This window comes from Cupriavidus sp. YR651, from assembly GCF_900101625.1.
Lineage (GTDB): Bacteria > Pseudomonadota > Gammaproteobacteria > Burkholderiales > Burkholderiaceae > Cupriavidus.
This window is the reverse complement of the sequence record NZ_FMYZ01000004.1, coordinates 118161-345955: the sequence shown is the minus strand read 5'-3', so window position 1 is coordinate 345955 and position 227795 is coordinate 118161. Positions and strand designations below refer to the sequence as shown.

Genomic DNA, 227795 nt, shown 5'->3' with positions numbered 1-227795 from the left:
CCGCGCTGGGCGCGCTGCTGGCGACCTGTGCAGGGCTGCTGTCGCTGTGGTGGTTCGGGCGCGTGGTGTAGGCAACGCCGATCCGACCACATCTTCCACTCCGGGTCGCTGCCCGTACCTCCCGTACCTCCCGTACCCCCCGTATCCCCCCGTACCCTGTTTCGACGGCAGCTCGCGAATTCGCAACGGCCTCAGGCAAATCCATTTCCACACGCCCGCGCTATGTGCGACAGCGCACATACACGGCGGCGTGGCGGCGCCATACATGGCGGCTCGCGATACGACCCGCCCCCTCCGATAAAGCGGCGCAAACACGCGGGATGTTTACGTCGCAATCTCCTGGCGCCGGAATGGCCGTTGACAGCGCAGGCAGAAAAATAACCGCCGTCCCAACGCAATCCAAGGAGCATTCCCATGCGAACCGCCAATCTCGTTGCATCGGCGTTGTTCTCGGCCTGGCTATTGGGCACACCGCTCGCGTCAGCACAAGTCGGTAAAGTCGAGCAGCAAATCTCCGTACTGTCCGATGAGATGATCCAGGCCAACCTGAAAGGGGACACCAGCTTCTACCAGAAGTATTACGCCGACGATGCCACGATCGTCCACGGCAACGGCAAGCTGTTCACGAAGGATCAGGACATCGCGGATCTCAAGTCGGGCTCCCTGAAGTACGAGTCCATTGACGTCCGGGAGAAAGCGATACGGGTGTATGGCGATACGGCGGTCGTTCACTTGCTGCTCACCTTCAAAGGGTCACTCAGCGGACAACCGTTTGGCCCGATCAACCTCCGCAGAACGGTGGTTTGGGTCAACCAGAAGGGAAGCTGGAAAGTTGTCGCGTGGCAGGTGACACGAGCAGAGGGCAAGTAGGCGCACTCCTCACCGGCACGTGAGGCGTTCGCGCCACAGGAATGACCGCACACCCCGGCTCTGCCTCTTGCGACACGGGCGGCGGCGGCACCGGCGACGTGGCGACGTCCGTCAGGCACATTTCAAACCACCTACAATGGCTAGGGTGATCTGTCGGACCCGATGCCGCCGCATGTGCCGCCGGTCGGGAGTAAGGAGGCGAGATGAGTTCGCTGTCGCAGTCGACTTCGGCCCAGAGCCCTCGCGACCGCAAGGAGCCTGTCGTCTATGTGGTTGACGACGACGAGTCCATTCGGCTGGCCCTCGGCGGCCTGCTGCGCTCGATCGGGCTGCATGTGGAGACCTTCGAATCGTCGCAGGACTTTCTTGCCTTCCCGAAGCACAACGTGCCCAGTTGCCTGATTCTCGACGTCAGGCTGCGCGGCGAAAGCGGCCTTGCCTTCCAGGAACAGATTGCGAAGAGCGATGTGCGCATGCCGATCGTCTTCATGACCGGACATGGCGACATCGCGATGACGGTCAAGGCCATGAAGGCGGGGGCCGTCGATTTCCTCGCCAAGCCGTTTCGCGACCAGGACATGCTGGACGCCGTTGCGAATGCACTGGCGCGCGACGGCGAGCGTCTCGCGGCTGAACAATCGAACGAGGCGACTCGTGCTGGCTACGATTCATTGACGCCGCGCGAACGGGAGGTGCTGGGGTTCGTCGTGGCTGGCCTGATGAACAAACAGATTGCCTCCGAGATGCATATCAGCGAGGTGACCGTGAAGATCCACCGTGGGCAGGTGATGAAGAAAATGGCGGCGCGATCCGTTGCGGATCTCGTCAGGAAATCGGAATCACTGGGCATCCATCCGCAGCAGCGGAAGTCGTCCTGAAGCCGGCGACCTTGGGAGCGCGGCGCCGGCCGGTTTCCTCATCCGCTACGGCAGGTCCAGCGCAACGCTGAGCCAGTGCGCGATGGCGTCGGGGTCCACCGGCTTCTCGAGCACCGCCAGCGCGCCGTTCGCCTTCGCCTTCGCCATCAGTTCCGCGGTCGGAAACGCCGTGATAAAGATGGTCGGCGGCAAGAATCCGAGTTCCAGAATGCGGTCATGCATGGCGACTCCCGACATGCCGGGCATCATGACGTCGGAGATCAGGCATGACGTCTCGGCGACGTAGCCCGACTGCAGGAATTCCTCCGCCGATGCGAACAGGCGTGTTTGCCGGCCGAACGAGCGCACGAGACTCTCAGTCGCGAGGCGGACGGCCTCGTCGTCGTCGACAATCGAAACTATCTGAGCGGAGCACAAAAGACCAACCTCGATCGTCAGGAAAGGGGCGGCACGCAGCCAGAACGCCACCGCATGCCTCTATGTCTACGATTCCAGCGTAATTCCCCTGTCAGCGGCCAAGAATCATACCAACGTATTAGTGGCGTATCGGCGCGCCGCAACCGGATCGCCCAATCCTGCACGACGGCCGCGCGTGCCAGATGCAGCTTGAAGGTCCGCGGAAACGATCACCTCATACTTTGATATGAGCCCCGGCGCCAGGAACCAGGCGCCGGGCCATCCTTGCCTGAAGCGCGCCGCCCCCACTCCGCGGGTCATACACCTGTATTAGCGTTCGATGCCAACGTAGGGTTCCGTGCCACCCGTGTGAAGAATGGTCCCGGGGTGCCCGCGCACCTACTCTTGTTGCATGGCTGGTGACATCGCGCAGTCCCGTGGCAAACGTGGGTAGTGGGAGTCTTCAATGGATCATTCGGATACCTCGCATTCTGGCTTTCGCGCTGGCACGGCAGATCGCGCTGACGCCTTGTCAAACTGCTTCGCAACGAGCTACGCAGGGATCATCGCATTCATGGCGGTGGCGACCGAGGGCAGCTTCGCCAAAGCCGGGGAGCGGCTGGGAATCGGACGCTCGGCGGTTTCCCGAAATGTTCAGAAGCTTGAGACGCAGCTCAGCACGCGCCTGTTTCTCCGGACGACGCGGACCACCAGCCTGACGCGCGAGGGCGAGCGGTTCTTCGAGAACTGCAATCTTGGCGTGACCCATATCGTCGGCGCGATGAACGACATGCTGGATCTCCGCAATGGGCCGCCCCGTGGCTCGCTTCGCGTCTGCTCGACGGTTGGATTCGGACGCAAGGTGGTGGCGCCGCTGCTCTTCAAATTCTCCGAGGCCTACCCGGAAATCGCGGTCGACCTGGTTCTGGACGACAAGCCGGCGGATTTCGCCGGGGATCAGATCGACGTCGCGTTTCGCGACGGGTGCATCGAGGACTCCAGCATCATCGCGAAGCAGCTGGTGCCGATGCAGATGGCCCTCTGCGCATCCCGGTCCTATGTCGAAAAGCGGGGCCTGCCCGCCACGCTGGACGATCTGAGGGAACACGACTGCATCAACCAGAGATCCTCGGGCGGTCGCGTCCGCGAGTGGGAGTTCAAGGTCGACGGCCATGGGCGAAAGTACCTGCCGACCGCCAGATTGACGTTCAACGACGCGGACCTGGTGCTGAGGGCCGTCCTGGATGGTCGCGGCATCGCGCAACTGCCGGCCCATCTGGTCTGCGATTACGTCGCGCGCAATGAGCTCGTCATGGCGCTGTGCCGGCATGCGCCGGACGACCGCGGCCACTACATCTGCTACCTCTGCCGCCAGCATTTGCCGACGCGCATTCGCGTCTTCATCGACTTCATGACCGAGCAGATCCGCGCACTCGACCTGAACCACCTGACCGGATTCAATGCGGACGACGCCGAGACTCCGGCGGAGAGGATCGCGGCATGAGCCTGGTCTTGTGGATCTGCGCCGCAGGCACGACGCTCGGCTTGCGCGGCTGCCTGGTGGCGATCGATTCCGCCTCGGGTGGCCTGGCGCTCCGTCTGGTGCAACCCTTCATCCATGCGAAGGCAGGCGCTGCCAGGCTGGCGGAGATGGCCGGATTGCCGGATGGCGATTAGGCCACCTCGCCAGATTTCACGCCACATCCCTCTCCGTCCAGTGCCTCAAGGGGCGCTTGCGCGTCCCCGGCACCATCGGCGCCACTCGGCGCACGTCGGCGCAAATCCCGCCACGTGCCTCCGAATCACTCCCGATAGCGCCTCCCTCGCCGCGGTATATGCTAGGAAAGCCTGCATCTGCAGGCGTTTGTAATCGCGGAGATGCCGCGTTGCAAATCGCTTTCGCGAGCGCGCCCTGCCCGGATGACGTGGACGAATACGGCGTCCGACCCAATGACGGGCAGCGGCCTGATCGCAGCGCGGCAAACGAAGGCCTACATAGGGTTCCGGCGGCGATGGGTAACAGACTCCAGATTCTGTGGGACGATGGCGAGCGCGTTTTCTGTCGAGACCGGCGCCAGGGCGAAGATGGCGACCTCTCCGTCCTGCTGGTGCGTCCCGCCGCCGAACATCCCCTGCCCTCCAGCCTCGAGCGCCTCGCTCACGAGATTGGCCTGAAGGACGAGCTGGATGGCGCGTGGGCGGTGCGGCCGCTGGAGCTGGTGCGCGAAGGCGGCCGGACCCAGCTGGTGCTCGATGATCCCGGAGGCGAGCCGCTCGCGCGCCTGCTCGGCGCACCCATGGCGATGGAAGATTTCCTGCAGCTCGCCGTCGGCATCGCCGGGGCGCTGGCGAAGCTCCACCAGCGTGGCCTCGTCCACAAGGACCTCAAGCCCACTCATATCCTGGTGAACTGCACCGACGGACAGGCGCGGCTCACCGGATTCGGCCTCGCCTCGCGGCTGCCGCGCGAGCGCCAGGCGCCCGCGCCGCTCGAGACCATCGCCGGCACGCTCGCCTATATGGCGCCCGAGCAGACCGGCCGGATGAATCGTTCGATCGATTCGCGCAGCGACCTCTATGCCTTCGGCGTCACGCTCTACCAGATGCTGACCGGCGCGCTGCCGTTTACCGCCACCGACCCCATGGAATGGGTCCACTGCCATATCGCCCGGAAGCCGGTACCGCCCAGCGCCCGCGTGCAGTCCGTGCCGGCCGTGGTGTCGCATATCGTCATGAAGCTGCTCGCCAAGACGGCCGAGGAGCGCTACCAGGCTGCCGCCGGGGTCGAGCATGATCTGCGGCGCTGCCTGGAGGACTGGCAGCGCAAGCGCTGCGTCGACGACTTCACGCTGGACGAACACGGCACGCCGGACCGCCTGCTGATTCCCGAGAAGCTGTACGGGCGGGATCGCGAGGTCCACACCCTGGTCGCCGCGTTCAACCGGATCGTCGGGAACAGCGCGCCGGAACTGGTACTGGTTTCCGGCTATTCCGGCATCGGCAAGTCTTCCGTCGTCAATGAGTTGCACAAGGTGCTGGTGCCGCCGCGAGGACTCTTCGCCTCCGGCAAGTTCGACCAGTACAAGCGCAACATCCCCTATTCGACGCTGGTGCAGGCCTTTCAGAGCCTGGTGCGGACGCTTCTTGGCAAGTGCGACACGGAACTGGCCAGCTGGCGCGACGCATTGCTGGAGGCGCTGGACCCCAACGCGCGGCTCATGACCGATCTGATTCCCGAACTGAAGCTCATCATCGGCGAGCCGCCACCGGTCCCGGACCTTGAGCCACAACAGGCCCAACGTCGTTTCCTGCTGATGTTCCGGCGTTTCATCGGGGTATTTGCCCGGGCGGAACATCCACTCGCGCTCTTTCTGGATGATCTGCAGTGGCTTGACGCGGCGACGCTCGACCTGCTCGAGGATCTGCTGACCGGCTCGGATCTGCGGCACCTGATGCTGATCGGCGCCTACCGCGATAACGAGGTCGATGCCACGCATCCGCTGACGGGCAAGCTCCAGGCCATCCGCAACGCGGGCGTCAAGATCGATGCCATCACGCTCGCACCGCTCACCGGTGCGCACATCAAGCAGTTGATCGCGGAAGCGCTGCATTGCGAGCCCGAGCGCATCGAGCCCCTGGCGCAACTGGTGCAAGACAAGACCGCCGGCAATCCGTTCTTCGTGATCCAGTTTCTTCACGCGCTGGTCGAGGAGGATTTGCTCACCTTCGATCACGACGTGCGGCACTGGTGCTGGGACCCCGATCGTATCCATGCCAAGGGTTATACCGACAACGTCGTGGACCTGATGGTCGGCAAGCTGGCCCGCCTGCCGGACGAGACGCAGCAGGCGCTGCAGCAACTGGCCTGCCTGGGGAACGTCGCCGAGATCGCGACCCTGTCCGGCGTTCTCGGCATTCCGGAGGCCAGGGTCCACGCGGATTTGTGGGAAGCGGTTCGCCAGGAGCTGGTCGAGCGGCTGGAAGGCTACTACGCGTTCGTTCACGACCGCGTGCATGAAGCCGCCTACTCCCTGATTCCCGAGGCCTCGCGCGCCAAGGCCCATCTGCGGATCGGCCGGCTGCTCGCCGCGCAGACGCCCCCGGAAAAACGCGGGGAGGCGATCTTCGAGATCGTGGGCCAGCTCAATCGCTGCATCGCGCTGATCACCGAACAGGATGAACGGGAGCAGCTGGCCGAATTCAACCTGCTCGCCGGCGAGCGCGCCAAGGCGTCGACCGCCTATGCTTCCGCGCTGGCCTACCTCGTCACCGGGGCGCAGCTGCTGCGCGACGATGGCTGGGAGCGCCGGCATGCGCTGCTCTTCGCCCTGCAGCTGAGCCGCGCCGAATGCGAGTTCCTGACGGGGCAGTTAGCGGCTGCGGACGAGCGACTGGTGACGCTTTCGGAGCGCGCCACCACGACCGTGGAAAAGGCCCTCGTCGCGTGCCTGCAGCTCGATGTCTGTCTGGTTCTCGATCAGAGCGACCGCGCGGTCGCGGTATGCCTCGCCTACCTCCGGCATGTCGGCATCGACTGGTCGCCACATCCTGACGACGACGCGGTGCAGCGCGAATACCAGCAGATCTGGTCACAGCTCGGGGACCGCACCATCGAGCAACTCATCGATTTGCCGCTGATGGAGGACGCGGCTTCCCTCGGGACCGTCGAGGCACTGAGCAAGCTTTTCGCGCCTGCCCTGCAGACGGATTCGAATCTGGCTTGCCTGACGATATGCAAGGCGGTCAGCCTGAGCATGGAGCGCGGCAACTGCGATGCGTCATGCGTGCTCTATGCCAACGTCGGCCGGGTCTCCGGGCGGCGTTTCGGCGACTATCAGGCCGGCTTGCGGTTCGGCCAGCTCGGCTGCGACCTCGTCGATCGACGCGGCCTCAAGCGCTTCGAAGCCAAGACGTATCTCTGCTTCTCGATTTTCGTCATGCGCTGGCTGAGACCCGTCCGGGATTGCCGCGCGCTGCTGAGCCGCGCTTTCGCCGCCGCAAACCGGATCGGAGACCTGCCGTATGGCGCTTACTGCGGCAACAGCCTCGTCTCCGACCTGCTCTTTGGCGGCGAGCCGCTGCCCGCGGTGCAAGCCGAAGCCGAACGCGGCCTGGCCTACGCCGAAAGGGTGCGCTTCGGTCTGGTCATCGACTTCATCGGCACACAGCTCGCGGTGATCCACACGCTACGCGGCTTGACGACGACATTCGGCTGCTTTGACGACGGGCAGTTCAGCGAGCGACTTACCGAACAGCATCTGGCGGCCAGCCCGGACCTGGCGCTCGCCGAATGCTGGTACTGGACCCGCAAACTGCAGGCACGCTATCTTGCCGGCGACTATGCGGTGGCCCTGGATGCCGCATCGAAGGCGCAACAGCTGCTCTGGACCTCATCCTCCTTCTTCGAGGAAGCCGAGTATCACTTCTACAGCGCGCTGCTCCACGCCGCATTGTGCGATACGCCCCCAACGGATGCGCGGACGCAGCACCTGGAGGCGTTGGCGGCGCATCACCGGCAGCTTCAGCTCTGGGCGGAGAACTGCCCCGAGAATTTCGCGGATCACGCGGCGCTGCTCGGCGCGGAGATCGCGCGCATCGAAGGCCGCCTGATCGACGCCGAGCATCTCTATGAGCAGGCCATCCAATCGGCGCAGGAAAGCGGGTTTTTCCACACCGAGGCCCTTGCCAGCGAGCTTGCCTCCCGCTTTTATGCGGCGCGCGGCCTGGAGAAGATCGCCCGCGTGTACTTGCAGGATGCCCGCTACGGCTACCTGCGCTGGGGCGCCGACGGAAAAGTACGGCAGCTCGAGGAACGGTATCCGTACCTGAGGACGGAAGAAACCGCGCCGGGCCCGACGAACACGATCGCGACACCCGTCGAACACCTCGACCTGGCCACCGTCATCAAGGTGTCGCAGGCCGCCTCGAGCGAGATCGTCCTGGAAAAGCTGATCGACATGGTGATGCGTACTGCCATTGAACAGGCTGGCGCCGAACGGGGCCTGCTGATCCTGTCGAACGGCGGCGAACAACGGATCGCGGCGGAAGCGACAACCGGCGGCGACGCGACCCAGTTGCAGCTGCGCGATGTGCCGGTGAGCGCGACGATGCTGCCGGAGTCCATCCTCTACCACGTCCTGCGCACCCGCGAGAGCGTGTTTCTCGACGATGCAGCGACCGAGCCGCCGTTTGCCACGGACCCTTACGTTCGCGAGCATCGCGCGCGCTCCATTCTCTGCCTGCCATTGATGAACCAGGCCAAGCTCACCGGCGCGCTCTATCTCGAAAACAATCTGAGTGACCGCGTATTCAGCCCGGCCCGGATCGCCGTGCTGAAGCTGGTGGCCTCGCAGGCCGCGATCTCGCTGGAAAATGCCCGCTTGTATCGCGACGTCGCCGAGCGCGAAGCGAGGATCCAGCGTCTCGTCGACGCCAACATCATCGGGATCATCGTCTGGCATGCCGGTGGTGAAATTCTCGAGGCCAATGACGCATTCCTACAGATGGTGGGATACGAGCGGGAGGATCTTGTCTCAGGCCGCGTGCGCTGGCGGGATCTGACGCCGCAGGAATTCCGTCAGGGCAGCGCAAACGCGCTGGCGGAGGTGCGGCGCACAGGACGCGCCCAGCCCTACGAGAAGGAGTACATCCGGAAAGATGGCAGCCGCGTGCCCGTCATCGTCGGTCTGGCGACGTTCGAAGCGAGCCGCAAGAATGGCGTCGCTTTCGTGCTCGATCTGACCGAGCGCAAGCAGGCCGAGGACAAGATCCGCGATAGCGAGCAACGCTATCGCGAGGTGCAGACGGAACTGGCGCACGCGAATCGCGTGGCAACCATGGGGCAGCTGGCGGCGTCGATCGCTCACGAAGTCAACCAGCCGATCGCCGCGACGGTGACCAACGCCCAGGCCGCGCAGCGCTGGCTGGCCGCCCAGCCTCCCAACGTCGACGAAGTCGGGCAGGTGCTCGGCCGGATCATCAAGGATGCCAATCGGGCGGCCGACGTGCTCGGCCGGATTCGTCAGCTGATCAAGAAGGCGCCACCAAGGAAGGAACCGGTGGACATCAACGGGGCGATCCGCGAGGTGATCGAACTCACCCGTGGAGAAGCCACGAAGAGCGGCGCGTCGGTGCAGACGCAACTGGCGGATGGCTTGCCATCCATCGAAGGCGACCGCGTCGAACTGCAGCAGGTGCTGCTCAACCTGATCGTCAACGCGATCGAGGCGATGCGCGGCGTCAGCGACGGCGAACGGGAATTGCTCATCAGCACAGAGGAAGCCGACGCCGGCTGCGTGCTCGTGGCGGTGCGCGATACGGGGCCGGGCTTTGCGCCGAACAGCGCCGAACGCGTTTTCGCGCCCTTCTACACCACCAAGCCCACCGGCCTGGGCATGGGGCTATCGATCTGCCGGTCGATCATCGATGCGCATGGCGGCCAGTTGTGGGCCAGCGAGAACCAGCCGCGCGGCGCGGTCGTACAGTTCACCGTGCTCGCCCATCCGGTTGCTGCTTCGTGATGGCTGCGTGACGGATTATCGCCAGATCTCGGGACTCGTAGCGAGAACAGCGTCCATCGCTGCCTAGTCATCCTCGATCATCAAGTCCACAGCATCGCGACCCGCAAGCTCTCCCACCAGATGCGCCCACCGTCGCGAGAATGGGGAGCCCATCACCTTCATTCGCTTGCCGAAAGGCACCACGCCACGCGAGCCATCTGTCCGTTCGACCTGAAACCAGGTGTCAAACATGTCCTTGGAGGTGCTCACGAGATCAACATGAATCGCGTAACCTCGGTACTCAGTCAGCCGTTGCATCCTTGCGCTCCTCTTCTTCCCAATAAATCAAGCCCTTCCCGGAGATCCTTACAGCCATCTGAAATTCGGCAGCACGTCACTGTGTTCGTCCACGCTGACGCCACCCAGATCATGGACCGTCCGCCTGAGCAAATCCCGGGACTTCGCATCGCAATTGGCGATCATCAGGATCTGTCCGGGCACCACCGGAAGCTTGCGGGCGGTCAGGCTGAAACGCCGGACCCGTACGCCGAGCAATCCGCCAATCCACCAGCCGATCATGCCGCCAAGCATGAGGCCGCCGAGCAGCGCGACTGCGCTTGCAGCCGGACCATGGAATGTCCCGTGGGTGAGCATCACGGTCACCACCGCCATGGCGCCGATGACAAATCCACCGATGGCGGCCTGCTCGCGATACGTGGTCTGGCCAATCTCGGCCCGGGGCAAGCCCTCGACCGGCTGATTGTCGCGTTGGGCGAACCACGGTCCGTCATGAAGGGCTGGCCCGTCGAACAGGTTGGCGAGTCGAGACAGCGTCAATCTCGCAGTGGCCGCATCATTCAATGTGAAATAAAGAAAAGTACGCATTGGGCTACCTCACTCATACAGGCGACCGCTACCACTTGCCCGCCGAAAGATGTTCAGGATGGTGCCGCAGGTCCTGTATCGCCCATACAGAACGATATTTCGGACGATATTGCGTGACACTGCGGCAAACGCGCATGCCTGACCCGCGACCATGAGAAGTCCCTCGCCCGATGGGGCGATCTCATGACGCAAAGCTCAGGTACGTTGACGGAGGGATGGGTCGATGTGACTGGCAGCCAGGCGCAAACGCACATGCAGGGATGTCGTTGCATCTACCAGTCTAGATGTCCACCTTTGCAAATACCAGAACCCTTGCCGCACGACAGACTGCAATCCAGCCAGCTTTTATCCCGGACATCTCCGGGCGTCGCTCCGCGTCAGTCAGTCGCGCTACACTGACTGCCACACCACCTCTCCCAGACTGGCGCATTTCCAGCTTCGATGTGGGCGGAGGAATGAAAATGAACCGTCTACGATACGCGCTGCGGCTTTCCTATGACATCAAGGACGCCACCGCGGACTTTATCCTGAATATCGAGGCTGCCAGGACATCGCGACAGCATGTTGTGGAAGAGCAATTGACGCTGCCACCGTCGATCGACGTCACCCGATATACGGACACGACGCTGTGCAACCGGCTTCTGCGCATTCGCGCGCCGGAGGGCAGCCTTTCGCTGAGCTATGAGGCCGTCGTGGACATCGACCATCGGCTGGACGACGGGGCATTCCTGTTGGAGATACCGGTCGCGCAGATTCCCTTCGATGTGCTGCCCTACCTCGCCCCGAGCCGCTATTGCGAATCCGACCGGCTCATGGAATTTGCGATGCGGGAGTTCGGCGGCATGGAGCCTGGCTATTTCCGTGTGTATGCGATTCGAGAGTGGGTGCGCAACCACGTGCGCTTTCTTTCGCGCTCGACGAATGAACGCACGTCGGCGACGGACACGGTCGTGGAGCGAACGGGCGTATGCCGTGACTTTGCTCATCTGATGATTGCGATCTGCCGCGCGCTGAGCATTCCCGCCCGCATGTCCAGCAGCCTGGATTACGGCGCCGATCCCGCGATGGGGCAGCCGGATTTTCACGCGGTGGTCGAGGTGTACCTGTCAGGTCATTGGTATCTGTTCGACCCCTCGGGCGTGTCCATACCGACCGGGCTGTTGCGCATCGGCACGGGGCGGGATGCCGCGGATATCCCCTTTGCCGCGATCTTCGGCAAGGTCGAGCCCAAACGGCCCTTTATCGAGATTCAGGCCTTGACGGACGACGCCGCCGGCATTGGCATGCCGCTGTTCACCACCAAGGCAATTTCAACCTGGTGAAGTGTGGTTCTGGGCCTACGGCAACGCGCACAACATCACGTTCCAGGTTGGCGATGACATGCCACCGGACTCAAGCGGGTGACGTGAGCTGCGTGTTCGCCGTCGATCCTCATGGCGTGTGCGGTCCCGTTCTCCTGATTGCCTCCTTGCCGACGCGCGACGCGCGCTTCCGGCACCTGACTTGTTCCTGTCACGCAAGACTCATTCGTCTTGGTGGGTATGCGAGTTCGACAGCAATCCATCTAGATTGAAGACCAGGGGCAACGAGCAATTCTCGCAGGTGGCGCAGATGGCGCCCCGATGCCCGAAACGATTCGAGCGATCCGCGAACACGCGGAAGGGGACATCATGAAGATTGCAAACATCGAGGCGATACCGCTGCGCATTCCGTTCACCGCAGGTGGCCGGTCTGATGAGGCCGTGTGGGGTAAAAGCGGCTTGCAGACAGCGGACTCGCTGGTCGTCAAGGTCACGACGGATACCGGCGTGGTGGGTTGGGGCGAGACCTTCGGCTTTGCGGCGGTTGCGCCAGCCAAGGTCGTCATCGACACCATCCTCGCTCCCGCAATCGTCGGCCGGGATGCCTCGCAGCTTGAAAAGCTGATGCTCGACATGCAGCGGAAGTTTCATGTCTTCGGGCGCAGCGGCGCCTTCCTCCACAGCCTTTCCGCTATCGATATCGCGCTGTGGGACATCGCGGGAAAGGCCGCAGGCCAACCGGTCTACCAACTGCTCGGCGGCAGCGATGCCACCTCGCTTCGCGCCTACGCCAGCCTGACCCGGTATTCCGATCCGGAACTTGTGCGGGAGAACGTGGCGCGCGCGCTGCGCGACGGGTTTCGTCATCTCAAGCTGCACGAGATCGATGTGGAAAGCGTCCGCGCGGCGCGCGAGACGGCGGGTGACGACATCGACATCACGCTCGACGTCAACTGCCCCTGGACTGTCCGCGAAGCGCTCGACATGGCGGAGAAGCTCCGGCCTTTCAACCTGCGATGGCTCGAAGAACCGGTGTGGCCGCCGGAGAACTATTCCGGGCTCGCGCGCGTCAGGCAAGCGGGCGGCATCCCCATTGCCGCTGGCGAGAACGCGTCGACGTTGATGGACTTCCAGCATCTCTTCGAAGCAGGGGCCGTCGACTTCATCCAGCCGAGCCCGGCGAAGATGGGGGGCCTGACCGAACTGAAGAAGGTGTACGCGTTGGCCAACGCCAACAACGTCACGGTGATGGTTCACACCTTCTATGACGGCCCCGGCCTGCTCGCCAGTGTGCACGCAAGCGCCGCGCTGGGCGGTCCCGATGCGCTCGTCGAATGGCGCTATTTCGACCTCGAGGCGCAGCTCTATGGGGACGCCATCATCCCGAAGAACGGTGCGTTCGCCGTGCCCCAGGGCGCGGGTCTTGGCCTTGAGCCCAGTGCGGACGTGATCCGCGACTACCGGGTGGCCTGACCGCGCCATGCATGTCAGCCCGGCGCGGATGACGTGCCGGGCATCAAAGGCCATCGCATGCCGGACGAAGGGACAGCCCTGACGGCGCGGACGCGGCAGCCAAGGAGTATCAAAAATGTTGGAACGTATCACAGGGCCTCTGCTGCCGGTCGCATTTATCATCGTGCTCGGATTTCTCGCGGGCAAGCGCGGCAAGCTCAATCATTCGGATAGCCTGCTGATCAGCCGGCTGGTGCTCAACTGGATCTTCCCCGCCCTGCTGCTGGTCGGCATGGCCGGCACGCCGCGTTCGCAACTGCTCGACTTCCGGTTCGTCGTCGCAACGTTCATCGGCATCATGGGGATGTACGTCGTGGCGTTCGCCATCGGGTGGTTTCGCTATCGCGAACTGAAGGCCGCCACGCTGAAGGGCTTCGTGGTCGGATTCCCGGATGCCGCATTCATGGGCATCCCGATCCTGCAGGCCATGTTCGGCCCCGCCAGCCTGTATTCCGTACTGGTGCTCAACCTGGTAGCAAGCCTCGTGATGATTCCGCTGACCACGATGATGCTGGCAATCGCCAGTGGCAAAGGCAGCGGGACTCAGGCGTTTGTCGCCAGCATCTCGGGCGCCATCCGCCGGCCACTCATGTGGGCACCCGCCATCGGCATCCTGCTCTCCCTCCTCGCGATCAAGCTCCCACCTGTCATGGCCGAATCGCTCAATCTGCTCGGCAAGGCAACGCCCGGTGTTTCGCTGTTCTGTCTCGGCCTGATCATGTCCTCCGTGCGGCTGAACCTGTCCAGCGAGGTGTGGGTGAACATGGGGCTGAAGCTCGTCGTGCACCCGGCCCTGATGATCGGCGCCACCATTCTTCTTTCGGTCAAGGGAATCTACGCCCAGCAGATGATCCTGCTCTGCGCACTGCCGTCCGCAACGATTCCGGCGATGTTCGCCAACGAAGCCGGGGCCTATCAGAGCGAAGCGGCCACATCCATCCTCAGCAGCACCCTCATGTCGATCGTGACGTTCTCGATCGTGCTCTACCTGATCGATGGAGGCCTTGCGGCCGTCTGAATCCGCGCCTTACGTGCGCCTTGCCTGCGCCAGCGCCACGGCCAGCCTTGCCCCCACCTCGGCGTTGTGTTTGACGAGCGCGATGTTCGTCGCCAGGCTGCGTCCACCCGTCAGCGCCTTGATGCGGGCCAGCAGGAACGGGGTCACGGCCTTGCCGGTGATGCCTTGCGCCGTGGCCTCGTCAAGCGCCTGCTGCGTCAGCGCGTCGATGTCATCGGACGCCATCGCCGCCGCCTCCGGCACCGGCGTGCTCAACACCACGCCGCCCGCAAGCCCCAGGTCCCACTTGGTGCGGATGAAGCGCGCCTGCTCCGCCGCGTCATCCAGCCTGAAATCCGTGCGAAAGCCGCTGTCGCGCGTATAGAACGCAGCGAAATTGTCTTGCTCGCAACTGAGCACCGGCACGCCGTGGGTTTCCAGGTATTCCAGTGTGAGCCCGATATCGAGGATGGATTTCGCACCGGCACACACCACCGCCACCGAGGTCTTCGCCAGTTCCTGCAGATCGGCGGAAATGTCGAAACTCTCCTGCGCGCCGCGGTGCACGCCGCCAATGCCACCGGTGACGAAGACCTCGATGCCAGCCAGCGCCGCGCAGATCATGGTGCCGGCGACTGTCGTGGCGCCGATCCCGCCGCTGGCCAGCACCGCCGGCAGGTCGCGGCGACTGACCTTCTGTGCCTCCCCCGAGCGGCCAAGCAATTCCAGTTCGTCGTTCGAAAGACCGATGTGGATTCGCCCGCCGATCAGCGCGATGGTCGCCGGCTCGGCGCCCAGGCTGCGAATCACGGCCTCCACTTCGCGTGCGGTGCGAACGTTCTCCGGGTAAGGCATGCCGTGCGCGATGATGGTCGATTCCAGTGCCACGATCGGGCGGCCTGCGGTCCGTGCGGCGGCCACAGGCGCGCTGAAGGTCAGCCAGGAATGAGCACGGTCGGCAAGGTCAGCAAGGTCGGCAGTCATGTCGATGCTTTCGTCGGTGTGGTTCGCTTGCGTGGGCGGCACAAGGCGTCGCTTCCCTGTGCTGGCCGCCCTTACTGAGCCGCGCCCGGTGAAGTCACGCCGTTCTGACTCGCCGGCACGGTGAACTGGAATACAGCGCCGCGCGGCGCGTTTGCGGTGAGCCGCAGCGTTCCGCCGTGCGCTTGCACGATCGATTGGCAAATCGGCAGCCCCATGCTCATGCCAACCGCCGTTGTCGTATTGAACTCCTCGAACAGGCGATCGATATTTCCGGGATCGACACCCGGTCCCGTATCGCTCACGGTCACCAGGACGGCACCCGGCGCCTTGCCCGTGCTGATCGTCAGTTCTCGCGGTCCGTCGTCCACCGCGCTCATCGCTTCGATGGCGTTGATGATCAGGTTCAGCATCACATGCTGGAGCTGCACGCGGTCGCCTTGAACCGGCGGCAGATCCTCCGCAAGCGCCATCCTTACGGAGACATGGTTCCTGGTGGCATCGCTGCGCGTCAGCGCAATGACCTCGCGAATCGGCTCGTTGATCTGCACCCACTCGCGGTTCATCGGGGTGTCTCTGACGAGTCCGCGAACGCGGTTCATCACCTCGCCGGCGCGCCTTGCGTCTTTGGCGATGCGTTCAAACGCCTGGCGAGCCTCCTCCAGGTTCGGCGACGCTGCACCCAGCCAGCGTAGCCCTGCCTCGGCGTTGACGGCGCACGCGCCGATCGGTTGCTTGATTTCATGGCTGACCGAGGCCGCGAGCTGCCCCAGGGTGGCGATGCGGTTTGCGTGCGCCAGCTCGGCCTGGATCTCGCGATAGCGGCGCTCGCTTTCGCGCGCTTCGGCCTCCGCGCGCTTGCGCTCGCTCAAGTCGAGCACGAAAGCGACACCCTGTTTCGCCGCTTCCTCGGCGTCCGCCACGCCAATCAGCACCGGCACCCGGCTGCCGTCCTTGCGGAAAAACTCTTTCTCGAACGGTTGCAGGCGGCCCGTCCGCTTGAGCTCCGGCATCCATTGCTGGAAATCGAGGTCGAGCCATTCCGGCGGGGTCATGTCGGTCCAGCGGAGACGCCCGGAGACGAGATCCTCGCGCTCATAGCCCACGATGCGGAGAAACGCGTCGTTGGCCTCGACAATGCTCTCCTGCTGCCAGGTAAAGATGCCGATGATGTTGGCATCCACCAGCCGCTGGATCTTCGCCTCGCGTTCTTCGAGTTGCTGATTCAGTGTGGCCAGCGATCCCAGATCGGCCTGCAACACGTCGCGCCACTGGTGCAGGAGCCTGAGGAACAGATCGCTATATTCGTTCCTTTCCCTGTCGAGAACGCAGATCGTTCCGAATATCTGGCCGTCGGGCCAACTGATCGGCAAACCCAGGTACGAGATCATCCCCAGCTTGATATCGGGATTCGATTTCCACGCTTCGTCCTGGAGCGCGTCGGGGACGAGCAGCGGCTGACGCGTCTTCATCACGGTCTCGCAATAGAGCCCCGTGTTCAACGGCGCGGTTTCGGCCTGCTCGTAAGGATTCCCCTTGGACTCGCTGGAAACGAAGACTTTGATGTTCGGGGGCTCGACTTGCATGATCAACGCGGACGGAACACGCATGATCTCGGCGAGCAGATCCACAATCTCTTGCCACTTCCTGACGGTTTCAGGGGGGACCTGGATGGAATGTGGCATGGTCGCTAGTCGTTATGGCGCCGAAGAACGATTGATCTCATCGAATCATATTCGTGCGACAGGTGAAGACGCCGCTACGCGTCCCGCAGTTCCAGGCCGGTAACGGGCGGCGGGTCTCCGATAAGAGGCGCTATCAAAATGAAGCGACAGCGGTTCTGGCTAGGCGTGCGGCCGCAGACAGTACAAGTAGTACGGCAAGGCCGCGCAACGACGCCAGAATCATTTTGATAGTGCCTCCAAGGGGTGCCTATCTCGCCTTAAATGTAGACCTTATTCTGGCCGTTTGCGACGAACGCTGACCCCGCCGATTCTTCCCGCGTAGCGTGCGGCAAGTTACGCTCTCGGCGCCTGGCGACGGACGCCGGCCTCCCGTCCGGGAGTGGCCGGCGCCCGCGCGGCGGCCCATTCCCTCATCCGCCTGCCATGCGCCGGAGATCCACCAGCCGGTCGAATGTCTCGCCGTCCAGCAGCCCGAGTGCGATGGCCGCTTCGCGCGGCGTAATCCGGTTTTCGGTGGCGTGGCGGGTGATGCGGGCGGCCGCGTCGTACCCTAGCACCGGATTCAGCGCGGTCACGGCCAGCAGCGGGCTTTCAAGCTGGCGCGCCAGCCGCTCGCGGGCCGGCTCCAGGCCGGGAAGCAGGCGGCTCGCGACCATGTCGGCGCTGTCTGCCAGCAGGCGGATCGACTGCAGCACGTTGTAGATCAGCACCGGTTTCGCCACGTTCAGCTCGAAGTTGCCGGAGGCGGCCGCCATCGTCACCGTCACGTGATTGCCAGCAACCTGCATCGCCGCCTGCACCATGACCTCGGCGATGGTCGGGTTGCGCTTGCCCGGCATGATCGATGACGTCAGGCCATCTTCCGGCAGCACCAGCTCCCCCAGCCCGCAATGCGGGCCGGAACCCATCCAGCGCAGGTCGTTGGCGATCTTGGTGAACGACGCCGCGATCACGCCGAGCACGCCGGACAGCTCCAGCAGCGCGTCGTGCGCCGCCATGCCCTCGACCTTGCAGGGGTTGGGCCGGAACGCCAGCCCGCTGAGCCGGGCGGCTTCCTCGCAGAAGGCGACGTCGAAGCCCGGTGGCGCATTGAGACCGGTGCCGGCCGCCGTGCCGCCTTGCGGCAGCACCAGCAGGCGCGGCATGGCGTCATGGATGCGTGCCAGCGCGTTGCCGACCTGCGCCGCAAAACCATCGAAGCTCTGGCCCAGGGTCGTGGGCACGGCATCCATCAGGTGCGTGCGCGCGATCTTCAGCACATCGGCGAAGGCCATCGCGCGCTCCCGCAGGGCGGCGTGCAGGCGTTCGAGGGCCGGGACCAACCGGTCGTCCAGTTCGATGGCAGCGGTCATGTGCATGACCGTGGGAAAGCTGTCGTTGGACGACTGCGAGGCGTTGACGTGGTCGTTCGGATGCACGGGCGACCGGGTGCCCAGCGGCTGGCCGAAGCTCTCGTTGGCCCGGTTCGCAATGACCTCGTTGGCATTCATGTTGGTCTGCGTGCCGGAGCCGGTCTGCCAGATGGTCAGCGGGAAGTGGTCGTCGAAACGGCCACAACGCACCTCCGCCGCGGCCGCGACGATGGCGTCGCACAGCCGTGCGTCGAGCGCGCCGCAGCGCAGATTGGCGTGGGCGGCGGCCATCTTGTGCAGGCCGAAGGCGTGGATCAGGCATTCGGGAAAACGCTCCGTGCCGACCTCGAAGATGGCCAGCGCGCGCTGCGTCTGCGCGCCCCAGTAGCGGTCCTCCGGAATCTCCACCGGGCCGAACGCGTCATGCTCTATGCGGTGCGTAGCCATCGTCAGTCCAGCGTGATATTGGCTTTCGTGGCGACGACCTTCCAGCGTGCCACCTCGGCCTCGGTGTGCTTGCCGAGGGCCGCCGCCGTGTACTGCTCAGGCGGCAGCATCTGGATGGCCTGCGCCGCCAGCTTCGTCGTGAACGCCTTGTCGGTCATCACCTTCAGATACGCCTGCTGCATCTTGTCGATGACCGGCTGCGGCGTGCCCTTCGGCGCATAGATGCCGTACCACGTGGCGGCCTCGAAGCCCGGGAGCACGGTCTCGGCCAGCGTCGGCACGTCCTTGAGCTGCGCCACGCGCGTGGCCGACGTCACGGCCAGCGGGCGAACCTTCGCCTCCGTGATCTGCGGCAGTGCGGTGTTGGTCTGATCGAACATGCCGTCCACCTGCCCGCCGATCACGTCGATCAGCGCGGGCCCGGCGCCCTTGTAGGGCACCAGCGACACCTTCATTCCCGCCGACGCCGCAAACAGGGCCGCCACCAGATGGGACGTGGACCCCATGCCCGCGTTGCTGATGAAGAGCTTGCCGGGGTTCTTCCGCCCGTAGTCCACCAGCTCGCCCACGGTCTTCGCGGGATGCTCCTTGCGGACCATCAGCACCATCGGCGTATCCGGGAAACGGAAGACCGGTGCGAAGTCCTTGACCGGGTCATACGACAGCTTCTTGTACAGCGCGGGCGCCGCGCCCATGTAGCCCATGTGGCCGACCAGCATCGTGTAGCCGTCCGCCGCCGCGCGGGCCGCCTTGGTGGCGCCCACCGTGCCGCCGGCGCCGGGCGAGTTGTCGATGATGATCGACTGCCCGACTTCGCGCGACACGCGCTCCGCGATGTTGCGCGCCAGCGCATCGGTGGGACCGCCGGCCGCAAAGGGCACGATCCAGGTAATGGGCTTGCTGGGGTAGGACTGGGCAAACGCTGGCGTGGCGGTGATGACGGATGCCCCGATGGCGGCGACGATGGTAGCCGTGGTGGCGAGCACCTGGCGGGCGATGGGCTTGATGGTCTTCATGGGTTGTCTCCTCGTTGGTGTTCTGGGGTCCGGCTCAGATGGCGGTGGCGCGCTTCATCGGGATACCGGACGAATGCGGATTGGCGGCGTCGGCGTCCTCGCCCAGCAGGGTGCCGTCGTCGAGCGCGGCGTCGGCTGCGCCGATGTCCGGATAGCGCTCGGGATACAGATGGCGCTTTGCGGTCTCGGCATCGAAGGTGCCCGACCACTTGGCGATGACCACGGTCGCCACGCTGTTGCCGATGGTGTTGCACGTCGAGATGGCCATCGACAGGAACCGGTAGACGCCGAAGATGACCGCCAGGCCCTCCACCGGCAGGATCCCCGTCGACGTCACGGTCGCGGCGAACACCACGAACGACCCGCCCGAGACCGTGGCCGCGCCCTTGGACGTCAGCAGCATGAGCAGCAGGATGCCGATCTGGTGATCCAGCGTCAGCGGCACGCCGTAGGCATGCGAGATGAACATCACGCCCATCGCCATGAAGAGCGACGTGCCGTCGAGGTTGAACGCATAGCCGGTCGGCAGCACCAGGCCGACGGTCTGCTTGGCGCAGCCCAGGCGCTGGAGCTTGATCAGCAGGCGCGGCAGCGCGCTTTCCGACGATGCGGTGCCGAGCACGATCAGGATCTCGTCCTTGATGTAGCGCAGGAAGCGCCAGAGGCTGAAACCGGCCAGCTTCGCCACCAGGCCGAGGACGACGGCGATGAATAGCACCACCAGCGCATAGAAGCTCAACACGAACTGCGCCAGCGCGACCAGCACGGCGGCGCCATTGCTGCCCACGGAGTACGCGACCGCACCGAAGGTGCCGATCGGCGCCAGCTTCATCACCAGGTTGATGAACGAGAACAGCACTTCCGAGATGGTGTCGAGGCCATCGTTGATCTTCACGCGGCGGCTCTCGGGAATGGCGAGAATGCCGATGCCGACCATCACCGCCAGCACCACCACCTGCAGCAGTTCGCCCTTGGCGAAGGCGCCGACGAAGTTGTCGGGCACGATGTGCATCATGAATTCGAGGAAGCCTTGCGGCGCGGCGGCCTTGGCGGCGGCCGGCGTGACGGCGCTGCCGGCCATGTGCGACATGCCCTTGCCGATCTCCAGCACGTTGCCGGCGAAGATGCCGACCACCAGCGCGATGGTGGAGATCACCTCGAAATACAGGATCGACCGCCAGCCCACGCGCCCGGCGCTCTTCACGTCGCCCGCCGAGGCGATGCCGTGGACGATGGTGAGGAACACCAGCGGCGCCACGCCGGCCTTGATCAGCGCCAGGAACATGTCACCCAGCAGCTTGAGCTGCGAGGCGAACTTCGGAAACAGGAAACCGACGGCGATGCCGAGGATCAGCGAGACAAGCACCTGCATGCCGAGCTTGCGATACCAGGGCAGGCGCACGTTGTTTGGCGGAACCTCCGGCGGGTTGGCCGGCAGGTTGGCCGGTGGGTTGGCTGGGGTCTGGATGGTCTGGTTTTGCATGATGTCTTCCTCCACCGGAGCCTGTGCTCAGGCCACCTTGCGGGACAGTTCGATGGCTTGATCCACCATCTGCGGGGCGAGGCCCAGGTAGTTGGCCGGGTCGGTCATGCGCTCGATGGCGGCGCGCTCGAAATGCCGGGTGACGGCCGGCAGCGCGCACAGTGCGTCGGCCAGCGTTCCGCCCGATTCGTTGACGGCGCGGCAGGCGTCGTAGACCACATCGTGGGCCTGCTGGCGGCCGATATGCGGCGCCATGCCCATCATCACGGCCTCCGCCACGATCAGGCCGTTGGTGATGCCGAGGTTGTGCTTCATGCGGGCGGTGTCCACGATCAGCCCGCCCAGCGCGAACTTCGCCTGATGTAGCGCGCCCGACGTGAGAATGAAGCTCTCCGGAATGGCGATCCATTCGGCATGCCAGGGGCCGGTGGCGCGCTCGAAGTCCTGCACCATCGCGTCGACCATCAGGCCCGCGTGCTGGCGCACCGCCTTCGACGCCGCGAGCATCAGTTCGCTAGAGATCGGATTGCGCTTCTGCGGCATGGTGCTGCTGGCACCGCGGCCCTTGACGAACGGCTCGTAGACTTCGGCGAATTCCGTCGATGCCATGATCATGATGTCGAGCGCGATCTTGCCGAGCGACCCGGTGACCAGCGCCAGCAGGTTGACCGCCTCGGCAAAGCCGTCGCGCGCCACGTGCCACGTGGTGGCGGGCACGCCGAGGCCAAGTTCCTCGGCCAGCGCGCGCTGCACGTCGAAGCCCTTGTTGTCGCCTTGTCCGCCCAGCGATGCCAGCGTGCCGGCCGCGCCGGCGAACTCCACCACCGCCACGCGCGGGCGCAGTTCGGCGAGGCGCTGCTGGTGGCGGTCGAACATCGCCAGCCAGATCGCGGTCTTGTAGCCGAACGTCACCGGCAGCGCCTGCTGCAGGTGGGTGCGGCCGGCCATCGGCGTATTGCGGTGCTTGATCGAAAGATCGGCGAGAATGCCGCGCAGCTCGCGGATATCGGCGTCGATGCTGTCCAGCGCGTCGCGCACCTGGAGGGCCACGGCGGTGTCCATGATGTCCTGCGTGGTGGCGCCCCAGTGCACGTAGCGCCCAGCCTCGCCGCACATCGCCACCAGCTGGTGCACCAGCGGCAGGATCGGGTAGCCCACGATGTCGGTTTCCTCGCGCATGTGGTCGAAGTCGATCCGCTCGATGCGCGATTCGCGGGCGATGGCCTCGGCCGCCTCCGCCGGAATCACGCCGACGCGCGCCTCGGCCTTGGCCAGCGCGACCTCGACGTCGATATAGCGCTGCACCAGCGCGCCGTCGGAGAAAATCTGGCGCATGTGCTTCGTGCCGAACGCGTCACGGAAGAGGACGGAGTCGACCACGGTGCTGGCGGCGGGAATCGCGGAAAAGGAGTAGGTGGACATGGTGCTACCTTGTGATGGTGAGTCGGGTTCGCTAATATGTTCGAACATATCGATCATTAAATATGTTCGAACATATTTCGCAAATGAGGGTTTACCCCGTCTCGTGGAGAAGTGATGCAATCGATCCCAATGAGCAAAACCAATTCAGCAGAGATCGCCCGGCAGCTTCTGGACGGGATCGCCTCGGGGCGCTTCCCGGTCGGCACGCTGCTGCCAACGGAATTCGAGCTGTGCAAGCAGTTCAACGCCAGCCGCTACACCATCCGCGCGGTGCTGCAGGAGTTGCAGGACCAGGGGCTGGTGTCGCGGCGCAAGAACGTGGGCACGCGCGTGGAGGCGTCGCGGCCCAAGGCCGTGTTCCGGCCCACGCTGGCGTCGGTGGACGACCTCGTGCAGTTCGGCGCGGAGCACCTGCGGCTGGTGCAGTCGGTGGAGAAGGTGAAGGTGGATGGCGGCGTGGCGCGCGAGATCGGCTGCGCGGACGGGACACCGTGGCTACGCATCTCGAGCATCCGCCTGAACGATGCGCGCGATGTGGGCGACCGTCGCAACCATCGCGATGATCGCGACGGCCGCGGCGCCTTGCCGATGGCCTGGACCGATGTCTATATCGACCCGGCCTACACGGAGATTGGCGACATGGTGCGCGCGTCGCCGGACACGCTGGTCAGCACGCTGATCGAGTCGCGCTATGGGCGGCAGATCGCGGAGATCGAGCAGGACGTGCGCGCGTCGACCCTCACCGACGAACGCGTGGCGAGGGCGCTGAAGCTCGAGCTGGGCGCGCCGGTATTGAAGATCGTGCGGCGCTATCTGGACGCCGACGGGCAAACCTTCGAGGTGACGGCGACGATCCACCCGGCGGACAGCTTCTCAGTGTCGATGCGGCTGAAACGTTCCACGCCGTAGTGGCATGACGTGGCGATGGCACGAGGCCTGCAGCATGGGGGCTGCATGAAGGCCACCGTCGAACGGTGGCTACGCGATGGGCTTTCGCGCAGGACAGGTGAGCCGGGAAAGGGAAGCAACCTCCCCTCCCCCGGCCACGACCGGGTCCTGCGCGGCCATCACTTTTCCTGCATCTTGGCGGCCCTCACGATCTCGCCCAGCCGCTTCCGCTCCGCATCGACAAACTTCACGAAGTCCGCACGCGTGCCGCCAATCGGCTCGATACCCACTGCCTTGAGTTTCGCGGCGGCGGCCGGGTCCTTCATTGCGGTATCCACCGCAGCGGCCAGCTTGTCGAGGATGGCGTTTGGCGTGCCCTTGGGCGCATGAATGCCGGCCCAGTGGGCAATCTGCAGTTCCGGAAAGCCTTGCTCCACGGCGGTGGAGAGTTGCGGATAGGCCGAAATGCGCTGCGTCCAGGTGGTCGCCAGCGGCTTGAACTTGCCTTCGTGCAGGATATGCGGAAGCGCGATGATGCTGGCCTCCGAGGTGCCTTCCACCTGACCGCCCAGTACGGCCGTGGTGCTTTCCGATCCGCTCTTGTAAGGCACGGCTTGCAGCTTCGCGCCGTACTTCACATTGAGGATTTCGGCGACGAAGTGCGGCGTGCTGCCGGTTCCCGCCGTGGCGAAGTTGAATCCGGCGCCCTTCTTCGAAGCCTCCACGAAGTCGCGCAAATCCTTGTAGGGCGCGTTCTTCGGCACGACGATGACCGACGGCGCAAGCCCGATCATGACGACGGGGACCAGTGCGTCATCCTTGAAGGGAACGGACTTCTTGATCATGCTGTTGGAGATCACGCCAGCGGCGCTGACCAGGAACGTGTAGCCATCCGGTGCGCTCTTGGCCACCGCGTCGGCGCCCACGGTGCCGCCCGCGCCCGGCCGGTTGTCGATCAGCACGGTCTGGCCCAGCGCCTTGGAAGCCCCCTCCGCCGCCGCCCGTGCCATCAGGTCATTGGCACCGCCAGCGGCAAAAGGCACCACAAGGCGAATCGTCTTGGTAGGCCACTGGCCTTCGGCAAAAGCCGGCGCCGCCGCGATAAAGCTGGCCGAAGCCAGCAGGCCGAGAGTGAATCGGGTCGTCATCATCAATGCATGTCTCCGTCCGGGAATGGGTGGTCCCGTTTGATTAGCGTGGTTTGAATTGGGATGGTGCGGATGCGATCGAACGGTGTTGCCGCTCAATCGTCCTTTGCCGCGTATTCGCGATCGAGCGCGTCATACAGGGGCTTGTTGACCAGCCGCTGCCGCTCGCTGAATGGCGCCACCAGGGATGCATCCTCGTCAAGCCGGCCATTCGCTCGCAGCGTGCCGAGCGCCCGCTGCATGCCAAGCACCGCGCCCTGCAGCGCCGCGTTGGCGTACAGCACGATGGCATAGCCAAGGCCGGCGAGCGCCTCGCGCGACTGCGTCGGCGTCTTGCCGCCGATCACGATATTGATCAGCTGCGGTGCGTCGATCAGTTTCGGCAGGCGCTCGATGTCGGTCAGCGACTCGGTCGCCTCGATAAACAGGATGTCCGCGCCCGCCTCGACGAAGCGGTGGCCACGCTCGATGGCGTCTTCGATGCCATGCACGGCGGCGGCATCGGTGCGGGCGATGATCAGCAGGTTGGGGTCCTCACGCGCATCGACGGCCGCACGAATCTTGCCGAGCATCTCGCTCGCCGAGATGACTTCCTTGCCGGCGAAATGCCCGCACTTCTTCGGCATCACCTGGTCTTCGAACTGGATCGCATCCGCGCCGCTGCGCTCCAGCGTGCGGACGGTCTGGCGCACATTGAGCGCGTTACCAAAGCCGGTGTCGGCATCGACGATCAATGGCAGCGCGACGGCGTCGCGGACCCGTGCGGTGTGTTCCGCGATGTCAGCCAAGCCGATGAAGCCGAGATCGGGCAGGCCAAACGACATGTTGGTCACGCCAGCACCGGTCAGATAGAGCGCTTCGAAGCCGGCGTCCTCGATGACGCGCGCGCTCATGGCGTTGAAGGCGCCGGGTACCAGCAGGCCCTGGCGTTGATTGACCTTGGCGCGGAATGCCGCGCGGCGAGCAGTAGACGAGATAGTCATAGGTTTTCTCCAGTACGTGACTTTTCGCAGGGATCGTGCCAACCCCCGAGTCTTTCTGTTTTCTGTTTGAAAACAACGGTTTATAGAAGACGCTGCGCCAGAAACGTTCGTGCGACAATGTTTCACGTGTTTCGTGAAACGTTCCAGAAACGTTTTCACTTCTGGAGATTCATCGTGTCAACGCTCGCCTCGAACCCGAACCAAGGCCGCCCCGGCATCGCGCTGGTCAGCATCAGTCAGTTAAGTACGCTATGCGAAACCGTCGCGCCGCGCTATACGGAGCACGCGAAATTCTTCTCGGTGCGCGCGGGCTACGGTGCCGCCGTGACTGCCCTGCAGGCGTATGTCGATGCGGGCAAGGTCGACGTCGTGCTGGCCGCCGGATCGAACGGCGCGTATCTGCGCGACAACCTGAGCGTGCCGGTCGTGATGGTCAAGGTGAACGGCTTTGACGTGCTGAGCGCCATCACGCATGCCATCACGATGTGGCCCGGCGCCCCCATCGGACTGGTCCTGCACGAGACGGTGTCGAAGGAGTTGACCGACCTCAGCGCGTGGCTGAACGTCGCCTTGAAACAGCGCGCCTACCGCTCGATCGACGAAGTCCGCGTGGCCGTCCGCACGCTCGCCGCCGAGGGCTGCGGCGTCATCATCGGCCCCGGCATGGCCTGCGATCTTGCGCTGCAGGCGGGGCTGCACAGCGTGTTTCTCTATTCCCTCGGCGCTGTTGAAGAAGCATTCGAGCGTTCCATCGAGCTGGCACGCATGAGCCGCCAGAAGGAGTCAAAGCGCGTACGGCTCAACACCATCGTCGCGCATCTGCGCGATGGCGTCGCCGCATTCGACCAGGCGGGGCAGCTCGAAGTGGTCAATCCTGCGATGGTCGATCTGCTCGGGCTTGACCATGCCCACGACCTGGCGCCGCAGTTGACGAGAGCGGTCGGCCCGCTGTTAAGAGAGGCGCCTGACAACGCCGACCCATCGGGCGACGAGCGCATCGAGCAGATCGGCGGCCGTTCGCTGATCGTCAACTGCGTGCCGATCGTCGAGCACGGTTTGCGTTCCGGCGCCGTGGTTACCGTACAGGACGCGCTGGTCGCGCAGCGCATCGACCGCTCGCTGCGCACCAGCCAACGGCCGAAGCACCTGGTGGCGCGGCATGGCCTGGCGGACCTGACCGGCGCATCGCCGGCGCTCGAGCGTGTGCGGCGCCTGGCGCGGGCCGGCGCCGCCCACGACGCGACCGTACTGCTGACAGGTGAGAGCGGCACGGGCAAGGAGCTGGTCGCACAGGGCATTCACAATGCGAGCCGCCGACGCGGCAATCCATTCGTCGCGTTCAATTGCGCGGCCCTGCCGGAAGGGCTGATAGAAAGCGAGTTGTTTGGTCACGAAGAAGGCGCCTTCACCGGCGCGCGGCGCGGCGGCAAGCCGGGCCTCTTCGAAATCGCGCATACGGGGACGATCTTTCTCGATGAAGTCGGTGAAATGCCGGCGGCGACGCAAAGCCGGTTGCTGCGCGTGCTGCAGGAGCGGGAGGTGATGAAACTCGGTTCGGGGCGTGCCACACCGATTGATGTTCGCGTCATCGCGGCGACGCATCGCGACCTGCGCGCCATGGCCGAACAGGGTGCATTTCGCGCGGACCTGTATTTCCGGCTCAACCTGCTGCAAATCGAACTGCCGCCATTGCGCGAGCGGCGCGGCGATATTCCGGACCTTGCGCGGCACCTCCTTGCGCGCAGCGCCGCAAAATACGAGTTGCCCGCCACGGCCACGGAGCGCGTGCTGGAATTCCTGACGCCGCTGTTCGAGCAATACGCATGGCCCGGCAACGTACGGGAGCTCGATAACCTGGTGGCGCGCGCGGCGATCTATCTCGGCGATGCCACGAGCGACGCGTGGCTGGATCTGCGGGATGTTTTTCCGGAATTTGGACGAATACAAGCAGCGCCTGCGCCGGCGACCCTGCACAAGCCAATCGATTCGCCGCCGACCACGGTGACCCGCGACGACGTATTGCGGGCCCTGGAAGAGCATGGCGGCAAACGTGCCGCAGCCAGCCGCGCGCTCGGGATCGGACGAACCACGCTCTGGAGACTCATGAAGGAGTGAGAGGCACTATCAAAATGATTCTGGCGTCGTTGCCTTCGGGTTGACCTCAACGCAAAACGGGCAGCTCACGCTGCCCGTTCTACCGTCTCCTGCCGCCCTTCTCTTATCTCGCGCTGACGACTGCCGCCTGCCCTGCCTCCGCCTGCCGGCGCAGGCTCTCGGTCGTTTCACCGCTGCCGTCCGGCGTCCAGCCCGGGGGCATCACCACGTAGCCAATCGCATTCAGCAGGCTGCCGGCATTGGCCATGTCCTTGCCCAGGCTGACCCAGTGCTCGAATTGGTTGACGATCGGGTTGTGGGTGGTGGTGGGCTTGACCAGGCCGTAGCGGCAGGGTTCTTCCTTGCGTTCTTCCACGTAGGTGCCGAACAGGCGATCGAAGACGATCAACACGCCGCCGAAGTTGGCATCCAGGTAATCGATGTTCGAGGCATGGTGAACGCGGTGCGCCGACGGGGTGTTGAACACATATTCGAGCCAGCCCAGCTTCGGAATCCAGGTGGTATGCAACCAGAACTGGTACAGCAGGTTCAGGCTCAGCGTAGCCAGCACGACTTCAGGACGCACACCAAGCCAGACCAGCGGGGCGAAGAACACGGCGCTGCCGGTGATCTTGCCAGTCCAGCCCAGACGGTAGGCAGTGCCCAGCGTCAGCTCGTTCGGCGAGTGGTGCACGGCGTGCGTCGCCCAGAAGAAACGAATGCGGTGCGAGGCGCGGTGGTACCAGTAGTAGCAGAACTCTTGTCCGACGAAGAGCAGCAACACGGCCAGCGCGCTGTGAATCTGGAGCGTAAAGATGCGGTGCTGCCAGGCCAGCGAAAAGATCGGCGTGGCCAGCGAGAGCGGCAGGAACGCCATCAGCTTGCGCCCGGCCAGGTCGGCCAGCGACAGGCCGACTTCATGCCAGGGGTAGGTCTTGCCCTGCTGGCGCGCCTTGCGTGCCAGCACGATGGCTTCGACCAGCGAGACCGCCACGATAAACGCCGTGACGCCGAGATTGAAAATGAGCAGGTTGTGCATGATCCGTCCAGTGCCGTGAGTTGTGACGCGTTGCAGTGCGGAGGAGCGTTGCTGCGTCGGTGAGGCAAATGTAGTGGGCGGACGGCGGTAGCGCCATGCAGGAAGTATGTCGACTTATGTCATGGCTGGCGACGCGGCACCACCCCATGAATCCCGGCCTTGCGACAAGACCCGCAGCGCATTCCCCGCTGGCGGCCGGTGTAACGCGGCGACATTTTTCTCCACGCGATTTTCGCGGGGCATCGTCCTATAGTTCGACCCGTTGCCGCGCCACACCGGCCGGCCTGGAACCGAACCCCAAGGACCTTTCGATGACTTCGCTCTCCACTCTCTCCCAGCTCTCCTCGCGCTTCAGCCACTTCCCTCGTTCCCTTGGTGCAGCCGCCGGCACGCTGATGCTGCTGGCAAGCAGCCAGGCGTTTGCGGCCACCGCCGTCGTGGTTGCGCCGACAACGGTGTACGTGCGGCCGCCGAAGGTGGTGGTGGCCACGCCGCCGAAGGTTGTGGTGGCGCCGCCGCCCCAAATGGTCGTCGCCACGACGCCGCTGCCGACCGTGGTGGTGAAGGCCACGCCGCTGCCACGCGCCGCCTACGTTGCCCCGCACGCCATCTATGTGGCGCATCCGATGCAGACGCCGGTGAGGGTGCCGGGCCATTGGGTCGGTGGCGTGTGGGTGCCCGCGCACCTGGCCTGAGTCTTTCCAGCCGATTTCCTTTCCATATCTGCCGGCAGAGGCCGGCTGTCCAACGGAGAACATCATGAAGAAGATGATTGCAATGCTTGCCCTGTGCCTGGCTTCGGCGGGTGCGTTCGCGCAGAGCGTCGAGATGCCAGCCACGGCCAGCCCGCGTGTCGAGCGTGCCATGCAGCAGCTTCAGGCGCGCTTTGCCAGCGCCAATACCACGCACGACGGCAAGCTGACGCGTGAGCAGGCCGCCGCCGGCATGCCACGGGTCGCGAGCTATTTCGACCAGATCGACACGCAGCGCAACGGCTATGTCACGCTGCCCGAGATCGAAGCGTTCATGGGGCAGAAGATGATGTCCCGTTGATGCGTGGAGGCGCCCTATCCGATCTGCCTGCGCGGCGTGGGCACTGTACTAGTCTTTAAGCATGCAAGATCGGCGCCCCTCTCCGCTCCGTATCCGCCATCCCGTCGGCATCGCGCTCTCGCTGGCGACGATGCTGGCGTTGTCCGGCTGTGCAGCCGTGTCCGCCCCCGCGTGCGCGGCAGGCGAGCAGCGCGCAGTCAGCGAATGGATGGTCTTTGGAGGCGCGAAGCCTGATGGCGTGGTATCGGCATCCGAATGGAATGCCTTCCTGCAGGACACCGTGACCCCACGCTTTCCGCAAGGCTTCACGGCCTGGCCGGCCTCCGGACAATGGCGTGGCGCCGACGGACATGTGATTCGCGAACCCTCATACGTCCTGAGTCTCGTGTACGCCGCAGACGATCGCAGCGACGCCCGGGCGCAAGCCGTGGTCAGCGAGTACAAGACCCGTTTTCAGCAGGAAGCCGTGCTTCGGGTTCGCAGCCCGGCGTGCATGTCGTTCTAGCTGGCGACCCACGCGAGCCCGGGTGACATCCGGGCCACAACCACACTCCAGGGAGATCCGATGAAGCCTCGTGACGACCCACAGAAGTGGTGCCGCTTCTATATCCTCGATGAGAAGAACCGGCCGGTACAGGTCACCGATCAGGAAGCGTGGTCCCGCTGGATGGCGGAGAACGACCTGGTATTCCGCAGGACCCTGCTGGAGCAATCGGGCGGTGTGGTGACCACCCGCTTCCGGGGCGTGTCTGAAGCGGCGCCGAAAGACACGCCGTTGTTCCTCACGCGCGTGACGGGGCTAGCCGGGCACGACAACGAGAGTTATGGCGCGCCGACGCTCGACGCCGCAATGGAAGAACATGAGCGGATCGTACAGAAGCTGCTTCGCGAGCTATCCGGGCAGTGATTTGCCGATCGGGCCAGCACGCGCCGATCTCCGGGCCCCGGTGTCTGACGCACCGTGAGTGATCATGCGTCCCTTGCTCGAAGCCCGCCTTGTCAACGACGTCTTTGGCGACCCGGGGTTGTTCGTCAACTTCGTGGACGAACGGCGCGCGCTGCTATTGGATCTTGGCGACATCACCAGCCTGATGCCGCGCGATCTGATGCGCCTGTCGCATGTGTTTGTCACGCATGCCCACATGGATCACTTCTCTGGCTTCGACCATCTTCTGCGGGTGCTGCTCGGACGAAAGCCGTGCATCGTGCTATACGGCGGACCGGGATTCGTGGCGCAGGTCGAGCACAAGCTGCTTTCCTACACCTGGAACGTGGTGCATCGCTATGCGATCCAGTTGGTCATCGAGGCGGTCGAAATCGAACTGGACGGGCAGATGCGGCGTGCACGCTTTTCCAGCCGTCACGCCTTCGCCAGGGAGGCCGAATCGTCTATTGGTCGGACCGATGACATCGTTCATGACGAGGCGACGTTTCGCGTGCGCGCCCGTTTTGTCGATCACGGGATGCCATGTCTGGCCTACCTTGTGGAGGAAAAGGCGCGACTCGGCGTCATCAAGGAGCGCCTGGTCGAGTCCGGCCTGACCACCGGCGCCTGGCTGCGCGACCTGAAGCACGCCGTGCTGACCGGCGCCGCCGACGACGCGCCAATTCTCGTGCAGTGGCGTGACAGGAGCGGCGATCACGCCGTGACGCGCACGGTCGGCGAGTTGAGCCGGCTGATTCTGGAAATCGTTCCGGGCCGGCGTATCGGCTACGTCACCGATCTGCGCTATACGAGCGAGAACGTGGAAGCGCTGGCGCACCTGATGCAAGGGGTCGACCAGCTCTTCATCGAGAGCGTGTTTCTCGATGTCGACAAGACACACGGCCTGCGCAAGAACCACCTGACCGCCGCCCAGGCTGGCCAGATCGCGCGCAGCGTGGGCGCCTATGCGGTGACGCCATTCCATTTCTCGCCACGCTACCGGGGCCGCGCCGCCGAACTGGCCACGGAGGTACAGGATGCCTGGGGTGGGAGCGGTCTGTAGGGGGCGTTCAACACGAACACCATTGCGGTCATCGAGAATCGTCTGCGCGACCGCCGCCTGCTGGTGGAGCGCGGGGAAGTCATGATCTCGGTTGCCCATACCTGACGCGGCTCTGAATCCTGGGCGGGCGATACCCGTATCCGCGATATCGGCACCGTCTTCAACGCCTGGCTCTCGCTAGCCTGACGCGATGTCAGCTCGCAGCGGCTGGCGCCATCAAGTCTTCCAGGAAGTAGGCGGCCAACTGATGGCGCCCTTCGAGCTTGGCCTTGGCATAGATGTTTGCCGCGTGCTGGCGCACGGTCTTGGCCCCGCTCTCTCGCAGCCCAGCGATCTCTTCCAGCGACAACCCCTTGACCAGCAGCAGCGCCACATCCTTTTCCGCCGGGGTCAGCTTCCAGGCATCGAACTGATCCTGCATTTGTTTCAGGAAATCCTTTGTCGACTGCCGCGCGGAGGCGTCGCGCTCGACAATGGCGCGCTCGCCAGCGGTAGCCGAGTTCTTCAGTTCCGCGAACTCACGCGCCGCGCGCTGACGCTCGCGCATGAACAGCGCGAGGATCCAGAGAAACACGACGGTGGCAGCCGCTTCCGTCACCATGTGATAGTTGACCCCGCTGGCCACGTGCAGCTGCCACAGATCCCAGATCTGATAGGCGGGAAAGAAGGCGAGCAGGAGCAAAAACTTGGGCGGCATGGGGGATACAGGGCGTCGAAAGCGCCCCATCGGATGGGATTCGAACTGCTGTGAAATGGACGATGCAAATGTAACTGATTCTCGTTTATATGAAAAGAAAGATGAGTCCCAAGCACCGCAGGGCGGTACGTAGAGTGCGTCATTGTTCATATTAGTGGCCCGGGACATTTGTCCCGTGTCCCATTTTTGACGCACTCGATGCCCGCATTCCCACGGCAGATGACGCGTATGCGCCGGACAGATGTCCCGGAATGCCAGCCTGGCGGGGAATTCAAATTGAGGGTGGAAATGATTCGCATTAGCCTTCGCAGGTCTTCTCATCAGCCAACCTGCCGCTTCCATTCTGATGACACGCGCTTCTCGCTTCGGCCCAGCAACCCGCCCCCGCACCATCGCCACCATTGCTTCCGCGTTGATTGCCGGGCTGCCCACCGCAGTGCGTGCGCAATCGGTATCACCTTCCGCGTCCGAGCAGACCCTGCCCGCGGTGACAGCCTCCGCCAGCCAGGTCGCCCCGGGTAGCCTGCGGGACACCGTCACGACCGGCACCAAGACGGATACGCCACTGCGCGACATCCCCGCCGCCATTACCGTCATTCCGGATACGGTACTGCGCGCCCAGGGTGCCGTGGACATGAACTACGCGCTGCAGAACTCCGCCGGTGTGCAGCCGCAGCTTGCCGGCGGGTATGGCTTTGCCAACAACTACACGATTCGCGGGCTGGCCATGCGCTTCCTGCGCGACGGCTATCTCGATGGTCCCAGCCAGAACGGCTATTACCGCACGATGTATGACGTGGACCGCATCGAGGTCCTCAAGGGCCCAGGCTCGGCGCTCTACGGTTCGCGCACGTAGCCGATGCGAAAGCCTGCCGCCCAGACGATCACCAGTGGAATCAGCAGCCAGCGCAGGAGATGGTTACGCAGCCGGATCATCGGTCACTTCCAACCGATACCCCAGTCCGCGCAACGTGCGGATTCGCGTGCCGCTGCCCTCCAGGCGCTTGCGCAGGCGGTGCACATAGATCTCCACCGCCTCCGCGCTGACGGCATCGTCCAGCGAGCACAGTTGCGCGCACATCTCCTGCTTGCTGACCGGCCGGCCAGCACGGGTGATCAGCGTTTCCAGCACGCCGTGCTCGCGTCGCGGCAATTCCAGCGGCTGCCCGGCCACGGTAAATTCCATGGCGACGCTGTCGAAACACAGGCGGCCAAGCTCGAACAGCGCATGGGTGCGTCCCTGCCGGCGCCGCGCAATGGCGCGCAGGCGGGCGATCAGCTCGGTCAGGTCGAATGGCTTGGGCAGGTAGTCATCGGCGCCGGCATTGAGGCCGCGCACGCGATCGGGGGTTTCTCCCGAGGCGGTAAGGATCAGGACCGGTACATCGTCACCACGCGCCCTGACGCGGCGCAGCACCTCGATGCCGCTCAGCCCCGGTAACGCCAGGTCGAGTACCACCACGTCGTAGTTCTCGGCCTGCAGCAACTGATCGGCGTGCAGCCCGTCGGAAACCATGTCGAGCACCATGCCGGCGGCACCCAGGGCCTCCATCAGCGAGCGTGCCAGCTTCGGGTTGTCTTCGACGACTAGGGTGCGCATGGCCTGACTCTCGGATGAAAATACCAGTGTCCGCACGAAGTATATGGGCGCCTATAATGGTGCGCCAACTTCGACAGACCCAGGGGGAAACATGAGATGGAGAGCATGGTTGAGCGGTCTCCTCCTGCTGCAATGGCCGTTGCTGTCGCTGCTGCCAACGCTGGCGGCGGCGCAGGCCCAGGTCCCGGAGAACTATCCCGGCAGCTACGCGGCGACCATCGCGGCCGCGCGGCAGGAGGGCAAGGTCGTCATCTATTCTCCCTCCGACGTGGCCGAGGCCACATACCTGATTGCCGATTTCAAGTCCATGTACCCCGGCATCGAGGTGGAATACCACGACCTCAACAGCACCGAGATCTACGACCGCTTCCTGAAGGAAATCCAGAACCGCAGCGCCACCGCCGACGTGCTGTGGAGTTCGGCCATGGACCTGCAGGTCAAGCTGGTCAACGATGGCCACGCCTTGCGATACGCCTCCCCCGAACGTGCCCACCTGCCGGACTGGTCCGTGTGGAAAAACGAAGCATGGGGCACGACGCTCGAACCGGCGGGCTTTGCCTATAACAAGCACGCACTGCCCGCAGCCGAAGTGCCCCGCACGCATGCCGACTTCATTCGCCTGCTCAAGACTGATCCCGCACGTTTCAATGGCCGCGTGGTGACCTACGATCCATCAGCTTCCAGCCTCGGTTTCCTGTTCGCCACGCAGGACGAGAAGGCCTCCGGCATGCTGTGGGAGGTTGCGCAGGCGCTCGGCGCCAATCGCGCGCGGCAGGCGCCGAGCACGGCAGCGATGCTGGAGAGCGTGTCTTCCGGCGAAAGCCTGCTGGCCTACAACGTCCTCGGCTCCTACGCCGCCAGCAAGATGCGCACCGATCCCGCCATCGGGCTGGTCTACCCGCAGGACTACGTGCTGGTCGGCTCGCGCATTGCCTTTATCCAGCGTCACGCGGCACATCCCAATGCGGCCCGGCTCTGGCTCGACTACATCCTGTCACGGCGCGGGCAGACCGTGCTGGCGAACCGGATGGGCTTGTTTCCATTACGCGGCGATGTCCCCGGCGGTGGCAATGCGGCGGTGTTTCGCCTCGACGCCGGCGGCAAGGTCAGGCCGATCGCGATCGGCGTCGGCCTGATGGCCTACCTCGACCGCACCAAGCGTCAGGATTTCCTCAGGCGCTGGAATGATGCGCTGGCGCGCTCGCCCTGAACCTAGGGCGACACGACGGCCTGCCGCCATTGCAGGATGAAATCCCGGTAGTTCTGGTTATTGAGATAGCCGATCAGGCCGGGCCCGACGGCGATCGGCCGCAGGCTGGCACCGAGCGTCTGCTTCAGGCGCGCCGCCGTGCTCTCGCCCTGGACGTCATCGCGCACCGCAAAAAGGCGCGCGCTGGTGGCAATCACGGTCTGGCCGCGCTTCGACAGCAGATAGTCGACCCACAGCTTCGCGGCATTCGGATGCGCCGCCTTCTTGCTTACCAGCAGGATGCGCGACATGACCAGCGTGTAGTCCTTCGGAAACACGTAGCCAATCGATGGATTTCTTCGCGCCTGCGCGAGCGTGTAGGCACCGAGCAGGTTGTAGCCGATCAAGGCCTGGCCAGAAGCAATGCGCCTGACCATGGCGTCGGTGGTCAGGTCCAGCCGCACGCCGCTCTTGCCCATGGCGCGGGCGATATTCCAGAAGTCCGCGGAGACCGCGACATCCTGCGTCGCCAGGAAGAAGCCGAGCCCGGACTTCTCGATGTCATAGCTGACCACCTTTCCCCTGAAGCGGTTCGGGTCCGCATTCAGTAGCCGCGCCAGTTCCGCGTGCGACTGCGGCACCTCGCTGGCCTTCAGCTGTGTCTTGTTGTAGGCAAAGACCACCGGCTCGAAGGTGGTGGCGAAGGCCTCATCCTTCCAGTTGGCCCATGCGGGCAGGCTGGCCTTTTCCGGCGAGTCGTAGCGCATCGCGTAGCCATTGCTGACCAGCGCGGCCTGCTGGTCCATGGCCGAACTCCACAACACGTCCGCCGATTCGCCGCCGAGCTGCGTTTCGGCGACAAAGCGGTGGTAGAGCACGGTGCTGTTGAGGTCCTCGTAGGTAACGTCGATGCGCGGGTACATCGCCCGGAAATCCGCGATCAGCACGTTGGCGATGCTGGCATCGGTGGTCGAGTAAATCACCAGCCGCCCCTCGTCCTCGGCGGCCTTGACCGTCGCCGCATAGGCCAGCGGATAGCCGGCCGGCACCCTGCCCCTGGCCGAATAGCCCATCAACTCTTCGGCGTCGTCGGACTCCTGTGCCTGGCCGAGCGAACAGAGCAAGCCCAGTCCCAGCGCGACGAGCAGCGTTCTGCGTTGTCGTCGGGCTCGCGAGGCTGGCGAGCCAGCGGCAACTACCTGTGGATGCGGCATGGATGGGATGACGTTGCGCATGAAGAGAGGCCGTCAGGGTGCATGGCCGACGAGAGGAATGACGCCCAGCAAGACGGTGGCAATCAGCATGACCAGCGCCGCCGACAGCGCCCACAGCATCGTATAGCGCTGATGGTCGCCGAATTCCACCTCGGCCAGACCGACCAGCAGATAGGTCGAGGCCACCAGCGGACTGAGCAGGTGCACCTGCTGGCCGATCAGGGATGCCCGCCCGATCTCCGCGGCACCGATGCCGTAGACGGCGGCGGCCTTGGCGAGGATCGGCAGGATGCCGAAGTAGAACGCGTCATTCGAGATGAAGAAGGTGAACGGCACGCTCAGCACGCCGGTCACGATCGCCATGTAAGGGCCCATCCAGGGCGGCACGGCGGCGATCACGCTGGCCGCGATCGCATCGACCATCTTCGTTCCCGACAGGATGCCAACGAAGATGCCGGCCGCGAAAATCAGCGCCACCACCGGCACGATGTTCGCCGCATGCGAGCTGAGTCTCTCCTTCTGCTCGGCGAGGTCCGGATAGTTGATCATGATGGCGATGGCCGAGGCCACCATGAACAACACCTGCAACGGCAGCGTGCCGAGGATCAGCAGCACCATCAACGCCACCGTCAGCAGCAGGTTGACCCACAGCAGTCGGGGACGGGCGATGCTCGGGTCGCCCATCGCCACGTCGGGGGACGCAATGCCGGCGGCCGCACCGCCCAGCGCGATGGCGCCCAGACGCCTGCGTTCGCGACGGCCAAGGATGAACGCCACGAACAAGCCCCACGCGCCGGTAACGACCATCGGCAGGATCATCGGCACGAAGATCAGGCCCACGTCCACGCCCAGGGCGCTCGCGGCGCGTGCGGTGGGTCCGCCCCAGGGCAGGATGTTCATCAGCCCGCCCGCCATCATGATCACGCAGGCCAGCACCAGCCGGCTGATGCCCAGCCGCTTGTAGAGCGGCAGCATGGCGGCACAGGTGATCATGTAGGTGGTCGAGCCGTCGCCGTCGAGCGACACGACCACCGCCAGCACGAAGGTGCCGACCACGATCTTCATCGGGTCGCCACCCACCAGCCGCAGGATGCGGCGCACCACGGGGTCGAACAGGCCCGCGTCGATCATCAGGCCGAAATACAGGATGGCAAACATCAGCATCACGCCCGTGGGCGCGAGCTTCTTGATGCCATCCAGCATCATCGGCCCCAGCTGCATGCCAAAGCCCCCGAGCAGCCCGAACACGATCGGCACCAGGATCAGGGCGACCACGGCCGAAAGCCGCTTGGTCATGATCAGTGCCATGAACACGACCACCATCGAGTAGGCGAGCAGAGTCAACATAGCGCGAGCGTCCTAGGCCACGAACCCGCACTTCGAAGCCGCCGTGCGCGTGTCCATGTTCCGTCCCCGGTTGAGGTGATCGTCAATCTCGGCGGCACAGCCGAGCATGCGCGGGTATAGGAAGATCGTGAAAGCTGCCGTCTCCAGCGCACTTTCCGCGTATTGCCCGCTCTGCCAGGGCCGCCACAGCATCTTGAGCAGCAGCGCGGCGATCACCGCGTCGATATTCACGCAGTACACATTGCGCGATACGCCCTCGTCGAACAGCGTCTGCACCAGCGTCCGGTAGAACGCGTGGAATACGTTGTACTCGCCGCGCTCGGCAAACAGGTTCCCGATGAACACTTCACGAGGATCGTGGTTCACTGGTTTGTCCTTGAACACTGGGTGGTTGACACCAGGGATCTTCTGGATGTCCAGGCTGCCCGTATTCTTCTTGTTTGCCTTGTAATCAGCATAGTCCCTGACGTAGCGCTGCGCGAGTGCCTTAAGGTCGATACCGTGGCCGGGGTCGCCCGGGTCCTGGAGGCCCGCATCCCTGAACTGATCGATCAGGAAGGCGATGCCCTCGTAGCCGTTGCCGCCATGCGCATAGCCGGTGTGCGTCAGAAAGCCGACCAGCGCCTTGTTGAGCTGCACGCGCTCCGGATCTTCCGGGCCATCGGCGGAAACCGCGCCCTTGGCGCCCTGCGCCGAGATCGTGCCCGGTCCGTTGCTCAGCAGCAGCCCCACCAGCACCTGGAACGCATGCAGGTCAGCCGCATTGGCGGTCAGGCCCAGCAGCGCGACGAAGGCCACTTCGGTGATCGACCGTTGGCCGAGGAGATCGCTGGTCGCCATGCCGCAGAAAGCGCCGGGCTGGTGCCGGTCCGCCGGCACCGAGGCGCCGATCAGCGCGCCGAACAGCTGCATCCACCATGGCAGGCTCTCGGCGGTGATCCGCGATACGCGCTTGCGTTTCAGCGGGCCCCAGGCCAGCGTGGCGCTGATGGCGGCCAGCACGGCATCCTCCGTCGGATGCCCCGGCAAGGATCGCAGGTAACGCACAAACACCGATTTCGCGCCCCGTGTGTCGATGCCCTTGAGCATCGCGCTGGCCCGGTCGTCGGGTTGTTCCGATACGAACAAGCCTGGCGATGCAAGCCGGACGCCGCTGGTGTCGAAGTCTTCGTTCGTCGCGTCTTCGAGGCCGGTCGCGGCAAAGGCGTCGATCAGCATGTGCGTCAGCGCGCGTGCGCGTTCCTGCGAGCGCGGCCCGAGGATGCTGGCCGCCGCGGCCAGCACGCTGTTGGGCGCATTGCCGGCGTCGCGCGCGGCCTGCGCCGCTGCCAGCGCGGGGTGCCCGTGCAGGTTGAGCGAGGCCGCCAGCGCCACGTTGATCAGCTTCTGGTCGTTGACACCGCCGGGCTCGTGCAGCAGCGCAAGGTTCACGTTGACTTCCAGCGGATACCGCGTCGCGTCGAGCATCGACACGCCATGCAGGCTGGTCAGCTGCGTGCCGGCATCCATCTGCGAAGCGCCCGAGGTGTCCTTCATCGACTGGCGCGGCAGCACCGCGCCGATCTGCCGGGCGAGCGCACCGATCTGCTCGCCGTACGGCGCGGGCGCCTGCACCACGGGCAAGTCGAGATCGGCTGGCAGCGACAAGCCCTTGTTGCTGCTGAACCAGGGCTTGAGCTCCATCGTGCCTTCCGGCTCGAAATCGGGTTCCACGCCGTTGGCACGCATCACGGCGGTCAGCGCCGCGGGGATGTCGGCGATATTGGTCACCACCGCGCCCTTGGCCGAGAAGACCGGGCACTGCGGCGTGAACAGCCCGTCGACGCCGAACTTCTCCATGAACCAGCGCTCCTTGGATTCGGCGTCGTCGCCGCCGCCCGCCATGGCACCGGCATGGCCCACCGCGCGCGTCAGCCGGCTCTTCCAGCGCCCGACCACGCAGGCCACCACCGGCTTGGTGAAGGTTGCATCGCGTTCGTAGAAGCCGCCGGGCTCGCAATACAGGACTGCAGCCTTGCTGCGATCATCGTTGGACAGCGCGTACGCGAATTCCGGCGCGGCATAGTGGATGTAGACGTCTTTGCCACTCGAAATCAGCGTGGTCGTGCCCCAGCCCGCCATCCGCATGTATTGCGCGATGGTGGTGGTAAAGCTGCCCGAGTTCGACAGGATCGCGATCGAACCCTTGCGCAGCAAATCGCCGGGCGCGTCGCCGCCCAGCGCTCCACCGATGCGTACCTGGTTCCAGGCGTCGGCCACGCCGAGGCTGTTGCCACCGAAGATATCGATGCCGTTCAGCTGCGCCAGCGCCCGGATTTCGCGGGCATCGTGCACCGACATCTTTTCGGTCGGGATGAAGATCTTCTTCAGGTCGGGATTGACCCGCACCAGTTCCACCACGCCGTCATCGGCCGCCGACGGCGGCAGATAGACCACGCCGCAATTGAAGCGATGCCCCGCTTCCAGCCCTTCCCGCACGTTGTTGTAGACCGGGATCGGCCCAACGGGGGTGTCGAGCACCTGGCCCTTGCGGCCGGGCGAGGTGCCGAACACCACGTTGCCGCCCGAGTAGGCATGGCCCACCGGCGTGACATCGCTGGACTCCCCGCCCATGATATTGAGCACGCACACGCGATCCTCGCGCGTCGCCACTTCGGCCAACGAATGGATGCCGACAAAGTACTTGAAATCGCTCACACCCTTGATACGCATCGCAGTCTCCAGACAGTGGCTTCAGGCGGCCACATTCAATCGCGCCGCAACCTGCTCGCGGCCACCAGCTTTCATCCACGCGTCCACCTTGCGGGCGTGGTCCACCACCTCGCTCATGGCCGAGTCGAAGCCGAAGCTGACATAGGGAAGCCCCAGCGATTCGCAGGTGTCGCGCAGCACCGCCATGCCACGCACCAGGTTCGGGCCGCCGCGCCCGACCACCACATACAGCGGCGATGGGCCGTACTTGCCGAAGTGCTCGCGCAACGCGTCGGCCATGGCACGGAAGGTCTCGAAGATGTCCGTGTTATTGGACTTGCCGCCGATGATGAAGAGCACGTTGCTCTGTTTGAGCCAGTGCTTGAAGCAGATGCTGGCCACGGCCTTCATTTTTTCGTAGGGGGGATTGCCGCCGAAATCGGATGAAATGATCGCGTCGTCGCCCAGCATCTGCGTCACCAGCGAGTTGGCGCCGCCACCAAACGTCGGCGCCAGGATGGTGCCCTTCGCGTTGATGATGTACACGTCGCTCTGGCCCTGATACGTGCGCAGCTGGTTGATCTCCTGCTCGAACGGCGAGGTGTCGGCGGCAAACAGATGCGCGGGGAGGTTCAGGCGCTGCCAGCGCGGATCGTCGCGGTCGAAGCCGCATTTGAAGTCACACGCCACCGGCGTCAGCCGTCCACGCTTGTCGGCGCGCATGCGGATCGGATTGAGTTCCAGCGTGGTCATGCCGTAGTCGTGGAACAGGTCCCACAGATTGGGCAGGTATTGCACCAGCGGGGAAATGATTTCCTTCGGCGCATTCAGCCGGCTCAGCGCATTCGCCACCACGAAGGCCTTGAGGCCGGTCAACGGGCTGAACGGCACGCGCGCGATCTGGCTGTTGTCGAGCTCCTCGATCTCCATGCCGCCGTGGTGCGTCAGGGTCATGGTGGGCGCGCGGAACTCAGTGGAATCGGTCAGCGAGAAGTAGATTTCATGGTCCGAAGGCACGCCCCCTTCGAAGGTCACACCATTGGCTTTGGCGCGCTGGTTGCCATGCTCGTGCTCCACGAAGTAGAGACGCTCTTTTTCCTTGAGCGCGGAAGCCAGGTCACCCACCCGGCCGAGCAAACCCGCCTTGCCCTTCTTGCCGACGCCGCCGCGAAAGACAGGCTTGATGAAGACTTGCTTGTGGCGGTCGATCAGGTCCTTGATCTGGTCGTCGTTGGCGTCGGGCCCGAGCACTTCGGCCGTGGGAAAACCCACGAGCTGCAGCAACCGCGCGCCGTGAAGCATGCCGGTGATTTGCATGGTGTCTCCTGCATCTGTTGACCACTGATGGGAGCCAATGCTATTTCACCGAAGCTTTCGCGAGCCTTTCATCCGGGGGTAGGGGATTTCCCGCATGCTTGCGGGGTGCCGCGGGCGTTCCGTCGCGTCCGTCACGCCGTTCCGTCGGATAATGCGCCTTCGACAAGACGCAACGGTTTGCCTCCATGCACGCAAGCGCCACCAGACGGCTCGACTGGACCACCCTGTTTCTGCTCGCCTTCCCGCCCCTGGCCTGGGCCGGGAATGCCATTGTCGGTCGCCTCGCGGCCGGCACGGTGCCGCCTGTGACCCTCAACTTCGCGCGCTGGGTGCTGGCCGGGCTACTGCTGGCCCCGTTTGCCTGGCGCGGCGTGATCGCGCACTGGTCGACCCTGCGCCGGCATGCCGGCGTGCTCGTCGCCATGGGCGTCCTGTCGATCGCCAGCTATAACGCCTTCCAGTACTTGGCACTCACCACGTCGACGCCGATCAACGTGACGCTGATCGGCGCTTCCACGCCGCTGTTCCTGCTGGTGATTGGCGCCACGTTCTTCCGCGAGAAGATGAAATCATGGCATGTCGCCGGGGCGCTGTTGTGTCTGGTGGGGGTGTCCTTCGTGCTCGTGCGCGGCGAGGTCGGCCGGCTGGCCCAGCTCGATTTCGTTGCCGGCGATCTGTTCATGCTGGCGGCCACCATCGCGTGGAGCGCCTATACGTGGTTGCTGCGCAAGAAGCGCCCTGCCGTGCCGCTGCCCGTGCTGCTGTTCACGCAAATCGTGACTGGCGTAGTGGCCAGCGTGCCAGTGGTCGTATGGGAGTTGATGACACAGCATCAGCCCTTCCAGTGGAGCGGCAAGGTCGTTGCCATCCTGATGTATGTGGCCACCATCCCTTCCCTCCTCGCCTACTTCGCGTGGGATCGCGCGATTGCCCGCGCAGGCGCCCAGCTGCCGGTGTTCTTCATCACCCTGACGCCAGTGTTTGCGGCCTTGCTCTCCACGCTGCTGCTGGGCGACTGGCCGCGCTGGTACCACGCGGCCGGGCTGGTGGCCATCGCGGCGGGCATCTGGCTGGCGCAGCGGCGCTGAGCCCCCCTCCGGCGCGCCCGCGTTGCATCGACGTCGGATCGATGTCGCATCTGCACCGAAGGGGGAAAGCCAGCGCTCGCGCGCTGGCCGATGCCGCGATCAGCGCAGTGACCGGAAAGCGGCGCGTATTTCAGTACTGAACAGGACCGGTTCCTCCCAGGCCGCGAAGTGGCCGCCCTTCTCCACCCGGTTGTAGTAGATCAGGTTCTGATAGGCGCGCGCCGCCCAACTCTTTGGCGGCTTGTAGACCTCCCCGGGGAAGACCGTCACGGCCGCCGGGATCGAGATCGGGGTCAGGCGCGCGCCGCTGTTGTTGTTCTCCCAATAGATCCGCGCGCTGGCGGGCCCGGTGTTCGTCAGCCAATAGAGCGTGATGTTGTCGAGAATCTCGTCGCGGCTCAGCGCACGCTCCGGTTCGCCGCGCGTGAACACCCAATCGGCGATCTTGTCGTAGATCCACGCCGCCAGCCCCACTGGCGAGTCGGCCAGGCCATATCCCTCGGTTTGCGGACGCGTGCCCATGATCGCGGCGTAGCCGAAGCCCTTGTTGAGGAACTCCCTGGCCTGGTCAAACACCTCCCGCTCCTCGGCAGACAGGTTCGCCGGCGCGGGATCGCCACTCTTCAGCGCCTTCGCGAGTTCCGGCGGGAACGTCGTCGCGCGTTCCACGCGGTTGACGTGGATGCCGAGCAGGCCATCGGGCGCCTGACGGCCCATCGCATCGGAAATGATGGCGCCCCAGTCGCCGCCTTGCGAGACGTAGCGCGAATAGCCGAGGCGCTTCATCAGGACGTCCCACGCACGGCCGATGCGGTCCGGGTTCCAGCCGGTGCCCGTGGGCTTCCCGGAAAAGCCGAAGCCAGGCATGGACGGAATCACGAGATGGAAGGCATCCTCGGCGGCCCCGCCATGTGCAGTGGGATCGGTCAGCGGGTCGATGACTTTCAGCAACTCGAAGATCGAACCGGGCCAGCCGTGAGTCATGACGAGTGGCAATGCGTTCGGATGACGGGAGCGCACGTGGATGAAATGAATATCCAGGCCGTCGATATGCGTCAGGAACTGCGGCAAGGCATTGAGCTTCGCCTCCGCGCGTCGCCAGTCGTAGCCAGTCTCCCAGTAGCGCACCAGCGCCTGGAGCCTGGCGAGCTGCACCCCCTGGGAACGGTCGTTGACCGTTTCCGTTTCGGGCCAGCGGGTCGCCATGATCCGGCGGTGCAGGTCGGTGAGCGCGACCTGCGGGACGTGGATGCGGAAGGGACGGATGGCGTCTGCCGCGTAACGCTGCCCCGCATCGGGCTGAACGGCCGACACGACCGGAGGGAATATGGCAGCGGCCGCGGCCGCCGCTCCGCTCAGCAGCAGTGCGCGGCGGGACAGGACGGGATTCGGGGTAGATTCCGGTGCAACCAGCTCTTTGCCGTGGTTGCCTGATTCGAGGTCAAATCGCATGGCGGATTACTTGGCCGGCACGACCAGCGGTGCGCCCTTCTTGACGATATACGTCGCCAGTTCCGACGCCTTGCCGCTACCGACGTTCCTCGCCGAGTGGGCGGTTCCGGCAGGGATGAACAGCGCGTCGCCGGCCTTGAGCGTGACCGGCGGGTTATCGCCGAGCTGATACTCCAGCGTGCCTTCCAGCACATAGGCAACTTCTTCGCCCGGATGCGAGTGCTTGGGTGCGAATGCGCCGCGGTCGAAGTCGACACGAACCTGGACGGCCTCGCGTTCTGGCGCGCTCAGATCGCGCTGCAGGAGATCGGTGCGGTGGATGCCCGCTGGCTGCGCCTGCGCCGCGTGCATTGTCAGTCCGCTTCCTAGGATCAGCAGCGCCGCCGCCATCATTCGAGTCGATTTCATTGGATATCCCTTCGTCATTTCCGTGAGAGGAGATTCCATTTGAGCGGTGACGCGTATCGGCGATGTATCGGCCGGGCGGGATCTTTGTAATCCAGTGTCCACGGCGGACCGGCGGACACACTGCGATACAAGGCCGGTCCGCGCGAGACCACGGATGCCAGACGCGGGTGACCGAAACGACAAGGGGCCCGATTGGATCGGGCCCCTTGTCGCTGATTGCGGATCGCTGATCGCCGATCGGCGGTGCGGAAACAATGCCCCGTGGCCGGGGCGAAACCATCAGAACCGGTGACGCACGCCCATGACCGCACCGACCTGGTTCTTGCCGGGCTGGACGTTGAAGACGGCGCTCGAACCGGTGCCGCTGTTGAAGCCGTTGACGCCAAGTTGCGAGTTGTCCTTGTTAAGCGCGTAGGAGACCGACGTGTAGAGGTCGGTGCGCTTGGAGAGCGTGTAGTCGCCGGTCAGCACGAACTGCCACGGGTCCGACCCGGTATGGCGGAAGTCCTGGTAGTAAGCCGTGCCCGTCAGCGAGAACGCCGGCGTCAGCTTGTAAGCCAACCCCAGCCAGTAGAAGTTCGATCCGGCATCGGCCGACTGGGCGCCCGGCAGCATGGCGCCATCGTATGCCTTCGCCAGACGGTAGCCCGCGTAGATCTTGGCTTCCCCCACCGCATAGGTGCCAGCCACCGAAACGCGCCGCAGGACCGGCGCCTGGTTTGCCGGCGTGCCGACGTGCGCGTCGTCGTAAGCCACGCCTACCGAGAAGGGGCCGGTGGCATAGTTGACGAATGCGCCGAAATTGCGGCCGAAGACGTTGCTGCCGGCCACCTCGTTGCCGTTGGACTGGAACGAGTAGAAGGCTTGTGCGGATAGCGCGCCGAACTTGCCGACATACTTGACGGTATTGTCCGCGCGCGCGCCAAACTCCGGCGCGATCGACAGGATGCCGTAGCGGTCGGAAATCGCGTTGGGATCATAGATCGTGCCGAATTCGCGCATGGAAGTCTGCTGCCGCCCGAGGAGCAGTGCGCCGTACTGGCTTTCCAGCCCCACGTAGGCATTGCGACCGAACAGGCGCCCGCCTTGGGCCGAAGTCCCGGTGTCGATGTCAAAGCCGCTTTCCAGCAGGAAAACCGCCTTCAGCCCGCCGCCCAGTTCCTCCACGCCGCGCAGGCCCCAGCGCGATCCGGACTGATTCCCGGACGTCAGTCGCACGAGGCCGTTGCCGTTCTGCCCGGTGTTGTTGAGGTATTCGACACCGGCATCGACGATGCCGTACAGCGTCACGCTGGACTGGGCATACACCACGTTGGCGGCAACGGATGCGGCAACAACCGCAAGAACTTTCTTCATCTGATCTCCAGCTACTCTTATTGGGCTCGTGAGGAGCAGCGCATGGAAGACATGGAGCAAGTTGTACTGCTATGAATGTGTCCAGATCGTCCGCTAAAGGCGGCCAACATGCATGCGCTGTTCATGCCGCTGGTCGCGCTGGAACGCTCGGTGCGTACACATCGACACGCGCGATTTCGCGGCACGTGCGATTTGACGGCGAGCGTGTATTGGCTCTGTATCCGAAGTGATGGGCTCTTGAATGATAGTTTGTCTGGGCGCCTGCTCCATACACTACGATACATGCGGACGTGACGCACCGCACATCAAGCGAAGCGAATGCCACAAGGGGCGTCGACGTGGCGGTTCTTGTGTTGCAATTTATCGACAGCCACAAGAGACACGCTGATATACAAGCGCCACGTTCGGCGAAACCGTGGCGATACAGCGCAATCGTGAAATGCAGTCTCCAGGCCCGGTGCCAGGGCAACGCGGTCATCGACGGTGGCCATGACGACCAGGTTGTACATGCCGCGCGGCGCCGCCTTGCTGCGGCACCGCGGATGCCCGGCACATTTCACCAAACGGATTGCAAGATGACGCGTATCACCCTCTCTTCCATCGCCGCCGCGCTGCTGTTCTCGACGCTCGCGAGCGCGGCACAAGCCGCCAGCACCGACAACCCGCCGCCGGCCGTGACGCGCGAAGACGTGCGCGCCGACCTCGCCGCCTGGCAGCAAGCGCGCCTGGGCGAGTTATTCCGGGGCGACGGCGGCCCGAGCGTCAACAACAAGGAGTATCAGCGCCGCCTGGCCGAGTACGAGAGACTGCGCCAGATACAGCGCGAGAAGCAGCGGGTGAATTAAGCCTGTTGCAGCGCGGCATGGATGCGCGACCGATCCGATCGGACCTGCCGCGCATCAAGGCGCCAACAGGCAATCAGGCGCCGTCCAGGAAAGCGTTGCGCTGACCCAGACGCGTTCCGAGCGCATCGGGCGCCAGGCTCATGCCGGGGGCGTCCATCGCCGCGCCGGGGCTACGGGCCTGTGTCGGGTCGATGGATGCGGGTGCGGAAGCGGGTGCGGCTCCCGACTGAGCCGACAGCGCACCACCTTGTGCGTAGGGATCTCGTGCGGCGGTCGGCGCCCCCTGGTCCGGCGTCGCTGCCACGGGCACGGCCTGCATCGGCTGAACGGATGACGCCGGCTGGACGGATTGCATGGGCTGAGTCATGGGCATCGGCTGGGCCGGCTGAACAGGCTGGGCCTGCTGCGCGAGCAGCGGGTAGGACGCGACCAGCGCGCCAGCCATCAACAGGGATTTCGCCAGATGTTGCTTCATTCGTGTACCTCCTAAAACGCCCTCGGGCATGGGAGGAATCACTGTAGCGTCGAGGCCCCTGACATTCTGTTCGATTTTGCAACGGTCGTTTTCCAGCCTTGCCATCGACGGCAATGCACGCTAATTACGCGCGCGCCCATCGAGCGCGCGCAGTCTAATCCCGTGGCTGGAAGTAGATGTTGATATTGGAAGGCGCCATGCCGTTCTCATCGCGAGGCAGAGGATCGGACCGCTCCACCGCGCGCAGCACCGCGTTGTCCCATCCGGCGTTTCCGCTGGATTTGGCGAGCCGAACCGACAGCAGCGACCCGTCTGGCGCCATGCGCACCGAGACCACTGCGGTCGGGTTGCCGGCCACCTCTTCCGTGAAGATGATGTTTGGCAAGACGCGGCGCCGCACCTTGTCCGCATAGCCCGGCGAGGCGGTGCCGCCCGCGCCGGCGCCGGTACCTGAGCGCCCTCCCGCGCCGCCAGTGGCAGTGGCCGGGGCGGCGTTATTGGCCATGGCCTGCAGGCGTGCCAGTTCGCTCTGGCGTTGCTGCTGTGCGGCGGCCTGGCGCTCGGCCTCGCGCGCCTTGCGCTCCCGCTGCTCGGCCTGCCTGGCGGCCTCGGCTGCGGCTGCGGCAGCGGCCGCCGCCGCAGCGGCTTGGCGGCGCTTCTGCGTCTGCAAGGCGATGTCGGCGTTTTCCTCCGGCTCAGGTTTTATTACCGGCTGCGGTTTCTCCGGCTCCGACTGGATCACGGGCGGTACAGTCTCGGGGATCGTATCCCACAGCTCGGCTTCCACGCCGGCCGGCGTCCGGCTTTGCCAGTGGACCGCGTAGTAGAGCAGCATGCCCAGCAGCACATGCATGAACAGCGCCAGCAGGAAACACTTCAGTGTTCCCCGCTCCTGAGGCGTTTGGTAGGGATAGGCGATGGACTTCATGACTCGCGGCGGGAATCAGGCGGCGATCTTCATTGCAGTCGATTTGAGATGGCGGGCGCTAATCGGCAGAGAAAGGCCGCTTCAACCACTTGCCTCGGACTGCCCGATACCCGAATTGAGTATAGGTGCCGAAGGCCTCACGTCAATCGACGAGCAGCCCGCCGAAGTCCATCATCGATTTCCGGGGCGGACGGCGACAGCTTGTCGCAGTCGGCAAGCGTCATACCGGGTCACAGCGTGAAGGCTTCCTCCAGACGGTCAACGCGATGATTTTCAAGGCAAAGCACGTCGCGCGCCCGTATTTCATCGGTCATGAAATCGACAAAGACGCGCGTACGGGAAGGCAGGTGCTGCCTGCTGGTGTAACAAATGTAGTTACCCTTGTCGTCAGGTGCATAGCGTTGCAACACCAGATCCAGCTCTTCACGAGCGACGTGATCACACACCTGATACGCACCCAACTGCGCAATTCCATAACCGTCCAGCACCGCCTTCAGCACGAGATCTTCGTCGTTGAAGGTCAGTTTGCTTGCCGGCAGGAACTCCTGTATGCGCCCATCCACCTTGAATTCCCACTCCGAGATGCGGCCATTGGGGAATTTGAAATTGATGCAGTCATGCCGCTTGAGGTCATGAATCGTGGAGGGAACACCCCGTCGTTCAATATAGGAGCGGGATGCACACAAGACCATCTGCATCGGATTGATTTTCCTCGCGATGATGCTGGAGTCCTCGATATGCCCACTGCGGAATGCGACATCGATCTGATCCGAAGCAAAATCGGGAGAGTCGTCATTCAGCACCAGTTCCAATGCAATGCCGGGATACGCGTTGGAAAACTTGGGAAGCAGTGGCGCGACCACCTTGCGTCCAAAAGCCACCGGCGAGCTGATGCGAAGAACGCCGCACGGCGGGCCGTCGCGAAGGTTCTGTATTTCGTTCACCGCGTCGACAATATGGCTCATCCCCCGGTTGCAACGATCAAAGAAACGTTGGCCTTCCCGCGTGAGGTGGGTCGCCCTGGTCGTCCGCAGAAACAAGCGGGTACATAGTTGCTTTTCCAGTTTCTGGACGTTTCTGCTGACTGCCGACCTGCCGATTCCCAAGCGTTCCCCTGCCTTGGCAAAGCTACCCTCCGTGGCCACCGCCAGGAACGCAATGATTCCAGCGAAACTCGTCGCGAAACATGTAGACAGGGCGTCAGCGCCGTTCGATGGAGTTTCCCGAATGTCGCTTCCAGGTATATCTAGATGATTTATTGTTCCCAACTGTTACCTTCCGACGTCAACCTCAAAAATACCGCAATGCCGGAGATTGATTCCCTACCATTCCGGGATAAAACTGCTTCCCTTGTACACCACGACTGCTCGCTTCCGACGGGAAGTCTGAAGGGGATGGGCTGGAGGACCAGGCTCCGGCGCCACCATGTTTGAGAGCAGTAGAAGACCGGGGGCGGGATTTTCGCCCATGGCCATCGGAACTGAAAGGCACAATTTTTGAAATATCGACTGGGCCAAAACATACGGGACGATCCACCGCATGAACGCGAAGGTCATGGCGTGTGGCGGGTAGCGCGGTGCCGGTTATCTCTGCAGAACCGGTCAAATGAAATGTGCTTTGTAGCATGCGAGAATCGCCAGATTTATCCAGGCCCGACATCTTAAGTAATGTCCCAAGCACTATTTACTTGTCATGGCATTAATTTGTGATACCAAAGTTTGCCCTGCCAAAATGAAATGTTGTCTGCATGACAACATCGCGGTACCCGTCACGACACTTCCGGCAAACGTCGTGGGTGCTTATCATGCTCACACGTCGGAGCCTTATTTTCGTCTGCTCCTCTTGGCCGGCGCCTGATTCGTCCTAAGGCGCCGGCTTCTTTTTGTCTTGATGAAAATGCGGTGCCCAGGAGACAGTTCGAACATCTATGAATCATTTAAATACCTCAAGTAGCAGCCTTAAAGGTATTTCGCCAAGCAGCGCTGACGCCGTATCGACATATTTCGCAACCAACTACGCAGGAATCATCGCGTTTGTGGCAGTGGCAACCGAAGGCAGCTTTGCCAAGGCGGGCGAACGGTTGGGTATTGGAAGATCGGCGGTCAGCAGAAACATACAGAAGCTCGAAACCCAGCTAAGCACACGGTTGTTTCTTCGAACGACACGGGCGACCCGCCTCACAGGAGAGGGTCAACGATTCTTCGAAAATTGCAGCCTGGGAGTGAGACATATTGTCGATGCGGTGAACGAGATGCTGAATCTTCGTCACGGCCCGCCTTGCGGCGTTCTTCGCATCAGCTCGCCGGTGGCATTCGGGCGAAAGGTGGTGGCCCCACTGCTCCCGAAATTCACCAAGGCTTATCCCGATATCAAACTGGAGTTGTTACTGAGCGATCACGCTCCGGATTTGGCTTCAGGACAGATAGACGTTGCGTTTCGAAATGGCTGCATTGAAGACTCCAGCATCATTGCGAAACATTTGGTCCCCATGCTGCTGGCTCTTTGTGCGTCTCCATCGTACATTGAGCGGCGCGGGCTGCCCTCCTCGATTTGCGACCTGGATCGACATGACTGCATTAATCTCAGGCACTCGAATGGACGCATCTCCGAGTGGGAGTTCGAAATCGATGGACTTATCCAGGGATATCTGCCGAAAGCGAAACTAACCTTCAATGACGCAGATCTGGTGTTGAATGCGGCACTGGATGGGCACGGCATTGCCCAACTCGGGGGTTATCAGATTTGCGATCACCTTGCCCGTGGCGAGCTCGTGACGATTTTCCCCCACCACGGACCGGATGGCAGAGGGCATTACCTCTGCTATATGAGCCGCCAGCATTTGCCAACGCGCACCCGGGCATTTATCGACTTCATGACCGAGGAGATTCGGGATCTCGACTTGCGGTGTTTCGAAGGAAGCGACATTGGCGGTTCGGACCGGAATCGCCAACAGCGATAGAGGAAAGAAGTTAGCGCTGCAACACGCCGTAGCCACCCCTATAGCGGTGCCGGCTGAGCAGCAGCAGCGGCGGCGGCAGGGGGTGTCTGCGCGGCCGGCTTCTTGCTGGCAGTGCCGCCGCCGTTGCCGCTATAGGCAAAGTACTTCGCCTTGGCACCCTTGGCCCAATACGCCACGGTGAATTGCTTGCCGTCGCGCGCGTAGAGCATTTCCACGCTGCCGTTGGCGGCAGCCCATTCGGCGTAGGCATTCTCGGCAGCCGAATCGGTCTTGCGCTTCGACTCGTAGCGCGCGTCGAGTTTCCGGCTGACCTCATCCAGCGCCGTCCGATCGAAGGTAAGCGTGATGAGTGCCACCGTGTCCTGGGCGTCGCAATTCACGATGGCGCGGGTCAGGCCCGGGAGGTTAAAGCGTTCGAGATGCTTGATTTCCACCGTATCGCCACCGGCCCAGGGCGCCTGCCCCGCCCGTGCATGCCGCGTGGGCGACGAGAGCCGCTCGCACCGGGTCTTGCCCAGTTCCAGACCGAGCGGCGCAGCGTCATTGCCGGTCGACTGCGCGTGGGCCGCGATCGCCCCCATCGTCAGGGCGGTCAGCACGAAAGTCTTTTTCATCATGGCGTGGGTGAAATCGGGATCGAGAGCGGAGATGTCGGGATTTTACGGCCACTTGTACCCCCAACTTGAATGAGTGACGGCCTCACAGCACCGGGCGGCAGCGGACTTTGCTCTCAGCGTCGCCATCCGCAATCTCCCCATGCGGGTTTGTGCGGACTTGTTCTCCCGGCCACCGTTGCAGTCTACTGAAGCCAGGTTGCAGTGTGGACGAGGCGGCGCTCGGCGCCGCCAGGGTTTGGAACCTTTCTGGAGACAACACCATGGTGACCAAGCAAGACAATGCCTTCATTCTGAGGAACCTGATCGCGCTGGCAGCGGTGGAAACACTGGGCGGCGCCATCGCACTGGGGTTGGTGTTCAACCTGCTGACCTGACGCCGTACGGGCCGTCACCATTCCCCCCATGCGCGCCGGCCCGCCGATTTCCCTGACACCCGACTGATCACCCTGCCGGCAGCCCGCGCGAACGCCCTACCCGTTCCGGCGGTCCGCAAACATCGGCATGCGATGCGTGATGTAGTCCAGCAGCTCCAGCGCCGCAGCGGGCAGCGGGCGGCCGGCCTTGACCAGCAATCGCGCCTGCGTGCCACGGAACAACGGATGATTGATCGGCACGACCGCCAGGGTCCCCGCAGCGATCTCGCGATACGCCGCGAATTCGCCGACCAGCGTAATGAAATCGCCGCAGGCCACGAATTGCTTCAGGGCCGACAACGAGTTGGTGACCAGCGTCGGACGAATCCTGATGTTCTCGGAAAACTCCAGCATCTTCGCGGCATGGCCGATGCCATAGGACTCCGGCATCAGCGCCAGCGGATATGACAGGACGTCATCGATGCTGGCCTCGCCACCGCGCAACGCCAGCGGATGATCGCGGCGCACCAGCAAGACAATCGGCTGGAGACAACTTGCCCGGTATTCGATGCGCGGGTGGAGCGGCGGATTGTAGGCCAGGCCGATATGCGCGCGGCTCTCCGCGACTTCATTCAGCAGGTCGTCAACCGGCAGGATTTCCATGCGGATATCCAGCATCGGGTATCGCTCGCAGAATGGCGCGATGACCTCGTTGACCAGCGCATCGACATAACCCTCGCTCAATACCAGCTGAATATTGCCCTGCTGCAATCCCTTCAGCGCATGCAGCTGGTCCTCAAGCTTTTCCTGGTGCGACCGGTAACCCCGCCAGAATTCGAGCAAATGCGCGGCCGCCTCTGTCGGCGTGACCCCGCGCGGCTGGCGCTCGAACAGCGTCGTGCCCAGTTCTTCCTCTAGCAACCTGATTTGCCGCGTGATGACCGACGGCGAGGTATTGAGGCTTTCCGCAGCCCCGCGAATGGTGCCGTGCGCCAGCACCTCACGGAAATATCGCAACCGCTGCTGATTGATTTCACGCATGTCGAAACCTGACTGGGGACGCTGTGTTGGATGGCGCACAACATACCTGAACTCTGACGCCACCGCCACGTTGTGTTGCTCTGGAGAGAACGAAGTGTGAGTTTGGTTGCTGTTTGTGGATGGCCCCAAGACTGCCACTATCCAGCCACCTCACCAAACAAAATCACAACGCTCTGGAGACTGGCATGTTAGTGATTTCGAACGCAAGCGCCGTGGACGACACCTCGACGCTCTACAACAAGATCAACCTGCGTCTGCTTCCCTTCCTTCTGATCTGTTATCTCTTCGCCTATCTGGATCGGGTGAATATCGGCTTTGCCAAACTGCAGATGCAGGGGGATCTTGGCCTCTCCGATGCGGCGTACGGCGTCGGCGCGGGCATCTTCTTTATCGGCTACGTGATTTTCGAGCTGCCGAGCAACCTGATGCTGCCGCGCGTCGGCGCGCGCAAGACGTTCAGTCGCATTCTCATGCTGTGGGGCATCACCTCCGCCTGCATGCTCTTCGTTCGCGACGTGCCGACGTTCTATGCCATGCGCTTCCTGCTCGGCATCTTCGAAGCGGGCTTTGCACCGGGAATGATCTATTACCTGTCGTGCTGGTACGGCCCGCAACGCATGGCGCGCGCCATTGCAATCGTGTTTCTGGCCGGCCCCATCGGGGGCATTATCGGCGGCCCCGCTTCCGCGATGCTGATGACCGCGATGGCCGGCACCGGCGGCCTGGCGGGCTGGCAATGGATGTTCCTGATCGAAGGCCTGCCTTGTGTGCTGCTCGGCATCCTTGCGCTGTTCCTGGTGCCGGATCGCCCCGCGGACGCCACCTGGCTGACCAACCAGGAGCGGCGTTTGCTGGAAGCCGATCTCGGCGTATCCGTCGCGCACAAGCACTCGTTCGCGGCTGTGGCGAAGGACCCCAAGATCTACGTGCTGGCGCTGGCGTACTTCTGCATCATCGCCGCCATCTATGCCTTCAGCTTCTGGCTGCCGACCCTGATCCGGGCGCAAGGTGTGACCGATACCGTGCAACTGGGCTGGTACACCGCGCTGCCCTACATCGGCGCCGCGTTCGGCATGTATTTCATGGGCCGCCGGTCGGACCGCAAGGGCGAACGCCGCTACCACGCCGCCATCCCCGCCCTGCTCGGCGCGCTGATGCTTGCCCTGTCGCCCCTTGCCGATGGCCATCTCCTGCTGTCGCTGGCGCTGCTGACACTCGGCACCTCGGCGCTCTGGATGACCTACACGGTGTTCTGGGCCATTCCCCCCGAGTACATCAAGGGCCCGGCCGCGGCGGGCGGCATCGCGCTGATCAACACGATTGGCCTGTCCGGCGGTTTCTGGGGTCCGGCCATCATCGGCTGGGCCAAGACGCTGACCGGCAGCCTGCATGCCGGCGTGCTCGTGATGGCCGTGATGCCGCTGATCGCCGCGCTGATCATCCTCACCAACAAGTTGTCCGCGCGCCGCCAGGCCGGCGCCTGATGTTTGTTCGTCGCGTTCCGGGAAACCGGCACAACCCGGCACAACCGGCACGCGACGACGCTTTCCTGACTCTCGCAAAAGAAGGAGTACCCCATGCAATTGCACCTGTCCACGTGGGCCGAAATCGAAGGCTTCCTGAAGCGCAGCCGCACCATCGTGATTCCGATCGGCTCCAACGAGCAGCACGGGCCGACTGGCCTGCTCGGCACCGACTGGCTCTGTCCGCAAATCATTGCATGTGAGGCGGAGAAGACCGCCGACATCCTGGTGGGGCCGACGTTCAACATCGGCATGGCCCAGCATCATCTTGGCTTTGCCGGCACCATCTCGCTGCGCCCCTCCACGTTTATCGCCGCGATCACCGACTGGACGAACTCGCTGGTGAGGCACGGTTTCGAGAAGATCCTGTTCCTCAACGGCCACGGCGGCAACGTTGCCTCCATCGAGGCAGCGTTTTCGGAAATCTACGCCAGCGCCAGCTTCGCCGGGCGCCCGGCAGGCTTTGCCCTGAAGCTCAGCAACTGGTGGGATCTGGAAGGCGTGGGCGAACTGGCGCGCGACCAGTTCCCGACCGGCCACGGCTCCCACGCCACGCCCTCGGAAATCGCCATCACGCAGTGGGCGTTTCCTGACGCCATCAAGTCCGCCGACTACGCGCCCCGCATCGCGCCTACCGGCCCGATCCGCGACGCGCTCGACTTCCGCGCCCGCTATCCGGATGGCCGCATCGGCTCGGACCCGGGTCTGGCCACGCCGGAAAAGGGCCGCGCCCTGGTCGAACTGGCGGCACTGAGTCTTGCCCGCGAGCTCGACGCGTTTGGCCGCGAACCGCTGCCAGCCTGATTCCCACCGCTTCAAACCCTCCGCAACCCTTCCCCGGCGCCTTCTGGCGCCGGCGGCGTTCCGCCCCCCCGGCCCAGGCCGTTCCATCCGATACACCATGACGCAATCCAACATCCATGAAAGGCTGAAGGCGCTCGATATCGCCTTGTCACCCGCATCCGCGCCCGCCGCCGCATACGTGATGAGCGCGCAAAGCGGGAATCTCGTTTTCCTGTCCGGCCATATCGCCAAAAAGAACGGCACCGTATGGCAGGGCAAGCTCGGCGAATCGATGTCCACCGACGAAGGTCGTGCCGCGGCGCGCGCCGTCGCCATCGACCTGCTGTCGACCCTTCACGCGCATACCGGCGATCTGAATCGCGTCGCGCGGATCGTGAAAGTCGTGAGCCTGGTGAATTCCACGGCGGACTTCACCGATCACCATCTGGTCACCAACGGCGCGTCGGAGCTCTTCGCCGACGTGTTTGGCGATGCCGGCAAGCACGCGCGCTCCGCATTCGGCGTGGCGCAGCTTCCGCTGGGCGCTTGCGTCGAGATCGAGGTCTGCGTCGAACTGAGCGAGTGAGCCGCGAGGGCGCAGCGATCAGCTGAGTGAGCAAGAAAGCGAAACGGGGGGCTGATTCAGCCCCCCGTTTCGCTTACCCGGTTTCATCTTCCCGCGTTTATCTCCCCACGTTCACCTCCCGTATCGCACGGATACCGCCCGTTACCCGAATGTGAAGGCGTAGGCCTGGGCGCCAGGATCGAGGAAACGAATCTCGAACGTGTGCTCGCCGACCTCGCCGGCCTGGCGCACCAGCTGGTAGAGCCGCGTCTGCGTGACCGCACCATTGCCTGCGGCATCCGTATCCGCACCGTGACTGGCGCCCGGCGCCTTGCCGTCGACCGTGACCACGAAGCGGACCGCGCGGCCTGAGGCATCCGGACCCAGCACAAGGTGCAGGTCTCGTGCGTGGAAGCGATAAGTGATGCTCCCATCGGCACGATTGAGCATTGCCGCCTCCGCGCCGACGGTCCAGTCACCCGTCAGTCCCCACTGGTTGAGACGAAGCTTGCCCACGCTGTACGTATTGGGCGCATCTCGCCGGATGCCGCCCGGCGAGGCGAAGTTCGACGCCTGCCCATAGCCGACATAGGTTTCACCGGAGCGGACGTTGCGCAGATCCGGTGCGGCCTGCGCGCCCTCTGGATTGAGGGCAACGGCATCGCGCGCGGCCGACGGACGGCCCGCTTCCGCCAGCAGCGCCTGGATCACGCGCTCGGACTTTTCGTAATCGCCTTCGCCGAACTGGTGGTGGCGAATATTGCCGCGCGCGTCCACGAAATAGGCGGCCGGCCAGTAGCTGTTGTCGAAGGCCCGCCAGATGCGAAAGTTGCTGTCCACGGCGACCGGGAAGTTGATGCGGAAGTCCGCAATCGCGCGGCGCACATTGTCCGGATTCTTTTCGAAGGCGAACTCCGGCGTGTGCACGCCGACCACCGTCAGGCCCTGATCCTTGTACTTGTCCGCCCAGGCGCGCAGGTAGGGCAAGGTCCGGATGCAGTTGATGCAGGAATAGGTCCAGAAGTAGACCAGCGTGACCTTGCCATTGAGCTGCTCGCGCGTCAGCGGCGCGGAGTTGATCCATTGCACCGCGCCATCAAGCGCGGGCAGCCGGCCTTCCACCGGCAGGCGGAGGGGGAATCCCACGCTGGTGTCGTTGGCCGCCAGCAGCATGCCACCGGCATTGACGTCCGTCTTGATGTCCGCCGATGCACCCAGCGCGGGCCGGTCCTGGGCCCGGTCCTTGTCCTTATGCAGCACATCGACCAGCGCCTGCTCGATGCGCGCCGGTCCGCTGGCCGATACACGTGCCAGCAGGCCGGTATCGACGCCCAGGGCGATGGCAGCCACGCCGCCCAGCACGCCGACGCCGAGGCCACGGCGCAGCCATTCGCCCGCGCCCATCGACCGCTTCATCGCGGCAAGAACGCGACCACCGATGCCGAGCGCGGCGGCCAGCGACGTGGCCGCACCGGCTGCATAGGCCGCCAGCGACAGCGACGCCGAGACACTCGCGCCGTTCAGCGCCGCACCCGTCAGTACGAGACCAAGGATCGGACCCGCGCACGGCGCCCAGAGCAGGCCGGTGGCGATGCCGAGCAGCAGCGAACTCCATACCGAAGCCGGCGCGTTGGCGCCGTTGCCGGCAACCCGGTTGCCGAGCGCCACCACAGGCCGGGTCAGGATCTCTGCAACCTTCGGCAGGAACAGCGAGAGCCCGAACACCGCCAGCAGCACCAGTGCGGCGTAGCGGCCATAGATATTGGCGCGCACCGCCCAGGCGCCTCCTGCCGACGCCAGCGTGGCCACGGCGGCAAAGGTCAGCGCCATACCCGCCAGCATCGGCAGCTTGCCCCGCAGGAATGGCTGCCCGGTCCGGCTGAGCACAAAAGGCAGGACGGGGAGGATGCACGGACTCAGGATGGTCAGTACACCGCCCAGGTAGGCGAGTATCAGCAGGGTCATGATCGGTGTCCTTTCACGAAGGCTTGGCTTGGACTCGATCAGACACCGCCGGTATACCGCCTATGTGTCGCCATGTGCCGGAAATGTACCCCAGCGTGGAGCCATCCCCGCCAGATACATTGCGATACACACGTGGCCGGAGACGCCCGGTCGGGGGGCGCCGCCCTCAGCCTTTTTGCTCCAGCCGGTCCACCACGCGCCGGACCGTGGTGGCGAAGAACCGCACCGGGTCGGCACGCGGTGCGCCGCGCTTCCACAGCAGGCCCGGCGTGCGCTGCGGCGTGGGGCTTTCGAGCGGAATGAAGCGCAGCCCCTCGTCGCTCGACTCCGCGCTGGCACCGATCACGGCGGCGATATCGGTCTGCCGCACCAGTTCCAGCATCGGCGCGATGGAATTCAGCTCGGCAATGACCTGTGGCTCCGCCCCGGCCGCCCGAAAGCACTCGTCCAGCAACTGGCGCGTGGCAAAGTAGGTGGGGAGCAGCACCATGCGCATGCCGTGCAACTCCACCATCCGCGCACGCTTCCGGCTGGCCATCGGATGACGGTCGCTCACGACCAGCTTCAACTCTTCGTTATAGAGCGGCTCGAAGAACAGCGCCTCGGCCTGAGCCGGACGGTATGACACGCCCAGGTCCAGCTTGCCCGCCGCGATGCGCGCCGTGATATCGGCCGCACTCAACTCTTCCACGATCACGCGCACGGAGGGGTAACGGGCCAGGAATGACGACACGCACTGCGGAATCAGCCGGATATTGAAGCTGTGCGTGGCGCCGACGCGCACCTCCCCCACCAATGGCTCCTTTTCGTCGCGCACGGCGTGGATGGCGCGGTCCACCTGCCGTAGCGCAGGGCCGATATGGAGCAACAGGGTCTCGCCGGCTTCCGTGATGGCAACGCGCTTGCCGATGCGGTCGAACAGCGGCTGGCCGATCTCTTCTTCCAGCTGCCGGATCTGGTGCGATAGCGTCGATTGCGTCACATGCACGCGCTCCGCTGCGCGCGTGAAACTGAGCGTCTCGGCCAGCGCCTCGAAGTAGCGCAGATGTCGGAGTTCCATGGGGGTTGTCGCCAGCAGGGTTCGGGAATGCCGCATCTTACATAGATGGCATCGATCATTTGAAGTGAAATTAATCATTTTCATCTGTGATGCCCGTGCCCATTGACTAGTGCTACACGCCACACCCACGGAGACACCCGCCATCATGAAAATCGGCAAGGAAACCATTCCACAGACCGCCATCAGCACATCCAACACGGAAACCATCGTGGTTCGTGGCACGGACCTGTGCCAGGACCTGATCGGCAAGCTCAGCTTTACCGAGTACTTCTACTTCCTGGTCACGGGCCAGCGGCCCAACGCCGCCGCGGTCAAGGTGGTGGACGCCACCCTCGTCGCCATTGCCGAACACGGGCTGGTGCCGAGCGTCCAGGCCAGCCGCATGACGCTGGCCGCCGCGCCCGATGCGCTGCAAGGCGCGGTGGCGGCCGGCATCCTCGGTTGCGGCTCGGTCATCCTGGGCGCCTCCGAGACCGCCGGGGTCCTGCTGACGGAAGTCCGGGAACGCATGGCGGGCGGTGAATCCATCGATCAGGCGGCCCGCGCGGTGGTCTCCGCATGGCGCGAGGCAAGGCGGGCGATCCCCGGCTACGGCCATCCGCTGCACAAGGCCCGCGATCCGCGCGTGGCGGCGCTGTTCAACGTGGCACGCGAGGCCGGCGCCGACACCACCTACATCGACATCGCCGAGGCCGTGGAGGCCGTCATCCCCGCCATCGTTGGCAAGCCGCTCAGCCTCAATGTCTCGGCGGCGATTCCGGCGGTGCTGCTGGGCGTCGGCTTCCCGCTCAACGCACTCAAGGGCGTGCCGATCCTGGCGCGCACCGGTGGCCTGATCGCTCACCTGAGCGAAGAGTTGCGCCATTCGATCGGCTTTGCGCTGTCCTATCAGGCCACGCGCGACCTGGTTTACACCGGCGAGACCCCCGCGGGTTTCGACCCGCAAGCCTGACCTGCCGGAGCCTTCGATGATCAAAGTCCTGCAAGGCGTGAAGGTCCTGGAACAAGGCACCTTTATTACCGGCCCCGCGGCCGGCATGTTGCTCGGCGACCTCGGCGCCGACGTCATCAAGATCGAGCAGCCCGAGACCGGCGACCCGTTCCGCGCGTTCCAGGGCGGTCTCTACAGTCCGCACTTCCAGACCTACAACCGCAACAAGCGCAGCATCACGCTCAACACCAAGCATCCGGATGACCTGCAGGTCTTCGAGGACCTGGTGCGCGAGGCCGACGTCTATATCCAGAACTTCCGCCCCGGTGCGGCGGAGCGGCTGGGCGCGGGAGAGGCCCGGCTGCGCGAGCTGAATCCGCGCCTGATCTATTGCGCCATCAGCGGCTTTGGCGCGACGGGGCCGGCGGCCTCGCGACCGAGCTACGACACGGTGGCGCAGGCGGCCAGCGGCTTCCTGAACCTGCTGATCAACCCCGCCAATCCACGCGTGGTGGGGCCGGCCATCGCCGATGCGATGACGGGCTTCTACGCCGCGTACGGCATCCTTGGCGCCCTGCATGAGCGCCATCGCACCGGCGTGGGCCGCAAGGTGGAGGTGTCGATGCTGGAGGCGATGAGCCATTTCAACCTCGACGCCTTTACGCATTACTATTCCGCCGGCGAAGTCATGGGGCCCTACAGTCGCCCCAGTGTTTCGCAGTCGTATGTACTGGAGTGCGCCGATGGCAAATGGATCGCCTTGCACATGTCGTCGCCCGAGAAGTTCTGGCAGGGACTGGCCAACGCGATCGACCGTCCGGACCTGTTCAAGGACCCGCGCTTTGCCACGCGCGAGGCGCGCATCGGCAACCAGGAGGCGCTGATCGACCTGCTCGGCGGCCTGTTCCGCCAACGCTCCCGGGCGCAGTGGTGTGAACGCCTGGAAGCCGAGGACGTGCCGCACGCGCCCATGTACGACACGAGCGAGGCGCTGGAAGACCCGCAGGCCAGACACCTGCAACTGCTGGTCACGGGGCGGCATCCCACGCTCGGGGAATTCAGGACGGTACGCAGCCCGGTATCGTTCGACGGGCAACGCGCGCTGGACGTGATGGCGCCGCCATTGCTCGGCGAGCATAACGAAGAGGTTCGAGAAGAAGTCCGCGCCGCACTGGCGCAAGCGGGAAGTCCGGCACAGACCGGTTCCTGAACATCCGCAAAGGAGGAGACATGAAAAAAGCATTGACGGTCGCGATGGCCGCGACGGCTGCATTCGCCACACTCGCCCTCACCGCCGGCCCTGCCCGGGCCGAAGACTATCCCGCGAGGCCAGTACGGCTGGTGGTGCCGTTTGGCGGCGGCACGTCCACGGACATCACCGCGCGCATCATCGGGGAAGCCATGGCCAGGAAACTCGGCCAGCCGATCGTGGTGGAAAACAAGGCGGGCGCGGGCGGCGCCATCGGCACCGACTATGTGGCCAAGTCCAAGGGCGATGGCTACACGCTGACGATGGGCACCGTGGGCACGCTCGCCATCAACAAGGCGCTCTATCGCAAGCTGCCGTATGACCCGGCCAAGGACTTCTCGTACATCGGCATCCCGGGCTATACGCCGACGCTGCTGGTGGTGCGCGACGACGCGCCATACAAGACGCTGGCCGATCTGGTCGCCTACGCCAGGGCGCATCCGGACAAGCTGTCCTTCGGCTCGGCGGGCAGCGGCACATCGGGCCATCTGGCAGGAGAATTGCTCAAGTCAATGGCCGGCGTCTCCATGACGCACGTGCCGTTCAAGGAAGGTGGCCAGGCATTGACGGCGGTGCTGGGCGGACAGGTGGACTTCATGTTCTATCACCCGGTGGCCGTGTTGCCGTATCTCAAGGGCCACAAGCTGCGCGCGCTGGCGGCCAGCAGCCAGCGCCGCTCCGTGGCGGCGCCGGACGTGCCGACGGTGGCGGAATCGGGCTATCCGGGCTTTGACCTGACAGCCTGGTTCATGCTGGCTGGCCCCGCCGGACTCGATGCCCAGGTGCGGACCCGTCTGGTCCAGACCATGCAGGCGGTGATGCAGGACCCGGCCGTCCAGAAACAACTGGCGGCACAGGGGCTGGAGGCCACCACGCTGGAGACGGCGCAGTTGCCGGCATTCGTGAACGGCGAGTTGCAGAAGTGGACCGCCGTCGTCAAACAGTCGAACGCGCAGGTCGACTGACGCCGACGTCCCGACACGCGCTGCCGATGCAGCACGCGTGTCGGGCGCCACGATGGCGCGCCACAACGCGGCGCCGGAAGTACACAAGCAGGATTCAGGGCTTCGGCGGCGATGTGGCGGAGAAGCCGACTCGCTTGTGCGAGCCATCGCAGAAGGGCTTTTTTTCGGAATGGCCGCATCGGCACAACCAGACCTGATCGCCCTCGAAATCGATGGAGTCGCCTGCCGGGGTCAGGATCCTGATCGGACCTTTGATGCGGTAGGGGCCGTTGTCCTGCACGGTCACGGTGACAGCTGTGTCCTCGTTCATGATGCCCCCAATGTTGCGCGACGGTGGCCCTGACGGTACATGGCAGGCAGCCACCGCCACCCAGCCTTGTGCGAGCCAGTCTGTGCGAATCCAGGTTTGAACGGACCGGTGGATCGTTCCCCACTTCCCTAAGAACTCTAGTCCAATTTCCGGGGGGAACGATCAGGGCAGCGTCCGCTGGAAATCGGCGGGGAGACAGGCGTCAGCCATCCGCCCGGGAGCGTAGGCGCTGTCGTGCGGCACCACTTTCGGCGGATGGCACCCAGCGGCAAACGGTGGTGGCACGCAGTTCGCCGGCGATGCCCGCCACCAGCATGCCCATGATGATAATCAGGCGTTTCATGGCTTCCGTATCCTGTGCAAGACGGGCGGGCAGCGTGAAGCCGCTGCCCTCGAACGCCTTTAGATGACCTGAATCAGGACGTCGATATTGCCTCGCGTCGCCTTCGAGTACGGGCAGATCTGGTGCGCCGCATCGGCCAGCGACTGCGCGGTGCCGCGATCCAGACCCGGCAGCGAGACATTGAGGCGTGCCTGAAGGTAAAAGGCCCCGTCTTCCGTGCCCAGGTCGATCTTGGCATCGACGGCAGCGTCGCTCGGCAAGGCAACGCCTTGATTGACCGCCGCGCGGCCGAGCGCGCCGATAAAGCAGGCCGACCATGCGGCCCCGAACAGCTGCTCGGGATTGGTGCCCTCTCCCGCGCCGCCAAACTTCGACAGCTTGACGTCCAGTCGACCGTCGTCGCTACGCGACGCGCCATCGCGGCCGCCAGTCGTATGGACATTGCCCGAGTACACAACATTCAAGTTCTTCGCCATGGTGGCTCCTTAAGGATCTTGGTGAATCAGTCAAAGGGATCGATCGTGGCGCGCGACCGCCTTGCGGCTTCGCGCGCACACACATGAAACACGGATGCCCGGCCATATCGACGTTGTCTGGGCTGCTATCCGACAGGGGAGATTTCATGGCGCCCGTGTGTCGCATATGTTTTGGGCAGGGCCGACATTGCATGGCTTTGTATCGGCCGGCTCCGTCGATACAGTGCGATACATGGCCGGTTCCGCGCGCGACCCGTTTGGGACCCCCTGGAGACCCGTTTGAGACCCCTTTGTACGAAGCCGTATCGCGCCGGGGGATCGATACAACCGCTGACAAAGCCCGCGTGCCCGCCCAACACGCCAGATACATGGCGGACCTTAAATGCGCTCTTCGCCCCTGGCCCTTCCACGCAATCCTTTCCGTCGGGGGCCCCGGTTCGGCACTCCACTTTTCGGTGGAGCAATTCCAAGGAGACGCAATGTTCAGTCATGTCGCGGTCGGCACCAACGACCTGAAGCAAGCCAAGACGTTCTATGACGCCGTGCTCGGCGCGATCGGTTACGGCGAGGGTGTCCTTCGGGCAAAGGGAGACTATGTCTATGTCTCCGATACCTCGATCTTTATCGTGACGCCGCCCGTCAACGGGCAGGCAGCCACCCCTGCCAACGGCGGGACGGTTGGCTTTCAATGTCAATCGGTCGAGCACGTCGAGGCCTGGCATGCCGCCGGCATCGCCAACGGCGGTGTTTCCGTCGAAGATCCTCCCGGTGTACGGCAAACGCCGGCAGGCAAGCTGTATCTCGCCTATATGCGCGACCCGGACGGCAACAAGCTGTGCGCATTGCATCGCATGGCAACCTGAGCGGGGCGCGCTGACCGGTCAAGCCAGCCCCTCGCCCGACCTTTCGCGCGGGGACGGGTCGCGAAGCGCGCCGGCAGGCTGCCGGCACGCACGGGATGCACGGGACGCCCGAAGTGCGACAAGTGGTCGCAGCGTGCCCGCGCCGACGGTGGCGAAACGCTGATACCATATTCGCCAACTTTCCGACCGCTCACGTGCACCCGCCTCTTCGTCGGCTATGGCTTGCCGGCTTCCTCGTCCTCGCGTTCCTGACAGTCCAGCTGGCAGCGGCGGCTTACGCCTGCATGGGTAGCCGGTATGCGCTGGACCAGACCGGCGACATGGCGGGGATGACGGAGTCCTGCCCGGAAATGTCACAGCGGGCACAGCCGGCCCAGCACGCACAGCACGCACAGCACGCCGGGGATACCACCGGTGTCCATGACGGCCTGTGCCTCGAACATTGCCAGCTCGGCGCCAAGACGGTCGACCACGCGTCACCGCAAATTCCGGTTTTCCTGCCAGTCCTGCTGAGCGTGGTCGAGTTGACGCCCGCGCCAACCGCCGACCATTTCGCACTGGTGTATGGCGACGCGATGCCGCGCGCCCCGCCACCGCCGCTCTCCATCCTCCACTGCTGTTATCGAACTTAGCCTCCAGAGCAACGCGATTCAGGTGCCGCCCCGCTAGACCGGGACGGCTGTCGTTGCTTTTGGAGGCTTTATGCTTTCCCCTCGTTGCTTGATGCAGGCGCTCCTCTGCGCGCCTTTGCTTGCCATGGCCGCGCCGCCCATGGCGAACGCCCAGTCGGCACCCCCGCTTTCGATTGAAGAAGCCCTCGGACTCGCCACGACGCGTGCCGCCGATGCCGAGGCCTCGCACGGCGCCGTCGAAGCCGCCGTCCAGATGGCCGTGGCGGCCGGCCAGCTGCCGGACCCCGTGCTCAAGCTCGGGCTGAACAATGTTCCGACCAACGGGCCGGACCAGTTCTCCTTGAGCCGGGACTTCATGACCATGCGCTCCGTCAGCGTGCTTCAGGAATTCACCCGATCGGACAAACGCCGGGCCCGTGCGGCGCGGTTTGAAGCCGAAGCGGCCACCGCCGAGGCGCAGCGCGCGGTCAGCCTGGCCAATGTCCAGCGCGGCGTGGTCAATGCGTGGCTCGACCGCTGGTACGCGGAACAGACCGGCGTGCTCCTCGGCCACCACGGCCACCCGCTGGAACTGGGACTCCAGGCCGCGACGGCGGCCTATCGGAGCGGGCGCGGCACCCGTTCGGATGTGCTGGCGGCCGAAATGGAAATCCAGAAGCTGCAGGACCGGATCGACGAAAACCAGGCCGTGATCGGTGCCACCAGCGCAAATCTCGAGCGCTGGGTCGGCCAGGCGGCAAAGCGCCCGCTCGCCGGGCAGCCAACCCTGACCGTGCCCGAGCGCGTCCGGCAGCTTGCCCAGACCAACCTCGACGCCGTGCCGGAGATGGCAGCCACCCAACGCGAAATCGCCCTGGCGGAAGCGGAGATTCGCGCCGCCACCGAAGGCAAGAAGCCGGACGTGAGCGTCGAGCTGATGTACAGCCAGCGCGGCTCCGCTTACTCGAACATGGCTTCCATCAACGTCAGCTTTCCCGTCCCCTGGGATCAGGCAAACCGGCAGGATCGCGAAGTCGCCGCCAGGGTCGCGCAGGCTCACGATGCCCGCGCGAAGTCCGAAGTCGTCGCGCGCAGTACCCGGGCGATGCTTGAGGCCAGGCTTGCCGAACTGCAGCGGAATCTCGAGCGGCTCAAGCGCTATGACGAAAAAATCCTGCCGCTCGCCAATGCGCAGGCAGACGCGGCGTTGACCGCGTACCGCGCCAACACCGGGCCGCTGCTGGCGGTCGCGGAGGCCAATCACCGCGCCATCGACACCGCACTGGAACGGCTCGCCCTCGAAGGCAAGACGGCAAAGCTGTGGGCCGACGTCTCCTTCCTCGTCCCCCTTCCGACCGCGCAAACCGAGTCCACCGCAAAGGAATCGAAATGAAACGACAAGCCATTTCCATCGCGGTGGCACTCGCCGTCGCAGGGGGCGCGCTGTATGGCACCTATCGCCTTGGTGTCACACAGGGCGCGAAGTCCGCGTCATCCCCGGTGCCCGCGATGACGGGCGACTCGGCCAAGGCCGGCGGCAGCGACCCGAACACCGGCAAACGCGTCCTCTACTGGCACGACCCGATGGTGCCGGGCCAGCGCTTCGACAAGCCGGGCAAGTCTCCATTCATGGACATGCAACTGGTGCCCGTCTATGAAGACGCCGGCGGCACGGCGGCGGCGGTCACCATCGACAGCCGCGTTACCCAGAACCTGGGCATCCGGACGGTCGAGGTCAAACCGGGCCGGCTGGATGCCGTGCTTGAGGTTCCCGGCAATGTCGCCATCAACGAGCGCGGCATCGAAGTGATCCAGGCCCGCACCTCGGGGTACGTCGAGCACGCCTACGCCCGGACCACGCTGGACCCGGTCAAACGGGGGCAGGCACTGGTGGTGATCTATTCGCCCGAGTGGGTGGCGGCGCAGGAGGAATACCTGGCCGTCGCGCGGGTCAACAGCGGGCCGCTCGGCGATCTTCGCAGCGCCGCCAGCGCCCGCATGCGGCAAGTCGGCATGACCGAGAGCCAGATCCGGCTTGTCGAGACCACCGGCAAGCTGCAGCCACGCCTCACCATTTCGGCTTCGGTCGACGGCGTGGTCACCGAAGTCGGCGCGCGTGATGGCATGACCGTCGCGCCGGGCATGACGCTCTTCCGCATCGCGGACCTTTCCACGGTGTGGGTCCTCGCCGAAGTGCCAGAGAGCCAGTCCGCCGCCATAAAACCGGGCCAACAGGTCACCGCCATCGCCGCAGGTCTTGCCGGGCAGACGCTGACGGGCAAGGTGGATGCCGTCCTGCCCGACGTCAGCCCGGGCACGCGCACGCTCAAAGTTCGCATTGCGTTGCAGAACAAGGATCGCCAATTGCTGCCGGGCATGTTCGTGAGCGTCCGGTTCAGCGCGCCGGCCGGTGCGGACAAGCTCCTGGTGCCCACCGAAGCGCTCATTCGCACGGGCGCCCGGACCATCGCCATGGTCGAGACTGGCGACGGCGGCTTCAGTCCGGTCGAAGTGAAGACCGGCGCGGAGGCCGCAGGCCAGACGGAAGTGACCGAGGGACTGAAAGCCGGCCAGCGCGTCGTGACCTCAGGACAATTCCTGGTCGACTCCGAAGCCAGCCTGCGCGGCACAACGCGTCGCCTGGAGAGCGCCTCCGCGCCGGCTTCCACTCCCGCTTCCGCTTCTGCTCCCGCCGCCGCTGCGGCACCGGAGCATGAAGCGCTCGGGCGTATCGAGGCCGTCGGCGCGGAGAGCCTGACCATCTCGCATGGTGCGATCCCGAGCCTCCAGTGGGGCGCCATGACGATGGACTTCAAGGCGCCGCCATCGGGATTGCCGCGCGGCCTGAAGGACGGCCAGCAGATTCGCTTCCACTTTCATCTGAACAACGACGGGGAGCCGGTCTTGTCTTCGGTCCAGCCGGTAGCCGGCAACGCGGGAGGCAAGCCATGATCGCCAACCTCATCCGCTGGTCGATCCGGAACCGGTTCCTGGTGTTGCTGGCGACGGTGATGCTGACGGCCTGGGGCATCTGGGCCGCGCGCCATACGCCGCTCGATGCATTGCCGGATCTTTCCGACGTTCAGGTCATCATCCGCACCACGTACCCGGGCCAGGCCCCGCAGATCGTGGAAAACCAGGTCACCTATCCGCTCACGACGACGATGCTGTCGGTGCCCGGCGCGAAGACAGTCCGGGGATACTCGTTCTTTGGGGACTCCTTTGTCTACGTGCTGTTCGAGGACGGCACGGACCTGTACTGGGCGCGGTCCCGCGTTCTCGAATACCTGAATCAGGTGCAGTCCCGCCTGCCGGCCGCCGCCAAGCCGGCGCTGGGGCCGGATGCCACCGGCGTGGGCTGGATCTACGAGTACGCGCTCGTCGACAAGACCGGCCAGCACGACCTCGCCCAGTTGCGCGCCCTGCAGGACTGGTTCCTGCGATTCGAGCTGAAATCGCTGCCCAACGTCTCGGAGGTGGCTTCCATCGGCGGCATGGTGAAGCAGTACCAGATCGTGCTCATGCCGGAGAAGCTGCGCGCCTACGGCCTCTCGCAGGCCAGGGTGCTCGATGCGCTGAAGGGTGCCAACCAGGAGACCGGTGGCTCGGTGCTGGAACTGGGCGAAGCCGAGTACGTCGTGCGGGCGTCCGGCTATCTCAAGTCCCTGGAGGATTTCCGCCAGATTCCGCTCAATGTCAGCAACGCTGGCGTCCCGGTGCGCCTCGGCGATGTCGCAACGATTCAGCTCGGGCCGGAGATGCGGCGTGGCATCGCCGAACTGGATGGCCAGGGCGAGGTCGCCGGCGGCGTGATTGTCATGCGGTCCGGCAAGAACGCCCTGGAGACCATCGACGCCGTCAAGGCCAGGCTCGCGTCCCTGAAGAAGAGCCTGCCGCCCGGCGTGGAGATCGTGCCGACCTACGACCGTTCCAGCCTCATCAACCGTGCCGTCGAGAACCTCTCGCACAAGCTGCTGGAAGAGTTCGCGGTAGTCGCGCTGGTGTGCCTGATCTTCCTGTTCCACCTGCGATCGGCGCTGGTCGCGATCATTTCCCTGCCGCTCGGCGTGCTCGCGGCCTTCCTGGTGATGCGCTACCAGGGTGTGAACGCGAACATCATGTCACTCGGTGGTATCGCCATCGCCATTGGGGCGATGGTCGACGCCGCCGTCGTGATGATCGAAAACGCCCACAAGCACATCGAGCACTGGCGAGCCGAGAATCCGGGGCATCCCCTGCGCGGCGAGGCGCAGTGGCGCGTGATTGGCGACGCCGCCGCCGAGGTCGGACCCGCGCTCTTCTTCTCGCTGCTCATCATCACCCTGTCGTTCATTCCCGTCTTCACGCTGGAGGCACAGGAAGGCCGCCTGTTCTCGCCGCTCGCCTTCACCAAGACGTACTCGATGGCCGCGGCGGCCGGCCTTTCGGTGACCTTGATCCCGGTCCTGATGGGCTACCTGATTCGCGGCAGGATTCCGTCGGAGCAGTCCAATCCGTTGAACCGCGCGCTCATTCGCCTGTATCAGCCGCTGCTCGCGCGCGTGCTTCGTCACCCGAAGGCGACCCTCGTCATCGCCGCCTTGCTGCTGGCCGCCACCGCGTGGCCGATCCTGCGGGTGGGGGGCGAATTCATGCCGCCGCTCGACGAGGGCGACCTGCTCTATATGCCATCCGCCTTGCCGGGGCTTTCGGCAGGCAAGGCGGCGCAGCTGCTCCAGCAGACCGACCGGCTTATCAGGACCGTGCCGGAGGTCGCGACCGTGTTTGGCAAGGCCGGTCGGGCCGACTCGGCCACGGACCCGGCGCCGATGGAAATGTTCGAGACCACCATCCAGTTCAAGCCGCGCGACCAGTGGCGCGCCGGCATGACACCCGACAAGCTGGTGGAAGAACTCGACAAGACCGTCACCGTGCCCGGCCTCTCCAATATCTGGGTGCCGCCCATTCGAAACCGAATCGACATGCTGGCCACCGGCATCAAAAGCCCCGTCGGCATCAAGGTGGCCGGCACCGACCTGAAGGAGATCGACAGGATTGCCGGCCAGATCGAGCAAGCGGTCAAAGGCGTGCCCGGTGTGACCTCCGCCCTGGCCGAGCGTCTGACCGGCGGGCGCTACATCGACGTGGACATCGACCGTGTGGCCGCGGGCCGCTATGGGCTCAACATCGCCGACGTGCAGAGCATCGTCGCATCAGCCATCGGTGGCGAGACCGTGGGAGAAGTGGTGGATGGGCTGGCACGCTATCCGATCAACGCCCGCTATCCGCGCGACTATCGGGATTCGGTCGAGGAGCTGCGCAGGCTGCCCGTCGTGACCGACCGGGGCCAGCAGATACTGTTGTCGGACGTCGCGCGTATCCGGATCACGGATGGCCCGCCCATGCTGCGCAGCGAGAACGCCAGGTTGTCGGGCTGGGTCTATGTCGACATCCGGGGACGCGATCTGCGCGCGGCGGTCACGGAGATGCAAGCGGCCGTGGCCAGCACGGTGGCGCTGCCCGCTGGCTACTCGGTCAGCTGGTCCGGGCAATTCGAGTACCTGGAGCGCGCGACGCAGAAGCTCAAGGTGGTGGTGCCGTTCACCTTGCTCATCATCTTCCTGCTGCTGTACCTGACGTTCGGCCGATTCGACGAAGCGCTGCTCATCATGGCCACCTTGCCGCTGTCGCTGGTCGGCGGATTCTGGCTGCTGTATCTGCTCGGGCACAACCTGTCGGTGGCGAGCGTCGTCGGATTCATCGCACTGGCGGGCGTCGCGGCGGAATTTGGCGTCATCATGCTGCTCTACCTGAAGCAATCGTGGCTCAGGAAGATCGAACGCGGACATGTCGACCAACCCGCCCTGCTGGAAGCGATCCAGGACGGCGCCGTCCTGCGCGTGCGCCCCAAAGCCATGACGGTGGCCGTCATCCTGGCCGGCCTGCTGCCGATCATGTGGGCGGGCGGCACGGGCTCCGAAGTCATGCAACGCATCGCCGCGCCCATGGTAGGCGGCATGGTGACGGCCCCGCTCCTCTCGCTGTTTGTTGTTCCCGCGGCTTTCCTGCTCCTGCGTCGTCGATCGGCGACGCAGGCCATGCCTCAACCTCTTGAAGAAAGGACCTCCCGTTGACGTCCCCCCCGGCCTAAAGGCAGGGGATTCCCACACCTGGCGATGCACGTCCGCATCGGAGAATGTTCAGCGCGGCATTGGTATCACGGTCATGCACGACACCACAGCTACTACAGGTCCACTCTCTTATTCGCAGTCCTGCGATACCTTTCGGCCGCGTCGTGCTGTCTTTCGAACCGCACGCCGAACAGGACTGGGTAGAACCGCTTTCGTTTACTTCCTCAAACGTGGCCCCGTGCGCAATCGCTTTGTAGCGGAGCTTGTCCCGGAAGGACGACCAGGATGCGTCGTAGACGCTCTTTGCCATCTTGGTTTTGGCGAGTTTCAAAGCCGACACGTTGCCGACTGCGATGTAATCGAAGCGTCTGACGAGATCGAGCGCGAGCTTGTGCTGGAAGTCGGCACGGGCGTTCGCCACCTTGGCATGCATCTTGGCGATATGCCGCTTGTGCTTTCGTGCACGCTGCGCCTTCGCCAGTCTTTCGGCGGCATGCCGGCCAAACCGGTCATTGGGAAGTTTCTCGCCAGTCGAAAGCGTTGCGAAGTCTTTCAATCCAAGGTCAATGCCGACGCCAGCTTGAATCGGGCGTGCCGGCACATTGGCAACCTCTATTACGATGTTGAGAAACCAGTTCCCGCGCGAATCCTGCGAAAAATTTGTGCCGTCCTTGATCTTGCCTTCGGGCAACAGACGGGTGTTGAACACGCGGAAGGTATTCCCGGCAAAGCGAAACGCTTCGCCCTCTCGTTTCAGATCGCGGCCCTTCAGGGGCACCCATCCAAGGCACTTCCTGCCGCGGTATCGCAGATAAGGACGACGATGCTGGCTGCGCGACTTCGCGAATTGCTCGCACGTCGCATTGACCGTGCCGGAATGGATGCCGAGTTCCTTGCTGCTGCCAGCGGTCAGCACGTTCAGATCGAACCCGCTCGGCCACTTCTTACCCCATTTGACCGCGTGCTTCTGCGTGTCATTGCAGAAGTTCCAGACGTAGTTCACCGTTCGGCTCTGCTTGTTGAGCAGGCCGTTGAGCGACTTCACCCGGTAGCGGTAGACAAGTATCATGCCGCTCATTTTAGCGTGGGAATGCCGCTTGGCGGCAGCGCCCCTTTTTCACTCCCCGCCCTGCATGGCGGGGTTTCTCGGAGCAAATTTGATGAAACGTACCCTGATTTGCCTGGCCACCGCGAGCGCCGCGTTTGCACTACCCGCGCTACCCGCCTATGCCGCCGGTGACATGGCGGACATGAACATGAAGCCGGGCGCGGCGATGTCCGCGCCAAAGCCCGTGCAGGCTGAAGTGATGAAGGTGGATGAGGCCAGTGGACGCGTCACCCTCAGGCACGGCCCCATCGATAACCTTGGCATGGGCGCCATGACCATGACGTTCCCCGTCAAGGACAAGACAAGCCTTGCCAAAGTCAGGCAAGGCGACAAGGTGGATGCAACGTTCGACAAGGTGGACGGGGTAGCGACCGTGGTCGGCATCAAGGCACGCTGATCGGCGGGTTCTTGCACGACCTCCATGTGCAAGAAGCGCGATCACCGGGCCTCGCTGACGAAAATCAAGGACTTCCGGTTGCAAAAGTGACCGAAAGTCGACGTCCGCTGCCTCCCAGAGTGATGTCCGACGGGATTTGTACTTGCCGCGCACAACTGTTTGTGCGAGCGATGCCTTCGAATGCCAAAGCGGATCGCCTAGATTGGAACCCATCGGAGCCGCCGGCCCGATCGCAACAAATCCAGATCCACCTACATCGAGGCTCAACATGAGTGCAGCACAGAAAGTCGTCGTCATCACGGGCGCATCGCAAGGCATTGGCGCTGAACTGGTCAAGGGATTCCGCGAGCGCAACTATCGCGTCGTGGCCACTGCGCGCAGCATCAAGCCGTCCGACGACAAGGACATCCTGACGGTCGCCGGCGACATCGCGGATCCGGACACGGCACGCCGCGTCATCGCCGAAGCCGTGGCGAAGTTCGGCCGCATCGACACGCTGGTCAACAACGCCGGCGTCTTCGTCGCCAAGCCCTTCACCAGCTATACCGCCGAGGACTACGCCACCGTAACGGGCATCAACCTGACGGGCTTCTTCCATATCACCCAGCTGGCCATCGCCGAGATGGAAAAGAACCGTAGCGGCCACGTGGTCAGCATCACGACCAGCCTGGTAGACCACGCAAACAGCAACGTGCCGTCGGTGCTGGCCTCGCTGACGAAGGGTGGCCTGAACGCCGCGACCAAGTCGCTGGCCATCGAATACGCCAAGACCGGCATTCGCGCCAACGCCGTATCGCCGGGCATTATCAAGTCGCCGATGCACCCACAGGAAACCCACGCAGCACTGGGCGCAATGCATCCGCTGGGCCATATGGGCGAGATGCGCGATATCGTCGATGCAGTGCTGTATCTCGATAGCGCGCCGTTCGTGACGGGCGAAATCCTGCATGTCGACGGCGGCCAGAGCGCCGGCCACTAGGAGGTCGTTTCAAAAAGATCCTGGCGTCGTTGCGCGGCCTTGCCGTACCACTTGTACTGTCTGCGGCCGCACGCCTAGCCAGGACCGCTTCGCTTCATTTTGAAACAACCTCCCACGCTTCAGGCGGGGACTGCCCATACTGGTCGCCCCGCCCCCCGCACCTGTCGATAGTCTCTACTTGATCCACTGCCGGATCGACTCCGCCATCACGTCCGCCGAGATGCCGTAGCGGTCGTGCAGCGTGGGCAGTGCTCCCGCGTCCAGGAACGCGTCCGGCAGGCCGACCTGCCGGAACGGCACGGATGTGCCCGCCCGCATCAGCGTGGTGGCCACGGCTTCGCCCAGGCCGCCGATCACGGTGTGGTTTTCGGCCACCACCACCAGGCGCCCCTGCCGCTTGGCCTCGCGCAGGATGGTCTCCGTATCCAGCGGCTTGATGGTCGGCACGTGCAGGACCGCCACGCCGATGCGATCCTTCTCCAGCGCCTTGGCCACCTCCAGCGCGCGCATCGTCATGATGCCCGACGAAATCACCAGCACCTCGGCGCCATCGCGCAACAGCTTGGCCTTGCCCAGTTCGAACTTGTAGTCGTACTCGTCCAGCACCACCGGCACGTTGCCGCGCAGCAGGCGCGCATACACCGGCCCATTGTGCGCGGCGATGGCCGGCACCATCTGCTCGATGTCAATGGCGTCGCACGGGTCGATCACCGTCATGTTGGGCATCGCGCGCATCAGCGCCAGGTCTTCCGCGGCCTGATGGCTAGGGCCGTAGCCGGTGGTCAGGCCGGGCAGCGCGCAAACGATCTTCACGTCCAGGTTGTCCTCGGCGATTGCCTGATGCATGAAGTCGTAGGCGCGCCGCGTTGCGAACACGGCATAGGTCGTGACGAACGGCTGGGCGCCCTCATGCGCAAGGCCCGCCGCCGCGCCCATCAGGAGCTGCTCGGCCATGCCCATCTGGTAGTAGCGCTCGGGAAACGCCTTGGCAAAGAGATGCAGGTCGGTGTACTTGCCCAGATCGGCGGTCATGCCGATCACGTTCTGCTTCTGGCGGGCGAGTTCCACCAGCGCGTGGCCAAACGGGGCCGACCGGGTGGCTTGCCCCTCGCCGGCGATGGAGGCGATCATCGCCGAGGTCTTGAGCTTCGGCTTCGCGCTGGTGGCATGGGTGGCCACGGTGGTGTTGGTGTTGCTCATGCTTGTCTCCCGGCTTCGAGGGCCTGCAGTGCGAGTTGCCATTCGTCGGCATCCACGCGGATGAAGTGATTCTTCTCGCGCTGTTCGAGGAACGGTACGCCGCACCCCATGCGCGTATCGCAGATGATCATGCGCGGCTGCGCGCCGCGATGTTCGCGCGCCGCACGGAAGGCGGCGGCCACGGCGTCGATGTCGTTGCCATCCACGCGCTGCGTGAACCAGCCGAACGCTTCCAGCTTGGGCGTCAGCGGCTCGAACGCCATGATCTGCGTGGAGGGCCCGTCGGCCTGCTGGTTGTTGACGTCGACCACGGCAATCAGGTTGTCCAGCTTCCAGTGGGCGGCGGAGAGGATGCCTTCCCAGATCGCGCCTTCATCCAGCTCGCCGTCGGAAAACAGCGTGTAGACAAAGTTATCCGAGCCCTTGCGCTTGAGCCCCAGGCAACGGCCCACTGCGATGGTCAGCCCGTGCCCCAGCGAACCGCCGGACATCTCCATCCCGGGCGTGTAGCTGGCCATGCCGGACATCGGCAGGCGGCTGTCGTCGCTGCCATAGGTCTCCAGTTCTTCGGCGGGCAGGATGCCGGCCTCCAGCAGCGCGGCGTACAGCGCGATGGCGTAGTGGCCGTTGGAGAGCAGGAAGCGGTCGCGCCCTTCCCACTCCGGGTCTTCCGGGCGATAACGCATGGCGTCGAAGTAAGCCACGGCGAGCACATCGGCGATGTCGAGCGCCTGGCCGATGTAGCCCTGGCCCTGCACTTCGCCCATCAGCAGGGCGTTGCGGCGGATGCGGTAGGCGCGTTCCCGCAAGGACACGGCCTGGTCGGTGGTTGGGTGTTGCATGGTGTCTCCTGCAATCAATCGATCGGAATTCATGGAATGGAGCCTCAGCGGTTCACGGATTTGGCCGGGACCAGGAAGACCAGCATGGCGCCAAACACCACGGTGGCCGAGATGAACACCAGCCCGGCGGTGGATTTGCCGGTCAGGTCGTTGAGCCAGCCAACGATGGCGGGCGAGAAAAAGCCGGCGAGGTTGGCGACGCAGTTGACCGCGGCGATGCCCGCTGCGGCCGACATGCCGCCCAGCAGCGCCGTGGGCAGCGCCCAGAACTGCGAGGACGAGGCCAGGATGCCGGCGGCGGCGATGCACAGGCATACCAGCGATGCGCCGACACTGCCTAGCAGCGGCAAGGTGGCGAACCCGGCGGCGGCGACCACCATCGGCACGATCAGGTGGAAACGGCGCTCGCGGTGGCGGTCGGCGCTCATGCCGACCAGCGGCAGCGCCACGATGGCGCACAGGTACGGCAGCGCGGTGTAGATGCCCACCCACAGCGGATCGGCCACGCCGGCCTTGCGGATGATGGTGGGCAGCCAGAACGTCAGTCCGTACTGACCCAGCACCACGCAGAAGTAGATCCCGGCCATCAGCCACAGGCGACGGTCGCCCATGAAGGAGCGGATCGACATGTGCTCCGTCTTCTGCGCGTTGTCGCCTTCGATATTGCGCTTGAGCAGCGCCTTCTCGGCGTCGGTAAGCCAGTGGGCCTGGTCGATGCCGTTGTCCAGGTAGAACAGGATGGCCACGCCGAGGAACAGCGACGGCAGTGCCTCGAGCAGGAACAGCCATTTCCAGCCGGCCAGGTCGCCCATGCCGTGGAAGGCATGCATGATGTAGCCCGACAGCGGCCCGCCTACGATGCCGGCCAGCGGGATGGCCATGAAGAACAGCGACAAAGCCTTGGCGCGACGCTCGGACGGAAACCAGTAGGTCATGTACAGGATCACGCCGGGGGCGAAGCCCGCCTCGGCCGCACCTAGCAGGAAGCGCAGGATGTAGAACTGTGTTGGCGTACTGACAAAGGCGAAGCAGGCAGAGATCACCGCCCACGTCAGCATGATCCGCGCCAGCCAGCGCTTGGCGCCGACCTTGTGGAGGATCACGTTGCTCGGCACCTCGAAGATGAAATAGCCGAGGAAGAAGATGCCGGCGCCCAGGCCGTAGATGGTTTCGCTGAACTGGAGGTCGTTCAGCATCTGCAGCTTGGCGAAGCCGACGTTGACGCGATCGAGATAGGCGCCCAGGTAGCACAGCATCAGGAACGGGATCAGCCGCTTCACCACCTTGGCGTAGGTGCGGGCCTCGAAGCTCGCGGAATCGGCGTGCAGCGTCGCCTCGCCGCCCATGGGCGAGGGTGCGTATTTGGTTTTCATCGGGTGTCTCCTGCCAGGTGGCGCCGCACTGCGACGCACCGGCTGTCGAGGGTTCCGCCTCTTGCGGGCGGCTTCAACTGGATGTAGAGGTGCTACCTCTTAATGGATGAGCATGCCGCCGTTGACATCGAGTGTGATGCCGGTCAGGTAGGCGGACATGTCGCTGGCCAGGAACACGCAGGCGTTGGCCACGTCGGTGGCCTTGCCCAGGCGGCCCAGCGGGATGCCCTTGATGATGTCGGCGCGCATCTCGGGGGTGAGCTTGTCGCCGGTGATGTCGGTCTGGATCAGACCCGGGGTGATCGAGTTGACGCGGATGCCATCCGAACCGAACTCGCGCGCCATCGCACGCGCCAGCCCCAGCACGCCGGCCTTGGCGGCGCTGTAGTGCGGGCCGCCGAAGATGCCGCCGCCACGCTGCGCGGAGACCGACGACATGCACACGATGCTGCCGCGCTGCTGCTCGCGCATCTGCGGCAGCACGGCCTGCGACATGTACAGGGTGCCGCGCAGGTTGACGTCCAGCACGGCGTCATAGTTGGCGGCCTGGATATCGAGCGTGCGCACCGGCTGGGTGATGCCGGCATTGTTGACCAGCGCGTCTATACGTCCATAGCGCTGCAGCACCGTCGCGACCGCCCGATCACAGGCGGCCTTGTCCGTCACATCGCACGCCAGCCCGAGATGCTGGTCGCCCAGCTCGCCGGCGGCGGCCTGCGCGTCTTCCAGGCGCAGGTCCAGGATGACCACCGAGGCGCCCTGGGCGGCAAACGCCTTGGCGGTAGCCTTGCCAATTCCGCGCGGGGAAGCCGCACCGGTGATGATGACTACGTTCTTCTCGACCAGCATCTTTGTCTCCTTTGACATTGAATTTTGATAGGTCGAGTGTTGTCGCTGGCGGCCCTCCGATCAACGCGGTCTGACTCAGGTATTGCTGAGAAATATTCAGGCAATAGGGAGACGGGAATTCGGCCGGGCGCCGCCGGCGGCACATTGCGGGTTGGCGGCCGGTAGCACCTAGCCGGGGATCGACGGCAGCGCGCGTTCCATCCAGGCGAGGAAACGCGCGACGCGCGGCAGGTCGGCGTTCTGCCGGGGGTAGACGAGGTGGTGACTGCCGACCTCGATCGCATGCGCGTCGTCGAACACCGGCACAAGGGCACCCTTGCGGATCATGACGGACGCCAGCAGCGTGCTTTCCAGCGCCACCCCGAGGCCCAGCGCCGCTGTTTCGAGCGACATGTACGAGCGGTCGAAGGTGAAATCGAACCGCTTGTGGGCACCCGGGACACCGAACCTGGCGAACCATTGCTGCCATTGCACAAGAGGGGTTTCCGAATAGATCAGGCGCTGCGCGAGCAGATCGGCCGGCGACGCGATCGGATGTTTCTCCAGGTATGCCGGCGAGACGAGCGGCGCGATGGTTTCCCGGCGCAAGGTCTTGACCTCGATATCGCGCCAATGCGCGTAGCCGTGGCGGATATCCACGTCGTAGTAGCCGCTCGTAAAGGAAACGTCCTCATAGGAACAGGACAGGTTCAGCTGGATGTCGTCATTGTCCGCCTGGAACGATTCCAGCCGCGGCAACAGCCACATCAGGCCGAAGCTCGGACTCGAATGGACCCTCAGGATTTCGATGTTGGCCGGACTGGAAGCGCGCTCGGTCGCGCGATTCAGGTCGGCGAGCACACCCGTGATGTCGCGCAGGTATTGCTCGCCCACCGGCGTCAGGGCCAGTCCCCGCCCTTGCCGGAAAAAGAGCGCCTGGCCGAGCGCCTCCTCGAGGTTGCTGATCTGGTGGCTGACAGCGGACGCCGTCAAGCCTAATTCTTCCGATGCCCGGCTGACGCTCTTGGTTCTGGCAACGCTTTCGAAGGCGATAATCGCCTTCACCGGAGGAATCCGCATGGTGTGTGTGCTCGATGAGGTCTCGCGACGCATCGCGCAAGGCGATGACGGTCGCTGTCATGGTTGTGTCAGGTCGCTTGCTTTTCGATCGATGCGGGGCCCCGAACGTATCGATCGATGTCAACCGCGTCCATTTGCTCTTCATGCATGAACCGTTGCCCGTACTGCATGTAGACCCCGGATTTCAGGAAGAGCTCGAAGAGCTCCGGATCGATTTGCTGCTGTGCCGCGGCGCGCGACATGATACCGATCGATTCCGACAAGGTCTTCGCTTTCTTGTAGGGACGGTCCGCGGCCGTCAGCGCCTCGAAGATATCCGCGATGGCCATCATTCTGGCAAGCGGACTCATTTCCTCGCGGCGCAATTGCCGTGGATAGCCGGTGCCATCCATCTTTTCGTGATGATTGCCCGCGATCTCCGGCACCTGGCGCAAGTGCTTGGGGAACGGCAAGCGCGACAGCATGATTTGCGTCTGCACGATGTGGTCTTCAATCTCGAAGCGCTCCTCTTCGCAGAGCGTGCCTCTTCCGACCATCAGGTTATGCAGTTCGCCCCGGTGATACCGGTAAGTGGGCGCCTCACGCCTGAAGCCCCAGGGATTGTCGGGGGCGATGGCTTCGCGCGCGGTGCGCCCGACAAGGTGCTCGGGCTTATCCGCGAGCAGCGGTTCCTGCACGGGCAGCGCGACTGGCGCCGATTTCGTCTTGCGCGCGAGTTCCTCCTGCGAGAGGCCGAGGCGATCATCGAGCGTCCGGGCCCAGCTGCGCGCGGCGATCCGGTGCAGGCGCTCCTTCCGCGCTGCATCCATCGACTCCCCGCCCTGGTTGCATGCGGCCACGAAGGCAAACTCATCGTCCAGCTCCCGCTGCTCGCGCTCAAGCCGCGCCGTGGCGATGGCAGCGTCCTCCCCCGCGATCACGCCGCGCAGGCAACGGATCTCGGCTTCGCGCTTCAGGACTTCGAAGCGCATGCGTACCTCGTGAATCCTGTCGCAGAGGGTTTCGAGCTTGGTGCCCTTGTCGATGATGTACTCGGGGGTGGTGACCTTGCCGCAATCGTGCAACCAGGCTGCAACGTGCAGCGCCTCCCACTCGGTTGTGCTCATGGAGAACGACTGATAGGGACCGTCCCTGGCGTCGCATGCCGCCTGCGCCAGCATCTTGACCAGTTCCGGCACGCGCGAGCAGTGGCCCGCGGTGTGAGGGCTCTTTGCGTCGATGGCATCGCCCAGCAGGCGGATGAACGCATCAAACAACGCGCGTTGCGCGCTGGCAAGTTCCCGCACCTCGATCGCCCCTGCGAAGAGAGTGGACAAGGTGCCGACGAAAGCCAGTTGCGCCGCGTCCATCGGCGTCTCGCGCAAGACGAGCATGAGCCCCTGGAGCTCATGTTGCTGGTTCACAAGCGGAATGGCGACAGCGTGGCTGGTCTTGCCCACCGCCAGCGCACCGAGTCCGGCGGCGCCGAGTTCGTCCCCGGTCAGGGCGGCGCATTGCGGGTGAGTCTGGCCGGCCGTACTGCGAATCAGCGGCAGGGCCCGATCCAGCGCCATCCGCGGCAACTCCCCGGCGATATCGCTGCCGTGGCGATCCTGCGCGGCGGCCACGACGAGGTCGTCGCCGTCCATCAGCAAGAAAAGACCAGCCTTGCCCTCGGCTTCATCCAGCGTCTTCCTCAACAGCACCGGCAAAAGCTGTTCGAGGCGGCCCTCGGCGGCAATCGCCTGCACGATGATCAGGAAGTGCCGGATCGTCTTGCGCATCTGTTCGGTAGCGGTGGCCAGCGCGACGACCTCCCGGATGCGGGTTCGCACCGACAACGGCTGATCGAAATCGAAATTGCGAATGCCTGCCAGCCCGTCGGCCAACGTCCCCAACGGCTTCGCGATGCGGCGAGCCGCCAGCCAGAGCCATGGCATCGACAGCAGCACGATACCGATTGTCAGCGCCATGCCGGTCAACGCCTGGCGCCTTGCGCCCGCCAGCAATTCATTCTCGGGAATCGCGGACAACAGATAGACGGGCGTGCCTGGTGCGACCGATATCATGTTCGTCGTGGTGTACCACCTTTCCCCGCCCACCGTCAGCGTTGCGCCGCCGGGCAACGGTGCATCGGGCGTAATGGTCGCCGCCAGCGCGGTGAGCACAGGAACGCCATAGTCGGCTGGCGCCGCGAGAAGATCCGTCCGGAAGGTATCGGGCGCGTTGAAGGAATCCGGCAGCCTGCTATCGATGCCCAGCACCTTGCCGCTGTGGTCGAGCAAGGCAAGCATCGTGTTCGCGGTCGCTTTCTTCTTTGCGAGCATGAGGCCAAGGGTTTCGAGGCCGAAATCGCCGCCCACCACGGCTTTCTGGTCTGGGGTACGGAATGCGAGCGTGACGCCGACGTTCTGATTGGTGAAGAACACGTACGGATCGGTGCGCACCAATGCATTCGATCCGAATGCGGCCTGGTACCAGCCTCGCTGTCGCGGGTCGAATCGACGAGCGAAACCCGCGTCGTCGACTGTCCAGATATTGGCAAGTTCGGCATCAAAAAATTCGAGACGTCCGATCGGCACGGGACCGTCCCGCTCGACACTGCGGACCACGTATGCCGCATTGGCCGGGGCGCGGAAGAGAGCGCGGTCCGCGTCGGTTCTGAGCGGTCTCACGTAGAAGAAGGCGCCATCGGCATAACCGATATACAGCGCCTGCAATACCGGGGCACTCTCCAGCGCTTCGCGCGCCAGGGCAAGGCGGGCCATCCGTTGCTGAAGGTTTTGCGCGGTGGCGAGGGAACTGTAGCGGACCAGCTTGACGGCAGTCTGCGCGGGAGCCAGGAGTTCCTCGACCTCATCGAACATTTCCTCGCCAATGCGCCGCGTGGCATCGGCGGTGGCGGTTTCCACGGCTTCCTTGGTGACCAGATAGTTCACACCGCATGTCAGCGCGCCCACCATGAGGATGATCGAACCAAACAACATCCACAAATGCACATGGAGCGGAATACCCTTCTTCGATGGCATATGACCCTCCTGGCGGCATTCCACGCAATGGCGGGGTTGGCATTGCGCCGCAACGCTCAAGAATCGAATGGGTTCGTCATGGCGTCAAGTGATTCATGCTGGGACGGCCATCGACATTTTGATTCGTCTGATTCACTTCCTATAGTTATTCGGCGGGCTCTCAGTCAGCACGCGACGCACCCTTCCGAAGTATCGATCGAATCACACGTCGACTCGGCGGCGCCGTGCGCGTGAGCCCTCCCGACAGGTAGCGAGCCATGAACACGCATGGAACGGACAACGCCTTCGCTGGCTCCATTCCGGAGCTGTACGACACTTCGCTGGTCCCGTTGATCTTCGAGCCGTACGCGGCCGACCTCGCGGGACGGGCGGCTTCGCTTGCGCCGAAACAGGTGCTGGAGATTGCCGCGGGGACCGGCGTGGTGACGCGAATGCTGGCGCGCGCCTTGCCCGACGGCACCGCCATCGTGGCCACCGACCTCAATCCGCCGATGCTGGATCGCGCCAAGGCCGTTGGCACGTCCCGGCCGGTGACGTGGCAGCAAGCAGACGCGCAGCAACTGCCGTTCGGCGACGCGCGTTTCGACCTGGTGATCTGCCAGTTCGGCGCGATGTTCTTTCCCGACAAGCCGAAGGCCTTTGCCGAAGCACGCCGCGTGCTGATGCCGGGCGGCACGCTGCTGTTCAATGTGTGGGATCGCATCGAGGACAACGCCTTCGCGCACACGGTGACGCTCACGCTGGCCAACCTATTCCCCGACAATCCGCCGGCGTTCCTGTCACGCACCCCGCATGGCTATCACGACAGGGCGACGGTCGAATCCGATCTGCGGGCTGGCGGCTTCTCAAGCCCCATTGCCTGCTCGACGGTGACCGCGGAGAGCCGCGCGGCCTCGGCCAGCGTGGTGGCCGTGGCCTACTGCCAGGGGACCCCGCTCCGCGCCGAACTGGAGGCCCTGGGCCCCGACGCCTTGTCCCGTGCCACGATCGCCTGCACGGACGCATTGGCCACGCAATTTGGAAGCGGGCCGGTCAGCGCCAGGATCCAGGCACATGTTTTCAGCATCAAGGCTTGAGGGCTCTTCTCTTGCAGTCGTGGCGCGTGAAAACACAGTCAGCGCCACGCCGCATTGCCGCGATGCGCGGTTAGCGCCGGGCCGCCCTATTCCGCGCGGATCTTTGCTTCCGCCACGATCTTGGCGGCGCGCGCCATGTCATCTTTCTCAAAGCGGGCGAAGTCTTCAGGCGTGCCGGGCGAGAGCAGGTAGCCCTGCTCGGCCAGCCTGCCGCGCAGGTCCGAGGCCAGCGCCTTGTTGACTTCGGCGTTGAGACGCTTTGTCACTTCCGGCGGCAGCTTGGCCGGGCCCCACAGCCCGTACCACGAATAGAACTCATAACCCGGCACCGTCTCGCCCACGGTCGGCACGTCAGGCATGGACGGCAGTCTTTCCTTGGAGGTCACCGCGACCACCCGCACCATGCCGCTCTTGTGATAAGACAGCGCGCCGAGCACCGGATCGATAAAGCCATCGATGGCACCGCCGATCAGGTCCTGGTAGGCGGGCGCCGAGCCCTTGTAAGGCACCACGAGGTAATCGATCTTGCCGGCCCGCTTGAGCAGTTCCGTCGACAGATGCCCGGCGGAGGCCTGGGAGCCGATCGCGAACGTCATCTTGCCGGGATGCGCCTGCGCGTAGGCAATCAGCTCCTTGATGTTCTTGATGGGAAGATTCTTGTTGACGGAGACGGCCAGCGGGCCCTTGCCGACCAGCGCGATCGGCGCGAAGTCCCGCGTCACGTCGTAGGGCGACGACTTCAGCGTCATCGGCGTGGTGGTGAAGGTGGAGGCGCTGAACAACAGCGTGTAGCCGTCGGCGGCACCCTTGGCCACCGCATCGGCGCCGATGATGCCCTGTCCGCCGGGCCGGTTGTCGACGATAAAGCTCTGCCCGGTCTGCTCGGACAGCTTTTGCGCCAGCATGCGGCCGACGGTGTCGGTCGGACCGCCGGGCGGGAACGGAATGATGACGCGGACGGCTTTGCTGGGATAAGCCTGCGCATGGGCCACGGCGGCGGCGCATAGCAGCAGCGCGCCCACGGCACAGCGATAGATGCGTTGGAACAGCATGGTTGTTGTCTCCTGTCTCGACTGCAGGTTCGCCCCTGTCGGAGCGATGCTTCGTTGAGTGCGGACGGTGGCTTATGGTTTTGTAGGTGACTCCCCCCTCCCCATGGGGAAGGCGGGAGTCGGCACCGTCGTCAAGCAGAACGTCTTTGGCTCACCCTCAGGGCTGCGCCAGCGCCTCCATCTCCGCGTAGAGATCGGCCTTGCCCTCGAAGCCGATGCCCGGCAGCTCCGGCATGGTGATATGCCCGTCGATCACCTTCACGCCATCGGGAAAGCCGCCATAGGGCTGGAACAGATCGGGGTAGCTCTCGTTGCCGCCCAGACCGAGGCCGGCGGCGATATTGAGAGACATCTGATGGCCACCGTGCGGAATGCAGCGGCTCGGCGACCAGCCGAAGGTGTTCAGCACCTCCAGCGTGCGCTCGTACTCGACGAGCCCGTAGGACAGCGCGCAGTCGAACTGCAGATAGTCGCGATCGGGGCGCATCGCGCCGTAGCGGATCAGGTTGCGGGCGTCCTGGTGGCTGAATAGGTTCTCTCCCGTGGCCATGGCGCCGGGGTAGTACTCGGCCAGCGTGGCCTGCAGGTGGTAGTCGAGCGGATCGCCGGCTTCCTCGTACCAGAACAGCGGGTAGTCGCGCAGCATCTTGGCATAGGCGATGGCGGTATCCAGGTCGAAGCGGCCATTGGCATCCACCGCGAGCTGCGCATCGGCGCCGATCTCTTGCAGGACGGCCTCGATACGCGCGCTGTCCTCTTCCAGGCTGGCGCCGCCGATCTTCATCTTGACCACGTTATAGCCGCGATTCAGGTAGGAGCGCATCTCGGCGCGCAGCGCGGACAGGTCCTTGCCCGGATAGTAGTAGCCGCCGGCCGCGTAGACGAACACGCGCGGGTTGGCGCGGGCGCCATGGCGCTCTGCCAGCAACTGGAACAGCGGCTTGCCTGCGATCTTGGCCACCGCATCCCATACGGCCATGTCGATGGTGCCGACCGCCACCGAGCGCTCGCCATGGCCACCCGGCTTTTCGTTGGACATGGTGGCGGCCCACACGCGATGCGGGTCGAGGTTGGTGCCGGCGTCATCCAGCAGCGAGGCCGGATCGGCCGTCAGGATCCGCTGTGCGAAGCGCTCGCGGATCAGGCCGCCCTGCCCGTAACGGCCGTTCGAGTTGAAGCCGTAGCCGATCACGCGCTTGCCGTCGCGGAAGGCGTCGGTCACCACGGCGACGAGGCTGCTCGTCATTTTCGAGAAATCGATATAGGCATTGCGGATTGGCGACGAAATTGGCTTCGTCACTTCGCGGATGTCGATGATGCGGACGGACATGGCTGGTCTCCAGTGTCTTGGGAATCTTGATAGTTGATAGTCGGTAGTCGGTATTCGGTATCGCGGTCGGACGTTTCCTACAGTGACCCGCCACCGCAGATCACGATCTGCTGGCCGGTGATCGCGCTCGCATCCGGGCCGAGCAGGTAGCTCACCATCGCGGCCACTTCGTCAGGCCGGATAAAGCGCCCGATGGGGGGCGTGCGCGGCGGAGTGCCCTGGCGGCCGGGATCGTTCAGCATGGGGGTCTCGGTAGCGCCCGGCGCCACCACATTGACGGTGATGCCGCGTGGCGCCAGCTCTGCCGCCCAGGAGCGCGCCATGCCTGCCAGCGCGGCCTTGGTCGCGGCGTACTGGCTGCGACCCGGGGCTCCCGCCGCCGTGCGGCTGCCGATCAGCACGATGCGCGCGCCATCCGGCAGCGTCGGCATCAGCGCATTGGCCAGCACGGCGGCGGCTTCCACGTGAATGCGCCACATGCCCTCGCCGTCTTCCGCCTTCAGCTCGCCGAGCACCGCCGTGCGCATATAGCCGGCGGCATGGACGATGGCGTCGACCCGTGGCAAGGCGGCCACGGCGGCGGCAAGCTTCGGCGCATCGGTCAGGTCGACTTCGATCGCGCGAAAGCCCTCGGTGCTGGCTGCCGGCGCGCGGTCAAGACCGGTCACCCGCCAGCCCGCAGACAGCAGCCGCCGGGCGATGGCGGCGCCGATGCCGGAACTGGCGCCGGTGACGACGGCATGCTTCGTCTCGTCTTGCATGGATTGGCTCATCGATTGGCCCATCAGAAGCCCCTGTGGAATGCATTGCTGGCGGGGCCCGGCCCCCGCGCGCTCGTCTTGCGCCCGCTGTGTGCCCGCTGTGTGCCCACTATGCGGCGGGATGCCGGACCGGTGCCCGATCAGGCTGCGGCTTTCTGGGTGATGCCAGCGTGTTCCAGCGCGGCCTTGATGGCGGCCAGTTCCGCGGCCGAAGGCGCGTGGGTCGGCGGGCGCACGGTGCCATCGCGCAGGATGCCGGCCAGCGCCATGGCGGCCTTCATGCGACCGTGCGCTTCGCCCGTGGGTTCGCCGGCGCCGTACACCGCGTCCTTGAGCGGATTAATCAGCGCTTGCACGCGCATGGCCTCATGCAGGTCACCGGCCTTGACCGCCTTGAGCAAGTCGTTGATCAGGCCGGGAATCAGCGAGGCAAAGCCCACCAGCGCGCCATCGAGCCCTTGCACCAGCGACGCGAGCAGATATTCGTCGTGGCAGGTCATCAGCACCTTGGTGGGGTCGGCGGCGCGGATCTCCTTGATGTCGCGCGCGTACTTGTTCATCTCGCGCTCGCCCATCTTGAAGGCTTTCACATACGGCAGCTTCGCCAGTTCCGCGAGCAACTCGGACGAGTAAGAGCCGCGCGTCCAGGCGGGGTAGATATGCACCACCAGCGGCAGCCCGCTGGCCTTGCCGATGGCGTTGAAATAGTCGAGGCAGTGTTCCGGCTTGAAGCCGAAGCGCAGCCAGTGATGCGGCGGCATGATATCGAGTCCGGCGGCGCCCGCTTCCTTGGCCCAGCCGGCTTGTTCCACGGCGTCATTGATGCCTTCGCACACCACCGACGAGATCACCGGGCAGATGCCCCTGGTGGCATCGGCGGTGATGCGGGTCACCTCGGCGCGTTCGCGCGGCGTCAGCGAGAAGACCTCGCCGGTATGGCCGTTTGTCATCAGCGCGGTCACGCCATCCTGCCCGCCCAGCCATTTGGCGAAGCGGCGCAATTCGGGCTCGTTGATGCTGTAGTCCGCGTTGAAGGGGACTGCGATGGCGGGAATGATGCCGCGGAAGTTGATATCAGACACGTGCGTCTCCTGGTAAGGCTTGCGCTAACGGCGCATTACGTTGGTGGTCAAAGTGGGAGGAATGAATCCTCCGGAGGGTTGCAACGCACGGGCCAGTTCGGTAGCGGCATGCACTACCGCCGGGGCCGTGGTCGATTCGAAATCTTCAAGCGAGGTGTTCATCGCGGGGGCCGCCACGGAGAGGCCCGCAACCGGCACGCCATCCACATCCAGCACCGGCGCGGCGACCACGTAGAGCCCCGATACGGTCTCCTGGTCCGACAGCGCATAGCCCTTGGCGCGCACGATCTTCAGCCGCTCGAGAATGGTGTCGAGATCGGTCAGCGTGTGATCGGTCAGCTTCTGCCGGGGCTGGGCCTCCAGCACGCGGGCCTGCATGTCCTCGGGCAGCCAGGCCAGGAGGGCATAGCCGACGGCCGTGGAATACGCCGGCACCCTGCTGCCGATGCGGATATCGACGCCGAGCCGCGTCAGCCCGGCCTGAATGCGTTCCGCGTAAAGCACGTCCGGGCCATCCAGCACGCCGATGGAAGCGGCTTCGTTGATCTCCCCGACCAGCGCGCGCAGGATCGGTCTGGCCCGGGTGCGCAGGTCGGCATGAGCGATGGCGTCGAAGCCCAGCTTCAGCACCTTCAGCGAGAGCCGGAACAGCCGCGTGTCCGGCACGCGCTGCACATAGCCGATGTCCACCAGCGTGTTGAGAAAGCGGAACGCGGTAGCGTTGTCCAGCCCGGAGCGACGCGCCACTTCCGCCATCGTGAGTTCCGGCTCCTGGGCCGAGAACGCTTCGAGAATGCGGAAGCCCTTCGCCAGCGACTGCACCGTGTTCTTGGATGCGTCGCCCGCGCTGCTTGCCTTCGATGCGGAACGGACTGTGTTCTCGGTCGCCATGTCAATCTCCCCTGTGAGTTCAGCTGGTTCGGTTCGAACCCGGATCGAGTTCGGATTACGAATTTTAATTCGCCGTTCTGACAGAGGAAAGTCCTCGCTCAAGTCTGGTCGGTGGGCTTCGGCATCGCTGCCGGAATCCGTCGAATTCGGATTGCGAATTTTTATTCGCAATACTGGGCGAGAAAAGCGCCGAATGCCGGCGCCCTCCTTCCCCGCGTTACAACCTCTCAAACATCGTAGGTTTTATTCGGATTGCGAATTTATATTCGCGATATGAAAACAGTGTAGACCTCGATTCCGCGGGGGAGCAAGCCCGTTTTTCTTGGGGTTTACACCAGAGCCGCCGCTCTGGTGTCACGCGCAGTGACTTACCAACCGTAGAAGCGTGGCCAGGTTTGAACCGAGCCGTCGTCGCGGACTGCCTGATATTCAGGATGCTGCGCGCCGGTTGCGCAAGCGTGGTTCGGAAGAATCCGCAAGCGGCTACCAATCGGGAAGGTCTTCGCGATGGCCACGTCTGGCTCGCCGTTGCGGGACACGATACCGTGTTCCTGGTTCGCACCGCTCACGACATAGTCGCCGATGACCTCACCGTTCTCCGTGCAAACCTGGCCGTAGCCAAAGTCATGCTGCTGACGCTGCGTGCCACGATCACGACTCATCGCCATCCAGCCCGCGTCAACAATCGCCCAGCCCTTCTCTTCCTGGTGGCCGATGACGGTTGTCAGCACGGATAGTGCGATGTCTGACGTATCGCACACGCCCACGTTGTGCATGACGAGATCGAAAAAGACATACACGCCGGCCCTGACTTCGGTCACACCTTCAAGATGCTCCGCGGATAGTGCCGTCGGCGTGGACCCGATACTGCCGACATCGCAAGGCAGACCTGCGGCGCGCAGGCGTTCGGCAGCCCTGATCGACCCGCTGCGCTCCTGCTCCGCGATCCTGACGAGCGCTTCGCGCGTGTTGTACTCATAGCTCGAGCCCGCGTGCGCAAGTACACCGCCCAGTTTCATCCCGCCGTCCACGAGCGCGCGGCCTACTGCGATCAGCGCATCGCCCTCGGGCGGAATGCCGGAGCGGTGCCCGTCCACGTCGACTTCGATCCAGACTTCGAATCGCTCGCCATGCTCGCGTCCGAAGGTTGCGATGGCCTCTGCAGCCTGTACGCTGTCGGCAACGATCTTGAGGTCGCAACCTTTCCGACGCAGCGCGAGGGCCTGACCCAGCTTGGTCGGCGCCATGCCGACTGCGTAGACGATATCCCGGATGCCGCTGTCGAAAAACTGCTCCGCCTCTTTCAGGGTCGACACCGTGATTCCCTGCGCGCCCGCTGCAATCTGGGCATCAACCACCTGTTTGCACTTCGTCGTCTTGACATGCGGCCGGAACTTGACGCCAAGGCGGCTCAGATGATCTTGCATCCGCTGGATATTGCGGTTCATCCGGCCAATGTCGATCAGTGCGGCGGGGGTGTTCAGGGTCTCGATGGTCACGGTACGGGCCTCTTGCTTGGGGGACGAGATGACATGCGGCATCGCATGTGCCCCCAACTATAGAATCGCGATTGACCTGCGTGCTTAACGTCAGACTAATGGAGCATTAACGCCGATTTAACGGCGTCGGCATCGGGAAAGCGCACCTGTTGAACATCATCGACGCCAGGGCGGCGGGGAAAGCGCCTTTCGCGCTGCGTCCAGGAACGCGCGTTGCCGAATGGAAACGCCAGTACGTGACGGCAAGAGCGCCATGACCGGGGCGGCGGGCAAGCTCCAGTCCGGAAGCAGGCGGACAAGTTTCCCGGAAGCAATCCATGGCGCGACATCCCATTCGGACCGCTCGACGATGCCCAGTCCCGCCAGTGCCCAATCGGAAATAATCGTGCCGTCGTTGGAGGAAAGGATGCCGGAGACACGGATGGTGACAGCCTTTCGCGCGTCGCCGCCTTCGGCGTTGCCTTGATGAAAGCGCCATCGCGTCACATCCTCATCGTTCTCCTTCAGGCAAAGACAGGGAAAGCGCGTCAGGTCGGACGGATGGTCGAGGTTTTTCAGCCGACGGGCATAGGCCGCACTCGCACACAAGATCCGATCGTTGGGCGCCAGCGGATGCGCTATCCACGACGACGATTTCAGCTTGCCGATCGTCACCACCACGTCCGCGCCCGACGCGTCGGCGAGAGGACTCTCCGACAGGTAAAGCGAGATTTCGAGGTTGGCATGCGCGCGATGAAACTCCCGTACGATGGGCGCAACATACTTTCTGCCAAAGCCGAACGGCGCAACGACCCGGAGCTTTCCCCGCAGCTCGCCCTGGTTTCCCGAAATGAACGAAGGCAAGGCTTCCATTCGCTCGAGGATTTCCATGGCTTCCTGATGCAGCCGCTGGCCCTCGTCCGTCAATGAGATTCCTCTCGACTGTCGAACTGCCAGCCGCACGCCGAGGCGCTCCTCGATGCGTTGAAGGCGAATTGTGACGGCGGGAGGCGTCAGATCAAGTCGTTGCGCGGCGGCTGCAAGCGAGGGGGCAGCACCTATCGCACGAATGAGCCGCAGATCGTCGAGGCTAAGCATTAAGGTTTGATTACCGCTGATGGCATGCGGCATTAAAACCGAGTTTCGGTTGCCAGGCTACAGCCGGTTGATTTTGAACCGGCGCCGGCGTGCACTCGACATTCCTCGTCGACCTTATCGGGAAAAAGGAAGCGGCACGTATGCCGCCGCCCGTCACTTCGTATTTGCAGGCGTGGCCGGCGATGCGGCGCCCTCTCTCTCCGCACCGTAGGTCTTCACCAGGTAATCGACAATTGCCGGCATGTCCTCATCCTTGAGCGGCGCGCCAAATGGCTTCTTCATCTTCTTGACCGTCGCCTCCCAATAGGCTCGGGAAGACGTCGTTGGCTGCGTGGCAACGTACTGTGCGGAATGGCACGTCATGCAATTCTGCAAGGCCAGGTTGTATCCGGGCAGACTGCTAGGGTTGTAGCTCGCGGTTTCTTGCGGAAGCTTGATCTCGAGCGCCATCGCCGACGTTGTCACGGAAACTGCGACGAGCGTCACGACGGCAAGCATGGATTTTTGGATCTTCATGGTCGGCTCCGCCATTCACCTGACGACAACGCTGGTGGACTCCACAACGTTCCGCATATATCCAGCGGGATTCCAGTTCGCTGTCAGAGGCTGTGTCTCGCCCGATCGATTCTTCGCACGAACGCGAAGGTCATAGACGCCCTTCCTGACGGGGCGGAACTTCACGCTCCACTCACGGAATGAGTACCGGCCTAGATCCTTGCCCAGGACCGCTGGCTGCCATGTTGCGCCCCCATCATCCGAAAACGCCACTTCCGAAATGCCCTGGCCGCCGTCGAATGCAATCCCCTTCACTGTCACATCCCGGCCTGCCGCGATCACACTATTGTTCATGTGGCTGGTAATGAAAGAGCGAACATTGAAGCGCCCAATCGGCACGGTGCTGGTCGGGGCGGTTCCGGGGGGCACGCACGCGCAGTCATTGTCCGGAATCCGATATGCGGGGTTCATCCAGAAGCCCTCGAAGGGGCGGTCCAGCACCTCGATGTGGGACAGATGTTTCACCCAGTACGTCCCATAGTGCCCGGGAACGACCAGTCGCAGCGGGTAGCCGTTGAGGAAGGGCAAATCCTTGCCGTTCATGGCCCAGGCCAGCATGACCTCGCCATCCAGCGCGTGGTCCATCGTCAATGCCTTGACGAAGTCCGGTCCGGTCTCCAGCGGCGACCGATCCAGTCCGTCAAAGCTCACCTGGACCGCACCCGGCTTGACGCCGGCACGCTCGAGCACAACGCGAAGTGGAATCCCGGTCCAGCGTGCGTTTCCCATTGCGCCGTTGCCAAGCTGGCCGCCATTGACGCGCGGCGAGAAGAAGCCTCGGCTATTGCCGGAACACTGATTGACGGCCACAACGTCCACGGCATCGCCGAGCTGTCGCAACGCCTGGAGCGAAAGGTCCAGCGGCTTCGAGACGTGTCCATCGATCTTGAGCCGATACGTCGCGGGGTCGATCGATGTGGGTATGCCACTCCAGTGATAACGCACGAAGAAAGCATCGTTCGGCGTGATCACGTTCTCGCCGAACACCTCGAAGGGCGTCTCGAGCTGGGGCGGTCGATTCGTCAGCAGGATCAGCGGCCGCTTCTGAGGAAACGCCACCAGCTCGCGGTGCCCATTTTCGAAAGGCATCTCCCTGGTGCGCGTGGCACCCAGCGCGTTCGGCGCCGTAAGGCCCAGTGAGGCTTGCAAAGCCAACGCCGCGCCACCCGTCAGTACCCGGCGACGGTTGTGGTCGACATCCGCGATCGTGTCAGTCTTGTCCATCGTGTCTCCCCTCGCGTGGCAGATCTCGAATCCGTCGCCACACCCTTATTAATAGCCGCTCAGGCTAGAGGAACCAAGTCATCACGTACAACAGATGATTTCGCTATCCGTAACCTGAAAAGTCGATCATCAGTTAGTCCCGTATCGATGTGGCCGGCGAAAGGTCCTGTCAATGCATCATCAGGCCCCGGCACAGCACCGAAATGCCACTGGCGCAGAGGAAAATCAGAAGCGCGCGACGCACGGCATCGGAAGAGAACCTTCGACGCAGGCGTGAACCGATCGCCAGGCCAACGAGGCTGAATGGCATCGCGATTGCGGCGCTGCGCAACAAATCCCCTTGCTGCAGGAGCCCGCTGCTTGCAAACGCCACCAGACGCGCCAGCGCGCTGACAAGGATGACAGCCGCGATGGTCGATCGAAACTGGTCGATGTGCGGCAGTCGTCTGGATAGATACATCGTGTAGATGGGGCCACCCGTTCCGAACAGCGCACTGAACACGCCGCCCACGACGCCCGCAGGTACCGACCATCCTTTCGCCGCAGCCTCCGTTCGCGCCGTGGAGGCAAGGAGCATCCGGCCTGTCATGATCAGTACAAACAACCCGAGCCCGACCAGGAGCCAACGTGACTCGATCCTCGCCAGCACCGTCGTGCCCAGCACCACGCCGACCATCATGAACGGAAGCAGGCGCAACAGTTCCGGGCGAGAGACAGAGCTCCAGTTGCGCAGGCCGACCATGGTGGTCGTCACAAGATCGAGCAATAGCAGCATCGGCACCACAAACTGCAGTGGGATGAATTGCACCAGGATTGGCACGGCGACCATCGCCGCACCGAAACCGGTGAGTCCAAATACCGTGTAGGCCCCGGCAACGGTAGCCCCTAGTACTGCATAGTGTTCAGTCCCCATCGCTTGTCGGTCGTATTGTTGTGAGCGTTACTGCATCCTGATTCCCGCACGCCTGGCGACGGTAGTTCCACCGCCAGGTCGGCGCCCGGAGCCATCCTCCGCACATGTCCCGCAGGCGCCTTTGTGTTCCGACTAATTGGCGGAGATCTTCCGTTTCGCCACCAGCAGCTTCCAGCGACCGGACTCCTGGGCAATTTCCTCAGGGAGGCGGCCCGTTGGCGTTAGTGTCCTGGTCATGCCCTGCGCGGCCAGATAGCGCTGCATGCCCGGTTCCGCAGTCGCCTTCTCAAGGTCGGCATACATCCTCGCCGTCAGTTCCTTCGGCGTACCGGCCGGGGCCATCAGCGCGAACCAGCCATAGAACGTGAAGCCCTGCAGGCCAGCCTCGGCGACGGTCGGCACATCAGGCAGCAGCGTCGACCGCTCCTTGCCCGTCACGGCCAGCGCGCGAATACGACCGCCCTTGAGCAGCGGCGAGATCGCATTGATGTTGCCCACCGTCATGTCGACCGTTCCAGCCATCAGATCGGCATAGGCGGGGCCCTCACCCTTGTACGGCACGTGCACGACCTCGATGCCAGCGGCTTCGGAAAAGGCCTCGCTGGCGATATGCACCTGACTGCCATTGCCTGCCGACGCGAAGGACAACTTTCCGGGATGGGCCTTTGCATAGCTGACGAGTTCGGCCACCGTCTTTGCCGGGACTTTCGCGTTGACCGTCACCACCATCGGACCACTGGCGATCTTGCTGATCATCTCGAAGCTTTCGGCGGAATACGGGAGCTTCTGGTAGATGAACGGGTTGACCGTGAACATGCTGCCCGAGGCAAGCAATAGCGTGTAGCCGTCAGGCGTCGACTTGGCAACGGCTTCGGCGCCCACGGCACCGCCGGCGCCGGGCCGGTTATCCACGACGACGGGCTGCTTCCACTGCTTCCCGAGCTCGACGGCCACCGCGCGCGCCAGCAGATCGGTCGCACCGCCAGCCGCGAACGGCACCACCAGACGTATCGGCTTGCCCGGCCATTCCTGCGCCTGGGCGGGCACCATGTATAGCGGTGCGATCGCGAACGCAAACATCGCCACCGCCGTCGACGTGCGGTAGCGCGGAGCATCCGCGTCCCTGCACAGCTCCTTCACGATGGGATGCTGGCGCTTCCGGCGCAGCCATTGCCGCCCCGATTGCTGCAGCCCCTCAAGCCAGTCTCCGATGGCCGTTCGCGTGCCCTGTGATTTCATCGTTGTCTCCTTTGTGGTGCCGCCATGATTCGCGGCTATTGTGTGCGCTGTTGCTTCTTGTTCTTATGGAGCCTAGTTTCTGGTTCTATCGAACGGAAATGGGATATTGCATTCACCGTGATCGATAAAACTTGTTATCGCGTACTGCAAGAAAACATGCGCCCCGGTCTTCCGAATGGAAGACATCATTCCCAATCAGCGCGCGGAAAATCATGGCGATCCGGATAGCGCCCGCATCGGTCGCGAGACCGTCGCACAGCGCGTCGTCACCGTCATCACCCCTTGCCCACCAGCTTCGGGCGGCCATCGTCCGGTGTGCTCGCAGGTGTCGTGACAGCCGTCAGCGCCTCCAGCAGCAACCTCGAAAGATGGGCGCGGGGGTTGTCACGCGGCACCAGGATCCCGAGTCGACGCATCAGTGGTGGCGAACCGAACGGGATGGTGCGAATGGAGGCCGGAAACTCGTTCTCGACGCCACGGGCCGGCACCACCGACGATCCGAGACCATTGGCCACCATGGCAATGACGCCTTCGAGCGTATCGATTTCCATGGTGGACCGGACGGCGATCTGTCGTCGCACCATTTCCTCCTGGACCAGCAACCCGACCCGCGCCGTGCGGTTGAATCGCACGTAGGGCGTGGTTTCCAGCACACCCTTGTCGGAATCTCCTCGCGTGGTGGCATGCGTGATCACCACGAACTCTTCGTTGAAGAAAGGCATGAACTGAAGGTCGAGCCGGGGAATCTCCGGCTCGGTGACGACGGCGACATCGAGTTGCCGCCGGTATACGGCCCGTTCGAGATCGTGCGTGAGACCCGTGGTCACGTGAACGTCGATGCGGTGTCCCTGCTGGTGGAGACGCTTCAAGGCAAGGGGCAACACCCCCGAGACGCACGTGTGGACCGATCCCAGCTTGAGCACGCCTCCGGCCGCTTCGCGCTTGAGCGCCGCGCTCATGCTCTCCCAATGCGTCAGCAGGTCCCGGGCGCGATTCGTGAACGCCAGTCCAGCGTCTGTCAGTACCGGCGGTCGGCGGCTGCGATCGAAGATCGTCATGCCCAGTTCTTCTTCGAGCGCGCGCATTTGCATGCTGACGGCCGAGACCGTCAACCCGATGGCGTTGCCTGCCACGGCGAAGCTGCCTCGATCCGCAATGGCTACCAGTGTGTAAAGCGTCTTGACGTCCATGTCTGACCCTTTGATGGGGATTCAGCCCGCCAGATAGCGTGCCGCGCCGCCATATTGCCGCATCGGCATGCGCGCGAGCCTAGAGACCCAGCAAGCGACGCGCGTTGCCGCCCATCACCTTCTCCATGTTCTCGGGACGGATCGGCAACGTCTCGAACCACTGCTTGTAGTCCCGTACCGGGCAAAACGGGAACGAGCTGGCGTACAGCATCCGGTCGGCCAGGAAGGAATCCGCGGCTTTCACGTACTCCTCCCAACCCGGCATCCGCGAGAAATACATGTCCGGCGAGAGGTACATGTTCTGGCGGCGGAACGCGATATGAAGGATCTCGGTCACCCAGGGCCAGCCGCCATGCACGACGACGACCTTCAGCTTCGGGAAATCCGTCAGGACACGATCGGTGCGGATGGGATCGGAGTAGCTCAGATCCGGCCCGGCGGTGCCGCCCACCATCATGATCACGGGTACGTCCAGGTCTTCGCAGTGCGCGTAGATCGGGTACAGGCGACGATCGTCCGCGTACATCGGAATCGGGTAGGACCCCGGCTCGATATTGATGGCCTTGAAGCCACTGGCGACCGCATCCGAAATGGTCTTGCACGCCGCCACGCGGTTCGTCGGATCGATCGACGCGGCACCGATGAAGCGCCCCGGGTAGTCCCGCACGATCCGCGCCACGTCGTCGTTCGACACGCTACCCAGCGTGCCGGCGAGCCGTCCCACCACGACGCCCTTGTCGACGCCGGCTTCATCCATCTCCTTCATCAGCAGGTCCATCGATTGCTGCTGCGCGGCCGGGGAAGGTTCGAAGCCGACCGTTCGGGTAAAGCCGTCGCGACGCTCGCCGGCCGAGTACATCAACGTATCGAGAAAGCCGCCGACCGGCGGGCGGAGTCTGAAATCAATGATCATGTCGTGTTCCTGGCTGTTGTCGTGCGGCAGTGGCTTTACATCACCTCGTTCTTGCGATCGTCGGTCTCGCCGTATCGGTGCAGAGCGGGAGGCTTGAGGCCGGCGTACAGCTTCTCGATTCCTGCGTTGATGACCTCGGCGTGCTGCGCAAACAGCGAGTTGCCTTCCAGGTCGCTCTCGACGATAAACGGGCCGAAGTTTTCGACCTCGAACATCCACATCGCCTGCGCGATGCCGAGTTCGTCCAGCCAGAACACGTCTTTCACCTGCTTGATGCCCCGGCCGAGCAGCGCGCCCGTGCCATAGCCAACGGTCGTCAGATAGATCGCCCCGCCGGGCGCAAGCACCCGTTTGTAGTCATCGGCAGGCATGCCGCCCTTGCCGATAAAGATGCGGCACGCGGTTTTCTCCATCCACTTTGGAATCCATTTGGAGAACCGGAAGCTGGCCGTCGCGGTCACCGCGCCGACGTTGTAGCTGCCATCCGCATTGGGCGCCGCCGCCGGCGAGCAGTGGAAATTGACGTTGCTGAGCCCACGCAAGTCCACCGGCGGCTCCAGGCCCTCGTCGAGCACCTTCTTGTAGATGCCTTCGCGGGCGGTATAGATCAAGCCGTTCAGATAGACGGCCGACCCCAGCTCAAGCTTGGCGATGTCTTCCGTGGTCGCTGGCAGGTTGATGTGGAAGACCTTCAGTTCATCGTCTTGCGGGCTTACCATTCGACCGTCTCCCTGCGCAGATAAGGGGTGAACCACTGGGGGTCCGTGCGATATTCGATATTGCCGTCAGCGTGAATGCGGGCCGTGGCGCGTCGCGACGACAGACAGAACGTGTGAAGGCTGATCGGCATGCCGCCCGTGTGGGTGTGGCCCACCTCGATATGGCAGTCCACCACCATCGATGAGCCGACGAAGCCCATGGCACCCATGCCGATCGAGTTTCCGAGCTTCATGAGTTCGAGTTCAAGCTCGGCGATCTTCGGATCGGGATTGCGATCGCCCACGACGCGCAGACACGCCGCCTGCTTGCCAAGCTGCATGCACGTATCCTTCGACCCGCCCAAGCCGATGCCGACGATGGCGGGCTGACAGGCCAGTCCACGCTTGCCGAAGGCAATCAGGGTGTCGAGCACGAAGCGCTTGATACCGTCGATCCCGTCACCCGGGAACAGCATCCGGTAGTCGGTGCCGAACAACCCACCCTTGTGCACCGTCGTGATGTCGACCCAGTCGGCTTCCGGTTCGAATGACCATTCGATCTCAGGCGCATTGATGCCGACGTTGTTGTTGTTATCGGTGCGCCAGAGCGGATGCACGCGGTTCGGACGCAGCGGCACCGCCAGCGTGGCGTCTGCCGTGGCCTTGCGCAGCGCGCGCTCGACGGCAACGAACCCACGCTGCACCGAGGCGTTGTTGCCAACCTTGACGTAGTAGCGCGGCAGGCCGGTGTCGGCGCACATGGGCCGGCGGTCCTCGTCCGCGGCTTCCCAGTTGTCCTGCATCGCATGGATCACGAAGCGCGGCAGCTTGCCGGTCTCGGTCTTCTGCAACGCCTGGATGCCTTGCTTGTAGTCCTTGGGGATCTCGATCGCGGCGCGCTTCATGATCTCGAACGCGGCTTCCTCGACCCGATCGATGGAGATGGTCATCGTAGCGGTCCTCTATGCAGCAATTTTTGGGGGTTGACCGGCCTCGCCGGCAATCAGTGACGTGCCCGGCGTGACGATGTCGAACTTCACCGGAACCATCTCCAGGCGAATATCGTCGCCGTCCGCGGTCACGCGGGTGTAGCGGCTGCTGTGCAGATCACCGGGCTCCGGAAAGTCTTCGCGGAAATGCGCGCCCCGGCTGTTCTCGCGGGCCAGCGCGGAAACGGTAATCACGCGCGACATGTCCACCAGGCTCTGCAGATTGAGCCAGTCGTGCCAGGTGACGTTGTATCGGCGGTCGCCATCGGGAACGCCCATGGCCAGCAGTGCGGCATTGTGCGAGGTCACCGATTCGAGGCCCCGGCGCATCGCCTGTTCGTTGCGCAGGACGCCAACGTCGTCCCACATCGTTTGCGCCAGCGCATCGCGCAATTCGTGGATGGCACCGGGCGTCTTCGAGAAGGGATACTCGGCACGATCGATCCCGCTCACGATCACGCGCTTGTCCGGCTCCTTCCAGTGCTGCACGCCGCTCGCATACGCGGCCATCGAATCGCCGGCGATGCCGCCGAACACGGTCGAATTCGCCACGCCATTGCCACCGAGTCGATTGGCGCCGTGCACGCCGCCGCAATCCTCGCCGGCGGCAAACAGGCCGGGCGAAGCCGTGCTGCAATCCACGTCGAATTCCACGCCGCCCATCAGATAGTGCGCGGTGGGCACCACCTCCACGCGCCCGCCAGCGAGATCGAAACCGCAGTCCTTGCAACGGTTGACCATCCCCGGGAATGACTTGGCGACCTTCTCGGGACCAAGATGGCTCATCTGGATATACACACCACCCATCGGGCCGGTCCGGCCGGCGCGCATCTCTGCATAGATGCCGCGGCTGACGACGTCCCGCGTCGCACGCTCGCCGCGCGCGTCGTAGTTCGTCATGAAGCGGTCGCCATTGCCATTGATCAGCCAGCCGCCAGCGCCACGCAGCCCTTCTTCGAGCACCGTGCCGGTCATGCGGGTATCCGGGCCACCGAGCAGGCCGGTGGGGTGGAACTGCACCATCTCCATATCGCGCAGGCTCAGGCCGTAGCGCATGGCCATCGCCAGGCCGTCGCAGGTCTTGTCACCGGAAGGCGTGTGGTAGCGGTACATGGTCGGGCCGGCACCGGTGGCCAGCAGCACCGCCTTGGCCTGAACGAAGCGATACGTGCCACGGCGCATGTCGATGAACAGCACGCCGGAGATGCCCGATCCATCCGCCGCCGGAATCAGCTCGATGGCGCGGTGCTCCTCCAGCTCCTCCACATCGAGGGCCCGCACCTGTTCCATCAGACGGTTGATGATCTCGATGCCGGTCAGGTCCGCCTTGTGCACCGTGCGGTCAAAGCTCTGACCCGCGAACGCCTTCTGGTGCAGCGTGCCGTCGGGGTTGCGGTCAAAGAAGCAACCGATCTCGTTTTCAAGTTCACGCACGCGCTCGATCGCGCCTTCGACGAGCCGCCAGGCCAGGTCCTGGCGCGGCAGCCACTTGCCGCCCTCGATGGTGTCCATGAAATGACGTTCGACCGAATCGCCGGTAGACAGCGCCACGTTGTAGCCGCCCTGGACCATCCGGGTGCAGCCGCACTTGCCGAGCAAGCCCTTGACCGCCACGGATACCTTGAGCGCGGGATTCGCCTTCTTGGCATGCAGCGCAGCGAAAAGCCCCGCCCCGCCCGTGCCAAGAATCAGGATGTCCGTCTTGTGGTTCTCGATTTGCATTTCAGATGACTCCCAGGGCAAAGATCACGCCAACGCACAGCGACAGTGCACCACCCCAACTGATCCACGACAGGCGCGCGTCGCGGGTGGAACTCCAGGGCAGCAGTTCAAGCGCCAGCAGTCGCAGGCCAAAGCACATGTGAATCGACAACAGCAGCACCAGACCCCATTCGCCAAACTTGACGGCGCCCATGTCGGCGAATTTCAGGAAAGCGTCCATGCGGGCCTGTTGATCCAGTGCCAGGCCCAGGACATAGAAGTGCGCAGGCAGAAAGATGCCGAGCGCCAGGCCCGACAGACGGTGCCCGAGGAAGGCCCAATAGGCACGGTGGTTTCGCGGAGACTTCATGACAGCAGCCCTCCCACCGCCGCCACGGCACGCAAGCCCATCGACAACAGCAACAGGCCGAACAAGAGGCAGAACACCGATGCGGCGCGACGGCTCAGGCGCGCCCACTCGATCAGGATGTTGCGCAGCCCGATCGGCACATGGACCGCCACGCTGATCACGAACAGCGAATAGAACGGGATCCACAGCAGGCTGCCCTGCGTGCGGGAGAGGATTTCGGCCGCGGTCAAGCCACCTCGCACCGCGTAGAGAATGACACCCAGGTGCACCAGCACGAACGGCGCCATGACCATTGCGCTGAGGCGCTGGAGTGCGAAAAGACGCTGCTCCATGATCAGTCGCCTCCCTTCAGGAATTGCAGCAGGGCGTTCTTCTTCAGACCCGCGATGCTGCCGGTCGGGCTCAGGCTGACCGGGCAGTGCGTCATGCAATTGCCCTGCGTGTGGCAGGAGTTGCAGCCACTGCCGGACGTTGCCTGCTTCAGTACGTCCTTCGGATCGGCATGGCGTTCGTCGTTGAAGAGCGTCCATGCGCGATTCAGCGCGGCGGGCCCGAGGTATTCCTTGTCCCATGCCACGACATCGCATGAGGCATAGCAGACGCCGCAGTTGATGCATTCGATGGCGGCATCGGCCAACTTGCGCTTCTTGCTCGTCGGGGACACCGCTGCCGGTGGGTCATGACGCGTCGCCGTGCCAACGAACGTGTTGCCGGCCTTCTTCCATTTATCGAAGAACTCCGACATGTCGACGACGAGGTCCTTGATACGGGGCATGTTGCGCAGTGGCTCGATGACGATCACACCATCCTCTTCCACCCGACTGACGTGCGTGCGGCAGGTCCAGCGCGGCTTGCCGTTCACCGTCATCGCGCACGATCCGCATACGCCCACGCGGCACGCAAAGCGATATGACAGTGTCGGTTCGATGCGGCGCTGTACCTCGGTCACCACATCGAGAACGGTCTGGTTCTCGCGCCACGGCACCTCGTAGGTCGTGAAATTGCCTGCCTCGGTGCCGCGGGCAATGCGTACCGTAAGCGTGCGCTGCGCGGCCTTTGTCGCCTCCATCACTCTCTCCCGTTTCGTTCAATGCGCTGACGCGCCAACCTGGTTGCGCGCGAAGACCGGCGCAGGATGACCTTCCATCTGTATGTTGATGCAGGCCGGCAAATGGCTGCCGAGCGCCGCCTGAAGGGTTGGCGTCAGTTCGTCCAGACGCCCGACCGATGCGCCAAAGCCGCCCAGTCCGGCCACGGCCGCGTCATAGCGTGCCGATGCGCTCAGCGCGCAACCGATCAGGCGATCCTCGCCATAGGTGCGCTGCTGAATCACGTGCTCGGCGTTCCAGCGCAGATCGTTGCCGATCACGGCCACGATCGCTGCCTGCTCACGCACTGCCGTGTCGAACTCGGACAGATGGAAACCCGTGGTGCCATCGCCCATCAGCAGGACCACCGTCGATTCTGGCCGGGCGATCTTCGCCGCGATGGCGTAGCAGATACCACCGCCGATGGCCCCTGACATGCCATTGATGATGCGGGTCGGCGCATTGCAGAAGGCCTGGGCCCACTGACCGAACTCGCCGCCGTCGCAGACCAGAACCGGTGACGGCACATCGCGCAGAAAGGCGTTGACGGTCTCGCACAGCGCGCGCGGATGAATGGCCGATGGCGACGCCGGGATTGAAGCGCCACGCTCCAGGCTGGCTGCCGCAACACGCGCCACCCATTCGCCTCGGTCGCTGGGCAGCTTGCGCACAGCGGACTCCAGCGCGTCAAGCGCAACGGAGATGCCGGAGAGGCACCGCGCGGCCAGCCTGTCACCGAGCAACCTTTCGGCCCGGCGCAGCATATCGACATCCGGATCGATGACAACGACACGCGCCCCCTTGCCAAAGACGCTCTCGCGGCCAAATCCGGTGGTGAAGTCCAGGCGCTTGCCCAGCAAGATGATCAGGTCGGCTTCGGCGACCACTTCCGCGATCGCGCCGAGCGATGGGTCACGCAAGCCGCGCGGACTTTCCATCGGCACGATGGGAGCGCCTAGCGCCAGGCTTCGAGACTGCAGCGCGGCACGGCTCCGTTCGCGACAGAGCGTCGGACCTGCCAGGATCAGGGGACGTCGGGCGTGGCCAAGCAGATCGGCGATCGACTCGAGGACTGCGGTCGGCGGAGCCACCGGCGCAAGTTCGGGTATCTGCCCGGGCAATGCATCGATGCCGGATTCGCGCGTCATCAGATCAAACGGAAGCGCCAGATGAACGGGGCCGCGCCGGTCCGTCATTGCCGTGGAGATGGCTGTGTCGACGGTGGATACCAGGCTGCGCGCATCGGTGACCCGCTTCGACCACTTGGTCAACGGCGCCGTCATCGCGACCTGATCCAGTTCCTGGAAGGCCCCCATTCCATCTTCCGACACCGGAGAATCACCGGAGAGAAGCAGGACGGGGCTTTCGGCCTGAGCCGCCGAATACAGCGGCGCAATCCCGTTGGCAATGCCCGGCGCTGCCGTCAGCATCGCCACGCCGATTTCGCCAGTCACCTGAGACCATGCATCTGCCATGAACACTGCCGCGGCTTCATGCCTGACATGCACGATGCGGATACCGGCGTCGATGCAGGCGTCGTAGAGCGGCATGATCTGGTTGCCGGAGAGGCTGAAGATCGTGGTCACACCGCGGCGCGCCAGCGCTCGAATGACGAGTTCCGAACCGAGCATTTGTCTCTACCCGACCGTTTTTCGGCCGTGGTCTTTTGTGGTTGTGTTGAATTGAGTTTAAGTAATCGATATTGCTGAAGCAATAAGATATAACTTGATATTTTTTGAACTTAATGCCGAAAAATGGCTTATGGGATACTTGTTTCGCGTTGCGACTAGATCACGGTCGGAGGCGTTGACGAGCGACCTTGCGAGAGAGTCCCCGCAAGTCGTCCACATATACTTGCGACACCCGTGAGGCGTGCAGGCAGTAATATGAGCGCCCCCCACCTGAATTGGAAAATCCGCGATGCAAGTACTGGTTGACGCAGACGCCTGTCCGGTTGTCGTCAAGGAAATGTTGTATCGGGCCGCGCAACGTCTCCAGGTGTGCGTGACGCTGGTGGCGAACCAGTACATGCGTACGCCGCCGTCCCGCTTTATCAAGGCGCTTCAAGTGCCGGCGGGCTTCGACGCCGCCGATGACCGTATCGTCGAACTGGTCGGCAGCGGCGACCTCGTGATTACGGCGGACATACCTCTTGCCGCCGCTGCCCTGGACAAGGGCGCCCATGTGCTCGATCCGCGAGGAAGCTGGTTTAGCCGTGAGAATATCCAGGAGCGCTTGACGATGCGCGAGGTAATGGATCAGCTCCGCGGCTCGGGCGTGGATACCGGAGGCCCGGCACCGTATGCCCCACAGGACAGCAAGGCGTTCGCCGGCCAGCTGGATCGGTTCCTGGCACGCCATGCGCCGCCGCCAAGTGCGGGCGCCTGAAGCGTGCCGGCCACAGCAACGCAAAAGGAAAATAATGCAAACCATCGATTCATCCGCAGCGCCGGTGAAGATCCGTGCAGTCGAGCCGGACGACTTCCCCGCGTGGAAAGTTCTCTGGGATGGGTATAACGCGTTCTACGGCCGGCACGGGGTGACTGCCTTGCCGGATGAAATCACGCTCACGACCTGGTCACGCTTCTTTGATGCGTACGAGCCGATGCATGCACTGGTTGCAGAACAATCCGGCGAGTTGATCGGGCTGGCGCATTTCTTACTGCATCGAAGCACCATTCAACTCAATCCGAACTGTTATCTGCAGGATCTTTTCACTGCCGAGGCAGCACGAGGAAAAGGCGTGGCGCGCAGCCTGATCGATCAGGTCTATGCACGCGCCAGGGCCCTGCGCGCGGGAAGGGTGTACTGGCAGACGCACGAAACGAACATGACCGCCATGCGCCTATATGACACCGTCGCAGACAAGTCCGGATTCGTCGTGTACCGCAAGCAGCTTTGAATCTGGGCGGCGCCTGAGATCACGGTTTTCGATACGTCGCTCGCAGGCAGCCGTCAGGCCCTGCCATCAGGAAGGAAGGGCCTGCACCGAAGTTACGTCTTCTCCGGCATGGCCGACGAATGATGGCTTGTAATCAGCCATTGCGTGCCATCCCAGCGATAGGCGTACGTATAGCGCGCCTTGACGACGGTTCCCGTCCGCGCGAAGGTGAATGTGTACAGCCCGGAATCCACGGCGGAATTGCATCCCAGCTCAATACTGCGGAAATCAATCTTCCCGGACGGACGGTCCTGCAGAAAATGCTGGAAATAGTCTTCCTTCTCCGCGACGGTCACGCGAGGCTTGTTCGAAACCGTCGGAAGAAGAATCGACCGCTCTGCATAGTTGGCCACCACCTTGCGTGGATCGCCCGTCTGCAATGACCGATTCCATCGATCAAACAACCCCGCAATCTCCTGCTCTGACGTGACCTTGCAGCTTTCTGTGCGCGACGCCTGCGTATTGACTGGCGCGCTCTGGTTCGTGGCGCATCCGGCCAGCGCCAAGACCAGGAAAGCAATGGGAAATCGCTTCATGGCAGAACTCCTCGGGTTACGGGTTGAGAGCCAAGGTACGTCGCGTGGAGCATGGTTTCGGACCACCCGTTCCAGCGCGGCGATACTCAACGTCAAACTAACGACCAAATGACTGAGTGAAAAACTGAACTGCAGTTTTTTGCGATTCCTTTGCAACGGCATCATCGCGGCTATGTGTGACATAACCGCCGCGCCCTTCTCGTGCCGCGTTATCCATGTAGGTGCGGTTTTCCTGGGTGTCCCAGCCATGACCGACTCCCCGATAGACGGTCAGGGAAATATGAGCGCGCGCAGTCTCCGACAAGGCGTCAAGAAACTGCTGGCAGGAGTCCGGCTTGTCGTAGTCATCTTTCTCCGCCGCCAGGATAAGAACTGGCGCCCCGGTCATCGCCTGGTAGGTACTCGCCGGGTAGCTTCGGCTGGTTCCCCGAACGACGCCCAACTGTGCAGAGCAGACAGGGTATAAGGCCAAATGAGCGGCGAATTTCGGCGGCGCGGCAACGTAGGCGTTGGCAACCTCGGTCGACGCGGACACGAGGGACAATATGCCGCCCCAGGAAAATCCCATGATTCCAATTCGGGCGGGATCAATGCGCGGATGGGCGGCGAGAAAAACCAGGCTGCCAAAGGTGTGGGGAAGGTTTTCGCGCGTGGTGGATGGGCGGTTGCCCCGCGGAAACAGATCCAGTTCCAGCGTTGCGATGCCGGCATCGTTCAGAACCTTCACATACCCTGCGCCGGTGCGGTCCTGAAGGCCGCCGGAATTATGAATGATGACGACGGCGGGAACACGTTCTGTCGAGGGGGAGGTGGCCGGCAGTTTCAGGTCTCCCCGTACCGCGGTACCGGATTCTTTAAGCGTTTGCGCCGGGAACGTAATCCAGCCCGATTCGATAGAGGGGGCGATAGCTGTCTGGGCGTGCACGGTGACTGTCACGGCACTGGACGCCAGAACCAGGGGCAGAATAAGGGGCAATGGGATGAGCTTCATTGGTTTTCTCCCTCATCTCAAATTCGTCAAGACGCGGTGCCGCGCGCGCCTCTTTCTTATTGCCGCTGCCTGCTGCCTACCCAGGTATTTCAATAGCCGGCCGCGTAGTCCCGAGTATAGGTGGCGAATGACCGGGAAGGAGTCGGCAAGCGCCGCTCACGAGCGCATTGGCAAGGCGACCCACGCCGCCGCATTACACTGCTACAAATGAGCCACAGCCCCCAACATTCCCAAGCCCAAAACGGCCTCATCTCCTATTTCTGGAGTGGCGACGCCATCCGCACCCGGCGCGTGAGCGACATCGTGCTGTCAGGCAGGGTCGACGTGCCCGAGCCGCCGGCCCGTCTGCTGGCGGATTGGGCAAGGGAGATATCGTCCCGCATGACACTGGAACCCGGGGATGTCGAGGTAATGCCTCTGGCACGAGCGCGAACGCGCTGGCCGGACTACTCGCGCTGTGTGCAGGCAGTGTCTGATTGGACGGGCACGCTTGGATTGCCCGGTGTGCTTGCTGCCAGTGACGTCGCGCTCATGGCTTGCCGCGGTGCGAGATACCACCATGACGGCGAGCAGTATGGCGGTGCGGCCTTCTGCAATCTCTTCCTGAGCGAGGACAAAGGGCAGGACGTACATTTTCCGTCGCTGGATCTCCGCATTCCCCTGACCCGGGGCACGGTTCTGATATTCGATACCTGCCAGCCGCATGGCGTCATTCAACGCGGCAGCGGTGGTTTCGATGTGGCCGACTTCCCATCCGATCAGGATTGCACGCAGATATTCCTGACCTGGGAGCTTCCCATCGAGGATGCCCATATCAGGCACGCGCTAGATATCACCTTCGACATCGACCACTCGACCGCGCTGAAGGTGAATGAGGAGCAAGTCCGGCTAAATGACGAAAGGGTCAGCGTGCGCCACGATTCAGGTCGGTGGCGCCGGGCTGACTAATCGCCCCGGAATCGGGGCCACGGGTGGGAACGGTAGTAGGTAGTAATTAGCCGCGCACGGCCGCTTCGATGGTGGCGACGTCGATCTTTCTCATCGGCAACATCGCCTCGAACGCGCGTTTCGCCGCGCCGCCACCCTTGGCGAGTGCATCGGTTAGCACACGCGGAGTGATCTGCCAACTAATGCCCCACTTGTCCTTGCACCAGCCGCATTGGCTTTCCTGCCCGCCATTACCGACGATCGCGTTCCAGTAACGGTCGGTCTCTTCCTGATCATCGGTCGCGATCTGGAAAGAGAAGGCCTCGCTGTGCTTGAAATGCGGCCCGCCATTGAGGCCGATACAGGGGATGCCCACGACGGTAAATTCGACAACCAGGGCATCGCCCGCCTTGCCGTCGGGATAATCGGCCGGCGCACGGTGCACGGCGCCGAGGCTGCTTTGCGGAAAGGTCTTGGCGTAGAAGCGTGCGGCCTCTTCGGCATTGTGTTCGTACCACAGGCAGATCGTGTTCGTTGCCATCTTGAATGACTCCTTTTGCCAATCAGTGAGAAAACGGCGACTGCGTCCCGCGAGATCGTGCCCGCGAGTGGTGGTTCCCTGCCATTCAGCAAATTATTCAGCAAACAAGTCCGGGCCAAACACCTCGTAGTGGATACGCGCCTCACGCACACCCAGATCCTTGAGCGCGTCATGTTGCATCCGCATGAATGGGATCGGACCGCAAATATAGTAGTCAGCGTCGGGCAGCAGGATGGAATCCTTGATCGACCGGGTGTCGACCAGCCCCGTGAAATCATAATCCCGGCCGGCAACATCGCCCGGTAGTGGATCGTCGTAGAACACGATCACGCCAAGATTGGTATGTGTCTTGGCGGTCTCGCGCAGACGGTCGCGCATTGCGTGTACTTGGCCGTTTCGCGCACCGTGAACGAACACCACTTGCCGCTGCGGATCCTGAATGGCGCGTCTGAGCATGCTGACCATCGGCGTCAGCCCAACGCCTCCGCTAATCAGGACGATGGGCGTCCTGGCATTAACGTCGATATGAAAGCTGCCGTAAGGTGCGGTCAGCTTGACGATATCGCCGACATTGACATGATCGTGCAGCAGGCATGAGACATAACCGGGGGGCTGCGGACCACCCGACTCGCGTTTCACCGAGATTCGATAACTGTGCCCATTTGGCATGTCCGACAGACTGTATTGGCGAATTTGCTGCAAGCCCAGTGCGGGTACATCCACCGCAATGCCGATGTACTGACCAGGTTCGAAATTCACCACCGGCCCACCATCAGTCGGCTCAAGAATGAACGACGTAATCACGCTGCTTTCAGGATGCTTCTCGCGCACGACAAAGGTACGCCATCCAGTCCAGCCGCCCAACTGCGCAGCAGATTGCTCATACAACTCGCTCTCCATGCCCATCAGGACGTCGGCCAGATTGCCGTAGGCCTGGGCCCATGCGGAGATAATCTCGTCAGTCGCCGCGTCGCCCAGGATTTCCTTGATCGCAGCCAGCAGGTGTTCACCCACAATGGGGTATTGCGCCGGCTGAACCCCCAGGCTGGTGTGCTTGTTGGCAATGTTCTTCAGCACGGCGCCAAGGCTGCCAGGGTCCTCGATATTCTCCGCATACGCGTAGACGGCGCGCGCCAGCGCCTGCTGCTGTTGCCCCTGCTCCTGATGCGCCATGTTGAACACATTCCTGAGCTCGGGGTGCGCTTCGAACATACGCTTATAGAAGCACTTGATAATGTCGTAACCGTGTTCGGCCAGCACCGGTGCCGTGGCCTTTACGATGTCCTTCGTCTTCTGCGTCAGCATGATGGGCGCCCTCCCCTCCGGACCTAAATGGTCGACATATCGATCACGAACCGGTACTTCACGTCGCTCTTCTTCATGCGTTCGAAGGCGGATTCGATATCCTTCATCGCGATCATTTCGACGTCCGACGTGATGCCATGCTGTGCGCAGAAATCGAGCATCTCCTGCGTCTCGGGAATGCCGCCAATCAGTGAACCCGCAAGGCCACGCCGCTTGAAAATCAGATTGGCAACGCCGGGCGATGGATGAGGGCTATCCGGTACGCCAACCATCGTCATCGTGCCATCGCGCTTGAGCAAAGGAATAAAGGCATCCAGGTCGTGGGGCGCGGCCACGGTATTGAGAATGAAATCGAAGCTCGATGCATGCGCCGCCATCTCGTCCGGGTTGCGCGATACCACGACTTCATCGGCACCGAGATGCTTCGCATCCCGGATCTTTGCCGGCGACGTGGTAAATGCCACCACATGCGCCCCCATCGCGTGAGCCAGCTTGATACCCATATGGCCGAGGCCGCCAATGCCGGCGATGCCCACCTTCTTGCCCGGTCCCGCGCCCCAGTGCCGCAGCGGCGACCACGTGGTAATGCCCGCGCATAGCAACGGGGCGGCCGCTGCCAGCTGTTCGGCGCGGTGCGAGATTCTGAGCACGAAGTGCTCGTCCACGGTAATGGCTGCCGAATAGCCGCCGTACGTATTTTCGCCAGTGCCGTCGAGCCAGCCGTTATAGGTCTGCAGGAAGCCATGCGGCCCCTCGCAGTACTGCTCCAGTCCATCCTGGCAGGCAACGCACTGGCGACAACTCCCAACCATGCACCCGACACCAACGACGTCTCCCACGCGATGCCTGGAGACCGATTTCCCCGCCGCGCTCACACGGCCGATGATTTCATGCCCCGGCACCAGCGGATAGCGCATGCCTTGCCACTCGGCGCGCGCCGCATGCAGGTCCGAGTGGCAGACACCGCAGTACAGAATATCGATGGCAACGTCCAGATCACCCACCGGTGGCCTGGCAATCGTGGAGGGACCCAGCGGTGTCGTGGCCGACTGCGCGGCATAGGCTTTCGTCGTCATTTGCACCCCCTCGTTCGACTCGAACTGATGTTATAGGGCGTGCATGGCGCATGCGCAATGTCGGCAGCCACTGCGCCGGCAACCGGGCTGTCCATGGCACGTATCCGGCACAACGCGTTCTTTTGCGAAGGGAATTCAACGCGGCTGGTGCGAGCAGCGGCGGATCGCGTGGCGGATTGTGCCGCGACTTGCTCCGGGCCCTGTCGACCACCACCGCTCCGGTGATGGCGTCCGGGCATCAGCAAACTCAAGGATTGCGGCGACCTTGCGACAGCACCCAGGGCATGGCTCCCACGGCCTCCGCCTGGGAAATCATTGGAGCCGACGCCTTTCGCCGATCTGCGGCCCAGTTGAGGGCGCAGAACGACCCATAACTGTTATCCGGCGAGCCGTTTGCGTATGACTGCTCCCAAAGCCGCATTAGACGTCCGTGCCACGGTCATTGCGGGCCAAATAGCTATTCTGGCGTACGCACAGAAGCTGACGCCGACTTCGATAAATGCGAGCCAAGGGCGGGGCTTGCAATGCTGAAGATACCCAGTGGTTTCGTGGTGTTGTACAACTCTGACACCCCACCACGAGCGTCGCTGGTATGCGAATTTCCTTGTTAGATTGCGAGCTTTCCCCACTTTTCGCCATCCAGAGGTAACCGGTTACGCAGCCGGTCCTTGGTCTTATCAACGGCGCCAATCGGCAAGATATTGATGAAGCCTTTAAAGAAGATCGCGGACTATTTCCTGGTGGTGCTCGCAACAGGCGCATATGGCGGGGCCTTAGTGCTTCCTACGTGGCTGTGTGCGGGCGATCCGCTCGTTGGAGCTTGGGTATTGGGGATGGGATGGCTCGGTCTGCTCATGTTTGATCCGCGCTGGTTCTGCAATATGCTTCCGGTCCTGGCGATTGCATCCCTCTTTACTGGAAAACGCATCGTGCCATGGTGGGCGTCTGTGCTCATCGCGGTCGTCGCCGCGACGACGCTATTTGGACCGTACCTTTGTGCGGGCGGATCTGGCGCTCTTGGCGTAGGCACCGGTCCGGCATCAGGGCAACTGTTGTGGGTAAGCTCGATGTTTCTGTTTGCACTTTGGGACCCCAGCGGCTTGCAGAAGACGCGAAGCGCGGCGCGCGGAGCCCCACCTGGCGTCATCAATCCTCCTTCACTCGACCCGCGAAGTTCGGAGAATTCTGAGGATGGCAAACAGAATGACGAGCGAGTGCAACGTGATGTTGACGATTACTCTGCCAATCGCGGGAGGGCGGCGATGGGTACGTCCGAACCGCATATCTGGCCCCTTGACGCGTTGGTGCCATTGGACTCAAAGCGGCTCGAGTCGCTTTGTGTGAGCTATTACGGGTTAAAGGGATTCGTCGTCAAGAGCGTTTCGCTCGCATCCGACGATGGGGTCGTCGCTGCGTTATACAGAACAGGATTCGATAGGCCGGTAGCTGTCGTCCAATGCAGAATCCGTGGCCACGCTGTAAAGGCCGAGCAAGTTCGCGCGATGGGGAGGCTCCTGCAAGAGCAAGAGATAAGTCGAGGCGTTATTTGGTCTGTGTCAGGATATCTTGAACCGTCGGCAAAGAAATTGGCTGAGGAGGCTGGCATCCAGTTGCTCGACGGCGTGGCCATTGTCAAGCGGCTTCGCATGCTCGACAGAGACAAGCAGACAAGGTTGTGGGCAAGCGTTAAGAAATAGCCGTTCCGAATAGTGACTTGCGTCGCATGTAAGCCTAAGGAAGCGCACCAGCGTGGGTTCAGGGGAATAAGATGTTCGGGACGATAAAGAGCAAATTCGTCACGGTATTGCATAGGACTTCCCGTCTTCAGCGCTGGGTGATATCCGGACAAGGTGATGGCGCAAGGAAATACTTCAAAGGAGACGAGAGTGCGTCGATGTACCCAAATATTGGCCGTGGTGTTCCTGTTCTGGGCAAGCGTGTGCAGTGCGGAGGAGCTTGATGTGCAAAAGGCCCTTCGTGCGAAGCAATTCGACACGATCGAAAAGGTGCTCCGGATGAAAGAGGCCGGGTTCGAGCAAGGCAAACTGAATGAGTACGACTTGGTGGACGCCTTCAAGCCCTTCTACCAACAGGAGGACGTTTTCTCGAATGAGATGACCGAATGGACGAAACAGCGGCCGAATTCGTACGTTGCCCACTTGGCACGTGGAACCTATTACCGCAAGCTCGGCGAGTTTCGGCGCGGCACGCGGTATATGCAGGAAACGCCTGCTGCCAATGTGCGTTTCATGCAGGAGCAGTTCGAGATTGCGAAGAAGGATCTCTACAAGGCGCTTGATCTGAATCCGCGATCGTACCTGGCGATACTTAACCTCTTGAACATTACGTTACGGCAAGGCGACTACGAGCAAGCCGATGAACTCCTTCGTCGAGGGAACAAACTCTACCCCCGGAACATTTTGATGCGCGGGAGGTACATGGTGCATCTCCAGCCGCGATGGGGCGGATCGTACGAAGCCATGGACGCCTTCGTGCGGAAAAGTCGTGTTGATGGAGTCCCTGATACGGATTTGAATCTTCTTGTTGCCATCAAGCTGGAGGACATAGGTTTCACAAGCGAGGAGCACGGAGATTTTGATTCTGCGCGCAAGAATTATCTGAAGGCACTGGCGTTGAGTAGCGACACGGATCGGCGGTTTGTACCCGTTCACATCCTGCATGCTGCGGACTGGTGTTCCAGGTACTGCTGATCGAGTTATCGAGCCGCTATTGGCCAATTGATTCCCGGCAGGCGGCCTCAGCCCTTATGTACGCCTCAGGCTTGATCTACACGAAACGCTCCACACGAGGCCTGAGGTTGCAGTGTATGGAAAGGATTGCGTCGATCGTTCTTCCGTCCTAAAAAGAACGGGCTACGTCAACGCTTCACAACCGGAGAAAGCAAGATGGCAAAGCTCATGGCGTTGTACAAGAAGCCCGCGGACATCGCAGCGTTCGATTCACACTACTTCTCCAAACACATCCCGATCGCCAAGAAAATCCCCGGCTTGCGCGGCTACGAGGTCAGCAGCGGCCCGGTAGGCACGCCTGCCGGGGAGTCGCCTTTCCATCTGGTGGCGCTATTGAGCTTCGATTCCCTGGCAGCGATTCAGCAGGGAATGGCGTCGCCGGAGGGTGCCGCAGCGGCAGCGGATTTGGCGAACTTTGCGCAGGCTGGTGTGGATCTGCTCATCTTCGATACCAGGGAGGTGTAGACCGGGTCGGGGTCTATCCGCTTGTCCCGCTTCGTGCGATTCCCGAAACTGAGGAGCCCCTATGAGCCTGCAACTTGATGCATTTGTGCGCCTGCACAATCGACTGGAAGCCGAGCTTTACCTGATGGTTAGCAATGCGGGGGTTCCGGTCGATGGGCTTAAGCCAGAGTCGTTCACGTTATTCAGTTGGTCTGATATTCACGAGGTCTTTCCACCATTCCATTGGGATCGGCCGCCCGAACTCTACCCGCCACTTGTCAGCCCTCAGAAGTTTCCACCGGGGCTCACGGGAGTCTATCGGGCGACCTTGTTGCCGGGGGCGAAAGGCGAGAATGCGGGATGGGAGCTGAAGACCTATGCCGCCCAAATCGTGGTGCGTGTGCCTTACAAGATTATCGGGATAAAACTCCCGCAACCTGTAGGCCTGTCGACGCCGCCACTGACCCCACGAAAGACCAAGCCAGCAGGCGCAGCCTCCACCGGGAATCCGGCAGTGGGCCCCGGCGACATCGTGCGAACACTGGTGTCGTTTCGCCTGGTTTATGACGACCTTTTTGTCAGGTAGCGCTTACCCAACGGCCGACGAGAATATCGCCCAGGTATTCTGCCGGTTCTCTCCTTCGAGCGATAGCAAGGCAAAAAGCCCGGCGACCGCCACAGGCACGGTTCCGAACGAGCCTCACCGGGACGGCCAACCCGGCGCCCTGCAAACATTCACGTTTCGGGCTACCCTCTCTACCCTGTTTCCCCTATCGATCAGAACGACCGCGCAGGCGGTCATTTGCGCCGTAAAAGCCATGACACAACCGCTCAGAATTGATTTTGTCTCCGATATCGCCTGCCCGTGGTGCGCTATCGGCCTGTCCTCGCTCCAAATGGCGCTGACGCGCCTTGGCGATGCGGTCGACGCCGAGATCGTCGTGCACCCCTTTGAACTGAATCCGGAGATGCCGCCGGGCGGCGAGGCGATTGTCGATTATGTCGGCAAGAAATACGGACGCACGCCGGCACAAGTCGCCGAGGCCCAGGTCATGATCCGCGAGCGTGGCGCCAGCGTCGGCTTTGAATTCGGCCCGCGAAATCGCATCTATAACACTTTCGACGCGCACCGCCTGCTGCAATGGGCCGCCATCGAAGGCAAGCAGGTGCCGCTCAAGCTGGCATTGCTGCGGGCCTACCATGGCGAGGGCAAGGACCCGAGCAACCACGACGTGCTGGTCGACGCGGCGGAATCGGTAGGCCTGAACGCCGCCGAGGCTCGCAAGGTGCTGCAAGGCAACAATTATGCCGATGAGGTCCGCGCGGAAGAAGGGCAATACCAGTCGATGGGCATCCAGTCGGTGCCGGCGATCATTTTCAATAATCGCTACCTGGTGAGCGGCGGGCAACCCGTCGAAGCCTTCGAGCAAGCCATTCAACAGATTCTGGCCGAAGCATAACCACCAACAATCGGGCCGTGATTGCCGGCAGCCGCCCCTGACTTCCAAGGGGCGGCTGCCGCGTGACTGGCTCGTCGACGCGCCTCCTTTAGGGGAGGCGTCGTCTCACACGGCGTCCGTGCTCCACCCCCGCAGGGCATCCACCGTGCCGACGCCCGCGTCGCAGGTCGCCTCGCCGATCTCCCTCGCCCAGAACCGCTCCGACCCGTCCGCCAGCCGCCATGCATGCAGCCGACGCGTGTAGAGCTGCAAGTCATATTCCTCGGTCACACCGATCGCGCCATGCACCGCATGGGCCATCGACGTGACGGGTGTCACCGCCTCGCTGGCGTTCAGCTTGCCGATGGCTGCACGCATGCGCTCCGGCTGCCAGCCGTCGGATGCGCAGGCGATCTGCGCCGCCATGCGCGCCGCCGCCACGTGCTCGGCCATCACACTGATCTGATGCTGGATCGCCTGGAATTTGCCGATAGGCCGCCCGAACTGCGCACGATCGTTGGCGTACTGCAAGGTCATGTCGAACACGCGCGACAAGGCGCCCGCCATCTGCGCCGCGTGAACGCAAGCCCCGATCGTCCGCAACGTGCCGGCGGGCAGCGGAAAGCTGCTTGCCGGCGAGCGCGCGATCGTCACGCCGAGGTCCCCGTGCACGCCGTTGCCGGCGATATCGGCCTCATCGCGATGCACCATCGCGGCGTGGCTGCCGTCCTGCACGAGAAACCACGTCGCCGTGGCCCCGCCGGGCACATGCGTCCGGCCCGCGCCATCGAAGGTCGCCAGCGCGATCGGGGCGTCGGGCACCAATACGCCCGCGCCGTGCAGCACCGCGCGCGCCAGCATCGTCTGGCCAAGTGGCAACGGCAACGCGTGCTGTCCGATCGCAAACAGCATCGGCGCCACCTCGCACAGGGGCAGGCCGGCACCGTCCGCCGCTTCCGGCAACAGGCAATCGGCAAAGCCGCTCTCCTGCAACATCCGCCAGAGGGCCATGGGGCTGCCGCCCGCTTCGATGGCGCGCACCGCTGCGGGCGTGCTGTGGTCGCGCAGCATGGCGTCGAGTGCGTCTGAATAAGCATTGTGCATCGTCGATCTCCGCTCAGCGCAACCCAAGGCCGCGCGCGATCATGCCGCGCAGGATTTCGCGCGTACCGCCGCGCAGCGAATAGGTCGGCGAGACCACGCTGACGTAGGCAGCCGTGCGGTACAGCTCCGGGTCCGCCGCGAGTTCCGGATCGTCACCCAGCGCGGCCTCGGCCAGCGTACCGATGGACTGTTCGAGTTCCGTGCCGAGGTCCTTGACCAGCGCCGCTTCCACCAGCGGGCTCTCCCCCGCCGCCAAGCGCGCCGTCACCGCGAGCGACATCGCCCGCAGCGTGGCCAGACGGCCCACCAGGCGGCCAACCGTCACCACATCCCGCTGCACCGCCGGCAGCCGCCGCAGCGCGCCGATCCACGCATCGAGCAGCACCACGCTCGAATACAGCCGCTCCGGCCCGCTGCGCTCGAACGCCAGCTCCGCGTTGACCTGCTCCCACCCCGCACCCTCCTTGCCGACGAGCGCGTCGGCGGGAAGCACCACGTCTTCGAAACTGACCTCCGAGAAATGCGCGTCACCGGCGAGGTCGCGGATCGGTCGAATCGCCACGCCCGGTGCGGACAGATCGACGATGACCTGCGACAGGCCCTTCTGCCGGTCGCCGCATTCCCCCGACGTACGCACCAGCGCCAGCATGTACTGGCAACGGTCCGCGTTGGTCGTCCAGATCTTGCGGCCGGTCAGGCGCCATCCACCGTCCGGCAAGGGCGCGGCGCGCGTCGCGACGCTCGCCAGGTCGGAACCGGAATTCGGCTCGCTCATGCCGATGCAGAAAAAGGCTTCGCCACGGCAGATGCGCGGCAGGTAGAACGCGCGCTGCGCATCATTGCCATACCGCAGGATCAGCGGTCCGCTTTGCCGGTCGGCGATCCAGTGGGCGGAGACCGGCGCGCCGCACGCCAGCAGTTCCTCCACCAGCACGAAGCGCGAGAAGGCATCCAGCCCGGCCCCGCCATATTGCGCGGGCAGCGTGATGCCGACCCAGCCGCGCCGGGCCAGCGCGCGGCTGAAATCCGCGTCGAATCCCATCCACGACCGGGCCCGCACGTCCGGGGGCAACACTGGCAAATGCTCGGCCAGGAACGCTTTCACCTGCCGCCGGAACGCGGCGGCTTCCGGCGGCAAGGCGGTGAGCTGGAAGGTGCCAAACAAGGAACTCAATTCATGTCTCCGCGATGCATCAGTCCAGCGTCACGCCGGAATCCCTGACCACCTTCTGCCAGCGGTCGATCTCCTGCGCCAGGTATTTGCCATAGGCTTCCGGGCTCGATCCGCGCGGCTCCGCGCCTTGCGCGGCCAGGCTGGCGCGCACGTCGGGCGATGCCAGGGCCTTCAGCGTGGCGGCGTTCAGCTTCTTCACGATCTCGGGCGACGTCTTCGCCGGCACGAGCATGCCCTGCCAGGCGCCGACATCGAAGCCCGGCTTCACGGTCTCCGCCACGGTCGGCACGTCCGGCAGCTGGGAGCTGCGCGAGCTGCTGGTCACCGCCAGCGCCTTCATGCGCTTGTCGCGAATGAACGGCAGCGACGAGTTGATCGTATCGGTCATGAACTGCACCTGCCCGCCGGCCAGATCCGTCAGCGCCGGCGCGCTGCCCTTGTAGGGCGCATGCACGGCGTCCAGCCCGTTGGCCTGCAGGAACAGGAACGCCGCCAGGTGCGTCACGTTGCCATTGCCCGCCGATCCGTAGGTCATCTTGCCGGGGTTGGCCTTCAGCCAGGCGATGAACTCCGCCACGTTGCTGACCGGCACCTGCGCATTGACTTCCAGCACCAGCGGCACCATCGCCGTCATCGCCACCGGGGCGAAGTCGCGCTTCACGTCGTAGGGCAGCTTCTTGTAGAGCGCGGGGCTCAGGGCGATCGACGAGGTGTTGTAGAGCACCGTATAGCCATCCGCCGGGGCCTTGGACACCATCTCGCCCGCGATATTGCCGTTGGCGCCGGGGCGATTGTCCACCACCACCTGCTGGCCCAGATCGTCGGACATCTTCTTCGCGATGACCCGCGAAACGAGGTCCGTGGGGCCGCCCGGCGGGAAGGGCACCACCAGCTTGATCGGATGATCGGGAAACTCCCCCGCCATCGCGGGCAGGGTGAATGGCGTCAGCGCGACCGCCGCAAAGGTCAGCCGCCACAGGCGGCGCGCCCGCGCGCGGGGTTCGGTGCGATGCCTGGCATTTATGCTCTGGATTGGCATGGTTGTCTCCTCCGGTAAATGCGTTGGGCCGCCGCCGTGCGGCTAGCGTCCGGCCAGCAGGCGCCGCGCCGTGTAGGTCATGACCAGTTCGTTGCGCTGGTTGAAGACCTCGATACTGGAATCCACGACCGCGCGGCCACTGCGCGATGTCGGGCGGATGCCGGTCACGGTGATCCTGGCGTGGATGGTGTCGCCGACGACCACCGGCCCCAGGATTTTCTGCGTCAGTTCCAGCATCGCCAGACCGGTGCCCTGGATCATCGTCTGCAGGATGAAGCCCTCGATCAGCGAGTACGTCAGCGCGGCCGGGACCGGCCGCCCCTTGATCGCGCCGCCTTCGTAGCCTTCCTCGATGAAGATGGCCTCCAGCATGCCGGTGACCGAGATGAAGTTGACGAGGTCCGTCTCCGTCACGGTACGGCGGAAGGTCTGGAAAACCTGGCCTTCGCGAATGTCCTGCCAGTAAAAGCCCTGGCCGAGGCGCTGCGGTTGTGCTTGGGTCATGTCGTCTCCTTGATCGTGGGGGGCGTTCAGCGCCGCGCGCCGGATGTTGCGCAAAACGCGGCGCCCTCTTCCCCGAGGGCGTCGATATCGGCGTCGCTCAGGCCGGCATCGGCGAGCACGTCGCGCGTATGCTCCCCGAGCCGGGGTGGCACGGCCGCGCGTGCGCGCGCGCCATCGAAGCGCACCGGCGCGCCCGGAAAACGCAACGTGCCCATCGACGGGTCATCGAGCTGCTCGAAGAATCCCGTCTCCTTCAGGTGCGGATCGTCGACCAGTTCGTCGAGGTCGTTGACGCGCGCCACGGGAATCTGCAGCGTCTCGCACAGCGCCAGCCACTCGTCGGTGGATTGCTCGCGCACCAGTTCGCCGGTGATCTCGTAGAGCGTCTCGATATGGCGCGTGCGGGCGGCGATATCGGCAAAGCGCGCGTCGGCGGCCAGGTCGTCCCGGCCCGACGCCTTGAAGAAGTCGCGCCAGTGCGCGTCGGTGTACGGCATCATGCAGACGTAGCCGTCCGCCGTCTGGTACGGACGGCGCAGCGGCGCCAGCACGCGGGGATAGCCCGCCTGCCCGCGCGGCGGCTCGAAGTGCTGGCCGTACAGGTGCTCGACCATGTTGAAGGCCACCATCGACTCGAACATCGGCACCTCCACCATCGACCCCTTGCCGCCCTGCCGCTCGCGTCCGGCGATGGCCGCCGAAATCGACAGCGCGGCCACCAGCCCGCTGGTCTTGTCCGCCGCAATGGTCGGGAAGTAGCGCACGGTGCCGGTCTGCGCCGCCATCAGCGCCGCGTTGCCGGACAGGCCCTGGATGATGTCGTCATAGGCGGGCCGGCCGCCATACGGACCGTCCTCCGCAAAGCCGAGCAGGCTTACGTACACGAGCTTCGGATGACGCGCCATCACGCTGGCGGGATCGAGATCGAGCTTCGCCAGCTTCTGCGGCCGCATGCTGTGCATGAACACGTCGGCGGTGGCCAGCAGCCGGTGCAGCGCGGCCTGGGCGGCGGGCAGCTTCAGGTTCAGCACCACGCTCTTCTTGCTGCGGTTCACGCCAAGAAAAATCGCGGACATGCCATCTTCGGTGGCCGGGCCCGTGCGACGCGTGGAATCGCCCTCGGGCGGCTCCACCTTGATGACTTCGGCGCCCAGGTCGGCCAGCCACTGGCTGGCGTACGGGCCCATCACGACCGTCGACAGGTCGATCACGCGGATGCCGGATAGGGGCAACATGCCTGTCTCCTTCTGTTATCGGAGGTCGGCGCATGCCGCGCCGCAACATGCCCGGGCACCGCGCCGCCTCCTTGTCGAGAACAGAGAGTAGTGCAGCCGGACTGCTTGCGTCTAATATTAGATTTTTAGGAATCGATATTGGATGGATATCGCCATGGACCTGCGCCAGCTCCAGCAGTTTGTCGTGCTTGCCGAGACCGGCAACTTCCACCGCGCGGCGGAACGCCTGCACATGGCGCAGCCGCCGCTATCCATTTCCATCCGCAAGCTTGAGGAGTCGCTGGGCACGCCGCTGTTTGTGCGCACCACACGCGGCGTGCGGCTGACGCAGGCCGGGGAAGCCGCGCTGGGCGATGCGCGTCGCGCCCTCTTTCACGCCGACCAGGCGCGCGCCGCGGCGGTATCCGCCGCACATGGGGAACGCGGTGCGCTGCGCATCGGCTTTGTCGGCTCCGCCACCTATGCCCTGCTGCCGCGCCTGATTCCCGCATTTCGCGCGGCGCATCCCGGCATCGAGCTGATCCTGCACGAATCCACGTCGGCGGCGATCCTCGACCGTCTGGAACACAGCCAGCTCGATGCCGGACTGGTGCGTTTTCCGATCCTGAGCTCCGGCCCCTATACGCTGACGCCGCTGGAATCCGATACCTTCGTCGCCGCCGTGCCGGCGGAAAGCCGCTTTGCCGGGCGGGACAGCATCGCGCTGCGCGCACTGGCCGACGAGCCCTTCATCATGCATCCGAGCGCCGACGTACCGAACCTGCAGGCCGTGGCCATGCTGCTATGCCAGCAAGCCGGCTTCGTGCCGCGCGTGACGCAGGAGGCGGTGCAGGTGCAGACCATCGTCAGCCTGGTGGAAAGCGGGCTCGGCGTGGCGCTCGTGCCCGGCGTGACCGTGCGCTATACCAACCGGCGGGTGCGCTTCCTGCGCCTGACCAGCCCCAAGCCCGCCGCGCACATCGGCATCGCGCTGGCCACCCGCGAAGGGACCGATGACCGGCATGTGCAGCGGTTCGTCGCCACGGCCAGGGGCATCCTGCACGACCAGGTTTGATTCCACAGGCCAGCCGTCGCCCATCCCGGCCCGGCGATCCACCCGATATACTCCCGGGCACCGGACCGGCCGCCGCCCCCGCACAGCCCCGACAGACCGGCCGGAAATTCTCAGGGAGAACCGCGCGTGGATCGACTGCAGGCCATGAAGACCTTCGTCACCGTGGTGGAGAGCGGTGGCTTTACGCCCGCCGCACGCAAGCTCGACGTCTCGCTGTCCGTCGTCAGTCGCATCGTCACCGAACTGGAGACTCACCTCGGCGTGCGCCTGCTGACGCGCACCACCCGGCTGGTGCGTCCCACCGACACCGGCGCCGCGTACTTCGAGAACTGCCGCCGCATCCTGGCCGAGATCGAGGAGGCCGAGCTGGCCACCACGGGTGCCCATGCCGCGCCCCGTGGCCTGCTGGCGATCACCGCGTCGGTGCTGTTCGGCCGCAAGTTCGTGACGCCGATCGTCGTGGAATACCTGCGCCGCTTTCCCGAGGTCGATATCAGCTGCCTGTTCGTCGACCGAATCGTCAACTTCGTGGATGAGGGCATCGACGTCGGCATCCGCATCGGCGAGCTGCCCAGTTCGTCGCTGCAGGCGGTATCCGTCGGCCGCGTGCGGCGCGTGGTCTGTGCCTCGCCGGAATACCTGGCCCGGCATGGCGTTCCCGACACCCCGGACGACCTGGCGCGTCATTCGATCATCCAGACCACCGGCATCTCCACCCTGCCCGAGTGGCGCTTCACGCGGGGCGACGAACCGCTGCCCACCCGCCTGTCGCCGCGCATGGCCACCACCACCAACGACTCGGCGATTGCCGCCGCCGTCGCCGGCTTCGGGCTGGCGCGGGTCCTGTCGTACCAGATCGCCAGCGAACTCTGGGATGGCAAGTTGCGCATCATCCTCGCCGATTTCGAGCCGCCACCGCTGCCCATCAGCGTGATCCACCGCGAGGGCCGCCATGCCATGCACAAGGTGCGGGCCTTTATCGACTTGGCGGTCGACACCCTGCGGGCCGACAAATCGCTGAACTGAGCCGGCGCTGGCAAGTCAGGGCCGATTGAGCCCCGGTTGAGCCCGGCTTGGCCGGGTCAGCCAGATCGGCTGGTTTGGCCGGTTCGACTGGTTGAGGCGGGTTGATGCCACCCGCCGCCATCCGCCGCTGCCTGCCACCCCCGCCCCCCTGCCACCGGCCCCAAGCCGCCGATCGCCGGCCGGGCCATTCTTCTCGTATCCCGAAGATTCCCTTCTCCCGTGGACGGTTTTTCGTGCATCGGGGCGCACCTATAGTGGTTTCCAGCGGCACCCCACGCGTATTCGCTGCAAATGCCGCAATAACCGAACACCCCACGCACCCCCAATCCGAGGACCCCTCATGAAACTTTACGTACACCCGCTGTCCGGCCATTCGCACCGCGCCCGCCTGTTCCTGTCCCTGATCGGCCAGCCCGTCGAGCTAGTAAACGTCGACTTGGCTGCCCGCGCCCACAAGGCACCCGAGTTCCTGAAGCTCAATCCGTTCGGGCAGTTGCCGGTGCTGGTGGATGGCGACACGGTGGTGCCGGACTCCAACGCCATCCTGGTCTATGTCAGCAAGAAGCTCGGCAAGACCGACTGGCTGCCGGAGACCCCCGCCGCGGCCGCCGCCGTGCAGCGCTGGCTGTCCGTGGCCGCCGGCGACATCGCTTTCGGCCCGGCCGCCGCCCGCCTGATCACCGTGTTCGGCGCGCCGCTGGACGCCGAATCCGTGATCGCCCGCGCCCATGTCGTGCTCAAGCGCATGGACGACGCACTGGCGGGGCGTTCGTGGATCGCCGCCGATCATCCGACCATCGCCGATGTAGCGCTCTACAGCTACACCGCGCGTGCGCCGGAAGGCTTCGTCGACCTGGAGGCCTACGCCAACGTACGGCAATGGCTCGCGCGCATCGAAGCGCTGCCGGGCTTTGTCGCATTCCAGAAATCCCGCGCCGGGCTGGAAGCCTGACCGCAACCCCGAAGCGCACATCCCCACACCCGGAGCCCGTCATGACCGCACATACCTCTCTCCTCCCCGGCCTGCCCTGGCACACGGGCGAGCGCATGCTGCAGGAAGTGGCAGGTGTGCATGCGCGCATGGCGGAGGTGGGCAAGCGCGTGGTGCGCGACTACATGCCCGACCAGCACCGCGACTTCTTCGTCCAGTTGCCCGTCGTGGTGCTGGGCGCCGTGGCGCCGGATGGCCGCGTCTGGGCCACGCTGCGCGCCAGCCATCCCGGCTTCCTGCACTCACCGGACCCGCGCCTGCTGGACGTGAAGATCGGTCGTGAGGCGGCCGATCCGGCCGACGCCGGCATGGAAGACGGCGGCGCCATCGGGCTGCTCGGCATCGACCCGATGACGCGCCGGCGCAATCGCATGAACGGCGCGATTCATCGCGTCGGCGCGGGGCATTTCCGCATTGCGGTTGGCCAGAGCTTCGGCAACTGCCCGCAGTACATCCAGCAGCGTGCGTTCGTCTTTACCCGCGATCCGGCCGTGCCGAGCCCGGTCGCGCCGCAGTGGATGACCACGCTCGACGCGCGCGCCCGCACGCTGATCGGCAACGCCGACACGTTCTTCGTGGCGTCGTACGTCGACCTGCCCGAAGGTCAGCGCCAGGTCGACGTGTCGCATCGCGGCGGCAAGCCCGGTTTCGTGCGCATCGATGCCGACGGTGGCCTGACGATTCCCGACTTCGCCGGCAACCTGTTCTTCAACACGCTCGGCAATTTCATGGTCAATCCGACTGCCGGGCTGGTGTTTGCCGACTACGCCACGGGCGACCTGCTGCAACTGTCCGGCCGCGCCGAGGTCATCACCGATTCCCCCGAAATCGCCGCCTTCCAGGGCGCGGAGCGCCTGTGGCGCTTTATCCCGGAGCAGATCGTGCGCCGCGAGGCCGCGCTGCCACTGCGCTGGCAGCCGGAAGCGCAAGGGGCGTCGCCCAATTCGCTGATGACAGGCAACTGGGACGAAGCCGCGGACCGCCTGCGCGCCGCAGCCCTCGCCAACACGTGGCGTCCGTTCCGCGTGACGCAGATCGTCGACGAGAGCAGCGTGGTGCGATCGTTCCATCTGGCGCCGACCGACGATGCGGGACGCATTCCGCACCAGGCCGGCCAGTTCCTGCCGATCCGCGTGACACCCGCCGGCCACGATACGCCCGTGATGCGCACCTACACGCTCTCCGTGGCACCGTCGGACGGCGTCTACCGCATCAGCGTCAAGCGCGAGGGCGAGGTGTCGCGTCACCTGCACGAACACGTGAAGGTCGGCGACCTCATCGAGGCGCGCGCGCCCGGCGGCGCCTTCACCATCGACGCCACGGCACGCCGGCCCGCCGTGCTGCTGGCGGCAGGCATCGGCGTCACGCCGATGCTCGCGATGCTGCGGCACATCGTCTACGAGGGCCTGCGCAAGCGCCGCATCCGGCCGACGTACTTCTTCCACGCCGCCCGCACGGCAGGCGAGCGCGCGTTCTCGCGGGAACTGGCCGCGCTGGCCGCCAGCGCGAATGGTGCCGTTGGGCTCGTGCGCCTGCTCAGCGACCCGACTGGCGCGCAGATCGGCATGGACTACGACGAATCTGGCCGCCTCGACATCGACGTGCTGCGCGCCCATCTGCCGTTCGACGACTACGACTTCTACCTGTGTGGCCCCACCGGCTTCATGCAGGACCTGTACGACGGCCTGCGCGCCCTCAACGTGCCCGACGCGCGCATCCATGCCGAAGCATTTGGCAGCGCGTCGATCGTGCGCCGCCGCGACGCGGCAACGGGCCCGGCGGCACCGGCGGCCAAACCCGCGCGGGAAGCAGTACCGGTCATGTTCGTGCAGTCCGGCAAGGAAGCCCGCTGGACGCCGGGCGGCGGATCGCTGCTGGAGCTGGCGGAGTCGCGCGGCCTGTCGCCCGTGTTCAGTTGCCGGGGCGGCAGCTGCGGATCGTGCCGCACGCCCATCGTCCAGGGCGCCGTGGCCTATGCCCAGCCGCCGGAATTCCCGGTGCCGGAAGGCGAGGCGCTGATCTGCTGCGCCATGCCGGCGGAAGCGGAACCCGGCAATGTCGGGGCCACCCTCCAGCTCGACCTCTGACAAGTCCCTGAACCCCGCCGCCCTGCCGCCCCGCTGCGGCGAGGTTCACGGCCTCCGCCGCACGGCTAAGTTCGGTGCAGCCGGCTGACCCGACGAGATGCCTGTGCCACAATCGCGCCAACTCTGGCCCGCACGGATGCGTCGACATGTCCCTGGAAGCCCTGCAAAACATCAATCCTCAATCGCTGCTCGATACGGCGATCAGCCTCGCGGCGGCCTTCGTGCTGGGCGGGATCATCGGTTACGAGCGCCAGTTCCGCCAGCGCACGGCGGGCCTGCGCACCAACGTGCTGGTCGCCGTGGGCGCGGCAATCTTCGTGGACATGGCCAATCACCTGGCCGGACATGAAGGGGCCGTGCGCGTGGTGGCCTACGTGGTGTCCGGTATCGGCTTCCTGGGCGCGGGCGTCATCATGCGCGAGGAAGGCAATGTGCGCGGGCTCAATACGGCGGCAACGCTATGGGGTTCCGCCGCCGTGGGGGCCTGCGCGGGCGCGGACCTGATTCTCGAAGCCGGCATCGGCGCGCTGTTCGTGCTGGCGGCCAATACGCTGCTGCGCCCCGTGGCCGACCGCATCAACCGCCAGCCGATCGATACGCCTGCGGTGGAGGTCACGCACACGGTGCACGTGATTGCGCCGCGCACCCATCAGAAGGCGGCGCTACGGCTGCTGGAAGACGCGCTGGAAGCCGCTCAGTATCCGACCCGCGACTTCGAGATGCGCGCGTTTGGCGAACAGGATGTGGAGATCGAGGCCATGCTGGTGGCCACGTCCGTCGATGGGGATGCGCTGGACGCGATGGTCGCGCAACTGGGCACGGCCAGCGTGATCGGCCAGGCGTTCTGGAGTGCGAGCACTTCGGAGTAGTGCTCGCCCCCGCACGAGCGAGCCCTCGGCCTCAGGGGGCCGGGGCTGCGGTCAAAGCTGCAACGGCTGGCATGGCCAGCTGACCGAGCATGCTCAGGGCCGTGATGTCTTCCGCGGTCCAGGTATCGACCTGGGCCAGATAGTTGAACGTGCCGATCACGCGGCCGCCCGCGCAAAGCGGCACGTTGACCACACCATTCAGCCCCAGGCCACGGATCACGGCGATGTCATCGAACACGGCAGCGAGCGCCTCGTCGCCCTCGCCGACGAAGACTTCGCCGCGCACCAGCAACTGGCGCGTCCACGCCGTATCGCCCTTGACCTTCTTGCCGCCGACCGGATAGGCGGCGGGGTCCGACGACCAGAGGCGCTGGATCTCGCCGCTGGCCGCGTGCCACGCATTGATCGTCAGGAGGCCGGGGCCCACGAGCCCCAGCGTGGCGTGCCCCACGGCGTCCATCACGGCCACCGGCGTGGCCGCGCGGCGCAGGTCATCGCACAGCGGATTGAAATGCGCGAGCCACTGCCCAGGCTGGTCCAGTGACACGATCATTCCCCGTGAATGCCGAGGTCGCGGATCAGCTTGCCGTAACGGTCCGCATCGCGGCGCATGATCTTGCCGAACTCCTGCGGCGTGGACGTGGCCGTCTCGACACCGATCGCGTCCATCTTGGCCTTGACCTCGGGCAGCGACATGGCCTTGTTGATCTCGCGATTCAGGCGCGCGACGAGATCGGCGGGCATGTTCTTCGGGCCGAATGCGCCATACCACACGGCCAGTTCATAGCCCGGGAGAGTCTCGCCGACGGTCGGCACGTTCGGCAGCAGCGCCGACCGCTTCGATTCCGTCACTGCCAGCAGGCGCAGCTTGCCGGCCTTCACGTGCGGCAGCGTTTGCGTGCCGGCGGAGAACAGCAACTGGGTCTGGCCCGCCACGGTGTCCACCACCGCCGGGGCGCCACCCTTGTACGGCACGTGCAGCATCTGCACGCCGGCCATCTTCTCGAACAGCACCGCGCTCAGGTGGTTGGTGGAGCCGGGGCCCGCGCTGGCATAGGCCAGCTTGCCGGGATTGGCCTTGGCATACGCGATCAGTTCCTTGACGTTATTGGCCGGCACCGACGGATTCACCACCATGGTGTTGGTCACGTAGGCCAGCAGCCCCAGCGGCGTGAAGTCGTCCACGCCCTTGAACGGCATGTTGGCCATCAGCGCCGGATTCATCGCGTGCGTGCTCATGGAGCCGACCAGCAGCGTGTAGCCGTCCGGCTGGGCACGGGCCACCATCGCGGAGCCGATATTGCCCGATGCGCCGGGCTTGTTGTCCACGATCACGGGCTGGCCGAGCGCCTTGGTCAGGTGTTCCGACAACACACGCGCCAGGATGTCCGTGGAACCGCCGGCGGCCCAGGGCACGATCAGCGTGACCGGCTTGTTCGGATAGGCGTCCGCCGCCCCGGCGGCAGCGGCGGCAAACGACAGCGTCAGCGCGGCGGCGCCACGCAGCAGGCTCTTGATGACTGACCTCATGTTGCAACTCCCTCTTCCATATGGCGGGCCACCCTGTGCGACCCTTGTTTGTTCAAACCCGTTCCACGCAAACCCGGCCGCCCCATCAGCGACCCACGGCATAACCCTGCATGCCGCGCGCATTGGCGCCGGCACGCAGCACCAGCCGGCCGGCGCCGTCGCGTTCCCGCGTGCACGCCGACATCCGGCCTTCTGACCAGTCGTCGCCCACACGCACTTCATGTCCGCGTGCGCGCAATGCATCGAGCGTGGCGCCCGGCATGCGCCCTTCCACGCTGATCCGGTTCAGCACGGTCTGGCGCGGCCAGAACGAGCCCGGGAAATGGTCGATGTGCCAGGCCGGCGCATCGATGGCCTCCTGCAGGTTCATGCCATGCACGGCATGACGCAGGAAGAATGCCAGCGACCACTGATCTTGCTGGTCGCCCCCGGGCGTGCCGAAGACCATATAGGGTTCCCCATCGCGCAGCGCCAGTGACGGCGACAGCGTGGTGCACGGGCGTTTGCCCGGGGCCAGCGTATTGGGCAGTCCCGGCTCCAGCCAGGTCATTTGCAGGCGCGTATTCAGCGCAAAGCCAAGCGACGGGATGGTCGGGCTCGACGACAGCCAGCCGCCGGACGGCGTGGCCGCCACCATGTTGCCGTGGCGGTCGATCACATCGATATGGCAGGTGTCGCCGACAAACAGCTCGCGCTCCGCCCATTCGGCCACCGGTGGCAGCGAGGCAAAGGTCGGCTCGCCCACGCCAAAGCGCACATCGGCGCTGGCCAGCGTGCGATCGGCGACGCCGAGATCCGGCATGCGCGGCGCCATGCCGTTGAGGGTGCCGGGTTCCATGGTCAGCGCGGCGCGGTCGCCGATCCGCGCGGCGCGCGCGGCGAGATATCGCGGATCGAGCAGCGCCTTGAGCGGGCTGTCGACAAAGCGCGGATCGCCATACCACGCGGTGCGGTCCGCCATCGCCAGCTTGGCGGCCTCGGCAATCTTGTGCACGAATTCGGGCGACCCCGGCGCATGGGCTTCCAGCCCCGCATGGCGCAGCATGCCAAGCTGCTGCAGGAAGACCGGGCCCTGGCTCCAGATATCGCACTTGGCCACGGTGTAGCGGCCGAAGTCCATCGACACGGGCGCCTCCACGGTCGGCGCCCAGCGCTCCATGTCCTCGAATCGCAGCAGGCCGGTGTGCTTCTCGCCGGTGGTGTCGCGCACCGGGGTCTTGCGGCAATAGGCGTCGATCTCCTGCGCGACGAAGCCGCGATACCAGCAATCCATGGCGGCATCGATCTGGCCTTCGCGGGTGTCGTGCGCCGACTCGGCGGTCTCGACGATGCGCGTGTAGGTATCGGCCAGCACCGGCAGCGTATGCAGGCTGCCCGGGCGCGGCACCTTGCCGTCCGGCAGCCAGGTCGCCGCCGAGCTGTGCCATTCGTCGCGGAACAACGACTGGACGGCCAGGATGGCCTGGGAAATTCGCGGCACCAGCGGAAAACCGTTGCGCGCGTAGCCGATGGCGGGGGCGAGCACATCGGCCAGCGACCACGTGCCGTGATCGCGCAGCATGGTCAGCCACGCCCCGAACGCGCCGGGCACGGTGGCCGGCATCAGGCCGATGCCGGGCATCATTTCCAGCCCCATGGCCCGCAGCGCGGCCGGGTCGGCCAGCGCCGGCGCCGGGCCCTGCCCGCACACCGAACGGACCGCGCGGGCGCGCTCGTCCCAGAACAGGATCGGCACCTCGCCGCCGGGGCCGTTCAGGTGCGGTTCCACCACCTGCAGCACAAAGCCACCGGCGACGGCCGCATCGAACGCGTTGCCACCGCGCTCCAGCACGCCCATGGCGGTCTGGGTGGCCAGCCAGTGCGTGGAAGCCGCAACGCCAAAGGTACCGACAATCTCCGGGCGGGTCGTGAACATGTGCAAATGACTCCAAAGGAATGCATTTGAGTATAGGATTCCAGAATAACCGCAAGCATCGAAATACTTATCGTTGCATTCCCATCTGGTTATACGACTGGCGAAACAACCCTGGATCGATCCTGCCCGCATGCCGATTTCCACCGACAAGCTGCTCCATAACGTGGTGTCCCGCCTGCGGCTGCGCCATTTGCCGCTGCTGCTGGCGCTGGAGCGCCAGCGCTCGATCTCCCGGGTGGCGGCCGAGCTGAACCTGTCCCAACCGGCCGTGACCAAGGCGTTGCGGGAGATCGAGGACATCTTCATGACGCCGCTGTTCTCGCGGTCGCGGCACGGCCTGACGCCGACCGCGACGGGCGTGGCGGTGCTGGCGCACGCCCGGGTAGCCCTGGCGGACGCCGAGGCGCTGGGGCGCGAGCTGACGGTGATCGAGGCTGGCCTGCGCGGGCGATTGCGGATTGGCGTGATTCCATACGTGGCCCGCCCGGTGCTGGATGCCGCACTGGCTTACGGACTCCATCACGTGCCACGGATCTCCGTGCTGGTGCGCGAGGGCACGACCGATGAACTGGTCAGCGCGCTGCGGCTGCACGAGCTCGATTGCGTGATCGCGCGGTCGTTCTATCTGGCGGGGGAAGACATCGTCCAGCAGCCGCTCTACCGGGAAGAGCCGGTGCTGGTGGTGCCGGCGCGCGCCGCGGCGCGGCTGTCGCGCGGCGCGCTGGACTGGAAACGGCTGGCGGCGCTCGACTGGATCCTGCCGCCACCCCACACCCCGGTGCGCCGCACGATCAATACGATGTTCGCGATTGCCGGCGTGGCGCCGCCGCTGCCCATCGTGGAGACCTATTCGATCAAGCCGATGGCCACGCTGCTGCGCAGCCAGCCGGACGCGATCACGATCGTGCCGCGCTCCGTGGCGGCGGAACTGGTGGAACTGGGGGACGCGGCGGCGCTGCCGTACACGTTGAGCTGGGACCTGCCGCCGGTCGGCATCATGTGGCGACGCCAGCCGGAAGACAACGAGCGGGTAGCGGCGCTGGTGCAGGCGCTGCGTCAGGCCGTGGCGTAGCCGTCGGCGAGGCCCCGGCCACTTGCTGGCTGGCGGCCGGCGGCCCGGCAAAGGCGAGCAGCGCGACGGCGGACAGCGCGGCAATCGCGGAATACAGAAGCTGGCGGACTGGCATGGCGGCTCCTTTGGCCTGGGCTGGACCCGTTGGGGTCCGATGTGCCGGAGTCTAGGCAGCCGTCGGCCTGCTGATAAGGGCCCGCGCAAGCAAGGGACTCTTCCGCAAGCGCGATCAATGCCGCGCCGCCTGCACTTATAGGCCACCGCGCGTGCCCCTTATACTTGCGCGCATGGCCTACGATCTCACCGACAAACTCGTCATCGGCATCTCGTCCCGGGCGCTGTTCGACCTGGAAATGGAGAATCGCCTCTACCAGACCCAGGGCGTGGACGCCTATTCGGCGCACCAGCGCGCGCATGAGGACGAGCCGCTCGCACCGGGCACCGCGTTTCCGCTGGTGCAGGCGCTGCTGGGCCTGAACCATGCCATCCCCGGCCGCCGGTTGGTGGAGGTGGTGGTGATCTCCCGCAATTCTCCCGATACCGGGCTGCGCGCCTTCAATGCGATCGAGGCCGCGAAGCTCGACATCACGCGCGCCGCCTTTACCGGTGGCGAGGCCATCGCCCGCTATCTGCAGGCCTTCAAGGTGGACCTGTTTCTCTCGCGCGACGCGGCCGACGTGCAGGCCGCCATCGACGGCGGCGTGGCCGCCGCGCAGCTCTACGACGTACCGCCAAGCTATCAGGCGCCTGCCGGCCAGATCCGCATCGCGTTCGACGGCGACGCGGTGCTGTTTTCGCCCGAGTCAGAGCGGATCTACAAGCAAAAGGGGCTGGACGCGTTCATTCGCCACGAACACAAGCACCGCCACACCGCGATGGCGGAAGGCCCGTTTGCCAAGCTGCTGCTGCGGCTGGCCGAGATCCAGCAGCATTTCCCGGCTGGCGAGTGTCCGGTGCGCATCGCCATCGTGACCGCCCGCAACAGCCCGGCGCACACCCGCGTGATCCACACGCTGCGCGCATGGAACGTGGCGATCGACGAAGCCTTTTTCCTCGGCGGACTCGCCAAGGATCAGGTGCTGCAGGCATTCGGCGCACACATGTTCTTCGACGATCAGGAAAACCACGTGGAGCAGGCCGCGACGGTGGTGCCGTCGGGCCGTGTGCCCTACAAGGGCGGACAGCTGGTGGTGCCGAAGACGGCAACCCGGCCCGCGCGCAAGGGCAAGCCCGCAGGAAACGCCAGCACCACGAAGGCCACGGCCAACGGCAAGGCCACGGACGCGGCATGAAGACGGTTGCGCTGTATCTGCTGACCGCGCTGGCGGAAATCCTCGGCTGCTACCTGCCCTATCTCTGGCTGCGCCAGGGTTTGAGCGCCTGGGTGCTGGTGCCCGGCGCCGCGTCGCTGGCCATCTTTGCCTGGCTACTGACGCTCCACCCCGATGCGTCCGGCCGCGTGTATGCGGCGTACGGCGGCGTCTATATCGCGGTGGCCATCCTGTGGCTCTGGCTGGTCGACGGCGTGCGGCCGAGCCCCTGGGACCTGACCGGCGTGACGGTGGCCGTGGCCGGCATGGCAATCATCGTGTTTCAGCCGCGCTGATCGCGCCGATACCCCTCAAAAGTGACTGTCGAGGCAGTTCACGCAGGTGCGACGGCGGTGGCAGCCTGATTGCCAGGCTGACTTGCCCGCTGACTGCCCACGCTGCGCCCTACCACCGAGGGGAAGACAATGTTTCATACATTCAAGGACAATCCACCTGTCGTGAATGACCCCTCGACATTTGCACCCGCGCCCGCGACCTCGTCGCGGGCTTTTTTTTGGGTTCGTCGCTGATTTGCGGCGTGACTGAGGGTTGCGGAACGCTCAGCTTGATCTGAGCTGGCGCACCCCTCGGCCCAGTCTCCGGCGAAGCAGCGTTCGAAGCGTTGCGCCGTCCGCATAGCCGACTTCCGCGGCAATTGCATCCAGATCCATCGAGCTTGTCTCGATAAGATGCCTGGCGCGCTCGACCCGTCGATCCTGAAAGTACGACAAGGGGGATTTGCCGAGCACGGCCTCGGCACGCCTTTGCAGCGTCCTCGGGCTCGTTGCGAGGTCATGCGCCGCCCCTTGCAGCGAGAATCCCCTCGCCAGATTCGCGCGTGTCCATCGCTCGAACCGTTCGATAAGCGGATCACTATGCGCGAGGTGATCGGGGATGATGTAAGGCGCCTGGGATACCCGTCCGTCGACCAACATGTACCGCGCCACGAGCGTGGCTAATTCGGGGCTCGATTGCCGAATCAGCCAGAGCGCAAGATCCAGATGCCCCATCGCCGCGCCAGCGGTCACGACCGGTCCCGAAGGGACGACCATGCGGTCCTGGTCGAGGCGAACCTCAGGGTAGCGGCTTCGGAATAGCGGACTGAGCCACCATGTTGTGGTCGCCTCCTGCCCGTCGAGCAGGCCCGATTCGGCGAGGATGAAGGTCCCTATGCAAGCGGCGGCGATTCGGCCGCCCTGCCCTTGCCAATGACGCAATTGTGTGCCGGCATCCCGTACGGCCGGATGTTCGAGACATTTCACCAACGTATCGGGTGTTCCGGCACTGATCGCGGGCACCACGATCCAGTCGGGCAGCGGCATGGTGCGCGCCTTCTTGGTGGCCACGCTCATGCCGAGCGCCGTCTTGATTCGGGTACGGAGGCCGACCAACTCGACGTCGAACGGGCGGGGCTCGCCGGGACGCGCGGCCGCGGCCAGTCCATTCGCGATCCTGATAGCGTCGAGCACGACAGCCATGCCCGTATCGAACACGCCATCCAGGAGAAAAACGAATATGCGCATGGCGTAAATGACCCGAATAATGTCATTTGCGATGCTACTTCCCCGGAGGGTTTGCGTCTATTCTGCGCGACGGAAAATCTTCCATGGAGGAGCAAGCAATGTCTGAGGCAGCAGCAAGAAAAGATACCGGCAGCGCGCACCCGCTAGACAACGTCGTATGGAATGCGCTCACCGGCAAGCAGAGCCGCTTCGCGCTCGGGGATGATCGGGCACGGCGGTTTCAGCCAGCCATTGGGCGCTTTGCTGCCATGGCCGATGCCGGTCCGACATCCTTCGCAGCCTTGCGTGGATTGATCAAGGCGCAGGGTCCGGTTGCTTTGGTTACCCCGGACGAGGTCCTGCCCCCGGCCGGGTTCTCCGTCATCGGGCATACGACGCTGCTTCAAATGATCTGGCAAGGCGAGCCCGACCCCACGAGTGCCTGGGAACACGTCCGGCTCGTCGAGCGTGATGTGCCGGAGATGGTCGCCCTGACCACTGCAACAGAGCCCGGACCCTTTGGCCCGCGCACCATTGAACTTGGCGACTATCTTGGCGTGCGTAGACAGGGCAAGCTGGCCGCCATGGCGGGCGAGCGCATGCGGCTCGACGGATACACCGAAATCAGTGCCGTCTGTGTAGATGCCGCTTTTCGGGGGCAAGGTCATGCGGCCGGCCTGATGAGGCTGCTGATCGCGGCCATCCGCGCGCGCGCCGAGACGCCCTTCCTGCACGTGCTCACAACGAACCACGCCGCCATCGCGCTCTATCGGACGCTCGGTTTTGTCGACCGGCGTGAGATGCATCTCATGGTGCTCGGAGAAGCGAACGCATAGCGGGATGGCAGAGGCGGCAAGCAGCAAGTGGATTCAAGTCGCGGCGCCAGCCAGATTCAAGCACGAGGGTGATCGCCGCACTATCTTGAAGACTGGCAACCCTCTGCGAGAGGCCAGGATGCGGCGCCTGATTGGTCTTCTGTTATCCGTCTTGCTTATTGCACAGCTCGGCAGTTGCGTTGCCGATGTGAACGACGACAGCACGGCGCGCGTTCGTGTGCTTCATGTTTCTCCGGATGCACCGAACCTCGATGTTCTCGTCGACGGCGCACGCGTGCTCTCGAACGTGCCTTATTCGGCGGCTTCCGCTTACCTGATCTTCTCCACGGGTACGCACCGGATCGCATTCAACGTGACTGGCACGTCGACGACGCTGATCGATGTATCGCTGAAACTGGTGAATGCGACAGCCTACACAATCATCGCCGCGAATTTCGCGGCGAGTATGCAGGGACTGACCGTCACGGATCAGACCCAGGCGCCACCGGCAGGACAGGCGGCGGTGCGCGTGATCCACACGGCGCCTGACGCCGGGCCCGTCGACGTGCTGTTCAATGGCCAGGTGGTGTTCGCCAAGATGCTGTTCGGGGCGAATAGTGGCTATCTGAACCTGGCGGCCGGCACCTATGACGTCAAGGTCAATATTGCGGGGACGTCGACGACGGTGATCCAGACGAGATTGACCGCCAATGGCGCGACCAACTACAGCGTGGTCGCGATTGGATCAAACCGGACGGCGGCGACAAATCCCCTCGCGCTCAAGGTCCTGACGGATGGCTAGTAGACTGCCTTGCGGGATACGTACTTCAGGCTTTGCGCAGGCCGACACATTTCAGGAGAACTGATGTTTGACCACGTCAAATTCGGAGTCAGCGACTATGCAGCGAGCAAGGCGTTCTTCCTCAAGGCACTCGAACCGCTCGGCGTAGCGGTTGCCTCGGAGGGGCCGCCGACGTACGGCGTCGAGCTCTGCCCAAAGGGCAAGGCTTCACTGTGTCTGTTCCAGACCGAGGAGAAGCCGGCGCATCTTCATCTGGCGTTCACGGCCGAGAATCGTGAGCAGGTCGAAGCTTTCTATCGCGCGGCGCTGGAGGCGGGTGGCAAAGACAACGGTGCGCCCGGTCTGCGCCCGCACTATCACGCGAACTACTTCGCGGCTTTCGTGATTGGTCCGGACGGGCACAACATCGAAGTGGTCTGCCAGAAACCCGAGGCCTGACTTGGCGACCGACGAGTCGCCGGTCGCCCCGCTGTCCTAGTCGGGCGTCAGTTCGCAGAAGCGAAGGCGATTGCCGAAGGGATCGACCAGTTGCAGCAGACGCCCCCAGTCGACAGTCTCGATGCTGGGGCGGAGGTTGGGGTGACGTCTTGACTCAAGGTCCTGCAGCAGCGAATCGATGCCTTCGACCGGCACGAACACGGCCGACCCGGGTGTGGCATCGCCGTGGTGCTCGCTCAGGTGCAGCGTGACGCCGGACCGCCTGATCTGCGCGTACAGCGGCAGATCGGGCTCGAAGCGATGTTCCCACTCGAGCGTGAAGCCGAGATAGTCCAGATAAAACTCCTTGGCCTTCTCGACGGAAAAAATCCGGATGATCGGGATTGCGGTCAGCAACTTCATCGGCGGCGTCCTTGTTGGCGTCCATGTCGTCACCCCGCCGGCGTCTGCGTCGCGGAATTGTCGACGAGATCCGGCATACGGGTTACGGGATAAGGGGCCGCTGATTCAATCATGCCGACGTCAGTCCGGCAATCCCTCGAAAGTGCCCCGGGATGACCGCGAGATGCGGGGCCGGCCGGCATCCGCCTGCCAGCCCCGCCTGCCCACGCCGCTGCCCACGCATACAGGCAGGCGACGCGCCCCGCCACCCCGGCTCAGACCAGGTTGATTTCCACACCGATGTTGCCGCGCGTGGCCTTGGAGTACGGGCAGGTCTGGTGCGCCGCGTCCACCAATGCCTGCGCGATCTCGGGCGCCACGCCCGGCAGGCTGACATTCAGGCGCGCCTGCAGGAAGTAGGCGCCTTGCGTGCTGCCCAGGTCCACCTCGGCATCGACGGCCGTGTCCAGCGGCAGCACGACGTTCATGCTGCGTGCGGCAATGCCCATCGCGCTGATAAAGCACGCCGACCAGCCGGCGCCGAGAAGTTGCTCCGGATTGGTCCCTTCGCCGGCGCTGCCGGGCGAGGAGAGCTTGATATCCAGCCGACCATCCGAGCTGCGCGACGTGCCATCGCGGCCACCTGCGGAGGTGTGCGTCTTGCCGGTGTAAAGGACTTTTTCAAGTTGGGTCATGATGGTTTCCGTGTAATGCCAGTCAGAAGGAAGCGCTGCGCGCTGGAGCGGTCCGGGTTGGTGTCCGCGTCAGTCCGGCTGGTAGCCGTCGCGATTGCTGATGCGCGCGCCTTCCGTAAAGACGTCGCGCTGGCCGATATGCGCGCCATCGTAGAACGGGTCGCGCTTGTCGTTGCGCGCCCCGTCGTAGTAGGGGCTGCGCTCCCCGATACGGGCGGCGGTTGCGTTCACGCCGTGATCGGCGGTCACGCTGGTGACGGACGCGGCATGCACGGCGCCGGCTGCGGCGGCGAGGGTGACAACAGCGGCGATGCGCTTGGCGAGCGTGGCAATGTGGATGGTGGTCATGATGAAGCTCCTGTTCGGTGAGAGGGTCTGACCGAGGCTCGACGCAGTTGTCGGGTGCGGTCCGGTGTCGCATTAGCCGGCAGTGCCATCGGATGTTTGCCACCGCCGTCGCTACGTGAAGCATTTAAGGCGACCGATGTATCTCTCCCGTAGCGATTTGCCGGCGGGTCCGTGAGCCTATGTATCTGGGCCGGGCGTGATACAGACCAATACAAAAAGGCATCCAGTGGACGTCCGGAAGGTCTTTTCCGGCACAGGGCGACAGGTGGGCGCGACGAGCGGACGCGAGAAGCGGACGCGACTGCGCCTGCGGCCGGGGACCGGTCGCAGGCGCGCTGGAATCATGAAAGGTGGCGAGGCAAGAATCCGTCGCAGATGCCTGCCATGCCGGCCACGCCGGGCCTGCGGTCCGATGGGCCGGGCGGGACGGCTTCCCTAGCCCCCCGGGCGACTTCGGCGAACCGTCGCCGACTCACCCCCGACGCCCCAGTTGTCGGGATCGACCTCGTCAATCACGACGTGCGTGCGCTCCGGCGCCTTGCCGAGCACGCGCTGCATCGTCGCGGTCATCTCGGCGATGATCTGCGCCTTCTGTTCACGCGTGACCCCCTCACGCGTAATCCGGACATGGACGAACGGCATGACGCCTCCGATCAGAAATTGCCGGCCGTGGAACCAGTTTTCGTCATCTCGCTGTTCCTTTCGCGCCTTCGGCGTTCGAGGCAGCCGCACCATGCGGTGCCCTCGTGGAACACACTCTAGATGCGGGCAAGTGGCGAGTGAATGACCATCGGGCGGCAAACACTCTTCCGCGCGGCGAACGAATCAGCCGTTGCGTTCGGAGACGTCGCGCGTCGTGGTATTGCACATGGCGGCATGCGCGGCGAAGGCTTCACGCAGTTGCGGCAACGCGAAATCGACAAAGGCGCGCACCTTGGGCACGGACAGCCTCCCTTGCGGGGTGACCAGATGGACGGGCAGCGGCGCGTGCTCGTCCCCCGGCAGGATGATTTGCAGCTTGCCTTCGGTGACCGCCTGGGCAAGGTGATACGAGAACATCCGCACGACGCCCCGGCCCTGCGCCGCGGAGGCGACGGCTGCACGGATGCTGTTGACCACGAACCGTGGCGTGAATTGCACGGAACGCACCACGGTGGAGCCTTCCAGCGGCGGAAAGCTCCAGGAATCGATGCCGAAGTGGGTCATCGCCACGATCTGGTGGTCTGCCAGATCGGCTGGCTGGGTGATGGGTGGATGACTGGAAAGGTAGCCGGGGGCGGCGGCGAGCACGCGCCGCACCTCGCCCACGCGCAGGGCGACGAGCGTGGAGTCGGCCAGGTGCGCGATGCGCAAGGCGATGTCGATGCCCTCGTCGATCAGGTTTACCGGCCGGTCCAGCATGTACAGGCGGATGGAGACTTCGGGAAAGCGATCCATGAAGTCATCGAGGATGTCCCGCAGGATCGCCTCGCCGGCGGCCACCGGCGCGGTGATCGTCAGCGTGCCGCGCGGCGCCGAGTGCTCCCCGGCGGCGGCCCGGTCCGCGTCCTCCAGGTCGATCAGCACGCGGCGGCAAACCAGTGCGTAGCGCTCCCCCGCCTCGCTGAGCTTGATCGATCGCGTGGTGCGGTGCAGCAGTTCGGTGCCGACATGCGCCTCGAGGAAGGCAATCGCGCGGCTGACGGCCGCCGGGGACTTGCCCAGCCGCCGACCCGCCCCGGCCAGGCTGCCTTCGTCGAGCGTGGCAACGAAGACCTTCATTGCGTCGATCCGATCCACGATTCTTCCTCTGGGCGTAACACTGAATGCCGCAGTGTAGGCATTCAATTGCAGCGCAGCAATCCCTACAGTAGACGCATCGACTTGCCATCCAGCCAGCATCCGCTGGCTCCCGGCTAGTTGGCCTGCACGCCAGCTTTTGCCTTGCCCACTGTACGGGAACGACATGACCTCCACCGCCCAACCACTGACCGGCTCCGCAAACCCGGCGCCATTGCCCGGCTATGCCGAACGCCACACGCTGCACTGGAAGCGCAATCTGGCGGTCTCGGTGTTCGGGTCATTCACCACGCTGGTCAGCCTGAGCATGTTGCTGCCGTTCCTGCCGATCTATGTGCGGCAACTGGGCGTCACCACCGACGCGGCGGTGATCCAGTGGTCGGGCATCGCCTTCGGCGCCACGTTTCTCGGCACCGCCGTGACCGCGCCGCTGTGGGGTCGCCTTGCCGATCGCTTCGGCCGGAAGCCCATGCTCATCCGCGCGGCGGTGGGCATGGCCGTGGTGATGTCGCTGATCGGCGTGGCCCATACCGTGCACGAACTGGTGGCCTTGCGGCTGATCGCGGGGCTGGTGGGCGGCTATGCGTCGGCCGCCACGGTGATGGTGGGCACCCAGGCACCCAAGGACCGGGCTGGCTGGGCGTTGGGCATCCTGTCGACCGGCGCGCTGGCCGGCAGCCTGGTCGGGCCGCTGGTGGGCGGCTTCCTGCCGGGGTGGATCGGCATTCGCGGCACGTTCTTCGCGGGCGGCGCCATGATTGCCGTGGCCGCCCTCTGCACCATCTTCTTCGTGAAGGAAGATTTCCATCCGGCGGACCGGCAGCGCGCGCGTGCCGGCCAGGGCACCGCCGCGTCGGGCCGACGCGAGCATGCCATCGTGATCGCCACGCTGCTCCTGGTCGCGATGATGGTGCTGCTGGCCAACATGTCGATCGAGCCGATCATCACCATCTATATAGGCAGCCTTGGCGTGGCCCCGGACCATCTGGCCCGCACCGCAGGGATCGTCATGGCGTGTTCAGCGGTCGGCAGCATGCTGACGGCGGCGCGGCTGGGCGCGCTGGCGGATCGCATTGGCAGCTGGAATGTCATCGTGGCCTGCCTGGTACTCACGGGGATCGCGATGATCCCGCAGGCCTTCGTCACGGAGTGGTGGCAGCTCGCCGCGCTGCGCATGGTGATGGGGATGACGCTCGCAGGCATCCTCCCTGCTGTCGCCAAGCTGATCCGGAATGCCGTCGGCGAGCGCAGCACCGGCACGATGCTCGGCTACCTGCAATCCGCGCAGTTCAGCGGCCAGGTCCTGGGCCCGGTGCTGGGCGGCCAGATCGCCGTCCACCTCGGCCTGCATTCGACGTTCTTCGCCACCGGTGGCTTGCTGATCGCCAGCGCCGGACTTGCCGCCCTGGCGCGCACGCGCGCGGCCTGACGAATCTGGCGGGCGCCTCCGTCGCCGAGACCCCGCGGGAAACTACTGGAAGGTGCGCAGGTAGGCCAGCAAATCGTTGATCTGGCCATCATTGCCGATGCCCCAGAACCGCATCTTGGTGCCCGGCACCACTTTCACGGGCGCCTTGATGAACGCGCGCAGCGTGTCATCGGACCACACCACGCCGGAGGCCTTCATGCCGTCGGAATACTGAAAATCCTTCGTGTTACCGGCGGTCCGGCCAAAGATGCCGTTGAGCTGGGGGCCAAATGCGGCGCGTGCCGAGGGCCCGACGTGATGGCAGGACGCGCAGCGCGTCGTGAAGAGCGCATTGCCGGCGGCAACATCGCCAGCGGCATGGACGTTGGCCGCGCAGGCCAGTGTGATCAGGAATAGCGTGAATCTGTGCATGAGAACTGTGAACCGCGTGCGGCTGTACGGCTGTACGGCTTTTGTCGCGGGCCACATGATACGGGAGATGGGAAAGTGGCGGCGCCACGGCCGCCGGCACGAGTCGAAGGACTCGCCTGCCGATTGCCGCTCCTTCCAACTGTCTCAGGGCAGGTCTTCCAGGGATCCGGAAAACAGCACGAAGGTCTGGGTTTCCAGCCCTCGCCCGCTGTAGAGCGTGCGCGCGGCGGCATTGGCAACCTCGGTGCCGAGCCAGACCGACCCGCAGCCCAGGCTACGCCCCCACGCAGTCAGCTCATCGAGCAGCCGCGTGGCGACGCCCTCACGCCGGCGCGATGGCGCAACGCCGAGGTTATCGATATAGAGCTCGGCGGGCTGGTCGGGATGCCAGTGAATCATGCCGCGCACCTGACCGACGACCAGGTCCGCGGCCAGCGCGATGACCATCAGGTGTCCGGGCGCCGCCAGATAGGCCACCAGTTGAGCGGGATCGATGGGGGCGTCGAAGACGTCATCCGCCACGCACGACAGCAGCCCCGCCTGGGGCATCCCGACGCGGACGATCAGGGTTTCCACTTTGCGTTGCTGCATGCGATCCATCCCAAACCCGGTCCATCGCCCGGCGCGTCCTGCGGTGGCCGCTCACTCCACAGGATAGCTCGCCACCTCGATCAGGTTGCCATCCGGGTCGCGGCAGTAGACCGACGTCATCGCCCCCAACGCGCCGGTGCGCTGCGCCGGGCCCGCTTCCACCGGCACCTTGTGGGCGAGGAAGTGCGCGAGAACTTCCTTCGGCGGCATCCGGGTGATGAAACACAGGTCATCGCTGCCCGATGTGGGATGCACGCCGGTGAACCACGCCACGGTGTCCTCGCCCACGGGCCGCAGGTTGATCTTCTGCTGTCCGAACTTCACCGATACGCGCGTGCCGGTGCGCGATGCAAAGTCTTCGCGCCGCATGCCAAGCACCTGCTCATACCAGGCGGCGCTGGTCTCCACGTCTTTCACGTTGAGAACGATGTGATCAATACGGTCGATCGCCAGAGTCATGTCGGGGCTTCCTGTCTGCAGTGGGGAGGGCATGCGGGAAAAAGCCTGCGGGGAAAATGTCGTCCCCGTGTGCGCCCGGGGGCGCGCCAGCGCTACTGTACACCCGAGTGATCAATACGCTTGCGTATAATCCGGGCTTTCGCGGTCAACTCGCCAGACGGCCAACCGACCGCCTCAATCCGGCCCGCGTACCGACTTCTGAAGTCACTGGCCAACTCTCGCGGAAGTGGATCGCCATCGCGCGCCATCGCTTCCTTGTGTTCGTCCCAGGCGCGCCGCGCCGTCCGGCATTCGATTGTCGCCACCCCGTCTCATCACGCGGTGCCGTCACGACAATCCGCATTCCTTGCCGCATCACCGGCGCTGCCCGATCAATCGCCACGACACGCCATGAGCAAACTCCCCAGGCTCGCCCTGAGCCTTGTGCTGGTTGCACTGTTTCATCTCACGCCAGCCACGCTACCCGCCGCCGTTGCCGCCGAAGCCGCATCGGACGCCGACGCCCCGCAAGCCGTCACGCTGACGCACAACGAGGCCGTTGGCGAACTCAAGCGCCTGCAAACCGAGCAGGACCAGATCAAGCAACTGGCCGCGAGCCACTCGGGCAACGCCCGGCTCGAAGGGCTCGACGATGACCTCAAGCACCTCGCCACCGATGTCGACAAGCTCACGGCCACGCTGACAGCCCAGCGTGCGCAGTTGCAGGCACAGCTCGATGTGCTCGGCCCGCCGCCCGAAACCGGCACGGCCAAGGAAGCGCCTGCCGTGGTGCAGAAACGCGCCGGGCTGAATGCGCGTCGGACGCAACTCGACGGCGAACTGAAACAGGCCGCCGACAGCAAGGACAACATCGACAACCTGAAGGATCAGCTGGCCAAGTTGCAGCGCAGCCAGATCAAGGACCAGCTGGCCCTGCGCTCGGAAAGCATCCTCGCCCCGCAGTTCTGGGAACCGCTGTTCAAGTTGTCGATGGAAGACCAGGAGCGGCTCGGCTACTTCAGGGATGAAGTGGTGCCGATGCTCGATCTGGCGTGGGAGCCGGGCCAGCGTGCCGTGACGGTCGCATTGCTGCTGTTGGCGCTGGCGGTCTGGTCGCTGGGCCGGCGCCTGCTCGAGCGCGGACTCGCATGGTTCTGCCTGACGCGGCTGCCGGAAACCCGCATCCGGCGCAGCGCGCTGGCGCTGGCCACGGCACTGACCACGGTCGTCACCACCGCGCTGGCGGTGCACATCGTCTTCATGGCGTTCACGCGCGGCTATGCCCTCTCGCCAGAGCTTCAGGACCTGCAGGGCGTGCTGGCCAAGCTGACGATGACCAGCGCGCTGATCGCCGGCCTGGGGCGTGCGCTGCTGTGCACGCGCCACCCGTCATGGCGGCTGCCCGCGCTGGCGGACCCGGTGGCGCTGGCGATGAAGCCGTTCCCGACCATGCTGGCCGGTCTGCTGTTGCTGGCCGGGACGATCGAGCAAATCAACCGCATGGCCGACACCAGCGTGCAGGTCACGCTGCTCGGGCGCGGGCTGGTCTCGCTGGTGGTGGTGCTGACCATCGGCGCCGCGCTGCTGCGCGCCAACCGCGTGCGCACCGAGCTGGCGGCGGCCGGGGAAAGCCCCGAGGCCCGCGCCACGCTGGCCGGCCTGATTCACGCGGGCGTGACGATCGTGGTCATTGCCTCGATGATCGCGCTGCTGGTCGGCTATATCAGCTTTGCCCGCTTCCTGACCTACGAACTGGTCTGGTTCGACATCGTCCTGTGCAGCCTCTACCTGCTGACCCAGCTGACGCGCGATGTCTGCGAGAACCTGTTCTCGTCACATCATCGCAGTGGCCGCGTGATCAAGCAGCTATTCGGCGTGGGCGATACGCACCTGGAGCAGGTCTCGACGGTGCTCTCGGGCGTCGGCGCCAGCGTGCTGCTGTTGCTGGCGGTGCTCGCACTGCTGACCGGCGGCTTCGGCACCACGCCGGCCGACCTGCTCAACACCCTGCTGACCGTGCTCGGCGGCGACAAGCTGCGCGCCCTCAACATCATGCCGGACCGCATCCTGAACGCGGTGATCGCGCTGACAGTGGGAATCTGGCTGCTGCGCACGATCCGCCGCTGGCTGGATGCGGAATTGCTGCCCAAGCTGTGCGTGGAGCCGGGCCTGCGCGCCTCGCTGATCACGCTGTTCAGCAACGTGGGCTATGTGCTGATCGTGCTGCTGACGCTGTCGCTGCTGGGCGTCACATGGGAAAACCTGGCCTGGATCGTCAGTGCGCTGTCGGTGGGGATCGGCTTCGGCCTGCAGGAGATCGTGAAGAACTTCGTGTCGGGCCTGATCCTGCTGACCGAGCGTCCTGTCAAGGTTGGCGACATGGTCAGCATTGCCGGCGTGGAGGGCGACATCCGGCGCATCAACGTGCGCGCGACGGAGATCCAGCTGGGCGACCGCTCCACCGTGATCGTGCCGAACTCGCAGCTGATCTCGCAGAACCTGCGCAACGTGACGATGAGCAACAGCACGCAAGGCGTGGCCACGCTGCAACTCACCTTTCCGCTGAACACCGATCCCGAGCAGGTGCGGGATCTGCTGCTGGAGACCTATCGCGAAAACGAGGCCATTCTCGACATTCCCGCGCCGTCGGTCACCTTCAGCCAGCTGGCGCCGAACGGGATCACGCTGAGCGTGACGGGCTACGTGAACAGCCCGCGGATCGCGGCCTCCACCAAGAGCGACCTGCTGTTCGAGATCCTGAAGCAGCTGCGCGCGGCCGATATCTCGCTGTCGGTGCCGCAGACGTTGCGGGTGGAGAACATGGCCGCGCTGGGCACCTAGTCATCGGCACCTAGCCCCGGGCACCTGGCCATGCGAGCGGTCAGCCCTGGCCCGGGGCATCCCTGAGCGTGGCCTCGACGAAGGCGACGAAGGCGCGGGCCTTCGCGCCGGGCAGCCGGCCCGCCGGGAACACGGCCCACAGGTCCACCGCCGGCAGCGTCCATTCCGTCAGCACCGGCCTGACGGCTCCGCTGGCGATCTCGGGGGCGAACATCCATTCGGACGCGATGGCCACGCCCAGATCGCCGAGAACCGCGGCGCGCACGCCCTCCGCCGCCGTCACGCGCAGACGGCCGGAGACTTCCACCGATATCTCCGTGCTGCCATGCCGGAACGCCCAGGTCGTGCCGCCGCCCTGCCGGTCATAGACAATGGCCTGGTGCGATGCCAGGTCCGCGGGCGACATCGGCTCGCCGGCCTGCTCGAAATACCGGGGGCTGCCCAGCACCACGCGGCGGCTCTGCGCGATGCGCCGCGCCGTCATCGACGAATCCCCCAGATTGCCCATCCGCAGGGCCACATCCACGCCCAGCGCCATCAGGTCGACGTTGCCATCTTCCAGCAGCACGTCGACGGAGAGCTGCGGATGTTCGGCGAGAAACCGCCCGAGATAGGGCACCACGTGCATGCGGGCGAAAGTGACCGCCGCGCTGACCCGCAGGCGGCCGGTCAGTTGGGCGTCGGACCCCCTGGCGGCCATTTCCGCTTCCTGCGCGGCCTCGATGGCGCGTCTGGCGTGTTCATAGAAACGCGTGCCGGCCTCCGTTGGCGTCAGCCCACGGGTCGACCGGATCAACAGGCGCACGCCGAGTTGTTCCTCCAGCTGGGCGACGGTCTTCGACACGGCAGGCTGGCCGACTTCCAGCAGGCGCGCCGCCCCGGAGAAGGACCCGGCCTCGACCACGGCCACCAGCGTTTCCATCGCCACCATCTTGTCCAAGTCCTGTCTCCCGGTCTTTTTTGCGCCGCCAGCGGACGCGGCGCGGCAGGCACACAGTCTACCGCCGCCGGCATCCGCGCCGCGCCATTCCGGCCGGGAATAACTCTTAGTCCCTCGCACCGTCTACTGCCATCCCGCGCGCCCCCCTACTCTTCCTTCCAAGGCGCCCCAGCCGGGGCCCGTCCCAAACAAAGGAAATCATCATGTCTCGCAAACTGGAAGGAAAAATCGCTCTCGTCACCGGTGGCAGTGCCGGCATCGGCCTGGCCACGGCCAGGCGCTTCGCAAGCGAAGGCGCCCGCGTGTTCATCACGGGCCGCCGCCAGACGGCACTCGACAAGGCTGTGGCGGAAATCGGCCACGGTGCCGTCGCCATCCAGGCCGACGCCGGCAAGCTCGCCGACCTGGACCGCGTCTACGCCGAGATCCGGGCCAAGGCAGGCCGCCTCGACGTGTTGTTCGCCAATGCAGGCTTCTACGAACTCGGCACCTTTGGCGAGATCACCGAGGAACACTTCGACAAGACGTTCGACACCAACGTGCGCGGCACGCTCTTCACGGTGCAGAAGGCCCTGCCGCTGCTGGTGAACGGCGCGTCGGTCATCCTGACGGGCTCCATTGCCTCGCTCAAGGGCTTCCCGTCGTTCTCCGTCTACAACGCGACCAAGGCGGCCATCCGGTCGTTCGCCCGCAGCTGGATCGTCGACCTGAAGCCGCGCAGCATCCGCGTCAACGTCCTGTCGCCGGGCCATACGCAGACGCCGGGGCTCGACGGCCTGCTGGACGAGGAAACCAAGGCCGCGCTCGCCGCCAATACGCCGGCCGGCCGCCTGGGCACCGGCGACGACCTGGCGAAGGCCGCGCTGTTCCTGGCCTCCGACGACAGCGCCTTCATCTCCGGCATCGAGTTGTTTGTCGATGGCGGCGTGGCGCAGGTCTGATCCCGCCATCCGCCGAAGAGAGAGGAACAGCCATGTCGCTGCAAGACAAACTCGACGCCTTCAAGGCCGACTTCCGCGCGGGCAAGGCGCCCTACTTCGCGCCGCCGGAGATCCACCCGGTCATGCAACGCGCGACGGAAGCCCTGATTGCCTCGGGGCAGGCGGCGCGCGCGCTGGCCGCCGGCGACCGCGCGCCAACGTTTGCGCTGGCGGACGCCAGCGGCCAGCTGGTGGCATCGGAGGTACTGCTGACCCAGGGCCCGCTCGTCATCAGCTTCTACCGTGGGGTCTGGTGCCCGTACTGCAACATCGAGCTCCAGGCGCTGCAGGAAGTGCTGGGGCCGATCCGGGAGCTGGGGGCGAATCTCGTCGCCATCTCCCCGCAGAACGCGGTCAACAGCCGCAAGGCCGTGCGCGTCAACCAGCTGGAGTTTCCGATCCTCAGCGACACGCGCAACAGCGTCGCGGCGGCCTTCGGGCTTCGCTTTGCGCTGCCGCCCGAACTGATCGACCTGTACAAGGGGCTCGGAAACAACCTGCCCGCCTTCAATGGCGACGAAAGCTGGACCTTGCCGATGCCGGCCCGGTACGTGATCGGCCAGGACGGCACGATCCTCTATGCGGAGGTGAATCCGGACTACACGTTCCGCCCGGACCCGACCGAACTGCTGCCGGTGCTGCGCCGCGCACAGGGCGTGCAGGTCGTGCAGGGGGTCAGGTAGGGCACGGTGGCAGGTTGCCGTGGAGGGCTGCCGTGGAGGGCCGCCGGCCAATGGGCTGGCGGCCCTTCGACCTCAGCCGCCGTCAAGACACCGGCGTACATCCGCGGCCAGCCGGTCGGCCTCACCATCCTTCAGGGCCGATACCGTGATGCGGATGGCATGGATCGGCGTGTGCACCGCGAACGCCTGGGCGCTGCGGACCAGCCAGCCCCGTCTGGCCAGGCTGTGCGCCAGCGCCGTGGCATCCATCTCCACCGGAAGCCAGACGTTGAAGCCATCGGCAAGCGGCGGCACCGGAATATTCCGGCTGCGCAGCGCATCGGCAAGCTCGTTGCGGCGGCGCGTGTACTGCGCCTTGGCCTCGCCGATGATCGTCGCCACCTCCGGCGAGGTCAGGCACGCACCCACGATGTCCTGCAGCAAATGGCTGACCCAGGTCATCCCGGGCGCAAGCCGCGCACGCAGCCGGTCCGACGTCGCGGTATCCGACGCGACAAACGCGACGCGCAGGTCCGGCCCCAGCGCCTTCGACATGGACCGGATCAGCGCCCATCGCCATGTGGACGCCGGGATGACGCTGGCGTAAGGCGCGTCCGCGAGCAGCGCGAAATGGTCGTCGGCGATGGCCAGCACGTTCGGAAACTTCGCCAGCACCGCGCGTAGCGCGTCGGCACGCGCCGCGCTCAGGCTGCAGCCGGTCGGGTTCTGCGCGCGCGGCGTGATCAGCACCGCCTGCGCCCCTGCCGACAACACCCGCTCCAGCGACTCGGGGCGCATCCCCTCCGCATCCGTCTCGACGCCAATCGCATGCATGCCGGCCAGCCGCAGCGCATTGATGGTGCCGAGAAAGCAGGGATCCTCGACGGCGACGCCATCGCCCGTGACCAGATGGACGGCCACCAGCCGCTCGATCGCATCCACGGCGCCATGCGTCATGTCGATTCGATAGCCGGCGGGGCAGTCGGAGTCGAACCACCGGCGCGCCAGCGCCTCCAGGGCGTCGCTGACCGTCGGCTCGCCATACAGCCGGGGCCGATAGTCGTCGCGCGCCAGCAGGCGAGTCGGATCGGGCAGCCAGTCGGGATTGGGATTGCCGCTGGCCAGATCCGCCAGCGGGGAATCGAAGTTCTGCCCCTCCTGTTCGCCGGGCGCGTTCTGGTCGGCGATGGTCGTGCCCAGCCGCCCTTGCGCCCGTGCCAGCCCGGTTGCCGTCAGCCGCTTGTACGCGGCGGCGACGGTGTTCCGATTGACTTCCAGCGCCGCCGCCAAATCCCGTACCGGAGGCAACGCGGCCCCCGGCGGCAGCTTGCCGGTTTGCACCTGCAAGCGAATGCTGTCGAAGATCTCCGCCGCGGATTTTCCCGTGATCGTCATTTTGTCCTATGACAAACTTCATGTTCGTACTATGATGATAGTACATAGCGCATGGCCGCAGCGTGCGCATCACAATCCGCCCGAATCCCCCAACAGGAAACGACAGATGTACGCCCCATCGTTTTTTCAGGAAACCCGTGTCGACGAGATCCACCGGGTCATCACCGGTCATCCGCTTGGCGCGCTGGTCACGCATGGACCGAACGGCCTCGACGCCACGCATCTGCCCTTCGAATTCGAGGCGGCGGCGGGCCCTCACGGCATGCTGCTGGCCCACGTCGCGCGCGGCAATCCGGTCTGGAAAAGCTGCCAGGACGGTCAGGACGTGATGGTGATCTTCCAGGGGGCCGAGGCGTATGTGTCGCCCAACTGGTATCCCAGCAAGCATGAGACCCACCAGCAGGTGCCGACCTGGAACTACCAGGTCGTCCACGTCCACGGCCGCATCCGGATCCGGGACGACAAGGACGCCGTCCGCCAGATCGTCACGCGGCTGACGCGGACGCACGAGGCGCGTGCCACCGCCGACGGCTCCCGGCCCTGGTCGCTGAACGACGCGCCCGAGGCCTACATCGACAAGATGCTGGGCGCCATCGTCGGCATCGAGGTGGAAATCGACCGCATCGTCGCCGTCTCCAAGGCCAACCAGAACAAGGACGAGCGGGACCGGCACGGCGCCCGCGATGCCCTGCGCGAACGGGGGCGCAACGACATGGCGGACGTGATCGACAACGGCGTCCCGGTCCGCAAGTAAGCCGGGCAGGGCACAATACCCACCGGTGCCCGCCTCTTAAGTTTGGTTTAAGTCTGCGCGCTTAGATTGAGGGCGTCCCACAACCGAATCAGGTGACACGATGACCCCCCAAGAGATGCAAGCGCTCGAAACCTTCCTGACCCAGCTGACGCAAGCCAGGGTGGATGCAAAGGACCCCCAGGCCGCATCGCTGATTGCCGACGCCGTGGCCCGGCAACCGGATGCCGCCTACCTGCTGGTGCAGCGCGCGATGCTGCTCGACCATGCGCTGGCCACCGCCAGGGCGCAGATTGCATCGCTGCAAGGTCAGTTGCAGTCGGCACAGGCCAACGGCGCGCGCGGTTTCCTCGATGGCGACAATGCATGGGGGGCCAGCGCCGGCCGTACCGCTGCCGGCCCCGGCGGCCCGTCACAGTCGCCAATGTCGATGCCGCCGATGTCGATGCCGACGCCCGCTCCGGCGCCGGCCACCTTCCAGCCCCCGCCGGCCCAACCCGCCCGCCCCGGTTTCCTCGGCGGCGGCATGGGGAGCACGCTGGGCAGCATCGCGACCACGGCGGCCGGCGTTGCCGGCGGCGCCTTCCTGTTCCAGGGGATCGAGAACCTGTTCCATCGCGGCGGCAACGGCAGCGGCTTCCTCGGGCAGTCGGCGGGCAGCGGCGCGGCGCCGACGGAAACCGTCGTCAACAACTTCTACGGCAACGATGGCGACACCACGCTGGCCAGCCGCGACGGATCGTCCGACAGCGGCTTCGTGGATAGCGGGGGGCTGGACAACGGGCTCGACGATTTCCTGAACGACGACAACTCGACCTTCTAGGCGTCAGGACCCCCGCCATGTGCCCAACCGGGCGCCCGCAGAATGTGCCGCTGGCGCCCGTTTTGCCGTGGCAGCCCGGCAGATGTAGGAATCCGACCGATTGCGCAGGCGCCCCGCACAACGGACCATTCGGAAAGCGCAATACGAGATTCGCCATACGACGGCCCGGTCCGGGCAGGGACGCACACCATGAAGACCTTCCACTGCAGTCGCTGCGGCAATCTGGTGTTCTTCGAGAACGTCACATGCGAACGCTGCAACGCGACCCTCGGCTTCATTCCGGGCATCTCGCAAATCGCGGCCTTCGAGGGCAGCGACGCCAGCGGATGGAAGAGCCTGCATCCCGACACTGCCGGCGCCATGTTCAGGCGCTGCCATAACTACCAGGTGGAGGCGGTCTGCAACTGGATGGTGCCGGCGGTGGATGCCGGCTCGATGTGCGAAGCGTGCAATCTCACCCACTCGATTCCCGACCTGACCATTCCCGAAAACCGCTTCTACTGGTACCGGCTGGAATCCGCCAAACGGCGCCTGCTGTACACGCTGCTGGCGCTCAACCTGCCCGTGGTGTCCCGCGACGACGATCCGGATGCCGGCCTGCAATTCGACTTCCTGGCCGACGAGGATGCGCACAGTCCGGTGCTGACCGGCCACGACAATGGCCGCATCGTCATCAACGTGGCCGAGGCCGACGACGCGCATCGCGAGCAGACCCGCGCATCGATGCAGGAGCCGTACCGCACGCTGCTCGGCCACTTCCGGCACGAGGTGGGCCACTTCTACTTCAGCCGGCTGATCGCCAACACCCCGTGGATCGAACCGTTCCGCAAGGTGTTCGGCGGAGAGTGGGCGGACTATGCCAGCGCCTTGCAGTGGCACTATGACTACGGCCCGCCGGCGGACTGGCAGTCGTCCTATGTCAGCGCCTACGCCACCATGCATCCGTGGGAAGACTGGGCCGAGACATGGGCCCACTACCTGCACATCGTCGATACGCTCGACACCGCCGTGTCATGCGGGCTGGTGCTCAGGCCCGACAGCCCGCAGGAACCGACGCTGACCGATCAGACTCCGGTGGAGGACGCCAGCTTCCGCAGCCTGATGAACCGCTGGTTTCCGCTGACCTATGTGCTGAACAGCCTGAACCGCAGCCTGGGCGCGCCGGACAGCTATCCGTTTGCGCTGTCGCCACCGGTCGTGGCCAAGCTGGAGTTCGTCCACCGCGTCATCGAGTCCGCCGCACAGGCGCGCAACCGCGGCTCACCCGCCCGCGCCCCGGCTTCCGCCCCTACGCCCCCTTCCAGCCCTAAGCCAAAACCCTAGCCTCGCGGCGATTCGCGTCAAGCAGCGACCACGCATAGACCAGCAGTCCGCCGAGCGCCAGCAGCAGCCCGACCCAGCCGGTCGACGTCCACCCGAGACCGGCGGCGATGGTCACGCCGCCGAGCCATGCCCCGAGCGCGTTGGCCATGTTGAAGGCGGAGTGATTGAGCGCCGCGGCCAACGTCTGCGCGTCACCGGCGACGTCCATCAGCCGGATCTGCAAGGCCGGCCCGAGCGCGACCGCGGTGCCGACCAGCAGCACGTTGACCGACGCCAGCCATGGATGTGGCGCCGTGAAGACAAAGGCGCCAAGCACCAGCGCCGACCACACCAGCACGCCGCCAATCGTCGGCATCAGCGCCTTGTCGGCGAGCCTGGCACCCGCCAGGTTGCCCGCCACCATGCCGACGCCGAACAGCGCCAGCACCACCGGGATGCCGCTGGCCGGCATATGCGCCAGCTCCAGCATGGTCGGCTTGATGTAGCTGAACACGGCAAACATGCCACCAAAGCCGATCGCCCCGATGCCCAGCGTCAGCCAGACCTGCTTGCGGGCCAGCGCCGACAACTCGCGCAACGGGCTGGCGTGACGGTCCGCCGGGATGAACGGCACCCAGCGCCAGACCAGCAGCACCGTCAGCACGCCGATGGCCCCTACGATCACGAACGCCGCGCGCCATCCCAGCCAGGTGCCGATGGTGGCCGCGATCGGCACGCCAACCAGCGTCGCCACCGTCAGCCCCAGCATGACCAGCCCCACCGCCTGCGCGCGACGCTCGCGCGCAACCAGCCCGGCGGCGACCAGCGCCGCCACGCCGAAGTACGTGCCGTGCGGAAAGCCGGTCAGCAGCCGCGCCACGATCATCGACGCATACGATAGCGCCAGCGCGCTGGCGAAATTCCCCAGGGCGAAGACGCTCATCAGCGCGATCAGCAGCTTGCGTCGCGGCCAGCGCGCGCCAAGCACCGCCAGCAGCGGCGCGCCGATGACCACGCCCAGCGCGTAGGCGCTGATCAGGTGCCCGGCTTCGGGAATCGAAATGGCAAGGTCGCGCGCCGCGTCGGGCAGCAACCCCATGATGACGAACTCCCCGGTGCCGATGGCGAAGCTGCCCACGCCCAGCGCCAGCAAGGCGCGGCGGTCCGCCGTGCGGCTGCGCGCCGCGGCAGCCGTGCGGCCGGCGGGAAGATCGGTGGCGCGATGGCCGGGGGAATCAGGGGAGTCGGGGGAAACAGGGGAGTCGGAAAAATCGGGAAGGTCTGGGTTTCCGTATGGAGCGGTCATAACGAGAGAAATCGCAAGGCTTGTTCTACGAATCGCCGCTCACTGGCGGGCAGGATCTGTGTCCTGCCTCAGGGGCTCCAGCGTGCTCCGGTGCGGCGCGAAGCGCGATATTGTGAAGCAAAACGGCCAAACCCGCAGACGGCGGCCCCGTCGGGTCATCAGGCCGCCAGGCACGGCCGGCATAGCGCCGTGGATACCCGCGAGCCGTCAACGGGCCATCAACGCGTCCATCGGCGCGCCCATCGACACGCCCTTTCAACACGCGATTCAGCGCGTCCTCGCCGCGCATTCATGCGGCGCAAATCGATCATGTGGGCTAGCTCACAAAGCGCTTGTTTGAACCTTTACGACGAGCTTTCTACCCCCCTTTCACCGATCTATGCTGAAGACATCGGACGCTTGGTGACACGCCGTCACGAGGGTCCGAGAATCGCTTGCAGGAGCGGTCATGACATCGCGTAGCTTGCTGTTAATCGCCACCATTGGATTCGTCTGGGCGGGGCCGGCACCGGCCGCCGGATGCCAGTACGACATGCAATGCAAAGGGGAACGGATCTGCCAACAAGGCCAGTGCGTCGCCGCCGATTCGGATGACGGCGCCGAAGCGCCAGTGCAGAAACTCGCCCCCTCCACCAAAGCCTCGGCGCCGGCAAGACTCTGCTGCACCGTAGCCGGAAAGCTGAAGCTCATTCCGTCGCAGTCTGGCGACGCGAGCCTGGCCGTGGGCGACAACTGCCAGGGCGCAACCAGCTCCGGCAAGCCGGTGCCGGGCACGATCTGCAACTAGGCGAAGCGCCCGCTCGCCGGCAGCTGGCCATGCCGCCGCCGGCGAGACGGGTTTCTCCGGGACTCGGGCTCCGGGCTCCGGGTTTTGGGCTCCGGGTTTCGGGCTTCGCGCATCGGGCAGGGACTGCATGACCTTGAGTGGTCACGGAGGTCCCATTACCCGTTGCTCACCGGAACCCCGAGTCAACTGTAGCGGGCCGCCTTGCCGCACAGCCTGCGGGAAGTATGTCGCCCTGTTTCACGTGGCAGCCCGCTGGCGGCATCAGGCATGACACCGGCAACGCAGCCGGGCACGCCACGCGCCAATGCACATCGGCGCGCCCTTCCCTGCGCAACAAGGCGGGCAACAAGGCGCGCAGCGCCGCGTGTAACACCGCGACATGTTTTCGACCGCGATGAATCGGTGCCTCCGACCTATAGTTCGTCCCGTCGCCACGCCACGGTGCGTGACACCAGTCGAACCAGGAAGGACATCCGATGAAGCCCCGTTTCCCCCTTGCAGCGACCGCCTCGCTGATCCTCCTCGCCAGCACCCCGGCCTTCGCGGGCTGGACCGGCCACGGCACGGCCTACACCTCGCACGGCGTCTACCAGGGCGCGCACGCCGGCACATGCGGCGGCGGTAGCTGCTCGCACGCCGGCGGCGTCGTCGGTCCCTACGGCGGACTCGCGACCAACACCGGCACGGTGACCCGCAACGCTCCGGGACAATTCTCGAACTCGGGCACGGCAATCGGGCCGAACGGCCGATCCGTGCAGCACGACGGCAACACGAGCTGCGCAGGCGGCACGTGCTCGCACACCGGCGATCTCACCGGACCGAACGGCCAGACCGCCTCCACCGCCGGCAGCGTGTCGCGCGAAGGCACGGGCCAGTACACGTCATCGGGCACGATCACTGGCGCCAGCGGCAACACCGTCAGCCACACGGCGTCGACATCGTGCGCAGGATCGACGTGTGCCCGCTCGGGCACCGTGACCGGGGCCGATGGCGGCACCGTATCCCATTCCGGCAGCGCAACCAGCGTGGCGCCGGGCGTCGTGACGACGGGCAGTGGCACCACGGTGGTCCATGGCGGCACGGTGACGAGCGGCAGCACCACGGTCGTCCACGGCAGCACGGTGGCTGGCGGCACGACCGTCGTGCAAGGCGGCACCGTGGTTGCCGGCGGCACGGTGACGACTGCGGGCGCCACGGTTGCGGTGGGGACCGCGCCGGTGGTCATCACGCCCGCGCCGGTCGGTTACGTGCCGCCCGCGCCTCCACCCCCGCCGCCGGTGACCTACATCCCGCCGCCCCCGCCGAAAGCGGTCTACATCGCACCGCCGAAGGTCGTCTACGTCACGCCGCCGCCCCCGCCGCGCGTGGTGTACGTGACGCCGGTCCCGCGCGCCGTCTACGTCGCCCCGCGTCCGGTCTATGTGGCGCCGCCGCCTCGCGCAGCCATCTGGGTGCCGGGACACTGGACCCCGGTCGGATGGGTGCCCGCGCACTGGGCATGACGGCGGATCGGCATCGCAATCTGCATCCAGACCTGCATCGCGATCTGCATCCACGCCCTGGCTGGCGAAAGTCGGCCACCTTGCGGAGCCCATCATGAAGCGGATGATCCCCGTGCTTATCTTGTGTATTGTTTCGGCAGGTGCGTCTGCATTCATGGGGCAGCAGTCCATGACGCACTGACCAGCGGGTTTCGCCGGAGACGCCACATGGAGCAGGTGAACAGGATTATCGTGCTCGATGACGAAGCCGAGCTGCGCAACATGCTGCAACGGTTCCTGACCGGGCACGGCTTTCAGGTACGCGTGGTCGCGGACGGCAAGCAACTTGACCGCTATCTGCACCGCGAGCCCCACGACCTCCTCGTGCTGGACCTGATGATGGAGCCGGAAGACGGCCTGACCATTTGCCGCCGCCTGCGCGCCGAAGGCCAGACGCTACCCATCCTGATGCTGACCGCGAAGGGCGATCCGGTCGACCGGGTAGCCGGGCTTGAGACCGGCGCGGACGACTATCTCGCCAAGCCATTCGTCCCGGACGAACTGGTGGCCCGAATCCGCGCGCTGCTGCGCCGGCAAAAGATGGCCGCCGGCGATCCGACCGTGACGTCGCAGACCTTGCGCTTTGGCGAGTTCCGGTTCGATGTCGGCAAGCAGACCCTGTTTCGGGGCGACGCACCGGTCGAGGTGCATTCCGCGCAGATGCTGCTGCTGCACGCGCTGGGCTCCTCGCCAAACCGGCCGGTCAGCCGCGATAACCTGCTCGCACGGGCCCGGGGCCGCGACCACGCGGCGCTCGATCGCAGCATCGACGTACAGATCCTGCGGCTGCGCCAGATCGTCGAAGACGATCCATCGAAACCACGCTTCATCAAGACCGTGTGGGGCGTCGGCTACATGCTGGTCGCCGGCATCGAGTCGTGATACGGCTCCCGCTCCGATCCCTGCTCGCGCGCAACATCGCCTTGCTGGTGGTGCTGGTGGCAGTGACGCAGGTTTGCTCCCTCACGGTGTTGCTGCATTTTGTGCAGCGCCCTCGCATCGAGCGCGCGGCGTCGATCTTTTCCGACTACGTGAAGACGCTGGACGGCGCGCTGTCCGGCATGTCGGCCGAAGCGGGCCGCGCCACCGCCGCGCGCCTGGGCGCGCAGACGCAGGCGCCCGAACATATCGACGCTGACACCGATCCGAGCCCAATGCTCCTGTTCCGCACCTATCAGCGCAACGTTTTCCTGGAGGCCTTGCAGCGCCACCTTCCGCCTGACATGCCGGTACGCTGGCAGAGCGGAGATGAAGAGCGGCTGTGGATTCGCGTGCACGTTGCCGGCACCCCCGCCTGGATCGCCCTGCCGATGGCGGAGGTCGCACAGACCAGCGGCATCACGGCCGCCCTCGTGCTGTCGACGGCGCTCGCGCTGCTCGCGGCGCTGACGGGCTATCTGATCCAGCTCCATATCAACCGCCCGCTGCAGGACCTGGCGCGCGCCGCGCGCGACGTTTGCGCTGGCGAATCGCCGCCTGCACTCCCCACCGATGGCCCGACGGAGATCGCGCAGGTCAGCGGCGCGTTCAACCAGATGACGCAGGCCCTGAAGCAGGCCGAAACTACGCGCGCCCTGATGCTGGCCGGCGTGTCCCACGATATTCGCACGCCACTCACCAAGCTCCGCCTGGCGATGGCGATGTCCATTCCACGCGGCGCGGACGACACCTTCGTGGCATCGGCGGAGGGCTATCTCGACCAGATCGACACGATTCTCCAGCAGTTCATGGACTATGCCGGCAGCGGCGAGCGCGAGGTGCCGCAGCCCGGCGACCTCAATGCGCTGATCCGCCAGCTTGCATCGGACTTCGCAGGGCTCGGGCACGACTTCGCGTTGTCGCTCGGCGATCTGCCGGCGATCCCGTTCCGCCCGGTCAGCATGATGCGGCTGCTGATGAACCTGATGCAGAACGCGGTGATCTACGGGCGCACGGGCTTCTTCGCGCACACCTGGACGGACGGCCCCACGGCCTATGTCGCGATCTGCGACCGGGGCAGCGGCATCAGCGTGGCGGAAATCGAGCAGCTCACGGCGCCCTTCAGCCGGGGGGGCAATGCGCGCGGCCATTCGGGCGGCACCGGGCTCGGACTGGCCATCGTCGACCGCATTGCGCGCCTGCACGGCGGGTCCCTGCAATTCCGCGCGCGCGAAGGCGGGGGACTCGAAGCCGTGGTGGCATTGCCGCTGGCCCGCGCCACCGCCACGTAACACCGGCCCCGGCTTCGGCGGTGGCGCCTCCGCGCATGCCATCGCGCATGACATAGCGCGAAATAATTCCTGCATGGCGCCCCGGGCGTCCACCTCCCATACTTCCGTCTGCGTGTTGCGGCTCCCCCGAAAGCAAGCGAAAGCCCCTCACCAAAGACGTGCGCTCCGATGGCTTCTGATCCTGTGGGTCGATGATTGTCGGTGACAACATCCTCGACCATTGACGGCACCCAGTGCCACGAAAGGAATCAACATGCGGACCTCACTCAAACTCCTCGCTGACAACACCATGCGTCTGGCTATCGTGGCAGTGGCCACGACCTCGTTCCTGATGGCAGGCTGCGCAACCGCCGCCGTCACCGACGTGACCGGCGTGAACCAGGTTCAGCTGGCGCCGCAAGCGCGGGCGGACATCATCTACGTGCAATCCTTCGCGGCCAATCCCGACCAGGTGAAGCTGGACAGCGGCCTGACGCAGAAACTGAAGACGATGGTCGACGGCAATTCCACCGCGAGCGAGCAATCCCAGACGGCGCTCGAGGCGCGCGAACAGGTATCCGATGAAATCGTGCGGCAACTGCAGTCGATGGGCCTGAACGCGGTGCGCCTCGATGGCCCCGTGCCGGCAGGCAGCAACGCGCTGATCGTCGAAGGCGGCTTCCAGAAGATCGATGAAGGCAAGCGTCGGCGCCGCGTGCTGATCGGCCTGGGCGCCGGCAAGAGCGAGGTCGGTGCCTCGGTCCAGATCCTCTACAAGCCGGCGAACGGCGCGCCGGTGCCTGTGCAGAGCTTCACGGCCGATGCCGACAGCGGCCATATTCCCGGTGTGGCGGAAACGGCAGGGGTCGGTGCAGCCGCTGGCCATATCGCGATGTCCGCTGCGGCCGGCACCGGCGTGCATGGCATGACCGAAGCGAAGCGCGACAGCATCTCCGCCGATGCCAAGCGGCTGGCGGATTCGATTGCCAAGCAGGTGGCCGCCGCCAACGCGGCGAACGGCTGGATGTCGCCGGCCGGTAACGCCTGACCAACGCGCGCTGCCTCTATAGGGGCAGCGCCATCAGCATCACCATGGTGGTCGAGCCATGAAAGCGCGCCCAGAGCGCCGCCCATCTCTCCCTCGCCCGCGCGGACCGCCGCCACCAGCCATCGATGTCCAGCTTGCCCAGCACGCGAATCGGCAGGCGCAACCCGGCCGGCACCGCGCGCTTGCAGATCGCCACCTTGCGCACGTAGTGATCGACCTCCCAGAGCCAGCTGGTATGCGCCGGGAAATAGCCGATCGAGCCAGCCTTCAACGTGTACGTCCGGCCGTGCGCATCGGTCACGCGGACCTCGCCTTCCAGGATGTAGACGATCTCGTCCACCGTGTAATGCCAGTCGAACGTGCCGCGCGTGCAATCCCAGACGGAGGTGGAAGCAAACCCGTCGAACGTGAGCGAGTGTTCGCCACAACGCGTCAAGGGCTGGCCGCTGTGTAGCCAGTCCGGATCGATGGGGCTGGGGGACATCGTCAGCGCTGCCGCGCTGCAAAATGCCCCCGACGTGGGATCGGCCTTCGGCTGGCTTCCGGGACCGCTGGCAAACGCTCGTTTGATGTGCATCGGCAAGTCTCCAGTGTCTGTGAGCGCCGACAAAGGATAGGTAAGCGACTTGTCCCGGCTCGGTGCGGCACCGAACGGAGGCCGGCGCGCCCCGCCTGTTGCCGGCGTGGAGCGAGAGCCACTCCGGCGCCCAGCCGCGAGAGGTCTTCCGCGCACCGCAAATGCCTGGCGCCACGCCGCCGTGGCAACATTACGGTTCATTCGCCGCAATTCGGGCCCCGACACGTGCCCCGACACGGGCCACCTTCCGCGCCAACCGGAGACCTCCGAACCGTCATGCGCATTGTGCCTGGTCCACTCCGTCGCCTGCTGCGCGCCGTCATAGCGCCAATCTTCGCCGCCGCCCTGCTGGCCGGTTGCGCGCTCCCTCCCCTTGCAAACCGGGCGGAGACGCGCGCGCTCACCACGGAACAATCCCGCGATACCGATCTCGGGCGCGTACTGGCCCCCGCGCTGGACGCGCATCCGGGCCTGTCGGGCATCCATCCGCTGGTCGACGCGCGCGCGGCGTTCGCGGTACGCGTGCATGCAGCCCGCTCGGCCCAGCGGACGCTCGACGTGCAGTACTACATTTGGCGCGACGACCTGACCGGCACGCTGCTGCTGGAAGCACTGCATGAGGCCGCCGACCGCGGCGTGCGCGTGCGGCTGCTGCTCGACGACAACGGCATTTCCGGGCTCGACGAAACGCTCGCGGCGCTTGACGCACATCCCAATATCGAAGTGCGCCTGTTCAATCCGTTCGTGGTGCGGCATCCGAAGTCCATCGGCTACGTGACCGATTTCCGGCGGCTCAACCGACGGATGCACAACAAGTCCTTCACCGTCGACGCACAGGCCACCATCGTCGGCGGCCGCAACGTGGGCGACGAGTACTTCGGCGCCACCGACGGCGTGCTGTTTGCCGACCTCGACGTGCTGGCCGTCGGCCCCGTCGCAGCCGATGTCGAGCACGACTTCGACCGCTACTGGGCCAGCGAGAGCGCCTATCCCGTGACCAGCATCGTCAGGGCCGTCGACGCCGCCCGCCTCGACGAACTGGCGCACAAGGCCGCCAGCGTGGCGCGCGACCCGGCTGCGGCCGCCTATATGGATGCGCTGCGGGGATTGCCCGTGGTGCGCCAGATGCTCGATGGCAGCCTGCCGTTCGAGTGGGCCGCCACGCGGATCGTCAGCGACGACCCGGGCAAGATCCTGGGCGCCGCGCCGAAGGAGGCACTGATTGGCCACCAGTTGCGCGAGATCATCGGCACGCCCGAGCGCGAACTGGACCTGATATCGCCCTACTTCGTCCCCACGGCGGCCGGCACCGCGACGTTCACCGAACTCGCCGGCCAGGGCGTCACCGTGCGCGTGCTGACCAATGCCCGGGAGGCGACCGACGTCACTGCCGTGCACTCGGGCTACGCGCGGCGCCGCAAGGCGCTGCTCGAGGGCGGCGTTCACCTGTACGAACTGCGCCGCAGCGCCACGCCAGCCGACAGCAGCGGCAAGCGCGAAGAGCGGGGCGCCACTGTTGGCAGTTCCGGCTCCAGCCTCCATGCAAAGACCTTTGCGGTGGACGCGGCCCGCGTCTTCGTGGGCTCCTTCAACTTCGACCCGCGCTCCGCCAACCTGAACACCGAACTGGGCTTTGTGATCGCCAGCCCGGTACTCGCGGGCCGCATCGAATCGGCCTTCTCGACGACGGTGCCCGAGAACGCCTACGAGGTCCGGCTCTCTGACACGGGCGAGCTCTACTGGCTGGAGCGGCGCGGCACCGAGACCGTTCGCCACGATACCGAACCCAACACGGGCTGGTTCGGGCGATTCGGCGTCTGGTTCCTTTCCATCCTGCCCATCGAGTGGCTGCTGTGACGGACCTAGCCTTCCGCGCGCGACGCGCGAATCGCGGCGACCTTGGGTACGGCGCCCGCCTTCACCGGGATTTCCGGTGACGTCGACGCGAGGCTCGATGCCGAACGCCGGTGATCGATGCACGCCACCGCCAGCATCGCCAGGACGCCCGGCACCGCGATGGCCAGGAAATTCCGCTCCAGCGGCAGCGCCATGCTGACCAGCACACCGATCAGCACCGGCGCGATGATGGCGCCCGCGCGGCCGACGCCTGACGCCCAGCCGATACCGGTCGAGCGCGCCGCAATCGGATAGAACTGCCCGGCATATGCATACGTGACGATCTGCGTGCCGATCGTCGACGCGCCCGCAAGACCGACGAGCACGAACAGCACCGGCGTCGGCACCGGATAGCCCAGCAGCGCGATCGACACGGCGGCCAGCGCATACATCGCCATCAGCACGTACTTGATGCTGAACCGGTCCGCCAGCCAGCCGCCCCCGATGGCGCCGATCATGCCGCCGATATTGAGCACCAGTACGAACGTCAGCGCCGAACCCAGGCTGTAGCCCGCCGATGCCATCAGCTTGGTGAGCCAGGAGCTCAACGCGTAGACCATGAACAGGCACATGAAGAATGCCACCCAGAACATGCCTGTGCTGAGGCCACGTCCGTCCTCGAACAATTGCCGGATCGATGCGCGGTCGCCCGCGCCGCCCTGCGGCTGCACGAAGCGGTCGCCGCCGCGATGCACGTAGGCGGGATCGAGCCCGGCCACGATCTTGCGCAGCGGGGCGTCCTGCCCGGTGCGGATCAGGTACGACATCGACTCCGGCAGCCACTTCACCAGCAGCGGGACCAGCAAGGCCGGCAATCCTGCCGCGATGAACACCGACTGCCAGCCATACTGCTCCAGCAACTGCCTGCCCAGCAGCGCGGCAAGCATGCCGCCCACCGAATAGCCACTGAACATCAGCGTCACCAGCGTGCCGCGGAGCCTGCGCGGCGAATACTCGGTCATCTGGGCCACCACATTGGGCATCACGCCGCCGATGCCGAGTCCCGCCAGGAAGCGGCTGACCGCGAACAGCACGGGATCACTGGTCAGGCCCGCCGCCGCCGTGAACAGGCTGAACAGCAGGATGCAGATGGCAATCGCCTTGCGCCGGCCAATGCGGTCCGCGACGGTGCCCAGGAAGATCGCGCCGAACATCATGCCGAACAGCGCCGCGCTGACCATGAAGCCGGCGGAGGTGGCGGAGACGCCCATGTCCTTCATGATCGACGGCAACGCGATGCCGGCGATGGCAAGGTCGTATCCGTCGAAGATGATGATCACCGCGCACCAGAACAGCACGCCCGCATGGAAGCGGCTGAAGGTGGAACGGTCCACCACATTGCAAACGTCGATCTGTCTCACTGCCTCTCTCCTGTCATGAAGGGTCCCGCTGCTTGCGTCGGGATGACGGTGACGCGCTTTGCGTGCGTCGTCTGGCGAGGAGAATAGGCACGCCGCATACCGAGGGTCCAACACCTGTTGGGTATGTGTTGGATACCGGCGAGGTATCGCCCGCCAGGGCGCGCGGGTGCTGGGCGTGCGGCGGGAGAGGCCGGTCGGCTGCCTTGCGGCTCAGGGTATACGTGGGAGTCCGTGGGAGGCGGCTCAGACGGACGCCGCGATGGTCTCGCGCAGCCATTGGTGGGCGGGGTCGCGATGGGAGCGCTCGTGCCAGAGCATGCTTACCTCGTAGCCCGCCACGTCGACGGGGGCCTCGACCACTTGCAGCGCATCCGTGTCCCGCACCAGGCGCGCGGGCAACATCGCCACGAGGTCCGTGCGCGCGAGGACCGACATCACGAACAGGAAGTGCGGCACCGATAGCACGACGCGGCGCGTCAGTCCGGCCTCGGCCAGCGCTTCATCGGTGACGCCGCGAAATCCGCCGCCATCCGGCGACACGATGACGTGCTCGAGGGCGCAAAACTGCGCACGCGTGGGCCGTCTTTTCAGGCGAGGGTGGCCGGCGCGGCCCACCAGCACATATTGCTCCGTGAACAGCGGCCGGTGACGCAGCCCGGACGGCGCGTCCGCGCTGGTATGAAAGGCCAGATCCAGATCGCCCCGCTCCAGCTGCCTGGCGATGCGTGGCGGCGCGAGTTCCAGCACGGCCAGCCGCGTGCCGGGCGCCGCGGTGCGCAACGTGCCCAGCGCGGGCAGCAGCACCGTTGACTCGACGTAGTCAGTCGCGGCAATCCTCCAGGTGTGACTGGCCCCGGCCGGATCGAACGGCGTCGCGGGCGACACCGCAAGTTCAAGCGCTTCCAGTGCCAGCCGCAGCGGTTCGCGCAAGGCTTCCGCCCGCGCCGTCGGGCGCATGCCGCGTGGCCCGGGCAACAACAGCGGATCCCCCAGGATGTCCCGCAGCTTGGCGAGGTGGACGCTGACCGATGGCTGGGACAAGTTCAGCCGCTGCGCCGCACGGGTCACATTGTGTTCCGAGAGCAGGACATCCAGCGTGACCAGCAGGTTGAGATCCAGCCTGCGGAGATTATTCATGGCAATACCTGCAATATTGGAAATTCATTTCCAATATACCTGACCAAACCCTACCCTGTTCCTACTCTCTTCCTTCCCGACATCCGGAGTTCTCGGTCATGAATATTCTTCTCGTCTACGCCCATCCCGAACCCCGTTCGCTCAACGGCGCGCTCAGGGACTTCACGATCCAGCGCCTCGAGGCCGCGGGACACGTGGTCCAGGTATCGGACTTGTACGCAATGAACTGGAAAGCCGCCATCGATGCCGACGACAGTCTGCGCCAGCGGGCCGGCGAGCGCTTCGACCCCGCCCTGGACTCCCTGCACGCGTTCGAGAATGGCCTGCAGAGTCCGGACATCGCGCGCGAACAGGACAAGCTGCGCTGGGCGGATGCGGTCATCCTGCAATTCCCCCTGTGGTGGTTCTCGATGCCGGCGATCCTGAAAGGCTGGGTGGAACGCGTCTATGCCTACGGCTTCGCGTATGGCGTGGGCGAACACTCCGAGGCGCACTGGGGCGACCGTTATGGCGAAGGCACGCTCGCGGGCAAACGCGCGATGCTGATGGTCACGGCGGGCGGATGGGAATCGCACTACAGCCCGCGCGGCATCAACGGCCCGATGGAGGACATCCTGTTCCCGATCCATCACGGCATCCTGTACTACCCCGGCTTCGACGTGCTGCCGCCGTTCGTGGTCTACCGGACCCACCGCATCGACGAGGCATCCTTCCCCGCCACCCGCGATGCACTGGGCGAGCGTCTCGACAACCTGTTCGGCACCACGCCGATTCCGTTCCGCCGCCAGAATGCCGGGGACTACGAGATCCCCGCACTCACGCTGCGCTCGGACATCGCGCCGGGGCAAAGCGGATTCGGCGCGCACCTCGCGTAGCGGGCGCATGGGCCGGGATGGCTGTCCGCCGCGCTACACTCAGGCTCCACATCCCTTCCGGAGCCTGATCCATGCCAGCACTGCGCGCGCTCTATTCCGCCATCGAACCCTATGAAACCGGCACGATCGATGTGGGCGACGGTCACGTCGTCTACTACGAACGCGTCGGCACGCCGGGCGCCAAGCCCGCGCTATTCCTGCATGGCGGCCCGGGCGGCGGCATCTCCGCCGATCACCGGCGCCTGTTCGATCCCGCTCGCTACGATGTCATGCTGTTCGACCAGCGCGGCTGCGGCCGCTCCACGCCGCACGCCGGCCTGGAGGCCAACACCACATGGCATCTGGTGGAAGACATCGAACGCCTGCGCAAGCTGGCCGGTGTGGAACGCTGGCTCGTGTTCGGCGGCTCATGGGGTTCCACGCTGGCGCTCGCCTACGCGCAGAAATATCCGGCGCACACCAGCGAGCTGGTGCTGCGTGGCGTGTACACCGTGTCCCAGGCGGAGCTGGACTGGTATTACCAATATGGGGTGTCGGAGATGTTCCCCGAGAAGTGGGCCCGCTTCCAGGCCCCCGTTCCGGAGGCCGAGCGCGGCAACATGATGGCCGCCTATCGCAAGTTGCTGACCGGCAGCGATGAGGAAAAACAGCGCGAGGCCGCCCAGGCGTGGAGCGTCTGGGAAGGGGAAACCATCACCTTGCTGCCCGACCCCGCCAACAGCGCCAAGCATGCCGACAGCCACTTCGCGCTGGCCTTCGCCCGGCTGGAAAACCACTACTTCACGCATCGCTGCTGGCTGGAAGACGGCCAGTTGCTGCGCGACGCCCATCGCCTGGCCGGCATTCCCGGCGTGATCGTGCACGGCCGCTACGACATGCCCTGCCCGGTGCGCTACGCCTATGCGCTGCATCAGGCATGGCCGGACGCGGACTTCCATCTGATCGAAGGCGCCGGCCACGCATGGACCGAGCCGGGCATCCTGGATCAACTCATCGCCGCGACGGACCGCTTCGCGGGCACGGCGCCGTAGCGTCACCAGCCGCCTCGTCGAGGCGGCTGACTTAAGCGTCTTCGACGCGCGGAGCGGTCCTGTTGAATTTTTTTTAGATCGCCTCCGCATGTGACGTTGCCGATTCGCGACGCGAAATCAGCGTGCTATATTGGCCACGCAGTACGTTCCGTACGCTGGCGCACGCATCGAGTGCGATGTTGCTGCTGCGCCCACCTCCACAGTGCTACCGATATGACTGTTCTCGTGTCAGGCCTGAGATGTGGTTGCACCCGGTTGGCCGTACTGCTGATGGCCGCCGTCCCTGCCGTCGCCATCGCGCAATCCGCCGATCCCGCGCAACGTGGCCCCGCCCCGGCCCCCATCGCCAACGTCGCCAACGTCGCCAACCTTCCCAATCCCACCACAACCGCGGCCGCTCCCGTCGGCCGCACGCAAGTCCTCACGTTCAGCCAGATGGGCGCGGATCATCCGATCGCGCTGCGCGGCGTCGACCCCGACCGCACGATCAATGTCGGCGTGCGCCTCGATGAAGTGGTGACCGCCGCAAAGCTCAGGCTGGTCTTTACGTATTCCCCTTCGCTGGTCTACCCGCTCTCGCACCTGAAGGTCAGGCTGAACGACGAGGTGGTGGCGACGCTGCCGCTGGAAAAGGAACGCGCCGGCCAGCAGATCACGCGCGAGATCGATCTCGATCCGCGCTTCTTCACCGACTTCAATCGCATCAACCTCCAGCTGATCGCGCACTACACACTCGATCACTGCGAAGACCCGTATCACTCGAGCCTGTGGGCCGATATCAGCCCGACCAGCACGCTCGCGCTCACCAAGGCATCCGTCACGCTGCCCGATAACCTCGCGCTGCTGCCCGCCCCATTCTTCGACCGCCGCGACAACCGCCGCGTCACGGTGCCCTTCGTGCTGCCCGCCAACGCGGACGCGGCCACGCTGCGCGCCGCCGGCGTGGTGGCGTCGTGGCTCGGCGCGCTGGCCAGCTACCGCGAGATGCGCTTCCCAGTCAGCCGCACCGCGCCCGCCGATGCGCACGCCATCGTCCTCGCCACACCGGGCGCCATGCCGGCCGACCTCTCCCTGCCGGACATCACCGGCGCATCGGTCAGCGTGATGCCCAACCCCGCCAATCCCGCGCGCAAGCTGCTGGTCCTGGCCGGGCGCAACGCGCAGGAGCTGCAGATCGCCGCCAACGCCCTGGTGCTCGGCAAGGCCGCGATGGCCGGCAACCGCGCAGCCGTGCAGGCCGTGGAACTGGGCAAGCCGCGCAAGCCCTATGACGCCCCGGCCTGGGCGCCCGTCGACCGGCCCGTGCTGTTCAGGGAACTGGTGACCGATCCGCAGCAATTGCAGGTCGCCGGCAACAACCCCGACGTCATCCGCGTCAACCTGCGCGTGCCGGCCGATCTGTTCGGCTGGAACGACCGCGCCGTGCCGCTCAACGTGAAGTACCTCTACACCGCGCCATCCACCTACAACGATTCGGTGGTCAGCGTGGACATCAACGAGCAGCTCGTGCGGTCATACCGGCTCAAGCCGCTCGCGTCGCAGACGGAAGAAAACCTGGTCAGCGTGCCGCTGCTGTCGGGCAGCAGCGCAAGCACCAGCAGCGAGATCCTGATACCGGCGTTCCGCGTGGGCAGCAACAACCAGATGCAGATCCGCTTCCAGATCGATTCGCAAAAGACCAGCCTGTGCGCGTCCGGCGTGACCAGCGTGGCGCGCGCGGCGGTGGACCCGGACTCGTCGATCGATTTCAGCGGCTTTTCGCACTACGCGGCGCTGCCCAACCTGGCGTTCTTCGCCAACAGCGGCTACCCGTTCACGCGGCTGGCCGACCTGGCCGACACGGCCGTCGTGATGCCCGATGCGCCGGGCACGATGGACGAGGAAGCGCTGCTCACGCTGCTGGGGCATATGGGCAAGTGGACCGGGCTGCCGGCGCTGCGCGTGATGGTCGCCTCGGCCGGGTCCATCGACAGCGTCAAGGAGCGCAATCTGCTGTTGATCGGCACCGGCAGCGCCGGGCAGATCCTGGCCAGCTGGGGCAAGTCGCTGCCGCTGCTGATCGCACAGGGCCGCACCGAGATCGCCTTGCGCGACCAGCGCTCCGGCGCGTGGTCCAACTGGCTCGCAGGCGCCGAGGAAGACGCGGTATCCCCGGCAGGCCGGGCCATCCTGACCGCGGACGGTCCGCTGGCCGCGCTCATCGGCTTCGAGTCCCCCTACGCGGAACGCCGCAGCGTGGTGGCCATCACCGCCACCAGCGCGGACCACGTCCGTGACGTGCTCGACGTGCTGGAAGACCCGGGCAGGGTCGCGCAGGTTCGCGGCGACATCACCGTGGTGCGGCAGCGCGAGGTCGAAGGCTTGCGGCTTGGCGACCGCTATTACGTGGGCAACCTGCCCTGGTATGCGCGCGCCTGGATCAGGATGTCGGCGCATCCGGCGTTGCTGGCCATCGCCGGCATCCTGGCCGGACTGATGGTCGCGCTGACGCTGTTCTGGGCACTTGGCAGGCTTGCGGCGCGCCGCACCGGAGGCTGACATGCGGCGGGCCCTGCCCTGCCTCGTCCGTCAGTGGGCCCGCCGGCGGGTCCGGTGGCCAGCCCCGGCCTTCTCGCTGCCCGGTCCACTGTTCCGCTCGCTTTTCCGCACGCTGCTTCCCTTGCTATCGGCCTGCATGCTTGCCGGCATCGCGCTGCCCGCCAGCGCGGCAACGTGTCCGTGGCCCGACTGGGATGCGTTCAAGCGCACCACCGTCAGCCAGGACGGACGGGTCATCGACGCGAGCACCGAACGCCAGGCCACCGTGTCCGAAGGACAAGCCTATGCGCTGTTCTTCGCGCTGGTCGCCAATGACCGGGCGACCTTCGACAAGCTGCTGGGCTGGACCGAAAACAATCTCGCGCGCGGCGACCTCAGCGCCCATCTGCCCGCATGGATCTGGGGCCGGCGCACGGAAGGCCCCGACGCGGGCACCTGGGGCGTGATCGATGCCAATCCGGCGTCCGATGCCGACCTGTGGATCGCCTACACGCTGCTGGAAGCGGGCCGGCTCTGGAAGGAACGCCGTTTCACGGCGCTGGGCACGCTGGTGGCGCGGCGCGTGCTGCACGAGGAAACCGCCGTCCTGCCGGGCCTCGGCCGTACGGTATTGCCCGGCCCGGTCGGCTTCCGGCTGGCCCCCGACACGTGGCGCCTGAACCCAAGCTACGTGCCGCTGCCCGTGATGCGCCGGCTGGCCGTGGTCTTGTCGGAAGACAGCGCGTGGAAGGCGATGGTGGATTCGTCCGCCAGGCTGATCGTCGATACGGCCCCGCGCGGCTTCTCGCCGGACTGGGTCGAATATCACAAGGGACGCGGCTTCCGCCCCGACAAGGCAACCGGGGGCGAGAGCGCCTACAACGCGATCCGTGTCTACCTGTGGGCAGGCATCATGTCGCCGCGCGACCCGCTGCGCACCACGGTCCTGCACACGTTCCGGCCACTCGCCGACTATGTGCTGGCCCACGGCCATCCGCCGGAACGCGTCAACACCGAAACCGGCGCAGCCGGGCCCAATGCCGGCAACGCGGGCTACTCCGCGGCCGTCGCGCCCTATCTCGCCGCGCTCGGCCACACCGATGCGGCACGCGCGCAGGTGGAGCGCATGCGCGCCCTGGCGGCACAGGCGCCGCTGGGCTATTACAGCCAGGTGCTTGCCCTGTTCGGCATGGGCTTCCTCTCCGGCCACTATCGTTTCGACGCGGACGGCACGTTGATACCAGCCTGGGATTCGACATGCCCCGCCACGCGCTAGCCCCCACGCTGGCGCTGTTGCTGGCCAGTGCCGCGACCCAGCCCACCCTCGGCCAGCCGGCCGCCTCGGCGCCCCGCGCAGCGCCCTCCGCCGAGATGACGCAACTGCTGTCGGCGGCGCGCATGTGGGAAGCGAAGAACCGCGCGGACATGGCGCGCGGCATCCTGGAGAAGGCGCTGCTGATCGATCCCCGGCAGCCGGAGGCCCTCAAGATGCTCGGCCTGATCGAAATCCGCTCGAACCGGCCCGTCGAAGCGGAAAAGATCCTGCGCAGGATGCGCGAGCGCGATCCCGGCGGGCCGGCAACGCTGGAACTCGAGGACGCCTATCGCATCGCCACGCGGGACAAGCGCGAGATGGCCACCGTGCGCCTGCTCGCGCGCAGCGGCAAGTCCGAGGAAGCGGCGGCGCGGCTGGAGGCCCTGTTTCCGCGCGGCGCCCCCGGCGGCGAGCTGGCGGGCGACTACTACCGTATCCTCGCCGGCACGCCCGCAGGCCGCACGCGCGCCATCGCCGAGTTGCGCCGACGCGCGCGACAGGACCCCGATGACCTGCGCCTCGCCATGGCCCTGGCCAGCCTGCTCACGGATCGCGCCGCCACCCGCGAGGAAGGGCTCGACATCCTCTATCGCATCACCCAGCGACCGGATGGCGATCGCAAGACAGCGCTCGATATCTGGCGGCGCACGCTCTATGGCGTGAACGATGATCCCGCCTACTACCGCTGGTTCGAGCGCTACCTGAAGGAAGTCCCGGACGACACCGTGGCGCAGGAAACGCTGGCCAGCCTGGGCCAGAAGGTGGAAGCGCAGCGGCGGCTGGAGGCCGATCCGGCCTATCAGGCGCGGCAGCGCGGGCTGGCCCAGCTGGAGCGCGGCCAGCTGGGCGACGCCGATATCGCCTTGCAGAACGCCTATCGCAAGCGGCGCGACGATGCCGAGGTGATCGGCGGCCTGGGTCTGGTGCGGCTGCGCCAGGGCCGCCACGACGAGGCCCGCGAACTGTTCGCGCGTGCCATGGAGCTCGACCCCGACAACCGGAACAAATGGCGCAGCCTGATGGGCACGGCCACGTTCTGGGGCACGGTGGCCAAGGCACGCGAGGCCAACGCGCAAGGCAAGCCGGCGCAGGCGGAAGCGCTGGCGCGACAGGCGCTGGCCCTGCAACCGGACAATGCGAGCGCGCAATCGATCCTGGCCGACGCGCTGATCGCGCAGAACAAGGCGCCGGAAGCGGAGACGCTGCTGCGCGCCATGATCGCGCGGCCGCAGCCCGATCTGGGCGCGCTGCGCACGCTGGTGAAGTTGTTGCAGGACCTGCAGCGTGTCGACGAAATCGGCCCGCTGATCGCCAGCACGGAAAAGCGCATGGGTGGCACGGCGGGATCGGCAAGCGAGTTGCGACAACTGCGCGCCGACCTGCTGTCCGTTCAGGCGGAACAGCTGCTCACGCAGCAGGAGCGCAGCCAGGCGATGGCGCGGCTCGAGGAATCGATCCGGCTGGCACCGGACGCGCCGTGGACTCGCTTCACGCTGGCGCGCCTGTATCGGGATCTGGCCCTGCCGGCGCTGGGACGGACCGTGATGGAAGACGGGCTCGCGGTGGCGCCTTCCAGCGAAATGCGCTACGCCACCGCGCTGTATCTCAATTCGCTCGATGACATCGACGCAGCCAGCGAGGTGCTTGCCGCCGTGCCCCAGGCCGAACGTTCCGATGGCATGCGCAACCTGGCGAGCAACCTGTCCGCGCAGCGGCTGTTGCGCGATGCGCGGCGCCTGCTCGCGGAGGGCCGCGATGCGGACGCCCGCGCCTTGCTGCAGCAGGCCGCCTCCGAGGCAAAGGACGATCCGCACATGCTGGCCTCGATCGGTCGCGAGTGGATCGCGCTGGGCGAGCCGGACACCGGTTTGAAACTAGTGAGTGGCTGGCTGGCGGCCCATCCCGCCGATCCCCATCTCGACATCCGCCTGCGCTACGGCGAACTGCTGGCCGCCGCGAACCGCGACGATGCGCTGCGTGACTGGATCACCGAATCGCGCGCCATGCCCGGCATCACCGAGGAACAACGCGCCGCCTTCGACGACCAGTCGCTGCGTCTGGCCCTGCGCCGTACCGACCGGCAAATTGCGGCAGGCGATCTCGGCGGCGCGCGGCAGACGCTGTATGCCGTGCCCGCCGCGCAACAGACCGACCGCCGATGGCTGCTCACGCTGGCCGACCTGCGCGAAGCGGGCGGTGACTACAACGGCGCCGCGCAGGCGGCCCGCGCGGTGCTCGCCACGCAGCCGGAGGACGCCGGCGCGCGGCTCACGCTGGCCCGCATGCTGGAGCGCACGGGGCACGAAGACGAGGCGCTCGACCTCGTCCGCACCGTGCTGGCCGACACCGCGGACGACGATATCGATACGCGGCTGGCCGTGGCGCGCCGCTTTACCGCGATGCGCCACGAGGACGAAGCCAGCGCCGTCGTGGACGATCTGGCGCGGCGCTATCCCGATCGTTCCGACGTCACCGTGCAGCGCGGCCGCATCGCGCAATCACGCGGCAGCTTCAATGATGCGGCTGCGCTGTACCGCACGGCGCAGGAACAGGAGCAACGCGAGAGCCTGCTGGCGGGGCCGGAGGGCACGCCGGCCGGACGCGCGCTGCGCGGGCTGGAATCACGGCGGCAGGGACAAGTGGCGACGGCCGTCATGCAGTCGAACAAGTCCGGTGACGAGGGCATCTCAAAGCTCCATGCGACCGAAATCCCGCTCTATGTGCGGATTCCGCACGGCTATACAGGGCATATGTTCTTCCACGCCGATACCGTGCTGCTCGATGCCGGCGCGCTCCCGGCGAACCGGCTGTCCGCGGCATCGGAATTCGGCAAGATCGCCGCGCTGGGCAATGCGGGCCTCTCGCCGAGCCAGCAACACGACCGTGGCGTGGCGCTTGCCGCGGGCTATGAATATGACGGGGCGTACAACAGCTGGCGGGCAGACGTCGGCACCACGCCACTCGGCTTCACCGAGCAGACCGTCGTTGGCGGCATCCGCTACCGCGCGGAACTGGGCCCGGCATCGGCAAGTGTCGATGTGTCGCGGCGCGCCGTCACCAGCTCCCTGATTTCCTATGCGGGCGCGACGGACCCGGTGACCGGCGAGACCTGGGGCGGCATCGTGCGCAACGGCATTCATCTGCGCTATGCGCGCGATATTGGCCGCGCCGGCGTGTTTGCGGACGTCGGTGCCGGCCTCTACACTGGTCACAATGTCGTGACCAACCACGAGGTGACCGTGCGCACGGGATTCGACTACCCGGTCTGGGCGCAACGCAACCAGCGCGTCACCAGCGGGCTGGTGCTCAACTACTGGCACTACTCCGACAACCAGCGCTTCTACACGTTTGGCCACGGCGGCTACTACAGCCCGCAGCGCTACCTGTCGTTCGGCATCCCCCTGGACTGGACCGGGCGGCGCCAGAAGCTGTCGTGGCGTTTTCAGGGCTCGGCAGGCTGGTCCTTCACCTACGAGGACCCGGCGCCGTTCTACCCGACCCGCCCGGACCTGCAGCAGCTGGCCGGCAACCCGGTCCATGGCGGCGGCTCCGGCGGCGGCTTCAGCTACACGCTGGGGGCCACGATCGAATACACGTTTGCGCCACGCTGGGTGGCTGGCGCGGGGTTCCAGATCGACCGCTCGCGCGACTATGCGCCAAACCGCGCGATGGCCTGGATACGCTACCTGTTCGACCGGCAACAGGACCCCGTGCCATTTCCGCCCACGCCGGTGCGGCCCTACTCCACCTACTGAGCGCCGTGATGAACGACCTCGACCGCAATCCCCCATCCTCCCCGCGCGCGGCGCTGTTCAGCCGGTTGCAGGCACGCACGACGCTGGCCATCGAAGGGCTGTCGCCAGCACTGGCCGCGCTGGCACCGGGCCGCGCGCATGTCATCTATGCCGAGCCATCGCCGGCACGCGACGCGCTGTTCTGGCAGACCGCGGCATCCGCCTTGCGTGGGCCGGCCACGGTGCTCTCCGCGCGTGACACCGAATCCATCGCCACGGCGCTGCGCGAGCACGGGCTCGATATCGATGTGAACCGCGCCCTGCACGCCCGCGCCAACCTGTGCGCGCTGCGTCCTCAACCGGACCGGGCCGGCGCCGACGCGCTGATGGAGGCGCTGCAGGCGGTGGTCGATCAATGCGGCGCGCAGGGCAGCATGTTCCTGATCGAAGGCGCGCAAGCGTTCTTCGCGTGGCACGATGCCGCGACGCTCGCGCGCGAAGGCGCACGGCTGGCGGACTGGTGCGCGCAGCAGCGATGCGGCGTGCTGCTGGTGCTGGCCCCGCCCGCCACGGCAGACGGCCAGTCCGCACCCGACCTGCAGGGATTCCATGGCCGGTTTGCCGGCGCCGTCCAGCTCTCGCAGGCGCAAGGGCAGTACACGTGGGAAGTGGCGTTCTGGCGCGACAACCAGGCAGTGGTTGCCGGGGAAATCGTGCGGCTGCGTTTTGCCCCGCACGAGCATCGGCTGATGGTTGCGGCCGAGACCTTCACGGATGCGATCGAGGAAGCCGGCATGCTCGCCCCCGACGAGCAAAGCGTGATCATCAGCCGGGACGCGGTATTGCGCGAGCGCTGGATCCCGGAACACTGGCGCGTGGTGGACAGCAACGAGGCCGCGGTGGCCAGCGCCGGCAAGGCCGTGGCCGCCACCGTGATCCTGCGCTATGGTGGCAGCCGTGACCTGGAATTGCTGGCCGAGCAGGTACACCGGCTGCGGCGCGGCGGTGGGCGGGCACTGAAGATCGTCGTGCGCGAAGACCGGGAAGCCATGCGGCAGCAATACGAGCTGCTGATGCTCAACCTCGGCGCCAATCTGGTGGTGGCGCAGCGCACGCCCTTCGCCCGCATGCAGGCGATGATCGAAGGCCTGCAGGGCCAGGTGTTCTCGCGTCCGATCCTGGCGGACTATCGCAGCGCGCTGTCGGCGGTGCTCACCACTACCGCCAGTGGCTACGTGACGGCCTCCACGTTCCTCGCACTGGTGCGCGATGCCGTCGAGCGCAGCCGCCTGATCCGCCTGCCTCATGTGCTGTTGCAGCTCCCGTTGCTGCCCGAGGTAGCTCACGTCGACGCCTTGCATGCGTGCCGGATGAATCGCGCCGGCGATCTCTGCACGGCGGGCAGCGACAGCCTCTACGCATTCTTCTTTGCCTGCCGGATGGACGACGTCGATGCCGTATGCCGCCGCGTGTTCCAGCGACCGTTGGCGGACCTGTTCCAGGGCGACCTCCGCTGCGGCGACGCCGAGTCCATTGCCGCGACGCTGGGCATGCTGGAAGCGGAGATCGTGGCGCAACCACCACCGGACTACGCCAGCTGGCTCGCGCTGCATCACGAGACGCCTGCGCCAGCGCCTGTGGGGGGGACCGGCCCATTGCCTACGCACGTGCCCACGCAAGCGCCCACGGACGCGCCGGCCATCGCCGACGCGCTAACGGCAACCGCCGCCGAACCGCTTTCGCTGCGCCCCGGCCGTCGCGCCGCCAATGCCACGCCGCGTGCCGAGCCGCAACGGCATGCGGTGCCGCTCAAACGACAGGATTGATCCACCATGTCCATCTTCCTTGGCTACTTCATCTGGGGACTGATCCTGGCGGCGCCGCTGGCGTGGCTGACCTGGCGCTTCCATCTGCTGCGCTGGCTGCCGCGCTGGTCCGCACCACGCCCACGGCGCGCGGTGCGGCTGCCGCCGCAACTGGAGGCCGTGGTGATTCGCGGCAAGCGTCTGCACGACGGGGGCCGCCGATGAGGACCATCGCCATCGTCTCCACCACCGGCGGCGCCGGGCGCAGCACGGTCACGGCCGCGCTCGCATCGCTGCTGACGGGACGAGGACACGCCGTACTCGCCCTCGAATGCGATCCGCGCAACGTGCTCGGTTTTCACTTCGGCATGCGCCTGCCGGCACGCGACGGCCTGTCCGGGCACCTCGGCACCTCGCCATCCGGCGCCTGGGCGGAGGCCGGGCAGCGCAGCGATGATGGCGTGCTGTTCGTCCCGTGGGGAGAGCCCCGGCAGGACGACCCCACGCGAGCGCTGCTCCACGCCGGCCCGGAGTGGCTGCGCGGCCTGCTCGCGCAGGTGGACCTGCCCGCACGCGGCGTGGCCCTGATCGACACCGCACCGTGGCCGTCGGCTCATGCGAGCCAGGCCATCACCGCTGCGGACCTCGTGCTCGCGCTCATGCCCGCGCAGCCTGAGGTATGCCTGACGCTGCGTCGACTGGGCGATGCATTGGCGACACTGGGCCGCCCCTGCATCTACGTTGCCACGCGGTTGCAGCCGGCGCGCCAGCTTCATGCCGATATCGTGACGATGCTCCACGCCACGCTCGGCCAGGCCCTGCTGCCCTACCACGTGCATGAGGACAGCGGCGTGGCGGAAGCCTTCGCTCAGGGCCAGAGCTTCTGCCGCAGCACGCCGCATTCGCAAGCCGCGCATGACCTCAACGGGCTGGCCTCGTGGCTGTCCGCGTGGATCGACGCCAATCCACAAGGAGCGCAACCGTGATGGCAAACCTCAGACGCTGGATGGCGGCGAGGCAGGCCGCGCTCGCGCACGCACTGGGCATCCGCGCGCCCGCCCACGGCGGCATGTGGTTGCTGCGCGTGTTCTTCCAGCCACCACGCCCCGGCAAGCCGGACATCCCCGCGCTCTGGGCCCTGTGGATCCACCAGCGCGCAATTGCCCGGCTGGGCATGGGCAAGCGCCGCACCGCCGGCGCGTGGCTGTGGCGGCTGTTCGTGCGGCCGCCGCAGCCACGGCATCATCTGGCCGCCGACCCGCGCAAGCATCACGACACCGCGCCACCGGCCCAGGTGTCATGGCTGCGCCGATGGCTTGACCGGCGGCTGGAGCCGGCCTGGCGCCTGGGGGCACGGCTGCGCCGCAAGATCGTGGCCCGGCTGCCGCGCCCCGACTGGCATCGCGTCGGCCACGGCGCGGAAGCCCTGTCCTCACGCATCGGCCGGATTCCGTTCGCGCTGCCGATCTCGCTCACGCTCGCCGTGCTCACAGGCGTGGCCATCAGCACCACGCCGCTGTCGTTTACCGGGCAGGTGTTGCTGTTCGTGGTGGTGTGGGCGGTGTTGCTCGTCGTGCGCCGCATTCCCGGGCGGCTGGCAACCATCACGATGATTGCCATCTCGACGCTGATGGCAGGCCGCTACATCTGGTGGCGCTCCACGCAGACGCTGCAGTTTTCCAGCGCCACGGAGGCGGCGGTCGGCTACCTGTTGTACGCCGCCGAGTGCTACACGTGGCTCGTGCTGGCGCTCGGCTACCTGCAGACCGCGTGGCCGCTGCATCGCAAGCCGCGCACCATGCCGGGCGACCCCGCCGATTGGCCGGCCATCGACGTCTACATTCCGACCTACAACGAAGCGCTGAGTGTGGTGCAGCCCACGGTATTCGCCGCGCGCAGCATGGACTGGCCCGCCGACAAGCTGCGCGTCTACATCCTCGACGACGGCCGCCGCCCCGCGATGCGGGATTTCGCGGCGGCGGCCGGCGTGGGCTACATCACGCGCGACAACAACCGCCATGCCAAGGCCGGCAACATCAACCAGGCGCTGCCCAAGACCGGGGGCGAATACATCGCCATCTTCGACTGCGACCACATCCCCACGCGCTCCTTCCTGCAGATGACGATGGGCGAGTTCCTCGCCGATCCGCAATGCGCGCTGGTGCAGACCCCACACCATTTCTTCTCGCCCGATCCGTTCGAGCGCAACTTCGATACGTTCCGCCGCGTGCCCAACGAAGGCAGCCTGTTCTACGGACTGATCCAGGACGGCAACGACTTCTGGAACGCCACGTTTTTCTGCGGGTCCTGCGCGGTGATCAAGCGGGCACCGCTTCTGGAAATCGGCGGGCTCGCCGTGGAAACCGTGACCGAGGACGCGCATACCGCGCTGAAGCTGCATCGGCACGGCTACAACAGCGCCTACCTGCGCACCGTGCAGGCCGCCGGCCTGGCCACCGAAAGCCTGTCGGGCCACATCGGCCAGCGCATCCGCTGGGCGCGCGGCATGGCGCAGATCTTCCGCGTCGACAACCCGTTGTTCGGCAAGGGCCTGACGCTGTTCCAGCGACTCTGCTACAGCAACGCCATGCTGCATTTCTTCTACGGCATTCCGCGCCTGATCTTCCTGACCATGCCGATTGCCTACCTGTACTTCGGCCTGCACGTCATCAACACCTCGGCGCTGATGATCATGGCCTACGTGCTGCCCTACCTGTTCGTCGCCAACGTCACCAACTCACGCCTGCAAGGGCGCTACCGCCATTCGTTCTGGGCCGAAGTCTACGAGTCCGTCCTGGCGTGGTACATCGTGCTGCCGACGACCGTCGCCATCATCAACCCGCATGCAGGCAAGTTCAACGTCACGGCCAAGGGCGGCCAGATTGCCGAGGACTATCTCGACTGGACCATCTCCAAGCCCTATGTGGTGCTGCTGGCCCTCAACGCGGTGGGACTTGTGCTGGGCGTGGGCCACCTGCTGTTCGGGGACACCAACGAACCCGCTACGGTGCTGATGAACATGGCATGGGCGCTGGCCAACCTCGTCATGCTCGGCGCGGCGGTCGGGGTGGCCCGGGAAGCGCGGCAGGTCCGCATTTCCCATCGCATCCCGATGCGCGTGCCGGCCACGCTGCTGCTGCCCGACGGCACCACGCTCGCGTGCAAGACGGAGAACTACTCGATCGGCGGGCTGGGCATGGTGCTGCCCGTCGACGTGCCGCTCGAGGAAGGCGCACACGTCGGCGTCTGCCTGTCGCGCGGCACCCGCACCTATCATTTCCCGGCGGTGGTCACGCGCAATGTCAACCGTCACCTGGGCGTGCGCATGGACGACCTGAGCATGGAGCGCGAGACCCAGTTGATCCAATGCACGTTCGGCCGCGCCGACGCGTGGATCGACTGGCTCGACGACGAACGTGCCGACGCGCCGCTGCGCAGCCTGAAGGAGGTCATCGAGATGGGATACCAGGGCCTGCTGCGCCTCTACGACGCGTTCATGGACGCCGTCGACCTCATCATCACGCGGCGCCAGCCCCGCCGACCCTGAGCCAGCACAACGCCATGGGACTCTGGAACCTCTACTTCCTCGCCAAGCTCTACCTGTTCCACACCGGGCAGCTGCACCCGCAATGGCTGTTCAATATCGCGCTCGCGCTGTTGCTGGTGGTGCCGATGGAGACGCGCTACCTGCGCGTGCTGCGCCAGGTGCTGGCCATCATCGTGGGGGCCGCGCTGGCCTGGCGCGAATCCACGCTGCCGCCGTTCGCGCGCGTGGTCTCGCAGTTCTCGAACATCCAGGCATTCACCCCGGCGTACCTGCTGGAACTGGCGCAGCGCCTGATCTCGCTGCAGATGGTGGTGGCCATCATCGTGGTGCTGATCGCCTACTGGCTCGTCAATCGCTGGCTGCGCGTCACCACGCTCGTGCTGATCGCGCTGGTTGCGATGCCGTTCTGGTATGGCGTGGGTGTCGGCAATCCCGCCACGCGCCTCAACCAGATGACCGCACGCGCGGCCGATACGCCGCGCGCCAATATCGAGGCCACCAACAGCTACGACGCCATTCTTGCCGCGTTCCGCGAGCAGGAGGCGCAGCGCACCGCCACCGTCGCGCCGCTCACCGCCAGCCCGGATGCGCAGTTCGACATCATCGTGCTGCATATCTGCTCGCTGTCCTGGGACGACCTGGATGCCGCCAAGGCGCTCAACCATCCCCTGCTGTCGCGATTCGACTACCTCTTCAAGAATTTCAGCTCGGCGGCAAGCTACAGCGGTCCGGCGGCGATCCGGCTGCTGCGCGCCTCTTGCGGCCAGCAGGCCCATCAGGACCTCTACAGTCCCGCCCCGGACGAGTGCCACCTGTTCCAGGCGCTGGCGCAGGCCGGCTTCGGGCCGCATATCCTGATGAACCACGACGGGCGCTTCGACAATTTCCACACCGTGGTCGAAACGGAGATCGGCGCGCCGGGCCTGAAACCGGAGCCGACCGATGGCGTGCCGGTGGCCATGCGCGCCTTCGACGATTCGCCGGTGCTGAGCGACTTCGCGACGTTCGACCACTGGTACAGGCAGCGGCTCACCCAGAACAAGGGCCCCGTGGCGCTGTACTACAACACGGTCACGCTACACGACGGCAACCGGCTGCCCGGCAAGCGGCTGACCAGCCTGGAATCCTATCCGCTGCGGCTGGGAATGCTGCTCGGCGACGTCGACAAGATCATCGAGACGATCAGCAAATCGGGGCGCAAGGCCGTGGTGGTCTTTGTGCCCGAGCACGGCGCCGCGCTGCGTGGCGACCAGAACCAGATCTCCGGCCTGCGCGAGATTCCCACGCCCCACATCATCCACGTGCCGGTCGGCGTCAAGCTGATCGGCCTGCCCACCACGGCCACGACCGACCCGGTGTCCATCGAGGCGCCGTCAAGCTTCCTTGCGCTGTCCCAGCTGGTATTCAACCTCGTCGCGGACAGCCCCTTCCGGCAGGGCGCGCCGGCGCTGGCGCACTACGCCGAGGACCTGCCGCAGACGCAGATGGTCGGGGAGAACGAAGGCACCGTGACGATGAAGCGGACCAACGGCTACGTCATTCACACGCCCGACGGCGTCTGGGTGGAGCAGAAATGATCCGGCCGCCAACCGCGCGCAAGATCGCCATCGCCTACAGCGATATCGACGTGCTGGCACAGCGGGTGGAAGGCTTCGACGCGCAGCGCTACTTCGACCAGCAGGACGACGTGGAGGCGGCCGCGGCGGCAAAGCGATGGCCGTTGCTCGCGCGCGTGATGGGATGCCCTGCGGCAGACGGCGACAGCGAGAGCGACCGAGACGCCGACGCCCCGGGCGACTGATACGTCTCCGGCGCCGATTCGTTGCGGCGCCCGCTGCCTGTGCGCTGCCATCGCCATCCGCGATGGCGGCCTCGCCAATGACTGGTTTTCCGTCCGCGCGCCGCGCGCCATCATCCGGCTACCTGTCCACGCCACCGCAGAGCGTGGAATTCGATTCTCAGGAAGCCTCAGGAAGCCAAATGGAAAGCCTCACACAGACACCCCACCGCTACCGGTTCACCGGGCACGAGAGGGTCTTCCACAATGTCTCGGCAGCCGCCGCCTTGCCCGATGTGCTGTCGCTGTTCGGATATCAACGCGTCTTCGTCGTCTGCTCCCGGTCGATCCACACGAAAACCCGCTTCATCGATCAACTCAGGCAAGCGCTCGGGGAGCGGCTGGTCGGGCTGACCGACGATGTCGGCGAGCATTCGCCGCTCTCCAACGTCCTGAAGGCGGCAACGCAGGCACGCGACGCGCGCGCGGACGTGATCGTTTCGGTCGGCGGCGGGTCCGTCATGGACATGTGCAAGGCGATGCAACTCTGCATCTCCGAGAACGCCTACGATCGTGCCAGCCTGCTCGACCTGCAATTCGTCCTGTCGGAGGACGGCACCGAGATGCTGACGACATCCCGCGCGCCGGCCCGCATCCGGCAGATCGCGATCCCCACCACGCTAGCCACATCGGAGTGGACGCCCGTCAGCACGCCGATCGACGACGAAACCCGCCTGAAAGCGCGCTTCGTGGTGCCGGACGGCTCTCCACAGGCCATCCTCTACGACCCGGCGCTGTTGCGGCAGACACCCACGCGCCTGCTGCAGTCCACCGGCATCCGCGGGCTGGACCATGCGATCAACACCGCGTGTTCCTCGTCGCCTCACCCGTTTGCCAGCCTGCTGGCCGAGCGCGCCATCCCGCTCTACGTGGAGAACCTGCCCCGGCTCGGCGACGCGACCGGACCGGAAGCGTTCACGCAATGCCAGCTGGCAACGTGGTACACCGGGATGGGCCAGATGTCGGTGCCGCACGGCTTCAGCCACTGGATGGTGCACATCATCGGCCCCTACGGTGGCGTGGCGCACAGCGACGCGGCGTGCGTGCTGATGCTCGCCCAGGCCAGGTGGCTGGAAGGATGGGCCACGCCCCAGCACGACCGCGTGCGCGCCGCGCTGGGCCGGCCGGGCCAGCCGTTCCATGACATCCTGCACGACCTGCTGGTGACGCTCGGCATGCCGACCACGCTGGACGATCTCGGCCTCACGCGCGCGCAGGTGGACGACATGATCGGCCCCGCGCTCGCCCATCCAATGGTCACGCGCAACAACCTCCGCCCGATCACGACCGAAGCCGACCTGCGTGCCGTCCTGGCGCTGGCGTGGCGCGCATAGCGCGCGGCATCGCTTCCCGCGTCAGGAGTCTTCGCCATGTCAAACACACTCTGCCCGAATGCCGCCTCCGCGCTGCATGTTCCCCACCCGGTCACCGGCATGCGGCAGGCGGCCGCTGCCGTGACCGCGGTGTTCATGCTCTCCAATTCCCCGACGCCGTTGTATGTGGTCTGGCAGCGGTCGCTCGGGTTCTCCTCCGGCACGCTGACGGTGATCTTCGCGCTGTACATCGCGTCGCTGCTCGCCACGCTGCTGGTAGCGGGCCAACTCTCCGACCGTTATGGACGCAAGCCAGTCCTGATTCCCGGCCTGCTGGCCGCGCTGGTCGCCTGTGTGCTGTTTGCCACGGCGACATCGGTGGCGGCACTTGCCGTCGCGCGGCTGCTGACCGGCGTCGCGGTCGGCGTGATCGTCTCGGCCGGCATGGCATCGGTCGGCGATCTTGGCGGACCGGATCGCAAACGCGAGGCCGCCTTGCAGGCCTCCGTGGCGATGGTGCTCGGCGCGGGACTCGGACCGTTGCTGGCTGGCGCAGCCGCGCAGGCACTCAGCCATCCCGTGCTGCCCATCTTCGGGATCGAGTTCCTGGTGCTGCTGGCCGCACTCCTCATCGTCGTCCGCCTGCCCCTGCATCGCCCGCCCCCCGGCACCACCACGCGGCGCCTGCGCCTGCCCGCGGTGCCGGCGCAGAATCGCGGGCATGTCGCAACCGGCATCGGCGTGTTCGGCCCGGGCATTACCGCCACATCGTTCGTGCTGGCGCTGGGACCGTCGCTGCTCGCCCGTCTTCTGGACGTCCGCAGCCCGCTGCTGGCTGGCGGCATGGCGTGCGCGATGTTCCTGACGGCGACCGGCGTGCAGTTCGCGGTGCGGCAATGGTCGGTGCGGAAGATCTTTGCAGCGGGATCGGCGGCCACGGTGCTGTCCATGGCCGCGCTGGGCATCGCCGTGCACGCCGCCTCCGCGCCGGTGCTCATTGTCGCGGCGTTGCTGGCGGGCGCCGGACAGGGGCTGGGCCAGCTCGGTGGCCTGACGCTTATCAGCGTGCACGTGCCCGCCACGCGCCGGGCCGAGGCCAATGCCGTCATGAACCTGGGCGGCTACCTGCCTGCCGGCCTGCTGCCCGTGCTCGCCGGCTTTGCGATCGATGCCGCCGGCTTTGCGGCGGGCGCCACGTTGTTCGCCGGGGTGCTGGCGCTCGTCGCCGTGGCTTGTGGCGCCGCCGTGCTGCGCGCCGTTGGGCGCGCCACCGCCTGAGCTTGCCATCGCGGCCAACGATGGCACAATCGACACGCCATGTGTCCGGAGCCGGCATACAGGCTCCGGGCTCCGTCATTGCCGCCTCGCCGCCATGAAAATCGATCCCCTCTCGCTCAAGCTGTTCCTGGCCGTTTCCGAGCTCGGCACGATTGCCGCCGCCGCTGAGCGCGAGCATATCGCCGCGTCCGCGCTCAGCAAGCGCATCAGCGATCTGGAGGGCGCGCTCCGTACGCAATTGCTCGCGCGCAGCAACAAGGGCATCTCGCCCACGCCGGCAGGCCTCGCGCTGCAGGACCTGTCGCGCGGTATCGTCAACGATCTGGACAACATCGCGACGATGATGCAGGACTACGCCACCGGAACACGCGGGCTCGTCCGCATCTACGCGAACGTATCCTCCATCGCCCAGTTCCTGCCGACGGATCTCCACGGTTTTGTCGAGAAGTATCCCGACGTGCAGCTGCAACTGGAAGAGCGCATCAGCACCGCCATCCTGCGCGGCGTGGCGGAGAACGCCGCGGATATCGGCTGCTATGCCGACGTCGGCAGCGTGCCGGCGAACGTCATCACGCTGCCCTATCGCGAAGACCATCTCGTTGTCGTGATGTCGAAGGGCAACTCCATGGCACGGCGCAAGCGGCTGACCACCGAGGAGCTGCTGCGCCATTACCTGATCGGGCTCCAGACCGGCAGCTATATCAACCTGCAATTGCTGCGCATCGCCGGCGAACTGGGCATACCCGTCAAGTTCCGCATGCAAGTCAACAGCTACGACGCGGTGTGCCTGATGGTCGAAGCCGACATGGGGATCGGCATTCTGCCCGTGAGCCTGGCGCAGCGGTACGCCCGGACGCTTGGCATCCGCATCGTGGATCTCGATGCGCCGTGGGCCGACCGCAAGCTGAACCTGTGCATCCGCACCTATGACGGGCTGCCCGTCGCGGCGCGGTTGCTGGTCGACCATCTTTGCCCGACGGCGGCAGCCATCGCCGCCGCCACGGCAAAAGGGGCGACCTGATCCGCCCTAGTCGACCGTAGCCCCGGCCGTTCTGACGATCTCCGACCAGCGCGCGAGATCGGCGCGAATCAGCGCATCGAACTGCCGGGGACTGGACGAAAACGGCTCGCAGCCCTGCTGCGCCAGCGTCTCGCGCACTTCGGCGCTTTCCAGCGCCTTGCCGAGCGCGGCCTGCAGGCGAACCATGATCGCCTGCGGCGTGTTGGCCGGCGCAAAGAGGCCGTACCACGGCGTGGCGCCAAACCCTTTCAGGGTCTCCCCCACCGTCGGCACATCGGGCATGGAGGGCAGCCGGTGCTCGTTGGTCACGGCCAGCACCTTCAGCTTGCCCGCACGGATGAACGACTGTGCGGACGGCACGCTCTGCACCGACACCGGCACCTGCCCGCCCACCACGTCCGCCACAGCGGCGGAAGCGCCCTTGTATGGCACGTGCACCAGACGTATGCCCGCGCTGCGCTGGATCATCTCGCCGATCAGGTGATTCAGCGTGCCGTTGCCCGCGGACGCATACATGATGGTGTCGGGCCTGGCGCGCGCCGCATCGACGAGTTCGCGGACGCTGCCCGGACGGAACGACGGGTTGGCCACCAGCACGTAGCCGGCGGTCGCGACGCTGCCAACTGGCGCGAAATCGCGCAACGGGTCGAAGCCCGTGCGCCGATAGAGCGACGGATTGATGACGTGGGCGCTGCTGACCGTAAATAGCAACGTGTAGCCGTCCGGGGCGGCCTTGGCGACGTAGGCCGTGCCGATGTTGCCACCCGCGCCCGGCCGGTTTTCGATCACGACCTGCCGGCCCAGTTGCGCGGACAGCGTCCGGATCACGATCCGCGCGATCACGTCATTCGCGCCGCCCGGTGCCTGCGGCACGACGACAACCACGGGCCGGTTGGGATACGCCTCCTGTGCGCTGGCGGTGGCCACCAGGCTGAACGCCAGCCATGCCGGCAAGGATCTGAATCGGGGCATCTGTCTGTCTCCTTTCTGGAATGGTCGCGGACCTGTCTCCACATGGCGGCACGCGACGTCTTCCATGCATGTTGCGCGAGGCGCGGACACCTGCAAAACAGCATCTCGCGATCTCGCCATCGCGAAATCAGATGGCACGGCCGCGACCCTCCCTCGACAGGCCCGGCAACGCGTTCGGCAGCGGTGCGGGGCCTGCAGTCCGGTCGCTGGTCCGGTCGGCTCCGGGGCGAATCCGGGCCAAATCCGGCGCTACAATGCAAGGCCATCCGATGGCCTGCCCCCGATCTCTCCGCCATGATTCCCGACAGTGATTCCCTCACCCTCCTTGTCACCCGCACGATGCCCTTCGGCAAGCACAAGGGCACGCTGATCGCCGACCTGCCGGGCAACTACCTGAACTGGTTTGCGCGGGAAGGCTTTCCTCCGGGCGAGATCGGCCGGCTGCTGGCGCTGATGCACGAACTGGATCACAACGGGCTGTCCGATTTGCTGAAGCCGCTGCGCGCGCGGCGCTAACAGGTTGACGGCCTTCAAGGAGCACACCATGAAGATTTGCATCGTCGGCGCCGGCGCTATCGGTGGCTGGATCGGCACCCGGCTCGCGGCCGCTGGCCGGGCCGAGGTCAGCGCCCTGGCGCGCCGCGACACGCTGGCCGCGCTGCGCGCGCACGGCTGGCGCATGAGGCAGGGCGGCGCGCTGATGCAGGCCCCCGCCCGCGCCGAGGAGGATGCGGCCAGGCTTGGCGAACAGGATGTGGTGGTGATTGCCGTGAAGGGCCCGGCGCTTGGGCAGGTGGCAACGCAGATTGCGCCGCTGATCGGCCCGCAAACCGTGGTGCTGCCCGCGATGAACGGCGTGCCGTGGTGGTTTTGCCAGGGCCTGCCGGCGTTTGCCGGCAAGCCGCTGGAATCCGTCGATCCCGGCGGCCGGATCGCCGCCGCCATCGGCTTCGGGCACGTGGTGGGATGCGTGGTGCATGTGAGCGCGGCGAGTCCGGAGGCCGGTCTGGTCGACCACAAGATGGGCAACCACCTGATCATCGGCGAGCCGCCGGGCGGCGCCAGCGACCGCGTGGCAAGGCTGGCCGAGGTGTTCAACCATGCGGGCATGGAGATCACCGTCTCCGACAACGTGCGGCAGGACATCTGGTACAAGCTGTGGGGCAACCTGACGATGAACCCCGTGTCCGCGATCACCGGCGCCACCACCGACCGGATTCAGGCGGACCCGCTGGTGCGCCGCTTCTGCTCCGCCGCCATGGAGGAAGCCGCGCAAATCGGCGCAAGGATCGGCTGCCAGATCGACCAGTCGCCGGAGGACCGCCATGCGGTGACGGCCCGGCTCGGCGCGTTCCGGACCTCGATGCTGCAGGATGTGGATGCGGGCCGTGCGATCGAACTCGACGCCATCGTCGGTGCGGTACAGGAAATCGGCGAGGTGCTCGGGATGTCGAGCCCCAACATCAGCGCCTTGTTCGGCCTGACACGGCTGTTTGGCCGCGTGCACGGGCTTTACCCCGAGGCGGGCAAGGGCTGAGCCGGGACGAACGGGACGATGGGGGAAGCGGAGATATCCGAGGAATCCGGGGAATCCGGGGAATCCGAGGAATCCGGGGAATCCGGGGAATCCGGGGAATCCGGGGAATCCGGGGAATTTGGGGAATCGAGAGGCGCGGAGAAGCGGGGGGACACGCCCCCCGTCATCGTTCCCCTGGCCAGCCTTTTACAGCTTGGTGCCGAGGGCGATGAAGCCGTCGCTGCGGTCAGGCAACAGACCCACAGCGTACAAGCGCGTCACGGTGCCGCTGGTGGCACGGATGGCAATGCCCGTGGTCGTTTGCGTACCCAGTACGCACGCGCCGCCCTGGAACGTCACCTTCACGTCGTACACGTTCTTGCCGCTCGCACGCGGGACGATCGTGCCGCTGTAGCTGCAGGACGTCGCGCCCACCGGCGTGTTGCCGGTCAGGAGACCGCCGGAGGTGATGGTCAGATTGCTGGCCGTCGCGGCGCTGGTGCCGGTGGCCGTCTGCGCCGAGTAGACGCCGGCAATCGTCGACAGGCTGGCCGGCGTGGCATAGCTGCTGTCGTACGTGCTGTTGAAGTTGATCGTCTGGGCGCCTTCCACCACGCTGCCGTTCAGGCTGGCCTTGGCGACGTACGTCGCCGTGGCCGTGGCCGGCGTACGCGTCAGCGTGGAAAGGTTGATGTCCAGGACATTGGTCGACTTGAACGTGCCGCTCGACGACGTGCCGCTACCCTGCATCACGCCGTACAGCACGCCGCCGCGCGCGTAGAGCGCGTACAGTTCGCCGTTTTCGAGGACGGCGGCGAAGAGGTCATACCCGGTGGAAGTGGTGCCGTTGTAGAAACCTTCCGCCGTCGTGGGCGGGACCGGCGGACTCGTGGGCGTGAGCGAGCCCTTGCCGCTGTCATCGCCACCGCCGCCGCAGGCGGCAAGGAACAGTGGCAGCGCCATCGCGGTCACGCGAAGCGCAAATGCTGATTTCATAGTCATCTTCCCTGTGAATGCGGAATCGAGCCCGCTGGTTTTTATGGCGGTGCGCGCCAGTCTGGTGTGCACCGGCCGCAACCTTAGCGGGCGGGAAGTGACAAGGGAAGCATCTTGAAGTGGGGTGTCAAAAGCACCCTACGGGTGCCATTCCGGAAGATTCCGAGCCGGCCACCGCGCCGTCGCCGGCGCGGTTCCTGCCGCGCGACTTACTGGACGGGGGGCTTCCCGCCGGCCGTGTTCGGGGGAATCTGGTAACTCCAGGTCTCGCTGAGCACCTTGTCGCCGGTCATCAGCGCCTCGCGCATCTCCACCACCTTCTTCGGATCCTTGACCCGGATCCGCAGTGTCACGCGATAGCCCTTGGTCACCGGGTTGGGCTGCAGCACGTTCTCGATGACCTCGGCGTTGTCGCTGACGCTGTACACCGCGCGCACGGGCGCATTGGCCGGCAGGCTGGTCAGCACCGGGCCCTCGAAATCGATCACGAAGCCCAGGCTGCCGTCGAGGTGGCGGATCAGGTTGGCCTGCATGATCTCGCCCGCCGTGCGCAGCGTCTGCTTGACCCATGCCAGGTCCTTGCTGAAGACGCCGCGCTCGTCCATGGTCCAGTGCATCGTGTAGTCCGCCTTGATCGGCTGGCCTTTCGGCGGCAGCTGGTCTGGCGTCCAGAAGGACACGATGTTGTCGTTGGTCTCGTCGGGCGTGGGAATCTCCACCAGCTCCACCTTGCCCTTGCCCCAGTCCCCTTGCGGCTCGATCCAGGCACTCGGGCGCAGGTCGTAGCGGTCCTTCAGGTCTTCATAACCGGAGAAATCGCGCCCCCGTTGCAGCAGCCCGAACCCGCGCGGATTGTTCACCTGGAACGTGCTGATGGCGACGTTGCGCGGGTTGTTCAGCGGGCGCCACAGCCATTCGCCGTCGCCGGTATGGATCGACAGCCCGTTGGAATCGTGCAGCGCGGGGCGGAAGTTGTTGGCATCGCGCTGCTGGTTCGGCCCGAACAGGAACATGCTGGTCAGCGGTGCGATGCCGAGCTTGGTGACCGGCCCGCGCATGAACACGCGCGCCTGCACCTTCAGGATGGCGTCCTCGCCGGGATAGAGATCGAACCGGTACGCCCCGGTGGCATTCTTCGAATCGAGCAGCGCGTAGAAGACCAGGTGCTTGTCCTGCGGATTGGGACGTTCGATCCAGAATTCGCGGAAGGCCGGAAACTCCTCGGCCACCGGCAACCCGGTGTTGATGGCCAGCCCGCGGCTGGACAGGCCGTAGACCTGCCCCTTGCCGATGACGCGGAAATAGCTGGCGCCCAGCACGCTCATGATTTCATCGAGCTTGTCGGCGCGATTGATCGGATACAGCACGCGGAAGCCCGCGTAACCGAGCCGGCTGGTGGCGGCGCGGTCGAGCTTCAGGTCCCCGAAATCGAAACGCGCCGGCTCGTACTTCATTTCATTGACGGCATTGCCGACGATCTCGTTGATCCGCACCGGCGTGCTGAAGTGCATGCCCTGGTGGTAGAAGCCCAGGCGGAACGGCGTGCCTTGATCCTTCCACTCCATGTTGTCGACCCTGGGCTGGATCTTGATGTAGTCGGCAAACTGCATCTGGGCGAATGCCGGCGGCAGGTTGCTGACCGGCGCGGCATAGGGCTTGTCCGCCAGCACCTTGGCACGCGAGGTCACGTCGTCGAGTGAAAATGCGCGGGCCTGGCCGGCGCCCAGCAGCGCTGCGGCAATCGCGAATGCCGGCAAGGCAAATTTCATCTTGTTACGAAACGACACGGCGAAGATGGCAAGAACCACGAATCCCTCCAGGAAAAACGAATCAAAAACAGGCTGACACGCCACAGCAGCCGAAGTTGCCAGTGTATGGCGCTACACTGCGGGCGCAGTCCACAAAAATAACCGATTTCGCCTGACGTGCCACCCGGCGCGTCCGACGACAGCCGGCAGGACCCGAATCCCCGCACCATGGCGGGGCCACGTTCGGCGTCACGCCTCTTGGGACCACTACCACATGCGAATGCTTTCTACGCTGGCCGTCGCGGCCAGCCTGGTTTGTACGGCGGGGCTTGCCGGCGCGGCCCCGGCGCCGATGGGAGACAAGAACGCGTTCATCGCCGACCTGATCGGCCAGATGACGCTGGAGGAAAAGATCGGCCAGCTGCGGCTCATCAGCATCGGGCAGGACATGCCCCAGCCGCAGCTGATCAAGGAGATCGCGGCGGGCCGCGTGGGCGGCACGTTCAACTCCGTCACGCGCGCCGACAACCGGCCGTTGCAGGACGCGGCGGCCCGCCAGAGTCGCCTGAAGATTCCCATCTTCTTTGCCTATGATGTCGTGCACGGCCATCGCACCGTCTTCCCGATCAGCCTCGGGCTGGCGTCGAGCTGGGACATGGGCGTCGTGGAGCAGGCCGCACGCATCTCCGGCCTGGAAGCGAGTGCCGACGGGCTCGACGCCACCTTCGCGCCGATGGTCGACATCTCCCGCGACCCGCGCTGGGGCCGCACGTCGGAGGGCTTTGGCGAGGACCCCCACCTGGTCTCCCAATGCGCCAGGGCCAGCGTGAAAGGTTTCCAGGGCGCTTCGCCGGCCAATCCGCAAGGCGTGATGGCCTTCGTCAAGCACTTCGCGCTGTATGGCGCCGTGGAGGGCGGACGCGACTACAACACGGTGGACATGAGCCCGCAGCGCATGTACCAGGACTACCTCCCGCCCTACCGCGCCGCCATCGACGCCGGCGCGGGTGGCGTGATGATCGCGCTGAATTCGGTCAACGGCGTGCCGGCCACCTCCAACACGTGGCTGCTGCGCGACCTGCTGCGCAAGGAATGGGGATTCAAGGGCGTCACCGTGAGCGACCACGGCGCAATCGACGAACTTCTGCGGCACGGCGTGGCCAGCAACGGCCGCGAAGCCGCAAAGCTGGCCATCCAGGCCGGTGTCGACATGAGCATGGCCGATTCCCGCTACCTGGAGCAACTGCCCGGACTGGTGAAATCGGGCGACGTGCCCGTACGCCTGATCGACGACGCGGTGCGCGAGGTGCTGGGCGCCAAGTACGACATGGGCCTGTTCCAGGACCCGTACCGCCGTATCGGCAATGCGGCCGGGGATCCGGCCGACGTGAACGCGGAGGCCCGCCTGCATCGCGCCGAGGCCCGTGCCGCGGCGCGCAAGTCGCTGGTGCTGCTGGAAAACCGCAACCAGACGCTGCCGCTGAAGAAGTCTGGCACGGTCGCCGTGATTGGTCCGATGGCCGACGCACCGATCGACATCATGGGCAGCTGGTCCGCGGCCGGCAAGGCCACGCAGTCGGTCACGCTGCTGCAGGGCATGCGCGATGCGCTGGCGGGCAACGGCAAGGTGGTCTACGCGCGCGGCGCCAACGTGACCGACGATGAAAGGGTGGTGGGTTACCTGAACTTCCTGAACTGGGACAATCCGGAAGTGGTGCAGGACAAGCGGTCCCCGGGCGACATGATCGCGGAAGCGGTGGAAGCGGCGCGTCAGTCAGACGTCATCGTGGTGGCCGTGGGGGAATCGCGCGGCATGTCCCATGAGGCATCGAGCCGCACGAGCCTGTCGCTGCCCGGCAGTCAGCAGACGCTGCTCAAGGCACTCCGGACCACGGGCAAGCCGCTGGTGGTGGTGCTGATGAACGGCCGCCCGCTGACGGTGAACTGGGAAAAGGAGAATGCCGACGCGCTGCTGGAAACCTGGTACGCCGGCACCGAAGGCGGCCACGCCATCGCCGACGTGCTGTTTGGCGACGAGAATCCGTCGGGCAAGCTGCCGATCTCGTTCCCGCGCTCGCTCGGCCAGATCCCCACGTACTACAACCACCTGCGCATCGGCCGGCCGTTCACGCCGGGCAAGCCGCCCAACTACACCTCGCAGTACTTCGAGGAAGAATCGGGACCGCTCTACCCGTTCGGCTACGGCCTGAGCTACACGACGTTCAGCCTGTCCGACATCACGCTGTCCGGCCAGACGATGCCGCGCAACGGCAAGCTGACGGCGAGCGTGACGGTGAAGAACACCGGCCAGCGCGAAGGCGAGACGGTCGTGCAACTGTATGTGCAGGATGTCACGGCGTCCGTGGTGCGGCCCGTCAAGGAGCTGAAGGATTTCCGGAAGGTCTTGCTCAAGCCCGGCGAGTCGCGCGTGGTGACGTTCCCGATCGATGAAGACAAGCTGAAGTTCTTCAACGCCAGGCTCGAATACGCGGCGGAACCGGGGGACTTCAATGTCCAGATCGGACTGGATTCCGAGTCGGTGCGGCAGCAGCGCTTCGCGCTGCAATGACGCGGTGGCGCAGGCGGGGCCCGGCGGGCCCGCCCTCGCGCTGTCAGCGGTTGCCGTCGAGCAGGTCGTTGAGGATCTCGTCAAACACGGACTGGGCGTCTTCCAGCCCCTGCAGGGCGGCATCGAAGGTCTGCAACGCGATCTTCGACGGCTTGCCGCTGCCCTCCGGCGGATACTGGCTCTGCAGCGCGGTGAAGGCTACCTGCACCTGCCGTGTGGCACTGACCAGCCGCTCCATCGCTTGCGCCTCTTCGGCGCGCTTTTGTCCATCGTCCATGCAAATGGCCCCCCTTGTTGGCCCGGCGACCAGACGGCCGCATGTTACTGTGAGGCGTATCGTACAAGAACTCGCGCAAGCCCGGCCCGGTCGAACGCCGTGACGCCACCTTTTGGATTAGGCTCAATAGAGCCGGCCAACATTTAGCAGCGCCCCCATGCCTTCCCTCGCCCGCAAGACGATTGCCGTCACCCTGCTGACCGCCGGCAGCTTTGCCTGCTACTGGACCTACCTCACCGTCAACCAGGAACGCCTGCTGTTCGATGCCCGCCGGCGCCCGCCGCGCGACCTGCCCGACGGCATCGTCGCCTATTCGCACACGGTGCCGGGCGGACTGTTCCGCGGCTACGTCTATCACGCGGACCACGTGGGCGTGCGCGACCTGCTGTTCTACCTGCCCGGCCGCGGCGAGGACGTGCTGGACACGCTGCAGTTCGTGAAGTGGCTACCGGCCGGCATGGGCTTTGCCACGTTCGACTACCGGGGACTTGGCCACTCCGACGGCATGCCTTCCGAGGCCGCCGCCGTGGCCGATGCCAGCCAGTTCCTGCTCCATATCCGCCGCGCCTTTCCTGGCGTGCGGGTGCACGTGGTGGGCCGCTCGCTCGGCACCGGCGTGGCCATCCAGCTCGCGGACCTGCAGGATTTCGAAAGCCTGCAACTGATCACCCCCTATGACTCCCTGCTCGAGATCGTGGGCAAGCGCTTTCCGCTGGTGCCGCTGCGCCAGCTGATGCGCCACCATTTCGACTCGATCTCCCACTGCAAGAAGGTGGTCCAGAGCACGAAGGTCCTGCTTGCGGAATCGGATGACGTGGTCCCGCACGCATGCTCCGAACGGCTGATCGCCGCGTGGCCCGGCCCGGTGGCGCTGCAGACGATTGCCGGCACCGACCATTTCTCGATCGTGGAACGGCCCGAGACATGGCACGCGCTCTGCGAATTCGCGCGGCAAGTGCCGCATCATCCGCCCGAGCGCGTCCGCAAGACGCCACCCGAAGATCACACCGAGACTGGCGTGCCTTTGCCGCTCCCCGCCGCGCGGTAGAATGCGCGCCATGAAACGAATCGCAGTCAAGGCCGCCGGCATCGCCGCCGCGCTGGCCGCCGCCGGCGTGTTGCTCGCCGGCTTTGCCGCCGTGATCAGCCTCCGGCAGCTCCCCTCCGTCGATGCCCTGCGCGACTATCGCCCCGACGTCCCCCTGCGCGTCTACACGAGCGACGACGTGCTGATCGGCGAGTTCGGCACGGAGCACCGCGAGTTCATCCCGATCGAGCGCATGCCGAAGCTCATGGCCAACGCGCTGCTGGCCGCCGAGGACGATCAGTTCTACAACCACGTCGGCGTGGACGTGCCCGGCCTGTTCCGCGCCGCGCTGGCCAATCTCGGCGAAGGCTACGCGCAGGGTGCGTCGACCATCACGATGCAGGTGGCGCGCAACTTCTACCTGTCGCGCGAAAAGACGCTGGCGCGCAAGTGGTATGAAATCCTGCTGGCCTGGCAGATCGACCGTTCGCTGCCCAAGGAGCGCGTGCTCGAGCTGTACATGAACCAGGTCTACCTGGGCGAACATGCCTACGGCTTTGGCAGCGCCGCGCAGGCCTACTTCGGCAAGCCGCTCGCGTCGCTGTCGCTGGCCGAAACCGCGATGCTGGCCGGGCTGCCCAAGGCGCCGTCCACGATGAACCCGGTGGTCAACTATCCGCGCGCCAAACGGCGGCAGGAATACGTGCTGGGCCGGATGCTGGCGCTGGACATGATCACGCAGGATCAGTATCGCGACGCCCGCGCCGCGCGCCTCCTCGTCTCCGGCGACACCAATGGCCGCTTTGCCGGCCATGCCGAGTACGTGGCCGAACTCGCGCGCCAACTGGCCCACGATCGCTTTGGCGATGACGCCTACACGCGCGGCATCAACGTCTACACCACGGTGTCCTCCGTCCGGCAGAGGCTGGCCTATGACGCGGTGCATGCCGGGCTGGAACGCTACGGCAAGCGGCATCCGGGCACGAACCTGGCGGCGGCCGCCTTGCCGCAGGCCGCGCTGGTATCGCTCGATGCCCGCACCGGCGCCATCGAGGCGATGGTCGGCGGCGCCGACTTTGCCACCAGCCGCTTCAACCACGTCACGCAGGCGCAACGGCAGCCGGGCTCGACGTTCAAGCCGTTTGTCTACTCGGCCGCGCTGGAACGCGGGATCTCGCCCGGCACGCTGATCAACGATGCGCCGCTGGACGATCCGCGCTGGCAGCCCTCCAACGACGACAACCGCTTCGTCGGCCCGATTACCGTGCGCCAGGCGCTGGCGGAGTCCCGCAACCTGCCCGCCATCCGCACGCTGCAATCCATCGGCATTCCGTACACGATCGACCACGCCGGCAAGTTCGGCTTCGCCACCAGGCGCCTGCCGCCCTACCTGGCGATGGCGCTCGGCACGGGCACGACCTCGCCGCTGCGGCTGGCGGCCGCCTACGGCGTGTTTGCCAACCAGGGGCATCGCATCGAACCATACCTGATTGCAAAAATTACCGACGGCGATGGCCATGTGCTCTTTTCCGCCAGCACCGAGGCCGAGCCGCCGCGCGTGATTTCGGAGCGCAACGCGTTCGTCATGAACAGCCTGCTGCAGAGCGTGGTGGACGAAGGCACCGGGGCCGGCGTGCGCCGCTATCTGCGCCGCGACGATGTGGCCGGCAAGACCGGCACGACCAACGACGCCGTCGATGGCTGGTTTGCCGGCTACGCGGCGGAGGTCGTAACCGTGGCCTGGATGGGCTTTGACGACAACCGCAGCCTGGGCCGGCGGGAATTCGGCGCCACCACGGCGCTGCCCATCTGGGCCGCGTATATGGAAGGCCGGCTGGCCGGCGTGCCCGAAGCCGATTTCCCCGCGCCGCGCGACCTGGCAAGAATGAACAATGACTGGGCCTATGCCGAGAACGCCGATGGCACGCACGGCATCGTCGCGCTGGGCTTCCCGCCCCCGGGCACGGCCACGGACAGCCCGGCCAGCCCGGTTGCGCCCGGTGCGCCGGGCGGGCCTGGTGGGGTAGCGACCCCGGCTGCCGCCGTCTCGCCCGCGCCGGACCCGGCGCCACGAAACGGCGCCGCCGCCGGGCCGCTGTGATCCCTCGCCCTGAGCTGTCGCCCTGATCTGTCGCTTTGAACCCTCGCCTTGAACCCGCCCTCTTCTTTCGATGCCCGCCGATAACGCAACGCTGATCTGGACCGTAGCGGCCACTGCCACCGCCGGTGTGCTGCTCAGGCCGTTCCGGCTGCCGGAAGCGTTCTGGGCCATGGCGGGCGCCATCCTGCTCTGCGCGGCCGGGCTGCTGCCGTGGAGGGAGGCCCTGGCCGCCGTCGCGCGCGGCAACGACGTCTACCTGTTCCTGGCCGGGATGATGCTGATCTCGGAACTCGCCCGCAAGACGGGACTGTTCGACCACGTGGCCGCGCTGGCCGTGCGCAGCGCCCGCGGCTCCGCAAGACGGCTCTTCGTGCTGGTCTATGGCTTTGGCATCGCGGTCACCGCGTTCATGTCGAACGACGCCACTGCGGTGGTGCTGACGCCGGCCGTGCTGGCCGCCACGCGCGCGGCGCGCGTGAAACATCCGCTGCCCTATCTCTATGCTTGCGCGTTCATCGCCAACGCCGCCAGCTTTGTCCTGCCCATCTCCAATCCGGCCAACCTGGTGCTGTTCGGGGACCGGATGCCGCCGCTGGCAGGCTGGCTTGCGCGCTTCACGCTGCCGTCCGTGGTGGCCATCGTGATGACATTCGTGGCGCTGTACTGGACGCAGCGCGAGGCGCTGGCCGAGCGCATCGAGGACGATGTCCCCGTGCCACCGCTGACGCTGCAAGCCTGGCTGACGACGGCCGGCATCGTGCTGACCGGGGTGGCGCTGCTGACGGCGTCACTGCGCGGCCAGGACCTGGGCTGGCCCACGTTCCTCGGCGGCGTGGCCACGCTGGCCGCCGTCTGCGCCACGCAGCCGCGCCTGCTTGCCCCGGCACTCAAGGAAGTGTCATGGGGCGTCCTGCCGATGGTGGCGGGCCTGTTCGTGCTGGTGGCCGGGCTGGAGCGCACTGGGCTGGTCGGCCATCTCGCCCATTGGGTCGGCACGGTGTCCGCGCAGGCCGGATCGGCTGGCGTGGTTGGCGCGGGCGTTGCCGGCGTGGTGGTCGGCCTGGTCAGCAACGTGGTCAACAACCTGCCGGCCGGCTTGCTGTCGGCATCGGCGCTGGCGGCCGGACACGCGTCGGACACCGTCACGGCTGCCGTGCTGATTGGCGTCGACCTGGGGCCGAACCTGTCCGTGACCGGATCGCTGGCCACGCTGCTCTGGCTGACCGCGCTGCGCCGGGAAGGCCATGCCATCGGCGCGGGCACGTTCCTCAAAACCGGCGCGATCGTGATGCCGCTGGCGCTGCTGCCGGCGCTGGCCGTCCTGCGCTGACCCTCGCTGACCCTGGCGCGGCGGCGGGCCCGTCCCGGTTGTAGCGCCCTCCCATCTGCCATATAGTGAAGCACCGCGCACCGCACCGGCGCCCCATCGGGCCCGGCCGTGCCCGCTCACCATCGCCAGCGGCCACTCATGTCACACAAGGATCATTCCGGCGAGGGCTCGCACCCGCCGCATTCGCCCGTCACCGGTCCGGTATCGGACCGCATTCGCGCCCGTATCGAGGCGGCCGGTGAACGCTTCCACGCCAACGACAACATTGCGCGCTTCATCGAGCATGGCGAGCTGGATGACCTGCAGGCGGAAGTCCAGGCACGGCTGGAAGACGTGCTGCGCACACTGGTGATCGACGTCGACCAGGACCACAACACGCGTGAAACCGCCCGGCGCGTGGCCAAGATGTACCTCAAGGAAATTTTCGCGGGCCGCTATGCCAGGGCCCCGGAAGTGACCGAATTCCCCAACGTGGAACAGCTCAACGAACTGATGATCGTGGGCCCGATCCGCGTGCGCAGCGCCTGCTCCCACCATCTCTGCCCGATCATCGGCAGCCTGTGGGTCGGGGTCATGCCAAATCGCCACTCCAACCTGATTGGCTTGTCGAAGTACGCGCGCATGGCCGAGTGGATCATGTGCCGGCCGCAGATCCAGGAAGAAGCCGTGGCCCAGATCGCCGACCTGCTGCAGGAGAAAATGAATCCGGACGGACTGGCGATCGTGATGGAGGCCGAGCACTTCTGCATGCACTGGCGTGGCGTGCGCGACACCGATGCCAAGATGACCAACAGCGTCATGCGGGGCTCCTTCCTCAAGGACGACAAGCTCCGCCGCGAATTCCTGACGCTGCTCAACCTCAACCGCCGCTGACGAGGAAAGCCGATGCTAGTTCGCTTGCTTTATGCCAGTCGCGCCAGGGCGCCGCTGGATCCGGCCACGGTGGATGCCATCCTGGACACCAGCCTGGAACAGAATCCGCGCCACGGCATCACGGGTGTGCTGTGCCACGGCAACGGTGTCTACCTGCAGGCGCTGGAAGGCAGCCGCGAAGCGGTGTCGCGCCTGTTCCTGAACATCGGCCAGGACAAACGGCATCACGACGTGACGCTGCTGCACTACGAGGAGATTGCCGAGCGGGCGTTCTCGGGCTGGTCGATGGGGCGCGTCAATGCCGGCAAGATCAACGCCGCCACGCTGCTGAAATACTCCGCGCAGGGCGAACTCGACCCCTACCGCATGCCGGGTGCGGCATCGCTGGCCTTGCTCAAGGAACTGATCGCGGGGGCGTCTATCGTCGGGCGCAGCCCGGAACGTGGCCGACACTAGCCGACAGGCGCCCTGCGTGGCGAATGTGGTGCGCTAGGCGGACACCTGGCCAAACAGCCCGCACTCCAGATCGCTCTCGAACTCCTCGATCCATGTGGTACCGGGCCCCGCGTCGTAGACGCTTTCCGCGCCCGTGCGCTGCCTGCGAACCATGACCTGGCGGGACGACGTGCCATTGACGTCGGAAATCTCGAACTCCTGTGACGTAAGACCGACCTGCGTCAGCAGGGCCTCCACGTCTTGACGCTCATTTACGGGAAAGTCAGGGAATTGACGATGTGCCATGGTTCACCTCCGTCCGGCATGGGACAACGGGCGTGGCAGATACACGCGCGCGCGCACAGCATGCCACTAATCTTGCATGGACGTGTCGCACCACAATTGACCCTGACAAGCACGCATGTATTGGGGCACGTGATGCCACCCTGTCGTGCCGGATTTTCCCGGCGGCCCACACACACGGCGGGCAAATCATGCGGCCCGCCATCGGCTCTCCCACCTGCCCTCCCCATAGGCTCCCCCATCACATCACAGCCATGGCATCGTCGGGACGTCGTGCATTTCATGGAACGACGATGGACCCCCTGCCGCGCTGCCCGTAGTGTGTCGCCACTTGGCACTTGACCAACACGGGTACATGGATGGCGAGAAAACCAGCAAACAGAGAGGAAGCGGAACAGCGGCACCAGACCGTGCTGAACACCGCGCAGGCACAGGCAGCAGCCCTGCATGGCATGTATCGCGAGACACTGGGCACCTTTCTTGCCACGCCTGGCGCGGTGCCGATGCCGCGCGCGGCGCGGGCGATGTTCTGGCTTGGCCGGCTGCGCCAGTGGCGGGCCATCCATCTCGACGGCGGCGAAATCTGCAGCGGCACCCACCGGCTGACGCTTCAGCTCGGCGTCGTGGAAGCCGTCGCGGGGACTCATGCGCTGGCGCTGCACAGGGAGCAATGGAGCGGCCCTCACCGACGCCAGACCTACGAGCGCGACATGGCATTGCAGATCGCCATGCTGATTGCGCTCGGCTGGCGCGATCTCGCGACCTTTGCGCTGCAGGCCTGGTTCAGCGCCGACAGCGAACTGACCCCGCCCGCCCCGATCGGCGGCGTCGCCGGCATGATCGTCGCCGTGGCAAGCCAGGCCCTTGGCAACTCCCCCCCGATCATGGCATTCCAGAGAAGCGAGACCTTGCTCGCCGATATCGTCGAACACTGGCATAGCGACGACGCGACATTCACACCGCTCTCGATCCAGCTGGCGGAGAGGCACCTCGCGCAATGCCGGCTCGATACCGAGCAATCTCTATTCGACTTCGATCACCCTGTGGAACAGGCCATGCCTGTCGAGCTGTTAATGCTGCTGAGATTGCGCGACTTGAAAACCATCCCGGCCTGGCTGGCCGAACACACCGTGCTCAGGCACCCCATTGCCACGCTTGCCGATATCACCGCACCCATCCCGTCACAGCGATGCATCCGCTTTGCGGAACGTGTGAGTGGGCTCCTGCCCTCCTACACAGGACTCCTTCACTCGATCGAGGCGCAGGCGCTGCGCCTTCGCGAGCCATAGCGCACCCCGGAAGAGTGCGCTGAAATTAGTCGAATTACGATTTTCAAGTTACGGGCTGATCGCCAGAATTTGTCGCTTGCGGCCTGCACATTTCCGCTGCACGACGTCACATCCATCGGGAAGCCAGGAGCCCCACCGGGACATCGCGTTATGACATCCAACTGCAGGAGCACGCTTCTCGTTGCGGCACGGATCGCCATATCCGTCGTGCGACTCACGCCGAGCGGGCCGGCCTGCTCACACCTTCAGCCTTCATTCCCAGGGCGTCTCGCCCGATACACCCGATACACCCGATACACCCGATACTCAGTCCGACCTCATGTGGAACCGCCGTCCTCACGCACCCCGCAAGGCGGCCTCCCTCACGGCCTGTCCACCACGGGAGCGCGTCAACTTCGCGCTTGCGGACTCGCGACGGCAGTTACCGAATTTCTTCGCGAAGTCTGAAATCCGATATCACCGAAATTACCGCGACATTCCATAAAAGACATTGACCGAAAAATCTCCAATGCTTGCAAAAGCACTACGCATTGATCCAGCGCACGCCGGCCCCCGGGTGCAAGGCTGGCCAGCGAAAGGACACTGAGGCATGCCCGCAAAAACCATTCGAGTTGCCCTGGCTGACGACCACCCGCTCGTGGTCATTGCCTTGCGAGATTGCCTGCGGCGCACTCCGGGACTCCAAGTCACCTGCGAGAGCACGAACGGCAGCGAACTGATCTGCGCGCTCGCCCACAACCCCGTCGACGTCGCGGTGACGGATTTCAGCATGGGGCACGGCGATGCCTCCCTCGATGGCTTCAATCTCCTGCGTTGCCTCTCCCGCCGCTATCCGGATACCCGCATCGTCATCGTGAGCGCCCAGACCAACCCGGGCGTTGTCAGCCGCGCCATGAAACTCGGTGCGCGTGCCTTCGTCAGCAAGGAAGACGAACTCGACGAAATCGTGCGAGCCTGCATCCATGTGACAGTCAGCAACGGCCACTTCTATTCGCCGTCGATTCGCGCGGTACTGGAGAGCGTGTCCGCCGGCACGTCTCCGGGCACCGATCTCACGCTGCGCGAACTCGAAGTCGTGCGGCTCTATGCCCAGGGCCTGCAACTCAATGAGATCGCCAACAAGCTGGGGCGATCCGTCAGCACCATCTCAAGCCAGAAAACCGTGGCGATGCGCAAGCTCAGCGTACAGACCAACACGGACCTGATTCGCTACGCCTACGAGAATGGCCTGACCTGAACCCTTCATGCAGCAGATTCTCGACCGCACACAGGAATCGCTCACCCAGGCCTTTGCATCGCTTGCCCGCAACGCCAGGCGGCAGCAGCAACTGTATTACGCTACCGTCGGCTTGCTGGTCGCCATTGTCATCGTGTCGATGCTGTTGCTCGCCGGCCTTGCCGCGGCAATGGACCTCGACAACCGCCGCAGTCACGTTGCCGAGTATGTCCGTGCCATCTCGCAGCGGCTGCAAGGCGAAGCGGCCTTCCTGCGGCGCACCGCGCTGACCGTTCGACAGCACGAGAATGACATCGGTGACTCGCCGCCCGATGCCACCTTGCTCGATCTCCTCGATCAGATCCGGCTGACCGGCACCGCCGTGGCGCCGGATGGCCGCTACACCCTGCTCGTACCTCCCTCCACGCGCAGAGCATGGGGCCATGCAACACCACATCGGGTATGGCGACTGCAGCAAATTGCCACTGCGGCGTTGACCACCCGGCAAGCACTGAAGCTTGACCAGCTGGCGTATGTGGTCGACCCCAATGCGGACTACGCGATCGTGCTGTCCCCATCGCCCGCCACGCACAGCAATACCGCCACGCTAGACCCCGGCATCGTCCCCACGCTGCGCGACAACCTCGCGCGCCGCCTGCAGGAACGGTCCGGCACCGCCCTGCGTCCGAAGGACGAGCTCATATGGACCGGCCCCGCCGTCGATCCGGTGCTCGGGGCCCACGTCATGACATCCGTGATGGCAGTCCATACCGAATGGCGCCTGGCGATGCTGCTGGCGACGAGCATTCCCGTCGAATCCTTTCTTTCCGACCTCATGCGCCCCAGTGATGCGTCCACGCTATTGCTGGTCAACAGCGCCGGCCACGCCATCGACGTATCGCCCGTCGCGCCCTCCACGCAGGTCGGGAAACTGCTCGATCGCGCACGGCATATGCCACCGGAGCGCTTTGGCTTCACACGGTCTGGCCTGCTGCGCGTCCAGCCGCTCGGGCAAGGATTCGGGTCCCTGGTCTACTTCCTCTCGTTCGGCACGCTGCTCGGTTCACTCGTCAATGAACTCTCGGTCATTGGCGCCATCGGCCTGATCCTGGTCGCGGGCATCGTGCTGATGGCGCGATACTGGGACGTACACCTGCTGCGCCGCAGCCATGCCGAGGCCGCCCGCACGCTCGAAAAGGAGACGATCAACCATATTCTGGTCAGCGCCACGCCCATCGGGCTTTGCATCCTGCGGCTTCAGGACGGCGCCATCCAGACCGCGAACCAGTTGGCGGAGTCCTTGCTGGGACCGGAGACCCGGACCACCTTGCCGCCGCACATCGTCGACGCGCTGCGGCAGCAATCGCCCCGCGCAATGCGCGGGCAGCTTCCGTCGATCGCGCAGATCATCGTGCCGCGACGTCCCGGGCCGGCGCCCGACCCAACCGCGCCTGTTGCCACCGGGCCGGCCGACGCGCCGGACCGGCAGTTCCTCCAGCTGACCTGCGCGCCAGTGCGTTACCGCAACCAGGATGTCTTGTTCTGCGCCATCCAGGACGTCACCGCGCAGCAGCAACTCGAGCAGCAACTGCGCACGGCCCAGCAAACATCGGAGGCGATGATGCGGGCGCGTTCGAACTTCTTCGCATCGATGAGTCACGAGATCCGTACACCGCTGAACGCGTTGCTCGGCAATCTTGAGTTACTCGCTCGCGCGAACGGGCTGCAGGCACATGCGGCGCGGTTGCGGGCGCTTAACGTGGCGTCGGACGGGTTGCGACGGATTGTGAATGACATTCTCGATTTCTCGAAGATCGACGCCGGCGAGATGAAACTGGTCAACGAACCGTTCCGCGTGATCGATGACTTCGAGAGCCTGGCCTGCTCCTATGCACCGATGGTGGCCGACAGGCCCCTCCGTTTCTACGCGCACCTGGCGCCATCGCTGGATGCCGTGCTGACCGGCGACCGGACACGCCTGGTGCAGATCGTCAACAACCTGCTCACCAATGCCTTCAAGTTCACCGCCAGCGGCAAGGTCACGCTCAAGGCGGAGATCGCCACGGACAGCGGGGCACGCCGCCTCCTGATCTGCAGCGTACGGGATTCCGGCATCGGCATGTCGGCGGCGCTGGCTGCCCGTGTCTTTCACCCCTTCGTCCAGGGCGAAGCCGGCGCCGCTGGCCGGTACGCCGGCACGGGGCTCGGCTTGTGCATCTGCGCGCGGCTCAGCGAACTCATGGGCGGGCACATTTCCGTGGAGAGTGTGGAGGGTGTAGGCAGCGCCTTTACCGTCGTGGTGCCCCTAGGCGCGCCAGTCGAAGGCACCGAGCCCCTCGCCCGCCCCGCTCCGGTGGCCCGCGAAAGCAGTGCGATGGTGCTGTGCCAGGAAGTCGAATCGGGCGCCACCTTGCAGGCATGGCTGCAGTCCGCCGGATGGCATGCCACATCCTTCTACGCCACCAACGCCGCGCTGGCAGCCTTGCGCAGCAACCCCCCACATCTGCTGGTCGTCACTGACGAATACGATCCGGGCACCCTCGATACGTTGCGTGCGGTTTGTCCGGTCCCCGTGGTGTGGGTCACAAGCGACGGGCCAGACAGGCCGGTCCGGCGCGCGGCCAATGTGTACGCGGTCGCCGCCTACAGCCGCAATGCGTTGTTTGCCGCGACCGCTGCCGCACTGCATGACAGGGAGGAAGACGCCCACGCATCGCCGGAAGGCAACGAACATCGCGATGCGCGTCCCGTCCCCGGCATCGCAGGCGGGCCGGATGCCCGCACCGTGCTGGTTGCCGAGGACAGCCCGCTGAACCAGATGCTGATCGCGGAGCAACTGGAGCTGCTCGGGTGGCACCCGATCGTGGTCGGCGACGGCCGTCAGGCGCTCGCCGTGCTCGCTCACAACCACGTCGACCTGATCCTGACGGACATTCACATGCCCATGATGGATGGCTACGCGTTGCTCGCCGCGGTACAGACCTCATGGCCCGACATCGCGGTCCTCGCCTTCAGCGCGGTCACGGTCGACGGGCGCGCGACCGACTGGCAGGCCCGTGGCTTTGCAGGACACATTGCAAAGCCCGCTTCGCTCCGGGAACTGGAACTTGCGCTGCGGGCTGCGCCGGTTCCCCCGCGTACGGGCACGGCGGCCGCCACAGCCGGCCACGCCGATGTCGAAGACGCGCCGCTTGCGCCCGCCGAACTCGCCCGATATCAGGGCATCCTCCGGCAGCAACTGCAGACCGACGCGCCCGAGCTGGCCGCCATCATGCGGCGTCATGACACCGTGGCGCTGCGGCACTGGGCCCATCGGTCCGCAGGCGCGTTCCTGATCGTGCAGGCGCGCGAGATCTTCGAACGATGCCGCAACCTGGAGCACCGCTGCGCTGGCACGGACATCTGGACGCCGGAGGTCGGCACGCTCGCCGAAGCCCTGTACGCCGCCGTCCTGGCGTATGGCAAGGACGCGACATCGCCCTCGAATCCAGGGACCGGCGCCTTTGCAGGGAATCCCGGGCGCCCCCAGCCGGTGCTGGCGCTCAAGCCCCAGGTCCGGGGCGCGCATTCCGCACCTCCCGAGCGAGAGGTGCGCGGGGACGTGGCGCCGGACTGACGTTCCGGCCTACCACAAACGCCGCATTTGCGGGCGACGCCCGCCCGGACGATAATGGCGCCTCCGATCCCGTGGGGCATCTCCGCCAACACGGGGAATGGCGAGAATACGCCAGCCGCTTATCCATCCATGCAGCCCTATCAAGGCCTCCCTCGGCCCCAGCGTACCTGGGCCATCCTGACCGTCTTCTGCGGTCTTGTGATGGCCGTGCTGGATGGCTCGATCGCCAATATCGCCCTTCCTTCCATTTCCCGGGAATTGCACGCCGATCCCGCGCGTACGATCTGGGTCGTCAATGCCTACCAGCTGACCGTCACGGTTTGCCTGCTGCCGCTGTCGTCACTGGGGGACATCCTGGGCTACAAGCGCGTCTACCGGGTTGGCCTGGCCACGTTCCTGGCGGGATCGGTGCTGTGTGCACTGTCCGTGAACCTGCCCATGCTCGTGGCGGCCCGCGTGCTGCAAGGGGTGGGCGGTGCCGGCATCATGAGCGTCAACACGGCGCTGATCCGCTTTATCTACCCACCGACCAAGCTGGGCCGTGGCATCGGCCTCAACGCGCTGGTCGTGGGCGTCACCATCGCCGTGGGGCCGTCGCTTGGCGCGTTGATCCTGGCGATCGGCAGCTGGCCGTGGCTCTTCGCGGTCAATATTCCCGTTGCAATCTTTGCCCTGGCGATCTCGCGTGGCGCACTGCCCGAGACACCAGCGCAGCCGCGCGAATTCGACTATCCGAGTGCCGCCCTGTCGGCGGTCGTCTTTGGGCTGTTCATCCTTGGGGTGGACGGACTGGGTCACGCACCGCTGCGTCTGGCCGGCGCTTCCGGCTTGGTGCTCGCCGTCGTGCTGGGCTGGCTGCTGGTGCGTCGCCAGCACGGCAAGCCCGCGCCGCTGGTGCCGGTGGATCTGTTTGCCAGCCGTGCGTTCACACTGGCGGTCGGCACATCGTTCTGCTCGTTCATGACGCAGATGCTGGCCTTCGTGGCGTTGCCGTTCTATCTGGAATACCAGCTTGGCCGCAGCCTGCAGGAAACCGGGCTGCTGATCACGCCTTGGCCGCTGATGGTGGCAGTCATGGCCGCCGTGTCGGGCCGGCTCTCCGATCGCTACCCGGCCAGCATCCTCGCCGGCGCGGGGTTGGTGATGCTGACGGCGGGACTGATCGGCCTGGCGGTGCTGGGCAAGGACGCCAGCAGCTTCGACATAGCCTGGCGCATGGCACTGTGCGGACTGGGTTTCGGGTTCTTCCAGTCGCCCAACAACCGCGCCATGATCGGCGCCACGCCGCGCGAGCGCAGCGGCGGCGCCAGCGGCGCCCAGGCGACCACGCGGCTGCTGGGCCAGACCACCGGCACGGCGGTCGTGGCACTGTTGTTCAGCCTCGATCGCTCGGGCGCCGCGCGACTGGCGCTGTATGTGGCGGCAACGGTGGCGTTCGCTGGCGCCGTGATCAGCCTCAGCCGACTACGCGACGGCCGCCCCGCGGCATCGTCGTCCGCAGCGGCGGAACCGGACGCCTGACGGTCCGGCACGCCACCACGGCGCGGACCTTATTCGGCCTTCGCGCCCGACTCCTTCACCACCTTCGCCCACTTCGCGATTTCGCTGCGCTGGTAGCCAGCCAGCTTGTCAGGCGTACCCAGGATCGGATCCAGCCCCAGCGTCTTCAGCTTGGCCTGCACGTCCGGCAGCGAGTAGATGCGATTGAGCTCCGTATTGAGCTTCGCCACGACATCCTTCGGCGTGTTGGCCGGCGCAAAGATCGCAAACCAGGAATCGGCGTCGAAGCCTTGCAGGCCCTGCTCGGCCAGCGTCGGGATATCCGGTGCCGACGGCGACCGCTTGAGGCTCGTGATGCCCAGCGCGCGCAGCTTGCCCTCCCTGACCACCGGCAGCGCCGACGGCAGGTTGTCGAACATCATCGTGATATGGCCGCCGAGCAGGTCCGGAATCGCCATCGCCCGGCCCTTGTAAGGCACGTGGGTGATCTTGACTTGCGCGAGCGTGTTGAACATTTCCCCCGCCACGTGCGGCGACGTGCCGATGCCGGGCGTGCCAAACGTCAGTCCCCCCGGCTTGGCCTTGGCCAGCGCGATCAGCTCGGCCACGTTCTTCGCGGGCACGGACGGATTGACGACCAGCACGTTGGGGGTCGATGCCACCAGGATCACCGGCGTGAAATCCTTGACCATGTCGTACGGCATCTTGCTGTACAGCGCGCCGTTGATCGAGTGCGTGCCCACGGTGCCCAGCGCGAGCGTGTAGCCATCTGGGGCGGCGTGCGCCACGGCTTCGGCGCCGATATTGCCGCCGGCACCGGGCTTGTTGTCCACGATGACCGGCTGCCCCCACGACGACGAGATCTTCTCGGACACGATGCGCGCCAGCGTATCGGGCGCGCCGCCGGTGGGAAAGCCCACCACGAGCCGGATCGGCTTGGACGGATAGGTATCGGCCTGCGCCGCGGGCGCAACGGCCACTGCGGCAGCGGCCGCCATCATCGCCAGGATCTGGCGGCGCTGGAACAAACGAACACGCATGAAAATGTCTCCTGGTTGGCTGCCGTTCTGGTCAGTCCATCGGCAGTCCGATTTTCTTCGACGATCGTCAATCACCGGGGAGGCGAGCGCGTGGCCCGCTCCTGCTCCGATTGTCCATGCCGCCCGACGCGCGGCAATCCGCATATGCCTGGGTGTTGCTATACGGCAATATCGCCGAATGTCTGGGTGACCTGATCGTGCAAACGGCGCATGCCGCGCAGCCAGCGGTCATAGTCCTGCCCCTTGCGGCGGTAGTACTCGAGCACCTCGGGGTGCGGCAGGATCAGGAAGCTTTCGCTGGCCACGCCTTCCAGCGTCTTGGCGGCGACGTGCTCCGCCGTCACCGATCCTTCCTGCAGGAAACCCTTGCGTTCGCCGCTCTCGCCGAACAGCATCTTCGTCTGCACGCCCTGCGGGCAAATGCAGCTGACCTTGATGCCACGGTCGCCGTAGGTAATCGACAGCCACTCGGCAAACCCGATCGCCGCATGCTTGGTCACCGCGTACGGCGCCGAGCCGATCTGCGACAGCAGGCCCGCCGCCGACACCGTATTGATGAAATAACCATCACCCCGCTCCAGCATCTGCGGCAACACGGCCTTGGCGGCATGGATATGCGCCATGACGTTGATCTCCCAGATGCGCTGCCATTCCGCCGCGCTGGCGTCCAGGCCCTTGCGCAGGATGATGCCAGCGTTGGAGCAGAAGATGTCGACCTGGCCAAAGCGCTCCGTGGCCACGTCGACCAGGCCTTGCACGGCATCCGCATCGGCCACGTCCACGCGCTGCGCAAACAGCTTGCAGTCCGGCGCGACGGCGACGGCTTCCGCGGCGACCTGCGCGGCGCCCGCGTGGTCGATATCGGCCACCGCCACGCCGCGTGCGCCCGCTTGCGCGAAGGCCAGCACCAGTGCGCGGCCAATACCGGTGCCGCCGCCGGTCACGATGACGGTCTTGTTGCGAATGTCCATGCTTGTCTCCTCGTCGAATCGGGTGGAATCGTTGTTCAGGCCGGTTGCCAGAGCCGCGCGGCAAGCGTGTCCGCCAGTTCGCGGATGCGTGGCCCCAGGTTGCTCTCCAGAATCTCCGGCGACAGCCGGGAGGAGGCGCCGCCAATATTGATCGACAGGACTTCCGTGCCGCCTTCCAGGCGCACCGGCGCCGCCACGCCGCTGACCGTGCGGTCCCATTCGGCATGCGCCAGGCAGAAGCCGCGCCGCGCGTGCTCGCGCAACGACCGGTCCAGTTTCGTGCGCAGGCCGGGCCAACGCGGGCCGTGATGACGTTCGAGTTCCGCGATCACGGCCGCGCGCCGCGCCGGCGTCAGCCCAGCCAGCCATGCGCGGCCAATCGCCGATGTCGCCATGGGCAGCCGCGATCCCGGCGTCAGCCGCATCACCAGCGCACCGCGTGGCTGGCAGACCTCCAGGTAGAGCATGTCGTGGCGATCCGGTGCCGCCAGCGCCACTGTGCAATCGGTGGCAAACGCCAGTGACTGCATCAGCGGCTGGGCGATGTCCCGGATGCCCGCGCCGGAAAGGTAGCGCTGTCCAGGAAGCATCGCGCCCTGCCCCATGCGGTACTTTTCCTGCGCTTCCACGTAGACCAGATAGCCCAGGCTCGCCAGCGTGTAGGTGAGGCGCGAGACGGTAGGACGTGGGATACCGGTACGGCGTGACAACTCGGCATTGCCGAGGAAGTCGTCATCGGGCCCGAATGCGCGCAGCAGTTCCAGCCCGCGGGCCAGCGCGGTCACGAAGTTGCGATCCTCGCCATCGGCGGGATACGCCGCTTCGCCGGAAACCAGCGCGGCGTCGACCGGTTGCGGAATCGTGAGGGTGCGCTTCATCGCTGATTAATATCAGGTTCCCGTCTTCGGCGAGCCGGCTATGTCGAGAAAACATGTGCGCCAAAAACGGGGCTAATAGATACGAATCAGCAGGTTAGCCTAGGGGCCAGCCCCCCGGCGGCACTGTATATCCATACAGCCATCACCATGCCTCCACGAGACGCTTGCCGCCGGGAAGTGAATCGGCCACCGGCGTGCCCGCCATTCGCACTCAACTGGCGGAAGGTGTGGGAGCCGACGACGGGTCCCACAGGATGTCATGCAACGGGGAGCGCTTGCGCCAGCCCAACTGTTCGAGCATGGGCGCTTCGTAGAAGGCGGGTACGGGCCCGAGGCAGAGCAGGCCAAACGGCGTTGCGCCGGAAGGGAGGCTGAGCTCGCGCGCGAGCGCGTCGGGATCGAACATCGATACCCACCCGAGGCCGAGGTTTTCCGCACGCGCCGCCAGCCAGAGATTCTGTACGGCGCATGCGGCGGAAGCCCAGGCCATTTCACGAGGCATGCTGCGGCGTCCGAAGATCGTGCCGTCGTCAGGCGCCAGGATGACCGCCAGCAGCTCCGCGCAGTCACGAATGCCTTCGACCTTGAGGCGCAGGAATTCCGCAGCACGCTCCCCCAAGGCCTGCGCCGTGGCCTGCCGTTCCGCCTCCACCAGCGGCGCCAGACGCGCGCGCCATTCCGGGGTGCTCAGGCGCATGAACCGCCATGGCTGCATCAGGCCCACCGACGGCGCCTGGTGGGCCGCGTGCAGAAGACGCCCCAGCTGTGCATCGGGGAGGACAGGCCCCGGCGTGAAGTGACGACAGTCGCGCCGTAGCGCCATGATGCGGTACAACGCGGCACGCTCGATGTCGTCAATGCGAGGGCCAGACCCGATTTCTTCCATTTTTTCAGTATGTTGCCGGCGGCAGGTTGTTGCAGCAGATCGGATGTACCGTCATGGCGATGCGCCACGCCCGGGTCGGTCGGGAACGGTGGGGGACGCCGTCACGGCAATCGCAAACTAGCGCAGATGCTTCCCCGGCAAGGTCGGCTTCTCGTAACGCGTAGTTGTTGCAGGCATTCCGGCATCGCGCACGCGCCGGGCCTTTGCCGATGGCTTCTCCGGCGGCATACGCCCCGTAAGCCGGTTCTCCCCGCGCGCGTCGAACGTGCCGATATGGATCGGCTCGCCCATGCCTCCCACCACCTGCTGGGCGGCCGCATTGCTCCCACCGCTCAATAGCGTCAAAACAGACGCCAGTAGACCCAGTGCCCGGATCTTACCCATTGATTCTCTCCTCGTAACGCATTGGCCCCATCGGCCATCAGCGCTCGGGAGCATATTGCCAGCAAGCGTACGAGGTTGTAATCGTTTGTGAGCGCGAGCGAGGACCACGGCAGGCGGCTGCGGACTGCGTCTCGGTCTCCCACCAGCCCCTCAGCATGCCGGCCGCCATGCGCAGGCCCCGGAGCGGATGCAACAGGCAATGCCGTACCTGCCCGCTGCGGCTTTCGCCGTACAGGCACCACGTACAAAGGTGTTCACAGTTGTTGGTCAGCAGGTTGTAGCGATCTTCGCCCAGCCGGGAGCGGGCGCGCCTGACGGATTCCGCCGCGCTGTAGCGTGCCATTGGTGTCGCCAGGATCGTGATGCCGTGGCCGTCCGCGAATGCTGCCAGCGTCAGCTCTTCCACCGGGCCACGTTGCCGCCGGTGGCAGTAGCCCGCGTAATGCACCACCATGCCGTGGCCGACGTAGATGCCGTGATGCGCGTAGCCGTGGCGCGGCGTGATGAGGTGTGCGCCGAGCGGTGGTTCGGACTCCGCGGCACACCCAGACGCGTCCGCCATCGCATGGGACGCTGGCCGGATCATCGCCTCCGGAGTTTTGCCGCTGGATTCCATCACCGTCTCCTGGTTACTGCTTGCCGGCCGCCGCCCGGCCATGCCCTTTCTCTGCATCGGGCGTGCCAGGAAGGTGTTCGCGGGTTCGGAGTGGTGAGGACGACGCGTGAAGGCGCCGGGAGATGACGGGTGCAGGACAATTCCCGCACCACATCCCCGGCGTGTGGCCGACCGGGCCACGACGGCCTTGCTCAATGGATCAATTTCGCGGCCCGGCTTTGATCAAATGATCAAATCGCGGCGCGCATGGCGTCACGCCGTCACGGCCGCGCGCCGGCGCGCCACCTCTGCCAGCGGGGCGTTCGCGTTGTCGGCATGCAGCGTGAAGTTGAAGCGGATCACCGAAAACGGCCTGTCCACGCCCAGCGCCTGCATGGCGGCCGCGTCGTCGACGCGCGTGACCGGCGGCACCAGCCCCTCGCGCGTGGCGAAGGCGAAGTCATCCCACAGATAGGGGTCACCGTCGATGTTGATCTGCGTGGTCAGCTTGCGATGTCCCGGCGCGGATACGAAGAAATGGATGTGGGCCGGACGTGTGCCGTGACGGTCCAGCTGCTTCAGCAGCCGGTCGGTGGCGCCACCCGGCGGCACGCTGTAGCCGACCGGCACGATGCTGCGGAGGCGATACCGTCCCTCGCTGTCGGTGACGATGGTGCGCCGCAGGTTGAACGCGCTCTGGGTCGGATCGAAGTAGGAATAGTTGCCCATCGAGTTCGCGTGCCACACCTCCACCCTGGCATCGGGCAGCGGCTTGCCGTCCCTGTCGAGTACCTGCCCTTCCATCACCAGTATCTCGCCGTCATCGGTGCCATCGTCCAGGCGGGCCTCGCCCTGGACGACCGGGGCGCCGGCCACGTAAAGCGGTCCTTCGATGGTGCGCGGCGTGCCGCCCGCGACGCCGGCGCGCGCCTCGGCCTCATCCATGCGCAGATCCAGGAAGTGATCGAAGCCAAGCCCCGGCGCGATCAGGCCGAGTTCGCCGGCGCGGCCTGCCTCGGCGAGGTAGTTGAGTCCGGCCCAGAACTCCTCGGGCTGGATGTCGAGGTCCTCGATCATGTAGAACATGTCGCGCACCATCCGATGCACGATGGCGGCGATGCGCGGGTTGGCGTTCTGGCCGGTGCTTTCCTCGATGCGGTTGAGCACGGCGTCGATTGCGATCTTGTCCATGGTTGTCTCCTTGGGTCTTGTGGGGAAAATGGGCGGGCGTCAGAGCGAGCGGAACAGCGGACTGCGGGTGGCCTGGCTCGCGTCGGCCGCCGACAGGAACTTCTCGGTGAAGATGTCTTTCTCGAACAACCGGCCTTGCATCAGCGTGGCGATGCAGGCCTCGATCATCGGTGGCGGCCCGCACAGGTAGGCGCGCCAGCCACGGAAGTCGTTGTCGAAGTGGCGTCCTGCCAGATCGTGGACATAGCCGCGCTCGCCAGCCCAGTCGCTATGTTCCGGCTCGCCGGACAGCACCGGCAGGTAGGTGAAGTTGTCGTGCCGACGCGCCAGCGCCTCGAAGGCGTCGCGGTAGTAGAGCTCGCCCGCATTGCGCGCGCCCTGCACCAGGACGATCTCGCGCGGATCGCCGCACTCCAGCAGGTCGAGGATCATCGAGCGCGGGCTCGACAGCCCCGATCCCCCCGCCATGAACATCAGCGGCCGCGGGTCGCTCTTGCGCACGAAGAAGCGGCCCAGCGGGCCCGACAGCTGCAGGCGCTCGCCGGCTTGCAGCTGTTCATGCACATAGGTGGTGGCGCGGCCGCCGGGCACCAGCCGGACGTTCAGCTCGATCTCCCCTGCCGATGGCGCGCTGGCGATGGAGAACGCGCGCGGCGCGGCCTCCTGACCTAGCCAGACATTGACGTACTGGCCGGGCTGGAACTGCAGGGGCTCGCCCTCGATACGCAGGAACACGCCCTTGATGGTCGGCGTCAGCGCTTCGATGCGTACGACCTCCGCGGTGAAATCCATCAGCGGCAGGCACTGTGCGTCGGGATCTGGCTCGATGTCGGCCTCGATCACCATGTCGGACATCGGCGTCGCGCAGCAGGCCAGGCACTTGGCCTCCTCGCGCTCGAAGTCCATCAGGGCGAATGGCGACGCCTCGCCGTGATCCAGTTCGCCTTCCAGCGTCTGCACCTTGCAGGTCCCGCACAGGCCGTGGCCGCAGGCGTGCGGCAGCCACACGCCGGCGCGCAGGCATGCGTCGAGCACGGTCTGGCCTTCCTCGATGTCGATGGTCTGGCCGAGGGGCTCGATGGTCAGTTGATAGGTCATGGCAGCCTCCGTAAGTCTGTCTGGGGCGACGTTTCGGTTTTCAGTTGCAGGAACCGGCGATGCCGGCAAGGCCAGGCGTGCGCAGGCGCAGCAGCGATTTGTGCCCGAGCCCGTTGCCGGTCAGGCTGGCATCGGAGTCCGGCGTGAACGGCTCGCCGCCGCGCAGCCACTGCGCCTGCGTCCAGTCGATGGCCGCGCCTTCCGGGTGGGCGGCCAGCAACGGCGCGATGACGTCGCTGACCAAGGTGCCGAACGGCATGTCGGGCGGCAGCGGCAGCGTGAACGGGCTGCAGAACAGCAGGTGCTGGTCCCAGCCGAAGAACACCAGCTGGTTGCCGTGGAAATTCTCGATCCGGTCGCGGGTCTCGCCCGCATAGCCCGGCTTCAGTGCGATGACTGGCATGGTGGTCTCCCGATGTCGGTTCAGTCGTGTCCGTGGTCGTGTCCGTGGTCGCAGCACGGCGCGCTGTTGCCCGGCGCCGTTGCCGGCGCTGCTGCCGTGCCGGTCCAGCGCTGCCAGTTGGCGCGATCCTGCGAATCGGCATAGTCGCCACGGTCCTGCGGGCCGAGGTGGTACCAGTCGAGCACCTCCGGCAGGGTCGTGCCGCCGCAGTTGCCCTGGAAGATCTGATGCACGGGCAGCCAGGCCTGCACATACTTCTCGGGCTCGTCGAGGAAGATGTCGCGGCAGCCATCGGAACAGAAGTGGTAGTGGTCGCCGGCGTGCTCGGCCTCGCGGTAGCAGATCTGCGTGGGGTCGTCCGGCTCGGTGAAGGCCATCGGGATCTGGCAGACCTGGCACAACATCGGCAGGCCCGGGTTGGCCCAGCGCTGGCCCGCCTCCTGTTGCTGCTGCCAGTAGTCGAAGCGCGGGCGATAGTGCTTGTCGAAGCTGTCGGGGTACTTCTCGGCCAGCCAGTCCATTTCCGACGGCTCCGGCACCCAGGTATGGAGCGCGGCCGCATGGTTGAAGTTGTAGAAGATCGACCAGGCGATGTGCGACAGGTGGTCCTTCTCCTTCGCCGCCTGCTCGTGGTACTTGGGCATGCGGATGCCGTAGCGCGCCAGATCGGCAAACAGCGCGCCGCCGTTCTGCTCGAAGTAGATCTCCCAGGCCTCCTTCCAGCTCATCACGCGCTTAGGACACATGTAGTCCATCATCATCGCCACCAGCGTCAGCAGCCGGTAGCCACGCCAGAACCACTTGTCGATCCACTTCTGGATGATGGGGCGGTTGGCGGGGTCCTGCTCCAGCATGAACTTCACCACCTCCAGCCCCAGCGTCATGTGGCGCGATTCGTCGGACTGCGCGGAGAAGCCGAAGGTCACGGTTGCCATGTCGCCGTTGTAGGCCGCGCCGGACATGAACGGCATGAACAGCAGGTTGGTCAGCACGTACTCGAACGAGAACGAGATGGCCGTGATGAACTCGAACGGGCCCGCCGTCATGGCGTCCTCGAAGTAGGACTTGGGCACCGACAGGTACCACAGCCGGTCATGCAGGTGGCGCCAGTCGGAAAATCCGTTGAAGTACTTGTTGTAGTGGCTGATCGTGTGGATCTGGGTCTGGCAGTGGCGCAGCTCGTCGATCGACTGCATCTGGCAGGCCACGCGCGCCCCCGCGCCGCGCAGGCTGCGGCCGGCCATCGCAAAGCCGCGGTGCGCGGCATATTCCAGCGGCGACACGCCGGTCAGGAACAGCTTGAGCGCGTTGACGTAGCGCGCGTCGGTGACGTTCAGCTGGCCGTTGTTCTGCTGGAAGGCGTCGATGATCGCGTACAGCTTGCGTTCCTTCTCGGACTGGAATTTCCAGTACGCATCCATGGTCAGGCGGAACGGGTCCTCCCAGCCGTTCCAGTCATGGATCACGATGCCTTCGAACTTGTCGTGCGGGAATACGGTATCCATCGGCTGGTAGGTGGTTTCCCAGCCCAGGTCGCGCGTCAGCACGGCGTACTTGTCCTTGAGCGACAGCTTGGGCCTGGCGGCCTGCCGCTGATTGGCTGCGGGGGCTGCGGGCGCTTCGGGGGTGGCGGTAGTCATGTCCTTGTCTCCTGATGTTTCTGATGTTTCCGGTTCAATGCCAGGCCAGCACGAACTGGTCTTCGGTCTCGTCGATATTGCCGGCCAGCGAGATCAGGCCGAGCTGCAGTTCCTGCACGTCCCAGCTGCGTCCGATGCGGTCCTCCACACTGGCGCGGTTGATCTCCAGGCGGCCGGGCGCGTCGATCTTGACCATGGCCGGGTAGCGGTTGACGGTGGCATGCGGGTTGTCGGCCTCGATGGCGTCGATGACGGGACGCATCTCTTCGTTGGCTTGCAAGGCGATGAATACGATCTGGGTGGTCTGGGCGGTCATGGCGGGCTCCCTCGGTGTCATGCGGCGGCACGGACAAGGCCGAGTCCCGCCAGGCGCTTTGTCAGCGCCGCCACGGCTTCATCCAGCGCGGCCTCGGCTTCCCCGGCAAACAGGCGGCGCGCCAGTGGCGCCAGCGCGTGCTGGAAGCGGTCGAGCCAGGCAAAGGCGAAGCCGGCAATCACGACGGCGTTGGCAGGCTGCTCCTGCGCCGCCGTCTTGACCGTGGCGTCGACCCAGCGCGCGGTCTCGGCGTACCAGGTGTTCATGAAATCGGTGACCAGCGAGAACGCCGGGCTTTCGGCCGACAGCCGCGCATCGAGGCGCTGGTAGACCAGCGGGTAAAGCAGCCCGTCCATGACGAGGTTCTGGGCGACGTGCAGCTCGAACCAGTCGTCGCGCACCAGCAGGTCCTCGACCGCATGGCGCAGCGGCTGCCAGGCGAGGTCTTCCATCCACGCCGCCTTGGCGGCGTCAACGGCCGCCTTGTCGCCGGCCAAGAGGCCGATGCGGGTCAGGTACTGCGCAATGCCGAGCCGGTCCATGGTCTGGAACATGGCCGCCTCGGTGATGGCCGAGCCGTAGCCGTAGGCGGTGATGGCGGCATTGTTCATATTGGCCGCCCACTCGACATGGCGCAGCGGCACCACGCCGAGCGTCAGCAGCTCATGCAAGTGCGCAGGCAGCGACGCCAGCAGGCCGCGCTTCTCCACGAACTCGAGATTCTTGTCCATCGCCTCCTGCTGGCGGGCGCGGATGTTGACATAGCTGCCGTAGTAGAACTGGCGTGGGTCCTTCAGGGCGTACCAGTCCTGCATGACCACCTGCGTGCGGCGCACATCGTAGAGCTCGTATTGCGGCTGCCACAGCGGGCGGTAGTGGAAACTGGTTTCCGGCTGCAGGTCGTACATCGCCTCCTGGTAGCGCGTGGCCGGCTTGTCGGCGCCAAGGCGCCGCGCGAGGTTGGCGAAGGTCTGCCGGATCGGGCTGACGCTGTCCGTACGGATATCGATTTGCATGGTGGCTTGCTCCTGTCTCCCTGGTGTCTGCTTGTGGTGTCTGGCTGGTGTCTGTCTGGTGCCTGGCTGCTGTCTGTGCGCGTCGTAGCGGCCTCAGGCCACGGTCTCGCTCCATTTGCCGCGTTCCTGCTCGAGCGCCTGCCCGACCTGACGCGACACCGCGGTGGCGCCCTGCGTCGCGCAGAACGCGGCGAACTGGTCGGGGCGCATGACCAGCTCCACATAGAGCGCCGGGTCGCCGAGCGAGAACTCGAACTCGACCCAGTGCTGGTCGCGCGCGGTCACCCGCACATAGCGGCGGCCCGGCGTGGTGGAAGGGATCATCGGAGTGGTCATGTCTCGCCCCTGTTGCGCTGCACACCGGCTGGCGTGCGCTGTTTTTGGTGGAGGGATATATAGCGAGAGCCGTGCCATCGGCCGCGAAACCATGCGCCACAAGGGCTGGGGAGAAATCGGCACGGGTTTTCAAGCGTTGGTCGCTTGACGATTTGATGAGGTGAGGAAGCCGGTTTTCACCAAATGATCAAATCCGCCGCTATTGCGGCGCACCATGCCTTGCGCGGCACGCGACGCGTGCTTGCGTGGCCCTTGAACCGGCGTGTAGGCTACGAGCAAAACGCGGCAGGACGACTCCCCTCTGGATCGATCCACGCCCACAGGTAATCTGGAGGATGGAGATGACCGCGCCCCCCAAGCAGCCGCCGTTCGACCTGGCTTCGCTGCTGACAATCGACCCCAAGGCCGCACAAATCCGGCTCGGGGAATCCCGCATGGTGCTGATGCATACCGAGGCACTGAGCTATCTGCGCAAGGAGATCCTGGACACGTTGGGGCTGGAGCGCGGCAAGGGCCTCCTGATCCGGATGGGCTACGCGCAGGGCATGCGCGATGCCGAGATGGTCAAGCGCGAGCGCAAGGAGGAACTGGCGAGCTCGCCCAACGATGCCTTCCTGCTGGGCCCGCAGCTGCACATGCTCGAAGGCGTGACACGGGTCGACCCGGTGCGCCTGGAGATCGACCGCGACACCGGCCACTTCTACGGCGAGTTTCTCTGGCAGGATTCGTGGGAAGGCGAAGCGCCCTACAACGAAGCGCTCAGCCGCGAGGAAGGCGGCTGCTGGGTGCAGCTGGGCTATGCATCGGGCTACAGCAGCACCTTCATGGACCGCCTCGTCATCTACAAGGAAACCGAATGCCAGCGGCGGCTGGACTCGCTGTGCCGCATCGTCGGCAAGCCGGCCGAAGCGTGGGACGATCCGGACTACCTGAAGTACTTCGAACCCGATTCGGTCATCAGCGACCTGCTGACCCTGCAGCAGGAAGTCAGCACGTTGCGCGAGACGCTGTGCGGCGCCAACCAGGGCAACCTGATCGGACAGTCGCCCGCGTTCCGCGAGGCCTTCAACCTGCTGTCCGCCGCAGCCGACAGCCACATCACCGTACTGCTGACCGGGGAGACCGGCGCCGGCAAGGAGATGTTCGCCCGCTGGCTGCACGACCACGGCCCGCGCAGCGAGCAGCCGTTCATTGCGGTGAACTGCGCCGCGATCCCGCACGAGCTGATTGAATCGGAGCTATTCGGCGTGGAGAAAGGCGCCTACACCGGCGCCCAACAGTCGCGCCCCGGGCGCTTCGAGCGGGCCCACGGCGGCACGCTGTTTCTCGACGAAATCGGCGACCTGCCGCTGTCGGCGCAGGTCAAGCTGCTGCGCGTGCTGCAAAACGCCGAGGTCGAGCGGCTGGGCGGTGTCGAGACACGCAAGGTCGATGTGCGCCTGATCGCGGCCACCAACGTCAACCTGGCCCAGGCGATCCGGCAGACCCAGTTCCGCGCCGACCTGTTCTACCGCATCAGCACCTACCCTGTCAGCATCCCGGCCTTGCGTGATCGCCGCGATGACATTCCCGAACTGGCGCAGGCCTTCATCCAACGATTCAATGCGCGCTACCAGAAGCAGGTACGCGGCCTGAGCCAGCGGGCGCGCAATGCGCTGATGCAGTACCAGTGGCCGGGCAATATCCGCGAACTGGAGAACATGATCGAACGTGGCGTACTGCTCGCCCCCGCGGCGGGGCTGATCGATACTTCCCACCTGTTCGCCAGCCAGCAGGCAGGCATGGCCGAGCCGCCGGAAGATGCCGATGCCCTGTTGCAGAAGCTGCTGGACCAGCAGGTATCGCTGGCGCAGATCGAGGCCAGGCTGATGCAGCTGGCCATCGATACGACGCGCGGCAACCTGTCGTCCGCGGCGCGGATGCTGGGAATCACCCGGCCTCAGTTGGCGTATCGGTTGAAGAAATAAGGCAGGGCACGCCGCCAGATAGGCGGGAATCGCTGGCTGATGGGATCAGAAAGCAATGCGCCAGCGAAAAGACGCTCTGTCGCCAGCAGAGCGTCTCGATCTCGGGTTCGTCAGAGTCAGGATGACGCCGACTGCACGAGATCCTCGACGCCAGGCTGCTCTTTCGTCCGGCTTTGACTCGTCTTGTTGACGTAGCCCTCCGGAGCGCACTCGCTTGGCGTAACGCCCTGGTTGCGAAGGTGGGCGGCAACCGTCTCGCACCATTCGAGCAACTGGTGCTTGTCAATATCGGCGACCACGTCTTCACCGAAGAGATTCGAAAGCTCCAGCGCAACGCCTGAAAATGCGGCGCCGTCATCCCGAATGGTCAATACCCCGTCGCCATCGTGGTCGCACATCTCAATCCTTGTGGCAGACATATCCATTACCTCCTGAAGCTTCGGAACCGTCACTTGACTCGCAACCGTCATATCAGGCGTCCCTGCCTTGTCGGTCTCCTGGCCAGCGTATCTATGCTAGAAGATCGGTTTGCCTTCCACCAAGGGGAGTAACGGCGCCTGGTCCACCGCCCTTGGCGGCCGGGATCATTGACTGTCGGCGTGGCGGGGCCGCTGCACCGGTGGACAGCTAAGTCGGCGGATTCCCTGCCGTTCGCTCGAAATTTGGTAATGGCGGTTGCCGGCCACCAGCGGTCGTTCAATCGAGTTCTCAAACAGTTCTTCGAACGGCAACTTAGCCCTGCAGATTCGACCGTCGGCTTAGGGTCGGGAAGCGACAGCCAACTCGCAACTTTGGTGTGCCGGTGAAATCAGGAACGCGCCGCTTGCCAACGCGCCAGCGCTGAGCGCAGCAGAGAAGCGGACGCAGCCAACAGCACGAGATCCTTCAGCAGGAACTGACCGATCGGTGCGGAGATCGCCGGGAACCCGCCTGCAGTCGGCTCGGCCACGCCGGGGGTGGTGACAAAGAACGTGAGCGTGATGGCGTACGTCGCGCATGACATGGCTGCACCAAGCATCGACACGCCTCGATGGAATGCACCGACGGCCAGCGTCACTGCGGTGGACAGTTCCAGCACGCCAATGACACCGCTGGCTCCACGAACACCGAATGCATCGATGAGCCAACTCATGAAGGGGCTATTTTCAATGAACGGCGCAATACCCTGCGCTTCGTAGCCGGTGAACTTCATCCCGCCGAACCAGAGAAAGACAATGACCAGGGACCAGCGCAGCAACGCGTCGGTATTGTGGATGGCTTGGTTGGTCCGCGATGTTGTAACGGAGGTGATGGGCAGCATGTTTACTCCTCAACAGATGTGGTGTGTGGTGGAGGAGCACGCCCTGGTGGCGCAGACCTCCTTGTCTGTCATTGCGACGATACGCATCAGCGCATTCCGCCGCGGCCGGTTCCAGCTCTGCCAGAGCCGGTGATTCGGAAAATTCCATCTTCCATAGACGTATCAGGCGCGTCCCTTAGCGATAGGAGTCGCCCCATGGAATGCGGGACTATCCCCAAGCGGAAAGACGCTTTGAGCGGCGTTCAGTCGCGGAACAGGTGCGTGGCATGCGTTACGGCACCGCCCGCCCGGATTGCCGCCGCCACAAGTGCGGCTTCCGCCAGTTGCTCATTGGTGGCGCCGGCATCGCGGGCCGCCTCGGTATGCAGGGCGATGCAGTATGGGCACTGCGTGGTCAGCGCCACTGCGACCGCAATAATTTGCTTCTGCTGTGCAGAAAGTGCGCCATCGACGAACGCTGCGTGATCGAATGCACGGAAGCTTTTCATCGCTTCAGGGGCGTTTTCGTCCAGCTTCTTCAAACGGGCGAGATCCTTCATATCGAACATGGGAACCTCCATCAGGATTGGGATTGGAGTCGCTATGATAGGAATGGCAAGGTTCCAGATGGTCTTAGTTTGGTTTCAATTCGTCCAAGAATGACAACCTCCCCTTCTGCACATCGTGTGCTCGAGCATTTCCTTGCCACACTCGACATTGGTGTCACGCACATCACACGGTGCGACATTCGCGATGGCTGGAGCGTGCGGTTCGACGCGTGTGAAACGGCCAGCCTCCACTATTGCCTGGACGGTCGCGGGACGCTCGACGCAGGCAATGGCCACCGCATCGCACTACAACCGCACAGCTTCGTCCTCATGCCGCCGGGCGTTTCCTACCGGCTGGAGTGCGCGCTCGAATTGCCGACCGTTTCGGTGGATCGGGCAAGGCTTGGCTCGTGGTCCGCGCGCGAAACGGCGCCGACAGTGAAGGTGGGCGAGGCAGCAGTAGGCGTCGAGATGGCGTGTGGCGAGCTGCGCTTTGCGACCAGTACCGCCGACCCCTTCAGGATGCTGCGGCGTCCCATCGTGACGCGATTCGACGGGCCCGCAGGGTTGAAAGACCAGTTCGTCATGCTGTTGGCGGAATCCGCACAGCCCGGATTGGGCTCGAGGGTTCTGATCGAGGCGTTGCTCAAACAATGTCTGGTCATGCTGCTGCGGCGCCAGGTGGAGGGCAATGACGCGGAGCTGTCGTGGACGGCGGCCGTTGCAGATCCCCGCCTGCTTCTTGCATTGGAGAAGCTCTTCGAACATCCCGATGCGCCGCTGTCAGTGCAACGATTGGCCGACCTGGCCGGTATGAGCCGTTCAGCGTTCGCTTCGCACTTCGAACGAGCGTTCGGCCAGACGCCCATGGCCATGTTGCGAGCGGTTCGGCTGCACAAGGCCGCGGAGCTGCTGGCGACCACAACCCTGCAAATCTCCCAGGTAGCGCGCGCCGTTGGTTTTTCCAGCCGCAGCAATTTCTCACAAGCGTTCCACAAACAGCATGGTGTGGACCCAAGCGGATTCAGGCAGCGGATGACCTCTCGTCAGCGTGTGGGTGGCGACTGAATTCGACTGCCGATTCAACCGGTCGATGCAGCAGTGCCCCAATTCAGTCCCGCCCCGGGCCTGGCGAGGCGGGACGAAAATTGCCAGGCATCGCTGCCCGCAAATGCGGTACGCAGCTACCGGCCAGAAGCGGTCGGTCATTCCGCCTTGCCGAAGGCGGTCGTCCGTAGTGGGCAACGCGAGGACTGCTCTAGAACCTTCGTAGCACAAAGAGGTGCGAGGTCTGGCGTGCCAGATCTCATGGGCGCGTGGATGTCTACTGCCAAGGGGCTTACGGGTTAGGCCGCAATCCCATGCTTCCGCTTCAGATTCTCAACGTGCTCAACGTCCGTCTCATTGGTTATTGCGAGGCGTGCTGCCTCGAGGCGACCAACGCAAAACTGCATACGATTGAGAGACATGATCTCGGTGGTCTGCTCGGTGATGTGATCGACAAACTCCGAGAGACCAAAAACTCCGGGAGGGACTTCAGTTTTGAACTCTGCGTCTCCGGTGAAAACCACAACCGACTTGATGCAATCGGCCGGAAGAAAATCGAGCAACTCTTGAACGGCTCGAACGTGCCGAAAATTCTGAAAAATCGGGTTCTGAAACTGAAACTTCCACTTGAACAGGACTTGAGTCCACTTCGCGTGTTTGCCATTGGCGAAGATCCAGCCCTTGTAGTCCTTGGTTTCTATGACGAAGACACCAAACCTTGAAACAAGGATGTGGTCAACCTGAGTCGTACCATCTTGCACCTGTAAGGTGATGTGATTCATCAGATGGTAGTTGGGCGCAATGAAGTGTGTTCGTATCTCGCGGGAAAGTCGTGCCTCTCCGTGATTCTGAAATGAGAGCGTGTGAGATCGGCTGCGGCCGAACGCAAGCGTGTGAGGCCGGCTGCGGTCGAATGCAAGCGTGCGAGATCGCCTGCGGCCGAACGCAAAACCAATAGCAAGACCAACAAGAGTGCAGATGAGCGGGGCCGTAAGAATGCCGGTTGCGAGGATAGCCGTGATGGTCTTGCTCATGATGGGTGCTTCGTTACCGAGATTGAGATTCGTGCGCCTCCCCTCGGCAGGGCGGGCTGTGAACTAGTCTCCGCGCGGATTGGGTCGGTTGATGATCCATTCGACCGACAAGATCCAGGGAGCTCGATACGAAAGTAGGCGTAACGCGAGGGCGTGGCTTTGCTCGAGCCGCCCCTGAGTTTGCATTTGGCGCCATATGGCGATAAGTGCGCTCTGGTATCTGACGCCGACGTTGCCCGACATCGGCTCGAGTGGCCGCGCGCACAACTGAACTCCGGTTAAAGACCATCTGGACACATCGACCCCGCATTCAGACACGCTCGAAGTGCACAGACACACCAGCCGAACTTGTTCCTGGCGATCAAAACTGTTTGTCCATTCCGGGTGTACGCAAGCGGGTCGGGGAAGCCTAGATTGACGATCCAACGGCGCTGCGGACCCTCGGCAGCGAATGCCGACACCCTTAGAAATGGAGCAGCACCATGCCAATGATCGACGCACTCTGGCCGGAAGATGCCTTGACCCCTGAGGCGGAAGCCCATCTGGTCAAAGAATTGACTGACATTCTGATCAAAGCGGAGGGGTACGATCCGGCCAATCCGATTGCACAGGGCGTATCTGTTCTCAATCTCCATCGACCTGCCGCGGTATTCGTCGGTGGGGAACGCTCGAAAGCAGCGCGCTACCGGATCATTCCGTCGGCGCCCGAAGGGCAATACACCGACGAGTCGCGTAGAGCGCTGGTCAAGGCAATCACGGAAGCGGTGGCTCGCGCCGAGAACCGACCGTTCGACGAGGTCGTATCGCGCGTCTGGGTCTTCCCGACGGAGATTCCAGACGGTACCTGGGGCAGTCGTGCCACCATCTACACGCTCCCCGACATTCACGCCTTGCTTGCCGGTGAGGCCGAACGGAGCGCCGGCGCGGAGCGACTCGCGCGCAGACGGCGCGAGAAGGCACGAATGACGTTCGAGGCCACTGTCGATGTACTCCAACGGGCGAGCCACAACGCTTAGCGCGATATCGCAGATCGACCGGCCCACTGACCTAGCTGGAGGATGACCGCCAGATAGACGGAGCCTGTCACTACCCGTATGAACTTGACCGAAGGCGGCTCGATGGCCTTCGAGCGCCGGTTGGGTACTCCAAAGCGGCCTTTGGGCTGCAGTGGGCCAACTGGCTGATCTGCCGCGAGCCGGAGGCAGGCGCATGTTCCCGCGCCTGGACCACGAAGCGGCCCGGACAAATCATGCCGTTGCCGTGCCCTGCTCAGGACAGGCATTCCCCGCTGCCGCGCGCATCGCTGCGCGCGCCGTCGGTGAAGCCATCGCGCGAGCTGATGCGAGCGCCATCGGTGTAAGGATCAGGCTTGCGCATGCCGTCCTGGTACGGATCAAAGCCACGGACCGCGCACACGGACCGGCCCGGATGCGCGACCACGGGCAACATGGTGGCCTCGGTGGCCGGGCGGTGCGCGCCATCGGTAAAGGCGTCGCGCTGTCCGTTGTGTCCCGGCGCGGCAACGATCAGTGCATCAGCATATGCACCGGCGTGGGCGGTCTGGCTGAGCCCGGCGGCAAGTGCGGCAGCGGCAAGCAGGGTCTTGGCAAGAGTCTTATGCATTGCTATCTCCAACAGGGGGGGCGGCGGCGTTGCCGCGACGGCCCTCCTCGTGCAGGCGATCCGCTACGGAACAGCACGGCCCGCACGGGATCGCCTCTGCCGTGCAAACCATTGCCAGGCGCTGGAGGGATGTCATCCCATCGAGGCTGGTATGCAGGAGTTTTAGCAATCTCGGCGTTTCGAAAGCGTTAGGTGAGCCGTTACATGGGAGATTCCGTCTTCCAACGGCTCGCGGCGGTCGAGCCGAAACTAACGCGCGAGTAACGTTCGCGCCTTGACGATGGCGGGCTGATCGAAGCTCTCAATGAATCGCGCAAGCGATGCCTCGACCGCCTTAAGAGAATTTCTGCGCCCCTGCGAAGTTCGCAGCGTTGCCCATGACAGGGTCGTACGCAGTTCAAGCGGGAGCGCGCGTTGCGCGGTGGAGATTTCGATACATCGCGCCCGTGGGCCTGGATCAGCTTGCCGGACCGCATGCTCGACACATAGGCCGCCGCCTGGCCCCAGGCCTTGGGCAGTTCGATGCCGAGCTACGTGAGTTTGTCGCAGACTCGCGGCGCCGGCGCGAACGCCGGACCGTTCGGCTTCAGGCGCATGCCGGGCTTGAGATGCTGCCATGGCAGGTCCGCCGGATCGGCGATGAACGGACCGGGCGCACGCACCACGAAAATGTCTTCCGCGATCGCAGCGAAGTCGGCGCGGAAATGCACCGAGCTCTTGTTCACGAGAATCTTCATCTCCGCCGGTTCGATGCCGACCGTGCGGTACATGTTGCGGTCGAGCAGCTGTGCCTTGGTCGAGCTAACGGCAACGAGCACGCCGTCGAGCCGCAGTCGCGCCATGGGCCCCATGTTGGCAGCCTTGCCGTGCATCATCGGTCCGCCGTAGACGAACTTGCCTTCGGACAACGCCTCCACCTCGAAGGTCGCCCGCAGCGGAGCATCCTCGCTCACCTGAGGGCAGCCGCCAAGCGCAATATCGATCCTCGCGCCAACTCCAGCCTGGTGCGCAGCCGCGGCCGCGGCGGGATCGCAGATGATCCCGATCGCGGCGTCCTGCGCGCCAGCCTTGAGAAGCGCACGCAGCATGCCCATGGTGTTGCCATCGCCGCCGACACCCGGGTTGTCCTGCGTGTCCGCGAGGATCACTGGCCGCGCGGCCTTTTGCGCGATCCGCATCGCACGCTGCACCGCTGCATCCGGCTCCTCGAACTTCACGGCCCACTGGCTCTCGGGTTCGCAGATGCGCGCGAACAGTGCGTCGACGGCCCGCTCGACGCGGGCTTTGTCGAAGCCGTACCCCCAAACGACGGGGCCGCACTCGGCGAAGTCGGCCGCGGGAAAGCCCGGTGTGAACGACAGCGACAGCACGCCTTGTGACTCCAGCTCTTCGAGCAGCCCGTAGACGCCTTGAGCGGGCTGCATCATGGTGGACATGCTGTTGACCGGTATCAAGAACGGCACGCGCCGCGCCACCAGGTGCGCGCGCGCCTCCCGCCTGCTCAGCTCCAGCAGCATCCCGGCTGCCCGTTTGCCGGTGGCGGCCATGTCCACGTGCGGATAGGTGCGATACGCCACCACCCCATCCGCCAGCGCGAGCATCCGTTCGGTGACGTTGGCATGCAGATCCAGCGAGACCACGATCTTCATGTCCGGGCCGACCGCGGCACGGATGCGCGCCAGCAACTCGCCCTCGCCGTCATCGAAGTGCTGGGCCACCATGGCGCCATGCAGATCGAGATAGATCGCGTCGTACGACGCCGTCGTCACCGCCTCCACGATCTCGCCGGCGATGCGCTCGTAGGCATCGGTCGTGACATGGGCCGAAGCACCGGCAGCCGCCCAGATCACCGGCGTGACGGTGTGACCGTGCGCGCGAACGTGGTGGATGAAGCCGCTGATCGGCACGTTCACGTCCAGCAGGTCGTAGATCGCCTCGCCGCGCGCCATGGCAGGAAAATCCTCGCCACGGACAAAGCTCTCGTAGGTGGCCATGGTTGGGGCGAACGTATTGGTTTCGTGCTGAAAACCGGCAACTAGGATATTCAAGGAGAACCTTCCTGGAACGGGATGCTGGAACAAGGCGGCGCAGCGACGCGAGCGCCGGCGCCGCCATGGGAGCGGCAGTGAGCGGTGGAATTACTGCGCCGTCAGCTTGATCGATGCGGCCATCTTCCTGAGCCTCTCGGTCTCGTCGACGTAGAACTTCGCGGAGGCCTCGAGCGTCTGTGGCTTCATCGGCTGCACGCCGGAGAGCTCAAGCGCCTTGATCAGTTCGGGCGACCGCAGCGCTTGCTGCGAGGCGTCCATCAGTACGCGGGCACGCTCCGCTGGCACGCCGGCCCTGCTCATGACGCCCAGCCAGATCGAATAAACGAACTCGGACTTGCGCGCGACGCTGGTTTCGGAGATGGCAGGCACATCGGGCAGGGTCCGCATGCGCTGCGTGTCCAGCACCGCCACCGCCTTGATCTTGTGCGTCTCGAGCAACTGCGTGGAGGCACCGAGGTTTGGCAGAATCGTCATGTCGATCTGATGGCCGGTCAGGTCCGCCAGCATCGGCGTGGCGCCCTTGTACGGCACCTGCAGCAACTTGGCGCCGGTCAGCTGAGCCATGTATTCGGCGACGATGTGGTACATGGTCCCGTAGCCCGGATTGCCGAAGGTCAGGCTCTTGCTACCCGCCGACTTGCCGGCCGCGATGATCTGTTCAAGCGAGTTGTACGGCAGGTCGCTGCGCGTCATCACGACGAGCGGGTGGTTCGAGACCGGCGCCAGCAGGGCCAGCTCCTCCGACTTGTACCTGGCGCTGGCGAGCGCCAGCGGCGTCAGGATGGCCTCGTTGGGCGAGCCCATGATCAGCGTGTAGCCATCGGCCGGACGGCTTAGCATCCGCTGCACTGCCAGCGCGCCGCCGGCGCCGGGCAGATTCTCGATGACCACGGGCTGGCCGAGCGCCTTGGCCATCGCCGGCTGCATGGCGCGCGCCAGAACATCAGCGGGCCCGCCCGGAGGGAATGCGACCAGCATCGATATCGGCTTGGTGGGAAACGCGTCGGCAGCGAGTGCCGGTGCGCTGGTCAGCGTCATCCCCAGGATGGCGGCACCAAGTGCCATCCAGCGTTTGGCGGGGGGTAGTCCTCGGTCCTGCATGTCGTCCTCCACTTTTTTTTACCTTCTCGCATAGATACGAGAACCGGTTGTGAGGGGGATTGTTGGCTGGAAAGCTCGTTCGAGGAACAGCAATCCTTACACGAAATCGTTGCTCTACAGGCAACGCAGCACGGGAAGGACTGGCTCTGGTGGAAGATCCCGTTGACGAAGTGTCTGGTTCCGCACTGACGCGCCCGGATCTTTGGCAAGAATTGCCATCGAAAAGGAGACCGAACGATGACACACGTGCGTTCAAACGAAAACGGAATGACCCTGACCGCCAGCCAGTTGGACGCCTATCTCGCAAGGATCAAGATCGACCGGCCGGTCTCTCTCGACCTTCACGGCCTGTCGAGTCTTCATCGTGCTCACCTCATGACATTCACCTTTGAGGCATTGGATGCCTTCATGGGATGGCCGTCCTCGCTCACCCCGGCGTCTGCCTTCGCCAAGATGGTGGAGGGCAAGCGCGGCGGCTGGTGCTACGAAATGAACGGTCTCTTCGGCGCAGCGCTCGACGCCCTCGGTTTCCGGGTAACCCGTCTGTGCGGCGGCGTTAATCGTGAAATTCTGGGCGACATTGCCATCGGCAATCACCTGACCCTGCGTGTCGATATCGACCGCCCCTATCTCGCCGAGGTCGGCGTGGCCGACGCCATCGTCGAACCGGTGCCGCTGGGTATCGGACCGATCAGCCAGCGCGGCTTCGATTTTTCGATCATGTCGACGGAGGACGGCTGGCTGCGCTTCAACAATCATGTGCATGGCATCGCGCACAGCTTCGACTTCAGGATCGACTACAGCGACGAGGCCGCCATGGCCGCCATGCATGCCTGGTTGATGCGCGATCCCGGGTCGCCATTCACAAACGCGCTGGCAGTCCTGCGTCATACCGCGGACGGCTACGTCGCGCTGCAGAACGATCGCTTGCGCAACGTGATGCCCAACAGCGTTAGCGAACACCGCATCACCAGCGCGGACCATCTCGCGGACACGCTTGAAACCGTTTTCGACCTCGAAATTCCCCAGCCGGGGCACGTCTGGGACAAGATCCGGGCGATTAGCCGCGATCAGGCTGCCTGAACAGGCGACACTCACTCACCACTAGGTATCTCGTTGGCACGGGCACCTTCGTACAGATGATCGGAGGAACCAGGAGGTCACTCATGGCCCTCGATTCCCTCGCCCGCTGGCGGACAGACGGAAATTCTCCGGAGATCACTGGCATTTTTTCTATTCGCCGCCAAAGCTGTACCTGATGGGGGACGAATGAAGATCGGCCCCTACGCAAGGTAGCCTTCTGGCATCTACTGGCCCAACATGAATCGCGCGTAGAACAACCTCTCGGCCGCATTGACTACCGGCCAAGGGTTCCACCCTGCACCGTGTTCGCGCCAACTCCAGGGCATCAAAGTGAGTGACATATCATGCACACTGTAATCAGGGCATATTCGGGAGCAGGCGCCAAGGAACTCTTCGATTTATTGGAGAGGCGCACTCCCGAGATCGAATCGCTGATGCGCTCGGTCCAAGGCTTTGTCAGCTACACACTGGCCCGTAGCGAGGATGGTGAATTTGGCTTCTCAGTGACCGTTTGCAATGACAAGACGGGGG

The 227795-nt window shown here is 65.2% G+C and carries 209 protein-coding genes (2 of these 209 cut by a window edge); 98 read left to right on the top strand and 111 right to left on the bottom strand.

The window, feature by feature from the left end; all coding sequences use genetic code 11:
* The 3 genes from BLR29_RS14215 to BLR29_RS14205 all read left to right on the top strand — a co-directional run.
* On the top strand, positions 1-71 hold the final stretch of the coding sequence (locus tag BLR29_RS14215) for a VWA domain-containing protein (protein ID WP_092137639.1). The gene continues 1027 nt to the left of window position 1, outside the view; only the last 71 of its 1098 coding nucleotides appear in the window; its start codon lies off the left edge, out of view; the stop codon is at positions 69-71.
* Positions 72-414: 343 nt separating this feature from the next.
* Positions 415-870, top strand: coding sequence for a nuclear transport factor 2 family protein (locus BLR29_RS14210; protein ID WP_092137638.1), 456 nt, complete (start codon positions 415-417; stop codon positions 868-870).
* 203 nt (positions 871-1073) lie between these two features.
* Positions 1074-1748, top strand: a complete 675-nt coding sequence (locus BLR29_RS14205) for a response regulator transcription factor (protein ID WP_092137637.1) — start codon at positions 1074-1076, stop codon at positions 1746-1748.
* A gap of 45 nt (positions 1749-1793) precedes the next feature.
* Here the strand turns inward: BLR29_RS14205 and BLR29_RS14200 are convergent, their stop codons facing one another.
* The gene (locus BLR29_RS14200; RefSeq protein WP_092137816.1) at positions 1794-2165 is read right to left on the bottom strand and encodes a response regulator transcription factor; all 372 of its coding nucleotides are present in this window, start codon (positions 2163-2165) and stop codon (positions 1794-1796) included.
* Positions 2166-2610: 445 nt separating this feature from the next.
* On the opposite strand from BLR29_RS14200, the gene BLR29_RS14195 reads away from it, so the two are divergent.
* The 3 genes from BLR29_RS14195 (at position 2611) to BLR29_RS14190 (ending at position 9664) form a co-directional block, all read left to right on the top strand.
* Positions 2611-3648 (top strand): LysR family transcriptional regulator, encoded by a 1038-nt coding sequence (locus BLR29_RS14195; RefSeq protein ID WP_092137636.1) that lies wholly within the window; start codon positions 2611-2613, stop codon positions 3646-3648.
* Positions 3645-3821, top strand: a complete 177-nt coding sequence (locus BLR29_RS32450; RefSeq protein WP_176860951.1) for a hypothetical protein — start codon at positions 3645-3647, stop codon at positions 3819-3821. The genes BLR29_RS14195 and BLR29_RS32450 overlap by 4 nt, the downstream gene beginning before the upstream one ends.
* A 335-nt stretch (positions 3822-4156) precedes the next feature.
* Positions 4157-9664: a trifunctional serine/threonine-protein kinase/ATP-binding protein/sensor histidine kinase gene (locus BLR29_RS14190; protein WP_092137635.1), complete on the top strand. Its 5508-nt coding sequence runs from the start codon at positions 4157-4159 to the stop codon at positions 9662-9664.
* A 63-nt stretch (positions 9665-9727) separates the two neighbouring features.
* Here BLR29_RS14190 and BLR29_RS14185 read toward each other — a convergent pair whose 3' ends face one another.
* The gene (locus BLR29_RS14185; RefSeq protein ID WP_092137634.1) at positions 9728-9961 is read right to left on the bottom strand and encodes a hypothetical protein; all 234 of its coding nucleotides are present in this window, start codon (positions 9959-9961) and stop codon (positions 9728-9730) included.
* Between the two features lie 48 nt (positions 9962-10009).
* The gene (locus BLR29_RS14180; protein WP_255371233.1) at positions 10010-10480 is read right to left on the bottom strand and encodes a hypothetical protein; all 471 of its coding nucleotides are present in this window, start codon (positions 10478-10480) and stop codon (positions 10010-10012) included.
* A 509-nt stretch (positions 10481-10989) separates the two neighbouring features.
* Here BLR29_RS14180 and BLR29_RS14175 point away from each other — a divergent pair.
* The 3 genes from BLR29_RS14175 to BLR29_RS14165 all read left to right on the top strand — a co-directional run bounded on the left by BLR29_RS14175 (position 10990) and on the right by BLR29_RS14165 (position 14359).
* Complete coding sequence (locus BLR29_RS14175) at positions 10990-11850, top strand: transglutaminase-like domain-containing protein (protein ID WP_092137632.1); 861 nt, start codon at positions 10990-10992, stop codon at positions 11848-11850.
* 348 nt (positions 11851-12198) lie between these two features.
* Positions 12199-13302, top strand: coding sequence for a mandelate racemase/muconate lactonizing enzyme family protein (locus BLR29_RS14170; protein WP_092137815.1), 1104 nt, complete (start codon positions 12199-12201; stop codon positions 13300-13302).
* A 115-nt stretch (positions 13303-13417) separates the two neighbouring features.
* Positions 13418-14359, top strand: a complete 942-nt coding sequence (locus BLR29_RS14165; RefSeq protein ID WP_092137631.1) for an AEC family transporter — start codon at positions 13418-13420, stop codon at positions 14357-14359.
* Positions 14360-14368: 9 nt separating this feature from the next.
* On the opposite strand, the gene BLR29_RS14160 is transcribed toward BLR29_RS14165, so the two are convergent.
* The 6 genes from BLR29_RS14160 to BLR29_RS14135 form a co-directional block, all read right to left on the bottom strand.
* Complete coding sequence (locus BLR29_RS14160; protein WP_092137814.1) at positions 14369-15322, bottom strand: pseudouridine-5'-phosphate glycosidase; 954 nt, start codon at positions 15320-15322, stop codon at positions 14369-14371.
* Positions 15323-15393: 71 nt separating this feature from the next.
* The gene (locus tag BLR29_RS14155) at positions 15394-17004 is read right to left on the bottom strand and encodes a GAF domain-containing sensor histidine kinase (protein ID WP_092137630.1); all 1611 of its coding nucleotides are present in this window, start codon (positions 17002-17004) and stop codon (positions 15394-15396) included.
* A 410-nt stretch (positions 17005-17414) separates the two neighbouring features.
* Entirely contained in the window at positions 17415-18803 is a 1389-nt protein-coding gene (locus BLR29_RS14150) for a class II fumarate hydratase (protein WP_092137629.1), read from the bottom strand.
* A gap of 2 nt (positions 18804-18805) precedes the next feature.
* The gene (locus BLR29_RS14145; protein ID WP_092137628.1) at positions 18806-19819 is read right to left on the bottom strand and encodes a tripartite tricarboxylate transporter substrate-binding protein; all 1014 of its coding nucleotides are present in this window, start codon (positions 19817-19819) and stop codon (positions 18806-18808) included.
* A 34-nt stretch (positions 19820-19853) separates the two neighbouring features.
* Positions 19854-21191: a cation:dicarboxylate symporter family transporter gene (locus tag BLR29_RS14140; protein WP_255371256.1), complete on the bottom strand. Its 1338-nt coding sequence runs from the start codon at positions 21189-21191 to the stop codon at positions 19854-19856.
* A gap of 138 nt (positions 21192-21329) precedes the next feature.
* Positions 21330-22724: a class-II fumarase/aspartase family protein gene (locus BLR29_RS14135; RefSeq protein WP_092137813.1), complete on the bottom strand. Its 1395-nt coding sequence runs from the start codon at positions 22722-22724 to the stop codon at positions 21330-21332.
* A 129-nt stretch (positions 22725-22853) separates the two neighbouring features.
* Between BLR29_RS14135 and BLR29_RS14130 the strand changes: the two genes are divergently transcribed.
* Positions 22854-23633, top strand: a complete 780-nt coding sequence (locus BLR29_RS14130) for a GntR family transcriptional regulator (protein ID WP_092137812.1) — start codon at positions 22854-22856, stop codon at positions 23631-23633.
* Between the two features lie 158 nt (positions 23634-23791).
* On the opposite strand, the gene BLR29_RS14125 is transcribed toward BLR29_RS14130, so the two are convergent.
* Together BLR29_RS14125 and BLR29_RS14120 are read right to left on the bottom strand one after the other, a co-directional pair.
* Positions 23792-24760 (bottom strand): Bug family tripartite tricarboxylate transporter substrate binding protein, encoded by a 969-nt coding sequence (locus BLR29_RS14125; protein WP_369804619.1) that lies wholly within the window; start codon positions 24758-24760, stop codon positions 23792-23794.
* A 95-nt stretch (positions 24761-24855) separates the two neighbouring features.
* The gene (locus BLR29_RS14120; RefSeq protein ID WP_092137625.1) at positions 24856-25743 is read right to left on the bottom strand and encodes an isocitrate lyase/PEP mutase family protein; all 888 of its coding nucleotides are present in this window, start codon (positions 25741-25743) and stop codon (positions 24856-24858) included.
* A 117-nt stretch (positions 25744-25860) separates the two neighbouring features.
* Here BLR29_RS14120 and prpR point away from each other — a divergent pair, with 117 nt between their 5' ends.
* Positions 25861-27858, top strand: a complete 1998-nt coding sequence (gene prpR / locus BLR29_RS14115; RefSeq protein ID WP_092137624.1) for a propionate catabolism operon regulatory protein PrpR — start codon at positions 25861-25863, stop codon at positions 27856-27858.
* A 103-nt stretch (positions 27859-27961) separates the two neighbouring features.
* Here prpR and BLR29_RS14110 read toward each other — a convergent pair whose 3' ends face one another.
* On the bottom strand, positions 27962-28876 hold the full coding sequence (locus tag BLR29_RS14110) for a sterol desaturase family protein (protein ID WP_092137623.1): 915 nt from the start codon (positions 28874-28876) through the stop codon (positions 27962-27964).
* Positions 28877-29187: 311 nt separating this feature from the next.
* Between BLR29_RS14110 and BLR29_RS14105 the strand changes: the two genes are divergently transcribed.
* The 5 genes from BLR29_RS14105 to BLR29_RS14085 all read left to right on the top strand — a co-directional run bounded on the left by BLR29_RS14105 (position 29188) and on the right by BLR29_RS14085 (position 31917).
* Positions 29188-29571 carry a hypothetical protein gene (locus BLR29_RS14105; protein ID WP_143018461.1) on the top strand — a complete coding sequence of 128 codons (384 nt, stop codon included), beginning with the start codon at positions 29188-29190 and terminating at the stop codon, positions 29569-29571.
* A gap of 64 nt (positions 29572-29635) precedes the next feature.
* A complete protein-coding gene (locus BLR29_RS14100) occupies positions 29636-29929 on the top strand; it encodes an EF-hand domain-containing protein (protein WP_092137621.1) in 294 nt (97 codons plus the stop codon).
* 61 nt (positions 29930-29990) lie between these two features.
* Positions 29991-30434, top strand: a complete 444-nt coding sequence (locus BLR29_RS14095) for a DUF3574 domain-containing protein (RefSeq protein WP_092137620.1) — start codon at positions 29991-29993, stop codon at positions 30432-30434.
* 60 nt (positions 30435-30494) lie between these two features.
* On the top strand, positions 30495-30836 hold the full coding sequence (locus BLR29_RS14090) for a hypothetical protein (protein ID WP_092137619.1): 342 nt from the start codon (positions 30495-30497) through the stop codon (positions 30834-30836).
* A 64-nt stretch (positions 30837-30900) separates the two neighbouring features.
* Positions 30901-31917, top strand: a complete 1017-nt coding sequence (locus BLR29_RS14085) for a ribonuclease Z (protein ID WP_092137618.1) — start codon at positions 30901-30903, stop codon at positions 31915-31917.
* 193 nt (positions 31918-32110) lie between these two features.
* Here the strand turns inward: BLR29_RS14085 and BLR29_RS14080 are convergent, their stop codons facing one another.
* Entirely contained in the window at positions 32111-32614 is a 504-nt protein-coding gene (locus BLR29_RS14080; protein WP_092137617.1) for a helix-turn-helix transcriptional regulator, read from the bottom strand.
* Positions 32615-32960: 346 nt separating this feature from the next.
* Here BLR29_RS14080 and BLR29_RS14075 point away from each other — a divergent pair, with 346 nt between their 5' ends.
* Positions 32961-33470 (top strand): Plug domain-containing protein, encoded by a 510-nt coding sequence (locus BLR29_RS14075; RefSeq protein WP_255371232.1) that lies wholly within the window; start codon positions 32961-32963, stop codon positions 33468-33470.
* Between the two features lie 63 nt (positions 33471-33533).
* Here the strand turns inward: BLR29_RS14075 and BLR29_RS14070 are convergent, their stop codons facing one another.
* Entirely contained in the window at positions 33534-34214 is a 681-nt protein-coding gene (locus tag BLR29_RS14070) for a response regulator (protein ID WP_092137616.1), read from the bottom strand.
* Between the two features lie 109 nt (positions 34215-34323).
* On the opposite strand from BLR29_RS14070, the gene BLR29_RS14065 reads away from it, so the two are divergent.
* A complete protein-coding gene (locus BLR29_RS14065; protein ID WP_255371231.1) occupies positions 34324-35424 on the top strand; it encodes an ABC transporter substrate-binding protein in 1101 nt (366 codons plus the stop codon).
* A gap of 2 nt (positions 35425-35426) precedes the next feature.
* Here BLR29_RS14065 and BLR29_RS14060 read toward each other — a convergent pair whose 3' ends face one another.
* The 4 genes from BLR29_RS14060 to BLR29_RS14045 all read right to left on the bottom strand — a co-directional run bounded on the left by BLR29_RS14060 (position 35427) and on the right by BLR29_RS14045 (position 41972).
* Complete coding sequence (locus BLR29_RS14060) at positions 35427-36476, bottom strand: ABC transporter substrate-binding protein (RefSeq protein WP_218132698.1); 1050 nt, start codon at positions 36474-36476, stop codon at positions 35427-35429.
* Positions 36477-36650: 174 nt separating this feature from the next.
* Positions 36651-37964, bottom strand: coding sequence for a CitMHS family transporter (locus BLR29_RS14055; protein WP_092137614.1), 1314 nt, complete (start codon positions 37962-37964; stop codon positions 36651-36653).
* 12 nt (positions 37965-37976) lie between these two features.
* On the bottom strand, positions 37977-40676 hold the full coding sequence (locus BLR29_RS14050) for a CoA-binding protein (protein ID WP_092137613.1): 2700 nt from the start codon (positions 40674-40676) through the stop codon (positions 37977-37979).
* A 21-nt stretch (positions 40677-40697) separates the two neighbouring features.
* A complete protein-coding gene (locus tag BLR29_RS14045) occupies positions 40698-41972 on the bottom strand; it encodes an ATP citrate lyase citrate-binding domain-containing protein (RefSeq protein ID WP_092137612.1) in 1275 nt (424 codons plus the stop codon).
* A 185-nt stretch (positions 41973-42157) separates the two neighbouring features.
* Between BLR29_RS14045 and BLR29_RS14040 the strand changes: the two genes are divergently transcribed.
* A complete protein-coding gene (locus BLR29_RS14040) occupies positions 42158-43060 on the top strand; it encodes a DMT family transporter (protein WP_092137611.1) in 903 nt (300 codons plus the stop codon).
* 99 nt (positions 43061-43159) lie between these two features.
* Here the strand turns inward: BLR29_RS14040 and BLR29_RS14035 are convergent, their stop codons facing one another.
* The 3 genes from BLR29_RS14035 to BLR29_RS14025 all read right to left on the bottom strand — a co-directional run bounded on the left by BLR29_RS14035 (position 43160) and on the right by BLR29_RS14025 (position 46276).
* Positions 43160-44512: an epoxide hydrolase family protein gene (locus tag BLR29_RS14035; protein ID WP_092137610.1), complete on the bottom strand. Its 1353-nt coding sequence runs from the start codon at positions 44510-44512 to the stop codon at positions 43160-43162.
* Positions 44513-44518: 6 nt separating this feature from the next.
* Positions 44519-44920: a cupin domain-containing protein gene (locus BLR29_RS14030; RefSeq protein ID WP_092137609.1), complete on the bottom strand. Its 402-nt coding sequence runs from the start codon at positions 44918-44920 to the stop codon at positions 44519-44521.
* A gap of 279 nt (positions 44921-45199) precedes the next feature.
* Positions 45200-46276 (bottom strand): porin, encoded by a 1077-nt coding sequence (locus tag BLR29_RS14025; RefSeq protein ID WP_092137608.1) that lies wholly within the window; start codon positions 46274-46276, stop codon positions 45200-45202.
* A 575-nt stretch (positions 46277-46851) separates the two neighbouring features.
* Here BLR29_RS14025 and BLR29_RS32445 point away from each other — a divergent pair.
* The gene (locus tag BLR29_RS32445; protein WP_176860950.1) at positions 46852-47121 is read left to right on the top strand and encodes a DUF4148 domain-containing protein; all 270 of its coding nucleotides are present in this window, start codon (positions 46852-46854) and stop codon (positions 47119-47121) included.
* 73 nt (positions 47122-47194) lie between these two features.
* Here the strand turns inward: BLR29_RS32445 and BLR29_RS14015 are convergent, their stop codons facing one another.
* The 3 genes from BLR29_RS14015 to BLR29_RS14005 form a co-directional block, all read right to left on the bottom strand.
* Complete coding sequence (locus tag BLR29_RS14015) at positions 47195-47596, bottom strand: hypothetical protein (protein ID WP_092137606.1); 402 nt, start codon at positions 47594-47596, stop codon at positions 47195-47197.
* A gap of 154 nt (positions 47597-47750) precedes the next feature.
* Entirely contained in the window at positions 47751-48524 is a 774-nt protein-coding gene (gene tolA / locus BLR29_RS14010) for a cell envelope integrity protein TolA (RefSeq protein ID WP_092137605.1), read from the bottom strand.
* A gap of 230 nt (positions 48525-48754) precedes the next feature.
* On the bottom strand, positions 48755-49783 hold the full coding sequence (locus BLR29_RS14005) for a LysR family transcriptional regulator (protein ID WP_092137810.1): 1029 nt from the start codon (positions 49781-49783) through the stop codon (positions 48755-48757).
* Positions 49784-50451: 668 nt separating this feature from the next.
* On the opposite strand from BLR29_RS14005, the gene BLR29_RS14000 reads away from it, so the two are divergent.
* Entirely contained in the window at positions 50452-51483 is a 1032-nt protein-coding gene (locus BLR29_RS14000; protein WP_092137604.1) for a LysR family transcriptional regulator, read from the top strand.
* A 38-nt stretch (positions 51484-51521) separates the two neighbouring features.
* Here the strand turns inward: BLR29_RS14000 and BLR29_RS13995 are convergent, their stop codons facing one another.
* Positions 51522-52100 (bottom strand): hypothetical protein, encoded by a 579-nt coding sequence (locus BLR29_RS13995; RefSeq protein ID WP_369804608.1) that lies wholly within the window; start codon positions 52098-52100, stop codon positions 51522-51524.
* Between the two features lie 470 nt (positions 52101-52570).
* Positions 52571-53494 carry a LysR family transcriptional regulator gene (locus BLR29_RS13990; RefSeq protein WP_092137603.1) on the bottom strand — a complete coding sequence of 308 codons (924 nt, stop codon included), beginning with the start codon at positions 53492-53494 and terminating at the stop codon, positions 52571-52573.
* Positions 53495-53679: 185 nt separating this feature from the next.
* On the opposite strand from BLR29_RS13990, the gene BLR29_RS13985 reads away from it, so the two are divergent.
* The 3 genes from BLR29_RS13985 to BLR29_RS13975 all read left to right on the top strand — a co-directional run bounded on the left by BLR29_RS13985 (position 53680) and on the right by BLR29_RS13975 (position 56386).
* On the top strand, positions 53680-54978 hold the full coding sequence (locus tag BLR29_RS13985; RefSeq protein ID WP_092137602.1) for an MFS transporter: 1299 nt from the start codon (positions 53680-53682) through the stop codon (positions 54976-54978).
* A gap of 93 nt (positions 54979-55071) precedes the next feature.
* Positions 55072-55821: a creatininase family protein gene (locus tag BLR29_RS13980; RefSeq protein WP_092137601.1), complete on the top strand. Its 750-nt coding sequence runs from the start codon at positions 55072-55074 to the stop codon at positions 55819-55821.
* 97 nt (positions 55822-55918) lie between these two features.
* Positions 55919-56386 (top strand): RidA family protein, encoded by a 468-nt coding sequence (locus BLR29_RS13975; protein ID WP_092137600.1) that lies wholly within the window; start codon positions 55919-55921, stop codon positions 56384-56386.
* Between the two features lie 141 nt (positions 56387-56527).
* On the opposite strand, the gene BLR29_RS13970 is transcribed toward BLR29_RS13975, so the two are convergent.
* Entirely contained in the window at positions 56528-58330 is a 1803-nt protein-coding gene (locus BLR29_RS13970) for a cytochrome c biogenesis protein DipZ (RefSeq protein WP_092137599.1), read from the bottom strand.
* A 166-nt stretch (positions 58331-58496) separates the two neighbouring features.
* Positions 58497-59390 (bottom strand): LysR substrate-binding domain-containing protein, encoded by an 894-nt coding sequence (locus BLR29_RS13965; RefSeq protein WP_092137598.1) that lies wholly within the window; start codon positions 59388-59390, stop codon positions 58497-58499.
* A 145-nt stretch (positions 59391-59535) separates the two neighbouring features.
* Here BLR29_RS13965 and BLR29_RS13960 point away from each other — a divergent pair, with 145 nt between their 5' ends.
* The 3 genes from BLR29_RS13960 to BLR29_RS13950 are packed head-to-tail and all read left to right on the top strand — an operon-like array spanning position 59536 to position 62535.
* Positions 59536-60342 (top strand): citryl-CoA lyase, encoded by an 807-nt coding sequence (locus BLR29_RS13960; protein WP_092137597.1) that lies wholly within the window; start codon positions 59536-59538, stop codon positions 60340-60342.
* Between the two features lie 16 nt (positions 60343-60358).
* Positions 60359-61531, top strand: coding sequence for a CaiB/BaiF CoA transferase family protein (locus BLR29_RS13955; RefSeq protein WP_092137596.1), 1173 nt, complete (start codon positions 60359-60361; stop codon positions 61529-61531).
* A 20-nt stretch (positions 61532-61551) separates the two neighbouring features.
* Positions 61552-62535: a Bug family tripartite tricarboxylate transporter substrate binding protein gene (locus BLR29_RS13950; protein ID WP_092137595.1), complete on the top strand. Its 984-nt coding sequence runs from the start codon at positions 61552-61554 to the stop codon at positions 62533-62535.
* Between the two features lie 94 nt (positions 62536-62629).
* On the opposite strand, the gene BLR29_RS13945 is transcribed toward BLR29_RS13950, so the two are convergent.
* The 3 genes from BLR29_RS13945 to BLR29_RS13940 form a co-directional block, all read right to left on the bottom strand.
* The gene (locus BLR29_RS13945; RefSeq protein WP_092137594.1) at positions 62630-62845 is read right to left on the bottom strand and encodes a CDGSH iron-sulfur domain-containing protein; all 216 of its coding nucleotides are present in this window, start codon (positions 62843-62845) and stop codon (positions 62630-62632) included.
* A gap of 202 nt (positions 62846-63047) precedes the next feature.
* Positions 63048-63188: a hypothetical protein gene (locus BLR29_RS32440; protein ID WP_176860949.1), complete on the bottom strand. Its 141-nt coding sequence runs from the start codon at positions 63186-63188 to the stop codon at positions 63048-63050.
* A 59-nt stretch (positions 63189-63247) separates the two neighbouring features.
* A complete protein-coding gene (locus tag BLR29_RS13940) occupies positions 63248-63664 on the bottom strand; it encodes an organic hydroperoxide resistance protein (RefSeq protein WP_092137593.1) in 417 nt (138 codons plus the stop codon).
* Between the two features lie 479 nt (positions 63665-64143).
* On the opposite strand from BLR29_RS13940, the gene BLR29_RS13935 reads away from it, so the two are divergent.
* From BLR29_RS13935 to BLR29_RS13915, 4 genes are all read left to right on the top strand, one after another.
* The gene (locus tag BLR29_RS13935; protein WP_092137592.1) at positions 64144-64527 is read left to right on the top strand and encodes a VOC family protein; all 384 of its coding nucleotides are present in this window, start codon (positions 64144-64146) and stop codon (positions 64525-64527) included.
* Between the two features lie 702 nt (positions 64528-65229).
* Positions 65230-66531, top strand: a complete 1302-nt coding sequence (locus BLR29_RS13925; RefSeq protein WP_092137590.1) for a TolC family protein — start codon at positions 65230-65232, stop codon at positions 66529-66531.
* Complete coding sequence (locus BLR29_RS13920; RefSeq protein WP_092137589.1) at positions 66528-68090, top strand: efflux RND transporter periplasmic adaptor subunit; 1563 nt, start codon at positions 66528-66530, stop codon at positions 68088-68090. Before BLR29_RS13925 ends, BLR29_RS13920 begins: the two co-directional genes overlap by 4 nt.
* Positions 68087-71251, top strand: a complete 3165-nt coding sequence (locus BLR29_RS13915) for an efflux RND transporter permease subunit (RefSeq protein WP_092137588.1) — start codon at positions 68087-68089, stop codon at positions 71249-71251. The genes BLR29_RS13920 and BLR29_RS13915 overlap by 4 nt, the downstream gene beginning before the upstream one ends.
* Positions 71252-71264: 13 nt before the next feature.
* On the opposite strand, the gene BLR29_RS13910 is transcribed toward BLR29_RS13915, so the two are convergent.
* Positions 71265-72317, bottom strand: coding sequence for an RNA-guided endonuclease InsQ/TnpB family protein (locus BLR29_RS13910; RefSeq protein ID WP_092137587.1), 1053 nt, complete (start codon positions 72315-72317; stop codon positions 71265-71267).
* A 91-nt stretch (positions 72318-72408) separates the two neighbouring features.
* Between BLR29_RS13910 and BLR29_RS13905 the strand changes: the two genes are divergently transcribed.
* Positions 72409-72753 carry a copper-binding protein gene (locus tag BLR29_RS13905; RefSeq protein ID WP_092137586.1) on the top strand — a complete coding sequence of 115 codons (345 nt, stop codon included), beginning with the start codon at positions 72409-72411 and terminating at the stop codon, positions 72751-72753.
* A gap of 268 nt (positions 72754-73021) precedes the next feature.
* Entirely contained in the window at positions 73022-73732 is a 711-nt protein-coding gene (locus tag BLR29_RS13900) for an SDR family NAD(P)-dependent oxidoreductase (protein WP_092137585.1), read from the top strand.
* A gap of 174 nt (positions 73733-73906) precedes the next feature.
* Here the strand turns inward: BLR29_RS13900 and BLR29_RS13895 are convergent, their stop codons facing one another.
* The 6 genes from BLR29_RS13895 to BLR29_RS13870 all read right to left on the bottom strand — a co-directional run bounded on the left by BLR29_RS13895 (position 73907) and on the right by BLR29_RS13870 (position 82063).
* The gene (locus BLR29_RS13895; protein ID WP_092137584.1) at positions 73907-74932 is read right to left on the bottom strand and encodes a transketolase family protein; all 1026 of its coding nucleotides are present in this window, start codon (positions 74930-74932) and stop codon (positions 73907-73909) included.
* Positions 74929-75774, bottom strand: a complete 846-nt coding sequence (locus tag BLR29_RS13890; RefSeq protein WP_092137583.1) for a transketolase — start codon at positions 75772-75774, stop codon at positions 74929-74931. Before BLR29_RS13890 ends, BLR29_RS13895 begins: the two co-directional genes overlap by 4 nt.
* Positions 75775-75818: 44 nt before the next feature.
* The gene (locus BLR29_RS13885; protein ID WP_092137582.1) at positions 75819-77147 is read right to left on the bottom strand and encodes an MFS transporter; all 1329 of its coding nucleotides are present in this window, start codon (positions 77145-77147) and stop codon (positions 75819-75821) included.
* 99 nt (positions 77148-77246) lie between these two features.
* A complete protein-coding gene (locus tag BLR29_RS13880) occupies positions 77247-77996 on the bottom strand; it encodes an SDR family NAD(P)-dependent oxidoreductase (RefSeq protein WP_092137581.1) in 750 nt (249 codons plus the stop codon).
* A gap of 168 nt (positions 77997-78164) precedes the next feature.
* Positions 78165-79055 (bottom strand): LysR substrate-binding domain-containing protein, encoded by an 891-nt coding sequence (locus BLR29_RS13875; RefSeq protein WP_092137580.1) that lies wholly within the window; start codon positions 79053-79055, stop codon positions 78165-78167.
* 68 nt (positions 79056-79123) lie between these two features.
* Positions 79124-82063, bottom strand: a complete 2940-nt coding sequence (locus tag BLR29_RS13870) for an HD domain-containing phosphohydrolase (RefSeq protein WP_092137579.1) — start codon at positions 82061-82063, stop codon at positions 79124-79126.
* A 257-nt stretch (positions 82064-82320) separates the two neighbouring features.
* Between BLR29_RS13870 and BLR29_RS13865 the strand changes: the two genes are divergently transcribed.
* The gene (locus BLR29_RS13865; RefSeq protein WP_092137578.1) at positions 82321-83139 is read left to right on the top strand and encodes a class I SAM-dependent methyltransferase; all 819 of its coding nucleotides are present in this window, start codon (positions 82321-82323) and stop codon (positions 83137-83139) included.
* An 86-nt stretch (positions 83140-83225) separates the two neighbouring features.
* On the opposite strand, the gene BLR29_RS13860 is transcribed toward BLR29_RS13865, so the two are convergent.
* From BLR29_RS13860 to BLR29_RS13765, 20 genes are all read right to left on the bottom strand, one after another.
* The gene (locus BLR29_RS13860) at positions 83226-84191 is read right to left on the bottom strand and encodes a Bug family tripartite tricarboxylate transporter substrate binding protein (RefSeq protein WP_092137577.1); all 966 of its coding nucleotides are present in this window, start codon (positions 84189-84191) and stop codon (positions 83226-83228) included.
* A 157-nt stretch (positions 84192-84348) separates the two neighbouring features.
* Complete coding sequence (locus BLR29_RS13855) at positions 84349-85521, bottom strand: mandelate racemase/muconate lactonizing enzyme family protein (protein WP_092137576.1); 1173 nt, start codon at positions 85519-85521, stop codon at positions 84349-84351.
* Between the two features lie 77 nt (positions 85522-85598).
* Positions 85599-86282, bottom strand: coding sequence for an SDR family NAD(P)-dependent oxidoreductase (locus BLR29_RS13850; protein ID WP_369804607.1), 684 nt, complete (start codon positions 86280-86282; stop codon positions 85599-85601).
* Between the two features lie 140 nt (positions 86283-86422).
* On the bottom strand, positions 86423-87364 hold the full coding sequence (locus tag BLR29_RS13845) for a dihydrodipicolinate synthase family protein (RefSeq protein WP_092137575.1): 942 nt from the start codon (positions 87362-87364) through the stop codon (positions 86423-86425).
* 24 nt (positions 87365-87388) lie between these two features.
* On the bottom strand, positions 87389-88255 hold the full coding sequence (locus tag BLR29_RS13840) for an IclR family transcriptional regulator (protein ID WP_092137574.1): 867 nt from the start codon (positions 88253-88255) through the stop codon (positions 87389-87391).
* Between the two features lie 368 nt (positions 88256-88623).
* Positions 88624-89754, bottom strand: a complete 1131-nt coding sequence (locus tag BLR29_RS13835; RefSeq protein WP_092137807.1) for a DSD1 family PLP-dependent enzyme — start codon at positions 89752-89754, stop codon at positions 88624-88626.
* Between the two features lie 156 nt (positions 89755-89910).
* Positions 89911-90831 (bottom strand): LysR family transcriptional regulator, encoded by a 921-nt coding sequence (locus BLR29_RS13830; RefSeq protein ID WP_092137573.1) that lies wholly within the window; start codon positions 90829-90831, stop codon positions 89911-89913.
* 153 nt (positions 90832-90984) lie between these two features.
* A complete protein-coding gene (locus BLR29_RS13825; RefSeq protein ID WP_255371229.1) occupies positions 90985-91347 on the bottom strand; it encodes a SorB family sulfite dehydrogenase c-type cytochrome subunit in 363 nt (120 codons plus the stop codon).
* A 15-nt stretch (positions 91348-91362) separates the two neighbouring features.
* Positions 91363-92610 (bottom strand): SorA family sulfite dehydrogenase catalytic subunit, encoded by a 1248-nt coding sequence (locus BLR29_RS13820; RefSeq protein WP_092137572.1) that lies wholly within the window; start codon positions 92608-92610, stop codon positions 91363-91365.
* A gap of 169 nt (positions 92611-92779) precedes the next feature.
* The gene (locus BLR29_RS13815) at positions 92780-93523 is read right to left on the bottom strand and encodes a sulfite exporter TauE/SafE family protein (RefSeq protein WP_092137571.1); all 744 of its coding nucleotides are present in this window, start codon (positions 93521-93523) and stop codon (positions 92780-92782) included.
* Between the two features lie 132 nt (positions 93524-93655).
* The gene (locus tag BLR29_RS13810) at positions 93656-94762 is read right to left on the bottom strand and encodes a Bug family tripartite tricarboxylate transporter substrate binding protein (RefSeq protein WP_092137570.1); all 1107 of its coding nucleotides are present in this window, start codon (positions 94760-94762) and stop codon (positions 93656-93658) included.
* A 275-nt stretch (positions 94763-95037) separates the two neighbouring features.
* Positions 95038-95952 carry a LysR family transcriptional regulator gene (locus BLR29_RS13805; RefSeq protein WP_092137569.1) on the bottom strand — a complete coding sequence of 305 codons (915 nt, stop codon included), beginning with the start codon at positions 95950-95952 and terminating at the stop codon, positions 95038-95040.
* Between the two features lie 79 nt (positions 95953-96031).
* Positions 96032-96865 (bottom strand): amidohydrolase family protein, encoded by an 834-nt coding sequence (locus BLR29_RS13800; protein ID WP_092137568.1) that lies wholly within the window; start codon positions 96863-96865, stop codon positions 96032-96034.
* A 35-nt stretch (positions 96866-96900) separates the two neighbouring features.
* A complete protein-coding gene (locus BLR29_RS13795) occupies positions 96901-97584 on the bottom strand; it encodes a fumarate hydratase C-terminal domain-containing protein (protein WP_092137567.1) in 684 nt (227 codons plus the stop codon).
* The gene (locus BLR29_RS13790) at positions 97578-98513 is read right to left on the bottom strand and encodes a fumarate hydratase (protein WP_092137566.1); all 936 of its coding nucleotides are present in this window, start codon (positions 98511-98513) and stop codon (positions 97578-97580) included. Before BLR29_RS13790 ends, BLR29_RS13795 begins: the two co-directional genes overlap by 7 nt.
* Positions 98514-98525: 12 nt before the next feature.
* Positions 98526-100274 (bottom strand): L-aspartate oxidase, encoded by a 1749-nt coding sequence (locus BLR29_RS13785; RefSeq protein ID WP_092137565.1) that lies wholly within the window; start codon positions 100272-100274, stop codon positions 98526-98528.
* A gap of 1 nt (position 100275) precedes the next feature.
* Positions 100276-100623, bottom strand: a complete 348-nt coding sequence (locus tag BLR29_RS13780) for a succinate dehydrogenase/fumarate reductase transmembrane subunit (protein WP_092137564.1) — start codon at positions 100621-100623, stop codon at positions 100276-100278.
* Positions 100620-100955, bottom strand: coding sequence for a succinate dehydrogenase (locus BLR29_RS13775; protein ID WP_092137563.1), 336 nt, complete (start codon positions 100953-100955; stop codon positions 100620-100622). Before BLR29_RS13775 ends, BLR29_RS13780 begins: the two co-directional genes overlap by 4 nt.
* Positions 100956-100957: 2 nt before the next feature.
* Positions 100958-101692 (bottom strand): succinate dehydrogenase/fumarate reductase iron-sulfur subunit, encoded by a 735-nt coding sequence (locus BLR29_RS13770; RefSeq protein ID WP_092137562.1) that lies wholly within the window; start codon positions 101690-101692, stop codon positions 100958-100960.
* An 18-nt stretch (positions 101693-101710) separates the two neighbouring features.
* Complete coding sequence (locus tag BLR29_RS13765; RefSeq protein WP_092137561.1) at positions 101711-103342, bottom strand: thiamine pyrophosphate-binding protein; 1632 nt, start codon at positions 103340-103342, stop codon at positions 101711-101713.
* 289 nt (positions 103343-103631) lie between these two features.
* On the opposite strand from BLR29_RS13765, the gene BLR29_RS13760 reads away from it, so the two are divergent.
* Entirely contained in the window at positions 103632-104099 is a 468-nt protein-coding gene (locus tag BLR29_RS13760) for a YaiI/YqxD family protein (RefSeq protein WP_092137560.1), read from the top strand.
* A 34-nt stretch (positions 104100-104133) separates the two neighbouring features.
* A complete protein-coding gene (locus tag BLR29_RS13755; RefSeq protein WP_092137559.1) occupies positions 104134-104613 on the top strand; it encodes a GNAT family N-acetyltransferase in 480 nt (159 codons plus the stop codon).
* Between the two features lie 92 nt (positions 104614-104705).
* Here the strand turns inward: BLR29_RS13755 and BLR29_RS13750 are convergent, their stop codons facing one another.
* Both BLR29_RS13750 and BLR29_RS13745 read right to left on the bottom strand, forming a co-directional pair.
* On the bottom strand, positions 104706-105188 hold the full coding sequence (locus BLR29_RS13750) for a DUF4440 domain-containing protein (RefSeq protein ID WP_092137558.1): 483 nt from the start codon (positions 105186-105188) through the stop codon (positions 104706-104708).
* Positions 105189-105285: 97 nt separating this feature from the next.
* On the bottom strand, positions 105286-106179 hold the full coding sequence (locus BLR29_RS13745; RefSeq protein WP_092137557.1) for a dienelactone hydrolase family protein: 894 nt from the start codon (positions 106177-106179) through the stop codon (positions 105286-105288).
* A 207-nt stretch (positions 106180-106386) separates the two neighbouring features.
* On the opposite strand from BLR29_RS13745, the gene BLR29_RS13740 reads away from it, so the two are divergent.
* Positions 106387-107127: a hypothetical protein gene (locus BLR29_RS13740; RefSeq protein WP_092137556.1), complete on the top strand. Its 741-nt coding sequence runs from the start codon at positions 106387-106389 to the stop codon at positions 107125-107127.
* 46 nt (positions 107128-107173) lie between these two features.
* Here BLR29_RS13740 and BLR29_RS13735 read toward each other — a convergent pair whose 3' ends face one another.
* The 3 genes from BLR29_RS13735 to BLR29_RS13725 form a co-directional block, all read right to left on the bottom strand.
* Positions 107174-107647, bottom strand: coding sequence for a VOC family protein (locus BLR29_RS13735; RefSeq protein ID WP_092137555.1), 474 nt, complete (start codon positions 107645-107647; stop codon positions 107174-107176).
* Positions 107648-107740: 93 nt separating this feature from the next.
* Entirely contained in the window at positions 107741-108952 is a 1212-nt protein-coding gene (gene hmpA, locus BLR29_RS13730; protein WP_092137554.1) for an NO-inducible flavohemoprotein, read from the bottom strand.
* Between the two features lie 23 nt (positions 108953-108975).
* A complete protein-coding gene (locus BLR29_RS13725) occupies positions 108976-110028 on the bottom strand; it encodes an NAD(P)-dependent alcohol dehydrogenase (protein ID WP_092137553.1) in 1053 nt (350 codons plus the stop codon).
* 704 nt (positions 110029-110732) lie between these two features.
* On the opposite strand from BLR29_RS13725, the gene BLR29_RS13720 reads away from it, so the two are divergent.
* From BLR29_RS13720 to BLR29_RS13700, 5 genes are all read left to right on the top strand, one after another.
* Positions 110733-111725 (top strand): restriction endonuclease, encoded by a 993-nt coding sequence (locus BLR29_RS13720; protein ID WP_092137552.1) that lies wholly within the window; start codon positions 110733-110735, stop codon positions 111723-111725.
* 189 nt (positions 111726-111914) lie between these two features.
* Positions 111915-112739: a tetratricopeptide repeat protein gene (locus BLR29_RS13715; protein WP_176860948.1), complete on the top strand. Its 825-nt coding sequence runs from the start codon at positions 111915-111917 to the stop codon at positions 112737-112739.
* Positions 112740-112934: 195 nt separating this feature from the next.
* On the top strand, positions 112935-113243 hold the full coding sequence (locus BLR29_RS13710; RefSeq protein WP_092137550.1) for an EthD family reductase: 309 nt from the start codon (positions 112935-112937) through the stop codon (positions 113241-113243).
* Positions 113244-113304: 61 nt separating this feature from the next.
* Positions 113305-113808, top strand: coding sequence for a hypothetical protein (locus BLR29_RS13705; protein WP_092137549.1), 504 nt, complete (start codon positions 113305-113307; stop codon positions 113806-113808).
* Between the two features lie 232 nt (positions 113809-114040).
* Positions 114041-114682, top strand: coding sequence for a DsbA family oxidoreductase (locus BLR29_RS13700; protein WP_092137548.1), 642 nt, complete (start codon positions 114041-114043; stop codon positions 114680-114682).
* Positions 114683-114787: 105 nt separating this feature from the next.
* Here the strand turns inward: BLR29_RS13700 and BLR29_RS13695 are convergent, their stop codons facing one another.
* From BLR29_RS13695 to BLR29_RS13675, 5 genes are read right to left on the bottom strand one after another with little or no spacing between them, the layout of a single operon-like run.
* Positions 114788-115765, bottom strand: coding sequence for an acyl-CoA dehydrogenase (locus BLR29_RS13695; protein ID WP_092137547.1), 978 nt, complete (start codon positions 115763-115765; stop codon positions 114788-114790).
* A 13-nt stretch (positions 115766-115778) separates the two neighbouring features.
* A complete protein-coding gene (locus tag BLR29_RS13690) occupies positions 115779-116939 on the bottom strand; it encodes an acyl-CoA dehydrogenase family protein (RefSeq protein ID WP_092137546.1) in 1161 nt (386 codons plus the stop codon).
* Positions 116940-116958: 19 nt separating this feature from the next.
* Positions 116959-117978, bottom strand: coding sequence for a Bug family tripartite tricarboxylate transporter substrate binding protein (locus BLR29_RS13685; RefSeq protein WP_092137545.1), 1020 nt, complete (start codon positions 117976-117978; stop codon positions 116959-116961).
* 42 nt (positions 117979-118020) lie between these two features.
* Complete coding sequence (locus tag BLR29_RS13680) at positions 118021-118482, bottom strand: MaoC family dehydratase (protein WP_092137544.1); 462 nt, start codon at positions 118480-118482, stop codon at positions 118021-118023.
* Between the two features lie 26 nt (positions 118483-118508).
* Complete coding sequence (locus BLR29_RS13675) at positions 118509-119717, bottom strand: CaiB/BaiF CoA transferase family protein (RefSeq protein WP_092137543.1); 1209 nt, start codon at positions 119715-119717, stop codon at positions 118509-118511.
* Positions 119718-119871: 154 nt separating this feature from the next.
* Between BLR29_RS13675 and BLR29_RS13670 the strand changes: the two genes are divergently transcribed.
* The 5 genes from BLR29_RS13670 (at position 119872) to BLR29_RS13650 (ending at position 125744) form a co-directional block, all read left to right on the top strand.
* Complete coding sequence (locus tag BLR29_RS13670) at positions 119872-120771, top strand: LysR family transcriptional regulator (protein ID WP_092137805.1); 900 nt, start codon at positions 119872-119874, stop codon at positions 120769-120771.
* 126 nt (positions 120772-120897) lie between these two features.
* The gene (locus BLR29_RS13665; protein ID WP_092137542.1) at positions 120898-121797 is read left to right on the top strand and encodes a LysR family transcriptional regulator; all 900 of its coding nucleotides are present in this window, start codon (positions 120898-120900) and stop codon (positions 121795-121797) included.
* A 340-nt stretch (positions 121798-122137) separates the two neighbouring features.
* The gene (locus BLR29_RS13660) at positions 122138-122749 is read left to right on the top strand and encodes a glutathione S-transferase family protein (RefSeq protein ID WP_092137541.1); all 612 of its coding nucleotides are present in this window, start codon (positions 122138-122140) and stop codon (positions 122747-122749) included.
* A gap of 41 nt (positions 122750-122790) precedes the next feature.
* The gene (locus BLR29_RS13655; protein ID WP_092137540.1) at positions 122791-124875 is read left to right on the top strand and encodes a 2Fe-2S iron-sulfur cluster-binding protein; all 2085 of its coding nucleotides are present in this window, start codon (positions 122791-122793) and stop codon (positions 124873-124875) included.
* A gap of 146 nt (positions 124876-125021) precedes the next feature.
* A complete protein-coding gene (locus tag BLR29_RS13650; RefSeq protein ID WP_218132696.1) occupies positions 125022-125744 on the top strand; it encodes an MgtC/SapB family protein in 723 nt (240 codons plus the stop codon).
* A 31-nt stretch (positions 125745-125775) separates the two neighbouring features.
* Here BLR29_RS13650 and BLR29_RS13645 read toward each other — a convergent pair whose 3' ends face one another.
* The 3 genes from BLR29_RS13645 to BLR29_RS13635 all read right to left on the bottom strand — a co-directional run bounded on the left by BLR29_RS13645 (position 125776) and on the right by BLR29_RS13635 (position 129189).
* Positions 125776-126297, bottom strand: a complete 522-nt coding sequence (locus BLR29_RS13645; protein ID WP_092137539.1) for a GAF domain-containing protein — start codon at positions 126295-126297, stop codon at positions 125776-125778.
* A complete protein-coding gene (locus BLR29_RS13640; protein WP_092137538.1) occupies positions 126294-127274 on the bottom strand; it encodes a Bug family tripartite tricarboxylate transporter substrate binding protein in 981 nt (326 codons plus the stop codon). Before BLR29_RS13640 ends, BLR29_RS13645 begins: the two co-directional genes overlap by 4 nt.
* An 85-nt stretch (positions 127275-127359) precedes the next feature.
* A complete protein-coding gene (locus BLR29_RS13635) occupies positions 127360-129189 on the bottom strand; it encodes a gamma-glutamyltransferase family protein (protein WP_092137537.1) in 1830 nt (609 codons plus the stop codon).
* 130 nt (positions 129190-129319) lie between these two features.
* Between BLR29_RS13635 and BLR29_RS13630 the strand changes: the two genes are divergently transcribed.
* The 3 genes from BLR29_RS13630 to BLR29_RS13620 all read left to right on the top strand — a co-directional run bounded on the left by BLR29_RS13630 (position 129320) and on the right by BLR29_RS13620 (position 131867).
* The gene (locus tag BLR29_RS13630; protein ID WP_092137536.1) at positions 129320-130261 is read left to right on the top strand and encodes a LysR family transcriptional regulator; all 942 of its coding nucleotides are present in this window, start codon (positions 129320-129322) and stop codon (positions 130259-130261) included.
* 287 nt (positions 130262-130548) lie between these two features.
* Entirely contained in the window at positions 130549-131553 is a 1005-nt protein-coding gene (locus BLR29_RS13625; RefSeq protein ID WP_092137535.1) for a 5'-nucleotidase, read from the top strand.
* Positions 131550-131867, top strand: coding sequence for a YnfA family protein (locus BLR29_RS13620; protein WP_092137534.1), 318 nt, complete (start codon positions 131550-131552; stop codon positions 131865-131867). The genes BLR29_RS13625 and BLR29_RS13620 overlap by 4 nt, the downstream gene beginning before the upstream one ends.
* Before the next feature lie 264 nt (positions 131868-132131).
* On the opposite strand, the gene BLR29_RS13615 is transcribed toward BLR29_RS13620, so the two are convergent.
* Positions 132132-133094: a GlxA family transcriptional regulator gene (locus BLR29_RS13615; RefSeq protein WP_092137533.1), complete on the bottom strand. Its 963-nt coding sequence runs from the start codon at positions 133092-133094 to the stop codon at positions 132132-132134.
* Between the two features lie 98 nt (positions 133095-133192).
* Between BLR29_RS13615 and BLR29_RS13610 the strand changes: the two genes are divergently transcribed.
* From BLR29_RS13610 to BLR29_RS13600, 3 genes are all read left to right on the top strand, one after another.
* Positions 133193-133909, top strand: a complete 717-nt coding sequence (locus BLR29_RS13610; RefSeq protein WP_092137803.1) for a GNAT family N-acetyltransferase — start codon at positions 133193-133195, stop codon at positions 133907-133909.
* A gap of 118 nt (positions 133910-134027) precedes the next feature.
* The gene (locus tag BLR29_RS13605) at positions 134028-134690 is read left to right on the top strand and encodes a DUF4397 domain-containing protein (protein WP_176860947.1); all 663 of its coding nucleotides are present in this window, start codon (positions 134028-134030) and stop codon (positions 134688-134690) included.
* 63 nt (positions 134691-134753) lie between these two features.
* Entirely contained in the window at positions 134754-135128 is a 375-nt protein-coding gene (locus tag BLR29_RS13600; protein WP_092137531.1) for a VOC family protein, read from the top strand.
* A gap of 36 nt (positions 135129-135164) precedes the next feature.
* Here BLR29_RS13600 and BLR29_RS13595 read toward each other — a convergent pair whose 3' ends face one another.
* From BLR29_RS13595 to BLR29_RS13575, 5 genes are all read right to left on the bottom strand, one after another.
* Positions 135165-135530 carry a glyoxalase superfamily protein gene (locus BLR29_RS13595; RefSeq protein ID WP_092137530.1) on the bottom strand — a complete coding sequence of 122 codons (366 nt, stop codon included), beginning with the start codon at positions 135528-135530 and terminating at the stop codon, positions 135165-135167.
* A gap of 254 nt (positions 135531-135784) precedes the next feature.
* On the bottom strand, positions 135785-136204 hold the full coding sequence (locus tag BLR29_RS13590; protein WP_092137529.1) for an organic hydroperoxide resistance protein: 420 nt from the start codon (positions 136202-136204) through the stop codon (positions 135785-135787).
* 69 nt (positions 136205-136273) lie between these two features.
* Positions 136274-136552, bottom strand: a complete 279-nt coding sequence (locus BLR29_RS13585; RefSeq protein WP_092137528.1) for a hypothetical protein — start codon at positions 136550-136552, stop codon at positions 136274-136276.
* A gap of 435 nt (positions 136553-136987) precedes the next feature.
* On the bottom strand, positions 136988-137287 hold the full coding sequence (locus BLR29_RS13580) for a tautomerase family protein (protein ID WP_369804604.1): 300 nt from the start codon (positions 137285-137287) through the stop codon (positions 136988-136990).
* Positions 137288-137377: 90 nt separating this feature from the next.
* Positions 137378-138331: a LysR family transcriptional regulator gene (locus BLR29_RS13575; RefSeq protein ID WP_092137527.1), complete on the bottom strand. Its 954-nt coding sequence runs from the start codon at positions 138329-138331 to the stop codon at positions 137378-137380.
* A 166-nt stretch (positions 138332-138497) separates the two neighbouring features.
* Here BLR29_RS13575 and BLR29_RS13570 point away from each other — a divergent pair, with 166 nt between their 5' ends.
* Entirely contained in the window at positions 138498-139760 is a 1263-nt protein-coding gene (locus BLR29_RS13570; RefSeq protein WP_092137526.1) for an MFS transporter, read from the top strand.
* Positions 139761-139802: 42 nt separating this feature from the next.
* Here the strand turns inward: BLR29_RS13570 and BLR29_RS13565 are convergent, their stop codons facing one another.
* From BLR29_RS13565 to BLR29_RS13555, 3 genes are all read right to left on the bottom strand, one after another.
* The gene (locus tag BLR29_RS13565; protein WP_092137525.1) at positions 139803-140171 is read right to left on the bottom strand and encodes a c-type cytochrome; all 369 of its coding nucleotides are present in this window, start codon (positions 140169-140171) and stop codon (positions 139803-139805) included.
* Between the two features lie 144 nt (positions 140172-140315).
* Positions 140316-140762 (bottom strand): GNAT family N-acetyltransferase, encoded by a 447-nt coding sequence (locus tag BLR29_RS13560; RefSeq protein ID WP_218132695.1) that lies wholly within the window; start codon positions 140760-140762, stop codon positions 140316-140318.
* Between the two features lie 51 nt (positions 140763-140813).
* Positions 140814-141221 (bottom strand): VOC family protein, encoded by a 408-nt coding sequence (locus tag BLR29_RS13555; protein WP_092137524.1) that lies wholly within the window; start codon positions 141219-141221, stop codon positions 140814-140816.
* Between the two features lie 390 nt (positions 141222-141611).
* On the opposite strand from BLR29_RS13555, the gene BLR29_RS13550 reads away from it, so the two are divergent.
* Entirely contained in the window at positions 141612-144041 is a 2430-nt protein-coding gene (locus tag BLR29_RS13550) for a DUF3772 domain-containing protein (RefSeq protein WP_092137523.1), read from the top strand.
* Between the two features lie 40 nt (positions 144042-144081).
* Here the strand turns inward: BLR29_RS13550 and BLR29_RS13545 are convergent, their stop codons facing one another.
* Complete coding sequence (locus tag BLR29_RS13545) at positions 144082-144981, bottom strand: LysR family transcriptional regulator (RefSeq protein ID WP_092137522.1); 900 nt, start codon at positions 144979-144981, stop codon at positions 144082-144084.
* A gap of 203 nt (positions 144982-145184) precedes the next feature.
* On the opposite strand from BLR29_RS13545, the gene BLR29_RS13540 reads away from it, so the two are divergent.
* Together BLR29_RS13540 and BLR29_RS13535 are read left to right on the top strand one after the other, a co-directional pair.
* On the top strand, positions 145185-145922 hold the full coding sequence (locus tag BLR29_RS13540) for a glucose 1-dehydrogenase (protein WP_092137521.1): 738 nt from the start codon (positions 145185-145187) through the stop codon (positions 145920-145922).
* Between the two features lie 32 nt (positions 145923-145954).
* A complete protein-coding gene (locus BLR29_RS13535; protein ID WP_092137520.1) occupies positions 145955-146644 on the top strand; it encodes a peroxiredoxin-like family protein in 690 nt (229 codons plus the stop codon).
* Between the two features lie 72 nt (positions 146645-146716).
* Here the strand turns inward: BLR29_RS13535 and ptsJ are convergent, their stop codons facing one another.
* Entirely contained in the window at positions 146717-148018 is a 1302-nt protein-coding gene (gene ptsJ, locus BLR29_RS13530) for a MocR-like B6 salvage transcription factor PtsJ (protein WP_092137519.1), read from the bottom strand.
* A gap of 106 nt (positions 148019-148124) precedes the next feature.
* Between ptsJ and BLR29_RS13525 the strand changes: the two genes are divergently transcribed.
* The 3 genes from BLR29_RS13525 (at position 148125) to BLR29_RS13515 (ending at position 150915) form a co-directional block, all read left to right on the top strand.
* On the top strand, positions 148125-148772 hold the full coding sequence (locus BLR29_RS13525) for an FMN-binding negative transcriptional regulator (RefSeq protein ID WP_092137517.1): 648 nt from the start codon (positions 148125-148127) through the stop codon (positions 148770-148772).
* A gap of 100 nt (positions 148773-148872) precedes the next feature.
* Positions 148873-149592, top strand: a complete 720-nt coding sequence (locus BLR29_RS13520) for a DUF2076 domain-containing protein (RefSeq protein WP_092137516.1) — start codon at positions 148873-148875, stop codon at positions 149590-149592.
* Between the two features lie 189 nt (positions 149593-149781).
* A complete protein-coding gene (locus BLR29_RS13515) occupies positions 149782-150915 on the top strand; it encodes a zinc-binding metallopeptidase family protein (protein WP_092137514.1) in 1134 nt (377 codons plus the stop codon).
* Here BLR29_RS13515 and BLR29_RS13510 read toward each other — a convergent pair.
* A complete protein-coding gene (locus BLR29_RS13510) occupies positions 150899-152200 on the bottom strand; it encodes an MFS transporter (protein WP_255371228.1) in 1302 nt (433 codons plus the stop codon). The two genes, BLR29_RS13515 and BLR29_RS13510, sit on opposite strands and share 17 nt — an antisense overlap.
* Before the next feature lie 448 nt (positions 152201-152648).
* Here BLR29_RS13510 and BLR29_RS13505 point away from each other — a divergent pair, with 448 nt between their 5' ends.
* From BLR29_RS13505 to BLR29_RS13485, 5 genes are all read left to right on the top strand, one after another.
* On the top strand, positions 152649-152987 hold the full coding sequence (locus tag BLR29_RS13505) for a hypothetical protein (RefSeq protein ID WP_092137511.1): 339 nt from the start codon (positions 152649-152651) through the stop codon (positions 152985-152987).
* Positions 152988-153463: 476 nt separating this feature from the next.
* Positions 153464-154489 (top strand): hypothetical protein, encoded by a 1026-nt coding sequence (locus BLR29_RS32435; RefSeq protein WP_092137510.1) that lies wholly within the window; start codon positions 153464-153466, stop codon positions 154487-154489.
* A gap of 207 nt (positions 154490-154696) precedes the next feature.
* A complete protein-coding gene (locus BLR29_RS13495) occupies positions 154697-155410 on the top strand; it encodes a response regulator (RefSeq protein WP_092137508.1) in 714 nt (237 codons plus the stop codon).
* Complete coding sequence (locus tag BLR29_RS13490) at positions 155410-156738, top strand: ATP-binding protein (RefSeq protein WP_092137800.1); 1329 nt, start codon at positions 155410-155412, stop codon at positions 156736-156738. Before BLR29_RS13495 ends, BLR29_RS13490 begins: the two co-directional genes overlap by 1 nt.
* 253 nt (positions 156739-156991) lie before the next feature.
* On the top strand, positions 156992-157765 hold the full coding sequence (locus tag BLR29_RS13485) for a DUF4410 domain-containing protein (RefSeq protein ID WP_092137506.1): 774 nt from the start codon (positions 156992-156994) through the stop codon (positions 157763-157765).
* 16 nt (positions 157766-157781) lie between these two features.
* Here BLR29_RS13485 and BLR29_RS13480 read toward each other — a convergent pair whose 3' ends face one another.
* Positions 157782-158342, bottom strand: coding sequence for a cupin domain-containing protein (locus tag BLR29_RS13480; RefSeq protein ID WP_176860946.1), 561 nt, complete (start codon positions 158340-158342; stop codon positions 157782-157784).
* Between the two features lie 276 nt (positions 158343-158618).
* Here BLR29_RS13480 and BLR29_RS13475 point away from each other — a divergent pair, with 276 nt between their 5' ends.
* Complete coding sequence (locus tag BLR29_RS13475) at positions 158619-160199, top strand: phospholipase D family protein (RefSeq protein WP_092137503.1); 1581 nt, start codon at positions 158619-158621, stop codon at positions 160197-160199.
* Between the two features lie 5 nt (positions 160200-160204).
* Here the strand turns inward: BLR29_RS13475 and BLR29_RS13470 are convergent, their stop codons facing one another.
* Both BLR29_RS13470 and BLR29_RS13465 read right to left on the bottom strand, forming a co-directional pair.
* Positions 160205-161599: an MFS transporter gene (locus BLR29_RS13470; protein ID WP_092137502.1), complete on the bottom strand. Its 1395-nt coding sequence runs from the start codon at positions 161597-161599 to the stop codon at positions 160205-160207.
* A gap of 243 nt (positions 161600-161842) precedes the next feature.
* Positions 161843-162736 (bottom strand): LysR family transcriptional regulator, encoded by an 894-nt coding sequence (locus BLR29_RS13465; RefSeq protein ID WP_092137500.1) that lies wholly within the window; start codon positions 162734-162736, stop codon positions 161843-161845.
* A gap of 98 nt (positions 162737-162834) precedes the next feature.
* On the opposite strand from BLR29_RS13465, the gene BLR29_RS13460 reads away from it, so the two are divergent.
* The 14 genes from BLR29_RS13460 to BLR29_RS13395 all read left to right on the top strand — a co-directional run bounded on the left by BLR29_RS13460 (position 162835) and on the right by BLR29_RS13395 (position 183009).
* Positions 162835-163611 carry an NAD(P)H-dependent oxidoreductase gene (locus tag BLR29_RS13460; RefSeq protein WP_092137498.1) on the top strand — a complete coding sequence of 259 codons (777 nt, stop codon included), beginning with the start codon at positions 162835-162837 and terminating at the stop codon, positions 163609-163611.
* A gap of 71 nt (positions 163612-163682) precedes the next feature.
* Complete coding sequence (gene pip, locus BLR29_RS13455) at positions 163683-164642, top strand: prolyl aminopeptidase (protein WP_092137497.1); 960 nt, start codon at positions 163683-163685, stop codon at positions 164640-164642.
* A gap of 213 nt (positions 164643-164855) precedes the next feature.
* On the top strand, positions 164856-167180 hold the full coding sequence (bcsB, locus tag BLR29_RS13450; protein ID WP_092137496.1) for a cellulose biosynthesis cyclic di-GMP-binding regulatory protein BcsB: 2325 nt from the start codon (positions 164856-164858) through the stop codon (positions 167178-167180).
* A 136-nt stretch (positions 167181-167316) separates the two neighbouring features.
* A complete protein-coding gene (gene bcsZ, locus BLR29_RS13445; protein WP_176860960.1) occupies positions 167317-168435 on the top strand; it encodes a cellulose synthase complex periplasmic endoglucanase BcsZ in 1119 nt (372 codons plus the stop codon).
* Positions 168417-172229 carry a cellulose synthase subunit BcsC-related outer membrane protein gene (locus BLR29_RS13440; RefSeq protein WP_092137493.1) on the top strand — a complete coding sequence of 1271 codons (3813 nt, stop codon included), beginning with the start codon at positions 168417-168419 and terminating at the stop codon, positions 172227-172229. Before bcsZ ends, BLR29_RS13440 begins: the two co-directional genes overlap by 19 nt.
* A gap of 8 nt (positions 172230-172237) precedes the next feature.
* Positions 172238-174034, top strand: a complete 1797-nt coding sequence (bcsE, locus tag BLR29_RS13435) for a cellulose biosynthesis protein BcsE (protein ID WP_092137492.1) — start codon at positions 172238-172240, stop codon at positions 174032-174034.
* Positions 174035-174040: 6 nt separating this feature from the next.
* Complete coding sequence (locus BLR29_RS13430) at positions 174041-174238, top strand: hypothetical protein (protein WP_092137491.1); 198 nt, start codon at positions 174041-174043, stop codon at positions 174236-174238.
* Positions 174235-174999, top strand: a complete 765-nt coding sequence (bcsQ, locus tag BLR29_RS13425) for a cellulose biosynthesis protein BcsQ (protein ID WP_092137490.1) — start codon at positions 174235-174237, stop codon at positions 174997-174999. The genes BLR29_RS13430 and bcsQ overlap by 4 nt, the downstream gene beginning before the upstream one ends.
* Positions 174999-177560, top strand: coding sequence for a UDP-forming cellulose synthase catalytic subunit (gene bcsA / locus BLR29_RS13420; RefSeq protein ID WP_092137489.1), 2562 nt, complete (start codon positions 174999-175001; stop codon positions 177558-177560). The genes bcsQ and bcsA overlap by 1 nt, the downstream gene beginning before the upstream one ends.
* A 14-nt stretch (positions 177561-177574) precedes the next feature.
* Entirely contained in the window at positions 177575-179137 is a 1563-nt protein-coding gene (bcsG, locus tag BLR29_RS13415) for a cellulose biosynthesis protein BcsG (protein WP_092137488.1), read from the top strand.
* A complete protein-coding gene (gene bcsR / locus BLR29_RS13410; RefSeq protein ID WP_092137487.1) occupies positions 179134-179361 on the top strand; it encodes a BcsR/BcsP family cellulose biosynthesis protein in 228 nt (75 codons plus the stop codon). Before bcsG ends, bcsR begins: the two co-directional genes overlap by 4 nt.
* Positions 179362-179540: 179 nt before the next feature.
* Entirely contained in the window at positions 179541-180731 is a 1191-nt protein-coding gene (locus tag BLR29_RS13405) for an iron-containing alcohol dehydrogenase (RefSeq protein ID WP_092137485.1), read from the top strand.
* 36 nt (positions 180732-180767) lie between these two features.
* Complete coding sequence (locus BLR29_RS13400) at positions 180768-181988, top strand: MFS transporter (RefSeq protein ID WP_218132694.1); 1221 nt, start codon at positions 180768-180770, stop codon at positions 181986-181988.
* A 94-nt stretch (positions 181989-182082) separates the two neighbouring features.
* Entirely contained in the window at positions 182083-183009 is a 927-nt protein-coding gene (locus BLR29_RS13395) for a LysR family transcriptional regulator (RefSeq protein WP_092137483.1), read from the top strand.
* 6 nt (positions 183010-183015) lie between these two features.
* On the opposite strand, the gene BLR29_RS13390 is transcribed toward BLR29_RS13395, so the two are convergent.
* Positions 183016-183981: a Bug family tripartite tricarboxylate transporter substrate binding protein gene (locus tag BLR29_RS13390; RefSeq protein WP_092137482.1), complete on the bottom strand. Its 966-nt coding sequence runs from the start codon at positions 183979-183981 to the stop codon at positions 183016-183018.
* A 294-nt stretch (positions 183982-184275) separates the two neighbouring features.
* Between BLR29_RS13390 and BLR29_RS13385 the strand changes: the two genes are divergently transcribed.
* Positions 184276-184497, top strand: coding sequence for a DUF3820 family protein (locus BLR29_RS13385; protein ID WP_092137481.1), 222 nt, complete (start codon positions 184276-184278; stop codon positions 184495-184497).
* A 28-nt stretch (positions 184498-184525) separates the two neighbouring features.
* On the top strand, positions 184526-185518 hold the full coding sequence (locus BLR29_RS13380) for a 2-dehydropantoate 2-reductase (protein WP_092137480.1): 993 nt from the start codon (positions 184526-184528) through the stop codon (positions 185516-185518).
* Positions 185519-185704: 186 nt separating this feature from the next.
* Here the strand turns inward: BLR29_RS13380 and BLR29_RS32430 are convergent, their stop codons facing one another.
* Together BLR29_RS32430 and BLR29_RS13370 are read right to left on the bottom strand one after the other, a co-directional pair.
* Complete coding sequence (locus tag BLR29_RS32430) at positions 185705-186493, bottom strand: hypothetical protein (protein WP_176860945.1); 789 nt, start codon at positions 186491-186493, stop codon at positions 185705-185707.
* Positions 186494-186702: 209 nt separating this feature from the next.
* A complete protein-coding gene (locus tag BLR29_RS13370) occupies positions 186703-188262 on the bottom strand; it encodes a glucan biosynthesis protein G (protein ID WP_176860959.1) in 1560 nt (519 codons plus the stop codon).
* A gap of 259 nt (positions 188263-188521) precedes the next feature.
* Here BLR29_RS13370 and bglX point away from each other — a divergent pair, with 259 nt between their 5' ends.
* The gene (gene bglX, locus BLR29_RS13365) at positions 188522-190810 is read left to right on the top strand and encodes a beta-glucosidase BglX (RefSeq protein WP_092137478.1); all 2289 of its coding nucleotides are present in this window, start codon (positions 188522-188524) and stop codon (positions 190808-190810) included.
* Between the two features lie 43 nt (positions 190811-190853).
* On the opposite strand, the gene BLR29_RS13360 is transcribed toward bglX, so the two are convergent.
* The gene (locus BLR29_RS13360) at positions 190854-191087 is read right to left on the bottom strand and encodes a hypothetical protein (protein WP_092137476.1); all 234 of its coding nucleotides are present in this window, start codon (positions 191085-191087) and stop codon (positions 190854-190856) included.
* 157 nt (positions 191088-191244) lie between these two features.
* Here BLR29_RS13360 and BLR29_RS13355 point away from each other — a divergent pair, with 157 nt between their 5' ends.
* From BLR29_RS13355 to BLR29_RS13335, 5 genes are all read left to right on the top strand, one after another.
* Positions 191245-192135, top strand: a complete 891-nt coding sequence (locus BLR29_RS13355; RefSeq protein WP_092137475.1) for an alpha/beta hydrolase — start codon at positions 191245-191247, stop codon at positions 192133-192135.
* 10 nt (positions 192136-192145) lie between these two features.
* Positions 192146-194215: a penicillin-binding protein 1A gene (locus BLR29_RS13350; RefSeq protein WP_176860944.1), complete on the top strand. Its 2070-nt coding sequence runs from the start codon at positions 192146-192148 to the stop codon at positions 194213-194215.
* A 70-nt stretch (positions 194216-194285) separates the two neighbouring features.
* On the top strand, positions 194286-195545 hold the full coding sequence (locus BLR29_RS13345) for an arsenic transporter (protein ID WP_092137473.1): 1260 nt from the start codon (positions 194286-194288) through the stop codon (positions 195543-195545).
* Between the two features lie 138 nt (positions 195546-195683).
* Positions 195684-196418 (top strand): GTP cyclohydrolase I, encoded by a 735-nt coding sequence (gene folE, locus BLR29_RS13340; protein WP_092137472.1) that lies wholly within the window; start codon positions 195684-195686, stop codon positions 196416-196418.
* A 12-nt stretch (positions 196419-196430) separates the two neighbouring features.
* Positions 196431-196874: a BLUF domain-containing protein gene (locus BLR29_RS13335; RefSeq protein ID WP_092137471.1), complete on the top strand. Its 444-nt coding sequence runs from the start codon at positions 196431-196433 to the stop codon at positions 196872-196874.
* Positions 196875-196907: 33 nt separating this feature from the next.
* On the opposite strand, the gene BLR29_RS13330 is transcribed toward BLR29_RS13335, so the two are convergent.
* Complete coding sequence (locus BLR29_RS13330) at positions 196908-197159, bottom strand: hypothetical protein (protein ID WP_092137470.1); 252 nt, start codon at positions 197157-197159, stop codon at positions 196908-196910.
* Positions 197160-197515: 356 nt separating this feature from the next.
* Between BLR29_RS13330 and BLR29_RS13325 the strand changes: the two genes are divergently transcribed.
* From BLR29_RS13325 to BLR29_RS13310, 4 genes are all read left to right on the top strand, one after another.
* Positions 197516-198445: a hypothetical protein gene (locus tag BLR29_RS13325; protein WP_255371227.1), complete on the top strand. Its 930-nt coding sequence runs from the start codon at positions 197516-197518 to the stop codon at positions 198443-198445.
* A 589-nt stretch (positions 198446-199034) separates the two neighbouring features.
* Complete coding sequence (locus BLR29_RS13320) at positions 199035-199682, top strand: response regulator (protein WP_092137468.1); 648 nt, start codon at positions 199035-199037, stop codon at positions 199680-199682.
* 7 nt (positions 199683-199689) lie between these two features.
* Positions 199690-203277, top strand: coding sequence for an ATP-binding protein (locus tag BLR29_RS13315; protein WP_092137467.1), 3588 nt, complete (start codon positions 199690-199692; stop codon positions 203275-203277).
* 129 nt (positions 203278-203406) lie between these two features.
* Positions 203407-204798, top strand: a complete 1392-nt coding sequence (locus BLR29_RS13310) for an MFS transporter (RefSeq protein ID WP_092137466.1) — start codon at positions 203407-203409, stop codon at positions 204796-204798.
* 29 nt (positions 204799-204827) lie between these two features.
* Here the strand turns inward: BLR29_RS13310 and BLR29_RS13305 are convergent, their stop codons facing one another.
* From BLR29_RS13305 to BLR29_RS13245, 13 genes are all read right to left on the bottom strand, one after another.
* Positions 204828-205817, bottom strand: a complete 990-nt coding sequence (locus tag BLR29_RS13305; protein ID WP_092137465.1) for a Bug family tripartite tricarboxylate transporter substrate binding protein — start codon at positions 205815-205817, stop codon at positions 204828-204830.
* Positions 205818-205975: 158 nt separating this feature from the next.
* Positions 205976-206788 carry an SDR family oxidoreductase gene (locus BLR29_RS13300; protein WP_092137464.1) on the bottom strand — a complete coding sequence of 271 codons (813 nt, stop codon included), beginning with the start codon at positions 206786-206788 and terminating at the stop codon, positions 205976-205978.
* A gap of 35 nt (positions 206789-206823) precedes the next feature.
* Positions 206824-207666 carry an IclR family transcriptional regulator gene (locus BLR29_RS13295; protein ID WP_092137463.1) on the bottom strand — a complete coding sequence of 281 codons (843 nt, stop codon included), beginning with the start codon at positions 207664-207666 and terminating at the stop codon, positions 206824-206826.
* A gap of 211 nt (positions 207667-207877) precedes the next feature.
* Complete coding sequence (gene bluB, locus BLR29_RS13290) at positions 207878-208552, bottom strand: 5,6-dimethylbenzimidazole synthase (protein WP_092137462.1); 675 nt, start codon at positions 208550-208552, stop codon at positions 207878-207880.
* A 117-nt stretch (positions 208553-208669) separates the two neighbouring features.
* Complete coding sequence (locus tag BLR29_RS13285; protein WP_092137461.1) at positions 208670-208936, bottom strand: hypothetical protein; 267 nt, start codon at positions 208934-208936, stop codon at positions 208670-208672.
* Between the two features lie 37 nt (positions 208937-208973).
* Complete coding sequence (locus BLR29_RS13280; protein ID WP_369804602.1) at positions 208974-209552, bottom strand: lecithin retinol acyltransferase family protein; 579 nt, start codon at positions 209550-209552, stop codon at positions 208974-208976.
* A gap of 252 nt (positions 209553-209804) precedes the next feature.
* Positions 209805-210722: a catechol 1,2-dioxygenase gene (gene catA, locus BLR29_RS13275; protein ID WP_092137460.1), complete on the bottom strand. Its 918-nt coding sequence runs from the start codon at positions 210720-210722 to the stop codon at positions 209805-209807.
* Positions 210723-210761: 39 nt separating this feature from the next.
* Positions 210762-211820, bottom strand: coding sequence for an NADH:ubiquinone reductase (Na(+)-transporting) subunit F (locus BLR29_RS13270; protein WP_092137459.1), 1059 nt, complete (start codon positions 211818-211820; stop codon positions 210762-210764).
* A 40-nt stretch (positions 211821-211860) separates the two neighbouring features.
* Positions 211861-212223: a phenol hydroxylase subunit P4 gene (locus BLR29_RS13265; protein ID WP_092137458.1), complete on the bottom strand. Its 363-nt coding sequence runs from the start codon at positions 212221-212223 to the stop codon at positions 211861-211863.
* 20 nt (positions 212224-212243) lie between these two features.
* The gene (locus BLR29_RS13260; protein WP_092137457.1) at positions 212244-213863 is read right to left on the bottom strand and encodes an aromatic/alkene/methane monooxygenase hydroxylase/oxygenase subunit alpha; all 1620 of its coding nucleotides are present in this window, start codon (positions 213861-213863) and stop codon (positions 212244-212246) included.
* 34 nt (positions 213864-213897) lie between these two features.
* Entirely contained in the window at positions 213898-214179 is a 282-nt protein-coding gene (locus BLR29_RS13255) for an MmoB/DmpM family protein (protein ID WP_092137456.1), read from the bottom strand.
* A 17-nt stretch (positions 214180-214196) separates the two neighbouring features.
* Complete coding sequence (locus BLR29_RS13250) at positions 214197-215195, bottom strand: ferritin family protein (RefSeq protein WP_092137454.1); 999 nt, start codon at positions 215193-215195, stop codon at positions 214197-214199.
* Positions 215196-215288: 93 nt separating this feature from the next.
* On the bottom strand, positions 215289-215531 hold the full coding sequence (locus tag BLR29_RS13245; protein ID WP_092137453.1) for a phenol hydroxylase subunit: 243 nt from the start codon (positions 215529-215531) through the stop codon (positions 215289-215291).
* A gap of 341 nt (positions 215532-215872) precedes the next feature.
* On the opposite strand from BLR29_RS13245, the gene BLR29_RS13240 reads away from it, so the two are divergent.
* Positions 215873-217498 carry a sigma-54-dependent Fis family transcriptional regulator gene (locus tag BLR29_RS13240; RefSeq protein ID WP_092137451.1) on the top strand — a complete coding sequence of 542 codons (1626 nt, stop codon included), beginning with the start codon at positions 215873-215875 and terminating at the stop codon, positions 217496-217498.
* Positions 217499-217614: 116 nt separating this feature from the next.
* Here BLR29_RS13240 and BLR29_RS13235 read toward each other — a convergent pair whose 3' ends face one another.
* Positions 217615-217923 carry a hypothetical protein gene (locus tag BLR29_RS13235; protein WP_143018456.1) on the bottom strand — a complete coding sequence of 103 codons (309 nt, stop codon included), beginning with the start codon at positions 217921-217923 and terminating at the stop codon, positions 217615-217617.
* 383 nt (positions 217924-218306) lie between these two features.
* Positions 218307-218798: a YkgB family protein gene (locus tag BLR29_RS13230; protein ID WP_092137449.1), complete on the bottom strand. Its 492-nt coding sequence runs from the start codon at positions 218796-218798 to the stop codon at positions 218307-218309.
* Here BLR29_RS13230 and BLR29_RS32850 point away from each other — a divergent pair.
* Positions 218797-218931: a hypothetical protein gene (locus tag BLR29_RS32850; protein WP_255371226.1), complete on the top strand. Its 135-nt coding sequence runs from the start codon at positions 218797-218799 to the stop codon at positions 218929-218931. The two genes, BLR29_RS13230 and BLR29_RS32850, sit on opposite strands and share 2 nt — an antisense overlap.
* 109 nt (positions 218932-219040) lie before the next feature.
* Here the strand turns inward: BLR29_RS32850 and BLR29_RS13225 are convergent, their stop codons facing one another.
* Positions 219041-219346 carry a carboxymuconolactone decarboxylase family protein gene (locus BLR29_RS13225; protein ID WP_092137448.1) on the bottom strand — a complete coding sequence of 102 codons (306 nt, stop codon included), beginning with the start codon at positions 219344-219346 and terminating at the stop codon, positions 219041-219043.
* A gap of 117 nt (positions 219347-219463) precedes the next feature.
* On the opposite strand from BLR29_RS13225, the gene BLR29_RS13220 reads away from it, so the two are divergent.
* Positions 219464-220393, top strand: a complete 930-nt coding sequence (locus BLR29_RS13220; RefSeq protein WP_255371225.1) for a helix-turn-helix domain-containing protein — start codon at positions 219464-219466, stop codon at positions 220391-220393.
* 278 nt (positions 220394-220671) lie between these two features.
* Here the strand turns inward: BLR29_RS13220 and BLR29_RS13215 are convergent, their stop codons facing one another.
* Positions 220672-221406 carry a nuclease-related domain-containing protein gene (locus BLR29_RS13215; protein ID WP_092137446.1) on the bottom strand — a complete coding sequence of 245 codons (735 nt, stop codon included), beginning with the start codon at positions 221404-221406 and terminating at the stop codon, positions 220672-220674.
* Between the two features lie 482 nt (positions 221407-221888).
* Between BLR29_RS13215 and BLR29_RS13210 the strand changes: the two genes are divergently transcribed.
* Positions 221889-222422, top strand: coding sequence for a tautomerase family protein (locus tag BLR29_RS13210; protein ID WP_092137445.1), 534 nt, complete (start codon positions 221889-221891; stop codon positions 222420-222422).
* Between the two features lie 253 nt (positions 222423-222675).
* Here the strand turns inward: BLR29_RS13210 and BLR29_RS13205 are convergent, their stop codons facing one another.
* The 3 genes from BLR29_RS13205 to BLR29_RS13190 form a co-directional block, all read right to left on the bottom strand.
* Positions 222676-223029: a hypothetical protein gene (locus tag BLR29_RS13205; protein ID WP_092137444.1), complete on the bottom strand. Its 354-nt coding sequence runs from the start codon at positions 223027-223029 to the stop codon at positions 222676-222678.
* Between the two features lie 530 nt (positions 223030-223559).
* Positions 223560-225077 carry a M81 family metallopeptidase gene (locus tag BLR29_RS13195; RefSeq protein WP_092137443.1) on the bottom strand — a complete coding sequence of 506 codons (1518 nt, stop codon included), beginning with the start codon at positions 225075-225077 and terminating at the stop codon, positions 223560-223562.
* Positions 225078-225167: 90 nt separating this feature from the next.
* Complete coding sequence (locus BLR29_RS13190; protein ID WP_092137442.1) at positions 225168-226181, bottom strand: tripartite tricarboxylate transporter substrate binding protein; 1014 nt, start codon at positions 226179-226181, stop codon at positions 225168-225170.
* 267 nt (positions 226182-226448) lie between these two features.
* Between BLR29_RS13190 and BLR29_RS13185 the strand changes: the two genes are divergently transcribed.
* Together BLR29_RS13185 and BLR29_RS13180 are read left to right on the top strand one after the other, a co-directional pair.
* Entirely contained in the window at positions 226449-227264 is an 816-nt protein-coding gene (locus BLR29_RS13185) for an arylamine N-acetyltransferase family protein (RefSeq protein WP_255371224.1), read from the top strand.
* Positions 227265-227608: 344 nt separating this feature from the next.
* Positions 227609-227795: the 5' portion of a hypothetical protein gene (locus tag BLR29_RS13180; RefSeq protein WP_092137438.1), read on the top strand. Its footprint extends 110 nt past the window's final position; only the first 187 of its 297 coding nucleotides appear in the window; its start codon is at positions 227609-227611; its stop codon lies beyond the right edge, outside the window.

Coding starts and splice junctions, on each gene's coding strand:
- BLR29_RS13315 (WP_092137467.1), top strand. CDS start 199,690: ATGCAGCAGATTCTCGACCGCACACAGGAATCGCTCACCCAGGCCTTT.
- tolA (WP_092137605.1), bottom strand. CDS start 48,524: ATGAAGTCCATCGCCTATCCCTACCAAACGCCTCAGGAGCGGGGAACA.
- BLR29_RS32430 (WP_176860945.1), bottom strand. CDS start 186,493: ATGAAATCAGCATTTGCGCTTCGCGTGACCGCGATGGCGCTGCCACTG.
- BLR29_RS14145 (WP_092137628.1), bottom strand. CDS start 19,819: ATGAAGACCATCAAGCCCATCGCCCGCCAGGTGCTCGCCACCACGGCT.
- BLR29_RS13710 (WP_092137550.1), top strand. CDS start 112,935: ATGGCAAAGCTCATGGCGTTGTACAAGAAGCCCGCGGACATCGCAGCG.
- BLR29_RS14185 (WP_092137634.1), bottom strand. CDS start 9,961: ATGCAACGGCTGACTGAGTACCGAGGTTACGCGATTCATGTTGATCTC.
- BLR29_RS13830 (WP_092137573.1), bottom strand. CDS start 90,831: ATGCTTAGCCTCGACGATCTGCGGCTCATTCGTGCGATAGGTGCTGCC.
- BLR29_RS13865 (WP_092137578.1), top strand. CDS start 82,321: ATGAACACGCATGGAACGGACAACGCCTTCGCTGGCTCCATTCCGGAG.
- BLR29_RS13395 (WP_092137483.1), top strand. CDS start 182,083: ATGAAAATCGATCCCCTCTCGCTCAAGCTGTTCCTGGCCGTTTCCGAG.
- BLR29_RS13875 (WP_092137580.1), bottom strand. CDS start 79,055: ATGCGGATTCCTCCGGTGAAGGCGATTATCGCCTTCGAAAGCGTTGCC.
- BLR29_RS13605 (WP_176860947.1), top strand. CDS start 134,028: ATGCGGCGCCTGATTGGTCTTCTGTTATCCGTCTTGCTTATTGCACAG.
- BLR29_RS14075 (WP_255371232.1), top strand. CDS start 32,961: ATGACACGCGCTTCTCGCTTCGGCCCAGCAACCCGCCCCCGCACCATC.
- BLR29_RS14150 (WP_092137629.1), bottom strand. CDS start 18,803: ATGGCTACGCACCGCATAGAGCATGACGCGTTCGGCCCGGTGGAGATT.
- BLR29_RS13240 (WP_092137451.1), top strand. CDS start 215,873: ATGACCGCGCCCCCCAAGCAGCCGCCGTTCGACCTGGCTTCGCTGCTG.
- BLR29_RS13985 (WP_092137602.1), top strand. CDS start 53,680: ATGTTAGTGATTTCGAACGCAAGCGCCGTGGACGACACCTCGACGCTC.
- BLR29_RS13915 (WP_092137588.1), top strand. CDS start 68,087: ATGATCGCCAACCTCATCCGCTGGTCGATCCGGAACCGGTTCCTGGTG.
- BLR29_RS13380 (WP_092137480.1), top strand. CDS start 184,526: ATGAAGATTTGCATCGTCGGCGCCGGCGCTATCGGTGGCTGGATCGGC.
- BLR29_RS14195 (WP_092137636.1), top strand. CDS start 2,611: ATGGATCATTCGGATACCTCGCATTCTGGCTTTCGCGCTGGCACGGCA.
- BLR29_RS14130 (WP_092137812.1), top strand. CDS start 22,854: ATGAGCAAAACCAATTCAGCAGAGATCGCCCGGCAGCTTCTGGACGGG.
- BLR29_RS13510 (WP_255371228.1), bottom strand. CDS start 152,200: ATGACCGCTCCATACGGAAACCCAGACCTTCCCGATTTTTCCGACTCC.
- BLR29_RS13495 (WP_092137508.1), top strand. CDS start 154,697: ATGGAGCAGGTGAACAGGATTATCGTGCTCGATGACGAAGCCGAGCTG.
- BLR29_RS14105 (WP_143018461.1), top strand. CDS start 29,188: ATGACTTCGCTCTCCACTCTCTCCCAGCTCTCCTCGCGCTTCAGCCAC.
- BLR29_RS14210 (WP_092137638.1), top strand. CDS start 415: ATGCGAACCGCCAATCTCGTTGCATCGGCGTTGTTCTCGGCCTGGCTA.
- BLR29_RS14135 (WP_092137813.1), bottom strand. CDS start 22,724: ATGTCCACCTACTCCTTTTCCGCGATTCCCGCCGCCAGCACCGTGGTC.
- BLR29_RS13950 (WP_092137595.1), top strand. CDS start 61,552: ATGAAAAAAGCATTGACGGTCGCGATGGCCGCGACGGCTGCATTCGCC.
- BLR29_RS13680 (WP_092137544.1), bottom strand. CDS start 118,482: ATGACCCAAGCACAACCGCAGCGCCTCGGCCAGGGCTTTTACTGGCAG.
- BLR29_RS14025 (WP_092137608.1), bottom strand. CDS start 46,276: ATGAAGAAAGTTCTTGCGGTTGTTGCCGCATCCGTTGCCGCCAACGTG.
- BLR29_RS13265 (WP_092137458.1), bottom strand. CDS start 212,223: ATGCCAGTCATCGCACTGAAGCCGGGCTATGCGGGCGAGACCCGCGAC.
- BLR29_RS13925 (WP_092137590.1), top strand. CDS start 65,230: ATGCTTTCCCCTCGTTGCTTGATGCAGGCGCTCCTCTGCGCGCCTTTG.
- BLR29_RS13210 (WP_092137445.1), top strand. CDS start 221,889: ATGCCAATGATCGACGCACTCTGGCCGGAAGATGCCTTGACCCCTGAG.
- BLR29_RS13850 (WP_369804607.1), bottom strand. CDS start 86,282: ATGCAAGACGAGACGAAGCATGCCGTCGTCACCGGCGCCAGTTCCGGC.
- BLR29_RS32450 (WP_176860951.1), top strand. CDS start 3,645: ATGAGCCTGGTCTTGTGGATCTGCGCCGCAGGCACGACGCTCGGCTTG.
- BLR29_RS14000 (WP_092137604.1), top strand. CDS start 50,452: ATGAATCATTTAAATACCTCAAGTAGCAGCCTTAAAGGTATTTCGCCA.
- BLR29_RS32850 (WP_255371226.1), top strand. CDS start 218,797: ATGTTTACTCCTCAACAGATGTGGTGTGTGGTGGAGGAGCACGCCCTG.
- BLR29_RS13685 (WP_092137545.1), bottom strand. CDS start 117,978: ATGCCAATCCAGAGCATAAATGCCAGGCATCGCACCGAACCCCGCGCG.
- BLR29_RS13990 (WP_092137603.1), bottom strand. CDS start 53,494: ATGCGTGAAATCAATCAGCAGCGGTTGCGATATTTCCGTGAGGTGCTG.
- BLR29_RS13465 (WP_092137500.1), bottom strand. CDS start 162,736: ATGAATAATCTCCGCAGGCTGGATCTCAACCTGCTGGTCACGCTGGAT.
- BLR29_RS13260 (WP_092137457.1), bottom strand. CDS start 213,863: ATGACTACCGCCACCCCCGAAGCGCCCGCAGCCCCCGCAGCCAATCAG.
- BLR29_RS13745 (WP_092137557.1), bottom strand. CDS start 106,179: ATGAAGCTCATCCCATTGCCCCTTATTCTGCCCCTGGTTCTGGCGTCC.
- BLR29_RS13780 (WP_092137564.1), bottom strand. CDS start 100,623: ATGAAGTCTCCGCGAAACCACCGTGCCTATTGGGCCTTCCTCGGGCAC.
- BLR29_RS13855 (WP_092137576.1), bottom strand. CDS start 85,521: ATGTCCGTCCGCATCATCGACATCCGCGAAGTGACGAAGCCAATTTCG.
- BLR29_RS13975 (WP_092137600.1), top strand. CDS start 55,919: ATGACGCAATCCAACATCCATGAAAGGCTGAAGGCGCTCGATATCGCC.
- BLR29_RS14035 (WP_092137610.1), bottom strand. CDS start 44,512: ATGCGATTTGACCTCGAATCAGGCAACCACGGCAAAGAGCTGGTTGCA.
- BLR29_RS13905 (WP_092137586.1), top strand. CDS start 72,409: ATGAAACGTACCCTGATTTGCCTGGCCACCGCGAGCGCCGCGTTTGCA.
- BLR29_RS13185 (WP_255371224.1), top strand. CDS start 226,449: ATGACCCTGACCGCCAGCCAGTTGGACGCCTATCTCGCAAGGATCAAG.
- BLR29_RS13995 (WP_369804608.1), bottom strand. CDS start 52,100: ATGATGAAAAAGACTTTCGTGCTGACCGCCCTGACGATGGGGGCGATC.
- BLR29_RS13560 (WP_218132695.1), bottom strand. CDS start 140,762: ATGCAGCAACGCAAAGTGGAAACCCTGATCGTCCGCGTCGGGATGCCC.
- BLR29_RS13440 (WP_092137493.1), top strand. CDS start 168,417: ATGCCCCGCCACGCGCTAGCCCCCACGCTGGCGCTGTTGCTGGCCAGT.
- BLR29_RS13800 (WP_092137568.1), bottom strand. CDS start 96,865: ATGATCATTGATTTCAGACTCCGCCCGCCGGTCGGCGGCTTTCTCGAT.
- BLR29_RS13860 (WP_092137577.1), bottom strand. CDS start 84,191: ATGCTGTTCCAACGCATCTATCGCTGTGCCGTGGGCGCGCTGCTGCTA.
- BLR29_RS13890 (WP_092137583.1), bottom strand. CDS start 75,774: ATGCAACACCCAACCACCGACCAGGCCGTGTCCTTGCGGGAACGCGCC.
- BLR29_RS13770 (WP_092137562.1), bottom strand. CDS start 101,692: ATGGAGGCGACAAAGGCCGCGCAGCGCACGCTTACGGTACGCATTGCC.
- BLR29_RS13720 (WP_092137552.1), top strand. CDS start 110,733: ATGAAGCCTTTAAAGAAGATCGCGGACTATTTCCTGGTGGTGCTCGCA.
- BLR29_RS13675 (WP_092137543.1), bottom strand. CDS start 119,717: ATGTTGCCCCTATCCGGCATCCGCGTGATCGACCTGTCGACGGTCGTG.
- BLR29_RS14120 (WP_092137625.1), bottom strand. CDS start 25,743: ATGACTATCTCGTCTACTGCTCGCCGCGCGGCATTCCGCGCCAAGGTC.
- BLR29_RS13550 (WP_092137523.1), top strand. CDS start 141,612: ATGAGCAAACTCCCCAGGCTCGCCCTGAGCCTTGTGCTGGTTGCACTG.
- BLR29_RS13740 (WP_092137556.1), top strand. CDS start 106,387: ATGAGCCACAGCCCCCAACATTCCCAAGCCCAAAACGGCCTCATCTCC.
- BLR29_RS13640 (WP_092137538.1), bottom strand. CDS start 127,274: ATGAGGTCAGTCATCAAGAGCCTGCTGCGTGGCGCCGCCGCGCTGACG.
- BLR29_RS14190 (WP_092137635.1), top strand. CDS start 4,157: ATGGGTAACAGACTCCAGATTCTGTGGGACGATGGCGAGCGCGTTTTC.
- BLR29_RS13475 (WP_092137503.1), top strand. CDS start 158,619: ATGCGCATTGTGCCTGGTCCACTCCGTCGCCTGCTGCGCGCCGTCATA.
- BLR29_RS14165 (WP_092137631.1), top strand. CDS start 13,418: ATGTTGGAACGTATCACAGGGCCTCTGCTGCCGGTCGCATTTATCATC.
- prpR (WP_092137624.1), top strand. CDS start 25,861: ATGTTTCACGTGTTTCGTGAAACGTTCCAGAAACGTTTTCACTTCTGG.
- BLR29_RS14090 (WP_092137619.1), top strand. CDS start 30,495: ATGAAGCCTCGTGACGACCCACAGAAGTGGTGCCGCTTCTATATCCTC.
- BLR29_RS13645 (WP_092137539.1), bottom strand. CDS start 126,297: ATGATCGTGTCACTGGACCAGCCTGGGCAGTGGCTCGCGCATTTCAAT.
- pip (WP_092137497.1), top strand. CDS start 163,683: ATGCCAGCACTGCGCGCGCTCTATTCCGCCATCGAACCCTATGAAACC.
- BLR29_RS13880 (WP_092137581.1), bottom strand. CDS start 77,996: ATGCTGGTCGAGAAGAACGTAGTCATCATCACCGGTGCGGCTTCCCCG.
- BLR29_RS13670 (WP_092137805.1), top strand. CDS start 119,872: ATGGACCTGCGCCAGCTCCAGCAGTTTGTCGTGCTTGCCGAGACCGGC.
- folE (WP_092137472.1), top strand. CDS start 195,684: ATGTCACACAAGGATCATTCCGGCGAGGGCTCGCACCCGCCGCATTCG.
- BLR29_RS13935 (WP_092137592.1), top strand. CDS start 64,144: ATGTTCAGTCATGTCGCGGTCGGCACCAACGACCTGAAGCAAGCCAAG.
- BLR29_RS13795 (WP_092137567.1), bottom strand. CDS start 97,584: ATGGTAAGCCCGCAAGACGATGAACTGAAGGTCTTCCACATCAACCTG.
- BLR29_RS14160 (WP_092137814.1), bottom strand. CDS start 15,322: ATGACTGCCGACCTTGCTGACCTTGCCGACCGTGCTCATTCCTGGCTG.
- hmpA (WP_092137554.1), bottom strand. CDS start 108,952: ATGCTGACGCAGAAGACGAAGGACATCGTAAAGGCCACGGCACCGGTG.
- BLR29_RS13955 (WP_092137596.1), top strand. CDS start 60,359: ATGATCAAAGTCCTGCAAGGCGTGAAGGTCCTGGAACAAGGCACCTTT.
- BLR29_RS13760 (WP_092137560.1), top strand. CDS start 103,632: ATGCAAGTACTGGTTGACGCAGACGCCTGTCCGGTTGTCGTCAAGGAA.
- BLR29_RS13235 (WP_143018456.1), bottom strand. CDS start 217,923: ATGGATATGTCTGCCACAAGGATTGAGATGTGCGACCACGATGGCGAC.
- BLR29_RS13255 (WP_092137456.1), bottom strand. CDS start 214,179: ATGACCGCCCAGACCACCCAGATCGTATTCATCGCCTTGCAAGCCAAC.
- BLR29_RS13230 (WP_092137449.1), bottom strand. CDS start 218,798: ATGCTGCCCATCACCTCCGTTACAACATCGCGGACCAACCAAGCCATC.
- BLR29_RS13580 (WP_369804604.1), bottom strand. CDS start 137,287: ATGGTGCGGCTGCCTCGAACGCCGAAGGCGCGAAAGGAACAGCGAGAT.
- BLR29_RS13735 (WP_092137555.1), bottom strand. CDS start 107,647: ATGGCAACGAACACGATCTGCCTGTGGTACGAACACAATGCCGAAGAG.
- bcsQ (WP_092137490.1), top strand. CDS start 174,235: ATGAGGACCATCGCCATCGTCTCCACCACCGGCGGCGCCGGGCGCAGC.
- BLR29_RS13895 (WP_092137584.1), bottom strand. CDS start 74,932: ATGAGCAACACCAACACCACCGTGGCCACCCATGCCACCAGCGCGAAG.
- BLR29_RS14110 (WP_092137623.1), bottom strand. CDS start 28,876: ATGCACAACCTGCTCATTTTCAATCTCGGCGTCACGGCGTTTATCGTG.
- BLR29_RS13750 (WP_092137558.1), bottom strand. CDS start 105,188: ATGAAGCGATTTCCCATTGCTTTCCTGGTCTTGGCGCTGGCCGGATGC.
- BLR29_RS13595 (WP_092137530.1), bottom strand. CDS start 135,530: ATGAAGTTGCTGACCGCAATCCCGATCATCCGGATTTTTTCCGTCGAG.
- BLR29_RS14140 (WP_255371256.1), bottom strand. CDS start 21,191: ATGCAGGTGCTTGTCTCGCTGATCCTCGGCATCGCCGTCGGTTTCCTG.
- BLR29_RS13725 (WP_092137553.1), bottom strand. CDS start 110,028: ATGACGACGAAAGCCTATGCCGCGCAGTCGGCCACGACACCGCTGGGT.
- BLR29_RS13555 (WP_092137524.1), bottom strand. CDS start 141,221: ATGACTCTGGCGATCGACCGTATTGATCACATCGTTCTCAACGTGAAA.
- BLR29_RS13205 (WP_092137444.1), bottom strand. CDS start 223,029: ATGCATAAGACTCTTGCCAAGACCCTGCTTGCCGCTGCCGCACTTGCC.
- BLR29_RS13980 (WP_092137601.1), top strand. CDS start 55,072: ATGCAATTGCACCTGTCCACGTGGGCCGAAATCGAAGGCTTCCTGAAG.
- BLR29_RS13900 (WP_092137585.1), top strand. CDS start 73,022: ATGAGTGCAGCACAGAAAGTCGTCGTCATCACGGGCGCATCGCAAGGC.
- BLR29_RS13615 (WP_092137533.1), bottom strand. CDS start 133,094: ATGCGCATATTCGTTTTTCTCCTGGATGGCGTGTTCGATACGGGCATG.
- BLR29_RS14125 (WP_369804619.1), bottom strand. CDS start 24,760: ATGACGACCCGATTCACTCTCGGCCTGCTGGCTTCGGCCAGCTTTATC.
- BLR29_RS13245 (WP_092137453.1), bottom strand. CDS start 215,531: ATGACCACTCCGATGATCCCTTCCACCACGCCGGGCCGCCGCTATGTG.
- BLR29_RS14060 (WP_218132698.1), bottom strand. CDS start 36,476: ATGGGCTATTCGGCCAGGGGCAGGGTGCCGGCCGGCTATCCGCTGGCC.
- bluB (WP_092137462.1), bottom strand. CDS start 208,552: ATGGAAGAAATCGGGTCTGGCCCTCGCATTGACGACATCGAGCGTGCC.
- BLR29_RS13270 (WP_092137459.1), bottom strand. CDS start 211,820: ATGACCTATCAACTGACCATCGAGCCCCTCGGCCAGACCATCGACATC.
- BLR29_RS13225 (WP_092137448.1), bottom strand. CDS start 219,346: ATGTTCGATATGAAGGATCTCGCCCGTTTGAAGAAGCTGGACGAAAAC.
- BLR29_RS13840 (WP_092137574.1), bottom strand. CDS start 88,255: ATGGCGACCGAGAACACAGTCCGTTCCGCATCGAAGGCAAGCAGCGCG.
- catA (WP_092137460.1), bottom strand. CDS start 210,722: ATGGACAAGATCGCAATCGACGCCGTGCTCAACCGCATCGAGGAAAGC.
- BLR29_RS13350 (WP_176860944.1), top strand. CDS start 192,146: ATGAAACGAATCGCAGTCAAGGCCGCCGGCATCGCCGCCGCGCTGGCC.
- BLR29_RS13825 (WP_255371229.1), bottom strand. CDS start 91,347: ATGAAGATCCAAAAATCCATGCTTGCCGTCGTGACGCTCGTCGCAGTT.
- BLR29_RS13970 (WP_092137599.1), bottom strand. CDS start 58,330: ATGACCCTGCTGATACTCGCCTACCTGGGCGGTGTACTGACCATCCTG.
- BLR29_RS13590 (WP_092137529.1), bottom strand. CDS start 136,204: ATGACCCAACTTGAAAAAGTCCTTTACACCGGCAAGACGCACACCTCC.
- BLR29_RS14070 (WP_092137616.1), bottom strand. CDS start 34,214: ATGCGCACCCTAGTCGTCGAAGACAACCCGAAGCTGGCACGCTCGCTG.
- BLR29_RS13705 (WP_092137549.1), top strand. CDS start 113,305: ATGAGCCTGCAACTTGATGCATTTGTGCGCCTGCACAATCGACTGGAA.
- BLR29_RS13940 (WP_092137593.1), bottom strand. CDS start 63,664: ATGGCGAAGAACTTGAATGTTGTGTACTCGGGCAATGTCCATACGACT.
- BLR29_RS13520 (WP_092137516.1), top strand. CDS start 148,873: ATGACCCCCCAAGAGATGCAAGCGCTCGAAACCTTCCTGACCCAGCTG.
- BLR29_RS13625 (WP_092137535.1), top strand. CDS start 130,549: ATGGCCTACGATCTCACCGACAAACTCGTCATCGGCATCTCGTCCCGG.
- BLR29_RS13810 (WP_092137570.1), bottom strand. CDS start 94,762: ATGAAATCACAGGGCACGCGAACGGCCATCGGAGACTGGCTTGAGGGG.
- bcsB (WP_092137496.1), top strand. CDS start 164,856: ATGACTGTTCTCGTGTCAGGCCTGAGATGTGGTTGCACCCGGTTGGCC.
- BLR29_RS13620 (WP_092137534.1), top strand. CDS start 131,550: ATGAAGACGGTTGCGCTGTATCTGCTGACCGCGCTGGCGGAAATCCTC.
- BLR29_RS13285 (WP_092137461.1), bottom strand. CDS start 208,936: ATGGGTAAGATCCGGGCACTGGGTCTACTGGCGTCTGTTTTGACGCTA.
- BLR29_RS13570 (WP_092137526.1), top strand. CDS start 138,498: ATGACCTCCACCGCCCAACCACTGACCGGCTCCGCAAACCCGGCGCCA.
- BLR29_RS13325 (WP_255371227.1), top strand. CDS start 197,516: ATGGCGAGAAAACCAGCAAACAGAGAGGAAGCGGAACAGCGGCACCAG.
- bcsG (WP_092137488.1), top strand. CDS start 177,575: ATGGGACTCTGGAACCTCTACTTCCTCGCCAAGCTCTACCTGTTCCAC.
- BLR29_RS13360 (WP_092137476.1), bottom strand. CDS start 191,087: ATGGACGATGGACAAAAGCGCGCCGAAGAGGCGCAAGCGATGGAGCGG.
- BLR29_RS14175 (WP_092137632.1), top strand. CDS start 10,990: ATGAACCGTCTACGATACGCGCTGCGGCTTTCCTATGACATCAAGGAC.
- BLR29_RS13870 (WP_092137579.1), bottom strand. CDS start 82,063: ATGCCATCGAAGAAGGGTATTCCGCTCCATGTGCATTTGTGGATGTTG.
- BLR29_RS14055 (WP_092137614.1), bottom strand. CDS start 37,964: ATGTTGACTCTGCTCGCCTACTCGATGGTGGTCGTGTTCATGGCACTG.
- BLR29_RS13820 (WP_092137572.1), bottom strand. CDS start 92,610: ATGGACAAGACTGACACGATCGCGGATGTCGACCACAACCGTCGCCGG.
- BLR29_RS14085 (WP_092137618.1), top strand. CDS start 30,901: ATGCGTCCCTTGCTCGAAGCCCGCCTTGTCAACGACGTCTTTGGCGAC.
- BLR29_RS13600 (WP_092137531.1), top strand. CDS start 134,754: ATGTTTGACCACGTCAAATTCGGAGTCAGCGACTATGCAGCGAGCAAG.
- bcsA (WP_092137489.1), top strand. CDS start 174,999: ATGGCAAACCTCAGACGCTGGATGGCGGCGAGGCAGGCCGCGCTCGCG.
- BLR29_RS13920 (WP_092137589.1), top strand. CDS start 66,528: ATGAAACGACAAGCCATTTCCATCGCGGTGGCACTCGCCGTCGCAGGG.
- BLR29_RS13790 (WP_092137566.1), bottom strand. CDS start 98,513: ATGACCATCTCCATCGATCGGGTCGAGGAAGCCGCGTTCGAGATCATG.
- BLR29_RS13250 (WP_092137454.1), bottom strand. CDS start 215,195: ATGCAAATCGATATCCGTACGGACAGCGTCAGCCCGATCCGGCAGACC.
- BLR29_RS14095 (WP_092137620.1), top strand. CDS start 29,991: ATGCAAGATCGGCGCCCCTCTCCGCTCCGTATCCGCCATCCCGTCGGC.
- ptsJ (WP_092137519.1), bottom strand. CDS start 148,018: ATGACGATCACGGGAAAATCCGCGGCGGAGATCTTCGACAGCATTCGC.
- BLR29_RS13515 (WP_092137514.1), top strand. CDS start 149,782: ATGAAGACCTTCCACTGCAGTCGCTGCGGCAATCTGGTGTTCTTCGAG.
- BLR29_RS13345 (WP_092137473.1), top strand. CDS start 194,286: ATGCCCGCCGATAACGCAACGCTGATCTGGACCGTAGCGGCCACTGCC.
- BLR29_RS13585 (WP_092137528.1), bottom strand. CDS start 136,552: ATGACCACCATCCACATTGCCACGCTCGCCAAGCGCATCGCCGCTGTT.
- BLR29_RS14030 (WP_092137609.1), bottom strand. CDS start 44,920: ATGAAATCGACTCGAATGATGGCGGCGGCGCTGCTGATCCTAGGAAGC.
- BLR29_RS32435 (WP_092137510.1), top strand. CDS start 153,464: ATGAAGCCCCGTTTCCCCCTTGCAGCGACCGCCTCGCTGATCCTCCTC.
- BLR29_RS13655 (WP_092137540.1), top strand. CDS start 122,791: ATGACCGCACATACCTCTCTCCTCCCCGGCCTGCCCTGGCACACGGGC.
- BLR29_RS13785 (WP_092137565.1), bottom strand. CDS start 100,274: ATGCAAATCGAGAACCACAAGACGGACATCCTGATTCTTGGCACGGGC.
- BLR29_RS13505 (WP_092137511.1), top strand. CDS start 152,649: ATGACATCGCGTAGCTTGCTGTTAATCGCCACCATTGGATTCGTCTGG.
- BLR29_RS13335 (WP_092137471.1), top strand. CDS start 196,431: ATGCTAGTTCGCTTGCTTTATGCCAGTCGCGCCAGGGCGCCGCTGGAT.
- BLR29_RS13305 (WP_092137465.1), bottom strand. CDS start 205,817: ATGCGTGTTCGTTTGTTCCAGCGCCGCCAGATCCTGGCGATGATGGCG.
- BLR29_RS13650 (WP_218132696.1), top strand. CDS start 125,022: ATGTCCCTGGAAGCCCTGCAAAACATCAATCCTCAATCGCTGCTCGAT.
- BLR29_RS13910 (WP_092137587.1), bottom strand. CDS start 72,317: ATGATACTTGTCTACCGCTACCGGGTGAAGTCGCTCAACGGCCTGCTC.
- BLR29_RS13885 (WP_092137582.1), bottom strand. CDS start 77,147: ATGAAAACCAAATACGCACCCTCGCCCATGGGCGGCGAGGCGACGCTG.
- BLR29_RS32445 (WP_176860950.1), top strand. CDS start 46,852: ATGACGCGTATCACCCTCTCTTCCATCGCCGCCGCGCTGCTGTTCTCG.
- BLR29_RS13525 (WP_092137517.1), top strand. CDS start 148,125: ATGTACGCCCCATCGTTTTTTCAGGAAACCCGTGTCGACGAGATCCAC.
- BLR29_RS32440 (WP_176860949.1), bottom strand. CDS start 63,188: ATGAAACGCCTGATTATCATCATGGGCATGCTGGTGGCGGGCATCGCC.
- BLR29_RS13355 (WP_092137475.1), top strand. CDS start 191,245: ATGCCTTCCCTCGCCCGCAAGACGATTGCCGTCACCCTGCTGACCGCC.
- BLR29_RS13430 (WP_092137491.1), top strand. CDS start 174,041: ATGTCCATCTTCCTTGGCTACTTCATCTGGGGACTGATCCTGGCGGCG.
- BLR29_RS13535 (WP_092137520.1), top strand. CDS start 145,955: ATGTCGCTGCAAGACAAACTCGACGCCTTCAAGGCCGACTTCCGCGCG.
- BLR29_RS13190 (WP_092137442.1), bottom strand. CDS start 226,181: ATGCAGGACCGAGGACTACCCCCCGCCAAACGCTGGATGGCACTTGGT.
- BLR29_RS13310 (WP_092137466.1), top strand. CDS start 203,407: ATGCAGCCCTATCAAGGCCTCCCTCGGCCCCAGCGTACCTGGGCCATC.
- BLR29_RS14050 (WP_092137613.1), bottom strand. CDS start 40,676: ATGCGTATCAAGGGTGTGAGCGATTTCAAGTACTTTGTCGGCATCCAT.
- BLR29_RS13295 (WP_092137463.1), bottom strand. CDS start 207,666: ATGAAGCGCACCCTCACGATTCCGCAACCGGTCGACGCCGCGCTGGTT.
- bcsZ (WP_176860960.1), top strand. CDS start 167,317: ATGCTTGCCGGCATCGCGCTGCCCGCCAGCGCGGCAACGTGTCCGTGG.
- bcsR (WP_092137487.1), top strand. CDS start 179,134: ATGATCCGGCCGCCAACCGCGCGCAAGATCGCCATCGCCTACAGCGAT.
- BLR29_RS14045 (WP_092137612.1), bottom strand. CDS start 41,972: ATGCAAATCACCGGCATGCTTCACGGCGCGCGGTTGCTGCAGCTCGTG.
- BLR29_RS13610 (WP_092137803.1), top strand. CDS start 133,193: ATGTCTGAGGCAGCAGCAAGAAAAGATACCGGCAGCGCGCACCCGCTA.
- BLR29_RS13480 (WP_176860946.1), bottom strand. CDS start 158,342: ATGCACATCAAACGAGCGTTTGCCAGCGGTCCCGGAAGCCAGCCGAAG.
- BLR29_RS13945 (WP_092137594.1), bottom strand. CDS start 62,845: ATGAACGAGGACACAGCTGTCACCGTGACCGTGCAGGACAACGGCCCC.
- BLR29_RS14170 (WP_092137815.1), top strand. CDS start 12,199: ATGAAGATTGCAAACATCGAGGCGATACCGCTGCGCATTCCGTTCACC.
- BLR29_RS14100 (WP_092137621.1), top strand. CDS start 29,636: ATGAAGAAGATGATTGCAATGCTTGCCCTGTGCCTGGCTTCGGCGGGT.
- BLR29_RS13460 (WP_092137498.1), top strand. CDS start 162,835: ATGAATATTCTTCTCGTCTACGCCCATCCCGAACCCCGTTCGCTCAAC.
- bglX (WP_092137478.1), top strand. CDS start 188,522: ATGCTTTCTACGCTGGCCGTCGCGGCCAGCCTGGTTTGTACGGCGGGG.
- BLR29_RS14205 (WP_092137637.1), top strand. CDS start 1,074: ATGAGTTCGCTGTCGCAGTCGACTTCGGCCCAGAGCCCTCGCGACCGC.
- BLR29_RS13765 (WP_092137561.1), bottom strand. CDS start 103,342: ATGCTCGGTTCGGAACTCGTCATTCGAGCGCTGGCGCGCCGCGGTGTG.
- BLR29_RS13695 (WP_092137547.1), bottom strand. CDS start 115,765: ATGCACAATGCTTATTCAGACGCACTCGACGCCATGCTGCGCGACCAC.
- BLR29_RS13300 (WP_092137464.1), bottom strand. CDS start 206,788: ATGGACATTCGCAACAAGACCGTCATCGTGACCGGCGGCGGCACCGGT.
- BLR29_RS13280 (WP_369804602.1), bottom strand. CDS start 209,552: ATGGAATCCAGCGGCAAAACTCCGGAGGCGATGATCCGGCCAGCGTCC.
- BLR29_RS13660 (WP_092137541.1), top strand. CDS start 122,138: ATGAAACTTTACGTACACCCGCTGTCCGGCCATTCGCACCGCGCCCGC.
- BLR29_RS14040 (WP_092137611.1), top strand. CDS start 42,158: ATGCACGCAAGCGCCACCAGACGGCTCGACTGGACCACCCTGTTTCTG.
- BLR29_RS14080 (WP_092137617.1), bottom strand. CDS start 32,614: ATGCCGCCCAAGTTTTTGCTCCTGCTCGCCTTCTTTCCCGCCTATCAG.
- BLR29_RS13385 (WP_092137481.1), top strand. CDS start 184,276: ATGATTCCCGACAGTGATTCCCTCACCCTCCTTGTCACCCGCACGATG.
- BLR29_RS13320 (WP_092137468.1), top strand. CDS start 199,035: ATGCCCGCAAAAACCATTCGAGTTGCCCTGGCTGACGACCACCCGCTC.
- BLR29_RS13400 (WP_218132694.1), top strand. CDS start 180,768: ATGTCAAACACACTCTGCCCGAATGCCGCCTCCGCGCTGCATGTTCCC.
- BLR29_RS13370 (WP_176860959.1), bottom strand. CDS start 188,262: ATGAAATTTGCCTTGCCGGCATTCGCGATTGCCGCAGCGCTGCTGGGC.
- BLR29_RS14015 (WP_092137606.1), bottom strand. CDS start 47,596: ATGAAGCAACATCTGGCGAAATCCCTGTTGATGGCTGGCGCGCTGGTC.
- BLR29_RS13565 (WP_092137525.1), bottom strand. CDS start 140,171: ATGCACAGATTCACGCTATTCCTGATCACACTGGCCTGCGCGGCCAAC.
- BLR29_RS13700 (WP_092137548.1), top strand. CDS start 114,041: ATGACACAACCGCTCAGAATTGATTTTGTCTCCGATATCGCCTGCCCG.
- BLR29_RS13215 (WP_092137446.1), bottom strand. CDS start 221,406: ATGAGCAAGACCATCACGGCTATCCTCGCAACCGGCATTCTTACGGCC.
- BLR29_RS13630 (WP_092137536.1), top strand. CDS start 129,320: ATGCCGATTTCCACCGACAAGCTGCTCCATAACGTGGTGTCCCGCCTG.
- BLR29_RS13815 (WP_092137571.1), bottom strand. CDS start 93,523: ATGGGGACTGAACACTATGCAGTACTAGGGGCTACCGTTGCCGGGGCC.
- BLR29_RS13805 (WP_092137569.1), bottom strand. CDS start 95,952: ATGGACGTCAAGACGCTTTACACACTGGTAGCCATTGCGGATCGAGGC.
- BLR29_RS13485 (WP_092137506.1), top strand. CDS start 156,992: ATGCGGACCTCACTCAAACTCCTCGCTGACAACACCATGCGTCTGGCT.
- BLR29_RS13330 (WP_092137470.1), bottom strand. CDS start 197,159: ATGGCACATCGTCAATTCCCTGACTTTCCCGTAAATGAGCGTCAAGAC.
- BLR29_RS13635 (WP_092137537.1), bottom strand. CDS start 129,189: ATGTTCACGACCCGCCCGGAGATTGTCGGTACCTTTGGCGTTGCGGCT.
- BLR29_RS13775 (WP_092137563.1), bottom strand. CDS start 100,955: ATGGAGCAGCGTCTTTTCGCACTCCAGCGCCTCAGCGCAATGGTCATG.
- BLR29_RS13405 (WP_092137485.1), top strand. CDS start 179,541: ATGGAAAGCCTCACACAGACACCCCACCGCTACCGGTTCACCGGGCAC.
- BLR29_RS14155 (WP_092137630.1), bottom strand. CDS start 17,004: ATGCCACATTCCATCCAGGTCCCCCCTGAAACCGTCAGGAAGTGGCAA.
- BLR29_RS13390 (WP_092137482.1), bottom strand. CDS start 183,981: ATGCCCCGATTCAGATCCTTGCCGGCATGGCTGGCGTTCAGCCTGGTG.
- BLR29_RS13540 (WP_092137521.1), top strand. CDS start 145,185: ATGTCTCGCAAACTGGAAGGAAAAATCGCTCTCGTCACCGGTGGCAGT.
- BLR29_RS13965 (WP_092137598.1), bottom strand. CDS start 59,390: ATGGAACTCCGACATCTGCGCTACTTCGAGGCGCTGGCCGAGACGCTC.
- BLR29_RS13755 (WP_092137559.1), top strand. CDS start 104,134: ATGCAAACCATCGATTCATCCGCAGCGCCGGTGAAGATCCGTGCAGTC.
- bcsE (WP_092137492.1), top strand. CDS start 172,238: ATGAACGACCTCGACCGCAATCCCCCATCCTCCCCGCGCGCGGCGCTG.
- BLR29_RS13960 (WP_092137597.1), top strand. CDS start 59,536: ATGAAAATCGGCAAGGAAACCATTCCACAGACCGCCATCAGCACATCC.